The 227414-nt window shown below is 73.4% G+C and carries 198 protein-coding genes and 3 pseudogenes (1 of these 201 running past the window's edge); 113 read left to right on the plus strand and 88 right to left on the minus strand.

What is annotated here, in order from left to right:
• Positions 1–134, minus strand: a pseudogene (locus tag AB0946_RS17530) (5,10-methylene tetrahydromethanopterin reductase); the annotation flags it as partial.
• A gap of 666 nt (positions 135–800) precedes the next feature.
• Here AB0946_RS17530 and AB0946_RS17535 point away from each other — a divergent pair.
• From AB0946_RS17535 to AB0946_RS17595, 13 genes are all read left to right on the plus strand, one after another.
• Positions 801–2834 carry a SpoIIE family protein phosphatase gene (locus tag AB0946_RS17535; protein ID WP_366761474.1) on the plus strand — a complete coding sequence of 678 codons (2034 nt, stop codon included), beginning with the start codon at positions 801–803 and terminating at the stop codon, positions 2832–2834.
• Between the two features lie 165 nt (positions 2835–2999).
• The gene (locus AB0946_RS17540) at positions 3000–3530 is read left to right on the plus strand and encodes a hypothetical protein (protein ID WP_366761475.1); all 531 of its coding nucleotides are present in this window, start codon (positions 3000–3002) and stop codon (positions 3528–3530) included.
• Complete coding sequence (locus AB0946_RS17545; protein ID WP_366761476.1) at positions 3527–6340, plus strand: M56 family metallopeptidase; 2814 nt, start codon at positions 3527–3529, stop codon at positions 6338–6340. Before AB0946_RS17540 ends, AB0946_RS17545 begins: the two co-directional genes overlap by 4 nt.
• Positions 6341–6484: 144 nt before the next feature.
• On the plus strand, positions 6485–8866 hold the full coding sequence (locus tag AB0946_RS17550; RefSeq protein ID WP_366761477.1) for a SpoIIE family protein phosphatase: 2382 nt from the start codon (positions 6485–6487) through the stop codon (positions 8864–8866).
• Between the two features lie 51 nt (positions 8867–8917).
• The gene (locus tag AB0946_RS17555) at positions 8918–11734 is read left to right on the plus strand and encodes a SpoIIE family protein phosphatase (RefSeq protein ID WP_366761478.1); all 2817 of its coding nucleotides are present in this window, start codon (positions 8918–8920) and stop codon (positions 11732–11734) included.
• A gap of 133 nt (positions 11735–11867) precedes the next feature.
• Entirely contained in the window at positions 11868–12200 is a 333-nt protein-coding gene (locus AB0946_RS17560; protein ID WP_366761479.1) for a putative quinol monooxygenase, read from the plus strand.
• Positions 12201–12625: 425 nt separating this feature from the next.
• Positions 12626–13294 carry a DedA family protein gene (locus AB0946_RS17565; RefSeq protein ID WP_366761480.1) on the plus strand — a complete coding sequence of 223 codons (669 nt, stop codon included), beginning with the start codon at positions 12626–12628 and terminating at the stop codon, positions 13292–13294.
• Positions 13291–13899: a phosphatase PAP2 family protein gene (locus AB0946_RS17570; protein ID WP_366761481.1), complete on the plus strand. Its 609-nt coding sequence runs from the start codon at positions 13291–13293 to the stop codon at positions 13897–13899. The genes AB0946_RS17565 and AB0946_RS17570 overlap by 4 nt, the downstream gene beginning before the upstream one ends.
• The gene (locus AB0946_RS17575; RefSeq protein WP_366761482.1) at positions 13896–14627 is read left to right on the plus strand and encodes a phosphatase PAP2 family protein; all 732 of its coding nucleotides are present in this window, start codon (positions 13896–13898) and stop codon (positions 14625–14627) included. The genes AB0946_RS17570 and AB0946_RS17575 overlap by 4 nt, the downstream gene beginning before the upstream one ends.
• A gap of 335 nt (positions 14628–14962) precedes the next feature.
• Positions 14963–15901, plus strand: coding sequence for an ATP-binding cassette domain-containing protein (locus AB0946_RS17580; protein ID WP_366761483.1), 939 nt, complete (start codon positions 14963–14965; stop codon positions 15899–15901).
• On the plus strand, positions 15898–16758 hold the full coding sequence (locus AB0946_RS17585) for an ABC transporter permease (RefSeq protein ID WP_366761484.1): 861 nt from the start codon (positions 15898–15900) through the stop codon (positions 16756–16758). The genes AB0946_RS17580 and AB0946_RS17585 overlap by 4 nt, the downstream gene beginning before the upstream one ends.
• A 33-nt stretch (positions 16759–16791) precedes the next feature.
• Entirely contained in the window at positions 16792–18090 is a 1299-nt protein-coding gene (locus tag AB0946_RS17590) for a histidine kinase (protein WP_366761778.1), read from the plus strand.
• Positions 18087–18755, plus strand: a complete 669-nt coding sequence (locus AB0946_RS17595) for a response regulator transcription factor (protein ID WP_366761485.1) — start codon at positions 18087–18089, stop codon at positions 18753–18755. Before AB0946_RS17590 ends, AB0946_RS17595 begins: the two co-directional genes overlap by 4 nt.
• Positions 18756–18792: 37 nt before the next feature.
• Here the strand turns inward: AB0946_RS17595 and AB0946_RS17600 are convergent, their stop codons facing one another.
• The gene (locus AB0946_RS17600) at positions 18793–19362 is read right to left on the minus strand and encodes a TetR family transcriptional regulator (RefSeq protein ID WP_366761486.1); all 570 of its coding nucleotides are present in this window, start codon (positions 19360–19362) and stop codon (positions 18793–18795) included.
• 157 nt (positions 19363–19519) lie between these two features.
• On the opposite strand from AB0946_RS17600, the gene AB0946_RS17605 reads away from it, so the two are divergent.
• From AB0946_RS17605 to AB0946_RS17615, 3 genes are all read left to right on the plus strand, one after another.
• Positions 19520–21010 carry an MFS transporter gene (locus AB0946_RS17605; RefSeq protein ID WP_366761487.1) on the plus strand — a complete coding sequence of 497 codons (1491 nt, stop codon included), beginning with the start codon at positions 19520–19522 and terminating at the stop codon, positions 21008–21010.
• A 549-nt stretch (positions 21011–21559) separates the two neighbouring features.
• A complete protein-coding gene (locus AB0946_RS17610; RefSeq protein ID WP_366761488.1) occupies positions 21560–25273 on the plus strand; it encodes a S8 family serine peptidase in 3714 nt (1237 codons plus the stop codon).
• A gap of 597 nt (positions 25274–25870) precedes the next feature.
• The gene (locus tag AB0946_RS17615; RefSeq protein WP_366761489.1) at positions 25871–26869 is read left to right on the plus strand and encodes a helix-turn-helix domain-containing protein; all 999 of its coding nucleotides are present in this window, start codon (positions 25871–25873) and stop codon (positions 26867–26869) included.
• A 141-nt stretch (positions 26870–27010) separates the two neighbouring features.
• Here AB0946_RS17615 and AB0946_RS17620 read toward each other — a convergent pair whose 3' ends face one another.
• The gene (locus tag AB0946_RS17620) at positions 27011–30310 is read right to left on the minus strand and encodes a S8 family serine peptidase (protein ID WP_366761490.1); all 3300 of its coding nucleotides are present in this window, start codon (positions 30308–30310) and stop codon (positions 27011–27013) included.
• A 632-nt stretch (positions 30311–30942) separates the two neighbouring features.
• Here AB0946_RS17620 and AB0946_RS17625 point away from each other — a divergent pair.
• Together AB0946_RS17625 and AB0946_RS17630 are read left to right on the plus strand one after the other, a co-directional pair.
• Positions 30943–32559: a flavin monoamine oxidase family protein gene (locus AB0946_RS17625; RefSeq protein ID WP_366761491.1), complete on the plus strand. Its 1617-nt coding sequence runs from the start codon at positions 30943–30945 to the stop codon at positions 32557–32559.
• A gap of 369 nt (positions 32560–32928) precedes the next feature.
• On the plus strand, positions 32929–34308 hold the full coding sequence (locus tag AB0946_RS17630; RefSeq protein ID WP_366761492.1) for an MFS transporter: 1380 nt from the start codon (positions 32929–32931) through the stop codon (positions 34306–34308).
• An 86-nt stretch (positions 34309–34394) separates the two neighbouring features.
• Here the strand turns inward: AB0946_RS17630 and AB0946_RS17635 are convergent, their stop codons facing one another.
• The 4 genes from AB0946_RS17635 to lnt all read right to left on the minus strand — a co-directional run bounded on the left by AB0946_RS17635 (position 34395) and on the right by lnt (position 39455).
• Positions 34395–36314: a GAF domain-containing protein gene (locus AB0946_RS17635; protein WP_366761493.1), complete on the minus strand. Its 1920-nt coding sequence runs from the start codon at positions 36312–36314 to the stop codon at positions 34395–34397.
• A 76-nt stretch (positions 36315–36390) separates the two neighbouring features.
• On the minus strand, positions 36391–37212 hold the full coding sequence (locus tag AB0946_RS17640) for a 3-hydroxybutyrate dehydrogenase (protein ID WP_366761494.1): 822 nt from the start codon (positions 37210–37212) through the stop codon (positions 36391–36393).
• A gap of 54 nt (positions 37213–37266) precedes the next feature.
• Positions 37267–37746, minus strand: a complete 480-nt coding sequence (locus AB0946_RS17645) for an NUDIX domain-containing protein (RefSeq protein WP_366761495.1) — start codon at positions 37744–37746, stop codon at positions 37267–37269.
• A 101-nt stretch (positions 37747–37847) separates the two neighbouring features.
• Positions 37848–39455, minus strand: coding sequence for an apolipoprotein N-acyltransferase (gene lnt, locus AB0946_RS17650; protein ID WP_366761496.1), 1608 nt, complete (start codon positions 39453–39455; stop codon positions 37848–37850).
• A 345-nt stretch (positions 39456–39800) separates the two neighbouring features.
• Here lnt and AB0946_RS17655 point away from each other — a divergent pair, with 345 nt between their 5' ends.
• A complete protein-coding gene (locus AB0946_RS17655) occupies positions 39801–40772 on the plus strand; it encodes an O-antigen polymerase (RefSeq protein WP_366761497.1) in 972 nt (323 codons plus the stop codon).
• Between the two features lie 53 nt (positions 40773–40825).
• On the opposite strand, the gene AB0946_RS17660 is transcribed toward AB0946_RS17655, so the two are convergent.
• Both AB0946_RS17660 and AB0946_RS17665 read right to left on the minus strand, forming a co-directional pair.
• A complete protein-coding gene (locus tag AB0946_RS17660) occupies positions 40826–41371 on the minus strand; it encodes a hypothetical protein (protein ID WP_366761498.1) in 546 nt (181 codons plus the stop codon).
• A gap of 105 nt (positions 41372–41476) precedes the next feature.
• Positions 41477–42262 (minus strand): aspartate/glutamate racemase family protein, encoded by a 786-nt coding sequence (locus AB0946_RS17665; protein WP_366761499.1) that lies wholly within the window; start codon positions 42260–42262, stop codon positions 41477–41479.
• Positions 42263–42301: 39 nt separating this feature from the next.
• Between AB0946_RS17665 and AB0946_RS17670 the strand changes: the two genes are divergently transcribed.
• Complete coding sequence (locus AB0946_RS17670; protein ID WP_366761500.1) at positions 42302–43495, plus strand: glycosyltransferase; 1194 nt, start codon at positions 42302–42304, stop codon at positions 43493–43495.
• Positions 43496–43501: 6 nt separating this feature from the next.
• Here AB0946_RS17670 and AB0946_RS17675 read toward each other — a convergent pair whose 3' ends face one another.
• The gene (locus tag AB0946_RS17675) at positions 43502–44701 is read right to left on the minus strand and encodes a TerD family protein (protein ID WP_366761779.1); all 1200 of its coding nucleotides are present in this window, start codon (positions 44699–44701) and stop codon (positions 43502–43504) included.
• Between the two features lie 293 nt (positions 44702–44994).
• On the opposite strand from AB0946_RS17675, the gene AB0946_RS17680 reads away from it, so the two are divergent.
• From AB0946_RS17680 to AB0946_RS17695, 4 genes are all read left to right on the plus strand, one after another.
• A complete protein-coding gene (locus AB0946_RS17680; protein ID WP_366761501.1) occupies positions 44995–45435 on the plus strand; it encodes a DUF6643 family protein in 441 nt (146 codons plus the stop codon).
• A gap of 45 nt (positions 45436–45480) precedes the next feature.
• Entirely contained in the window at positions 45481–46305 is an 825-nt protein-coding gene (locus tag AB0946_RS17685) for an MOSC N-terminal beta barrel domain-containing protein (protein ID WP_366761502.1), read from the plus strand.
• Positions 46306–46507: 202 nt separating this feature from the next.
• A complete protein-coding gene (locus tag AB0946_RS17690) occupies positions 46508–47113 on the plus strand; it encodes a hypothetical protein (RefSeq protein WP_366761503.1) in 606 nt (201 codons plus the stop codon).
• 230 nt (positions 47114–47343) lie between these two features.
• Positions 47344–49782 (plus strand): right-handed parallel beta-helix repeat-containing protein, encoded by a 2439-nt coding sequence (locus AB0946_RS17695; RefSeq protein ID WP_366761504.1) that lies wholly within the window; start codon positions 47344–47346, stop codon positions 49780–49782.
• A gap of 17 nt (positions 49783–49799) precedes the next feature.
• On the opposite strand, the gene AB0946_RS17700 is transcribed toward AB0946_RS17695, so the two are convergent.
• The gene (locus AB0946_RS17700) at positions 49800–52247 is read right to left on the minus strand and encodes a hypothetical protein (protein WP_366761505.1); all 2448 of its coding nucleotides are present in this window, start codon (positions 52245–52247) and stop codon (positions 49800–49802) included.
• Positions 52248–52532: 285 nt separating this feature from the next.
• Here AB0946_RS17700 and AB0946_RS17705 point away from each other — a divergent pair, with 285 nt between their 5' ends.
• Positions 52533–53366, plus strand: a complete 834-nt coding sequence (locus tag AB0946_RS17705; RefSeq protein ID WP_366761506.1) for a DeoR/GlpR family DNA-binding transcription regulator — start codon at positions 52533–52535, stop codon at positions 53364–53366.
• Between the two features lie 83 nt (positions 53367–53449).
• Positions 53450–53923 (plus strand): SRPBCC family protein, encoded by a 474-nt coding sequence (locus AB0946_RS17710; RefSeq protein WP_366761507.1) that lies wholly within the window; start codon positions 53450–53452, stop codon positions 53921–53923.
• On the opposite strand, the gene AB0946_RS17715 is transcribed toward AB0946_RS17710, so the two are convergent.
• The 8 genes from AB0946_RS17715 to AB0946_RS17750 all read right to left on the minus strand — a co-directional run bounded on the left by AB0946_RS17715 (position 53924) and on the right by AB0946_RS17750 (position 61617).
• On the minus strand, positions 53924–54712 hold the full coding sequence (locus AB0946_RS17715; RefSeq protein WP_366761508.1) for an enoyl-CoA hydratase/isomerase family protein: 789 nt from the start codon (positions 54710–54712) through the stop codon (positions 53924–53926).
• A gap of 81 nt (positions 54713–54793) precedes the next feature.
• Positions 54794–56056 (minus strand): cytochrome P450, encoded by a 1263-nt coding sequence (locus tag AB0946_RS17720; protein ID WP_366761509.1) that lies wholly within the window; start codon positions 56054–56056, stop codon positions 54794–54796.
• Positions 56057–56157: 101 nt separating this feature from the next.
• Positions 56158–57471 carry a cytochrome P450 gene (locus AB0946_RS17725; RefSeq protein ID WP_366761780.1) on the minus strand — a complete coding sequence of 438 codons (1314 nt, stop codon included), beginning with the start codon at positions 57469–57471 and terminating at the stop codon, positions 56158–56160.
• A gap of 223 nt (positions 57472–57694) precedes the next feature.
• Positions 57695–58297 carry an ATP/GTP-binding protein gene (locus AB0946_RS17730; RefSeq protein WP_366761510.1) on the minus strand — a complete coding sequence of 201 codons (603 nt, stop codon included), beginning with the start codon at positions 58295–58297 and terminating at the stop codon, positions 57695–57697.
• Entirely contained in the window at positions 58272–58646 is a 375-nt protein-coding gene (locus AB0946_RS17735) for a DUF742 domain-containing protein (protein WP_171158786.1), read from the minus strand. Before AB0946_RS17735 ends, AB0946_RS17730 begins: the two co-directional genes overlap by 26 nt.
• Positions 58643–59044 (minus strand): roadblock/LC7 domain-containing protein, encoded by a 402-nt coding sequence (locus tag AB0946_RS17740; protein WP_014671109.1) that lies wholly within the window; start codon positions 59042–59044, stop codon positions 58643–58645. The genes AB0946_RS17735 and AB0946_RS17740 overlap by 4 nt, the downstream gene beginning before the upstream one ends.
• Positions 59041–60246, minus strand: coding sequence for an ATP-binding protein (locus AB0946_RS17745; RefSeq protein ID WP_366761511.1), 1206 nt, complete (start codon positions 60244–60246; stop codon positions 59041–59043). Before AB0946_RS17745 ends, AB0946_RS17740 begins: the two co-directional genes overlap by 4 nt.
• A 246-nt stretch (positions 60247–60492) precedes the next feature.
• A complete protein-coding gene (locus AB0946_RS17750; RefSeq protein WP_366761512.1) occupies positions 60493–61617 on the minus strand; it encodes a PLP-dependent cysteine synthase family protein in 1125 nt (374 codons plus the stop codon).
• A 305-nt stretch (positions 61618–61922) separates the two neighbouring features.
• On the opposite strand from AB0946_RS17750, the gene AB0946_RS17755 reads away from it, so the two are divergent.
• Together AB0946_RS17755 and AB0946_RS17760 are read left to right on the plus strand one after the other, a co-directional pair.
• Positions 61923–62246 carry a hypothetical protein gene (locus AB0946_RS17755; RefSeq protein ID WP_366761513.1) on the plus strand — a complete coding sequence of 108 codons (324 nt, stop codon included), beginning with the start codon at positions 61923–61925 and terminating at the stop codon, positions 62244–62246.
• A gap of 323 nt (positions 62247–62569) precedes the next feature.
• Positions 62570–63001, plus strand: a pseudogene (locus AB0946_RS17760) (ATP-binding protein); the annotation flags it as partial.
• A gap of 602 nt (positions 63002–63603) precedes the next feature.
• On the opposite strand, the gene AB0946_RS17765 reads toward AB0946_RS17760, so the two are convergent.
• Complete coding sequence (locus AB0946_RS17765) at positions 63604–63897, minus strand: SHOCT domain-containing protein (protein ID WP_366761514.1); 294 nt, start codon at positions 63895–63897, stop codon at positions 63604–63606.
• Positions 63898–64079: 182 nt separating this feature from the next.
• Between AB0946_RS17765 and AB0946_RS17770 the strand changes: the two genes are divergently transcribed.
• From AB0946_RS17770 to AB0946_RS17785, 4 genes are all read left to right on the plus strand, one after another.
• The gene (locus AB0946_RS17770; RefSeq protein ID WP_366761515.1) at positions 64080–64685 is read left to right on the plus strand and encodes a TetR/AcrR family transcriptional regulator; all 606 of its coding nucleotides are present in this window, start codon (positions 64080–64082) and stop codon (positions 64683–64685) included.
• Between the two features lie 37 nt (positions 64686–64722).
• Positions 64723–65307: a DUF4865 family protein gene (locus tag AB0946_RS17775; protein WP_366761516.1), complete on the plus strand. Its 585-nt coding sequence runs from the start codon at positions 64723–64725 to the stop codon at positions 65305–65307.
• On the plus strand, positions 65304–66215 hold the full coding sequence (locus AB0946_RS17780; RefSeq protein WP_366761517.1) for a phosphotriesterase: 912 nt from the start codon (positions 65304–65306) through the stop codon (positions 66213–66215). Before AB0946_RS17775 ends, AB0946_RS17780 begins: the two co-directional genes overlap by 4 nt.
• A gap of 159 nt (positions 66216–66374) precedes the next feature.
• Entirely contained in the window at positions 66375–66773 is a 399-nt protein-coding gene (locus AB0946_RS17785) for a hypothetical protein (protein WP_366761518.1), read from the plus strand.
• A gap of 77 nt (positions 66774–66850) precedes the next feature.
• On the opposite strand, the gene AB0946_RS17790 is transcribed toward AB0946_RS17785, so the two are convergent.
• Positions 66851–68098, minus strand: a complete 1248-nt coding sequence (locus tag AB0946_RS17790) for an ROK family protein (RefSeq protein WP_366761519.1) — start codon at positions 68096–68098, stop codon at positions 66851–66853.
• A gap of 49 nt (positions 68099–68147) precedes the next feature.
• Positions 68148–68798, minus strand: coding sequence for an alpha-ketoglutarate-dependent dioxygenase AlkB (locus AB0946_RS17795; protein ID WP_366761520.1), 651 nt, complete (start codon positions 68796–68798; stop codon positions 68148–68150).
• 67 nt (positions 68799–68865) lie between these two features.
• Between AB0946_RS17795 and AB0946_RS17800 the strand changes: the two genes are divergently transcribed.
• Positions 68866–69999 (plus strand): methyltransferase, encoded by a 1134-nt coding sequence (locus AB0946_RS17800; RefSeq protein WP_366761781.1) that lies wholly within the window; start codon positions 68866–68868, stop codon positions 69997–69999.
• Positions 70000–70035: 36 nt separating this feature from the next.
• On the opposite strand, the gene AB0946_RS17805 is transcribed toward AB0946_RS17800, so the two are convergent.
• Both AB0946_RS17805 and AB0946_RS17810 read right to left on the minus strand, forming a co-directional pair.
• Entirely contained in the window at positions 70036–70896 is an 861-nt protein-coding gene (locus AB0946_RS17805; protein WP_366761521.1) for a class II fructose-bisphosphate aldolase, read from the minus strand.
• Positions 70897–70927: 31 nt separating this feature from the next.
• Positions 70928–71809, minus strand: a complete 882-nt coding sequence (locus tag AB0946_RS17810) for a sugar isomerase (protein WP_366761522.1) — start codon at positions 71807–71809, stop codon at positions 70928–70930.
• A 168-nt stretch (positions 71810–71977) separates the two neighbouring features.
• Between AB0946_RS17810 and AB0946_RS17815 the strand changes: the two genes are divergently transcribed.
• The gene (locus AB0946_RS17815) at positions 71978–72757 is read left to right on the plus strand and encodes a DeoR/GlpR family DNA-binding transcription regulator (RefSeq protein WP_366761523.1); all 780 of its coding nucleotides are present in this window, start codon (positions 71978–71980) and stop codon (positions 72755–72757) included.
• Between the two features lie 41 nt (positions 72758–72798).
• Here the strand turns inward: AB0946_RS17815 and AB0946_RS17820 are convergent, their stop codons facing one another.
• Positions 72799–73194, minus strand: a complete 396-nt coding sequence (locus AB0946_RS17820) for a luciferase family protein (protein ID WP_366761524.1) — start codon at positions 73192–73194, stop codon at positions 72799–72801.
• A gap of 230 nt (positions 73195–73424) precedes the next feature.
• Between AB0946_RS17820 and AB0946_RS17825 the strand changes: the two genes are divergently transcribed.
• A complete protein-coding gene (locus AB0946_RS17825; RefSeq protein WP_366761525.1) occupies positions 73425–74786 on the plus strand; it encodes a C1 family peptidase in 1362 nt (453 codons plus the stop codon).
• A gap of 319 nt (positions 74787–75105) precedes the next feature.
• On the opposite strand, the gene AB0946_RS17830 is transcribed toward AB0946_RS17825, so the two are convergent.
• Entirely contained in the window at positions 75106–75507 is a 402-nt protein-coding gene (locus AB0946_RS17830) for a MarR family transcriptional regulator (protein WP_366761526.1), read from the minus strand.
• Between the two features lie 86 nt (positions 75508–75593).
• On the opposite strand from AB0946_RS17830, the gene AB0946_RS17835 reads away from it, so the two are divergent.
• Both AB0946_RS17835 and AB0946_RS17840 read left to right on the plus strand, forming a co-directional pair.
• Positions 75594–77120 carry an MFS transporter gene (locus AB0946_RS17835; protein WP_366761527.1) on the plus strand — a complete coding sequence of 509 codons (1527 nt, stop codon included), beginning with the start codon at positions 75594–75596 and terminating at the stop codon, positions 77118–77120.
• 88 nt (positions 77121–77208) lie between these two features.
• The gene (locus tag AB0946_RS17840; RefSeq protein ID WP_366761528.1) at positions 77209–77493 is read left to right on the plus strand and encodes a DUF6332 family protein; all 285 of its coding nucleotides are present in this window, start codon (positions 77209–77211) and stop codon (positions 77491–77493) included.
• Here AB0946_RS17840 and AB0946_RS17845 read toward each other — a convergent pair.
• The 3 genes from AB0946_RS17845 to AB0946_RS17855 form a co-directional block, all read right to left on the minus strand.
• Positions 77454–78119, minus strand: a complete 666-nt coding sequence (locus AB0946_RS17845; RefSeq protein ID WP_366761529.1) for a response regulator transcription factor — start codon at positions 78117–78119, stop codon at positions 77454–77456. The two genes, AB0946_RS17840 and AB0946_RS17845, sit on opposite strands and share 40 nt — an antisense overlap.
• Entirely contained in the window at positions 78116–79336 is a 1221-nt protein-coding gene (locus tag AB0946_RS17850) for a sensor histidine kinase (RefSeq protein WP_366761530.1), read from the minus strand. Before AB0946_RS17850 ends, AB0946_RS17845 begins: the two co-directional genes overlap by 4 nt.
• A 361-nt stretch (positions 79337–79697) precedes the next feature.
• The gene (locus tag AB0946_RS17855; protein WP_366761531.1) at positions 79698–80390 is read right to left on the minus strand and encodes a TetR/AcrR family transcriptional regulator; all 693 of its coding nucleotides are present in this window, start codon (positions 80388–80390) and stop codon (positions 79698–79700) included.
• A 146-nt stretch (positions 80391–80536) separates the two neighbouring features.
• On the opposite strand from AB0946_RS17855, the gene AB0946_RS17860 reads away from it, so the two are divergent.
• Complete coding sequence (locus tag AB0946_RS17860) at positions 80537–80986, plus strand: nitroreductase family deazaflavin-dependent oxidoreductase (RefSeq protein ID WP_366761532.1); 450 nt, start codon at positions 80537–80539, stop codon at positions 80984–80986.
• Here the strand turns inward: AB0946_RS17860 and AB0946_RS17865 are convergent.
• The gene (locus tag AB0946_RS17865; protein ID WP_366761533.1) at positions 80976–82217 is read right to left on the minus strand and encodes a geranylgeranyl reductase family protein; all 1242 of its coding nucleotides are present in this window, start codon (positions 82215–82217) and stop codon (positions 80976–80978) included. The two genes, AB0946_RS17860 and AB0946_RS17865, sit on opposite strands and share 11 nt — an antisense overlap.
• A 127-nt stretch (positions 82218–82344) precedes the next feature.
• Between AB0946_RS17865 and AB0946_RS17870 the strand changes: the two genes are divergently transcribed.
• A complete protein-coding gene (locus tag AB0946_RS17870) occupies positions 82345–83700 on the plus strand; it encodes a dipeptidase (RefSeq protein WP_366761534.1) in 1356 nt (451 codons plus the stop codon).
• A 61-nt stretch (positions 83701–83761) separates the two neighbouring features.
• Positions 83762–84496, plus strand: coding sequence for an MBL fold metallo-hydrolase (locus AB0946_RS17875; protein WP_366761535.1), 735 nt, complete (start codon positions 83762–83764; stop codon positions 84494–84496).
• Here the strand turns inward: AB0946_RS17875 and AB0946_RS17880 are convergent.
• Entirely contained in the window at positions 84466–85509 is a 1044-nt protein-coding gene (locus AB0946_RS17880) for an NUDIX domain-containing protein (protein ID WP_366761536.1), read from the minus strand. The genes AB0946_RS17875 and AB0946_RS17880 overlap by 31 nt on opposite strands.
• Positions 85510–85663: 154 nt before the next feature.
• Positions 85664–85855 carry a hypothetical protein gene (locus AB0946_RS17885; protein WP_366761537.1) on the minus strand — a complete coding sequence of 64 codons (192 nt, stop codon included), beginning with the start codon at positions 85853–85855 and terminating at the stop codon, positions 85664–85666.
• A 196-nt stretch (positions 85856–86051) separates the two neighbouring features.
• On the opposite strand from AB0946_RS17885, the gene AB0946_RS17890 reads away from it, so the two are divergent.
• Entirely contained in the window at positions 86052–88082 is a 2031-nt protein-coding gene (locus AB0946_RS17890; protein ID WP_366761538.1) for an NPCBM/NEW2 domain-containing protein, read from the plus strand.
• Positions 88083–88292: 210 nt separating this feature from the next.
• On the opposite strand, the gene AB0946_RS17895 is transcribed toward AB0946_RS17890, so the two are convergent.
• Entirely contained in the window at positions 88293–89246 is a 954-nt protein-coding gene (locus tag AB0946_RS17895) for an ROK family protein (RefSeq protein ID WP_366761539.1), read from the minus strand.
• 212 nt (positions 89247–89458) lie between these two features.
• On the opposite strand from AB0946_RS17895, the gene AB0946_RS17900 reads away from it, so the two are divergent.
• Positions 89459–90505 (plus strand): LacI family DNA-binding transcriptional regulator, encoded by a 1047-nt coding sequence (locus AB0946_RS17900; RefSeq protein ID WP_366761540.1) that lies wholly within the window; start codon positions 89459–89461, stop codon positions 90503–90505.
• Between the two features lie 184 nt (positions 90506–90689).
• Here AB0946_RS17900 and AB0946_RS17905 read toward each other — a convergent pair whose 3' ends face one another.
• From AB0946_RS17905 to AB0946_RS17925, 5 genes are all read right to left on the minus strand, one after another.
• Positions 90690–91988 (minus strand): aldolase, encoded by a 1299-nt coding sequence (locus AB0946_RS17905; protein ID WP_366761541.1) that lies wholly within the window; start codon positions 91986–91988, stop codon positions 90690–90692.
• Positions 91989–92173: 185 nt separating this feature from the next.
• On the minus strand, positions 92174–93136 hold the full coding sequence (locus AB0946_RS17910; RefSeq protein WP_366761542.1) for an electron transfer flavoprotein subunit alpha/FixB family protein: 963 nt from the start codon (positions 93134–93136) through the stop codon (positions 92174–92176).
• 52 nt (positions 93137–93188) lie between these two features.
• Entirely contained in the window at positions 93189–93974 is a 786-nt protein-coding gene (locus AB0946_RS17915; RefSeq protein WP_366761543.1) for an electron transfer flavoprotein subunit beta/FixA family protein, read from the minus strand.
• Between the two features lie 227 nt (positions 93975–94201).
• Positions 94202–94711, minus strand: coding sequence for a flavin reductase family protein (locus AB0946_RS17920; protein ID WP_366761544.1), 510 nt, complete (start codon positions 94709–94711; stop codon positions 94202–94204).
• Between the two features lie 208 nt (positions 94712–94919).
• A complete protein-coding gene (locus AB0946_RS17925; RefSeq protein WP_366761545.1) occupies positions 94920–95321 on the minus strand; it encodes a thioredoxin family protein in 402 nt (133 codons plus the stop codon).
• 311 nt (positions 95322–95632) lie between these two features.
• Here AB0946_RS17925 and AB0946_RS17930 point away from each other — a divergent pair, with 311 nt between their 5' ends.
• Entirely contained in the window at positions 95633–96361 is a 729-nt protein-coding gene (locus AB0946_RS17930; RefSeq protein WP_366761546.1) for a lysophospholipid acyltransferase family protein, read from the plus strand.
• Between the two features lie 274 nt (positions 96362–96635).
• Here the strand turns inward: AB0946_RS17930 and AB0946_RS17935 are convergent, their stop codons facing one another.
• The 4 genes from AB0946_RS17935 to AB0946_RS17950 form a co-directional block, all read right to left on the minus strand.
• Positions 96636–97226 carry a transglutaminase family protein gene (locus tag AB0946_RS17935; RefSeq protein ID WP_366761547.1) on the minus strand — a complete coding sequence of 197 codons (591 nt, stop codon included), beginning with the start codon at positions 97224–97226 and terminating at the stop codon, positions 96636–96638.
• 139 nt (positions 97227–97365) lie between these two features.
• Positions 97366–98436 (minus strand): low specificity L-threonine aldolase, encoded by a 1071-nt coding sequence (locus AB0946_RS17940; protein ID WP_366761548.1) that lies wholly within the window; start codon positions 98434–98436, stop codon positions 97366–97368.
• Complete coding sequence (locus AB0946_RS17945; protein WP_366761549.1) at positions 98433–99188, minus strand: SDR family oxidoreductase; 756 nt, start codon at positions 99186–99188, stop codon at positions 98433–98435. Before AB0946_RS17945 ends, AB0946_RS17940 begins: the two co-directional genes overlap by 4 nt.
• 41 nt (positions 99189–99229) lie before the next feature.
• A complete protein-coding gene (locus tag AB0946_RS17950; RefSeq protein ID WP_366761550.1) occupies positions 99230–100627 on the minus strand; it encodes a DUF6421 family protein in 1398 nt (465 codons plus the stop codon).
• 355 nt (positions 100628–100982) lie between these two features.
• Here AB0946_RS17950 and AB0946_RS17955 point away from each other — a divergent pair, with 355 nt between their 5' ends.
• Positions 100983–101666, plus strand: coding sequence for a glycerophosphodiester phosphodiesterase family protein (locus AB0946_RS17955; protein ID WP_366761551.1), 684 nt, complete (start codon positions 100983–100985; stop codon positions 101664–101666).
• A 40-nt stretch (positions 101667–101706) separates the two neighbouring features.
• On the opposite strand, the gene AB0946_RS17960 is transcribed toward AB0946_RS17955, so the two are convergent.
• Entirely contained in the window at positions 101707–102246 is a 540-nt protein-coding gene (locus AB0946_RS17960) for a GNAT family N-acetyltransferase (protein WP_366761552.1), read from the minus strand.
• Between the two features lie 71 nt (positions 102247–102317).
• Here AB0946_RS17960 and AB0946_RS17965 point away from each other — a divergent pair, with 71 nt between their 5' ends.
• Both AB0946_RS17965 and AB0946_RS17970 read left to right on the plus strand, forming a co-directional pair.
• Positions 102318–102710: a VOC family protein gene (locus tag AB0946_RS17965; RefSeq protein ID WP_366761553.1), complete on the plus strand. Its 393-nt coding sequence runs from the start codon at positions 102318–102320 to the stop codon at positions 102708–102710.
• Positions 102711–103053: 343 nt separating this feature from the next.
• Positions 103054–104361 (plus strand): cytochrome P450, encoded by a 1308-nt coding sequence (locus AB0946_RS17970; RefSeq protein WP_366761554.1) that lies wholly within the window; start codon positions 103054–103056, stop codon positions 104359–104361.
• Positions 104362–104373: 12 nt separating this feature from the next.
• Here the strand turns inward: AB0946_RS17970 and AB0946_RS17975 are convergent, their stop codons facing one another.
• The 3 genes from AB0946_RS17975 to AB0946_RS17985 form a co-directional block, all read right to left on the minus strand.
• Entirely contained in the window at positions 104374–104928 is a 555-nt protein-coding gene (locus tag AB0946_RS17975) for a GNAT family protein (RefSeq protein WP_366761555.1), read from the minus strand.
• Positions 104929–105002: 74 nt separating this feature from the next.
• A complete protein-coding gene (locus AB0946_RS17980; RefSeq protein ID WP_366761556.1) occupies positions 105003–105584 on the minus strand; it encodes a MarR family transcriptional regulator in 582 nt (193 codons plus the stop codon).
• A complete protein-coding gene (locus AB0946_RS17985; protein ID WP_366761557.1) occupies positions 105581–107293 on the minus strand; it encodes an FUSC family protein in 1713 nt (570 codons plus the stop codon). The genes AB0946_RS17980 and AB0946_RS17985 overlap by 4 nt, the downstream gene beginning before the upstream one ends.
• 162 nt (positions 107294–107455) lie before the next feature.
• Between AB0946_RS17985 and AB0946_RS17990 the strand changes: the two genes are divergently transcribed.
• From AB0946_RS17990 to AB0946_RS18005, 4 genes are all read left to right on the plus strand, one after another.
• On the plus strand, positions 107456–108028 hold the full coding sequence (locus tag AB0946_RS17990; RefSeq protein WP_366761558.1) for a DUF5134 domain-containing protein: 573 nt from the start codon (positions 107456–107458) through the stop codon (positions 108026–108028).
• Between the two features lie 590 nt (positions 108029–108618).
• Positions 108619–109347, plus strand: coding sequence for a phosphatase PAP2 family protein (locus AB0946_RS17995; RefSeq protein ID WP_366761559.1), 729 nt, complete (start codon positions 108619–108621; stop codon positions 109345–109347).
• The gene (locus AB0946_RS18000; RefSeq protein ID WP_366761560.1) at positions 109344–110033 is read left to right on the plus strand and encodes an HAD-IA family hydrolase; all 690 of its coding nucleotides are present in this window, start codon (positions 109344–109346) and stop codon (positions 110031–110033) included. The genes AB0946_RS17995 and AB0946_RS18000 overlap by 4 nt, the downstream gene beginning before the upstream one ends.
• Positions 110034–110187: 154 nt before the next feature.
• Entirely contained in the window at positions 110188–110856 is a 669-nt protein-coding gene (locus AB0946_RS18005; protein WP_366761561.1) for a helix-turn-helix domain-containing protein, read from the plus strand.
• An 18-nt stretch (positions 110857–110874) separates the two neighbouring features.
• Here AB0946_RS18005 and AB0946_RS18010 read toward each other — a convergent pair whose 3' ends face one another.
• Positions 110875–111825, minus strand: coding sequence for a DUF6214 family protein (locus tag AB0946_RS18010; RefSeq protein WP_366761562.1), 951 nt, complete (start codon positions 111823–111825; stop codon positions 110875–110877).
• Positions 111826–111852: 27 nt separating this feature from the next.
• Between AB0946_RS18010 and AB0946_RS18015 the strand changes: the two genes are divergently transcribed.
• Both AB0946_RS18015 and AB0946_RS18020 read left to right on the plus strand, forming a co-directional pair.
• Positions 111853–113193: an FAD-dependent oxidoreductase gene (locus AB0946_RS18015; protein ID WP_366761563.1), complete on the plus strand. Its 1341-nt coding sequence runs from the start codon at positions 111853–111855 to the stop codon at positions 113191–113193.
• A gap of 119 nt (positions 113194–113312) precedes the next feature.
• Positions 113313–114704, plus strand: coding sequence for a nucleobase:cation symporter-2 family protein (locus AB0946_RS18020; RefSeq protein WP_366761564.1), 1392 nt, complete (start codon positions 113313–113315; stop codon positions 114702–114704).
• Here the strand turns inward: AB0946_RS18020 and AB0946_RS18025 are convergent.
• Positions 114621–114977: a helix-turn-helix transcriptional regulator gene (locus tag AB0946_RS18025; protein ID WP_366761565.1), complete on the minus strand. Its 357-nt coding sequence runs from the start codon at positions 114975–114977 to the stop codon at positions 114621–114623. The genes AB0946_RS18020 and AB0946_RS18025 overlap by 84 nt on opposite strands.
• A 132-nt stretch (positions 114978–115109) precedes the next feature.
• On the opposite strand from AB0946_RS18025, the gene AB0946_RS18030 reads away from it, so the two are divergent.
• Positions 115110–116189, plus strand: coding sequence for an NADH:flavin oxidoreductase/NADH oxidase (locus tag AB0946_RS18030; protein WP_366761566.1), 1080 nt, complete (start codon positions 115110–115112; stop codon positions 116187–116189).
• Positions 116190–116243: 54 nt separating this feature from the next.
• Here AB0946_RS18030 and AB0946_RS18035 read toward each other — a convergent pair whose 3' ends face one another.
• The 3 genes from AB0946_RS18035 to AB0946_RS18045 all read right to left on the minus strand — a co-directional run bounded on the left by AB0946_RS18035 (position 116244) and on the right by AB0946_RS18045 (position 122382).
• Positions 116244–120533 (minus strand): cation-translocating P-type ATPase, encoded by a 4290-nt coding sequence (locus tag AB0946_RS18035; RefSeq protein WP_366761567.1) that lies wholly within the window; start codon positions 120531–120533, stop codon positions 116244–116246.
• A 9-nt stretch (positions 120534–120542) separates the two neighbouring features.
• A complete protein-coding gene (locus AB0946_RS18040; protein ID WP_366761568.1) occupies positions 120543–121088 on the minus strand; it encodes a hypothetical protein in 546 nt (181 codons plus the stop codon).
• A gap of 523 nt (positions 121089–121611) precedes the next feature.
• On the minus strand, positions 121612–122382 hold the full coding sequence (locus AB0946_RS18045; RefSeq protein WP_366761569.1) for a PaaX family transcriptional regulator C-terminal domain-containing protein: 771 nt from the start codon (positions 122380–122382) through the stop codon (positions 121612–121614).
• Between the two features lie 71 nt (positions 122383–122453).
• Between AB0946_RS18045 and AB0946_RS18050 the strand changes: the two genes are divergently transcribed.
• The gene (locus tag AB0946_RS18050) at positions 122454–124151 is read left to right on the plus strand and encodes an acyl-CoA dehydrogenase family protein (RefSeq protein ID WP_366761570.1); all 1698 of its coding nucleotides are present in this window, start codon (positions 122454–122456) and stop codon (positions 124149–124151) included.
• A 154-nt stretch (positions 124152–124305) separates the two neighbouring features.
• Positions 124306–126306 carry a HEAT repeat domain-containing protein gene (locus AB0946_RS18055; protein ID WP_366761571.1) on the plus strand — a complete coding sequence of 667 codons (2001 nt, stop codon included), beginning with the start codon at positions 124306–124308 and terminating at the stop codon, positions 126304–126306.
• 152 nt (positions 126307–126458) lie between these two features.
• On the opposite strand, the gene AB0946_RS18060 is transcribed toward AB0946_RS18055, so the two are convergent.
• Positions 126459–127052, minus strand: coding sequence for a hypothetical protein (locus AB0946_RS18060; RefSeq protein ID WP_366761572.1), 594 nt, complete (start codon positions 127050–127052; stop codon positions 126459–126461).
• Between the two features lie 272 nt (positions 127053–127324).
• On the opposite strand from AB0946_RS18060, the gene AB0946_RS18065 reads away from it, so the two are divergent.
• The 3 genes from AB0946_RS18065 to AB0946_RS18075 all read left to right on the plus strand — a co-directional run bounded on the left by AB0946_RS18065 (position 127325) and on the right by AB0946_RS18075 (position 130314).
• Positions 127325–128413, plus strand: a complete 1089-nt coding sequence (locus tag AB0946_RS18065) for an exo-alpha-sialidase (protein WP_366761573.1) — start codon at positions 127325–127327, stop codon at positions 128411–128413.
• A gap of 109 nt (positions 128414–128522) precedes the next feature.
• Entirely contained in the window at positions 128523–129200 is a 678-nt protein-coding gene (locus tag AB0946_RS18070) for a uracil-DNA glycosylase (protein WP_171158729.1), read from the plus strand.
• 187 nt (positions 129201–129387) lie between these two features.
• On the plus strand, positions 129388–130314 hold the full coding sequence (locus AB0946_RS18075; protein WP_366761574.1) for a hypothetical protein: 927 nt from the start codon (positions 129388–129390) through the stop codon (positions 130312–130314).
• Between the two features lie 151 nt (positions 130315–130465).
• Here AB0946_RS18075 and AB0946_RS18080 read toward each other — a convergent pair whose 3' ends face one another.
• On the minus strand, positions 130466–131503 hold the full coding sequence (locus tag AB0946_RS18080) for a lactonase family protein (protein ID WP_366761575.1): 1038 nt from the start codon (positions 131501–131503) through the stop codon (positions 130466–130468).
• Positions 131504–131670: 167 nt separating this feature from the next.
• Positions 131671–133161 carry an FUSC family protein gene (locus AB0946_RS18085; RefSeq protein WP_366761576.1) on the minus strand — a complete coding sequence of 497 codons (1491 nt, stop codon included), beginning with the start codon at positions 133159–133161 and terminating at the stop codon, positions 131671–131673.
• 238 nt (positions 133162–133399) lie between these two features.
• On the opposite strand from AB0946_RS18085, the gene AB0946_RS18090 reads away from it, so the two are divergent.
• From AB0946_RS18090 to AB0946_RS18100, 3 genes are all read left to right on the plus strand, one after another.
• Complete coding sequence (locus AB0946_RS18090) at positions 133400–133876, plus strand: Lrp/AsnC family transcriptional regulator (RefSeq protein WP_366761577.1); 477 nt, start codon at positions 133400–133402, stop codon at positions 133874–133876.
• A 20-nt stretch (positions 133877–133896) separates the two neighbouring features.
• Entirely contained in the window at positions 133897–134586 is a 690-nt protein-coding gene (locus AB0946_RS18095; protein WP_366761578.1) for an HAD family phosphatase, read from the plus strand.
• Positions 134587–134907: 321 nt separating this feature from the next.
• Positions 134908–136407: an MFS transporter gene (locus tag AB0946_RS18100; protein ID WP_366761579.1), complete on the plus strand. Its 1500-nt coding sequence runs from the start codon at positions 134908–134910 to the stop codon at positions 136405–136407.
• A 5-nt stretch (positions 136408–136412) separates the two neighbouring features.
• Here AB0946_RS18100 and AB0946_RS18105 read toward each other — a convergent pair whose 3' ends face one another.
• Positions 136413–137228 carry a LysR family substrate-binding domain-containing protein gene (locus tag AB0946_RS18105; protein WP_366761580.1) on the minus strand — a complete coding sequence of 272 codons (816 nt, stop codon included), beginning with the start codon at positions 137226–137228 and terminating at the stop codon, positions 136413–136415.
• A gap of 238 nt (positions 137229–137466) precedes the next feature.
• Between AB0946_RS18105 and AB0946_RS18110 the strand changes: the two genes are divergently transcribed.
• A complete protein-coding gene (locus tag AB0946_RS18110; RefSeq protein ID WP_366761581.1) occupies positions 137467–137877 on the plus strand; it encodes a DUF5997 family protein in 411 nt (136 codons plus the stop codon).
• Positions 137878–138145: 268 nt separating this feature from the next.
• Positions 138146–138961 (plus strand): LuxR C-terminal-related transcriptional regulator, encoded by an 816-nt coding sequence (locus tag AB0946_RS18115; protein ID WP_366761582.1) that lies wholly within the window; start codon positions 138146–138148, stop codon positions 138959–138961.
• 75 nt (positions 138962–139036) lie between these two features.
• Here AB0946_RS18115 and AB0946_RS18120 read toward each other — a convergent pair whose 3' ends face one another.
• Positions 139037–139459: a secondary thiamine-phosphate synthase enzyme YjbQ gene (locus AB0946_RS18120; RefSeq protein ID WP_171158720.1), complete on the minus strand. Its 423-nt coding sequence runs from the start codon at positions 139457–139459 to the stop codon at positions 139037–139039.
• Between the two features lie 223 nt (positions 139460–139682).
• Here AB0946_RS18120 and AB0946_RS18125 point away from each other — a divergent pair, with 223 nt between their 5' ends.
• Positions 139683–140759, plus strand: a complete 1077-nt coding sequence (locus tag AB0946_RS18125; RefSeq protein WP_366761583.1) for an NAD(P)-binding domain-containing protein — start codon at positions 139683–139685, stop codon at positions 140757–140759.
• Positions 140760–140771: 12 nt separating this feature from the next.
• Here AB0946_RS18125 and mltG read toward each other — a convergent pair whose 3' ends face one another.
• Both mltG and AB0946_RS18135 read right to left on the minus strand, forming a co-directional pair.
• A complete protein-coding gene (mltG, locus tag AB0946_RS18130; RefSeq protein WP_366761584.1) occupies positions 140772–141674 on the minus strand; it encodes an endolytic transglycosylase MltG in 903 nt (300 codons plus the stop codon).
• Positions 141675–141743: 69 nt separating this feature from the next.
• On the minus strand, positions 141744–143546 hold the full coding sequence (locus tag AB0946_RS18135) for an ABC transporter ATP-binding protein (RefSeq protein WP_366761585.1): 1803 nt from the start codon (positions 143544–143546) through the stop codon (positions 141744–141746).
• Positions 143547–143661: 115 nt separating this feature from the next.
• Between AB0946_RS18135 and AB0946_RS18140 the strand changes: the two genes are divergently transcribed.
• Entirely contained in the window at positions 143662–144111 is a 450-nt protein-coding gene (locus tag AB0946_RS18140) for a MarR family transcriptional regulator (protein WP_366761586.1), read from the plus strand.
• 99 nt (positions 144112–144210) lie between these two features.
• On the opposite strand, the gene AB0946_RS18145 is transcribed toward AB0946_RS18140, so the two are convergent.
• Positions 144211–145821, minus strand: a complete 1611-nt coding sequence (locus AB0946_RS18145; RefSeq protein ID WP_366761587.1) for a peptide-N4-asparagine amidase — start codon at positions 145819–145821, stop codon at positions 144211–144213.
• A gap of 148 nt (positions 145822–145969) precedes the next feature.
• Here AB0946_RS18145 and AB0946_RS18150 point away from each other — a divergent pair, with 148 nt between their 5' ends.
• The 6 genes from AB0946_RS18150 (at position 145970) to AB0946_RS18175 (ending at position 154957) form a co-directional block, all read left to right on the plus strand.
• Positions 145970–147547, plus strand: a complete 1578-nt coding sequence (locus tag AB0946_RS18150) for a M1 family metallopeptidase (protein ID WP_366761588.1) — start codon at positions 145970–145972, stop codon at positions 147545–147547.
• A 260-nt stretch (positions 147548–147807) separates the two neighbouring features.
• A complete protein-coding gene (locus AB0946_RS18155) occupies positions 147808–149745 on the plus strand; it encodes a peptidoglycan recognition family protein (protein ID WP_366761589.1) in 1938 nt (645 codons plus the stop codon).
• A gap of 399 nt (positions 149746–150144) precedes the next feature.
• Entirely contained in the window at positions 150145–151950 is a 1806-nt protein-coding gene (locus AB0946_RS18160; RefSeq protein WP_366761590.1) for an ABC transporter ATP-binding protein, read from the plus strand.
• Entirely contained in the window at positions 151947–153728 is a 1782-nt protein-coding gene (locus AB0946_RS18165) for an ABC transporter ATP-binding protein (protein WP_366761591.1), read from the plus strand. Before AB0946_RS18160 ends, AB0946_RS18165 begins: the two co-directional genes overlap by 4 nt.
• A gap of 446 nt (positions 153729–154174) precedes the next feature.
• Complete coding sequence (locus AB0946_RS18170) at positions 154175–154642, plus strand: DUF5709 domain-containing protein (protein WP_366761592.1); 468 nt, start codon at positions 154175–154177, stop codon at positions 154640–154642.
• A 51-nt stretch (positions 154643–154693) separates the two neighbouring features.
• A complete protein-coding gene (locus tag AB0946_RS18175; protein WP_014671210.1) occupies positions 154694–154957 on the plus strand; it encodes a type B 50S ribosomal protein L31 in 264 nt (87 codons plus the stop codon).
• Positions 154958–154988: 31 nt separating this feature from the next.
• Here AB0946_RS18175 and AB0946_RS18180 read toward each other — a convergent pair whose 3' ends face one another.
• The gene (locus tag AB0946_RS18180; RefSeq protein ID WP_366761593.1) at positions 154989–155783 is read right to left on the minus strand and encodes a metal-dependent hydrolase; all 795 of its coding nucleotides are present in this window, start codon (positions 155781–155783) and stop codon (positions 154989–154991) included.
• 145 nt (positions 155784–155928) lie between these two features.
• Between AB0946_RS18180 and AB0946_RS18185 the strand changes: the two genes are divergently transcribed.
• Positions 155929–158442 carry a DUF3516 domain-containing protein gene (locus AB0946_RS18185; RefSeq protein ID WP_366761594.1) on the plus strand — a complete coding sequence of 838 codons (2514 nt, stop codon included), beginning with the start codon at positions 155929–155931 and terminating at the stop codon, positions 158440–158442.
• Between the two features lie 40 nt (positions 158443–158482).
• Positions 158483–159349, plus strand: coding sequence for an acyl-CoA thioesterase II (locus AB0946_RS18190; RefSeq protein WP_171158708.1), 867 nt, complete (start codon positions 158483–158485; stop codon positions 159347–159349).
• Positions 159350–159967: 618 nt separating this feature from the next.
• On the opposite strand, the pseudogene AB0946_RS18195 reads toward AB0946_RS18190, so the two are convergent.
• Together AB0946_RS18195 and AB0946_RS18200 are read right to left on the minus strand one after the other, a co-directional pair.
• Positions 159968–160753: pseudogene (locus AB0946_RS18195) on the minus strand (DUF6397 family protein); the annotation flags it as partial.
• A 125-nt stretch (positions 160754–160878) separates the two neighbouring features.
• Positions 160879–161292, minus strand: coding sequence for a roadblock/LC7 domain-containing protein (locus tag AB0946_RS18200; protein WP_366761595.1), 414 nt, complete (start codon positions 161290–161292; stop codon positions 160879–160881).
• A gap of 91 nt (positions 161293–161383) precedes the next feature.
• On the opposite strand from AB0946_RS18200, the gene AB0946_RS18205 reads away from it, so the two are divergent.
• Complete coding sequence (locus AB0946_RS18205) at positions 161384–161812, plus strand: PPOX class F420-dependent oxidoreductase (RefSeq protein ID WP_366761596.1); 429 nt, start codon at positions 161384–161386, stop codon at positions 161810–161812.
• A gap of 9 nt (positions 161813–161821) precedes the next feature.
• Here AB0946_RS18205 and AB0946_RS18210 read toward each other — a convergent pair whose 3' ends face one another.
• The 5 genes from AB0946_RS18210 to AB0946_RS18230 all read right to left on the minus strand — a co-directional run bounded on the left by AB0946_RS18210 (position 161822) and on the right by AB0946_RS18230 (position 166982).
• Positions 161822–162424 (minus strand): ATP/GTP-binding protein, encoded by a 603-nt coding sequence (locus AB0946_RS18210; RefSeq protein WP_366761597.1) that lies wholly within the window; start codon positions 162422–162424, stop codon positions 161822–161824.
• Positions 162425–162677: 253 nt separating this feature from the next.
• Positions 162678–163091, minus strand: coding sequence for a DUF742 domain-containing protein (locus AB0946_RS18215; protein ID WP_366761598.1), 414 nt, complete (start codon positions 163089–163091; stop codon positions 162678–162680).
• 17 nt (positions 163092–163108) lie between these two features.
• Positions 163109–163546, minus strand: coding sequence for a roadblock/LC7 domain-containing protein (locus AB0946_RS18220; protein ID WP_366761599.1), 438 nt, complete (start codon positions 163544–163546; stop codon positions 163109–163111).
• On the minus strand, positions 163543–166161 hold the full coding sequence (locus AB0946_RS18225) for a nitrate- and nitrite sensing domain-containing protein (protein WP_366761600.1): 2619 nt from the start codon (positions 166159–166161) through the stop codon (positions 163543–163545). Before AB0946_RS18225 ends, AB0946_RS18220 begins: the two co-directional genes overlap by 4 nt.
• Positions 166162–166208: 47 nt before the next feature.
• Positions 166209–166982 (minus strand): MHYT domain-containing protein, encoded by a 774-nt coding sequence (locus AB0946_RS18230; protein WP_366761601.1) that lies wholly within the window; start codon positions 166980–166982, stop codon positions 166209–166211.
• Between the two features lie 152 nt (positions 166983–167134).
• Here AB0946_RS18230 and AB0946_RS18235 point away from each other — a divergent pair, with 152 nt between their 5' ends.
• The gene (locus tag AB0946_RS18235) at positions 167135–167734 is read left to right on the plus strand and encodes a class I SAM-dependent methyltransferase (protein ID WP_366761602.1); all 600 of its coding nucleotides are present in this window, start codon (positions 167135–167137) and stop codon (positions 167732–167734) included.
• Between the two features lie 13 nt (positions 167735–167747).
• On the opposite strand, the gene AB0946_RS18240 is transcribed toward AB0946_RS18235, so the two are convergent.
• A complete protein-coding gene (locus tag AB0946_RS18240; RefSeq protein ID WP_366761603.1) occupies positions 167748–168503 on the minus strand; it encodes an alpha/beta hydrolase in 756 nt (251 codons plus the stop codon).
• Positions 168504–168609: 106 nt separating this feature from the next.
• On the opposite strand from AB0946_RS18240, the gene AB0946_RS18245 reads away from it, so the two are divergent.
• A complete protein-coding gene (locus tag AB0946_RS18245) occupies positions 168610–169143 on the plus strand; it encodes a PadR family transcriptional regulator (RefSeq protein ID WP_366761604.1) in 534 nt (177 codons plus the stop codon).
• Here AB0946_RS18245 and AB0946_RS18250 read toward each other — a convergent pair.
• Positions 169120–170025 (minus strand): oxygenase MpaB family protein, encoded by a 906-nt coding sequence (locus AB0946_RS18250; protein WP_366761605.1) that lies wholly within the window; start codon positions 170023–170025, stop codon positions 169120–169122. The genes AB0946_RS18245 and AB0946_RS18250 overlap by 24 nt on opposite strands.
• 96 nt (positions 170026–170121) lie before the next feature.
• On the opposite strand from AB0946_RS18250, the gene AB0946_RS18255 reads away from it, so the two are divergent.
• Positions 170122–170418, plus strand: a complete 297-nt coding sequence (locus AB0946_RS18255) for a hypothetical protein (protein WP_366761606.1) — start codon at positions 170122–170124, stop codon at positions 170416–170418.
• 143 nt (positions 170419–170561) lie between these two features.
• Positions 170562–171401 carry a hypothetical protein gene (locus AB0946_RS18260; protein ID WP_366761607.1) on the plus strand — a complete coding sequence of 280 codons (840 nt, stop codon included), beginning with the start codon at positions 170562–170564 and terminating at the stop codon, positions 171399–171401.
• A 132-nt stretch (positions 171402–171533) separates the two neighbouring features.
• Here AB0946_RS18260 and AB0946_RS18265 read toward each other — a convergent pair whose 3' ends face one another.
• Positions 171534–171716 carry a hypothetical protein gene (locus AB0946_RS18265; protein WP_366751634.1) on the minus strand — a complete coding sequence of 61 codons (183 nt, stop codon included), beginning with the start codon at positions 171714–171716 and terminating at the stop codon, positions 171534–171536.
• 291 nt (positions 171717–172007) lie between these two features.
• On the minus strand, positions 172008–172727 hold the full coding sequence (locus tag AB0946_RS18270) for a hypothetical protein (protein ID WP_366761608.1): 720 nt from the start codon (positions 172725–172727) through the stop codon (positions 172008–172010).
• Positions 172728–173058: 331 nt separating this feature from the next.
• Here AB0946_RS18270 and AB0946_RS18275 point away from each other — a divergent pair, with 331 nt between their 5' ends.
• The 3 genes from AB0946_RS18275 (at position 173059) to AB0946_RS18285 (ending at position 178677) form a co-directional block, all read left to right on the plus strand.
• Entirely contained in the window at positions 173059–175926 is a 2868-nt protein-coding gene (locus AB0946_RS18275) for a DEAD/DEAH box helicase (protein ID WP_366761609.1), read from the plus strand.
• Positions 175923–177206, plus strand: coding sequence for an SWF or SNF family helicase (locus AB0946_RS18280; protein ID WP_366761610.1), 1284 nt, complete (start codon positions 175923–175925; stop codon positions 177204–177206). Before AB0946_RS18275 ends, AB0946_RS18280 begins: the two co-directional genes overlap by 4 nt.
• 130 nt (positions 177207–177336) lie before the next feature.
• Positions 177337–178677, plus strand: coding sequence for an esterase-like activity of phytase family protein (locus AB0946_RS18285; RefSeq protein WP_366761611.1), 1341 nt, complete (start codon positions 177337–177339; stop codon positions 178675–178677).
• Between the two features lie 61 nt (positions 178678–178738).
• Here AB0946_RS18285 and xylA read toward each other — a convergent pair whose 3' ends face one another.
• Positions 178739–179905 (minus strand): xylose isomerase, encoded by a 1167-nt coding sequence (gene xylA / locus AB0946_RS18290; protein ID WP_366761612.1) that lies wholly within the window; start codon positions 179903–179905, stop codon positions 178739–178741.
• A 159-nt stretch (positions 179906–180064) separates the two neighbouring features.
• Here xylA and xylB point away from each other — a divergent pair, with 159 nt between their 5' ends.
• From xylB to AB0946_RS18325, 7 genes are all read left to right on the plus strand, one after another.
• A complete protein-coding gene (xylB, locus tag AB0946_RS18295) occupies positions 180065–181510 on the plus strand; it encodes a xylulokinase (RefSeq protein WP_366761613.1) in 1446 nt (481 codons plus the stop codon).
• A gap of 50 nt (positions 181511–181560) precedes the next feature.
• On the plus strand, positions 181561–182769 hold the full coding sequence (locus tag AB0946_RS18300; protein ID WP_366761614.1) for an ROK family transcriptional regulator: 1209 nt from the start codon (positions 181561–181563) through the stop codon (positions 182767–182769).
• A gap of 415 nt (positions 182770–183184) precedes the next feature.
• A complete protein-coding gene (locus AB0946_RS18305; RefSeq protein WP_366761615.1) occupies positions 183185–184669 on the plus strand; it encodes an APC family permease in 1485 nt (494 codons plus the stop codon).
• 76 nt (positions 184670–184745) lie between these two features.
• Complete coding sequence (locus AB0946_RS18310; protein WP_366761616.1) at positions 184746–185759, plus strand: acetamidase/formamidase family protein; 1014 nt, start codon at positions 184746–184748, stop codon at positions 185757–185759.
• An 81-nt stretch (positions 185760–185840) separates the two neighbouring features.
• The gene (locus tag AB0946_RS18315; protein WP_366761782.1) at positions 185841–186440 is read left to right on the plus strand and encodes an N-acetylmuramoyl-L-alanine amidase; all 600 of its coding nucleotides are present in this window, start codon (positions 185841–185843) and stop codon (positions 186438–186440) included.
• Between the two features lie 187 nt (positions 186441–186627).
• Positions 186628–187935, plus strand: a complete 1308-nt coding sequence (locus AB0946_RS18320) for a GAF domain-containing protein (protein WP_366761617.1) — start codon at positions 186628–186630, stop codon at positions 187933–187935.
• Positions 187936–187990: 55 nt separating this feature from the next.
• On the plus strand, positions 187991–189514 hold the full coding sequence (locus AB0946_RS18325) for an aldehyde dehydrogenase family protein (RefSeq protein WP_366761618.1): 1524 nt from the start codon (positions 187991–187993) through the stop codon (positions 189512–189514).
• Between the two features lie 154 nt (positions 189515–189668).
• Here AB0946_RS18325 and AB0946_RS18330 read toward each other — a convergent pair whose 3' ends face one another.
• A complete protein-coding gene (locus AB0946_RS18330) occupies positions 189669–190412 on the minus strand; it encodes a class I SAM-dependent methyltransferase (RefSeq protein WP_366761619.1) in 744 nt (247 codons plus the stop codon).
• Positions 190413–190990: 578 nt separating this feature from the next.
• Between AB0946_RS18330 and AB0946_RS18335 the strand changes: the two genes are divergently transcribed.
• Together AB0946_RS18335 and AB0946_RS18340 are read left to right on the plus strand one after the other, a co-directional pair.
• On the plus strand, positions 190991–191833 hold the full coding sequence (locus AB0946_RS18335; protein ID WP_366761783.1) for a LysR family transcriptional regulator: 843 nt from the start codon (positions 190991–190993) through the stop codon (positions 191831–191833).
• 127 nt (positions 191834–191960) lie between these two features.
• The gene (locus tag AB0946_RS18340) at positions 191961–192764 is read left to right on the plus strand and encodes an MBL fold metallo-hydrolase (RefSeq protein WP_366761620.1); all 804 of its coding nucleotides are present in this window, start codon (positions 191961–191963) and stop codon (positions 192762–192764) included.
• Positions 192765–192811: 47 nt separating this feature from the next.
• Here the strand turns inward: AB0946_RS18340 and AB0946_RS18345 are convergent, their stop codons facing one another.
• Complete coding sequence (locus AB0946_RS18345) at positions 192812–193903, minus strand: HAMP domain-containing sensor histidine kinase (protein WP_366761621.1); 1092 nt, start codon at positions 193901–193903, stop codon at positions 192812–192814.
• Positions 193904–193913: 10 nt separating this feature from the next.
• Positions 193914–194609, minus strand: a complete 696-nt coding sequence (locus AB0946_RS18350; protein WP_366761622.1) for a response regulator transcription factor — start codon at positions 194607–194609, stop codon at positions 193914–193916.
• A gap of 185 nt (positions 194610–194794) precedes the next feature.
• Here AB0946_RS18350 and AB0946_RS18355 point away from each other — a divergent pair, with 185 nt between their 5' ends.
• Both AB0946_RS18355 and AB0946_RS18360 read left to right on the plus strand, forming a co-directional pair.
• Positions 194795–195871, plus strand: coding sequence for an endonuclease/exonuclease/phosphatase family protein (locus AB0946_RS18355; RefSeq protein WP_366761623.1), 1077 nt, complete (start codon positions 194795–194797; stop codon positions 195869–195871).
• A 189-nt stretch (positions 195872–196060) separates the two neighbouring features.
• Positions 196061–196699 (plus strand): DedA family protein, encoded by a 639-nt coding sequence (locus AB0946_RS18360; protein ID WP_366761624.1) that lies wholly within the window; start codon positions 196061–196063, stop codon positions 196697–196699.
• Between the two features lie 618 nt (positions 196700–197317).
• On the opposite strand, the gene AB0946_RS18365 is transcribed toward AB0946_RS18360, so the two are convergent.
• Positions 197318–197809, minus strand: a complete 492-nt coding sequence (locus AB0946_RS18365; RefSeq protein ID WP_366761625.1) for a hypothetical protein — start codon at positions 197807–197809, stop codon at positions 197318–197320.
• A gap of 127 nt (positions 197810–197936) precedes the next feature.
• Between AB0946_RS18365 and AB0946_RS18370 the strand changes: the two genes are divergently transcribed.
• Both AB0946_RS18370 and AB0946_RS18375 read left to right on the plus strand, forming a co-directional pair.
• Positions 197937–198296: a DUF779 domain-containing protein gene (locus AB0946_RS18370; RefSeq protein WP_366761626.1), complete on the plus strand. Its 360-nt coding sequence runs from the start codon at positions 197937–197939 to the stop codon at positions 198294–198296.
• A 142-nt stretch (positions 198297–198438) separates the two neighbouring features.
• Entirely contained in the window at positions 198439–199608 is a 1170-nt protein-coding gene (locus AB0946_RS18375) for a phosphodiester glycosidase family protein (protein ID WP_366761627.1), read from the plus strand.
• Positions 199609–199661: 53 nt separating this feature from the next.
• Here the strand turns inward: AB0946_RS18375 and AB0946_RS18380 are convergent, their stop codons facing one another.
• The 6 genes from AB0946_RS18380 to AB0946_RS18405 all read right to left on the minus strand — a co-directional run bounded on the left by AB0946_RS18380 (position 199662) and on the right by AB0946_RS18405 (position 204885).
• Positions 199662–199856 (minus strand): hypothetical protein, encoded by a 195-nt coding sequence (locus tag AB0946_RS18380; RefSeq protein ID WP_014671248.1) that lies wholly within the window; start codon positions 199854–199856, stop codon positions 199662–199664.
• 103 nt (positions 199857–199959) lie between these two features.
• Positions 199960–200823 (minus strand): phosphatidylinositol-specific phospholipase C/glycerophosphodiester phosphodiesterase family protein, encoded by an 864-nt coding sequence (locus tag AB0946_RS18385; protein WP_366761628.1) that lies wholly within the window; start codon positions 200821–200823, stop codon positions 199960–199962.
• Positions 200824–200982: 159 nt separating this feature from the next.
• Entirely contained in the window at positions 200983–202080 is a 1098-nt protein-coding gene (locus AB0946_RS18390; protein WP_366761629.1) for an acyl-CoA dehydrogenase family protein, read from the minus strand.
• The gene (locus tag AB0946_RS18395; protein ID WP_366761630.1) at positions 202077–203258 is read right to left on the minus strand and encodes an acyl-CoA dehydrogenase family protein; all 1182 of its coding nucleotides are present in this window, start codon (positions 203256–203258) and stop codon (positions 202077–202079) included. Before AB0946_RS18395 ends, AB0946_RS18390 begins: the two co-directional genes overlap by 4 nt.
• Positions 203255–204226, minus strand: a complete 972-nt coding sequence (locus tag AB0946_RS18400) for an NADPH:quinone oxidoreductase family protein (RefSeq protein WP_366761631.1) — start codon at positions 204224–204226, stop codon at positions 203255–203257. The genes AB0946_RS18395 and AB0946_RS18400 overlap by 4 nt, the downstream gene beginning before the upstream one ends.
• A gap of 86 nt (positions 204227–204312) precedes the next feature.
• On the minus strand, positions 204313–204885 hold the full coding sequence (locus tag AB0946_RS18405; protein WP_366761632.1) for an XRE family transcriptional regulator: 573 nt from the start codon (positions 204883–204885) through the stop codon (positions 204313–204315).
• Positions 204886–204950: 65 nt separating this feature from the next.
• On the opposite strand from AB0946_RS18405, the gene AB0946_RS18410 reads away from it, so the two are divergent.
• From AB0946_RS18410 to AB0946_RS18445, 8 genes are all read left to right on the plus strand, one after another.
• Positions 204951–205880 carry an NAD(P)/FAD-dependent oxidoreductase gene (locus AB0946_RS18410; RefSeq protein WP_366761633.1) on the plus strand — a complete coding sequence of 310 codons (930 nt, stop codon included), beginning with the start codon at positions 204951–204953 and terminating at the stop codon, positions 205878–205880.
• A 117-nt stretch (positions 205881–205997) separates the two neighbouring features.
• A complete protein-coding gene (locus AB0946_RS18415; protein WP_366761634.1) occupies positions 205998–207536 on the plus strand; it encodes an ATP-dependent DNA ligase in 1539 nt (512 codons plus the stop codon).
• Positions 207533–208006, plus strand: coding sequence for an NUDIX domain-containing protein (locus AB0946_RS18420; RefSeq protein WP_366761635.1), 474 nt, complete (start codon positions 207533–207535; stop codon positions 208004–208006). The genes AB0946_RS18415 and AB0946_RS18420 overlap by 4 nt, the downstream gene beginning before the upstream one ends.
• Positions 208007–208116: 110 nt before the next feature.
• Complete coding sequence (locus AB0946_RS18425) at positions 208117–209502, plus strand: NADP-dependent succinic semialdehyde dehydrogenase (protein WP_366761636.1); 1386 nt, start codon at positions 208117–208119, stop codon at positions 209500–209502.
• A gap of 25 nt (positions 209503–209527) precedes the next feature.
• Positions 209528–209761, plus strand: coding sequence for a DUF6213 family protein (locus tag AB0946_RS18430; protein WP_030655224.1), 234 nt, complete (start codon positions 209528–209530; stop codon positions 209759–209761).
• Positions 209762–210129: 368 nt separating this feature from the next.
• A complete protein-coding gene (locus AB0946_RS18435) occupies positions 210130–211194 on the plus strand; it encodes a type III polyketide synthase (RefSeq protein WP_366761637.1) in 1065 nt (354 codons plus the stop codon).
• Complete coding sequence (locus tag AB0946_RS18440; RefSeq protein WP_366761638.1) at positions 211191–212414, plus strand: cytochrome P450; 1224 nt, start codon at positions 211191–211193, stop codon at positions 212412–212414. Before AB0946_RS18435 ends, AB0946_RS18440 begins: the two co-directional genes overlap by 4 nt.
• Positions 212415–212421: 7 nt before the next feature.
• On the plus strand, positions 212422–212943 hold the full coding sequence (locus tag AB0946_RS18445; protein ID WP_356338996.1) for a cupin domain-containing protein: 522 nt from the start codon (positions 212422–212424) through the stop codon (positions 212941–212943).
• A 3-nt stretch (positions 212944–212946) separates the two neighbouring features.
• Here AB0946_RS18445 and AB0946_RS18450 read toward each other — a convergent pair whose 3' ends face one another.
• Complete coding sequence (locus AB0946_RS18450; protein WP_366761639.1) at positions 212947–214173, minus strand: acyl-CoA dehydrogenase family protein; 1227 nt, start codon at positions 214171–214173, stop codon at positions 212947–212949.
• Positions 214174–214340: 167 nt separating this feature from the next.
• Between AB0946_RS18450 and AB0946_RS18455 the strand changes: the two genes are divergently transcribed.
• Positions 214341–214985 carry a TetR family transcriptional regulator gene (locus AB0946_RS18455; RefSeq protein ID WP_366761640.1) on the plus strand — a complete coding sequence of 215 codons (645 nt, stop codon included), beginning with the start codon at positions 214341–214343 and terminating at the stop codon, positions 214983–214985.
• Positions 214986–215001: 16 nt separating this feature from the next.
• Here the strand turns inward: AB0946_RS18455 and def are convergent, their stop codons facing one another.
• On the minus strand, positions 215002–215556 hold the full coding sequence (gene def, locus AB0946_RS18460; RefSeq protein WP_366761641.1) for a peptide deformylase: 555 nt from the start codon (positions 215554–215556) through the stop codon (positions 215002–215004).
• 152 nt (positions 215557–215708) lie between these two features.
• Between def and AB0946_RS18465 the strand changes: the two genes are divergently transcribed.
• The 8 genes from AB0946_RS18465 to rocD all read left to right on the plus strand — a co-directional run bounded on the left by AB0946_RS18465 (position 215709) and on the right by rocD (position 223023).
• On the plus strand, positions 215709–216947 hold the full coding sequence (locus tag AB0946_RS18465) for a MurT ligase domain-containing protein (protein WP_366761642.1): 1239 nt from the start codon (positions 215709–215711) through the stop codon (positions 216945–216947).
• A 29-nt stretch (positions 216948–216976) separates the two neighbouring features.
• Positions 216977–217705: a glutamine amidotransferase gene (locus tag AB0946_RS18470; protein WP_366751672.1), complete on the plus strand. Its 729-nt coding sequence runs from the start codon at positions 216977–216979 to the stop codon at positions 217703–217705.
• Between the two features lie 228 nt (positions 217706–217933).
• Positions 217934–218959, plus strand: a complete 1026-nt coding sequence (locus AB0946_RS18475; RefSeq protein ID WP_366761643.1) for a 6-phosphofructokinase — start codon at positions 217934–217936, stop codon at positions 218957–218959.
• Positions 218960–219087: 128 nt separating this feature from the next.
• The gene (locus tag AB0946_RS18480; RefSeq protein ID WP_366761644.1) at positions 219088–220038 is read left to right on the plus strand and encodes a cytochrome c oxidase assembly protein; all 951 of its coding nucleotides are present in this window, start codon (positions 219088–219090) and stop codon (positions 220036–220038) included.
• Positions 220039–220152: 114 nt separating this feature from the next.
• Positions 220153–220320, plus strand: a complete 168-nt coding sequence (locus tag AB0946_RS18485) for a hypothetical protein (protein WP_366751675.1) — start codon at positions 220153–220155, stop codon at positions 220318–220320.
• 37 nt (positions 220321–220357) lie between these two features.
• Positions 220358–220843, plus strand: coding sequence for an Lrp/AsnC family transcriptional regulator (locus AB0946_RS18490; protein ID WP_366761645.1), 486 nt, complete (start codon positions 220358–220360; stop codon positions 220841–220843).
• Positions 220844–220996: 153 nt separating this feature from the next.
• Positions 220997–221806, plus strand: coding sequence for a dimethylargininase (gene ddaH / locus AB0946_RS18495; protein WP_366761646.1), 810 nt, complete (start codon positions 220997–220999; stop codon positions 221804–221806).
• Positions 221806–223023: an ornithine--oxo-acid transaminase gene (rocD, locus tag AB0946_RS18500; protein WP_366761647.1), complete on the plus strand. Its 1218-nt coding sequence runs from the start codon at positions 221806–221808 to the stop codon at positions 223021–223023. Before ddaH ends, rocD begins: the two co-directional genes overlap by 1 nt.
• Positions 223024–223071: 48 nt before the next feature.
• Here rocD and AB0946_RS18505 read toward each other — a convergent pair whose 3' ends face one another.
• The 3 genes from AB0946_RS18505 to AB0946_RS18515 all read right to left on the minus strand — a co-directional run bounded on the left by AB0946_RS18505 (position 223072) and on the right by AB0946_RS18515 (position 224805).
• Entirely contained in the window at positions 223072–223722 is a 651-nt protein-coding gene (locus AB0946_RS18505; RefSeq protein ID WP_366761648.1) for a DUF305 domain-containing protein, read from the minus strand.
• Between the two features lie 93 nt (positions 223723–223815).
• Complete coding sequence (locus tag AB0946_RS18510; protein ID WP_366761649.1) at positions 223816–224226, minus strand: DUF6153 family protein; 411 nt, start codon at positions 224224–224226, stop codon at positions 223816–223818.
• Between the two features lie 141 nt (positions 224227–224367).
• Complete coding sequence (locus AB0946_RS18515; RefSeq protein WP_366761650.1) at positions 224368–224805, minus strand: cupin domain-containing protein; 438 nt, start codon at positions 224803–224805, stop codon at positions 224368–224370.
• Positions 224806–225093: 288 nt separating this feature from the next.
• On the opposite strand from AB0946_RS18515, the gene AB0946_RS18520 reads away from it, so the two are divergent.
• Positions 225094–225816 (plus strand): lysophospholipid acyltransferase family protein, encoded by a 723-nt coding sequence (locus tag AB0946_RS18520; RefSeq protein WP_366761651.1) that lies wholly within the window; start codon positions 225094–225096, stop codon positions 225814–225816.
• 58 nt (positions 225817–225874) lie between these two features.
• Complete coding sequence (locus AB0946_RS18525) at positions 225875–226897, plus strand: NAD(P)-dependent oxidoreductase (RefSeq protein WP_366761652.1); 1023 nt, start codon at positions 225875–225877, stop codon at positions 226895–226897.
• Between the two features lie 160 nt (positions 226898–227057).
• Here AB0946_RS18525 and AB0946_RS18530 read toward each other — a convergent pair whose 3' ends face one another.
• A protein-coding gene (locus AB0946_RS18530; protein ID WP_366761653.1) for an alpha/beta hydrolase crosses the window boundary here: on the minus strand, positions 227058–227414 show its final stretch. Its footprint extends 1209 nt past the window's final position; the window shows 357 of its 1566 coding nt (coding positions 1210–1566); its start codon lies beyond the right edge, outside the window; its stop codon occupies positions 227058–227060.

Consider the following 227414-nt stretch of genomic DNA (forward strand, 5'->3'; position numbering starts at 1 on the left):
AAGACGTCCAGACCGACCTCCTCCGCCTTCAGCGCGATGGCGACCATGGCCTTGATCCGCTCGCGCTCCGTCGGCGTCCGCCCCGTGGTCGGGTCGAGGGTCACATCACCGACGGTGAAGATGCCGAACTGCATCCGTCCTCCCCTCCAAGAGGTTGATGTTTCAACTACACCCCTGCAACAGGGTCGCCCCCGCGCGTATTCCGCTGCCCGGCCGAGGCCGGCGGGCCCGGATTCCGGGCCCCCGTACCGTCACCCGCTCGGCCCTCCCCGATGGCTGCCGTCCGGCCCACCGGCCAGGGTGTCAGGCAAGAGCCCGGTGCCGACGCCGAAGGGGCCAGTGATGCGCCGCTGTCCGCCCATCGCCGAGCACGGTCCCACCGCCGCGCCGCGGACCCGCGCGCCGGTCATCTCGGGGGCCGCGCCCGACCGGCCGTGCTCTCCCCCGTCCGTCTCGCCGGACGTCCTCGCCGCTCACCGCGCGGTCACGTGCCGCGCGAGCGGGCCGGCTGCCCCGCCCCCGCCCTCGACGCCCCTGACGCCGCCGGCGCGCGGGGCCAGGGTCTGTCCGGCCCTTCGCGTCGTCGCCCGCAGGGCGGCCGCGCGGCGCCGGGTACCTGCTCCGGGGGTCCACCCGGCCGAAGGCCGCAGAAGTGCCGGCCCTGCCCCTCGTACCGAGCGTCCCCGGGTCTGCGGCCGGCACGGCGAGCGGGGGCACCTCCCACGCCGTGGGGGCAGTGGGAGAGCGCGCATGGCGTCGCACGGCGGACGCGACCTGCCGGACGGGAGCTAGGACCGGCGATGTCGTCGCCGCACGACAGCGAGGACCTGCCGGCCACCGTGCTGGAGGCGTTGTTCACCCAGGCGCCCATGGGGCTGTACGTGTTCGACGAGCAGGCGCGGATCGTGCGCTACAACACCGCGGGGCGCGCGGTGCGCGGACTGCCCGGCGACGCGGTGCTCGGGCGGCGGCTCGACGAGATCGCGGAGGGGTTCCACGATCCCGAGTTGCTCTCGCTCGCCCGTCAGGTGCTCACGGGAGAGGCACGCGTCCGGGGCCGTCTGATCCGCGGCCGGCCCCCTGGCGACCCGGGCCGGGAGACGGTGCTCTCGGTATCGGCCTTCCGGGTCCGTCCGGGTGGCGGCCCCGTTCTGGGCGTCGCCGTCGTGGAGGACGTCTCCGCGCGGCAGCACGCGGCGGACCGGCTGGACATCCTGCACGACGCCCATCACGCCATCGGCACCAGCCTGGACGTGCGAGACACGGCGGACGCGCTGGCCGAGGTGGTGGTGGGCCGGTTCGCGGACGCGGTCTCGGTGGACGTGGTGGACGAGGCCGTGCGCGGCGCCGCGCTGTCCGCGGGCCCGCTCGACGCGGACGTACCGCTGCGCCGGGTCGCCCTCCGCTCGGTGAACGACCCCGCGCGGCAGGCCCCGTCGGGCACGCTGGACACCTTCCCCTTCCCCACGCCCTTCAGCCGGAGCCTGCAGGACGCCTCACCCCGGCTCGTCACGCACCTGACGCCGGACGAGCCGTGGCTGGCCACCGATCCCGAGCGGGCCCGGCTGCTGACCGACGCGGGCGTGCACTCGCTCCTGATCACCCCGCTGGTGGTGCGCGACACCGTCCTCGGGGTCGTCTGCTTCTACCGGCACAGCGACCCCCGGCCGTACGACGAGGACGATCTCTGCCTGGCCGAGCAGCTCGCCCAGCGCACGGCGCTCAGCATCGACAACGCCCGCAGCTACGCACGCGAGCGCGCCGTCGCGGCCGGCCTGCAACGCCATCTGCTTCCCCGCACCCCGCCGCGGCTGACCGCGGTCGACACCGCCGCCCTCCATCTGCCCGGCACCCGGGGCGGCGGCGGGGACTGGTACGACGTCATCCCCCTGTCCGGCAGCCGGGTGGCCCTGACGGTCGGCGACGTCACCGGCAGCGGCATCGAGGTGGCGGCCACCATGGGGCAGTTGCGCACCGCGCTGACGACGCTCGCGGTCCGGGACCTGGCGCCGGAGGAGCTGCTCACCTGCCTGGACGAGACCACCGTCTCGCTGACGCGGGACGCGGGCGGGCCGGTCACGGCGTCCTGCCTGTACGCGGTGTTCGACCCGGTGACCCGTGCCTGTACGGCCGCCAGCGCGGGGCACACGCCCCCGGTGGCCCTCGGCGCGCTCGGCGACCCCCTGGTGCTCGAACCGCCCGCCGGCCCGCTGCTCGGTACGGGCCGCGGCGGGTACGAGGCGGTGCGCGTCGAGCTGCCCGACGGCAGCCTGCTGGCGCTGTACACCAACGGTCTCGTCCGCGCGGCGGCGGACCCCCGCCGCACCCTGCTCCGCGTCCTGAGCCATCCCGGCCGCTCCCTGAGCCGCCTCGCCGACGACGCGGTGTACGCCCTCCTGCCCGGCCAGGGCGAGGACGACGCCGTTCTGCTGCTCGCCCGCACCCGCGGCCTGGCCGAGGACCGGCTCGCCGAGTGGACGCTGCCCGAGGACCCGGCCGTCGTCGGCACCGCCCGCCGGCTCGCCGAACACCAGCTGGCGGCCTGGGGGTTGGCGGACCTGGCCTTCACGACCGCACTGATCGTCAGCGAACTGGTCACCAACGCCATCCGGTACGGGAGCCCGCCGATCCGGCTGCGCATGATCCGCGACCGGACCCTGATCTGCGAGGTGTCCGACGGCAGCAGCACCGCACCCCATCCGCGCAACGCCCGCGCCCTCGACGAGGGCGGCCGGGGACTGGCCCTCGTCGCCCGGCTCGCCGCCCGCTGGGGCACCCGGTTCGGACGGCGGGGCAAGACGATCTGGTGCGAGCAGGAACTGGACGGCGGCTGAACACCGGGGCCGTTACGAGCCACCGTGGCCGGTCGGTGCCGTACCGGCACAGGGACCCGTGAACCAGGGGTTCAGGCAGGCGTACGGCGTGCTCCGGAGGGAAGGACCCGAACAGCGCGCGGGTACGGGTGCGCAAGGGGAACGGGCGGGGGAAGGAGCGGGCGCATGCGTGCGACCGTGCTGGACGTGGTGCGGGACGTCGTCGACCGGCACGCGCCGGACGAACGGCCGCTGGCCGACGACCTGGCGGGTCTGGACTACGGTCTGGTGGTGCGGCGGATGCGGCAGGCGTCCTCCGGCCGGCGGTCCGACCCGCTGGGTTTCGGTCTCGACTCCGTCGCGGCCATGGTCACACCCGTGGTCCTGCTGGCGGTCGACGAGGCGTGCCGCGCCGCCGTCGCGGACGGCACCGGGCGGCTGATGAACCGGGCCGCGACCGCACTCGGACGGCTGCGCCCGTCCGCCCGCCGTCCGGCCGCCCCGCCCGAGGTGCCCCACCTCTCCCCCGGTCAACTGGCCTCGGTACGACGGCGGGTGCGCGAGGAGGCGGTCCGGCGCGGCTTCGCGGACGCCGACGGCCTCGCGGACAGCGTGGTCGCACGGCTGGCCCTGGCAGGCACGGAGGACCCGGGCGACGGCCGGCCGGACGAGCCGGGCGACGGCGAGGGCCGTCAGGAGGACGGAGCCGCCCGGTGAGCGGAGCCACGCAGGCGGCCGCGCCCCGCCCGCCGGCACCGCCGGCCCCCGACCCGGGCGTGCTGCCCGCCGGGACCTCCTTGCGCTTCCTCGTCCTCGTCGTCGCGATGGCTGCGGCCACGGTCGAGATGCTGACCGGTCTCCTGCGGCCGTACCCCGCGCAGGACGTCGCGTTCCTCTGCGAGTTCGCGGCGGGCTACGACCCGGGCGGCAACGTCATCGACAACGTGACGCGGAGCAGCGCCCACGCGGAGGCGATCAAGGAGTGCGCCGAGGGCGCCCCCGTGACGCCGGAGTGGTACGGCCTGGCCGGCAGTGCCGTCGTCCTGCTGGTGGCCGTGGCCGTGTACCTGCTGCTGCCGCTGCTGAGGCGACGTCGGCACGGTCTGGTGCCGCTGCACGACCGGGACCCGCGGGGCGAGATCCGGGCCGAGATCGCCCGGCTGGCCGGGATCGCCGAAGTGCGCGCCCTGCCCGGGCTGGTGGTCGACCTGACGGCGTTCGGCGCCGGCGCGGTCGTCTTCGGCCGGGCGGGCAGGCGCACCCTCTGCCTCGACAACGGCCTGCTGCACGTCCGCCGCTCCGACCCGGCCCGGTTCCAGGCGGTGCTCCTGCACGAACTGGCCCACCTGCGCCACCGCGACGTGGACATCGCGTACGCCGTGACGGCACTGTGGCGGGCCTTCCTCGTCCTGGCCGCCGTCCCGTTCACCCTGGTGCTCGGCGGGAGCCTCGTCGCGGCGCAGTTCGGCTGGTTCATGGGCGCCGACGCCGTCTTCTGGCCCGCCTCCCGGCCGTACATGGTCCGGGACATCGCGACCGCCGGGTTCCTGTTCCTGTTGGTCGTCCTGGCCCGCGCCGACACCCTGCGCCACCGCGAGCTGTACGCCGACCGGAGGGCCGTGGCACTGGGCGCCGATCCCGGTGTCTGGCGGGCGCGGGCCGAGGGAGCAGGGACACGGGGCCGACCGGCGCGGAGCGTCCCGGCGTTGTGGCGCAGTCACCCGTCCTGGGCGGAGCGGTGGCGCGCGCTGGAGGACCCGGCGCCCCTGTTCGCGCTGACGGACGTGCCGTTGTTCCTGCTCGGGGCGGTGACCCTGGTCGCCGGCAACGCGCTCGGCGACCAGTGGGACGCGCTGCCCGCCGCCTGGGTCGTCGGGGGTCCGGCGGCGGCCCTCCTGGCGGTCTCGGTCTGGCGCGCGGCCCAGTACGCCGCGCACCGGGGCGTTCCGGGCCCCTCGGGTGTGCGGGCCGGCTCGGCGCTCGGACTCGGCCTGGTCTGCGGGGAGTTGCTGTCCGGTTCGAGCATCGGCCCGGGCTGGTGGCCCGCGCACCCGGAGCCCCTGCTCTTCCCGTTCCTCGGAGGCGTGGCCTACGTCTGCTGGCTGGCCCGGTGCGCCCGGCTGGGCCTGCGGGGCACCCCGGGCACGCCGCGCGCGCTGCGCACGGCGGTGCTGGTCGCGGCCGTCGCGGGAAGTGTGGTGGCGGCGGCCGGTCTGAGCTGGTGGATGGGGGCGGGCAAGCTGCTGCTGGCCGGGGACCTGTACCAGGCGGGCGGTCTGGAGCAGGACATCCGCCGGATGTTCCCCGGCCCCTGGGGGACACGGGAGCAGTACGCGGCGGTACTGCCCTGGATCGCCTCGGTCCTCACGAGCCTGAGCGTCGCCGGCTCGACCCCGGTGATCGCGGCGGCCGCGGTGGTGCTGTGGGTGTACCCGGCCGTACTGCTGCTCAGGCGGCCACGGGCGACGGGGCTGCGCTCCACGCTCCTCGCCGGCCTGGCCGGGGGCGTGCTCGGGGTCGCCGCCGTGGCGGTGACGATGGCGTACGTCCACTCCTGGCGCCCTCCGCTGGGTGAGCGGGGCGCGGCCTTCGGTGTCGTCTCCCTGTGGTGGCGGACCGTCGCCCTGTGGGCCGGCGTGGCCGTGACGGCGGCCGTCGTCGCCGTGACCACCCGCGCCCACCGGCTGCCCCGCGCCCTGACCGCCGCCGGCATCGCCCAGATCCTGGCACTGGCCGGGCAGTTCCTGCTCCAGTCCGCCGACGGCTGCCTGGGCCCGCTGCGGGTCATGGGCGACACCTGCCACTGGCTGCCCGGGGCGTCCTGGTCGCTGACCGAACTCCTGGTGGCGACCACGGCGCCGGCGATGTTCGGTGCCGTCCTGGCCGCCGCGGTCCTGGCGCGGGTCCCCCGCGCCCCGGGACGTTCCACGCCTTCCGGGGCCGTACGGCGGTCCTGGCCTACCCGCGTCGCCGTGGGCGCCGTCGCGGTCCTGGCCGTGGTGTCGTCCGTCGTGGCCGTGCGTTCGGTGACCGGCCACGACGCGGCCCTGGCGGTGCCCGCCCGTCCCCCGGCCGTCGGCACCGACGACCGCGTGCGCGGCTTCCAGCTGCTGGCCTGGTTCAAGACGAGCGGCCAGGCCGACATCGTCGCCGTGACCTCGCGCTACACCGCGTTCGCGAAGTGGTTCAAGGAGTCGACGGACGCCACGACCGGTGCCGTGGACGGTGACAGCCTGCGCCCCGTCTGCGTCGGTCTCGCCCGCGACACGGCCACCGCCCGGCGCCATCTGGGCGTCCCCGACCCCGTACTGGGCCGCGCGTGGTCCGCCCTGCTGGCCAAGGGCCGGGACGCGGCCCGCGAGTGCACGTCCGTGCTCGACTCGGACACCGACGACGTGCGGCGCAACACGAAGATGCTGGAAGACCTCGTCGCCGCCTACGAGCAGGCGACGAAGACCGTCCCGCCCCTGACGGAACGCGTCAGCACCGCGCTGGAGCAGTGGCCGCAGTGGAGGAAGACCGGCTGACCGGCCCGCCGCGGCACCGGCCCCGCCGTGCACCTCGTTGCGCAGCGGTCCGCCACGGCTCCGGTGCGCCGCGGCCGTCGCGCGTGCGGTTGTCGTCCGCAGCCCGGCACGCGATGCTGAGGGAGCACGGAGGGAAGCGGTGCCATGGATCGTTTTCCGCATGCCGCAAACGTCGATTTCCACAGTCCGCTGGACCTCTCCAAGGCCGCCGCCGCGGTACTGGACGCCGAAGGCCGCGTTTCCGGATGGGGATCCTCGGCCCAGCGCCTGCTCGGGCATTCCCCCGAGGAGGTGCTCGGGCAGCCGGCCGCCCGGCTGCTGGCGGCGGCCCCGGGACAGCGGCTGGCCACCCTCTGCAAGCTCTGCAAGGGGCACGGGCCCCGCGGCACCGTCCTGGAGCTCTGCCGCCGGGACGGCCGGACCCTGCGCGCGGCCGTGACCTTCAGCCCACTCGCGCACCAGGGTGCCGCCGCCACCGTCGTGGTCGCGGCCGACCTGGGCACGCTGCGCGGCTGGGAGGCGCAGCTGGCGATGCTGCAGGGGCTGGCGACCGAGTCCGCCGTGGGCCTGACGATCTTCGACACCGACATGCGCGTCGTCTGGGGGAACGTCTCCACCGATCTGGAGCTGGCGGGGATCGCCCAGTACATCGGCCGGCCGGCCGCGGACCTCTTCCCGGAGGGCGAGTTCATCTCCCGCCACCACCCTCCGGACGAGGACCAGATCATGGAGCACGTGCTGACGACGGGCGAGCCGATCATGGGCATGCACTACCGCGGGCGTGCCCCCGCCGACCCGGTGCGCGAGCACGTCTGGTCCTGTTCGTACCACCGGCTGGTGGACGCCCGGGGTGAGCTGCTGGGGGTCTTCGAGGAGTCCCTGGACATCACCGACCGCTACCGCGCCCAGGAACGGCTGTCGCTGCTGGTGCGGGCGGGCAAGCGCATCGGTGCCTCGCTGGACGTGCGCCGTACGGCCGCGGAGCTCGCGGACGTGGCGGTGCCGCAGCTGGCCGACGAGGTGCTGGTCGACCTGCCGCCGGCGGTCATCGAGGGCCGGCAGCCGCCCACGGGCTCGGCGCCGGGGCACAGCCTGCTGCGGATGCACGGCCGGACGCCAGAGGAGTTCCGGACCAGTCCCGTCTCCTACCCGCCCTCGTCACCGCAGGCGCAGAGCCTGGCCACCAGCCGCCCCGTCGTCCACACCGACCCGGCCGGGACACCGGACCGGACGGGACAGGGCGCCTCGCGCTGCTGCCTCTTCGTCCCGCTGCTCACCCGGAACGCGGTGCTGGGCCTCGCCACCTTCCGGCGCAGCAGCAACCCCGACCGCTTCGGGCCCGAGGAGCAGACGCTGGCGGTGGAACTGGCCGAGCGGGCCGCCGTCGGCATCGACAACGCCCGCCGGTACACCAGCCAGCACGCGGCGGCCCTGGTACTGCAGCGGAGCCTGCTGCCCCGGCACCTGCCCGAGCAGAGCGCGGTCGACGTGGCGTACCGCTATCTGCCCGCCGACAGTCGCGTGGGGGTGGGCGGCGACTGGTTCGACCTGATCCCGCTGTCCGGCGCCAGGGTGGGCCTGACCGTCGGCGACGTGGTGGGGCACGGGGTGCACGCGGCCGCGACCATGGGCCGGCTGCGCGCCACCGTACGGACCCTGGCCCTGCTGGACCTGGACCCGGCCGAGCTGCTCACCCGGCTGGACGGCCTGGTCGCGCAGGACTCGGACTCCGATGCCGACGGCGGGCTGGGCGACGAGACGCTCGGGGTGACCTGCCTGTACGCGATCTACGACCCGGTCAGCGGCCGGTGCGTGTGGGCGAGCGCGGGCCATCCCCCGCCGATCGTGGCCGATGCGAGCGGCTCGGTGGCCCTGTCGGCGCTGGCGCCGGGACCGCCGCTCGGGCTGGGCGGCCTGCCCTACGAGAACGTCGAGCTGAGTCTGTCCAGCGGCAGCGTGGTGGCGTTCTTCACCGACGGGGTGGTGGAGGACCGGCACACGGACATCGACACCGGCATCGACCGCCTGGCCCATGTGCTCACCTGGCAGCGCTGCCCGCTGGAGGAACTGTGCGACCGGGCGCTCACGGCCCGGCCGCCCGGTCCGCAGACCGACGACGCCACGCTGCTCCTCGTCCGCACCCGGCGGCTCGGCGACGACCGCGTGGCGGACCTGGAGCTGCCGCCGGACCCCGCCATGGTGGCGCGGGCCCGCACGGGCACCGAGCGCCAGTTGGCGGACTGGGGCCTGTCCGAACTGTCGTTCAGCGCGGCGCTCGTGGTGAGCGAGCTGGTCACCAACGGCATCCGGTACGCCACCGGGCCCGTCACACTGCGGCTGATCAGGGACCGCTGCCTGCTGTGCGAGGTGTCCGACAACGCGCACACCGCACCCCATCTGCGGCGGGCGCGCCGGGACGACGAGGGGGGCCGCGGCCTCTTCCTCGTGGCCCAGATGTCCCAGCGCTGGGGCACGCGCTACACCGCGTCCGGGAAGACGATCTGGGCCGAGCTGGCCATTCCCTAGGACGCGGCGCCGCGGCGTACGGCTGTCCCGCAGTGGTGTTATCAAGGGTGTATGGAGGTATTTTCCGGGCGTCCTCGGACCCCGGAACGACATCCGCCCCCGGGCCGCCCGCGTGACCGCCGCGCTTCCCTGCTGGACGTGCGCAGTGCGGCCGGTCAGGTGTTCCTTCTCCAGGTCGTCATCGTGGTCCTGCTGGTCGCGGCCACGGTGGTGGGCATGATCCTCCAGGCGGCGCGGGACGCCCTGCAGCAGGGGCGACGGGAGTCGGTGATCGCGGCCCAGTCCTTCGCGAATGCGCCGGGCACGGCCGCGGCGCTGCGGAGCCGGGACCCCTCGGCGGTGCTCCAGCCGCGGGCCGAGGCGGCGCGCAAACGCTCGGGCATGGACTTCGTCATCGTCATGAGCACGACGGGGATTCGTTACACGTACCCCTACCCGCGGGAGATCGGGAAGAAGTTCGTCGGCACCATCGGCCCCGCGGTGAAGGGCCGTACCGTCGTCGAGCAGGCCGGCGGGCCGCCGCTGCCGGCGGGCCGGGGGACGGACGTGCAGGCCGTGGTCCCGGTGACCGACGCGCGTGGCACGGTGGTCGGCCTGGTCTCCGCCGGACTCACGGTCAGGAACGTAGCGGCGCTCTGGATGCCGCAGCTGCCGATCATCCTGGGCAGTGGCGTGGCCGCGCTGGCACTGGCCATGGCCGGCACGACGCTGGTGTCGCGGCGGCTGCGGGGGCACACGTACGGTCTGTCCCCGGTGGAGCTGGCGCGGTTGTACGAGCACCACGACGCGGTCCTGCACGCGGTGCGGGAGGGCGTGCTGATCACCGGTGACGACGGACGGCTGCTGCTGGCGAACGACGAGGCGGCCCGGCTGCTCGGGCTGCCGGAGGACGCCCAGGGGCGTCCGGTGCAGGAGCTGGCACTGCCGGAACCGGTCATGCGCCTGCTGTCGTCGCCGGAGACGGTCACCGACGAGGTGTACCGCGCGGGGAACCGGTTGCTGGCGGTGAACAAACGGCCGACGTACCCGCGGGCCGGCCGGGGCGGCAGCGTGGTGACCCTGCGGGACACCACGGAACTGGCGGCGGTCTCGGGCCGCGCGGAGGTCGCGCGGGAGCGGCTGGGCCTGCTGTACGAGGCGGGGGTGAGGATCGGCACGACGCTGGACGTGGAGCGTACGGCCCAGGAGCTGGCCGAGGTGGCGGCGCCGCAGTTCGCCGACCTGGTGACGGTGGACCTGCTCGATGCCGTGCTGCGGGGGTGGGAACCGACCGCCGAGGGCTGGCGGCAACTGCGCCGTGCGGCGATCGGCGGCGCACGGCGGATGATCCCGGTGTACCCGCTGGGCGAAGTGATCACCTTCTCGGCCCGGAGCCCGCAGATGCGGGCGCTGCAGGAGGGGCGGGGTGTGCTGGAGGCGGACCTGCGGCAGGCCCACGGCTGGCGGGAACAGGACCCGGAGCGCTCCCGGACGGCCCTGGAGAGCGGGCTGCGGTCGCTGGTCACCGTGCCGCTGCGGGCGCGGAACGTGGCGCTGGGGGTGGTGAACTTCTACCGGGCGGCGGGGTCCCCGGCGTTCGAGCCGGAGGACCTCGCCTTCGCGGAGGAACTGGCCGTACGGGCGGCGGTGGCCATCGACAACGCGCGGAGGTTCACCCGGGAGCACGCGATGGCGGTGACGCTCCAGCGCAGTCTGCTGCCGCGGGGGCAGCCGGAGCAGGACGCCCTGGAGGTGGCCTGGCGGTACCTGCCGGCGGAGGCGGGCGTGGGCGGGGACTGGTTCGACGTCATCCCGCTCCCGGGGGCCCGGGTGGCCCTGGTGATGGGCGACGTCGTCGGGCGCGGGCTGCACGCGGCGGCGACGATGGGCCGGCTGCGCACCGCGGTGCACAACTTCGCCGTCCTGGACCTGCCCGTGGACGAGGTGCTCGGCAACCTCGACGACCTGGTCGTCCGCATGGACGACGAGGAGCGCGCGGGTGATGCCCCGGGAGACCACGAGCACGCGGGCGTGACCGGGGCGACCTGCCTCTACGCGGTCTACGACCCGGTGGTGGAGACCTGCACCATGGCCCGTGCGGGACACCCGGAACCGGTGGTGGTGCGCCCGGACGGAACGGTCACCTGCGCCGGGGTGCCGGCGTCGGCGCCCCTCGGTCTGGGCGGCTACCCGTTCGAGACCACCGAGCTGTCCCTGCCGGAGGGTTCGCAACTGGTGCTGTACACCGACGGCCTGGTGGAGGACCGCGCCCACGACATCGACGTCGGGCTGGAGCGGCTGCGCCGTGCGCTGGAGGGGTCCGGGATGCGCACCCCGGACGAGACGTGCCAGGCAGTGATCGACGCGCTGAAGCCGTCGCACTCCTGCGACGACATCGCGCTGCTCACGGCACGTGCCCGCGCCTTCCCGCCGGCGCGCGTGGCCGAGTGGGAGGTGCCGTCGGACCCCGCGCTGGTTCCCTCCGTGCGGGCGTGGTGCAGGGAGACGCTGCGGAAGTGGGGGGTGGAGGAGGCCGGGTTCGCCACGGAGCTGATCGTCAGCGAACTGGTCACGAACGCGATCCGGTACGGCTCACCGCCGGTGGGCGTGCGGCTGCTGCACGGACGCTGTCTGATCTGCGAGGTCTCGGACGGCAGCGGCACCTCGCCGCGCCTGCGGCGGGCGGGGACCACGGACGAGGGCGGGCGGGGGCTGTTCCTGGTGGCGCAGTTCGCCCAGCGGTGGGGGACGCGGTACACGCCCCGCGGCAAGGTCATCTGGGCGGAACAGGCTCTTCACGACGGTGCGTCGGCCGTCCCGCGCCTCACACCGGTCGACTTCCTCCTCGACCAGTTCGAACTCGACGGGTTCGACGATCCCGGCTCGTGAGCCGGGGCCCCGGGCACCGCCCTCCGCGGCCGTCCCCGGCGCGTCGGCCGCCCCGCGGGCGGCGCACCGCACGGACCATGGAGGCACGCGGACCGTGGACGCTCGCGACACGAAACCCTTCGAGGAGCTTGGAATGATCTTCATCACCGCGAAGTTCCGGGTGCTGCCGGAGCACGCCGACCAGTGGCCGCAGATCTCGGCCGCGTTCACCGAGGCGACACGTGCCGAACCGGGCTGCCTGTGGTTCGACTGGTCCCGCAGCGTCGACGACCCGACCGAGTACGTGCTCGTCGAGGCGTTCCGCGACGACGAGGCGGGCACCGCGCACGTCCGCTCCCGGCACTTCCGCGACGCACAGCGGACGCTGCCGCCGCATCTCGCCGAGACACCGCGCATCGTCAACGCGACGCTTCCCCAGGAGGACTGGTCGCTCCTCGCGGAGATGGCCGTACAGGGCCGGGACTGACCTGACAGGGCGGCGGCACGCTGAGGCAAGCCTCGGACTGTCCGTGACATGGCGCGCGGGGTGTGCGGGGCGGGGTGAAGGAGGGCGGTGCCGACGGCGGTCTCGTCGGCGGCCCGCTCGGCGTGACCTCGCGGAGCGGCCCAGCGCGGGATGGCAGCGGGCATCGAGTTCCGCGGCCTGGCCGCACCCGCTCGGTGAGAAGGGCGAACGCGGGGTTCCCGAGCGGGCCGGTCAGGGCGAGCGTGCCGAGCGCGCAGCAGCACCGAGACGGTGAGCGTCCACAGCGCGGCTTGCGCCGGGCCCACGGGGAACGATCCCCCCCGATCGTCTACAGTTTCGTAGACGGTCTACGGAACTGTAGACCGTTGGGGTGCGCATGCCGGGCGCCGTGCGCCCAGTCGTCCGTCCCGAAAGGACTCCTGCCGATGACCACACCCGTGGTTCTGTCGTCGCAGCTCGCGGTGAACCCGCTTGACGCGCAGTCGCTCCTGGCCGCCTTCGGCGTGCTGGGAGTGGGTGTGGTCATGTTCGCCGAGACGGGCCTGCTGATCGGTTTCTTCCTGCCGGGTGACTCCCTGCTGTTCACCGCGGGCCTGCTGTGCACCGGCACCGGGCAGCACGGCGTCAAGCTGTCCCTCGGTCCGCTGCTGGTGGCCGCGGCGGTGGGCGCGCTGGCCGGCGCACAGTGCGGGTATCTGATCGGGCGTCGGGCGGGCGGTGTCCTGCTGGCCCGCAGCCGTTCGGCTCGGCTGCGTGAGGGAGCGGAGAGGGCCGAGGAACTGCTCGACCGGTACGGGCACGCCAAGGCGGTCGTCCTGGCCAGGTTCGTGCCCGTGGTGCGGACCGTGCTCAATCCGCTGGCGGGAGCGCTCGGGATGCCCCTCCGGGTGTTCACCGTCTGGCAGGCCACCGGCGGCCTGGTGTGGAGCCTCGGCCTGACCCTGGCGGGATACGCGCTGGGCTCCTCGATCCCGGACGTGGACCGCTACCTGCTGCCGCTGGTCGCACTGATCGTCGTGATATCGCTGCTGCCGCTCGCCGTGGAGTTGTACCGCGGCCGTGGGCGGGCCGAGGCGAAGGGGGCCCGTCGATGATGCTCGCGTTCGACGGGGCGTCGGTCGACGGCTCCGCCTATCGGGACGTGGTGGATCTCGCGCAGCGTTCGCCGGGCTGGCTGGACACCGCGGTGACGCTGTGGTCGGCCTACGGGCTGGCGCTGTTCGCCCTGCTCATGGTCGCCGGCTGGTGGCGTGCCCGGCGGACCGGGGCGACGGCGGCGGTGACCGCGCTGGCCGTGCCGGTGGTCGTGGTGCTGGCGTACGGCGTCGACGCCGTGCTCAAGTCGGCGGTGCGTGAGGACCGGCCGTGCCGGAGCCTGCGGGTGAGCACCCTGGAGGCGTGTCCGGCGCCCGGTGACTGGTCGTTCCCCAGCAACCACGCGGCCATCGCCGCGGCTGCCGCCGTGGCGCTGCTGTTCGTCTGGCGGCGGCTGGGCGCGGTCGCCTGCGTGGCGGCGGCCGCCATGGCGGCCTCGCGGGTCTGGGTCGGCGTGCACTACCCGCACGACGTGGTGACCGGGTTGGTGGTGGGCGGGCTGACCGCTCTCGTCACGATGCTCGCCGTCCGGCGCGGTTCCCCGGCGATGGCCCGCCGGGTGGCCGCGTCGGCTCCACTGCGTCCACTGCTGTCGGCCTCGTGAACCGCAAGGACGCCGCCGAGCTGGCCGGCAGCGTCGCCCTCGGCGCCTGGGCGGCGTTCGCCGTACTGGCCATGGTCGTCGGGGGCGGGGCCGGTGCTCCGCTGTGGCTCGATCACGGCCTTCACACCTGGGCGGTCGGTCACCGCCCGGAGACGGCCGTGACCGTGGCACGGGGCGTGACCGGCACCGGTACCGGCGTCGTTCCCTATCTGCTCGCCGCGCTGGCCGGCACCCTGATGGGTCGTACCGCGCGGCAGCGGTGGCAGGCCGCCGCGCTCTGCCTCGCCTGCCTCGGACTCGGGCAGCTGCTGCGGTCGGGTGTGATGGAGCTGGTCCACCGGCCGCGCCCACCGCACCCGGACTGGTCGGCGCACGCCGGCGGCTGGGCGTTCCCCTCGGGGCACACCACGACGGCCGCCCTGACCGCCGGAATGCTCATCATCGCCCTGACCCTGCGCGCCCCACGCGGTGGCACGGCCCTGCGGACGGCCGTCGCCTGCTGGGCTCTGCTGGTGGGCCTGACCCGGATCTACCTGGGCGTGCACTGGTTCACCGACGTCATCGGCGGCTGGCTCTTCGCCGTCGGCTGGCTCGGAACGTGCCTGTGCGCGGCTGCCTGCGCCCTGCCCGCCGCCTTCCTCGACCACACGACGATTCCGGCCGCCGAGCCGACGCAGGACCATGCGCCCCAGGATCCTGGTGGAGGAGGACGATCACGTCCTGCGTGACGTCCCGCGCCGCGGCCTGTACGAGGAGGACTTCGAGCCTGCCCTACGCCGCGCCGGCCACCCGGCCGAGGGACGCGCACGCGCCGGAACCGAAGAGCGGCCGCGCCGGGATCGCCCGCTGTCGCTCGGCGGACCGGGCGGTTGATCACGGCGATGCCCCGCGCGGCTGAAGCCGTCGGCCTCGCACTCGCTCGGTGCGCCCCGGATCGTAGTACCCCGGTACCACCCGCCCGGCCTGGTTCCCCCCTCGGTACCACCGGATCCGGCAGGTCACGGCCCTAGCGTGAGGAAGGAGGCGTCGGCCGTCACGGACGCCGGAGTCCGAGGGAGAACACATGATCGAGGCACAGCAGCTCACCAAGAGGTACGGGGAGAAGACGGCCGTGGACGGCCTGGACTTCACCGTGAAGCCGGGCGCGGTGACCGGGTTCCTGGGACCCAACGGCGCGGGCAAGTCCACGACGATGCGCATGATCGTCGGGCTGGACGCGCCGACCAGCGGCTCCGTCACGGTGAACGGCCGGCGCTACGCCCGCCACGAGGCGCCGTTGCAGGAGGTGGGCGCGCTGCTGGAGGCCAAGTCGATCCACCCCGGCCGCTCGGCCCACAACCATCTCCGTGCCCTCGCCCTCACCCACGGCATCCCGCGCCGCCGGGTCGAGGAGGTCGTCGAACTCGCCGGTCTCGGCAGCGTCGCGAAGAAGCGGGCCGGTGCCTTCTCCCTCGGCATGGGCCAGCGGCTCGGCATAGCGGCCGCCCTGCTCGGCGACCCGCGGACCGTGATGCTGGACGAGCCCGTCAACGGGCTGGACCCCGAGGGCGTCCTGTGGATCCGCAACCTGCTCACCTCCCTCGCGGCCGAGGGGCGCACGGTGTTCGTCTCCTCGCACCTAATGAGCGAGGTGGCGCTGGTGGCCGATCACCTCATCGTCGTCGGGCGGGGGCGGCTGCTGGCCGACACGACCGTGCGGGACCTGGTCCGCCAGGCCGGCGGCGGCACCGTGCGCGTCGCGACGGACGACCCCGCGCGGCTGCGGGACGTGCTCGCCGGACCGGGTGTGGAGATCACCGGCCGCATCGGCTCGGAGGAACTTCAGGTGACCGGCGTCTCCGCCCGGGAGATCGGTCTGAAGGCGGCCGAGCACGCCATCGCCCTGTTCGAACTGACCACCAAGGCGGTGTCGCTGGAGGAGGCGTTCATGGAACTGACCCGGGACGCCGTGGAGTACCACGGCTCCACGACCCGCACCGAGACCTCCGGGAGCGCGGCATGAGCACCCTCACGGCGACCCCGAAGACCCCTGGGACACCCGGGACCGCGGCGGCCGCCGCGTCGCGGCCCGTCCACCGGGTGACCGGACGGCGCGTGCTGGCCTCGGAATGGACCAAACTGTGGTCCCTGCGCTCCACCTGGATCACCCTCGGACTGGGCCTGCTGTTCCTCGTCGCCTTCGGTGTCATCGCGGCGAGCCACTACGCCTCCGCCGTCGGCTCCGGCCGCCACCTGGACCGCGACTTCGCCACCGCGACCGCCGTGAGCCTGTCCCTCTTCGGCACGAACGTCGCCCAGCTCGCCCTCGGCGTGCTCGGCGTGCTGGTCACCGCGGGCGAGTACTCCACAGGCATGATCCGCTCGACCCTCGCGGCCGTACCGCGCCGGCTGCCCGTGCTCTGGTCCAAGGCGGCGGTGCTCGGCGTGGTCGCGCTGGTGATCGCGACCGCCGGCGCGTTCGCCGCCTTCCTCATCGGCAGCCGGATCGTCTCCGGCACGCCCGCCGCCATGGGTCTCGCTCACGCCGGTGTCGTACGCAGCCTCCTGGGCGCCGGGCTCTACCTCGGCCTGGTCGGCGTGATCGGCACCGCCCTCGGCGCGCTGCTGCGGTCCGTGGCCGGCGGCATCTCGGTGCTCGTGGCCGCCCTCATGCTGGTACCCGGACTGGTCTCCCTGCTGCCCACCTCGTGGCAGGGGCACATCCTGCCCTGCCTTCCCAGCCGCGCGGGCGAGTCGGTCTTCGCCCTGACCCATGACCCGACCGCCCTGTCGCCCGGTGCCGGACTCGCGGTGATCCTCGGCTGGACGGCGCTGGCGCTCGCCGGCGCGTCGTACCGGCTGCTGCGCGGCGACGTCTGAGCCACGCCACCGCATCATGGGCTGGTGACCTCCGTGACCACCGAAGACCTCAGCGGGATGGGGCCGCTGGTCGCCCGGCTCGGCCGGGCCGGCCAGCGGCTCCGGTACGCCGACCGGGCCCGCCCGTGGGTCCTGGACAGCGCGGTGGTGGTGCTCGTCCTCGTGGTGTTCTGTCTGCCCGACCTGCTGCACGCGGCCGGCCTCGTCGGCGGGACAGGCGACGGTGACGCACCACGCCGCTTCCGGGTGGTGTTCACCCGGTTGCCCCTGGCCGGGATGGCGGCCCTTCAGGCCGGGCTGGTGCTGCCGCTGCTGTGGCGGCGCCGGGCACCCGCGGTGGCCTTCGGCGCGGTCACGGCCGTGTTCGCCCTCCAGTGGGCCGTCGGCGCCGCCCTCCGCGCGGACGTCGCCCTCCTCGTCGCCCTGTACAGCCTGACCCTGCACGGACGGCTACGGCAGTTGCCGTGGGCCTGCGCGGTGACAGCCGGGGCACTCGGCCTGGTCGCGGCCAGGCTGTCGGCGGCGGTCCCGGTCGGGGACGCGCTCTTCTTCCTCCTCAGCACGGCGACCGCGGCTCTCACGCTCGGTCTGGTGATCCGTGTCCGGCGGGCCCAGCTGGCCGGGCTGCGGGACCGTGCGGCCCGGCTGGAGATCGAACGCGACCAGCGGGGCCGGCTCGCCGTCGCGGCCGAGCGGGCGCGGGTGGCCCGCGAGATGCACGACATCGTCGGCCACAACCTGTCCGTCATCATCACACTCGCCGACGCGGGCGCCTACGCCACCGCCGCCTGTCCGGAGCGGGGAGAGGAGGCCCTGCACCTCATCGGCGACGCCGGCCGCCAGGCCCTGGGCGAACTGCGCAGGGTGCTGGGTGTCCTGCGCGATCCGGACGGCCCGCGCGCGGAGCCCGGACTCAGCCCCCAGCCCGGTCTCGCGGACCTCGACGCGCTGTGCGAGGCGGTGCGTGCCGCCGGCCTGGAAGTCGTCTACCGTACGGCCGGTGACGTCGACGCCCTCGACAGCGGGGTGCAGCTCGCGGTCCACCGCATCGTGCAGGAGGCGCTGACCAACACCCTCAAGCACGCGGGTGCGGGCGCCCGTGCGAGCCTGGCGGTCGTCGTCGAGGACGCCCGGCTGACCGTCACCGTCCAGGACTCCGGCCCCTCCGCACCGGCCGGCCGTCCCGGCCCGGCGAACGAGGAAGGACACGGCCTGGTGGGCATGCGGGAACGAGCGGCTCTCTACGGCGGACACCTGAGCGCGGGCCCGGCCGGTGGCGGCTGGACGGTGTGCGCCACCCTCGACCTCACCCCCCGGGCCGGCGTCCGATGACGACCGTGCTCATCGTGGACGACCAGCCGCTCCAGCGGTACGGCTTCCGCATGCTCCTGGACTCCGTGTCCGAGACGGAGGTGGTCGGCGAGGCGGCGCACGGGAGCGAGGCCGTCCGCAAGGCTGCCGAACTGCGCCCCGACGTCGTCCTGATGGACGTACGCATGCCGGGTATGGACGGCATCGAGGCCACGCGCCGCATCGTCGCCGCCGGCGGCCGTTCCCGGGTGCTCGTCCTGACCACCTTCGACGTCGACGAGTACGTCTACGCGGCCCTGCGCGCCGGAGCCAGCGGCTTCCTCCTCAAAGACGCGCGCCCCGAGGAACTCCTCGCCGGCATCCGCGCCGTGGCCGTCGGCGACGCGGTGATCGCGCCCGCCCTCACCCGCCGCCTGCTGCACGAGTTCGCCCGTCTCGTGCCACCCGGCGGCACCGGCTCTGCCGAGGATCCGCGTCTCGGCGCCCTCACCGACCGCGAACGCGAGATCCTCGTCGCCATCGGCAAGGGCTGGTCCAACGGGGAGATCGCCACGCGTTTCGTGCTGTCGGAATCCACGGTGAAGACCCACGTCGGCCGCGTCCTGTCCAAGATCGGCGCCCGCGACCGCATCCAGGCGGTGATCTTCGCCTACGACCACGGCCTGGCCCGCCCTCGCGCGGGCTGAGCGGTGACCACCCCGAACCGCACGGGCCCATCGGCCGTCAGGGCGTGGGATCGGCCAAGGTCCTGAAGCAGGGGTCGAGCAGCTCGATGATCCGCTCCGGGCGGGTGTCGCGCAGCGGTTCCAGTGCGAGCAGGTGCTTGCCGACGACGACGCCCAGGTGGGCCATGATCAGCAGTGCCGCCCGCAGTTCGGCGTCCTCCCCCTCCATGACCGCGGAGACCTGCTTGATCTGGCGGTCGAACGTCTCGCGCATCTCCGCGGCCATGTCCGGGTGGGTGAGCATCGAGCGGAGCATGGCCAGCGAAGGCGCGGGCATGCCCGCGAGTTTCACGCCGAGGCCCGCCATGAGCTGCGCGATGACCGGGTCGGCGGTCTCCGCGGCGGACTCCGCGGCGTCGAGCCGGACCACCTGCCGGAAGAGGTTCTCCTTGTTGTCGAAGTACTGCATCACCAGGGCGGGGTCGACCTGGGCCGCTTTGGCGATGCTGCGGATCGTCGCACGGTCGTAACCGAGCTCACCGAACAGCTGACGCGCGACGTCCAGGATGCGCTTCTCGGTCGCGCGGCGTCGCTCGGCTCGCGAGAGCGGGGGCTCTTCGGTACTCACACATCCATTCTAACCGCTTCGCTCAACACACGTTGACCGTATGCGGCGCTTCGCTCTACGCTCGTTGAGTGAACGCGCGGCCGACGGTATCCCGTTCCGGCTCTCCCGCGTCGTCGACAGCGCGCGTCCCCCTCGCGCCGGTCCCCCGAGGAGCAGCATGTCCAGCCAGAACACCGTCGGCTCGCCACCCGCCGAGGACGAGCCGGACGCACCGGGGCAGCCGGCGACCGCGACCTCACGGCCGAACCGCTCCGCGCTCACCCTCACGGTCATCGTGACCTGCTACCTGATGGTGGCCATCGACTCCACGATCGTGAACATCGCACTGCCCAGCATCCAGAAGGCCCTGGGCTTCTCCCCCGTCGGCCTGTCGTGGGTGATCAACGCCTATCTGCTGGCCTTCGGCGGCCTGCTGCTGCTCGGCGGCCGCATGGGCGACCTGTACGGCCGCCGCCGGGTGCTGGTCGTGGGCACCGTGATCTTCACGGTCTCGTCGCTGCTCGGCGGCATCGCCGACACGCCGTGGCTGCTGGTCACGGCCCGGGCGCTGCAGGGAGTGGGCGCGGCGATGGCGGCACCGGGCACCCTCGCCCTGATCGCCGGCAACTTCGAGGAGGGCGCGCCCCGCAACCGGGCACTGAGCATCTACTCCGCCACCGCCGCCACCGGGACCTCGCTCGGTCTGATCCTGGGCGGCATCCTGACCTCCCTGGCGTCCTGGCGGTGGATCCAGTTCGTCAACGTACCCATCGGTCTGGCGGTGGCGGTGCTCGCCCCGATGTGCGTCCGGGAGACCCCGGCACACTCGGGCCGCTTCGACTTCGCCGGGACGATCAGCGGCACCGCCGGTGTCACGGCCCTGGTGTACGGGCTCATCCGGGTGCCCTCCGAGGGCTGGGGAAACGGGGTGTCACTGACCTGCTTCGCCGCCGCCGTGGTCCTGCTCGTCTCGTTCCTGATGGCCGAGCGGCGCGCCGCGCAGCCCGTCGTCCCGCTCCGGCTGTTCTCGGAGCGCACCCGCGCGGCGGCCTACGCCACCATGCTGATGTTCACGGCGACCATCCTCAGCCTGTTCTACTTCCTCAGCCAGTTCATCCAGAACGTCCTGGAGTTCTCCCCGATCCAGGCCGGCCTCGCCTTCCTGCCGATGACCCTCGGCATGTTCGTCGTGGCGCGGGCGGTGCCGAAGATGCTGCCCAGGCACGGCGCCAAGCGGTTCATGGTGGTCGGCGCGCTGCTGATGACCGTCACGGCGGTCTGGCTCAGCACCCTCTCGGTCTCCGACAGCTACCTCACGGGCGTGCTCGGTCCGATGCTGCTCTTCGGCGTCGGCGCGGGCTGCTGCCTGATGCCGACGAACGTGACGGTGCTCAGCGGTGTCCCCCAGCGGTTCGCCGGCGCGGCCTCGGGCGTGCTGCAGACGATGATGCAACTGGGCGGTGCCCTGGGGCTGGCCATCCTGGTCACCGTGTACGGCGCGTCCGCCGACGACGCCGCCGGGCACGCCGGCACGGGCGTCGACGCGGTGCACAAGGTGGTGACCGAAGGCGTCCGCAGCGCCTTCACCGGCAGCATCGTCTTCGTCGGCTGCGCCCTGGCCGTCGCCCTGCTGATGATCCGCGTCCCCAAGTCCTCCGCCAAGGCGTGAGCGCTCGACCCCGTGGCCGGGCACCGCCGGGGCGTCCCTGTGACAGGGGCGCCCCCGTCCGCGTCAGCGCCCGTGCCGAGCCGTCATGGCGGCTGCACGCACAGCGCGCGGAATCGCGCAAACCCCCCGACGGTGGCGGACCCGGCAACCAGACGGCGGCACCCCTGTGCGAACGTGCGGAGGCCGTCCGAGACCTCGAAGGCTGACGGCAAGCGCGACGCCACGACCACGGGCTGTCGGCCCCCGCGGGAAGGCCCCTCACCCATCGATGACGTGAGAGCGCGGGCCCGCCACACCTGACGTCCGCCCCGGCGGGGGCGTGCGCCAAGCCGCCGGCCGGAATGTCCCACAGGCCCGTTGCTCCGTCCCTCACCCGAATCCATGGGGCGATCCACCGCCGTCCGCCGGACGCGCGGTGGCCGACGCCGCCTGCTCGCGGCGCAACTGTGCCATGGCGCAAGAGCGACAAGTGCGGCCCCTTGATCGACGGCGGGGAAGGCCACAGCATCCAGTGATCTTCCGCTCTTCGCCGCGTCTCAGGAGTCCTCTTTGCCCAAGGTTCCCATCCCCCGGCCCGGGCCGATCGCCCTCGCCGTGGCGACCGCGCTCACGCTCGGCGTCATACCGGCGACTGCCGCCGTGTCCGCGTACTCCGCCGGTGAGGTGTCGCACAGCGACGCCGGACACCGGACACCCGGCGCTGCCGGCACGCACACCGTCACCCTGATCACAGGGGACAAGGTCACCATCGGGACCGCCGCCGACGGTACCGTCGTGCGCTCCTTCCAGGCCGCGAGCGGAGCCACCACCGGCTTCCACCGCGTTGTCGTGGACGGTGCCACCTATGTCTACCCCGACGCCGCCCTGCCGTACGTGAGCGCCGGCACACTCGACAAGCAGCTCTTCAACGTGACACGGCTGATCAACGAGGGCTATGACGACGCGCGCAGCTCCCGGCTGCCGCTGATCGTGCGCTACACCGGAGCCGCCGCCAAGGCCCGCACCCGGACGAAGATGGCCGGCTCGACCGACGTCCGCCGCCTGGACAGCATCCAGGGCGCGGCCCTCGCCCAGAACCACAAGCGGGCACGGGAGTTCTGGTCCTCGCTCACCGGGGGTTCCGGCGCGGCGGCCCGGTCCGCGAAGCCGTCCTTCGCGGGCGGCGTCGCCCACGTGTGGCTCGACGGCAAGGTGAAGGCCGACCTGGCCGACTCCACCGCCCAGATCGGCGCGCAGAAGGTATGGGCGGAGGGCGACACCGGCCAGGGCGTGAAGGTCGCGATGCTCGACAGCGGCGCGGACACCGAACACCCGGACCTGGTCGGGCAGGTGTCCGACAGCGCCAGCTTCGTCCCCGGCGAGGACGACATCGCCGACTACAACGGCCACGGCACGCACGTCGCCTCGACCATCGTCGGCACGGGCAGTGCCTCCGGCGGCAAGGAGCGGGGTGTCGCCTCCGGCGCCCGGCTGGCCGTCGGCAAGGTGCTCAACTCCGAGGGCAGCGGTCAGGAATCCTGGATCATCGCGGGCATGGAGTGGGCCGCCCGCGACCAGAAGGCCAGGATCATCAGCATGAGTCTGGGCGGCGGCGGTGACAAGACCGACCCGATGAGCCAGGCCGTCGACGAGCTCAGCCACGACACGGGCGCCTTGTTCGTGATCGCGGCGGGCAACGGCGGCCCGCACTCCATCAGCAGCCCCGGTGCCGCGGACTCCGCGCTGACCGTCGGCGCCGTCGACTCCACCGACACGCTCGCCGACTTCTCCAGCCAGGGCCCGCGTGACGGCGACGGCGGGCTGAAGCCGGAGATCACCGCGCCCGGCGTCGACATCGTCGCGGCGCGCTCGCACTACAAGCGCGGCTCTGGTTACTACACCACGATGAGCGGCACGTCGATGGCGACGCCGCACGTCGCCGGTGCCGCCGCGCTCCTCGCCTCCGAGCACCCCGACTGGACAGGAACCCAGCTCAAGGAGGCGCTGGTCAGTAGCGCCAAGGCAACCACGGCGTACACCCCGTACCAGGCGGGCGCCGGCCGGCTCGACGCGCTGGCGGCCGTGCACACCACGGTCTTCGCCACCACGACCGCCTACTCCGGCTTCCACACGTGGCCCCCGAAGCCGGGAGAGACCGACGTCCGGACGGTGACGTACACCAACGTCGGCGACGCCCCGGCCAGCCTCAGCCTGGCGGTCGACGGCACCGTCCCGGCCGGGTTGTTCAGCCTCTCCGAGGACCATGTCACCGTGCCCGCGCACGGCACCGCCGCGGTCACGCTGACCGCGGCTCTGGACAAGCTGGCGGGCGACCAGTCGGTCAGCGCCATGATCACCGGTACGGACGGCGCCGGGACGGTCCGCGCCCGGACCCTGATCGGCGCGGCCCGCGAGGGCCGGCGGCAGAATCTGACCGTGGTCGCCAAGGACCGTTCGGGCAAGCCGCTGGAGGGCCGGGTCGTCCTGACCGCGGAGCACCTCTTCACGGTGATGGACCTCGACGCGTCCGGCACCGGCACGGCGCGGCTGCCCGTCGGCAGCTACAGCGGCTGGCTCACCGGTGACGTGCGGGGCGCCGAAGGCCCGCACTCGCGCGGCATGGTGCTGCTCTCCTTCAACGACGTGAAGCTGGACCAGGACCGTACCGTCACCCTGGACGGCCGCAAGGCACGCCGGATCCTGGCGCGCGTGCCGCAGCAGACCACCGCCGTCGCGCCGCGCCTGGACGCCCACCGGTCCTTCACCGACAGCCTGGTGGAGACGTCGATGCTGCCGGACCCGTCCTACGACAGCATCTGGGCGCTCCCGACCGGCAAGAAGGTCACCGACGGCGAGTTCGAGACCGGCGCCCGCTTCCGCCTCGAACAGCCTGCGCTGACCGTGAGCACGAAGTCGACGACCTTCAACGACCCGCTGGTCAAGCGCGCTGCCACGCCGCTGCCCGCCGGTACCCGGAAGCTGACGGCGGTCTTCGCCGGCAACGGCACGGCCGAGGAGCTCGCGCGGCGGAACGTGCGCGGCAAGGCCGTCGTGGTGCGCGGCGCCGGCACGGCAGGGATCAAGGCCCAGGCGGAGGCCGCCGCGGCCGCCGGCGCCCGGCTGCTGCTGGTCGTCAACGACGGCGTCGGCCGCATGGAGCCCTGGGACGAGAACCCCTGGAGCCCGGAGAGCCCGGCCCCGGTGACGGTGGCGACGCTCAACGCCGACCAGGGCGCCGACCTGCTCGGCCGACTCCGGCACGGCACGGTCTCGCTGAAGGTCACCTCGCACCCCACGACCGACTACGTCTACGACGTCGTGCACCACTGGACGGGCGCCGTTCCGGCGGACCCGACCTGGCGTGAGGAGTCCAAGGACCTCGGCCGGGTGAACGTCTCCTTCCGGAACTACCGGCAGGGCAAGGCGATGGAGTTCCGCCCGGACGTCTGGCGCGGCTGGGCCGTCGGCAACCAGCTCACCGCGCCCGCCCAGGGCGAGCGCACCGACTGGGTCACCGCCGGCACCACATGGCTCGACGACGCCTTCATCCAGGGCGAGACCGGGCAGCACTCGATCGCCCCGCTGACCTACCCGGCGCGCAAGACCGGCAAGGTCAGCTGGTTCGGCCCGATCCAGCGGCCCCGCATGGGCCCGCTCAGCTACCAGCCCGTGCGGTACCTCGACACGATGTACATCACCGCGCCCGGCTGGGGTGACTCGGGGTCCGGCCACGTCGGCGAGGCCGGCGCGAACTTCGACGTCAAGGACTGGATGTCGCTCTACCAGGGCGACAAGCAGCTCGACTGGGGCAACGCCGAGTACCTCCAGGTTCCCGGCCTCGGCGCCGAGCGCCTGCCCTACCGGCTGGTCCTCGACAACGACCGCGGCACCTGGGCCAATCCGTACTCGACGCACACGCTGACCGAGTGGGACTTCACCTCCGCGGTCACCAGCAGCGACGCGGCGGTGTCCCTGCCGCTCATCCAGCTCGACTACGGCGTGGACACCGACAAGTCCGGCCGTGCCGACCGGCACGCCGGCCTGACGGTGACCGCCTCGCACCTGCCGGGCACCACCACCGCCATCGGGAAACCGACCGTCGAGGTGTCGTACGACGACGGTGCGACCTGGCAGCGGACCGACCTGAGCCGGTCCGACGACGGATGGCGGACGAACCTGCGCGCGCCGCGGTCCGCCGACTTCGTCACCCTCCGGGTCGGCGCCCGGGACAGCGCGGGCAACACCGTCTCGCAGACGATCACCCGGGCCTTCGGCCTGCGCTGACGTCACCCCCCGGGAGGTCACCCGGAACAGCACCGCGTGGGTGGGACCGCAGCCGGCGGCCCCGCCCACGCGGCGTTCCCGGGTGTCAGAGGATCTAGCCGGAAGCGCTGCGCGGCGCGGGTGGTCAGCACGGTGACGACGGACACGAGCGCGGGACCGGGGCCGGTGCAGGACCGGTGCGCAGCGCACTCTGGTGCCGGACCTCCTGACACCACCCCAGCACGTTCGACAGCAGCACGATCGAGAAGGCCACGCCGGACTCACAGACTGCGGGCCATGGGGTGGCAGGTTCGTACAGCGGCAGTTCGGCGCCACTGGGCAGACGCACCGCCGTCCGTCTCCCAGTATCACCCCGCATGGTTTGGATTCCAAATCACCTTGCGTTCGGCTCGCGCCATGCCCACGCTGCCAACACTCGAGCGCCCCCGGGGGCCACCGGATGCTGACGGCACCTCCCCGTCACGGAGAACCGGATCGCCGGGGACAACCGTCGTGGTCCCTGGTCGCAGGGGATGGGGGAATCAGCCGCCGGGACGACCGCGTTCCCCTCGCGGAAACCCGGGCGGAGGCGGCCCGGATACCGAGAAAGGTGGCGACATGCTGGAGACGGTGGGCCTGACGGCCGACGAGAGCGAGGTGTACCGCCTTCTGGTCGCCACCGGGACTGCGTCCGCTCAGGACATCTCCGGCCGCTCGCACCTCGACGTCGTGACCGCGCGGCTGCTGCTGCGCGCGCTGGAGCACAAGGGCCTGGCGTCGGCGGCCGAGGACAGTCCCGAATGGTTCACGGCCGTGCCGCCGCAGGTGGCCCTCATGCCCCGGCTCCAACGACACATCCACGCCCTGGAACAGACCCGGGCCGCCATCTACGAACTGGCGGAGACACACCGCCGCAGCGCATGGGCCCGGAGCACGGGCGAGGCCGTCGAGATCATCACCGGCGCGGCGGCACTGCGCCAGCATCTGCGCCAGCTCCAGCACGGCACCGACCGCGAGATGATGTGGTTCGTGAAGGCCCAGTACGTGGCCATGTCCCCGGAGAGCAACCAGGAGGAGTTCGACGCGCTGGACCGGGGCGTGCTCTACAGGGCCCTGTACGAGCAGGCGTACTTCGACTGCCCCGACGCGGTGGACTACGTCGTCAAGGGCGTGCGCGCCGGAGAGGTCGCCCGGGCGGTGCCTCTGCTGCCGCTGCGGATGGCGATCGCCGACCGCTCGGTGGCCATCCTGCCGCTGGCCGCCTCGGGCGCATCCCGCAACCCCCGGGAACTACGGGCCGCGGTGGTGCGGGAGAGCAGCCTGCTGGACGCGCTCATCGACCTGTTCGAACACCACTGGAAGATCGGTGCCCCGCTCCGGGTGACAGGGGAGGGCCAGATCGGCGGCGCCGGCACCACGGATGCCGCCTCGCCGGTCGGGGAGGACCGGCACCTGCTCTCCCTGATGGTCGCCGGCATGACGGACGAGGCGATAGCCGGACAGCTGCGGGTCAGCAAGCGCACCGTCCAGCGGCGCATCCAGGGCCTGATGAGCCTGGCGGGCGTCGCGACCCGTATGCAGCTGGGCTGGCACGCGGCCCGCCGCGACTGGCTCTGAGTACGGTAGGACGTCGCATCGCACACGAACAGGGCCCACCGGTGTGTGCGGCGGGCCCTGTCCGACCGTCCGGCCGCTGCGGCCGGGCTGCACTGCTCGCGGAAGCGGTTGCTCGAGGAAGTGGCTGCTCCGCGAAGGCGGCTACTTGAGCAGGTAACCCTTGATGACGGTCTCCTTGAAGGAGTTGCCCGCCGCGTCCTCGACGTGGACGCGCAGGCTGACCGATCCGCCCGCGGCGCTGCGCGGGTGCTCCACGGTCACGGTGCGCTCCATGCCGGAGCCCTCGATCCGCACCGACCGCCAGGTCTTCCCCTCGTCGAAGGAGACCTCGGCCGTGAAGACGCGGACGGGCGAAGCCGGGGCGGCGGCCGTCCGCTGGATCAGGACCGGGATGTCGAGCCTGCGGCCGGCCTCGGCCCGGTTCCACTCGTCCAGCTTCGGCGACATACGGACGGCGTACAGCGGCAGCGCCTGCCGGGTCGTCGTGGTCTGCGACCGGAACCGCCATTCCGCCCGCACACTCGTGGAGACGGAGCTGGGGGCCACGTCACGGTTCTGCTCGACCGTCAGACGGTAGTCGGCGGAGGTGGCATCGGCCGGGACGTCGCTCATGCTCCAGTCCTGGGAGACCAACTCGCCGTTGCGTCGCAGCTCCACCTTGGGCAGCCCGGCCGTGGTGTCGGCCACCAGATCGAGGTTGCCGTTGGCGGCCGACTGGAAGGGCCGGTACATCGTGTCGCCCTCGCGGTAGGCGGCCATCTGGTCCGAGAGGCCCACGGCCTGGATCCCGCCGTTCCACCGCTCCTCGACCTGGGAGCCTGCCTTGTAGCCGTGCAGGTCGCTCAGGTAGCCCTGCCCGTGCGCGTCCGGGTCGAGGAAGCTGTTCTGGTCGAAGGCCGTCTGCCAGCGCAGGCCGTCGGCCGCCGAGAAGTAGTCGACGCGTCGCGTCGGGACCGGGATCCCCTCCATCGCCCGTCCGCTGAAGCGGACGTCGTCGACGTACGTCCACACAAGGCGCATGGCCGTGGTGCCGGGCGTGGTCGCGGCGAACGTGGTGTTCACCCGGGCCAGCTCCGACTTGCGGGGGTGATAGGCGGGGTCCGCCGGGATCGCGCCGTGCACCGGTCGCGTGAGGTAGTAGACCGAGGAAGGATTCCCGTCGGGGCCGGCCGGGTCGCCCCAGACACTGGTGACGAGGTACGTGAACTTCGATTCCTTGTCCCGGGCCGTCGGCACCGCGTACACGCCGTCGATGTGGTCCGTGCCGATCGCGTTGTACATGGTGACCGAGAGAAGCTGGTCGGCCATGCTGATCGTGCCGATCTCGGCCGACATGATGCGCGCGGAGCGGCTCGGTGCCGACACCGTGACCGGCTTCGCCTTCCGGGCGTCGATGGTCACCTGCCGGTCGGCGCTCATCACGACCTTCGGCACACCGACGATGGTGCCCTCGGTGAAGGAGGCGTCGAAGTAGAAGCCGCTCACCGAGTAGGTGTCCTTCGGCAGTCGCACCACCGTGCTGCTCTTGCCGAGCGCCTCGACGTCGTACTCCTTGCCGTCGGCCGAGTTGACCAGCAGGTAGGCGTTGTCGGGGGCGGCGCCCGTGCGGCTCTTCATGTCGATGCGCAGGTCGTAGGACGGCTGCTCGACGTCCATGCCGAACGGGACGCGCACCGAGACCTGGCCGTCCGCCGAGGCCGCGCTGACCACGCCGCTGTAGGCGGCGTACGTGGTCGTGGCCTCCGGCGTCGCGGTGAGGGTGACGTCCGCCGTTCCGTGCGCGGGCACGGTGATCGAGCCGGCGCTGAGCCGGAACACGCCGGCCGGTGCGGGCACGTCCTTCTTGCCGCTGCTGGGGTTGTCCTTCAGCTGGAGAGTGACCGGCGCGGCGCCCGGGTTGCGATAGGTGATGGTCTTGGACACCGGAGGCCGCTTGCCGTCCGTCCAGCGGATGTGCCCGAAGTCCAGTGCGGTGGTGTCGGCGGTGACACCTTGGTCGACCGCCCGGGCGACGTCGACGCGTCCGGCGCCCTGGAAGTAGGCGCCGTGCTCCTTGGCGCCGGTCGCCGACTGCATCAGCTGACGCTTGACCTGCTCCGCCGTCCAGTCGGGGTGCTGCTGGAACAGGATGGCGGCGGCTCCGGTCACGTGGGGCGTGGCCATGGAGGTGCCGCTCATCGCGACATAGCCGTCGTCGGCGGTGGTGCCGCCTGCCTGTGCGGCGACGACGTTGACGCCGGGGGCGATGATGTCCGGCTTGAGGCCGGAGTCGCCCACCCGCGGGCCGACCGAGCTGAAGGCGGCGAGGTCGTCGTCCTCCTCGGCCGCGCCGACGGCCAGCGCCAGGTCGTCGGAGGCGGGTGAGGAGACCTTGTCGGGACCGCTGTTGCCGGCCGCGGCCACGACCAGGGTGCCGTAGTCGCGGGACACGGTGTCGACCATGGCCTCGAGGGCGTCGGTCTCCGGCGTGTCCGTGTCGCCCAGGCTGAGGTTGATCACCCTGGCGCCGTGCTGGGCGGCCCAGGCCAAGCCCTCGACGATGTTCGAGTTGTCGCAGTTGCCGTCCGCGGTACACACCTTGCCGGACAGGATCTGGACGCCGGGTGCCACACCCTTGTACTTGCCGTCCGAGGCCGCACCGGAACCGGCGACCGTGGAGGTCACGTGGGTGCCATGGCCGTTCAGGTCGTCGGTGTTCGGCTCGGTGGTGAAGTTCGCGGACTCGGTGACGAGGCCCTTGAGGTCCGGGTGATGCGGGTCGTAACCGGTGTCGAGCACGGCGACCTTGACGCCGGTGCCGGTGTAGCCCTTCTCCCAGGCGTGCTCGGCGCCGATGCGCGGCACCGTGCTGTCGAGCTGGATCCTGGAGTGGCCGTCCAGCCACACCCGGCGCACACCCGCTCCGAAGGACGTGGCGTCCGCCCGCCCGGGGGCAATGCGCTTCCAGAATCCGGCGGCGTCCGCGCGGTGTTCGCCGAGGGTCGCGAAGGGGGTCCCGCCGATGGGGCGGACGGCGTCGGCACCGGCGGCGGTCAGCTGTCGCCGGGCCGTGCCCGCGGTACCGGCGTACTCAACGATCAGCGGCAGGCTCGACCGCTGCGCGTACTTGCCCCGGACCAGGGCGGAGACGTTGAACAGCGCTTTGTCGAGGCGGCCCGTCGCGAGCAGCGGGAGCGTGTCGGCGGGTATGACCGTCCAGTCGCGACCGGCCTGACGCTTGATGAACGCGATTCGTTCGCGGCCCTCGGCGGGCTCGACCGACACACTCTGCTTGCCCGAGGTGTCCGTCTCCAGCGTGACGCGGTCACCGGTGATGAGCGTGAGCTGATGCCGGGAGATGATCGGCGACCGGGCCGCTCCGGTCTGCGCGGCGGCTTCCGTCCGCCCGGTGCCCGGGCCGAGGTCCTGAGCGGCGCCGGGGGCGGTGGTCAGTCCGGTCACGAGCGCCACGAGGGCGGCGGCTGCCACCGTATGCCGAGGCCGGGGAGGGCGGATCCCGCGGCGCCACCTGTTGTGCATGTCTCTCATGAGAGGACAGCGTGGTGCCGTCAAGTGCCGAGGTCAGCAGTCTGCCCTGTCCATCAGGTGTCAAGTCACCTTTATGCCAACCCTTATACTTCACAAAGAGGACAAAGGCGTCCAGGTTGACGGCTCCCCGGGTGCTGTAAGTGGCCCGCAGCAGTATCGGATGGGTGGCCAACGGGACGCCGCTCGTCAGCCTCCGAGCAGGAGCCCGCACCAGAACGTGTCACCGTCGTGCCGGCGACGGAAGGCATCCGACTCGGTCGCCTCCAGCGGACGCAGCAGGGGCTCATCGGAGTCCGCGCTCCCCACGACCGCCGTCTGAATCCGCCTCTTGTCACCGCGCACGCATCCCCACGCTTCATCCCGACTCATCGTGTCCCCAGCCCCGTTGGCCTCGCAGCCGGCCGGGGGTGCCTCCGGCCCCACGCGTCGATGTCTCCTCGGCTCTGCGCCTACAGAAACGTGCGGGATACACGAATGCGTCGTACGCCGTAACGGTCCATTGGCACGCTTCCCCCGTCGTTCAAGATCGGAAGGGGAGCCCCTCCATGGCAGAGCCTCAAGTCGGGACGGGAACAAGCCGACGCGCGTTCCTGCGCAGTGTGGGTGTGACCGGCGGTGCGGGCGCCATGTTCGCCACGATGGGGGCGCTCGGCCTCGCCCCCACCGCCGCCTACGCAGCGGAGAAGGAAGCACCGTTCCGCGCCCCGAGGCACGGCGACTTCACCCTCCAGGGCCGTAAGGGCAGGCCCCCCAAGGTCGTCGTCATCGGCGGCGGCATCGCCGGTCTCACCTCCGCCTACGAACTCGGCAAGGCCGGCTACGACTGTACGGTCCTCGAAGCACGCGATCGCGTCGGAGGCCGCAACCTCACCGTCCGCGGCGGCGACCGGCTGACCGACATCAACGGTGTCAGCCAGACCGCGGGATTCAGCAAGGGCCAGTACATGAACGCCGGCCCCGCACGCCTCGCCCAGTGGATGGTCACCCTCGACTACTGCCGCGAGCTCGGCGTGCCCATCGAGGTCTTCACCAACACCAATGCCGGCGCGCTCATCTACAACGAGACCACCGGCATGAAGGCCCCGGTCCAGTACCGCACCGCCAAGGCCGACGTCTACGGCTACGTCTCCGAATTGCTGTCCAAGGCCACCAACTCCGGTGCCCTGGATGCCGAGTTGACGGCGGACGACAAGGAACGGCTGCTCACCTTCCTCAAGAGCTACGGCTCGCTCGGGTCCGACTACACGTACACAGGAACCGAACACCGCGGCTTCAGCGTCGACCCGGGCGCCGCCGGCACCCCCGGCGAGAGACTCGGCGACGTACCCTCCCTCTCCGATGTGTTCGCCTCCAACGTGGGCCGCTACTTCTCCTTCGAGTTCGGCTACGACCAGGCGATGCTGATGTTCCAGCCCGTCGGCGGCATGGACCGGATACCGATGGCGTTCGCCCGCGCCATAGGCGAGGAGAAGATCCGCACCAGCGCACCCGTCACCGACATCAAGAACACCTCCGACGGCGTGCTGATCACCTACACCCAGAACGGCCGTACCCGCACCATCACGGCCGACTACTGCATCGCCACCCTCGCCCCGCACATCCTGGCCAAGACCTCGCACAACCTCGGCACCGCCGTGCAGACCGCCCTGCGGGCGGTGAAACCGTCCTACGCCTCCAAGATCGGCCTCGAGTACAAGAGCCGCTGGTGGGAGAGGGATTTCAGGATCTTCGGCGGCATCACCGAGACCGACCTGGACCTCGATCACATCTGGTACCCGTCCTACGGGCACCTTGGCGAGCGCGGCCTGGTCATCGGCTACTACAACACGGGCGTCCACTCCGACGTGTACTCGGCCCTCACCCCAGCCCAGCGCCTGGAACGCGCCCTTGACCAGGGCGTCAAGATCCACGGCGGCAAGTACCGCAGCGAACTCGCCGCGTCCTACTCCCACCAGTGGAAGCTCGTCCCCCACCTCGAAGGCGCCTGGCACTCCATGCCCGGCGGCCCCGACGCACCGGCGTACGCGCCGCTCAACACGGCCCAGGGGCACGTGTACTTCGCCGGTGACTACCTCAGCTATCTGGACGCCTGGCAGCACGGCGCGATCTCCTCTGCCCGCAAGGTCGTCACCGCGCTGCACCAGCGCGTGCTCGCCTCCTGACGCGGCCTCGCGGCCCGGTCGCCCGCGGGGCAGCGTCTTGCTGTACGGTTCGCCGCTCCCCACGGGGCACAGGTCGCGTCGTGGGGGAGCGGGCGTACATGATGATGGTCTCTCCATCGCTCCCCACGCGCAGGGGGACCAGCACGGAGTCAGCACAGACCATCAGATCACCCCGGAACTACGCGTCTCGGACGGCACTCGTTTCCAGCTCCGCCGAGCCGCTCCACCGCCCTTCCGTGAGCTGGCATGGTGGCGACACGCATAGCCGACCATCGAACTATGGTGCCCCGCCACATGTGCCCCTGATCTGCCTCTTCCTACGGTGTGCGACACGTACCCGTCCCCACCGCACACGAGGAAGTGGCGCACATGGCCTCCGGAACCACCACCGCTCCCCCACCCCCCGCCAGCCTCCCCCGCATCGTCGCCGCCAGCCTCATCGGGACCACGATCGAGTGGTACGACTTCTTCCTCTACGGCTCCGCCGCCGCGCTGGTGTTCAACAAGCTGTTCTTCCCGGGCTCCGACCCGCTCGTCGGCACCCTGCTGTCGTTCCTGACGTACGCCGTGGGCTTCGCCGCCCGCCCGCTGGGAGCGCTCGTCTTCGGGCACTACGGCGACCGGCTGGGGCGCAAGAAGCTGCTGGTGCTCAGTCTGCTGCTGATGGGCGGGGCCACGTTCGCCATCGGCCTGCTGCCCACGCACGCCACCGTCGGCACCGCCGCGCCCGTGCTGCTCACCCTGCTGCGCCTCGTGCAGGGCTTCGCGCTCGGCGGCGAGTGGGGCGGTGCCGTCCTGCTGGTGTCGGAGCACGGGGACGCGCGGCGGCGCGGCTTCTGGGCCTCGTGGCCGCAGACCGGCGCGCCGGCCGGACAGCTGCTGGCGACCGGCGTGCTCTCCCTGCTCACCGCCGTGCTGTCCGACGACGCCTTCGGCACGTGGGGGTGGCGGATCCCCTTCCTGCTCTCCGGGGTGCTCGTGCTCGTCGGTTTGTGGATTCGTCTGTCTGTCGACGAATCGCCCGTCTTCAAGGAGGCCCGGGAGCGGGCCGAGGCGCGGCGGGACGGTGCCCAGGAGAAGCTGCCGCTCGTCTCCGTGCTGCGGCACCACTGGCGGGACGTGCTCGTGGCGATGGGCGCCCGCATGGCCGAGAACATCAGCTACTACGTCATCACCGCCTTCATCCTCGTCTACGCCACCACCTCGGCCGGCGTCTCCAAGCAGACCGCCCTCAACGCCGTCCTCATCGGCTCGGCCGTGCACTTCGCCGTCATCCCGGCCTGGGGCGCGCTGTCCGACCGGGTCGGCCGGCGGCCCGTGTACCTGCTGGGCGCCGCCGGTGTCGGGCTGTGGATGTTCCCCTTCTTCGCGCTCGTGGACACCGGCTCGTTCGGGTACCTGATCCTCGCCGTCACCGTCGGACTCGTGCTGCACGGCGCCATGTACGCGCCCCAGGCCGCCTTCTTCGCCGAGATGTTCGCGACGCGGATGCGGTACTCGGGCGCGTCCATCGGCGCGCAGTTCGCCTCCGTGGCCGCCGGCGCGCCCGCCCCGCTCATCGCCACCGCGCTGCTCAAGGACTACGACGACTCCACCCCGATCGCGCTGTACGTGATCGCCGCCGCCGTGCTGACCCTGATCGCGGTGGGCCTCGGACGGGAGACGCGGCACCGCGATCTGGCCCGGGTCGACGGTGAGGACGGGCAGACCCCCGCGGCGAGCCCGGCCGCCGAGGCGCGCACCGTCTGAGCGCCGCCGCCCGGCCCGCGTCCCGGCCGAACCGGCCTTCGCTCCGGCACCGTACCGACGTTCTGACCGGCCCCCGCGGGGGCCGGTCAGTGGCGTCCGGGCACGGCCAGCCGGTGCAGTCGCAGGGCCAGTTGGATCTCCAAGGCCCGCGCGGGTGTCTGCCAGTCCTCGCCCAGCAGGCGGCCCACGCGCTCCAGCCGCTGCGCCACCGTGTTGACGTGGACGTGCAGCGCGTCCTTGGTGCGTGCCGGGCTCATCCCGCCCTCGAAGTAGGCGTCCAGGGTCCGCAGCAGCTCCGTGCCGCGCCGCTCGTCGTACGACACCACCGGGCCGATGGTCCGCTCGACGAACCCCGCGATGTCCCGTTCACCCGCGAGCAGCAGGCCGAGGAAGCCGAAGTCCTCGGCCGCCGCGCCGTCCCCGGCCCGGCCCAGCAGGCGCAGCGCGTCCAGGCAGCGGCGCCCCTCGGCATAGGCGGCGGTCACGGTCTCGGGGTGCCCGGCGAGATCGGTGACGGGCGCGGAGGCGCCGACCGTGACCGGCTGGTGGACGGCCGTGCCCAGATGGCGGGCGGTGCGGCGGGCCACGTCCGTCGCGGTGTCGCCGGGGCCGAGCGGCAGCAGCAGGACCGTGCCGCCGTCGCGCGCCGCGGCCAGGCCGTGCCGGGTGGCCGCGAGGTGGGAGGCGGCGGACCAGAGCCGGCGGCGGGCCGCGGCCTCCTCGTCGGCGTCGGCCGCCGGGCCGTCGAGGCGGGCGGCGAGGACGACATGGGTGGCGTCCAGGTCCGCCTGGAGGCGGCTGGCGCGCTCGCGCAGCAGCCGCGGGTCCCGGTCGCGCGCGTCCAGCAGGTCGTCCAGCAGCTCACCGCGCACGCGCTGTTCGGCCTCGGCGGCGGAGCGGCGGGCGAGCAGCAGCAGGGAGGTGACCATCGCCGCGCGCTCGAAGGTGCGCTGGTCGACGGGGTCGAGGCCGGGGTGGCCGCGCAGGACCAGCGCGCCGAGGAGTTCGCCGCCGGCGGCCACCGCGGCGATCCAGTCGCTGCCGTGGCGAACCGCGTGCCCCTCGGCGCGGGAGGCCTCCAGCGCCTCGGCGGGTGCCGCCGTGGCCTCGGTGAACTCGACGGTTCCGGCGAGGACCTGGGAGACGGCGGCGGCCACGTCGTGCACCCCGCCGCCGCGCAGGACGAGTTCGGCGAGCCGGTCGTGGACGTCGGACGCGCGCTCGATGACGGCGCTGCGGTCGCGGATGATCTCGTTGGCGTGCTCCAGGCCGGCCAGGGCTGCGCGGGTCTCGGTGAGGAGGTTGGCGGTGTCGATGGCCGCCGCGGCGAGCGCCGCGAAGGAGCCGAGCAGGGCGATCTGCCCGCGTTCGAAGACCCGCGCGCGCCGGTCCGCCGCGAACAGGACGCCGATCACGTGCGGGCCGAGCATCAGGGGGACGCCGAGGATGGCGACCAGCCCCTCGTCGCGGACGCCGGCGTCGATGGTGAGGGTGTGCTGGAAACGGCCGTCCTGGAAGTAGTCGTCGGTGACGTACGGCCGGGCGGTCTGGGCGACGAGTCCGCCGAGCCCCTCTCCCATGCCGAGGCGCAGCTGCTGGAAGCGGGCCGAGACGGAGCCCTCCGTGACCCGCATGTAGGTGTCGCCGCGCGCCGGGTCGTTGAGGCTCAGGTAGGCGACGTCCGTGCCGAGCAGGGAACGGGCACGCTGCACGATGGCCTGGAGGACGGCGTCCAGATCACGGAGTCCCGCCAGGTCGTGGGCGGTCTCGAAGAGCGCCGACAGCTCCGCCTCACGCCGTCGGCGGCCCTCCAGCTCCGCGCGGACGCGCAGGGCGAGCAGTCTGGCCTCTTCCAGTGCGGCGACGCGGTCCGCCGGCTCGCCCCCGGCTCGGGCGCGCAGCACGGGCTGCTCGTAGGCCTCGACGGAGGCGTCGCGGGCCAGCAGGTCGAGGTACGGGGCCTCGGCGCTGCCGCTGGGTGCCGACTGCAGGTGATCGCGGGACATGGTCACAGGATTCCGTATGGGCCACCCGGCCCGGCAGCCCTGTGGAAAACTCCCGGAGCCGGTGCCGCCGGGCCGGTCAGTGGGCCGTCCACCCGCCGTCCAGGACGAGCGAGGTGCCGGTGACGAAGGACGCCTGCGGGCCGCACAGGTAGGCCACGGCCTCGGCGACCTCCTCGGGTTCGATGAGCCGCCGCACGGCGCTGTCCTTCAGCAGGACCTCGGCGAGCACGCGGTCCTCGGGGATGCCGTGCGCCTCTGCCTGGTCGGCGATCTGCTTCTCGACCAGTGGGGTCCGCACATAGGCCGGGTTCACACAGTTCGAGGTCACTCCGTGGGCGGCGCCTTCCAGGGCTGCCGTCTTGGACAGCCCTTCGAGGCCGTGTTTGGCGGCCACATAGGCGGACTTGTAGGCCGAGGCACGCAGACCGTGGACGGAGGAGACGTTGACGATCCGGCCCCAGCCCTGTGCGTACATGTGCGGGAGGGCGCCGCGGATGAGGCGGAAGGGTGCTTCCAGCATCACGGTGAGGACCGTGTGGAACACCTCGGGCGGGAACTCCTCGATGGGCCGCACGAGTTGCAGGCCGGCGTTGTTGACCAGCACATCGGTGCCGGCGGCGGCGCGTTCGGCGGCGTCCAGGTCGGTGAGGTCCACGACCACGGGTACGACGGTGCCCGCGAGATCGCCGGTCCGCTCCGCCTGCTGGGCCAGTTCGGCCAGGCCGGCCGCGTCCCGGTCGACGGCGCGCACCTCGGCCCCGGCGGCGGCGAGCCGCAGCGCGCAGGCGCGGCCGATGCCGCTTGCGGCACCGGTGACGAGGGCGGTGCGGCCGGCGAGGTCGAGGCTGAGGGGCTGGGATCGGGGGCCGGGCCCCGGAAGGGGGGTGGGCGAGGTCATGTGCCGACCCTAAGCGGAGCCCAACGGTCACCACATGTGGCGACCACCCATACTTCAGCTGGCAGTCATAGGGGCGAACCATGTGGGTGCATCCGACATGGCTTGTTTGATCCGAAAGAGCGCGAACTCATGCAGGTCGGGCAGCGCGTCGACCATGAACCAGCCGACCTCCAGCGACTCGTCGTCGTTGACCCGGGCCTCGCCGCCCACCGCACGGCAGCGGAAGGTGATGTCCATGAACTGGCACGTGTCGCCGTTGGGGTACGTCACCGGCTCCAGCCCCTGGACCAGGACGACCCGCTCGGCGACGCAGTGCACCGCCGTCTCCTCGAAGACCTCCCGCACCGCACAGGCCGCGGGCTGCTCGCCCGGCTCCGGGATGCCGCCGATCACCGCCCACTCGCGGGTGTCGGACCGCCGCCCGAGCAGCACTCTGCCCTCGTCGTCGAAGACGATCGCGGTGACACCGGGGAGCCACAGCAGCTGTTGACCGGCGGTGGCCCTGAGCGTGCGGATGAAATCGGGAGTAGCCATGACCGCGACCCTAGCGGGCCGGTACGCCGCCGCGGGGCAGCCTCAGGAGTCGTATGACGGTCGTACGGCGGTCGCGCGCAGCGCGAACGGCACACGCACGGCTACGCGCCACCGGCGCGCCGGGCCCGCAGCCCGGAACCGATCGCCCAGCCGATCCCGCCCGCGGCGACCAGCACCAGGGCCGTCTCCGGAAGGATGCCCAGTTCGGTGGCGGGGGTCGTGGACGTGCGCAGCGGCACCTTCTGGACGAGGTAGGCGGGCACGAACATGCCGGTCCTCTGGGTGATCCGCCCGTCCGGCATGATGACCGCGCTGACCCCGCTGGTCACCGGCACGGTCACGGTGCGGCTGTGCTCGACGGCGCGGATACGGGACATGGCGAGCTGCTGGTAGGTCATCTCGCTGCGGTCGAAGGTGGCGTTGTTGCTCGGTACGGAGATCATCTCCGCGCCGTGCGTCACCGTGTCCCGCACGGCCCAGTCGAAGGCGGCCTCGTAGCAGGTGGCCAGGCCCACCTTGGCGCCGCGGATGTCGAACACGCCCGGCTTGGCACCCCGGCTGAAGTCCTGGCGGGCCATCTCGGTCCAGCTCTTGTTGATCGCGCCGACCAGCGAGCGCAGCGGGAGGTACTCGCCGAAGGGCTGGATCTGCCGCTTGTCGTAGGTCTGCGTCGGTCCCTTGACCGGGTCCCACAGGATCTGCTCGTTGAGCAGCTTCCCGTCCCGCTCGACCACGCTGCCGACGGAGATGGGCACGCCGATGTCCTTGGCCGCCTGCTCGATGACCGCGGCGGCGTCCGGGTACGCGAAGGGGTCGATGTCGGAGGAGTTCTCCGGCCACAGGACGTAGTCCGGCCTGGGAGCCTTGCCCGCCCTGACGTCGGCGGCGAGCTTGTGCGTCTCGCGCGCGTGGTAGTCGAGCACGGCCCGCCGCTGGGCGTTGAACTCCAGGCCGGCGCGCGGCACGTTGCCCTGGATGAGCGCCACGGTCGCGGTGCCGTGCTGCGCGGAGTCGCTCACCAGCGCGCGGGCGGCGACCGCGCCCGCCACCGGTACCGCCACGCCGAGCAGGGCGGCGGCCGCTGCGGCGCGCCGCACGACCCGGTCACGGCGCAGCCCGGCGATCAGCCGGCCGGCCTCGTACAGGCCGAAACCGCACAGGACGACCGCGAAGCCGAGCACGGGGGTGCCGCCCAGCGCGGCGAGCGGCAGGAAGACCCCGTCCGCCTGACCGAACGCCACCTTGCCCCACGGGAAGCCCTGGAACGGCACCCGCGCGCGGGCCGCCTCGCCCGCCGTCCACACGGCCGCCGCCCACATGGGCCAGGCGGGCAGCCGGGAGACCGCGGCGACACCCACGCCGACCAGCGCGATGAAGACCGCCTCGATGGCCACGAGCGCCAGCCAGGGCAGCGGGCCGACCTCCACGCTCGTCCACACCAGCAGCGGCAGCAGGAAACCCAGCCCGAAGAGGTAGCCGAGGCCCAGGGCGGCCTTCCAGCTCCGGCCGCGCAACACCCAGCCGAAACCGGCGAAGGCGGGCAGGGCCAGCCACCACAGGGTGCGCGGCGGGAAGCTGACGTAGAGCAGCACCCCGCAGAGCGCGGAGGCGGCGGCCGGGACCAGGCGGAGCAGCCGGCCGCGCGCACGGGAGGCCCGGCGCGGCTGGAGCTGGTCCGACTGGTCCACGGAAGTTGCGGTGACGGTCACCCGGGTGAGTGTACGGCGGGTGACGTCGCCGCCGACAGCGCGGCCGGGCCCCGTACACCGGCGTTCGCCGCTGGTGGGGGGCCGTTCGCGGCATGGTGGGGTCGGTCCTCGCGACGCCGTGGGATCACGGTGTTGCTCCGCGCACGTCCCCAAACCGGTCATGAGCCGTTACGGTGTGCCCAGCTTCGGCGGCGCGGCCGGGCCCGGTGCGCGGCCGTGTCCTGCCACAGGCCGGGGACCGGGTACGGGGGGCGACGGGTGGGGTCGACGGGGACGGGGTCCGCCATCGGCGCGTACGGTGCGGATGCCCACAGCGCGCGAAGAAACGTTTCCGACGGAATGGGCATGATCCTGTTGGGGGCCTGTGCGGGGTGGTCGCTGATCACCGCCGCGGCCCATGACGGACGGCCCGAGGGCATGCTGCTCGCGGTGCTCGCCGTGGCCGCCGGGTATGCGGCGGGCCGGGTCTCCGGTGCGCTGCTGCCGGTCGCCGCGCCCTGCGCCGGTGCCGTGGCGGGACTCGCCCTGGCCGTGACCCTGCCCGGGCTCTCCCCCGGTCCGCGGTACGCCGCCCCGCTCGGGCACGCCGGTGCCACGGCCGCCCTCCTGGCGCTGGCCACCGGGGCCGCCTGCTGTGCGGCCTGGGCGACGGCCGTACCGGCCCTCAGGTTCGGGCTGCGGGTGCTGGCCTGCGCCGTCGTGGCGGCCGGGGCGGTACTGGGGTCGGCCGCGGGCTGCGCGGCCAGCGCGGCGGTCCTGCTGTGTTCACTCGCCGCCGGCTTCGCGCGCGGCCGGGGTGCGTGGCTGGCGGGGACGGCCGTGGCGGCCGGCCTGGTGGCGGCGGCGCTCTGGGCGGTCGCCGGGAAGGTGCTGCCCGGCGGGCACACCGGGGCGGTCGGGGGGCGGTTCAGCGGGCACCGGGTCCGGCTGTGGCGGGACGCGTTGTGGGTGGCGGGCCGCAACAGCGGTCTCGGGATCGGCCCCGGCCGCTTCGGTGACCCGGCCCCGGGGGCACCGCGCGCCCTGGTGTCCGACGGCAGACCGCACTCGGCTCCCTTGCAGCAGGCGGCCGAGCAGGGGCTGGTCGGGATGTTCCTGCTGGTCGCCGTGTTCTGCTGGGTCCTCTACGCGCTGTGGCGCTCCCCGCGCCCCACCGCCGTCGCCCTCACCGCGGGCGCGGCCCTGACGGCCCTGGCCGGCCTCGCCTCCGTGAGCAACGCCCTCAGCTTCACGACGGTGACGTCCGGCGCGGCCCTCCTGGCCGGCTGGGCCACGGCCCGCCCGTGGGCGGGCGGCACGCCGGCACCGAGGCCCTGAGCCGGGGCCGGCGGGCGCCATGGGTGCCGGCGCGGGCCTCCCGGCGCGACGGGTCAGGCCGCCGTCCCCGGCTTGATCGTCCGCAGGCGGTCCCTGATGACCCGTACCGCCGTTTCCGCGTTGTCCACGGTGATCGTGAACGTGTGACCGTCCCACAGGCGCAGCACGATGCCCTCGCCACGGCGTACGACGACCGCGGTCCCCTTCTCGGGGCGCCAGCGGTAGCCCCAGCCGCCCCAGTGCCGTGGGGTGACGAGGGCGGTGAAGTCGGCACCGGCCACGTGGGAGAGCGGGATGCGGCGGCGCGGCAGGCCCATGTGCCCGCAGCGCACTTCGACGCACTCCTTGTCGAGCTTGAGGTCGACGTGCACGAAGGCGAGCGTGCCGAATATGACCAGCAGGCCGGCCGCGATGCAGCCCACGACGGACATCACGAGCGGGGCGGCGCCGGAGCCCCAGGCCGAGTCGACGGCCAGCTCGATGCCGAGCGCCATGCAGGCGGCACCGACCAGCGCGAGCAGCCACTGGACCCGGTTGGTGGCGCGTCCCGTCCAGACGTCCGGGCGCGGGGTGTCGTCGGCGTCGGGGTGGTCCCTCATGGGTACGAGGTTACTCAGGTTTCGCACCACGGGTAGGGCGTGGCACGGGGTGACTGGCCCGGCCGGGGCACGGCGGGCCGTGCGGCCGGGCCGGTTCCGCGCCGGTCAGCGGACGGGGCTGACGGCCTGGAGGAAGCGGCCCTCCTCGTAGGAGAGCGCCGTGTCCGGGAGGGTCGCCTCGCGGCCGCTGAGCAGCACGGTGAGCGTGGTGTCGGCGGCGGCGGCCGGGACCGACTCCGCTCCGATCCGGCGCAGGGCCTGGGCGGCCACCGCCCCGGCGGTGCCGTGCAGGATGAGCGGCGGACGGCCGGGCCGCTGGACGGCCGCCCGGATACGCTCGGCGACCAGCTCGTAGTTGGTGCAGCCGAGGACGAGCGTGGTGACGTCGTCGGGGGTACGGGCGGCGGCCGAGGCGATGGCCGCGTCGATCGCCGCGTCGTCCGCGTGGTGCACGGCGTCCGCGAGACCGGGGCAGGCCACCTCGGTCACGGCCACGCCCGCCGCGAACTCCTCGATCAGGCCGCGCTGGTAGGCGCTTCCCGTGGTGGCCGGGGTCGCCCAGATCGCGACGGGTCCGCCGCCCGCCGCGGCCGGCTTGATCGCCGGTACGGTGCCGATGAGCGGCAGGTCCGGCTCGAAGCGGGCCCGCATCGCCGGCAGGGCGTGCACCGACGCCGTGTTGCAGGCCACGATCAGGACGTCGGGGTCGTGTGCGGCGGCGGCCGCGGCGACCGCGATGGCCCGCTCGGTGATGTCCTCGGGGGTGCGCGGTCCCCAGGGCATGCCGTCCGGGTCCCACGACAGCACGAGATCCGCGTCGGGCCGCAGTCGACGTACCGCGGCGGCGGCGGGCAGCAGGCCGATTCCGGAGTCCATGAGCGCGATCTTCACCCGGCCACGATAGACGATGGGTCCTCGGAGGCCGGCCGGGTGGGGCAGACTGCGGCCGTGAGCGCCTTCCTGTGGATCACCGTCGTATCACTGGCCGCCTGGTGCTGGCTGCTGCTCGGCCAGGGCTTCTTCTGGCGCACGGACGTCCGGCTGCCGCGGCGCCGGGACCCGGACGTGTGGCCGTCGGTCTGTGTGGTCGTACCGGCCCGGGACGAGGCCGCCGTGCTGCCCGCCGGCCTGCCGTCGCTGCTGACGCAGGACTATCCGGGACGCGCGGAGGTCTTCCTGGTGGACGACGGCAGTACGGACGGCACCGGGGACCTGGCCCGCGAGCTGTCCCGGCGGCACGGCGGGCTCCCGCTCACGGTGGGAACGCCCGGGGAGCCGCCCGCGGGCTGGACGGGCAAGCTGTGGGCGGTGCGGTACGGCATCGGGCTGGCACGCGCGCGTGACCCCGAATACCTGCTGCTGACGGACGCCGACATCGCGCACGCCCCGGACAGCCTGCGCGAGCTGGTGGCGGCGGCCGGCACCGGTGGCTTCGACGTCGTGTCACAGATGGCGCGGCTGCGGGTGGCGAGCCTGTGGGAGCGGCTCGTGGTCCCGGCGTTCGTGTACTTCTTCGCGCAGCTGTATCCCTTCCGGTGGATCGGCAGGCCGGGCTCGCGCACCGCCGCGGCGGCGGGCGGCTGCGTCCTGCTGCGCGCGGACATGGCCGAGAAGGCGCGCATCCCGGAGGCCATCCGGCACGCCGTCATCGACGACGTCGCGCTCGCGCGCGCGGTGAAGGGCGCGGGCGGCCGGGTCTGGCTGGGGCTGGCCGACCGGGTGGACAGCGTGCGCCCCTATCCGCGGCTGCGCGACCTGTGGCGCATGGTCGCGCGCAGCGCCTACGCGCAGCTGCGGCACAGTCCCCCGCTGCTGCTGGGCACGGTCGCCGGGCTCGCGCTGGTGTACCTGGTCCCGCCGGCCGCCGTGGCCGTGGGCGCGGCCCGCGGCGCCGCGGCGGTCGCGCTCGCGGGGGCCGCGGCGTGGGCGGTGATGGCGGGGACGTACGCGCCGATGCTGCGTTACTACCGGCAGCCGCTGTGGCTCGCCCCGCTGCTGCCGTTCACCGCGTTCCTCTATCTGCTGATGACGGTCGACTCGGCCGTGCGGCACTACCGCGGGCGCGGGGCGGCGTGGAAGGGCCGCACCTACGCCCGTCCGGACGCCGTGGCCGACGAGGGCTGAGCCCGGTCACTTGCGGCCGGGCGTCCAGTTCATGCCCCAGCCGTAGGCGCGGTCCATGGTCCGCTGCGGACTCACCCCGCGTTCCGGCACCAGGTACCGCGCCTCGCGCTGGACGAGCAGGTCGCCGCCGGTGTTGGTGATCAGCGCGAGCGCGCACACCGGGGAGTCGACGGTGCACTCGTCCAGCGTGAACTCGATGGGCGCGCCGTGCTGCGGCTGGAGGGTGACGGTGGCGTGCAGGTCGGCGAAGGAACGGGCGCCCTCGTAGATAGTGACGAAGACCAGGATGCGCCGGAAGTCCCGCGTGTGGTCGAGATTGATGGTGAGGTTCTCGCCGGCCGCCAGGGCTCCGGTGCGGTCGTCGCCGTCGAGGTGGATGTAGGGCGGCCGGTGGAGCGAGCCGAAGGCGTTGCCGAGGGCCTGTACGACCCCCTTGCGGCCGTCGGTGAGTTCGTACAGCGCGCACAGGTCGAGGTCGATGTCGCCACCGCCGCCCCAGCGGCCCCAGCCCGTGGACTGCTTGCGCGTCTGCCAGTTGAGGTTCACCCGCATCGCGCCCGACGTGCCGCCCTGCTTGGCCAGCGAGACGGAGGGGGACGCCTTGGTGAGGGTGACCTTGGAGAGGCGGACGGGCTGGGCCGGGGGCGGCGGGGCGGGGGCCGGCGCGGCCGGCGGCGCGGTGTGCTGCGGTTCGTCCACGGTGATGCCGAAGTCCGTTGCCAGGCCTTCGAGTCCGCTGCTGTAGCCCTGGCCGACGGCACGGAACTTCCAGCCGCCCTGGCGGCGGTAGAACTCGCCGAGCACGAAGGCCGTCTCGACGGTCGCGCCGGTGCTGTCGAAGCGGGCGACGACCTGGCCGGAGGCGGCGTCGGTCACCTCGATGGAGAGGTCCGGGACCTGTCCGAAGGTGCCGCCGTCGGCGGAGGCGGCGAGGACGATCCGTTCGACGGCACCCTCCACGCGCGCGAGGTCGACCCAGAGGGTGTCGGTGACCCGTGCGCCGGTCGTCCGCTTGCCCTCGTGGCGTACCGCGCCGGAGGAGTGGGCGGGCTGGTTGTAGAAGACGAAGTCCCCGTCGGAGCGGACCTTTGCGCCGGCGAGCAGCAGCGCCGAGGCGTCGGCGTCCGGGACCCCCGGGCCGGAGCCCCGGCCCACTTCGACGCGCAGCGCCGTGGTGGGCACCGCTGTGTTGGCTCCTTTGGGCATTGACATGTCCGCCCCCTCACGTGTCGGCTTCCGGGTCCCGCCCCGCGTCCCGGTCATCCCTACCCGCACAACCTATGGCCGGGTGCGCCGCACGCCCATGAGCGGCACAGGAAGATCGCCGGTCAACCGCCGGTAACCCGGGAGGAACTCGGCCTTTACACGATCCAAACGTTGATCGGCGTCCCTTTTTGCCAAGTTCGCTCGTATTGAGGATCCCAGGCTCCTACCGACACGGAAAACAACCCTCTTATCGGTCTCCCCAACCAGCACATCGTGGGCTTAACTTATGTGCCATGACCTCCCCCCGCTCCACTTATGGTGGCGGCTACTACTCCGCCTCCTTCCCGGACACCCCGATCTACGACTCGCTCGTCGCCGAGCGGGGCACCCCGCAGATCGCCCCGATCCGGGTCCCCGCCGCCTACGACACGGGCAGCAGCCTGCCCGCCCTGCCGTCGGCCCTCCCCGCCCTCCCGGCGGCACCGGTCCAGCAGCAGCCCCCGGCCTACGGCTACCCGCAGCAGCAGCCCGCACCGCTGCAGCAGGCGCCCACGGCGTACATCCCGCAGCAGGCGAGCGCCCCGCGCGGCTATCCCGGCCCGCAGGCCCCGCAGCAGCAGCGGCCGATGGCGCCGGGCAACGGGTACGAGGCCATGCGCCCGGCCGCGCCGCGGCCCGCGCCGGCTCCCTACCAGGACCCGTACAGCAACCAGCAGCAGTACCGCGGGTACTGACCGCTCGCGTCCCGGCTGTCCGTGCCGCCTGGCACGATGGACGGCATGGGACACGTCGAAGTGGAGTCGATCCACGTCCACCCGGTCAAGGCGTTCCGGGGCCTCTCGCCCCGAAAGGCCGTCGTGGAGCCCTGGGGCCTGGCCGGTGACCGGCGCTGGGCGCTGATCGACCACGGGGGAAAGGTCGTCACGCAGCGCGACCAGCCGCGTCTCGCCCTGGCCGCCGCCGAGCCTCTGGCCGGCGGCGGCCTGCGTCTGTCCGCGCCCGGTCTGCCGCCGCTGACGGTCGCGGTGCCGGAGCCGTTGGCGACCGTGCCGATGGACGTGTTCGGCACGAAGGTGGAGGGGGTCCCGGCCGACCCGGCCGCGCATGACTGGTGCAGCGCCTTCCTGGGGCACGGGGTCCGTCTGGTGCACCTGGACGACCCGGCCACCCGCCGCCCGGTCGACCCCGTGTACGCGCTGCCCGGCGAGACGGTGAGCTTCGCCGACGGCTATCCCCTGCTGGTCACCACGGTGGCCTCGCTGGATGCCCTGAACTCCCTGATCGCGCAGGGGCCGGACGCGCACGAGGGCCCGCTGCCCATGAACCGGTTCCGGCCGAACGTCGTCGTGGCGGGCACCGAACCGTGGGCCGAGGACCACTGGACGCGGATCGCCGTCGGCGAGGTCGTCTTCCGGGCCCCCAAGCCGAGCGGACGGTGCGTGGTGACCACGACCGACCAGGCCACGGCCGTGCGCGGCCGGGAACCGCTGCGCACCCTCGCGCGTCACCGCAGGACCGGCGGAAGGCTGCTGTTCGGGCTGAACCTGGTGCCCCTCTCCCCCGGCACGATCAGGGTCGGCGACCCGGTGCGGGTGCTGGGCTAGGGACCGGCCCGCGCACGGCCGCCGGTGATGATCCGGCGGACCGGGAACCAGGGTGCGGGTGCCGGTCGTTGAGCCGGCGTGGGAAATTCGTGAGGAGCCGCGTGCGTCAGGTGCCGCGGCGGACGTGAGGCGCTCCCACCCGGTCCGGTCCGGGGGCGAGCGCGGATGCCGGGGATCGTGACGGACCGGAAGGGGGTGGGACATGCGAGCACTCAGTGGTCTGTGGCGCTGGCGGCACAACCCGCTGTGCCGCGCGACCGATCTGGCCGAGGCGTGGGTGGCCCTGGTGGCGCTGCTGCTCATCGCCGTGGCCGCGCCCGTGGCCGGCTGCCTGGTCGGTGCCGCCGCCCAGGACTCGCTCCAGCGGTCCGTGCTGCAGCAGCGGCACACCCGCCATCCGGTCACGGCCACCGTGGTGCGGGACATGGGCGGGGCCCTGCCGGAGACCGACCCCGACGCCGCTTCCACGCGCGAGACCGGCAGCCGTGTCCTCGCGGACTGGACCGCACCGGACGGCACCCCGCGGCACGGCCCGGTCCTCGCGGACCTCAAGTCCCCGCACCAGGGGGACCACTTCCGGCTCTGGACCGATCCGCACGGCCGAATAACGACCCGCCCGCTGGACTCCGCCACGGCGACGACGCACGCCGTGCTCGCGGGAGTCGGCGCGGCCCTGCTGACCGCCGCCCTGGTCGAGGGCGGCCGGCGCCTGACCGTCTGGCGCCTGGTCCGCCGGCGCTACGCGCGCTGGGACCAGGCCTGGGACCGGGCGGGCCCGGACTGGGGCAAGGCGGGCACCGGCAGCTGACGGCCTTCCGGCTCTGGTCAACCCGGCGTGCACGCACGCGCTACGGTGGACCGGCCGAAGCGCATTCGGCGACAACCCGCGGGTGCGTGAACCCCGGGGGCACAGGACTCCACGGGCGCCGACGCGCTGACGCCCAGGGGGACCGAGCACGGCCGCGGTCCGGGCACCGGCGGCAGCGCCCCGGCGGACAGCGAGCCATCAGTACGACGAGGTGGGGGCACAGCAACGCCATGGCACAGGGCACGGTCCAGGTGACGCACACCGGTACTTCGCGGTGGCGGCGCCGCACGGGTGAGTACGCATCGCTCGCCGCCGCCCTGGAGGCCGCCGCCGACGGCGACGTCCTCACCATCGCTCCCGGTACCTACCGGGAGAACCTCGTCGTCCAGCGGGCGGTGACCCTGCGTGGACCCGAGGGCTCGTCCGGCTCGGTGCGGATCGCGCCGGTGGACGGCGTCCCGCTCACCGTGCGGGCCTCGGCCGTCGTGCAGGACCTGCACGTGGAGGGGCAGGACGCGGCGGCACCCGCGCTGCTCGTCGAGGAGGGCACGCCCGAGCTGATGGACGTGCGGATCGTCACGCGCTCCGCCGCCGGCATCGAGGTGCGCGGGGGCGCCCGCCCGACCGTGCGCCGGTGCACCGTCGACAACCCGGCCGGCATCGGCATCGCCGTACTGGACGGCGGGGGCGGGGTGTTCGAGGAGTGCGAGATCGTCGCCGCCGGGCAGGCGGGCGTGGCGGTGCGCGGCGGGGCCCATCCCCGGCTGGAGCGGTGCCGGGTGCACCACGCCTCCGGTACCGGGCTGACCGCGACCGGCGAGAACTCCTCGCTGGAGGCGGTGGGCTGCGAGATCTACGAGGTGCGCGGCTCCGGGGTGCAGGTCACCCAGCGGGCCACCGCGCACCTGACCGACTGCGAGGTGCACCGCACCACCGCCGACGGCATCACCCTGGACACCGACGCGGTGCTCACGCTCGCCGACTGCCACCTCCACGACATCCCCGAGAACGCGGTCGACCTGCGCTCCCGTTCGGTACTCACGCTGACCCGGACGACGGTCCGCCGGTTCGGGCGCAACGGCCTGTCGGTGTGGGACCCGGGGACCCGGGTGGACGCCAACCAGTGCGAGATCTTCGACAGCACCGGCGACTACCCGGCGGTGTGGGTGAGCGACGGGGCCACCGCCGTACTGGAATCCTGCCGGGTGCACGACGTGCCGGACGCACTGTTCGTACTGGACCGCGGCTCCCGCGCGGACGTCGTCGACAGCGACCTGTCGCAGGTGCGCAACACGGCCGTGTCGGTGAGCGACGGGGCGACCGCGCAGCTGGCCGACTGCCGGATCAGGGAGGCGGCCACCGGTGCCTGGTTCCGCGACCACGGCAGCGGCGGCACGCTCGACAACTGCAGCCTGGACGGTACCCAGACGGGTGTGATCGTCACCAAGGGCGCCGACCCGACCATCGAGCGGTGCACGGTCGACTCCCCCGCGGAGGCCGGTTTCTACGTCTCCGCGGGCGGCCGGGGCAGCTTCCTGAACTGCCGGGTCACCGGCAGCGGCGGCTACGGCTTCCATGTGATCGACGGCTGCCGTACCACGCTGCGCAAGTGCCGTACGGAGCGGTGCGCGCGCGGCGGGTACGAGTTCGCCGACGCCGGCCCGGACGCGGGGCCCGGAACCGGACCCGTCGTGGAGGACTGCACCAGCGACGAGAGCGGCGGTGTCCGGCCGCCCGCGGCCCGGGAGGCGGCCGTGGAGACGGTGACGCAGCCCGCGGGCCTGCTCGGCGCGCTCCCCGGGCAGCGGGCGGCGGAGCAGGTGCCGCCCGTGCCCGTGGCGGAACCGGAGAAGCCCCAGCGCACCTCGAAGGACGTGCTCGGGGAACTCGACGCGCTGGTCGGCCTGGAGAGCGTCAAGCGCGAGGTACGGGCGCTGACCGACATGATCGAGGTGGGCCGGCGCCGGCAGCGGGCGGGACTGAAGGCGGCCTCCGTCAAGCGGCACCTGGTCTTCACCGGCTCCCCCGGCACCGGCAAGACCACCGTCGCCCGGCTCTACGGCGAGATCCTCGCCTCGCTGGACGTGCTGGAGAAGGGTCATCTCGTGGAGGTGTCCCGGGTCGACCTGGTCGGCGAGCACATCGGTTCCACGGCGATCCGCACCCAGGAGGCCTTCGAGCGGGCCCGCGGTGGCGTGCTGTTCATCGACGAGGCGTACGCGCTGTCCCCGGAGGACGCCGGGCGGGACTTCGGCAAGGAGGCCATCGACACGCTGGTGAAGCTGATGGAGGACCACCGGGACGCGGTGGTGGTGATCGTCGCCGGGTACACCGCGGAGATGGAACGCTTCCTGTCCGTCAACCCGGGCGTCGCCTCCCGCTTCTCCCGCACCATCACCTTCGGTGACTACGGCCCCGAGGAACTGCTGCGGATCGTGGAGCAGCAGGCCGACGAGCACGAGTACCGGCTGGCGCCGGGCGCGGCCGAGGCGCTGCTGAAGTACTTCACGGCGATCCCGAAGGGCCCGGCGTTCGGCAACGGCCGCACCGCCCGGCAGACCTTCGAGGCGATGGTGGAGCGCCACGCCAGCCGCGTCGCCCAGCTGCCCGACCCGACCACCGACGACCTGACCCTGCTCTACGCGGAGGACCTGCCGGACCTGCCCTGAGCCGTACCGCGGGCGGGTCACGCCGGGGGACCGGCGGCCTCGCCCGGCGGCCCCGGCTCGGTCTCCGGGCGCTGGCCCGGCAGCTCCGGGCGGAGGCGGGTGAGCAGGCGGGCCCGCTCTTGGGTGAAGGCGGGGTCCGACTGGTAGTCGGAGTGGCCGAGGATCGGGGCCGGGAGCGGGTGGTCCGGGGTGCGGCCGTAGACGAGGGGGTCCCGCAGGGGCTCGTGGTCCACGTCGGGGCAGGTGTCGTCGGGGCCGCGGACGGGGCCGCCGATGGGGTCGGTCCGCCGGTGGAGGTTGCGCCAGCAGTCGATGTCGTGGTGCAGGGCGGCCAGGGCCGGCGGGCCGAAGTGGGCCGGGAACCAGCGGCCGTACAGGCGTTCCAGCGGAGAGCCGTAGGTGAGCAGGGCGACCCGCCCGCGGACGGACGGCGGGAGCTGCCAGGCCGCCGCTGCGGCGAGGACGCTGCCCTGGGAGTGGCCGGACAGCACCAGCCGGCCCCCGGTGCGCCGGGTCCAGGTGGCCATGCGCCAGGTCAGGTCCGGTACCGCGCGCTCGGCGTAGCAGGGCGGTGCGAAGGGGTGGGCGGCGCGCGGCCAGAAGGTGCCGACGTCCCAGAGGATGCCGATGGTGCGCCGGGCCGAGGCGTCCTTGTAGGCGCGTCTGCCCCAGGTCACGAACAGCAGGAAGCCGAGGCCGACCAGCCAGGAGCCGAGCGCCTGCGAGGTCTCGGCCACGGCCCGCACGAGGTGGTGGGTGTGGTGCGCGGCCCCGTCGGGCGTCTTCCTCGTGACCAGGGCTCCGGCCAGCGCCACGGAGCCCAGGACCAGGGTGGCGGCGGTGAGCACGGCGACGACGAGCGGCGCCCGGTCGGTGAGGGTGGCCATGGCCCGCGCGTGGGCGATGGCGCGGGTGCGGGACGGGTCCTCGGGCTCACCGGGGTGCTCACGGCGGACCCGGTCGCGTTCGGCGCGGGCGAGCCGGGCGGTGTGCAGGGCGAGCCCGGCGGCCAGGAGCAGCAGGGTGGCGAGGAGCGGCGGGATGACGGACGCCTGCCAGGTCAGCAGCACCGGCGGACCGGTGAGCAGGGCGCGGGTGCCGTCCAGCCAGTCGGATACCCGCTGGGCGACCCCGCCGGAGATCACACCGCCCAGCGCACAGGCGAGCAGGGCGACGGCGGGACCGCCGAGGCCGCGCATCGCGGCGCGCGGGTCGGGACGGCGCCGGTGCAGGTATCCGGCCACGGCGGCGAGGGCGACGACGAGCACGCCCTGGGCGAGCATGAGGGCGCCGAAGGAGGGGTCGCCGGGCAGCCGGCCGGTGGACCGCCAGCCGGGCCGGGACCAGCCGGCGTACACCAGCGCGAGCAGCAGCAGGGCGAGCGCGGCGAGCGGCAGGCGGCGTACGAGGTGCCGGTCGAGCCGCTGGTCCGGCCGCCTCTCGCTGCGGCCCCGGCGGCAGACCACCGCGACCACCGCCGCTGCGCCGGCGAGCAGGGCCGCCGCCAGCAGCAGGCCGAGCACGTCCAGGACGGCGGGCCCGCCGGACCGGTGGTCGAAGCGGACCGCGGGGGTGGTGACCGCGCCGGTCACCGTGAGCAGGCCGGCCGCGGTGTGCGCGGCGCGCAGCCGGGCGACCAGGCGGCGCCCGTACCAGAACCCGGGCCGCACCAGCGCACTGCCGTGCACGGCGGACCCGGCGTCGTCACCGGGCGACTCCGCCCCACCCGAGCCGGCTCCGCCGCCGGCCGGCCCCGGTCCGCTGCCGACGGGCTCGTGGCCGTCACCGGCCGGGTCCGGGGCGGAGGGCAGCGGTCGGTGGGACTCGTAGGCGCGCCAGGTGCGGCGGGAGAGGTACCACAGCAGGCCGGTCAGCGTGACCGGCAGTGCCGCCGCGAGGGCCAGCCGGCGGCCGGGGGCGCTCCACCAGCCGCCGGCCGCGGGGGACAGGAAGCCCAGCCAGGAGTGGCGGCGGACGCAGTCCTGGACGCCCGCGCACTGCCAGGCGACCAGGTCGAGCGCCACCTCGCAGGCGGCGGCCACCAGCAGCACGGTCAGGGTGAGGGCGGACAGACGCACCAGGAGGCCGTAGAGCCGGACCACACGCGGCCGGCCGGGTGCGGCCGGCCGCATCCAGTGGGCGAGGTTCACCACCATGAACGGCAGCAGCAACAGCCACAGGGCACGGCTGCCGTCGCCGGAGGTGAGGTTGCACCAGACGTACGCCTCCCGGACCGGTCCGCTCCGCGGCTCCCGCCCCGCCTCTCCCCCGGCCCCGCTCCCGTCCAAGGCCGCCCCGGTGTCCACGGCGCGCCGGAAGACGGCGGCCGTGTCGTCGCCGGTGACCCGGACCGTGCGCGGATCGCCGAGCATCTTCTCCGGCGTGGTCCCGCCGACCCCGTGCACCAGCAGTTCCAGTTCGGTCTCCGGCGGCTCCCCGTACCGGGCCCCGTAGGGCCGCTCCACCGGACGTTCCCGCGCGCGCTCCACTGTTCTCGCACTTCCCCCATGACGCCCTGACGCCTGTGCCGTGCGCGCTCCAGGATCTCCGGTCCGGCGGCCGCGCACACCTCTCGTCACGGAATCTCCCCGAACCGAGTGCCGGCGGACGGGGCGCGACGCGGTGGCGCAACCGGCGCCGACCCGTGAAAAGATGGGACGCCCGCACACTGCCGGACAGATGGAAGTTCCTGGTCGGGGCCGGTGCGCCGGGCGTGGCGGACGGATGGCGGCGAAAGGACCGGAGCGTACGTGAGCGAGAATCAGAACCTCCTCGCGGAGCAGCGCCGCGCCCTGATCGTGGACGAGGTCCGGCGCCGGGGCGGGGTACGGGTCAACGAACTGACCCGCAAGCTCGGTGTCTCGGACATGACGGTGCGCCGCGATCTGGACGCGCTCGCCCGCCAGGGCGTGCTGGAGAAGGTGCACGGCGGCGCGGTGCCGGTGGTCGAGGCGAGCACGCACGAGCCGGGGTTCGAGGCGAAGTCGGGGCTGGAGCTGACCGCCAAGGAGGACATCGCGCGCGCCGCGGCCCGCCTGGTCGCCCCGGGGGCGGCGATCGCGCTGTCCGGGGGTACGACGACGTACGCGCTCGCGCAGCACCTGCTGGAGGTGCCCGACCTGACCGTGGTGACGAACTCGGTGCGGGTCGCGGACGTCTTCCACTCGGCACAGCGCACCGCGGGGCAGCGGCAGGGGTCGGCGACGGTGGTGCTGACCGGCGGGGTGCGCACCCCGTCGGACTCGCTGGTGGGGCCGGTGGCCGACCAGGCGATCGCCGCGCTCCACTTCGACCTGCTCTTCCTCGGGGTGCACGGGATATCGGTGGAGGCCGGCCTGTCCACGCCGAACCTCGCGGAGGCGGAGACCAACCGGCGTCTGGTGCATTCCGCGCGCCGGGTCGTGGTGGTCGCGGACCACACCAAGTGGGGCGTGGTGGGGCTGAGTTCGTTCGCCGCGCTGGAGCAGGTCGACACGCTGGTGACCGACGCCGGCCTGCCCGCCGAGGCGCGCGCGGAGATCTCCGAGCACCTGCGGGTGCTGGTGGCGGGCGAGCCCGGGGACGAGGACGGCACAGACATCTGAGAGCCCGTCAGTTAAGCTGACGGTGTCCGGTTGACGATGCCCGGTCAACCACCTGCTCCAGTGTGCACGAGGGGGTTTCGTCCATGGCTCGTCGTCTGCGCCCGGTGGATCCCGGCTTCATCGGGACCGCCCCCGTACGCATGGTCTTCGCGCGGAACATCTCCGCCCCGCCCGAGCGGGTCTTCCGTGCGCTCGCCGAGGACGTGCCCGGCTGGGCCGAGTGGTTCGCGGCGGTGACGCTCGCCCGGGCCATCGACGGCGGCTCCGGGCGGGAGATCCGGCTCAGGGGCGGAGGGCGGTTCATGGAGACGGTGCTCGTCGCGAAGGCGCCCGAGGTGTACGCCTACCGCGTCGACAGCACCAACGCGCCGGGCGCCCGTGCCCTGGCCGAGGAGTGGCGCCTGACGCCCCGGGACACCGGCACGCGGGTGCGGTGGACCTTCGCCGCCGACGGGACGGCGGCGTTCCGGCTCGTCCTGACGCTGGCCCGGGCGGGCCTGGGGCGCGCCTTCCGTGACGCGGTGACGTCCCTGGACGAGTACGTGTCCCGGCGGTGATCAGCCGCCGCGGGCGTGGTGCGCCTCGGACACGACCGCTGCCATCAGTTCGGCGTCCAGCGCCGAGACGTCGGCCAGCCGGGAGGCGGCCGAGAGGGAGTTCAGCAGGGTCTTGGTGACGCGCAGCGCCGCCGGGGGACGGCGGACGATGGGCCTGGCCCAGGCGTCGACGGCCGCGTCCAGCTGGTCAGCCGGCACGACCTTCTGCAGGATGGACAGGGAGTGGGCCTCCGCCGCGGTGAACGCCCGGCCGGTGAGGACGAGTTCGCGGACGCGGGCGGCGCCCACCTCGTTGATGAGCCGGGGCAGCAGGCCGCCCCAGGCGGTGGGGAGCCCGAGGGTGAGCTCGGGCAGCCGGAAGGTCGCGTCCTCGGAGCCGACCCGCAGGTCGCAGGCGAGTGCCAGGGCCATGCCCGCCCCGATGGCCTTGCCCTGGACGCGGGCGATGGTGACGGCCGGGTTCCCGGTCAGGGCGTCGCAGACGCGCCGCGCCTTGGTCCCCGAGGCGCGGATGCCGCTGCCGGTGGGGTCGGCGGCGAGGTGCCGGGCGAACTCGCCGCGGTCCCCGCCGAGGCTGAAGTCCTCGCCGCTCCCGGTGAGGACGAGAACCCGGACCGCAGGGTCCTGGTCCTGGAGGACGGCCAGGAGCTCGTCCAGCAGGGCGTCGGTGACGGTGTTGCCGTGCTCCGGGGTGTTCAGCTCGATGGTGAGGACCGGGCCCTCCCGGTGGGTCCGCAGGGTCTGCCGTACGGGGCCGGCCGGGAGAGCCGTGAGGGGGAGGGCGGTCATGTCGTCGCTTTCGGGGGAGTCATGTCGTCGTCGGTTCCGGGCGGGTCTGTCGTCGGGTGCGGGAAGTTCGCCTCCAGGAGGTCACGCGGTCACCATGAGGGAGGTGACGCGCCGGAAGACCATCCGGCTCGCATACGTCGGGGCCGCGGTCGGCCGCAGGGTGGGGAATCGTTCCAGCAGCTCGCTGAGGAGCAGGCGGGCCTCCAGCCGGGCCAGACCCATGCCCAGGCAGTAGTGGGCCCCGCCGCCGAAGGTGAGGTGGGCGCCCTTGCGGCCGATGTCGAACACATGCGGGTTCGCGTTGCGGCGCGGGTCGTGGTTGGCGGCGCCGTACAGGACGTGGACGGTGGTGTCCTTGGCGATGGGGACGCCGGCGAGGACGGTGTCGTCGGCGGCGTACCGGGAGTTGAGGTGGATGGGCGGGTCGTAGCGCAGCACCTCGTCGATCGCGGCGTCGATGTGTTCGGGGTGCGCGCGCAGCCAGTCGGCCAGGGCCGGGTCCCGGGTGAGGAACCACACGGCATTGGTCAGCAGGGTGGCGGTGGTCTCCAGGGACGCGATGGTGATGAACATCGTCAGGTCGTAGAGCGTCTGGTCCGCCGCCGCGCGGTCGTCGGGGTACTGGGCGTCCCAGTAGCGGATCCAGCCGGAGAGGACATCGTTGCCAAGGTGCCGGCGCCGGTGGGCGATCAGACGGGTGAAGTAGGCCCTCATCTCCAGCGTGGCCTGGGCGGATACGGCCAGTTCGCTCTTGGTGGGCAGGAGTTCCTGGGCGTGGACCTGGCGGTGGGTGAAGTCCAGGATCCGCGGGAAGTGCTCGGCCGGGATGGCGAGCCACTGCCCGACGGTGTGGATCGGGAGCCGGTCGCCGACCGTGCCGGCGAAGTCGGCCTCGCCGCGGGTGCGCAGCCGCGAGGCGAGGCGGTCCAGGAGCCGGGTGACATGGCCGGCGATGCCGGGCCGCATGGCCTCCAGGGTGCCGCGGTCGAAGAGGTTGCCCAGAGCGCGCCGCTGGAAGGTGTGCTCGGGCGGGTTGAGGCGGGAGAGGGTCCGCGTCATCTCCCGCGTCGCCGGCTCCCGCCAGCGCCTCGGGTCGGGCTGGCGCTCCTGCCAGTCGAAGTCGGGGACGAGCCAGTTCCTGCCGCGCAGCACCTGGCTGCACGCCTCGAATCCGGTCACGAAGTACCCGCCCCAGGGCGCGGGCACCACATCGCCCAGCGCGCGCAGTTCCTGCCAGACGGGGCGGGGGTCGGCCAGTCCCTCGCCGGACCTCAGGCGGCGAAGGAGGGGGATGACGACTCGGCGGTCGGGGGTAGTACCGCGTATGACGCCAACGGCGGTCACGCAAAGCTCCTCTGCTGGGCGCTACCGTTACCGCCGGAACCTACCCTTCCCCTCTCCCTCGTCATGCGCCTGACAGTGTTGCTCCTGTCACATGCCGCACATCAGACCCGGAAAATGTCCAGGAAACTGCTCCAGAATCCCTTCTTCCTGGCCGGCTCGTGGCGACCGGCGGAAGCGGCGGAGGCCGGGACCGCGGGCAACGGCTGCTCCGCCGCGGCGGAGCCGGTGCGGCTGCGGAGGGCGGAGACCATACGGGTGGCCGGGGTCGGGCTGAAGGCCACGGGCAGCGCGACCAGGGCGCGGTGGAACGGCCCGGGCCGCCATTCCAGCTCCTTCTCGGCGACGGCCAGGGTGAGGTCGGGCAGGGCGTTGAGGATCTTCTCGATCGCGGTGACGGCGATGACCTGCGCCGGGTCCTTGGCCGGGCACGCGTGCGGACCGGCTCCCCAGGCCAGGTGGGCGCCCTTGCCGCGCTTGCGGCGGGCCTCGGCCAGCGCCGGATCGCTGTTGGCCGCGGCGAAGCTGATGACGACCGGCGTGTTGGCCTCGGCCACCACTCCCCCGAGGTCCACGTCCTGCACCGGGTAGTGGGTGGCGTAGTTGGCGATGGGCGTCTGGTTCCACAGCACCTCGTCGATCGCCTCCTCGACCAGCAGCCCGGAGTCGCGCCCGCTCGTGTCGGGTGACAGCAGCAGGAGCAGGGCGTTGCCGATGAGATTGCGCTCGGGCTCCACGCCGGCGCCCATCAGCATGACCAGCTGGTCCTTGAGTTCCTCGTCGGTGAGCCCGGCGGGGTGCTGGATCAGCCAGGAGGTGACGTCGTCACCGGGCTGGCGGCGCTTGAGGGCGATCAGCTCCATCAGGCAGGCGGTGAGTTCCTCGTTGGCGCGCAGGGCGTCCTTGCCGTCGAAGATCGCCGACATGGCGCTGGTGAGGGTGTCGCCGATGTCCGCCGGGCAGCCGAAGAGCTTGTTGAACAGCAGCAGCGGCAGGAGCTTGGCGTAGTCGTTGAGCAGGTCGGCCCGGCCGCGCTCGCTGAACTGGTCGATGAGGTAGTCGGCGATGGGCTCGACGTCACGGCGGATGCGGGTGATGTTGAGCCGGGCCAGGCTGTCCGTGACGGCCTTGCGCAGCCGCAGGTGCACGGCGCCGTCGGTGAACAGGCAGTTGGGCCGGTAGGCCATCATCGGCAGCACCGGGCTGTCCAGCCCGACGCGCCCTTCGTTGAGCGCCTTCCACCGGCGGGCGTCCCGCGCGAAGAGCGTGGAGTTCTGCAGCACGCGCAGTGCCATCTCGTGGCCGACGACCAGGGTCGCGTCGACGCCGGGGGCGAGTTCGACCGGTCCGGCCGGGCCGTGGGCGCGCAACCGGTCGTAGACCTGCTGCGGATCGGCGGCGAACGCGGCGTCGTGCATGGGGCATCTGCTGGCGGGGGCTGACTGGCGGTCCATGGGGTTCCTTCTGCTGGCTCCGGGCCGAGGGGCCGGGCGGATGGTCCCGGCCGGGGCCGGGGGCCGTCCGGGCCGGGGGCCGGGGGGTGGTGCCGGGCCGGGGTCCCGGCAGAGGTCCCGGGCCCGGGCAAAGGGCCTGAGCCCGGGATCGGGGGGTGGGCGTGCGGGGCGGCCGCGGGCGGTCGTGTCAGGCGGCTCGGGTGAGCAGGTGCCGCACGAGCGCGATCAGCGCGTGGGCGGAGGACTGCCGGTCGCGGGCGTCGCAGTAGACGACGGGGGTGTCCGGGAGCAGGTCGAGGGCCTCGCGCACCTCCGCCTCCTCGTACACCGTCCCCGCCTCGAAGCTGTTGACCGCGATGGCGTACTCCAGGCCGTACCGCTCGACGAGGTCGATGACGGGGAACGTCTCCTCCAGCCGGGCGGGGTCGACCAGGAGCAGCGCTCCCAGCGCCCCGCGGGCCATGTCCTCCCACAGCTGCATGAAGCGCTGCTGTCCGGGGGTGCCGAACAGGTACAGCACGAGGTCGTCGCTGAGTGTGAGCCGGCCGAAGTCCAGGGCCACGGTGGTGGTGGTCTTGTCGGCCACGCCCCTGAGATCGTCCACGTGGAGCGACGCCTGCGTCATCTTCTCCTCGGTGCGCAGCGGGGTGATCTCCGACAGGGAGCCGATGAAGGTCGTCTTGCCCACGGCGAAATGCCCGACGACCAGGATCTTGGCAGCGTTGGTCACCGCGCTGGAGACGTAGATGGAGCCGGGGGCCGTCTCAGCCGATGAGGGATTGGAGTCCATTCAGAACCTTTTCCAGGGTCGCTCTGTCAACGTTCTGAGCCCGGGGCGGCTCGGCGCGGCGCAGGAGGTGTCCCTGCTCGAATAAATCGGTCAGCAGCAGCCGGGCCACCCCCACCGGCAGTCCCAGGTGGCCGGCCACTTCGGCGACCGACAGGTAGCCGCCCGCGCACAGCTTCCAGATCGCCATCACCTCGGGGCCGGCTCCCAGCGGGGGTGTCCGGTCGGGAGCGATGGTGACCAGGGTGTGCAGCGCCAGGTCGTCCGAGTCCGGCAGCGTCCGGCCGCCGGTGATGACGTAGGAGCGGACGAAGTCGCTGGTGACGGAGGCTTCCTCGCCGGGGGTCGTCATGCGCCGGCACCGTTGTCCGAGCGGGGCGCCACACTCATCGCCTTGCTCAGGCCCGTGACCGTCTTCTGCATGCGGAACGACATGGCCTCCATGTCGACGTCCAGCGCGGCGGAGACGGCGAGGTAGGAGCCCTGGCCGGCGGCGATCAGGAAGATCCAGCCGCCGTCGTACTCCAGCAGCGTCTGCTTCCAGATCCCGTGTCCCGCTCCCACGAACCCCGCGACGGCCCGGCTCAGCGACTGCATGGAGCTCATCGCGGCGGCGTTCGTCTCGGCGTCGTCCCGCCCGATGTCGTCCGAGCGCTGCAGCAGCAGGCCGTCGCCCGAGACGAGGATCGCGTGCCGGGCTCCGCGTACCTCGAGCACGTCGTTCAGCACCCAGGACAGGTCGATGTTCACTTGTTGTCAGGTCCTTCCGTGGTGTTCGTGGTACGCCCGAGCTGAGTTCCGCGCGCGAACGCGCCGAGCCGGGACGCCGTCACCTCGCTGGCGGGCTCGGGCGTGACCTCCGGACCGGCGGTGGCGTCGAGTGCCGGGACGACCGTGACGGGGCCGCTGCGTCGCCGGCGTTTGGGCAGACCTCCCGAGGTCGTGCCGACCACGTGGGTGGGGCCCACCACGGGGACCGGCGCCAGCCGCTGGGGGGCCGCCTCCGGGCCCGCGGCGTCCTGGGCGTCGGCCGCGGGGGCGGGCGCGTCGGGCGCGAGGAGGCTTTCGGGCACACGGATCACTGCACGCACTCCGCCGTAGGGGGACACGGAACCGACGGAGACGGCGAAGCCGTAGCGGGCGGCGAGCATGCCGCACACGGCGAAGCCGAACCGCGGCGGATCGCCGAGACCGGTGATGTCGACCGGACCGTCGACCGACAGCAGGGCCGCCGCCCGGTCCTTGGTCTCCTGGTCCATGCCGAGCCCGGCGTCGTCGACGATGAAGCACACGCCGGTCGGTACGGTCTGGATGTTGACCTCGACCGGGGTGCCGGGCGCGCTGTAGTTCGTCGCGTTGTCCAGCAGCTCGGCCAGCACGACGGCCACCGGCTCGACGGCCTTGCCGACGAGGGAGACGTTCACCTGCGAGTGGACGCTGACCCGGTTGAAGTCCTTGATCCGGCCCTGGGCGCTGCGCGCGACGTCGTAGACCGTGGCGGCGCCCTCCCGCCGGCCCAGCCAGCCGCCGCACAGCACGGAGATGCCCTTGGCCCGGCGGCCGAACTGGCTGCCGGTGTGGTCGACCGTCATCAGGTCGGCCAGCATCTCGGTGGTGTCGCCGTACTTCTTCAGCAGGCTGTCGAGGAGCACCTGCTGCTCCTCCGCGAGCGACTGGAGCGTTCCCATCGCGGACTTGAGCACCGCCTTGGTCGCCGCCTCGGCGTCCGCCCGGACGTCCGCGAGGTCGCGCTGGTGCTGGGCGGTCAGCGTGGCGATGTGCGCGTGGAGCTCTCCGACATCGCCGCGGGCCTCGCCGAGTCCTGCCTCCAGGTCCTTCTTCGTTCTTCGGAGCGCCATATTGGTTCTCCGGGCCCTCATCACCGCGACGACCGCAGCGACGAGCACCACCAACAAGACCCACAGCAGTGGATCCTGAGTCAATGACGTCATGAGACTCTCTTCAAGTCGCATCGCGCCGGGAACGTGAACAGCGCGACGGTGCCTTCGAGACTGTCCCCCAGACGCGTTCATGACACGCCGTCAGTCCACTGAAAAGTGGGATGATCTTATCAGCCGCTTAGATCCAACCGGCTTTCAGAGGGCCTCAATTGAGACGTCACCAAACCCTCACAACCCCGCAACCCGCCTGACGCGCGTCGGCTGCCCGAGGAGGAGCCGCCCGGGGAGGGGGACGACTCAGTCCGGCCACACGCCGGTGGCCAGGAACGTGTCCACCGCGGCGGTGTACGGCGCGATGTCCAGGCCCTGCGCCGCGAGCCACGCGTCCGAGTAGTACTTGTCCAGGTACCGGTCGCCCGGATCGCACAACAGCGTGACGACACTGCCCGTACGCCCTCCGGCCACCATCTCGGCGACGATCCTGAACGCGCTCCACAGGCCGGTCCCCGTCGAGCCGCCCGCCTTCCGGCCGATGGCCGCCTCCAGGGCCCGTACGGCGGCGACGCTGGCCGCGTCCGGGACCTTCATCATCCGGTCGATCGCGCCGGGCACGAAGCTCGGCTCCATGCGCGGCCGGCCGATGCCCTCGATCCGGGAGCCGCAGTCGCAGGTGACGTCCGGGTCAGCGGTCGTCCAGCCCTCGAAGAAGCAGGAGTTGTCCGGGTCGGCGACGCAGATGCGGGTGTCGTACTGCATGTAGTGGACATAGCGCGCGAGGGTCGCGGAGGTGCCGCCGGTGCCCGCCGTGGCGACGATCCAGGCCGGCTCCGGGAACCGCTCCAGCCGCAGCTGACGGAAGATCGACTCGGCGATGTTGTTGTTGCCGCGCCAGTCCGTCGCGCGTTCGGCGTAGGTGAACTGGTCCATGTAGTGACCACCGGTATCCACCGCGAGGCGTGCGGACTCCTCGTACATCTTCCGGGGGTCGTCCACGAAGTGACACCGCCCGCCGTGGAACTCGATCAGGCGGATCTTCTCCGCGCTCGTCGTGCGCGGCATGACCGCGATGAAGGGCACGCCGATCAGCTTGGCGAAGTAGGCCTCGGAGACCGCCGTCGAACCGCTGGAGGCCTCGATCACCGGGCGGTCGGGACGGATCCAGCCGTTGCAGAGGCCGTAGAGGAACAGGGAACGGGCGAGCCGGTGCTTGAGGCTGCCGGTGGGATGGGTGGATTCGTCCTTGAGGTAGAGGTCGATACCCCACCGCTCGGGCAGCGGGAAGCGCAACAGGTGCGTGTCCGCCGATCGGTTCGCGTCGGCCTGAACCTTGCGGACGGCCTCTTTCAGCCAGTCACGGTAGGCGGGATCGCTGCGGTCGACGTCGAGGGTGGCGCCGGTGCTGATCTGGGGAGTGGTGCTCACGGCGGGGCTCCTTACGCTGCTCGCCGACGGCGCCTCACGCGGGCCGGCAGGTCGAGCATAGGCAGCTTTCACACCGCTTCCCACCTGCATAAACGCATCTTTGAGCCACCCAAAGACGCGCTGGGGCACGGATGAGCGAGCCCGAGGGGGGCGCATGGGCGCGAGTGCTCCGGGCGGCTGCCGCGCGCGCCCCGCGCGCACTGGTGCTCCACGCCGAGCCGGGGCAGACTGCACGCGACGGGACCACCGTCCCGAACGGGGGCGCGACAGGGGACCACGGGTACACCGCGAGGGGGCGGCCAGACATGGCGGAACCGGAGTTCACGGCCACCGGCGTGCGCATCGGCAGACGCCTGCGATCGCTCACCCGGGCCGGACAGGTCCGGATCAGCGACGGCAGGCTGCAGTTGCTCACCAGCTACGGCAGCGAGATAGACAGCGCGCCGGTGCAGGCGGTACGCGCGTCCAAGCCGTGGTTCGTACCGGACGACCGGGCGCTCGCCGACGTCAACGGCACCCGGTACCTGCTGACGATGGGCGCGCGCGACCCCGCGCCGGGCCGGCCCGGGCCGCCCGCCGCACGGCGGTTCGTCGAGGCGGTCCGCCGGGCGGCGGGACGCGGCGGCTGAGGAGCGCGCCCGCCCACGACCGGCGACGGTCAGCCGCACACGCCGACCGGCGGCCGGTCGCACATGTGGAACGGCGGCCGGTCGCACGTGCTCGGCGGCGGCCGGTCGGCTACGCCGAGCAGCGGTCGGTCGCGGCGAGTTGCGGGAGCGCATCCGCTGCGCCACGCTGGTCTCACGTCACTCTGGGTTTACCGGCGATAACGCTGCGAACCAGCCCGCCGGCCACGACAGCAGGCGGACGTTTGGACGCAAGCACCCTGCTGGATCCGTTGTTCTCCGTGTTCTTCCGGTTCCTCCGGACCTCACATCGGGGAGTCGCAGCCGTGATCAGTCACCCAAGCAGGCACTGCACGGTGGAGCTCCAAGCCCTGCCGTCGCGGATCGGCCAGGTCCGCAGAATCGTATCTGCGCAGTTGCGCTACTGGCATATGGACCCGTTGATAGACCGGGCCGCGCTCGGTGTGACGGAGTTGCTCAGCAACGTCCACCGGCACGCCAGGCCCGACAAGTCGTGCACCGTCGAGCTGGAGCTGCTGCCGGACCGGCTCACGGTCTCGGTGCGCGACCACGATCCGCGTCTTCCGGTGCCGGCCGACGCCACGGAGGCGATGGCCGCCACGCCGCTGGCCACCTGTGGGCGGGGCCTGGCCATGGTGGCCGCGGTGAGCGAGAGCTGGGGCGCCCGCCCCGACGGCGAGAACGGCAAGGTCGTCTGGTTCACGCTCCCGGCCCCGGTGACGGCCCGCAGCCATCCGCCGGGATCGCCGCGCGGAGCGGTACGGGGCACTCCGGCGCCCGCCGCGGCGAGGGCGGCCGTACCCACGAGGGCAGCCGCCCCGGCGGAGGCGGCCGCCCCGGGGGCACCTGGTGCGGTGGGGTCCCGCGTGGCCCCGGCGGCCCCTGTACCGGCGAGTGCCGCGCCCCTCGCGAGTCCCGCACCCCCGCCTCTGCGCCGTACCGCACCCACCGTCGACACGGCGGCCGTCGCCGCCGCGGCCACGGCGCCGGTGGGGACGCCCGCACCCGCCGCGGGGCCCGCCCCCGTGCCGGCCGAGACACCGGCGCCCGCCCGGTCAGCCGTGCCGTCCTGACACGCGGAGACTGCCGGCCGGCCACGTGGGCGCCCCGCGCACGAGCGGTTCCCGGCCCACCACACCCCGGCCGGCCGGGAGCACCGGGCCCGCCACGCGTCCGCCGCGCCCCGCTCGAAGACAGGGCGCCGGCGCGGGCCGACCCCCAGGGGCGACCCGCTTCGGTGTCCCGGTGAGCGCGGTGCCCTCCCCCACGCCGCGGCGGCTGCCCGGCCGAGCCCCGGCCCGCGGAGCGTGCCCGGCCCGGGATCAGCCGGTCCCCGGGGTCATGCCGTGCCGCCCTTCCCGGCCCGGCCGAACTGCTCCTCCAGGACGGACAGCCGGCGCCAGTACTCGTCCTCGTCGATCTCCCCGGAGGCGAAGCGGCGGCCGAGGACCGCGAGCGGCGAGTCGCCCGCCGGGCGCCCCGCGCCCACCGGCCGCCAAGGGCCGCCGCCTCCGCGCCGGGCGGTGCGGCGCAGCACGGTCACGGCGCCGGTCACGACGGCCGCCCAGACCAGCGGGACGAACAGGATCCAGGGGCCGGGTCCGCCGCCGGCCCAGTGCGCCAGGTTCTGCATCTTGGGTCTCTCCCTCGTCGGTTCGGGTCATCGGGTGATGTCCCGAGGGTCCCTGCCACAGGGGGTCCGGGTCGTCGTGCGGCCGGCGGCAGCACGCGTACCTCGCGGGGAGTACGGCGGTGGCACCGGGCTGCTCCCCGAACAGGCGGCCGACTGTAACTACTAGTATGTACAGTGCCGCCATGAGCACCTCGGAACGACTGATCGAGTCCACCCGTGCCCTGCTGTGGGAGCACGGGTACGTGGGCACCAGCCCCAAGGCGATCCTGGAGCGCGCCGGGGCCGGCCAGGGCAGCATGTACCACCACTTCAAGGGCAAGCCGGACCTCGCCCTGGCGGCCATCCGGCGCACCGCCGACGAGCTGCGGGCCACCGCCGAGGCCGTGCTCGACGGTCCCGGCACGCCGTACGAGCGCATCGAGGCGTATCTGCTGCGCGAGCGTGACGTGCTGCGGGGCTGTCCGGTCGGGCGGCTGACCATGGACCCGGACGTGATCGCGAGCGACGAGCTGCGCGCGCCGGTCGACGCGACCATCGCCGCCATCCGCGGGCGGATCGCCGGGATCGTCGAAGAGGGCAAGCGACAGGGGCAGTTCGCACCCGGCCTGGACGGCGAGCAGATCGCCGCTGCCGTTGTCGCGACCGTGCAGGGCGGCTACGTCCTCGCCCGTGCGTCCGGGTCGCCGGCCGCCTTCGACGCGGGCGTACGCGGCCTGCTCTCCCTGCTGGCTCCCGCGCGACCCGGGCCGGAGGACCAGGTCGCGGACCTGTCCGACCACCCCGCCTGAGCAGTGGCCGGCTCCCCGGCCGGAGAAGGGAATCCCGATGCACGCCATGCAGTACGAGTTCACCCTGCCCGCGGACTACGACATGGGGGCCATCCGCTCCCGTGTCGCCCGTGTCGGGCACCTCCTGGACGACTGGGACGGCCTCGGCGTCAAGACCTACGTGATGCGCGAACGCGGTGTGAACGGCTCGCCGGTGAACCAGTACGGCCCGTTCTACCTCTGGAACACCCTGGAGGGCATGAACAGCTTCCTGTGGGGCGGAGCCTTCCAGGGGCCCGTCGACGACTTCGGGCGGCCCGCGGTCCGGCAGTGGACCGGCCTGGCCTTCGAGGAGGGCGCAGCCGCCGCCTGCGCACCGGCGTCCGCCCTGCGCCGGCGCCAACGGGTGCCGGACGGCGTGCGCTTGGCGTCCTTCATGGCGGACGCGGCGGCCGAAACCGAGCGGCTGGCGGCGCGGGACGGCGCGGTGCTCGCGGCGGCGGCCGTGGACACCCACGCCTGGGAGCTGGTGCACTTCTCCCTCTGGGAGCACGAGGCGCCCGAGGCCGATGGGGACGTCTTCGAGGTGCTGCACCTGTCCGCACCCGGCCGGGGCCGGCTCCCGCGCGGACGGCAGTGGTGACCCGCGTCCGTACGGTCCTCGGCGACATCCCGGCCGAGGAGCTCGGCGTGTGCGACGCGCACGACCACCTGTTCCTGCGCAGCCCGCGGCTGCCGGGCCAGGAGCTGGACGACGTCCGCGCCGCGCGGTCGGAGCTGGCGGCCTTCCGCGCGGCGGGCGGAGCGGCCGTCGCGCAGTGGACGCCGCACGGCATGGGACGGCGGGCGGCGGACCTGCCGGAGCTGTCCCGCGCGACCGGGGTGCGGATCGTCTGCGCCACCGGACTGCACCAGGCGGCGCACTACGACCCCGGGGCGCTCGACCGGCTGCGCGGCGTGCGGCTCGCCGACCTGTTCGTCTCCGAACTCACCGAGGGCATCGGCACGACCGGTGTGCGGGCCGGCCTCATCAAGGTGGCGGGCGGTTTCCACGGGCTCGACGCGCATGCCCGCCGGACCATGGCGGCGGCGGCCGAGGCGCACCACGCCACCGGCGCCCCCATCGCCGTGCACCTGGAGCTGGGCACCGGTGCCCTGGACGTCCTGGACCTGCTGTGCGGTGAGTGCGGCGTGCCGGCCGAGCGGGTGATCCTGGGGCACCTGAACCGCTCCCCCGACCCGGTGACGCACCGGCAGGCCGCCGCGTCGGGCTGCTGGCTGGCCTTCGACGGCCCGTCCCGCGCCCACCACGCCACCGACTGGCGGATGCCGGAGGCCGTACGGGACCTGGCGGAGGCCGGGTTCGGGGACCGGCTGCTGCTCGGCGGTGACACGGTGACCGCCGGGGCCCGCTCGGTCGACGGCGGGCCGGGGATGCCGTATCTGCTGCGCCGGGTTCGGCAGCGGCTGGCCGAGGCGGTGGGGGCGGAACTGGTGGACCGCGTCCTCACGGTGCACCCGGGGCGGGCGTTCGGGACCGACTGGAGCTGAGCGGGCAGCGGCCCGATCCGGTGGTTCCCCCGGACGCTTCCGCCGGCGGCCGTCTCGCGTCCGGGGGCGGGGCCCGTTGTCAGTGCCGTGTCCTACGGTGCCCGTGACCGGTGGACGTGGGGCGGGAGGTCTGTGATGGGTGGCAACGGATGGTGTCACGTGGGGCGGTACCAGCCGGATCTGGCAGCGGCGTTCCGCCACGAGCAGGAGGCGGAGCCGGCGCGGGACGACCACGGCTTCCCGGGCCGTACCGTCGAGGAGCTGTGGAGGGACGAGGAATGGATGGAGTACGTCTACACCGGCGGTACGGCCTCGGTCCTCGACCAGTCGGTCATGGTGGCGGCCACGGGCACCGGAGGCGGGCCGTACATGCGGCCGCTGACCGACGCCGAGGTCAGAGCCTGGGCGCCTGACGGCCGGCCGACGCACGCCGTGTGGCGGGCCGCGCTGGACGCGGACCGGCTGCCCTTTCCGGACCGCGCCTGCGGCAACTGCACGGTGCTGTACGACGGGAACGGCCCGGCGGGGATCGCGTACCGGGGCGTCACCGCCGACTAGGGTCTCTCGTTTGGATCATGCCGGGCTCGCGGGGTCCGGCACCGCGCCCCGATCCGGCCTGATCCGGACCGAAGACCCTATTCACTCCCGGCCAGCGCCTCCAGCGGGTCGTCCAGCACCGGCTGCCAGGCCAGTTCCGCCGCGCCGACCAGGCTGTTGTGGTCCAGGGTGCACGGCAGGATGGGGACACCACCGCTCTGGCCCCACAGGCTGCGGGCGGCGACCACCGCGCGCAGCCGGCCGGGGTCCGCGTCCAGCAGGGTGCGGTGCAGACCGCCGAGGATGATGCGGTCCGGGTTGAGGATGTTGACCAGGCCGGCCAGGCCGAGGCCGAGTCGGTCGATGAGGACCTCGGCGGCCCTGCGGACGGCCGGGTCGTCGTACTGAGTGCGCAGCAGGTCGCCTGCCTGCTGGACCAGCGACACCTCGGGGCCGGGCTCCCGGCCCGCCTCCATGAGCAGGGCGAGCGGGTCCGCCTCGACGTCCAGGCAGCCCCGGCTGCCGCAGTGGCAGGGGCGGCCCTCGGGGTTGACCGTGAGGTGGCCGACCTCCAGCGCGAGCCCCGAACTGCCCGTGTGCAGGCGGCCGTCCAGGACGAGCGCGCCGCCGACGCCCCGGTGCCCGGTGGCGACGCACAGCAGGTCCCGCGCGCCCCGGCCGGCGCCGTGCCGGTGCTCGGCCAGTGCGGCGAGGTTGACGTCGTTGCCCGCGAACGCTGGTCCGCCGATGCCCGCGGCGCGCACGCGTTCCGCGAAGATCTCCCGGACGGGGGCGCCCGCGGGCCAGGCCAGGTGCAGGGGGTTGAGGGCCAGGCCGGCGGGTTCGGCGACGGCGGACGGCACGGCGAGTCCGGCGCCGACACAGCGCCGGCCGGTGCTGCGCAGCAGTTCCGCGCCCGCCTCGACCACGGAGCCGAGCACCTTCGCCGGGTCTGCGTCGACGGTCTCGCAGCCGGGCGCGGTCGCCACGATCCGTCCGCCGAGGCCGACCAGCGCGGCCCGGAAGCCGTCGGCGTGGATCTGGGCCGCGAGTGCGACCGGACCGTCCTCGGCGACCTCCAGCCGGTGCGAGGGGCGTCCCTGGGAGCCGGCCGCGGAGCCGGGGCGGGCGTCCACGCGGATCAGGCCGAGCGCCTCCAGCTCGGCGGCGACCGCGCCGGCCGTCGCCCGGGTGACGCCGAGTTCGGCGGTGAGCACGGCGCGGGTGGGCGCCCGTCCGGTGTGCACCAGTTCCAGCGCCGGCCCGAGTGCCCCGCGCCCGCGGTCCAGCCGCGCCCTGGAGGTGGTCCTCTCCCCCGCTGCCCGGGGATCCGCCTTGCCGCTCATGAGGGCGAGTCTCCCATGATCCGCACTCCGGGCGGCCTGCGCCCGCCGGCTACAGGCCGCTGACCCGCAGGGTGATGTTCAGCCGTCCGTCGAGGCCCAGCCAGGACGGGGCCGTGCCGGGCCGGACGCGCGGCACGCCGTGGTAGGCGAACCGGGACGGGCCGCCGAAGACGAACAGGTCGCCGCTGCGCAGTTCGACGTCGGTGTACGGCTTCCCGCGCGTCCCGGTGTTGCCGAAGCGGAAGACGCAGGTGTCGCCGAGGCTCAGCGAGACCACGGGCGCGTCCGTCTTCTCGTCGCCGTCGCGGTGCATGCCCATGCGGGCGTCACCGTCGTAGAAGTTGATCAGCGCGATGTCGTACGGCGTGGCCGGCAGGGCGTCCGGGCCGAGCGCGTCGGCCACCGCGCGGCGGGCCAGCGCGTCGAGCCAGTCCGGGAACGGCTTGACGGGGCTGCCGTCGCCGTCGACGACGGTGCGGGCGTAGGCGTACGGGTACCAGTGCCAGCCCAGGCAGACCTGGCGCGCGGTCATCGTGCCGCCGCCCGGCGTGCGGACCGTGCGCAGTCCGGCGGGGGGCCGGGCCCAGTCCCGGCAGGCGGCGAGCAGGGCGCGCTGCCGTTCGCCGTCCAGCCAGTCCGGGACGTGCACGGCGCCCGGAGCGACCTCCGCGCGCTCCCGGCCGAACAGCTCGTCCTCCATGCCCCCATCCTGCCCCACGCCCTCTGATCTGCGGCTCCGCTAGCCTGGACGCACGATGAGCGACCGTATGACGACACCGTGGGGCGAGGTCGAGCTGACCCGCTTCCCCGAGGACCCCCGCGACCCGCTGCGCGCCTGGGACGCTTCCGACGCGTATCTGCTGCGCCACCTCGCGGAGGAGAAGGTACCGCTCACGGGCGCGGTCGTGGTGGTCGGGGACCGCTGGGGCGCACTGGTGACCGCGCTGGCGGGGCACCGGCCGACGCAGATCACCGACTCCTTCCTCGGCCAGGAGGCGACCCGGGCGAACCTGGCGCGGGCGGGCGTGGAACCCGGTGCCGTGCGGCTGCTCACCACCCAGGACCCGCCGCCGGAGCGGGTGGACGTGCTGCTGGTGCGGGTGCCGAAGAGCCTGGCGCTGCTGGAGGACCAGCTGCTGCGGCTGGCGCCCGCCGTGCACGCGGGCACGGTCGTGATCGGCACCGGGATGGTGAAGGAGATCCACACCTCGACGCTCCGGCTGTTCGAGCGGATCCTCGGCCCGACCCGGACCTCGCTGGCCCGGCAGAAGGCCCGGCTGATCTTCTGCACCCCGGACCCGGCGCTGGAGCGGCCCGCGAACCCGTGGCCGTACAGCTACGCCCTGCCGGACGGCGTCGGCGCGGTGTCGGGGCGCACGGTGGTCAACCACGCGGGCGTGTTCTGCGCCGAGCGGCTGGACATCGGCACCCGCTTCTTCCTCCGGCACCTGCCCGGCCCCGGCGCCGGGCGCGTGGTGGACCTCGGCTGCGGCAACGGCGTGGTCGGTACGGCGGTGGCGCTGGCCGATCCGGGGGCCGAGGTGCTGTTCGTGGACGAGTCGTACCAGGCGGTGGCCTCGGCGGAGGCGACGTACAAGGCGAACGGGGTGCCGGGGCACGCCGAGTTCCGGGTCGGGGACGGGCTGGCCGGGGTGGCGCCCGGCAGTGTGGACCTGGTCCTGAACAACCCGCCGTTCCACTCCCACCAGGCGACCACGGACGCGGTGGCGTGGCGGATGTTCACGGGGGCGCTGCGCGCGCTGCGGCCCGGGGGTGAGCTGTGGGTGATCGGGAACCGGCACCTGGGGTACCACGTGAAGCTGAGGCGGTTGTTCGGCAACAGTGAACTGGTGGCGTCCGACCCGAAGTTCGTGGTGCTGAGGGCGGTCAGGAGGGGTTAGGCCCGCTCGTTCGGATCATGCCGGGTACCGGACTGGTCAGCCGCCGGTCCGGGAGAGGACCCCGATGATCCGCCGTACCTCGCCGGCCATCGCCTCCCGGCCCGCGCCGAGGTAGGTGCGCGCGTCGACGGCCTCGGGACGGGCGGCGAGGAACTGTCTGACCGCCCCGGTCATGGCCGCGTTGAGCGCGGTTCCGACGTTGACCTTGGTGATGCCGCCGCCGACCGCGGCGACCAGACCGTCGTCTGGCACCCCGGAGGAGCCGTGCAGGACCAGCGGCACGGTCAGCGCGTCGGACAGCCGCGTCAGCAGGCCGAGGTCGAGGACGGCGGTGCGGGTGGTCATGGCGTGCCGGCTGCCGATGGCGACGGCCAGGGCGTCGACGCCGGTGCCGGCGACGAACTCCTGCGCCTGGTCGGGGTCGGTGCGGGCGCCGGGGGCGTGCGCGTCCAGCGGGGGCCGGCCGTCCTTGCCGCCGATCTGCCCCAGTTCGGCCTCGATCCACAGGCCCCGGGCGTGCGCCCAGTCGACGGCGGCCCGGGTGGCGGCCAGGTTGCCGGCGTACGGCAGGCGGGCCGCGTCGTACATGACCGAGCTGAACCCGGCGCCGGGCGCCTGGCGCAGCAGGTCGTCGCTCTGGACGTGGTCCAGGTGCAGGGCGACGGGCACGGCGGCCCGTTCGGCGGCGGCGACGGCGGCGCGGGCCAGCGGTCGCAGCCGTCCGTGGCGGAACCTGACGGCGTTCTCGCTGACCTGGAGGACCACGGGTGCGCCGGCCGACTCGGCGCCGGCGACGACGGCCTCGATGTGTTCCAGGGTGATGACGTTGAACGCGGCGACGGCACCGCGGGCGGCGGCGGCCCGGGTGATCAGCTCGCCGGTGGACGCGAGGGGCACGTGAGGTGTCCTTCCGGGAGGGCCGGCGGGTTCAGGGGGCGAGGATCACCGAGCGGGTGAGGTGCCGCGGCCGGTCGGGGTCGAGGCCCCGGGCGGCGGCGACGGCGACCGCGAGCCGCTGGACCCGGACGAGTTCGGCGAGGGGGTCGAGGCCGCCCTCGATCCACAGGCCGCCGGTGGCGCGGACCTGGCCGGCGAGACCGTCGGGCGCCGCGCCCAGCATCCAGGTGGCCGTTCCGCGGGTGGTGACGCTGATCGGGCCGTGCCGGTACTCCATCGCCGGGTAGGACTCGGTCCAGGAGAGGGAGGCCTCGCGCATCTTCAGCCCGGCCTCGTGGGCCAGCCCGACGGTCCAGCCGCGCCCGAGGAAGGTGAACTGCGCGCACTCCACGAGCCCTTCGGGCAGGGGCGCGGCGAGGGCGGTGCGCGCGTCGGCGACGACGGCGTCGGTGTGCAGGCCGAGGTGGGCGCGCAGGAGGGTGAGCGCGGTGGTCGCGAACCTGGTCTGGACGACGGAGCGTTCGTCGGCGAAGTCGAGCACGACCAGGTCGTCGGCGGCGGACACGACCGGGGTGTCCGGGTCGGCGGTCACGGCGGTGGTGTGGGTCCGCCCCGCCGACTCGCCCAGCAGTGCCAGTACTTCGGTGGTGGTGCCGGACCGGGTGAGGGCGAGGATCCGGTCGTAGGACCGCCCGTGCGGGAACTCGGAGGCGGGGAACGCGTCGGTCTCGCCCTGTCCGGCGCCCTCGCGCAGGGCGGCCACGGCCTGGGCCATGAAGTACGAGGTCCCGCATCCGACGACGGCGACCCGCTCCCCCGGTTCCGGCAGCGCGGCGCGGTGCCGCCCCGCCTGCTCGGCCGCCCGTGTCCAGCACTCGGGCTGGCTGTTCAGCTCGTCCTCGACATGTGTCATGCCCAGACCCTCCCCGGCTGATTGTTCCTGCAAGATAGAGCCACCTTTCGAGCATTAACAAGCATCCGGACGTCATGCCGGGTGCGCTAGGGTCTTTCGTTCGGATCCGGCCTGATTCCAGACGAGAGGCCCTGGGGTCGCCGGGAGATCGAACGGAAGGGAGCGCGGATGTCCCGGGACGCCCGCTGGCAGGCGCTGCTGGAACTGCTCGTCGAGCGCGGCCGGCTGGAGGTCGAGGAGGCGGCGGCCGAGCTGGCGGTGTCGGCGGCCACGATCCGCCGGGACTTCGACCAGCTCGCGGAACAGCAGATGCTGGTCCGCACCCGGGGCGGGGCCGTGGTGCACGGGGTGTCCTACGAACTCCCGCTGCGCTACAAGACGGCCCGGCGTGCCTCGGAGAAGCAGCGCATCGCCAAGGCGGTGGCCGAACTCCTCGCTCCGGGCGAGGCGGTGGGACTGACCGGCGGGACGACCACCACGGAGGTCGCCCGGGCGCTGGCCGTGCGCGGTGACCTGGCCGCCGGCTCACCCGCGCTCACCGTGGTCACCAACGCGCTCAACATCGCCAACGAGCTCGCCGTACGGCCCCAGTTCAAGATCGTGGTGACGGGCGGGGTGGCGCGTGCGCAGTCGTACGAACTCGTCGGCCCGCTCGCGGACGGGGTGTTGGGCCAGATCACGCTCGACGTGGCGGTGCTGGGTGTCGTCGGCCTGGACGTGACGCACGGGGCGGCGGCGCACGACGAGGCGGAGGCGGCGATCAACCGGCTGCTGTGCGAGCGCGCCGAGCGGGTGGTGGTCGCCGCCGACTCCAGCAAGCTGGGCCGCCGGGCGTTCGCCCGGATCTGCGGGGCCGAGCTGGTGGACACGCTGGTGACGGACGCGGCGGCGGAGCGGGAGACGGTGCGGCGGTTCGAGGAGGCGGGCGTCCGGGTGCTGACGGTCTGAGACGGTCCCGGCCGGACCGGCCTCCGGCTCCCGGCCCCGCCTCAGAGACCGCCGAGGTCGGCCTTCACGAAGCCCGCACCGCGCTGGTCGTTGCAGCCCACCACCGTTCGGTCCGCCGGATCGGGCCACGTCTGGGGGGCTTGAAGCGCCACGCTGACCAGCGTCAGCAGCAGGTCGACGTCGCTCGCGGCGTCCAGGCGCAGGGTCACCCACTGCGAGCCGGGTACGACCCTGATGGCGTCCGAGCCCCTGAGGTCCTTGGCGAACCGCCGGATGGCCCGGTCGGTGAGCCGCAGATCCACATCTCGTTCGGAGTGGAAGTGCGCGATCTCCCCCTGGGCCGACCGCACCGCCTGTCCCTGACCGCAGCTCGGGACGGCCTGTCTCAGGTCCGGCCAGGTCGCCAGTTGCGCGAGCGCGCGCGAGGCCAACGTCATGGGCCCATCATGACGCGCTCACCCGTCCGCAACCAGCGCGTGTGCATGCATTAACCGACCTGTTTCCGCCGTGCGTTCAGGAATGCGCACAGGAATCCACGTGTCGAACAGGCCGGCGCCGCCGATGGCGGGCGCCGCGCTTCGACACTCCGTTGACTACGGCCGAACCGCCGTGCGACGGTGAGGGCGCGCTCCTGTCACGAAACCCTGGGAACTGGAGGCGGACCGCTGTGACCTTCGGAGACGATGACTCCCGCCGGCCCATGGAGCGCGGCCTGACGCCGAACGAGCTGGAGCTGTTCGAGAAGGAGTTCGCCGCTCGCCCGGTGAACCGGCTGATGCAGAACGCGGTCACCCAGACACCCGTCGACGACGTCGCCCTCGACCGGCGGATACTCACCGGTATCGACCACTCGGTCTCCCACCACCTGGACGACTGGAAGGTCACCGACCAGAAGCAGAGCGGCCGTTGCTGGATGTTCGCGGGGCTCAACCTGCTCAGGGTCGGCGCCGCGCGGAAGCTGGGCGTGAAGGACTTCGAGTTCTCCCAGAACTACCTGCTGTGGTGGGACAAGTTCGAGCGGGCGAACCACTTCCTTGAGGCCGTCGTCGAGACCTCGGACCGGGACGTGGACGACCGCACGGTGGCGCACCTGCTGGCGGACCCGATCGGTGACGGCGGCCAGTGGAACATGTTCGTCGCCCTGGTCGCCAAGCACGGCCTGGTCCCCAAGTCGGCCATGCCGGAGACCGACAGCTCCTCCTCGACCCGGGCGATGAACCGGGCCCTGCAGACCCTGCTCCGCCAGGGCGCCCGCGATCTGCGCGCACTGGCCGCCGAAGGGGCGGAGGCCCAGCGGGGGCACAAGCGGGAGGTGCTGGCCGCCGTCCACCGGGTGCTCAGCATCCACCTCGGCACGCCTCCGCAGCGGTTCCTGTGGCAGTGGGAGGACAGGAACAGGGAGTTCCACCGCGACGGCTGGCTGACCCCGGCCGAGTTCGCCGCCGAGTACGTCGAGCTGCCGCTGGACGAGTACGTCTGCCTGGTGCACGATCCGCGGGAGTCGAGCCCGGTCGGCCGCACGTTCACCGTCGAGTACCTGGGCAACGTCGTGGACGCCCCGCCGGTGGTCTATCTCAACGCGCCGGTGGAGTTGCTGAAGCGGCTGGCCATGGAGGCGGTCGTCGGCGGCGAGCCGGTGTGGTTCGGCTGCGACGTGGCCAAGATGATGCGTGCGGACGCCGGCGTCTGGGACGCCGCGCTGTTCGACTACGCGGCCGTCTACGACGCCCCGTTCACCCTGGACAAGGCCGACCGGCTGCTGCACCACGACACGCAGATGACCCATGCGATGCTGTTCACCGGCGTCGACGTGGTGGACGGGAGTCCGCGGCGCTGGCGGGTGGAGAACAGCTGGGGTGAGGCGAAGGCCGACAAGGGCTTCTGGACCATGAACGACTCGTGGTTCGCCGAGCACGTCTTCGAGATCGCCGTACGCCGCTCCGCACTCCCGCCGGAGCTGGCCGCCGCCCTCGACCAGCCGCCGATCGTCCTTCCCGCCTGGGACCCCATGGGGGCCCTCGCGCACTGAGCGCCGCGGTGAGGCCGGCCGCCTGCCGGTGCCGGCGGCCGACCCGCCGGAGCGACGCGCGGCTCTCCTGCGGCACGGCCGCCGTGCCGCCGCCGTCCTCACGGCCGGCGATCCCCCGCACAGTGCCGCTCGGCCGCCTCCAGGCCGCACCACGGGCCGGTACTGCCGTCCGGGTGCCCCGGACACGCTCGCCCGGCGACGGGCCGCCGATGGCCGTAGGGGTTGGGGAGATCCCTGCCGGGGCCGGACTCCCCGCGCCTGCCGGCCGGTTGCACCTCGCGGCGGCGACCCCGACGGCACCGGCCGCCGCCGGGACCCGTCAGTCCGTCTCGGCCAGCATCCTCGCCAGCACCGCGCGCTGCACCGGGCGTACCTCGTCGTGCAGCGCGCGCCCCTTCGCCGTGAGGGCCACCCGCACCCCGCGCCGGTCCTCCGGACACATGGCCCGCTCGACCAGGCCGTCCTTCTCCAGCCGGCCGATCAGCCGGGACAGCGCGCTCTGGCTGAGGTGGACCCGGTCGGAGATCTCCTGCACCCGGCAGGCGGAGCCGCCGTCCGCCGCCGCGCCCTCGGCCAGCAGGTCGAGGACCTCGAAGTCGCTCGCGCACAGTCCGTGCCCGTGCAGCGCCCGGTCCACTTCGCACTGGGTGCGGGCGTGCAGGGCGAGGATGTCCCGCCACTGCTCCACGAGCGCCTGTTCGGGCTGCTTCTTCGCCGCCATGAGCGCACCGTAGCAGAGCGACGCGATTATTGCACCGTCATTAAATGCGCTTGCATCTCATGCACGTGCATGTAAGTCTACGCGGCATGACCTCTCCGCTCACCACCTCCGCGGCCCCGTCCCCGACGGTCCGCTGGACACCCAGACTGTGGGGCACCCTGCTGGTGCTGTGCGCCGCGATGTTCCTGGACGCCCTGGACGTGTCGATGGTCGGCGTCGCACTGCCGTCCATCGGCTCGGACCTCGGCCTCTCCACCTCGACCCTGCAGTGGGTCGTCAGCGGCTACATCCTCGGCTACGGCGGCCTGCTCCTCCTCGGCGGCCGGACCGCCGACCTGCTCGGCCGGCGTCAGGTGTTCCTGGTGGCGCTCGGCGTCTTCGCACTGGCCTCGCTGCTCGGCGGACTCGTGGACTCCGGGCCGCTGCTGATCGCCAGCCGCTTCATCAAGGGCCTGAGCGCGGCCTTCACGGCACCGGCGGGCCTGTCGATCATCACCACGACGTTCCCGGAGGGCCCGCTGCGCAACCGGGCCCTGTCGATCTACACCACCTGCGCCGCCGCCGGCTACTCCATGGGCCTCGTCTTCTCCGGGCTGCTCACCGAGGCCAGCTGGCGTTTCACCATGCTGCTGCCCGCCCCCGTCGCGCTCCTCGCCCTGCTCGTGGGCATGAGGCTGCTGCCGCGCAGCGAGCGCGAACGCGACCACGGCGGCTACGACGTCCCGGGTGCCGTCCTCGGCACCGCCTCGATGCTGCTGCTGGTGTTCACCGTCGTCGAGGCGCCCGGGGCCGGCTGGGCCTCGGCCCGGACGCTGCTGTCCTTCGTCGCCGTGGCCGTCATGCTGGTCGCCTTCGTGCTCGTCGAGCTGCGCAGCCCGAGCCCGCTGATCCGGCTCGGGGTGCTGCGCTCCGGGCCGCAGGTCCGGGCCCAGCTGGGCGCGTTGACGTTCGTGGGCAGCTACACGGGCTTCCAGTTCCTGGTCACGCTCTACATGCAGCAGGTGCTGGGCTGGTCGGCCCTGCACACGGCGCTGGCGTTCCTGCCGGCGGGCGCGCTGGTGGCGCTCTCCGCGACCAAGGTCGGGGCCGTCATCGACCGGTTCGGCACCGCGCGGCTGATCGTGCTCGGCTTCGTCCTGCTGGCGGTCGGATACGTGCTGTTCCTGCGCGTCGATCTGCACCCGGTCTACGCGGCCGTGATCCTGCCGACCATGCTGCTGGTCGGCTCGGGCTTCGCGCTGACCTTCCCGTCCCTCAACGTGCAGGCCACCAACGGCGTGGACGAGCACGAGCAGGGCATGGTCTCCGGTCTGCTGAACACCTCGGTGCAGGTGGGCGGCGCGCTCTTCCTGGCCGTCGTGACGGCGGTGGTGACCGCGCACGCTCCCGCGAAGGCCACCCCGCAGGCCGTCCTGGACAGCTACCGGCCCGGGCTGGTCGTGGTCGCGGCCATGGCCGTCGTGGGACTGCTGCTGTCGCTCACCGGGCTGCGCCGCACCCGCCGGGGACGGTCGGTCGTGGTCGCCAGGTCCACGGTGACCGAGACGGACGGCCTGACCGAGGCGGCCAGCCTGACCGAGGCGGACGCGGATCGCGTACCGGTCCGCGACTAGGCGGAACCGGGAAAGAGGGGACGCCTTCGCGCGTGCGCCCGGTGGGGACCGCTTGCCCCGCCGGGCGCACGCCTGTGAGACTGACGGGATGGATGCGGACGGGGGCCGCCGGAACAAGGCGGAGCGGGACGCGGCGACGGTGGAGACCGGGTACGCGCTCGTCAGCGCCGCGTTCGCGGCGGCGGTGCTGTTCGGCGCCGTGGCCGGGCCCGCGCTCCTCTTCGACCTGCCCGGCCTGCCGTCGAAGGTCCTGCTGCGGCTCGGCACGGCGGTCGCGGCGGTCGTGTTCGTCGCCCGGGTGGTCAGCGTGCTGGTGCGCTTCCGGCGGACGGCTCAGCCCAGCCAGCCGGGTCGTACCAGCCCCGACTCGTAGGCGAGGACGACGAGTTGGGCGCGGTCCCGGGCGCCCAGCTTCACCATGGTCCGGCTCACGTGCGTCTTGGCCGTGAGCGGGCTGACCACCAGCCGGCGGGCGATCTCCTCGTTGGACAGGCCGATGCCCACCAGCGCCATCACCTCCCGCTCCCGCTCGGTGAGCCGGGCGAGCGCGTCCGCGGCCGCGGGCTGCTTGGACCGCGCCGCGAACTCGGCGATCAGCCGGCGCGTGACACCCGGCGACAGCAGTGCGTCCCCCTCGACCACCGCCCGCACGGCGCGCAGGAGTTCGTCCGGCTCGGTGTCCTTCACCAGGAAGCCGGAGGCACCCGCGCGGATCGCCTCGAAGACGTACTCGTCCAGTTCGAAGGTGGTGAGCATGACCACCTTCACGTCCGCCGCCTCCCGTTCGGAGGTGATGCGCCGGGTCGCGGCCAGACCGTCCAGCAGTGGCATCCGGATGTCCATGAGCACGACGTCCGGCCGCAGCTCGCGCACCCGGCGCAGCGCCTCCTCGCCGTCGGCCGCCTCACCGGCCACCTCGATGTCCGGCTGGGCGTCGAGCAGCGCCCGGAAACCGGCGCGCACCAGCGACTGGTCGTCGGCGAGCAGTACCCGGATCACTGGTCCTCCCCGAGGTGCGACGGCAGGACGGCGAGCACCCGGAAGCCGCCGTCGGGGCGCGTGCCCGCCTCGATGGTGCCCCCCAGCGCGGCGGCCCGCTCCCGCATGCCGGCCAGCCCGTTGCCGCCGCCCCCGGCGTCCGCGCCGGTCGCCGGCCCGTCGTCGTCGATCCGCAGCCGCAGCACGCCGTCGGTGTACGCGAAGCACACGCGCGCGTGCCGTGATCCGGAGTGCCGTACGACGTTGGTGAGGGCCTCCTGCACGATGCGGAAGGCGGCCAGGCCGGCACCCGGCGGCAGCCGGGGCGGCTCGCCCTCGGTCTCGACGGTCAGGCCGGCCGCCGCGGCCTGCTCGACCAGTTCCGGCAGCCGGTCCAGGCCGGGCGCGGGAGCGCGCGGCGCGGCGCCCGGGGCATGCAGGGTGCCGAGAACCTGGCGCACCTCGCCGAGCGCCTCCTTGCTGGCGGCCTTGATGGTGGTGAGCGCGGCCCGCGCCTGCTCGGGGTCGCCGTCCAGCAGCGCGAGTCCCATGCTCGCCTGGACGTTGATGACGGAGATGCTGTGGGCGAGGACGTCGTGCAGCTCGCGGGCGATGCGCAGCCGCTCCTCGTCCGCGCGCCGCCGTGCCGCCTCCGCGCGGTCCGCGCGCTCCCGGGCCCACTGTTCGCGCCGCACCCGGGCGAGTTCGGCGAGGGCGACGACGGCCAGCACCCAGGTGGCGACGACGATCTCCTGGCCGATGCCCGCGCCACGGTCCCCGGCGGGCGGCAGCCATCGGTACAGCCAGAGCGCGACCAGGGCGTGTCCCGCCCACAACAGGGCCACGGCGGCCCAGGCCGCCCGACGGTGCCCGGCGACGACCGCGCCGAAGCAGCCGACCGCCACGGTGAGGAGAACCGGCCCGTAGGGGTAGCCGAGGGCCAGATAGGCCAGGGCCGCCGCGGCCGTCCCGTACACCACCGCCACCGGGTGGCGGTGCCGCCACAGCAGCGGGGCCGAGGCGGCGAGCAGCAGCAGGCGCGCGTAGCCGTCGAGCGGCACCCGGTCCGGCTGGCCGTGCGCGGCGAAGTTGCTGCCGGCCAGCACGAACGCGGTGATGAGCACGGTGGAACGCCACGGCAGCCGGGCGCGGTGCGCCTCGGCGCGGTCCGGGCGGTGCCACCCCGGCGGCCCGTACCGCCACCAGTGCGGGGGGCCGCCGCCCTGCTGCTCGTCCATGCGGGCCACGCTAGACGCCGGCGTGCCGGGACGGCGTCAGCCGGGCGAGGTGATCAGGGGTACTCCCCGGGGAGTACGCGGCTCAGGACGCCGGGGCGACGCGGGGCGCGGGACGTGGGTAGCGGAACGCGGGGCGCGGGGCTCGGGACGCCACCGGACGGGTGCCCGCGCCCCGGACGCCGGCGGGCAGCCGCACCGCCGCGCCGAGCGCCCGTACGGCGCCGGACCGGGGCGGTACGCGGCGGACGCGGCCCGGCACCGGGCAGCCACCCGCCGAGCACCTCGCCGGTCATACGAGCCGCGGCCGAGCCGCTCCCGCCCGGCAGGAGATCAAGCGACCTCGGTGCAGGCGACGCCCCAGTCATCCCCGCCCCAGTCCCACCCCCTCCGCCAGTCGGCCGGCCGCGTGGCGGAAGAACGTCTCCCGGTCCTCCACCACCCGGTTGAACTGGCCGAACAGCTCGAATCCGATCAGTCCGAACAGCTGGGCCCAGGCCGCCACCAGCGCCACCGCCGCCTCCGGTGGCACGTCGGGGGCGAAGTCGGCGGCCATGCGGGCGCCCTCGGGACGCAGGCCGGCCGGGAGGGAGAGCGGGGAGAGGCCCGGACCTTCGTGGGCGTCCCGCACGATGCCGATGAAGACCATGCCGACGCGGGCCGCGGCCGGGACGGTGGTCTCGGGCGCGGAGTAGCCCGGCACGGGCGAGCCGTAGATCAGCGCGTACTCGTGCGGATGGGCGAGCGCCCAGTCGCGTACCGCCTCGCACACGGCGATCCAGCGGTCCGGCGCCGGGGCGTCGGCCGCCGCGTCCCGGGCCCGCTCGGCCGCCTCGCCGACGGAGTCGTACGCGTCGATGATCAGGGCGGTCAGCAGCTCGTCCCGGCTGGGGAAGTAGCGGTACAGGGCCGACGAGACCATGCCCAGCTCGCGGGCCACGGCCCGCAGGGAGAGCTTGGCAGCGCCCTCCGCCGCCAGCTGTCTGCGTGCCGCGTCCTTGATGGCCGCGGTGACTTCCTGCCTGGCCCGCGCGCGGGCACCCTGTGCGGTGGTCATGCCAGCAGTGTGCCACGCCGAGAGAGCGGTGCACTCAGAAAAGAGCGGCGCCCAGAAAAGAGAGCACCGCTCTTGCTCTGGAGCACCCGTCTCCCCCACACTGAGGTCAACCGAGAGCACCGCTCTCTCAAACCGTGGGGGTCTCCATGTCGGCACATGCCGTCCAGCCGGGCTGGTTCACCGTCAACGTCTTCAACCGGGCCGTCTCCTGGCTCACCCGGCGCGGCATCAGCATCTGGGGCTCCCGGGTCCTCGCGGTGCGGGGGCGCAAGAGCGGGCAGTGGCGCACCACGCCGGTCAACCTGCTGACGGTGGACGGGCAGCAGTACCTGCTCGCCCCGCGCGGCCACGTCCAGTGGACCCGGAACATGCGCGCCGCCGGCGGCGGCGAACTGCGGCTCGGCAAGAACGTGGACGTCTTCACCGCGACCGAGGTCGCCGACGACGACAAGGTCCCGCTGCTGCGGGCCTACCTCAAGCGCTGGAAGGCGGAGGTCGGGGTCTTCTTCGACGGCGTCGGCCCCGACTCCCCGGACGCGGAGCTGCGCCGGATCGCCCCCGACCACCCGGTCTTCCACATCACCGTCACGAACTGACGGGCTCCTCCGCGGGGGCGGCCTGGCTCCGGTCGAACGCGGCCAGCGCGCGCTGGGCGATCGGGTGGGAGCGGACCAGCTCGCCCAGCGAGGTCGAGCCCTGGGTGATGTCCCGGAACGCCCGCCAGGCGGGGCGGAACCCGGTGAGGGCCGCGTGGAACAGACCGGGGCGCTTCTCGAACACCGCGAGCATCCGCTTGCCGACGCTCATCTCGACACCGAGCCCCGCCTTGATGGCGAACGCGTAGTTCAGGGCCTGGCGGCGGGCGTCGACGGCGTCGTGCGCCTCGGCGATCCGGACCGCCCACTCCCCCGCCAGCCGGCCCGAGCGCAGCGCGAAGGAGATGCCCTCACGGGTCCACGGCTCCAGCAGACCGGCCGCGTCCCCGCAGACCAGCACCCGGCCCCGGGACAGCGGGGAGTCGTCGGCGCGGCAGCGGGTCAGGTGCCCGGAGGAGATGGCGGGCTCGAAGCCGGCGAGGCCCAGCCGGGCGATGAAGTCCTCCAGGTACCGCTTGGTGGCGGCACCCTCACCGCGCGCGGAGATCACGCCGACCGTCAGGGTGTCGCCCTTCGGGAAGACCCAGCCGTAACTGCCCGGCATCGGGCCCCAGTCGATGAGGACCCGGCCCTTCCAGTCCTCGGCGACCGTCTGCGGCACCGGGATCTCCGCCTCCAGGCCGAGGTCGACCTGGTCGAGCTTCACACCGACGTGCGCTCCTATCCGGCTGGCGCTGCCGTCGGCGCCGACGACCGCCCGGGCCAGCACCGTCTCCCCGCCCTGGAGGACGACGGCGACCGTGCGCCGGTCCGGCACCGCCGAGCCGTGCTGCTCGACCCGCTGCACGGTGACGCCCGTACGCAGCTCGGCGCCCGCCTTCTGGGCGTGCTCGACCAGCTGCTGGTCGAACTCGGGGCGGTTGATCAGCCCGAACAGCATCTGCTTGGAGCGCCGGGTGCGGGTGAAGCGGCCGTTGTTGGAGAAGGTGACCGCGTGCACCCTGTCCTGGAAGGGCAGCTCGAAGCCGGGCGGCAGCGCGTCGCGCGAGGGGCCGATGATGCCGCCGCCGCACGTCTTGTAGCGGGGCAACTCGGCCTTCTCCAGCAACAGCACGCGCCGTCCCGCGACCGCCGCCGCGTAGGCGGCCGAGGCGCCCGCGGGGCCCGCGCCCACCACGACGACGTCCCAGACCCGCTGCACGTCGTCCGCCGAAGAGTTCTCGCCGCTCACGATGGTCTACCGCTCCGATCAAGCCGTTGCCGAGTGTCCTGTCGCATCCTACGGCGGCCGTCCGCGCAGGCCACTGTGGGAGGATCGGTCCACTCCCTACAACGTCGCACCTACGAGGAGCGTGCCCATGCCGTCGAATCCGGTCGCCGAGACCGTCGCCTCGCTGCTGCCCCGGGCGAAGGCGGAGCTGACCGAACTGGTCGCCTTCAAGTCGGTGGCGGACTTCACGCAGTTCCCGAAGAGCGAGAGCGACGCCGCCGCCGGCTGGATAGCCGACGCCTTGCGCGCCGAGGGTTTCACGGACGTGGCCCTGCTGGACACCCCGGACGGCACGCGGTCCGTCTACGGCCACCTCCCGGGCCCGGAGGGTGCGAAAACGGTTCTGCTGTACGCGCACTACGACGTGCAGCCCCCGCTGGACGAGGCCGGCTGGGCCACCCCGCCGTTCGAGCTGACCGAGCGGGACGGCCGCTGGTACGGCCGCGGGACCGCCGACTGCAAGGGCGGCTTCATCATGCACCTGCTCGCGCTGCGCGCCCTCAAGGCGAACGGCGGCGTCCCGGTGCACGTCAAGGTGATCGTGGAGGGCTCGGAGGAACAGGGCACGGGCGGCCTGGAGCGGTACGCCGAGCAGCACCCCGAGCTGCTGGAGGCGGACACGATCGTCATCGGCGACGCGGGCAACTTCCGGGTCGGCCTGCCGACCGTGACCACCACGCTGCGCGGTATGACCATGGTCCGGGTGCGGATCGACACCCTGGCCGGCAACCTGCACTCGGGCCAGTTCGGCGGCGCCGCTCCGGACGCGCTGGCCGCGCTGATCCGGGTGCTGGACTCGCTGCGCGCCGAGGACGGCTCCACCACGGTGGACGGCCTGGACGCCACGGCGGGGTGGGACGGCCTGGAGTACACCGAAGAGCAGTTCCGCACGGACGCCAAGGTGCTGGACGGGGTCGAGCTGATCGGTGACGGTTCGGTCGCCGACCGCATCTGGGCCCGCCCGGCGGTCACCGTCCTCGGCATCGACTGCCCGCCGGTCGTGGGCGCCACCCCGTCGGTGCAGTCGAGCGCCCGCGCCCTGGTCAGCCTGCGGGTGCCGCCGGGCGTGGACGCGGCGGAGGCCGGCAAGCTGCTCCAGGCGCACATCGAGGCCCACACCCCGTGGGGCGCCCGGGTCGGCATCGAGCAGATCGGTCAGGGCCAGCCGTTCCGCGCCGACACCTCCAGCCCCGCCTACCAGGCGATGGCCGACGCGATGGCGGTGGCCTACCCCGGCGAGACGATGAGTTACGCGGGCCAGGGCGGCTCCATCCCGCTGTGCAACACGCTCGCCGGTCTCTACCCGGAGGCGGAGATCCTGCTCATCGGGCTGAGCGAGCCGGAGGCGCAGATCCACGCGGTCAACGAGAGCGTGTCCCCCGAGGAGCTGGAGCGGCTGTCGGTCGCGGAGGCGCTGTTCCTGCGCAACTACGCGGCGAGCTGAACCGTTCTGCCCGTGGCAGAGGGCCCTCGCCACCCGGCGGGGCCCTCCCTACCGTCGGCGCATGGACGTCATCGAGCTGCTGCCCCGCCTGCACCTGTTGCGCTTCCCGGCCGGCCAGGCCTACCTCTGGCGCGACGGCGGTGAGCTGACCCTGATCGACGCGGGCCTGATCGGCTCCGGCCGGGCGATCGCCGGCGCGATCACCGCTCTGGGGCACGCCCCGGAGGACGTACGGCGCATCGTCCTGACCCACTTCCACGAGGACCACGTGGGCGGGGCGGGCGAGTTCGCCGCGCTGAGCGGGGCCGAGGTGCTGGCGCACCCCCTGGACGCCCCGTTCGTGCGGGGTGAGCGGCCCGGTCCGCCGCCGCGGTTCGAGGAGTGGGAGCTGCCGGTCCACGCGGAGGCGGCCCGGCACCTGCCCGAGGGCCCTGCGGTGCCCCCGGCCGCCCTCACCGAGGTGACGGACCAGGACGTCCTCGGCTTCGGCGGCGGGGCACGGGTGGTGCACGTCCCGGGGCACACCGACGGCAGCATCGCCCTGTTCCTGCCCGCGCACGGTGTGCTCTTCACCGGGGACACGGTGGCGGCGGCACCGGGCGACGGGACGCCGATGGCGGGGGTGTTCAACCTGGACCGGGCGCGACTGCTCGCCTCGATCGGGCGGTTGGCGGACCTCGGGGCGGAGGTGGCCTGTTTTGGCCACGGCGAACCGGTGCTGAGCGGCGCCACCGCCGCGCTCCGCTCGATCGTCGCGGCGCCGGGTCAGCCGACCGGTACGCCCGCCTCCAGATAGAGGGCGCTGCCCCGCTCCCGGGCGCGCAACGCCCAGCGCAGCCGCTCGTAACGGACGGGTGGCAGCATCGAGGCGGCCTCCTGTTCCGTGGCGAACCGCCAGGCGCGCAGTTCCGGGCCGGGCAGCAGCACCCGGGACGCCTCCCCGGACCCCAGCCGGCCCCCGTCGAACAGCAGCCGCAGCCCGCCGAACCCGGGCGGGACGGGCCGTTCCCAGTCCACGACGAGCAGCCGGGGCACCGCGCGCAGGTGTATCCCGGTCTCCTCGGCCACCTCGCGCATCCCGGCGCGGGCCGGGGCCTCGCCCCGCTCCACCACACCACCGGGGAACTCCCAGCCGGGCTTGTACGTGGGGTCGACCAGCAGTACCCGGTCGTGCTCGTCGAAGAGCAGCACACCGGCGGCGAGCGTCTCGGCGGTCGGTTCGGGGGTCTGGACGATGTCGCAGGCGGGTACGGCCCCGCTGCCGACGGCGTCGGCGATGCGGACGGCGGTCTGGTACGGGGTGAGGTCGCTGGTGTCGACCGGATGGGCGTCGGCGGTGAGCCAGGAGGCGAGGGCGGCGCGGTACGGCTCGATGTGGTCGTAGGACCACTGCCGTACGCGCATCTCGCCGTCGGGCAGGTCGGGCGGGATCTCCCGCCCGGCTATCCGCTCGCGCAGGATCGTTTCGGCCGGGGCCAGCAGCAGATGGCGCACCGTGATCCGGCGGGCGGCGAGACCCCCGAAGATCTCGTCCCGGTACTCCTGGCGGAGCAGGGTCATGGGCACGACGAGGGTGCCGCCCAGCTCGGCGAGCATCGCGGCGGCGGTGTCGACCACCAGCCGGCGCCAGATCGGCAGGTCCTGGAAGTCACCGACCTCGGCGAGGCGCTTGGGCGGCAGCAGGTGCGTGAGCGCCCCGCCGAGGACCTCGGGGTCGAAGAGCGCGCTGTTCGGGATCAGTTCGATCAGTTCGCGTGCCGTGGTGGTCTTCCCCGCACCGAACGCGCCGTTGATCCAGACGACGGTCACGGACTCCCCCTCCTGTGTCGGCCCCCTGAGGCTTGCCCGCTCCACCCTGCCACGGAAACCCCCTCGCGTTGAGGGCGCCTGTCCGCGCGCACACGGGAGTGCCGGCGCCCCCTGCGGCGGGGACGCCGGTACGCACGCCGTACGCCGTCGGGGGTTACTCGTGTCCGAGCGCGCCGTGGTCGACGTCCAGGCTGTCCCGGGCGACGAGGTGGCCGGCCGAGTCGAGGGTGTCCGAGACCTTGAGGTCGCCGACGGGTGCCTCGTCCGTCGCGTGGGACGGGGTGACGGCGGCCACGACGAATCCGGTGGCGAGGGTGGCGAGGGCGAGCATGCTGCGCTTCTTCATGCGCTGATCAACTGCGCGGAGGGGGCAGGAGTCACGCTGCGACTCGGCCCCACCGGGGCGGCGGACCCCCCAAGCAAACACAGCCGAACATTTGGCAGCCCTCTTCCAACACAGTCAGACACGTCCTACCGTAAACGCGCACTGATGACGCGTACATGCAGTCATCCCGGTTCCGCGAGTCGGAGGAACGTCAACGATGCGTCACCCTCACACCCGCACGACCCGCACCACACGCCTCAGAGTGGCCGGAGCGCTCACCGCCGGCCTGCTGTGCGCGGCGGGCCTCGCCGCCCCCGCCCTGGCGGCCCCCGCCAGGACCCCCGCCGCGCCCGCCCTCGCCGACGGGCTCGCCCTCACCCCGCCGATGGGCTTCAACAACTGGAACTCCACCCACTGCCGCGCCGACTTCAACGCGTCCATGGTCGAGGGCATCGCGGACCTCTTCGTGGAGAAGGGCCTGAAGGACGCGGGCTACCGGTACGTCAACCTGGACGACTGCTGGGCCCTGCCCGACCGTGACGCGAACGGCAAGCTGGTGCCCGACCCCGCCCGCTTCCCCGACGGGATCAAGGCGGTCGCGGACTACGTCCACGCCAAGGGCCTCAAGCTCGGCATCTACACCAGCGCCGGCACCAAGACCTGCGACAGCACCGGCTTCCCGGGCGCCCTGGGCCACGAGTACAGCGACGCGCGGCAGTTCGCCGACTGGGGCGTGGACTACCTCAAGTACGACAACTGCAACAACCAGGGCGTGGACGCCCAGCAGCGCTACCGGACCATGCGGGACGCGCTGAAGGCGACCGGACGGCCCATCGTCTACAGCATCTGCGAGTGGGGGCAGAACAAGCCCTGGGAGTGGGCCTCGGACGTCGGCCACCTGTGGCGGACCACCGGCGACATCAGCGACAACTGGGGCTCGATGCTGTCGATCCTGAAGCAGAACCTCCCGCTCGCCCCCTACGCCGGCCCCGGCCACTGGAACGACCCCGACATGCTGGAGGTCGGCAACGGCGGCATGACGGACACCGAGTACCGCTCGCACTTCTCGCTCTGGTCGGTGATGGCCGCGCCCCTGCTCATCGGCACCGACCTGCGCAAGGCGACCCCGGCCACCTACGACATCCTGGGCAACAAGGAGGTCATCGCCGTCGACCAGGACCCGCTCGGCAAGCAGGGCACCGTCGTCTCCTCCGCGGGCGGGCGCTGGGTCGTCGCCAAGGAGATGAAGGACGGCAGCCGCGCGGTGGCCCTCTTCAACGAGTCCGGCACCGCCCAGCGCATCGCCACCAGCGCGCGTGCCGTCGGCCTGCCGGACGCCGACGCCTACGCCCTGCGCGACCTGTGGCAGCACCGCACGTACAACACCGCGGGCACCATCGCCGCCACCGTCCCGGCCCACGGCACGGTCCTGCTGCGCGTCTCGGCCGACCCCCGCTGGGCCGCCCATCCGCCCGCCGTCGAGCTCGGTCTGGACGGCAGCACGCTGCTGGAGGCCGCCAACCCCGCCGCGTTCACCAGCACCGTCGCCGACCTCGGCCGGACACCCGCGCGGCAGGTCTCCGTGTCGCTGACCGGCCCCGAGGGCTGGACGGTACGGCCCACCTCGACGACCTCCGTCTCCGCGCTCGCCCCCGGTGGCACGCTGCGCACCGGCTGGCGGGTGACCGCGCCCTCCGGCACCCCGGCCGGTTCCTACGGCCTCACGCTCACGACGCGGTACCGCTCGCCGTCCGGCACACCGGTCACCAGCACCCTTGCGCTGACCGCGTCCGTCGTCGTACCGCCGCCCGCCGGGACGTCGTACCTCGGCGATCTGCCGTGGCTGTCGGCGACCAGCGGCTGGGGGCCGGTGGAGCGGAACACCAGCAACGGGGAGAGCGCCGCCGGGGACGGCAACCCGCTCACCATCGGCGGGACGGTGTACGCCAAGGGGCTCGGCGTCCACGCGCCCAGCGACATCTCCTTCTACACCGGCAAGGCCTGCGAGAAGGTCACGGCGGAGGTCGGCGTGGACGACGAGAAGGGCACGAAGGGCACCGTCGCCTTCGAGATCTGGGCGGACGGCACGAAGGCCGCGTCCACCGGCGTCCTCACCAACGCGATGCCCGCCCAGCCGCTCACCGCCGACGTCACCGGCGCCCAGGTGGTACGGCTGGTCGTCACGGACGGGGACGACGGCGTCGACTCGGACCACGCGGACTGGGCGAACGCGCGACTCACCTGCTGATCCCCGGAGCTCCAGGCTGGGCCGGGCCTCCGCCGAACGCTCGGAGGCCGGGCCCGGGCTTCGGCGGGAGCCGGCCCCGCCGAGTCCCCGCCCGGCGACCCGGATGCCTCGCTGCCTGGAGCGGCGGAGCCGAGGGCCTCTCGTTCGGGTCATGCCGGGCTCGCGGGCCCTGGCACCGCTCCCTGATCCGGCCTGACCGAACGAAAGACCCTAGCGGCTCGCCGGCGCCGGGTCCGGGGTGCGGGTCAGGGCCGCCGCGGCCGCGCCGACCAGGCCCGCGTCGGTGCCCATCTGCGCGGGGACGACGGTGAGGTGCCGGACGAAGGACAGGGTCGCGTAGTCGGTGAGGGCCTTGCGCAGGGGCGTGAACAGGACGTCGCCCGCCTTGCCGACGCCCCCGCCGATCACCGCGATGTCGATCTCGACCAGGGTCGCGGTGGCCGCGATGCCGGCGGCCAGTGCCTGCGCCGCCCGCTCGAAGGAGGCCACGGCCACCGGGTCGCCCGCACGGGCCGCGGCGGCCACCGCGGCGGCCGAGGTGTCACCGTCGGGCCCGGGGCGCCAGCCGTGCTCCAGGGCCCGGCGGGCGATGTTCGGGCCGCTGGCGATCCGCTCCACGCACCCGCGCGAGCCGCACGGGCAGAGGTCACCGTCGAGGTCCACGCTGATGTGGCCGATGTGACCGGCGTTGCCGGTCGGACCGGGATGCAGGCGTCCGCCCAGCACCAGCCCGCCGCCGACCCCCGTCGAGACCACCATGCACAGCGCGTTGTCGTGGCCGCGTGCGGCGCCCTGCCAGTGCTCGGCCGCGGTGATCGCCACACCGTCGCCGATCAGCTCCACCGGCAGGCCCCCGGTGACCGTACGCACCCGGTCCACCAGCGGGAAGTCGCGCCAGCCCGGCACGTTCACCGGGCTGACGGTGCCCGCGGAGGCGTCGACCGGACCGGCACTGCCGATGCCGACCGAGCCCGCCCGTTCCCACAGGGGCGACCCGGCGAGGTCGCCGAGCACCTCCGTCACGGCCCGCATGACCGTTTCGCCGTCCTGCTGGGCGGGCGTGGCGCGCTGGGTCCTGGCCAGGATGCGGCCGCCGCCGTCCACCAGCGCGCCGGCGATCTTGGTGCCGCCGATGTCCAGGGCCGCCACGAGGTCGGTGTGCATCAGAGTCAGATCTCCCCGTTCAAGCTTGAAAACCAAAGAGAGGCAGGCCGGTCGAGCGGTGGGGGCGCGGGCCGGAGACAGCGGTGGACAGTCTCTCGCGCATCTGACAACGTTGTCCAGGCTCTATGCTCGACGCCACATCCTCATACAAGCCCATGGATCGCGCACCACCCCGCGTGGACGAGTCGGACGAGAGACAGGACAGACGCATCGTGCCCGAGACCACCCGCCGAGCAGACCTTCCCGGTAACCGGTACGGCAACCGTCCGACGATGAAGGACGTGGCGGCGCGCGCCGGGGTCGGACTGAAGACGGTCTCCCGGGTGGTCAACGGCGAGCCCGGGGTCACCCCGGACACCGAGCGCCGGGTGCAGGAGGCGATCGAGGCGCTCGGCTTCCGCCGCAACGACAGTGCCCGGGTGCTGCGCAAGGGCCGGACGGCGAGCATCGGCCTGGTGCTGGAGGACCTCGCGGACCCGTTCTACGGCCCGCTCAGCCGCGCCGTCGAGGAGGTGGCCCGCGCGCACGGCGCGCTGCTGATCAACGGTTCCAGCGCCGAGGACCCCGAGCGCGAGCAGGAGCTGGCGCTGGCGCTGTGCGCGCGCCGGGTGGACGGTCTGGTGGTGATCCCGGCCGGGGACGACCACCGCTATCTGGAGCCGGAGATCAGGGCGGGCGTGGCGACCGTGTTCGTGGACCGCCCGGCCGGACGGATCGACGCGGACGTCGTGCTGTCCGACAACTACGGCGGCGCCCGCGACGGCGTGGCCCACCTCCTCGCGCACGGGCACCGCCGGATCGGGTTCATCGGCGACATGCCCCGCATCCACACCGCGGCGGAGCGGCTGCGCGGCTACCGGGCGGCCATGGAGGACGCGGGGATAACCGTCGAGGACCGCTGGATGTCCCTCGGCGCGACGGACCCGGAGCGGGTGCGCCGGGCGGCGGAGGAGATGCTGTCCGGCGCCGACCCGGTCACCGCGATCTTCGCCGGCAACAACCGGGTGACGGTCACCGTGATCCGGGTCCTCGCCGAGCACTCCCGCCCGGTCGCGCTCGTCGGCTTCGACGACATCGAGCTGGCCGATCTGCTCCAGCCCGGCGTCACCGTCGTCGCCCAGGACGCGGCTGCCCTCGGCCGCACCGCCGCCGAACGCCTCTTCCGCCAGCTCGACGGCACCCTGCTCGCCCCCGAACGCATCGAACTGCCGACCCGCCTGATCACCCGCGGTTCGGGCGAACTGCCGCCGGCGGTGTGAGGGGTCCGCGACGGCGGGCCTCGCGGCCGCAGGCCCGGGCCGGGCCCCGCACGCCGGCGAAGGAGACGACGTCGCCCTGGTCAGCCAGGAGGCGTCGGGCATGTGCCGCCGCCCGGCGCCGTGGCCCGGGGGCAGGGGCCCGGCCGACGGACGTGCGCCTTCCGCCGAGCGGCCCGCGTCCTCGTCACTGCCCGGACGCCGTCAGGTCGCCGCGGCGCGGGGACGCGAAGCCCTCCAGGCCGGTGCGGGTCAGGCCGGTGAGGCCGGTCACCTCGGGGAGGTCGAGAGCGCCGCAGTCGAGGCCGCGGAGCAGGTAGCCGCTGAGGGCCTTGGCGGTGGCGGGCTCGTCCATGACGTCGCCGCCGGCCCGCTCGGCGTACCGGGCGAGACGGGCCGCCGCCTGCTCGAACCCCTCGCGGTAGAAGGCGAAGACGGCCGCGTAGCGGGTGGGGAGGTGACCGGGGTGCATGTCCCAGCCCTGGTAGTAGGCGCGGGCGAGGGCGCGGCGGGTGAGGCCGTAGTGCAGGCGCCAGGCGTCGTGGACCTTGGCCGTCGGGCCGACGGGGAGGACGTTGGTGGAGCCGTCGGACACGCGGACGCCGGTGCCGGCCGCCGCCACCTGCATGACCGCCTTGGCGTGGTCGGCGGCCGGGTGGTCGCCGGCCTGGTAGGCGGCGGAGACGCCGAGGCAGGCGCTGTAGTCGAAGGTGCCGTAGTGCAGCCCGGTGGCACGGCCCTCGGCGGCCTGGATCATGCGGGCGACGGTGGCGGTGCCGTCGGTGGCGAGGATGGCCTGGCTGGTCTCGATCTGGATCTCGAAGCCCAGGCGGCCGGCGTCGAGGCCGTGCGCCTTCTCGAAGGCCTCCAGGAGCCGGACGAAGGCGCCGACCTGCTCGGGGTAGGTGACCTTGGGCAGGGTGAGGACCAGCCCGTCGGGCAGGCCCCCGGCCGCCATGAGGCCGGTGAGGAAGACGTCGAGGGTGCGGATGCCCCGGTCGCGCACGGCGGCCTCCATGCACTTCACGCGGATGCCCATGTAGGGCGCCGCCGTGCCGTTCGCGTGGGCCTCGGCGATCAGGCGGGCCGCGCGGGCGGCCGTCTCGTCCTCCTCGGCGTCGGGCCGCGGGCCGTAGCCGTCCTCGAAGTCGACGCGCAGGTCCTCGACGGGCTCGCGCTCCAGCTTGGCGCGGACGCGGGAGTGGACCGCCTCGGCCAGTTCGCCCGGCAGGCCGAGGACCGCCGCGAAGGAGGCGGCGTCCGGGGCGTGTTCGTCGAGCAGGGCGAGCGCCTGGTCCCCCCAGGAGCGCAGCGTGTCCGCGGTGAAGGCGTCCCCGGGGACGTACACGGTGTGGACGGGCTGCCGGGTGCCGGGGTCCCCGGGGTAGCGGCGCTCCAGCTCCGCGTCGACCGGTGCGAGGGAGGCGCTGATCTCCTCGCTGACGGCACCCGCGAGGCTCGTCGCCACCTTCTCCTGCTGACCCATCCCACACCCTCCAATTTTCCGCTGTACGGAATCAATAATCCGTAGAACGAAGTTATCCGGGTGATTCTCCCTGGTCAACACCCCGTCCGGACCCTGGCCGCGCCTCCGCCCGCCCTCACCAGGATGCGCCGAGGCCCCGGTGACCGTGTCGGTCACCGGGGCCTCGGCGTGCGCCCTGGGAGGACTCAGCCCTTGCGGGTCTTGATCTCCTCGGTCAGCTGCGGGACGACGTCGAACAGGTCGCCGACCACACCGAAGTCGACCAGCTCGAAGATCGGGGCCTCGGCGTCCTTGTTGACGGCCACGATCGTCTTCGAGGTCTGCATACCGGCGCGGTGCTGGATCGCGCCGGAGATGCCGTTGGCGATGTAGAGCTGCGGCGAGACCGACTTGCCGGTCTGGCCGACCTGGTTGGTGTGCGGGTACCAGCCGGCGTCCACGGCGGCACGCGAGGCGCCGACGGCCGCGCCGAGCTGGTCGGCGAGGGCCTCGATGATCGAGAAGTTCTCGGCGCCGTTGACACCGCGGCCACCGGAGACCACGATCGCGGCCTCGGTCAGCTCCGGGCGGCCCGTCGACTCACGCGGCGTACGGCCGGTGATCTTCGTGCCGGTCGCCTTGTCCGAGAAGGTCACGGACAGGGCCTCGACCGTGCCGGCGGCCGGGGCGGCCTCGACGGCGGCCGAGTTCGGCTTGACCGTGATGACCGGGGTGCCCTTGATGACGCGCGACGTGGTGGTGAAGGACGCGGCGAACACCGACTGGGTGGCCACCGGACCCTCGTCGCCGGCCTCCAGGTCGACGGCGTCGGTGATGATGCCGGAGCCGATGCGCAGCGCGAGGCGGGCGGCGATCTCCTTGCCCTCGGCGGAGGACGGGACCAGCACGGCGGCCGGGGAGACGGCCTCGTAGGCGGCCTGGAGGGCGTCCACCTTCGGCACGACCAGGTACTCGGCGTACTCGGACGCGTCGTGGGTGAGGACCTTCACCGCGCCGTGCTCGGCGAGCGTGGCGGCGGTGTCGGCGGCGCCGTTGCCCAGCGCGACGGCGACGGGCTCGCCGAGGCGGCGGGCCAGGGTCAGCAGCTCCAGGGTGGGCTTGCGGACGGCACCGTCCACGTGGTCGACGTAGACGAGGACTTCAGCCATGGGATTGCTCTCCTGCGAAACGAAGTTGAGGGGCGGTCAGCGGGGGCGAGCCTCAGATGAACTTCTGGCTCGCGAGGAACTCAGCGAGCTGCTTGCCGCCCTCGCCCTCGTCCTTGACGATGGTGCCGGCCGTGCGGGCCGGACGCTCGGTCGCGGCCTCGACCTTGGTGAACGCGCCGTCCAGGCCGACCTCCTCGGCCTCGATGTCGAGGTCCGACAGGTCCCAGGACTCCACCGGCTTCTTCTTGGCCGCCATGATGCCCTTGAAGGACGGGTAGCGGGCCTCGCCCGACTGGTCGGTGACGGAGACGACGGCCGGGAGCTGCGCCTCGAGCTGCTCCGAGGCGGCGTCGCCGTCGCGGCGGCCCTTGACCGTGCCGTCCTCGACGGAGACCTCGGACAGCAGGGTGACCTGCGGGACCCCGAGGCGCTCGGCGACCAGCGCCGGGACGACGCCCATGGTGCCGTCGGTGGAGGCCATGCCGGAGACGACCAGGTCGTAGCCGGCCTTCTCGATGGCCTTGGCCAGGACCAGGGAGGTGCCGATGGCGTCGGTGCCGTGCAGGTCGTCGTCCTCGACGTGGATGGCCTTGTCGGCACCCATCGAGAGCGCCTTGCGGAGCGCGTCCTTGGCGTCCTCGGGGCCGACCGTCAGGACGGTGACCTCGGCGTCGTCCGCGTTCTCCGCGATCTGGAGGGCCTGCTCGACCGCGTACTCGTCCAGCTCGGAGAGCAGACCGTCCACGTCGTCGCGGTCGACGGTCAGGTCATCGGCGAAGTGCCGGTCGCCAGTGGCGTCGGGCACGTACTTCACAGTGACAACGATCCTCAAGCTCACGCCGGCTCTCCTACTGCATCGTCATTTCGGGCTGCCTCTTGCAGGCAGCATAGGCGCCCCAAGCGGCCGATCCCGGTCGGGGCGTCCGAGCGCTCCGAACGAAATATTACTCGCCAGTACACCTAGTGAATGCCCGCTAAGCAAGCGCTTTGAACTGTGACCTTCGCAACGCAGCGTAACCGGAACCCGACGGCCCCGCAGGAGGGGGCGGTGCGACCGGGAAGTGATCAATCCCGCAGGCCGTTGAAGCGGCCCTGGTAGTAGAGGAGCGGGCGGCCGGCGCCCGAGGGGTCACCGAGGACCACCTCGGCGAGCACGATCCGGTGATCACCGGCCGGGACCCGTCCGACGATCCGGCACACCAGCCAGGCGAGCACGTCGTCCAGCACGGGGACGCCTTCGGGCCCCTCCTGCCAGACGGTGGGCGCGCCGAAACGGTCGGCGCCGCTGCGGGCGAAGGTGGCGGCCAGCTCGCTCTGGTGCTCGCCGAGTATGTGCACGCCCACGTGGTCGGCCTCGGCCACCGCGGGCCAGCTGGAGGCACCGGTGCCGATCCCGAAGGAGACCAGGGGCGGGTCGGCGGAGACGGAGGTCAGGGAGGTGGCGGTGAAGCCGACGGGACCGGAGGCGCCGCGCGCGGTGATCACCGCGACGCCGGCGGCGTGCCGGCGGAAGGTGGAGCGCAGCAGGTCGGAGGAGGCGAGCTGAGCGGTGCCGAGGTCGGGCGTGGCCGTCATGGAACTGTCCTTCTGCGGAAGTCGGGGCGTGGGTCCGTGGCAGCTCAACGGCCCGGACAGCGCGCGCTCGCGGTGCGGGCCAGGTCGACGTGGACCCGACCGTGGAGAAGGAGTTCGGTCGGCATACGGTCAGGCTGACGATGGATGGCGCGTGCAGTCAAGCCGGCTCCGGGATGTGGAAGATGCCTCACCGTTCCCTGACACCCGCTCACACCGCCTCCCCGAGCGCGGCGATGACGTCCGCTCTGCGCGGCTGTCCGGTGGCGCGCCGCACCACCCGCCCGCCGGCGTCGAGGACGAGGACGGTGGGCGTCTTGAGGATGTCCAGTTCGCGTACGAGGTCCAGGTGCGCCTCGGCGTCGACCTCGACGTGGGTGACGCCCGGGACCATTCCGGCGACCTCGGCGAGGACGCGCCGGGTGGCCCGGCAGGGTGCGCAGAAGGCGCTGGAGAACTGTACGAGCGTGGCCCGCTCCCCCAGTTCGCCGCCGAGTTCGGCCGCCCTGAGCCGCCTGCCGTCGTCGTGCCCGCGCACCCGCGTTCTTCCCTTCCGCCGTCCGTACGGTTCTTCCCGGGCGCCCGCCGCCGCGAGCACCGCCCGGCACACCACCGGTCATTTTCCATACAAGCGTTCCCGCGCCCGCGATGATTCCCGGGGGCCTGACGCGGCGGCAGCCGTCACGGTGGTCCGGCATGTTCCCCCCTTCACGGGGAACCACGACACGTGTGGAGTAAAGGAACATGAGGATCCACGGTGGGATGTAGGCCGACGTGACGAGGATCTCGCCGCCGCGGGGCACCAGGACTGGCTCCCCGTCCGTTCTTCGGGCACGATCTGCGAGACGCCGTAAACCTACGGCTGCGTAACTTTCCCGCCGGGAGCCCCTTTCCCGAGCAGAGCAGAAAGGGTCCACCCCGCCCATGGCAGAGCTGGTCTACCGTCCCGTCATCGGTTTCGCCAAGACGATGTTCAAGGTCTGGGACCTGAAGATCGACTGCCAGGGGTCGGAGAACATCCCGCGCACGGGCGGCGCGGTCCTGGTGAGCAATCACATCAGCTACCTGGACTTCATCTTCAACGGCCTGGCCGCGCTGCCGCAGAAGCGCCTGGTGCGGTTCATGGCGAAGGAGTCGGTGTTCCGGCACAAGGTCTCCGGGCCGCTGATGCGGAGCATGAAGCACATCCCGGTGGACCGCGCACAGGGCGAGGCGGCGTACGCGCACGCGCTGGACTCGCTGCGCTCCGGCGAGGTCATCGGGGTGTTCCCGGAGGCGACGATCTCGCAGTCGTTCACGCTGAAGAGCTTCAAGTCGGGCGCGGCCCGGCTCGCCCAGGAGGCGGGCGTCCCGCTGGTCCCGATGGCGGTGTGGGGCACGCAGCGGCTGTGGACGAAGGGCCACCCCCGCAACTTCAAGCGCGACCACCTGCCCGTCACCGTCCGCGTCGGCGAGCCGGTGGAGGCACCGCGCGACCAGTACGCCGGCGCGATCACCCGCCGCCTGCGCGAACGCGTCCAGGAACTCCTGGACGCCGCCCAGCGCGCGTACCCGGGCCGCCCCAAGGGCCCGGAGGACACCTGGTGGCTCCCCACCCACCTGGGCGGCAGCGCACCGACGACCGAGGAACTGCGCACAGCCGCCGCCCACTGAGCCCTGCGGCGCGGACCGGGGTCCCTCCCGGGGGCTCGGCCCGCACCACACCCCCGGCTCCGACCGGCCACCGGTTCACGTCCGGGGCCCGCCAGCGCGGACAGACGGCCACCACCAGCCCGACACTTTGTGGATCACCCGGTACAGGGTGGTCAGGTCCGAGGGCATCGCAGTCGAGTCGACCAGCGCGTCAGTCGCCTTGTGGCTCTCCTCCTTCGAGCCGCTCACCGGACACGTTCATCCTCCCGGCACGCCCCCGGCTCGGCAGTTCCGCTCACAGCCTGTCGGGAAGCGTCCGCCACAGGTGGGGCCGGTCCGGTGCGGCCCGCAGGGCGGCGAGGACGGCCGGGTGCGGTGCGGCGTACAGGAGCGGATAGTCCACCTCGTGGGACGCGGGGTCCGGGGTCCAGGCCAGCCGCTCGCCGTCCAGCGAGAACCGGGCGTCGACACCCGGCTTGTTGCCACGGGGGTCCTGCCGGTGCCAGGCGCCGCGGAAGCGGACGGCGACCAGTCCGTGGACCGCGTGCCCGCCCTCGTCGTCCCCCAACCGCTGGTAGCACAGGGCGGCCGGGATGTCCTCGGCCCGCAACAGGGCGGCCAGGGCATGGGACTTGGCGTAGCAGATGCCCGTACCGAGGGCCAGCACGTCGGAGGCGCGCCAGGTGACGCGGAGGTCGCCCGAGTCCTGGGAGTGCGGGATGGCGTCCCGGACGAACTCATAGGCGGCCCGCGCATAGTCATACGAGTCGGAGGCCTCCGCCGCCAGGCGGGCGGCGGTCTCCCGGACCACCGGGTGATGGTGGTCGATGACGTCATCGGCGGCCAGGTAGGCGGACAGATCGGCGGTGTCCTGGATGAGCTCCATGCCCGCAGAGCATAGGAACGCGATCACTCGGGAGTCAATCACTTTACGGGTGACCGCATATCTATGCGGGCTGGCAGGCGCTCGCTCTTGGCCAGGTCGTAGGCGGCGAACATCTGGCGGACGTCCGCCTGATACGGCACTAGCGCGCCATCTCCTCCTTCAGCGCCGCCACGAACGTGTCGACGTCGTCCTCCGTGGTGTCGAAGGAGCACATCCAGCGCACCACCCCGGCGCCCTCGTCCCAGAAGTAGAACCGGAACCGCTTCTGGAGCCGCTCGCTCACGTCGTGCGGCAGCTTGGCGAAGACACCGTTGGCCTGCACCGGGTAGAGGATCTCCACGCCGTGCACCGCGCGGACGCCCTCGGCGAGCCGCTGGGCCATCTCGTTGGCGTGCCGGGCGTTGCGCAGCCACAGGTCCTTGGCGAGGAGCGCCTCCAACTGCACGGAGACGAAACGCATCTTGGAGGCCAGCTGCATCGACATCTTCCGCAGGTGCTTCATCTGCCGCACCGCGTCCTGGTTGAGCACGACGACCGCCTCGCCGAACACGGCGCCGTTCTTCGTGCCGCCCAGGGAGAGGATGTCGACGCCGACCGCGTTGGTGAACGTCCGCATGGGCACGTCCAGGGAAGCGGCCGCGTTGGCTATCCGGGAGCCGTCCAGATGCACCCTCATGCCGCGCGCGTGGGCGTGCTCGCAGATCGCGCGGATCTCCTCGGGCGTGTAGAGGGTGCCCAGCTCGGTGCTCTGGGTGATCGACACCACCTGGGGCATCGCCCGGTGCTCGTCCTCCCAGCCCCAGGCCTGCCGGTCGATCAGCTCGGGCGTGAGCTTGCCGTCCGGTGTCGGCACGGTGAGCAGCTTGAGCCCGCCCATGCGCTCGGGCGCACCGCCCTCGTCCACGTTGATGTGCGCGCTCTCGGCGCAGATCACCGCGCCCCAGCGGTCCGTGACCGCCTGGAGCGCGACCACGTTCGCGCCGGTGCCGTTGAACACCGGGAAGGCCTGCGCGGTGGCCCCGAAGTGGCTCCGGATGATCCGCTGCAGGTTCTCGGTGTAGTCGTCCTCGCCGTACGCCACCTGGTGGCCGCCGTTCGCCAGGGCCAGGGCGGCCAGCACCTCCGGGTGCGCGCCGGCGTAGTTGTCACTGGCGAAACCGCGGACCTGCGGGTCGTGGTGGCGGCGCGCGTCGGTCTTCGGAGGGTTCACGGCTTCTCGGTCAGCCACAGACGGTTTCCGTTCACTTCCGCGGCGGGCTTGCTCCAGACGCCCTCGATGGCCTCGGCCAGGTCCTTGACGTCCGTGAAGCCCGCGAACTTCGCGTTGGGGCGTTCGGCACGCATCGCCTCGTGCACCAGCGCCTTCACCACCAGGATGGTAGCCGCGGACGTCGGCCCCTCGGCGCCGCCCGCCTTGCGGAAGTAGTCGGCCATGGCCAGCGTCCACGCCTCGGCGGCGGCCTTGGCCGCGGAGTACGCGGCGTTGCCGGCGGTCGGCTTCGACGCGCCGGCCGCGCTGATCAGCACGTACCGGCCGCGCTCGCTGCGCTGCAGCGCCTCGTGGAAGGCGAGGGAGGTGTGCTGCACGGTCTTGACGAGCAGCAGCTCCAGGAAGTCCCAGTCGTCCAGGCTGGTCTTGGTGAACGTCTCGCTGCCCCGCCAGCCGCCCACCAGGTGCACGAGCCCGTCGACCCGGCCGAAGTCCTTCTCGATGTGCGCGGCCCAGTCCCGGGTGGACTGCAGGTCGAGCAGGTCCACCGTGTCACCGGTGACGGTCGCGCCACCGGAGGCGTACCGGGCCGCGTCGACGGCCTCGGAGAGCCGCTGCGGGTCGTTGTCCGCCCCGACGACGGTCGCCCCGGCCTCGGCGAGCCGCATCAGCGCCGCGCGCCCGGCGGGTCCCCCCGCACCGGCCACCGCGATCACCGCGCCGCTGAGCGGTCCGTTCGTCGCGTTCCCCATGTTCTTCCCCTCTGAAGCAGTGTTCCGGACGACGCGGTCGCTCACGCGGCGATCCGCTCGGCGGTGTCCGCCGTGATGCCCTTGGTGGAGGCGATCACGTTCTTCAGCTTCTTGGACAGGGCCTCATAGAACATGCTCAGCGGAAACTCGTCCGGAAGCACGTCGTCCACGAGCTTGCGCGGGGGCTGGGTCAGGTCCAGGGCGTCGGGGCCCTTGGCCCACCTGGAGCCGGGGTGCGGGGCGAGGTAGGTGGAGACCAGCTGGTAGCCGGCGAACCAGTGCACCAGCTTCGGGCGGTCGATGCCGTCCCGGTAGAGCTTCTCTATCTCGGCGCACAGCTGGTTGGTGACCTGCGGGGCGCGCTCCCAGTCGATGGAGAGCTTGTTGTCGGTCCAGCGGACGACGTCGTGCTTGTGCAGGTAGGCGAAGAGCAGCTGACCGCCGAGGCCGTCGTAGTTGCGGTTGCGGTCGCCGGTGACCGGGAAGCGGAACATGCGGTCGAAGAGGACCGCGTACTGCACGTCACGGGCCTGCGGGACGCCGTCCGCCTGGAGCTTCACGGCCTCCCTGAAGGCGGTGAGGTCACAGCGCAGCTCCTCCAGGCCGTACATCCAGAACGGCTGGCGCTGCTTGATCATGAACGGGTCGAACGGCAGGTCGCCGTGGCTGTGGGTGCGGTCGTGGACCATGTCCCAGAGCACGAAGGCCTCTTCGCAGCGCTTCTGGTCGTGGACCATCGCGGCGATGTCCTCGGGCAGTTCGAGGCCCAGCAGGTCGACGGCGGCCTCGGTCACGCGGCGGAAGCGGGCGGCCTCGCGGTCGCAGAAGATGCCACCCCAGGAGAAACGTTCCGGCGCCTCACGCACGGCGATCGTCTCCGGGAAGAGCACGGCGGAGTTGGTGTCGTAGCCCGAGGTGAAGTCCTCGAAGGTGATGCCGCAGAAGAGCGGGTTGTCGTACCGGGTGCGCTCCAGCTCGGCCAGCCAGTCCGGCCAGACCATGCGCAGGACGACCGCCTCCAGGTTGCGGTCCGGGTTGCCGTTCTGCGTGTACATCGGGAAGACGACCAGGTGCTGCAGGCCGTCGGCGCGGTTCGCGGCCGGGTTGAAGGCCAGCAGGGAGTCCAGGAAGTCCGGGACCTGGAAGCCGCCCTCGGCCCAGCGGCGCAGGTCCCGCACCAGTGCCTCGTGGTAGGCGGCGTCGTGCGGGAGGAGCGGGGAGAGCCGCCCGACCGCGTCGGCGACACGCTCCACGGCCGCCATGGCGTCGGCCCGCCCGGGGGCGCCCTCGGCGTCGAAGTCGATCGATCCGTCCTTCGACTGCCATGGACGGATCCGCTCCACGGCATCCTTGAGCACGGGCCAGGCCGGGTGCTCCACCACCCTGGTCAGCGGAGAAACCTGATCCTCCACACCCGACTGCACAAGAATTTCCGTCATGTCCCATCCTCCACAGGAGAACCTCGCGTAGAGACACCGTATGCATACCCGGTTTCTCTCAGCAAGAGCAGAATCGGGAAATTGTTCTGTCGACCCCCTTGGTCACCGACATTTTTCCTGTGGTAAACCGTGACGGCGCTCACTTCAGCGACAACGTGCGAGCCGGGAGCGGCCATGGTCCGATGGGTACCGGCCGGCGGGCGGCCGTCCGGGCGCCGGAAGCCCCGGTGCAGCCACGGGTCCAACGCGCGGCCCGGCCACTAGGCTGCGAGCCTGCCGCGTGGACGACGACGTCCGGTACGGGGGCCGTCGGTCCGCGCGTCGCCGAGCCGCCGTCGACGGAAGCGAGTTGACCTTGAACTTCCTTACCATCGGACATCGCGGTGTCATGGGCGTCGAGCCCGAGAACACCCTCCGTTCCTTCGTCGCCGCGCAGCAGGCCGGCCTGGACCTGATCGCACTCGATCTGCACCTCAGCAAGGACGGCGCCCTGGTCGTCATGCACGACGCGGAGGTGGACCGTACGACCGACGGCTCCGGACCGGTCGCGGAGAAGACCCTCGCGGAGCTGCGCGCCCTGGACGCGGGCCGCGGGGAGCGGGTGCCGGTGTTCGAGGAGGTGCTGGAAGCGGTCGACACCCCGTTGCAGGCCCGGATCGAGGACGTGGCCGCGGCGCGGGCACTGGCCGAGGTGATGCGCGCGCGTGATCTGACGGCGCGGGTCGAGGTGTCGTCGTTCCAGGACGACGCGGTCGCCGAGATCGCGCGGCTGGTGCCGGGCGTGCGCACCGCGCTGGTCGCGAGCCGGTACGGCACCGACGTGGTGGACCGCGCCGTGGCCGCGGGCGCCGCCACGGTGAGTCTCGACATCCGCCGGCTCACCCTGGAGATCGTCGAGCACGCGCGCGCGTCCGGGCTGCGGATCATCGGCTGGGTCGTCAACACGCAGGACCAGCTGCGGCTGGTCCGCGCCCTGGAGCTGGACGGGGCGACGACCGACTATCCCGAGATCAAGCGCACGGGCCGGTTCACCGCCTGACCCAGGCGTCCGGGCCCGTGCCCGGACGCCTGGCGCGGCCTCACACCAGCGGCTTGACCAGCAGCTCGAACCGCAGGTCGGAGCGGAGCGGGACGCCGAAGCGCTCGTCGCCGTACGGGAACGGCTGCGTCCGGCCCGTACGGCGGTAACCGCGGCGCTCGTACCAGGCGATCAGGTCCTCCCGCTGGGAGATCACCGTCATCTGCATCTCGGTGACTCCCCAGGTCTCCCTGGCCAGGCGCTCCGCCTCCGCCATGACGACCTTGCCGAGGCCCGCGCCCTGCAGGGCGGGACTGACCGCGAACATGCCGAAGTAGGCGTGGTCACCGCGGTGTTCCAGCTGGCAGCACGCGACGACACGGCCGTCCCGCTCGGCGGTCAGCAGCCGGCTGCCGGGGGCCTTGATCACCTCCAGCACGCCCTGCGGATCGGTCCGCTGACCCTCCAGGAGGTCCGCCTCGGTCGTCCACCCGGCCCGGCTGTCGTCCCCCCGGTACGCCGACTCGATCAGTGCCACGAGGGCGTCGGCGTCGGCGTCGGTGGCGTCCCGGAAGGTGAGTCCGGTGGCGGTGGCGTCCATGGTTGCGGTCTCCGATCTCGGGCGTGGCTGAGCCAGGGACGAGGGTAACGCTGCCGCTAGGCTCCCCCCGCATGGTGCATGTACTCAGCAGCCGGATCCTGCTCCGGCCCACCGACCCCGAGCGCTCCCGCGCCTTCTACGGCGAGCAGCTGGGGCTGTCCGTCTACCGCGAGTTCGGTACCGGGCCCGAGCGCGGCACGGTCTACTTCCTCGGCGGCGGTTTCCTCGAGGTCTCCGGCCGGTCCGAGGGCCCGTCCTCGCCCGCGGCGCGGCTGTGGTTGCAGGTCGAGGACGTGAAGGCCGCGGGCGAGGAGCTGCGGGCGCGTGGCGTCGAGATCGTGCGGCCCCCGGTGCGGGAGCCGTGGGGCCTGGTCGAGATGTGGATCGCCGACCCGGACGGCACCCCGATCGTCCTGGTGGAGATCCCGCCGGACCACCCCCTGCGGTACCGGCCGGGGATCTAGGCTCCGCCCTGGTCGGTGCACGTGCCGTCCGGATATGACATATACGGCATGTGCTGGAAAGATGGCGATTGTGGCATCTGGCGCTGGTGGGTTCATCGGACTCCCCGGCTGGACGGGCTCAGACAGGCGAGAGGAGCGCATCATGATCGCCAAGCTGCTCGGCAAGCTGTCCTTCACCCGCCGCTACGGTGCGTACGGATCCCACGAGTGGGACGCGTACGCCGGCGACTGAGTCTGAGGGCACTCCCGGCGGGCGCCCCCGGGTGCCCGCCGGCCGTGAGCCACGCTGCCGAGGGCATCGCCCTGGACAGGTACGAGGGTCGGGGACGATCTCATGAGCCGGATGAATGAGCCCCCGCGGCTGCCCGGAGGCGGCTTCGCGGCCTGGAGCCGTGACCGGCTGGCGGAGGCACGCCGGGGCCTGGACGAGTGCGGGGACGTCTGGCAGCTGGAGCCGGGTGTCTACGTGGCCGCCGCGGCCGGGCCGTGCGAGGCGGTGCTGCGTCGCGCCGAGGACTTCCCCAAGGCGCCCTCGCCACTGTTCCCTCCGTCGTCGAACGGGGCGCCGACGGCTCAGGAGCGTCTGCACGCCCACGCCGCCCGCATGCGCGGACTGCGCGCGCAGGCGGTCGCGGCCCGGGTCGGCGAGATCGCGCCCGGAGCCGCTCTCTTCGCCGACCAGTGGCCCACGGGCCAGGACGTCGAGGTCCTGCCCGCGGCCCGGCACGCCCTCGCGGAGATCGGCGTCCGCTACCTGTTCTCCGAGGACGCTCCGGCCCTGCTGCCGTTCGCCGCACGGCTCTTCCTGGCCCGGGAAGTGCTCGTACGTCCCTCCCGCTGGGAATGGCCGCGGTGGGTCCCCACACCGGCACGGCGGTTCCGCACACGGCAGCAGGCCGCCTTCACCGACGCCCTGCGGCCCATCGTCCGCCGGCGCCTCGCGTCGGGCCGGCCCGGCGACGACGTGCTCGGGCAGATGCTCCAGCCGTCCTCGCGCTACGGCCCGCTGCCGGAGGAGGCCGTCCTCGACACCCTCCCCGGAATCACGGTCGCCACCTTCGAGGCACCCACCCGGGCAGCCGGATGGATCCTGCTCCACCTGGCCCGGCACCCGCGGGCGGCGGACCGCGTCGCGGGCGAAGCCGCCGTGCTGCCCGCCGACCCCGCAGCGACGACCAGCGCCCACCTGGACGAACTGCGCTACACCCAGGCACTGGTACGCGAGGTGCTCCGGCTCTACCCCCCGAGCTGGCTGCTGACCCGGCGGACCGCACGGCGCACCGAGCTCGCCGGCTACACCCTCGACGCCGGGTCCACCGTTCTCGTCTGCCCCTACACCGCGCACCGGGACGCACGGGAACACGCCGAGCCGGACCGGTTCCGGCCCGAGCGCTGGCTCGACGGTTCTAGCTCGCCGGCCGATCCCGGGCCCTTCCTCGCCTTCGGCACCGGGCCGCACGGCTGCGAGGGAGCAGCGCTGGCCATGGCGATGCTGACGCTCCTGACCGCGCACACGGCACGCCGTCACCGCTTGAGCGAGCCGACCGGACCGGAACCCGGCTTCCGGGTCACCACCTTCGAGGGTCTGGCGACCCCCGGCCTGCGCCTGCGCGCCACCGCGCGGGACCCGGTGCGGTCCCGCCCCGGGTGACCGGCTCGCCCGTCAGGGTCCGCTCATCGTGTGCCGCCGGGCGAACTCGTCGGCGAGCAGGCCCATCACGACGAGGTCGTGGTGCCGGCCGGCGAAGAAGACGTGCTCCCGCAACCGCCCCTCCTCGGTGAAGCCGAGCCGGCGTGTGAGCGCCAGCGACGCCTCGTTGCGGGCGTGGATCACCGCCACGCACTTGTGGTAGCGCCGCTCCTCGAACATGAAGCGCAGCAGCAGCGTCAGGGCCTCCGCGGCGTAGCCCCTGCGCCGGTGCTCGGCCCCGATCGCGACATCGAACTCGAACCAGCCCGAGTGACGGCCGGTGCGGTGCGAGGCGACCGTGCCGACCAGCTCCTGCCCGGCCGTCGACTCGACCGCCAGCCGGAAGCGGTCGCCGTCGCACCCGGCGACGGCCTGCTCCTTCGCCCACGCACGGTAACTCTCGGCGGACCGGGGCAGGTCCAGCCGGCCCACGCGCCGCCCGTCGTCGGCGAGGCGGGCGAACGCCGTCCAGTCGTCGGGCTCGATGGCACGCAGGCGTACCCGTTCACCAGTCCAGGACGATGCCATGCCCGATTGGAACACGCCGCGGTACGCCCGGGGCCGGGAGGCACGCCGGGACGGGAACGCGGCGGCAGGCCCCGCTACGCCCGAAGGCCCCCCGCCCGGCCCTCCAGGCGGCTGAGCAACTCGGCGAGGAGGCCGGCGAGTTCGCCCTGTCCGCCCGGGTCGAGGACGGACAGTACGGCCGTCTCGTAGGCGAGTTGCTCGGGGAGGATGCCGTCGACCAGGTCACGGCCGGTGTCGGTGAGGCGGACGTGGGCCACGCGGCGGTCGCGGGTGTCACCGCGCCGCTCGACCAGGCCGCGCTCGGTCAGCTGCTTGATCCGCTTGGTGACGGCGGCTCCGGAGGAGAAGGTCTCCCGGGCCAGTTCGCCCGGGGTCAGCTCGTGTCCGGTGCGGCGGAGCGCGCCGAGCAGGTCGAACTCGGCGCGGCTCAGGCCGGCCCGGCGCAGCGGGGCGTCCTCGGCCTGCTGGAGCAGGGCGGCGCAGCGGTTGATCCGGCCGATGATCTGCATCGGCCCGGTGTCCAGCTCGGGGTGGACGGCCCGCCACTGGCGGACGACGGCGGAGACGGTGTCGTCGCGCGCGGGGACGGTGCCGGGCCCGGGCCTGGTACCGGTCGCGTCGCTTCCGGGCGTCGGTCCGCCGTTCGTCGCCGTCATGGCCGTATGTCCTCCGTCGTCCAGCCCGGGTCCTGGACCCGGTCGCGGTCCTGGTCGAGGCCCGGGGCCTGGTGGCCGTCCGGGTCCTGCGGCACGAGGCCCTGCCGCCGTACCGTCGCCGCGAGCGTACGGTGTCCGGCCTGCTCGGTGAGCACGAGCCGTTCCTCGGGCAGGGCGCGCTGCCACCACTCGCCGGCGGCGGCGTCGGCCGTGGCGCGCAGATCGACGAGGGCGGCGGCGAGGGTTCGGCGGGCGGACTCCAGCGCACGGGGCTCGGCGGGCGGCCCGGCGAGCAGGCGGGCGGCGTGCTCGCGGGCCCGTTCCGCGGCGGTCAGGGCCTGCTCCAGGCGGTCGCCCGCGCGCCGGTTGGTGACGGCGACGGCGGCGAGGAAGCCGACCAGGGCGCCGATGAGGGTGTCCACGATCCGGTCGGTGATCAGCTCGGTCGCGTCCTGGGTGCGGGCGAACTCGGTGATGAGCAGGGCCATCGGGGTGACGCAGACGCTGCCCAGCCAGTAGTTCCGGCCGATCAGCGCCTCCGCGCCGAAGTTGAGGGCGACGCAGCACAGCACCAGGGCGGCGGGGTGCAGATGGGTGAGCGGGGCGAGCGCGGCGAAGAGGACGACGCCGAGGAGGTTGCCGACGACCCGCTGGACGCCCCGGCTCCAGGTGAGGGTGACGTTGGCCTGGTAGAGCGAGGCCGCGGTGACCAGCGCCCAGTAGGGGCGGCCGACACCCAGCGCGAGGGCGGCGTATCCGGCGAGGGCACAGCCGAGCGCGGTGCGCACGGCGAGCGGGGCGAGCGGGGCCAGGCGGTGCCACGGCGAGCGGGCCGGCAGGGCCTGTTCGGCGGCCAGACCGAGGAGTTCGTCGGCGGACTCGCGCGGCGTCTCGACGCGCGGGACGCGGCCGGTGCCGCGCAGGTCACGGGCCCAGGCCCGCAGCCGGACGGGGTCGGTGTCGGCGGGCGCGGCCAGGGCGACCTCGGCGCGCACGACGAGCTGCTCGAGGGCGCGCCGGGTGCGGTCGGGGCGGGCGCCGGCGGCGAGCAGCGACTGCCAGGCGGCGTGGATCGCGGCGGCGGTCGCGGCGCGGGCCCGGGCGTGGCCGTCGGCGGTGCCGCGCGTCTCGGCGTACGCGGCGGCGGCGTTCAGGGCCTGGGCGGTGGCGCGGCGCTCGGGGCCGTGCGGGCGGAGCAGCCCGGGGGCCATACCGACCAGCCAGGCCCAGGCGCCGGCGGCCAGGGCGAGGCCGACGTGGCCGGGGACCTGGCCGGGGGTCTGCGGTGCGAACAGCGAGGCGGAGCTGATGAAAGTGAGGACCACGTTGCCGGGCGGTCCGATCCGGGTGGCGTCGCACACGGTCTTCTGGACCGCCGCGAGGACGGCGCCGACGGTGACGAGGACGACGGCGTTCGTGGTGAGCGCGGCGGCGAGCAGGGAGACGGCGAGGCCGCCGACCATGCCGAGCACCACCCGGACGAGCGTGCGGGCCCGGGCGGCGTAGGGCCGGTTGTGGCCGTAGAGCGCGCACAGGGAGCCGGCCATCGTGTACATGGCGAGGTCGAGGCGGCCGAGGGCGAGCAGGGTGAGGTTGGGCGGGGCGACCGCGGCCACCACGCTCAGCGCGGGCTTGAACCAGATGTCCGAGGGGCGCCCGAGGCGGAGGGTCGTGGCGAGGGGAAGACGGTGGGGGGTCGCACTGCTCATACCCATTAACTTAGCATGTGTTTTACCAGTAAAACAGTTGCGGAGAACCTGGTCACCGACCGTGCTCCCCCCCATGCTCCCCGTGTACCCCCTTGCGCTCGCGTGCGCTGCGCCGGCGGTGGGCATCGCACCCTCGACCGACCGTCGAGCGTGGAGGTGCGCGTGCACGGACCGGTGTCGATCGCCTGGCTGCTGGTCGCGCTGTGCGCGCTGACCGGGGCCTACTGCCTGCTGCGGATGCGCAGCGGTGTCGAGGAACAGCGCCGGGCCGCGGGCGGCGAGGCGCTGATGGGCTTCGGCATGGCCGCGATGGCCGTCCCAACGGCGGTGTTCACACCGCCGAGATGGGCGTGGCCGGTGTACGCGGCCGTGTTCGGCGCGGCGGCCCTGCGCGCGCTGTGGGCCGCGCGCGGTGCTCCGCACCATCTGCACCATCTGGTGGGCAGCGCCGCGATGGTCTACATGGCGGTGGCGATGGCCGCGTCCCCGCCCGCCGCCCACCACGGGCACGGCGGCACCGGCGTGCCGCTGCTCACCGGCGCCCTGCTGCTGTACTTCGCGGCCTACGTGCTGCTCTCCGGCGCCCGGCTGGTCCCCGCGCCCGCCGCCCCGGCGGGCGCAACAGGCCCGGCGGGCGGGGGCGGCCCGGCGCACTGGGGCGACCGCCCCGAGCTGGCCCGGGCCTGCCGGCTGTCGATGGGGATCGGCATGGTGGCGATGCTGCTGGCGATGTGACGACGACCGGGCTCGGCGAGGCACACACCCGCGTCAGCGTCAGGAAGACGCACCCTCGCGGCACCGTCGGGAGGCCGGAACCCGGCCAGGACGGCTCCCGCCCCCGTGCTGTTCGACCCCGGCGGCCTGTGCGGTCCGGCCATGCGGCCGGGGGTCGTACGGACACGTCGCGCCGAACCGCTGGTGGGCACACCACTGCCGCCGGGCGGGGAAACGGACTCCGGCCGCCGGTGGTTGCCCGGCTGGGCGCCCCGGCCGCCCGGTCGGGAGCAGGGACACGCGCGGGCCCGGCACGTCCGGCTGCCGCACCGTCGGGTCGCCGCCAACGTCCCGGTTCCGCTCCACAGGCTCGTGTGCCGCCCCGCGTGCGCGGCCGGCCGCCTCGCGCCGACGTGCCTGAGGGCGGCGCCCCGTGCGGTGCCCGTGGGCCCGTTGCCGAGGGCGCCGGCGCCCGGGCCGCGGGCGGCTGGGCCGCGGGCGGCTGGGCCGATGCCGTCCGTCCTGCGGGTCCCACCCGACGGCGCCGTGGTCGCGGCGCCCCGCCCCGCGGGGACTTGGCCACGGCGCCTCGCTTGCACAAGGATCACGGCATGCGCCATCGTCCCTCCGCTCCCCCGTCGCCCCCCGTCGCCGAGCCGCCGACGGCGCTCCGCAGAGCCGCCCGTCTGGCCGCCGCGCTCGGCGCCTGCTTCCTGGTGCTGCTGGTGCTCGTCGCCCTGCGCTGGCACCCCCTGATCACCGTGGACGGCGACGTCTCCCGCACCACCCACCGCTGGGCGGTCGGCGACCACGAGGTGACGCGGGTCTTCCGGGTACTGACGGACTGGGTGTGGGACCCGACCACCATGCGTCTGGTCTGCGCGGCGGCGGCGGTGTGGCTCGTCTGGCGGCGCGCGGCCTGGTGGTCCGCGCTGTGGCTGGCGATCACCTGCGCGGTGGCCACGCTCGTGCAGCAGGCAGTGAAGTCCGCCGTCGGCCGGCCCCGCCCGGTCTGGCCCGACCCGGTCGACTCCGCGCACTACGCGGCCTTCCCGTCCGGTCACGCGATGACCGCCACCGTCGTCTGCGGCCTGCTGCTGTGGCTGCTGCACCGTCACGGCCCACGCCCCGCCGTGTGGCGCACCGCGGTGACGGCGGCAGTCGTCTCGGTGCTGGGTGTGGGCGTCACCCGGGTGTGGCTGGGCGTCCACTGGCCCTCGGACGTGCTCGGCGGGTGGCTGGCCGGCGCGGCGCTGGTCGCGGCGGCGGTGACCGTCCACGAGTGGCCGCGTGACGGCCGGGCGCGACCGTCGCGCGGCCGGTGGAGCGCGGGCGCATGACCGCCGTGCTGTTCGACTTCTCCGGGACGCTGTTCCGCACCGAGTCCGCCGAGTCATGGCTGCGCGCGGTGCTGGACGAGGCCGGTCACCGGCTGGCCGAGCCCGAACTGACCCGCACCGCGCGGGCTCTTGAGGCGGCCGGCGCACAGCCGGGCGGCGCGGAGCCGGTGGAGCTGCCGGCGGACCTCGCGGCGCTCTGGGCGGTGCGGGACGAGAGCGCGGAACTGCACCGGGCCGCCCACACGAGCCTGTCCCGGCGGGTGCCGCTGCCGGATCCAGGACTGCACGACGCCCTCTACGAACGTCACATGGCCCCCGCCGCCTGGACCCCCTACCCCGACGCCGAGGAGGTGCTGCGCACCCTGTGCGAACGCGGCATCGGCGTCGGGGTGGTCAGCAACATCGGCTGGGATCCGCGCCCGGTCTTCCGGGAGCACGGGCTGGACGCGTACGTGGACGCGTACGTGCTGTCGTGCGAACACGGGGTGCAGAAGCCGGATCCGCGGCTGTTCGCGGTCGCCTGCGAGGCGCTCGGCGCCGATCCGCGGCGGGTGCTGATGGTCGGCGACAACCGGACGGCGGACGGCGGCGCCGCCGCGCTCGGCTGCCGGGTGCACTTCGTGGACCACCTGCCGGCCCCCCAGCGCCCCGACGCGCTGCTGCCGGTGCTGGATCTCGTCGGCTGAGCACCGACCGCGAGCGGACACACCACACCGTCCGTCTGAGACGATCCCCCGCGTCGCCCCAGACGGACGGCTGTTCCGGGCAGGCCCCAGGCATGGGGGCACCCGCTGCGTTGAGTATAGTTGGCTGGCAGCCAGTCAACGCAGGAGTTACAGGATGTCCCCGCGCAGCGCCTCGGTCAATGAAGAATTGCGGCGGCGTTCCCGGGAACGGCTGCTGCAGGCCGCCGTGGAGCTGGTCGGCGAGCACGGGTTCGAGGCCACGACGCTGGGCGCCATCGCGGACCGGGCCGGTTCGGCGCGTGGCCTGGTGTCGTACTACTTCCCCGGCAAGCGCCAGTTGGTGCAGTCCGCCGTGCACCGGCTGATGCACCGGACGCTGGAGGAGGCGCTGGAACGGGAGCCGCGCACCGAGGACGGCCGGGAGCGGCTGGCCCGGGCCATCGACGCGATCCTGGGCCTCGCCCGGGACCGGCCCGTGCTGATGCGCCAGCACATGGCGGGCCTGCTCCAGGCCGAGGGCTTCGTGCAGTGCCCGGAGCAGCGCCGGCTGGCGGAGCTGCTCAGCGACACCGTCTCCCGGTACGGCGCGCAGAACGTCTCGGCCGACTACCCGATGCTGCGCGCCCTGTTGATGGGCGCGGTGTACGCGGCGCTGGTGCCCGGGGTGCCGATGCCCGTGCCGGTGCTGCGGTCGGAGCTGTTCCAGCGGTACGGGCTCGACTGGGAGATGGGTGTGCCCCCGGAGACCGAGGCGGAGCCCGGGGCGGGGCAGGGGGACGTCTCCCGGTTCTTCGCCACGGAGGAGCGGCCCGGCACTCCCTGACGCGGTCCGGCCGCTTCGTCAGCGCCGGGCGTGACGGGGTGCGAGGAGGCCCGCGTCCCGTGCCTGGGCGATCAGCCGCAGGGCGCGCCGGCGACCGCGTCCGGTCGCGTTCATCACGGCGAGCACCGGGTCGGCGCCCGCGTCCTGCGCCGCGCGGTACTCCCGCGCGACGAGCCGGCGGCCCTCGGTGCCACGCGGCCAGGGCGGCCGGGCACGGCCGGCGACGGGTGGGCCGGCGGCCGGCCGGAGTGCCCCGGCCGACGGGCCGCCGGCGTCCGGGTCCACGTCGTCACCCGCTCCGCCCGCGCCCACACCGCCTGCCGCACCGGAACCGGCCTCCCCCTCGCATGCCACGTCCGCTTCCGCGAGCACACCGCAGGCCGCGCCGGTACCGGCGCCCACTCCCGCCGCCAAGGCGTCATCGGCGTACACACCGCAGGCCACGCCCTCATCGACACGCACACCGGGCGCCAAGACGTCATGGGCGTCCCCTGCGCATGCCGTGCCCGCATCCGCGAGCACGCCGAGGGCGGCGCGTGCTTCGGGCTCCGGGCCGGACGCCCTGCCCGCACCGGCCTCCACGCCGCACGCCGCGAACAGCGGCCCCTCGATCCAGCCGGCGAGCGCCGCCAGGTCGGCGAGGGACAGGGCAGGCTCGGCCTGGACGTCCTCGATGGAGACGCGCCCCGCGCTCAGCACGGCAAGGGCGTCGACCCGGGCCCCGTCGGAGAAGGCCAGCCGGACCTGGAACCAGGAGGTGACGCCGTCGTGCTCCCGCACCTGCCACGCGGGCCACACGGAGACCGCGCCATCCTCCGCCTGCCGATCATGAAGATCAAGAAAGGATGCTTCTGGCACCCACGCAACGTAACGTCGTGACCACACCCGTACGCATGGACACGCACCCGGGTCACCCCACCGGCCCCTGCCCCCGGGGCCGCCGCGGTGCCATGCTGGAGCCGTCCGCACACCCTCCTTCGGGCGAGGAGTACCGCAGTGCTGCGTGTCGCCGTCGTCGGCTCCGGGCCGAGTGGGTGTTACACCGCCCAGAGCCTCGTTCAGCGTGATCCGGAGGTCCGGGTGGACGTCCTGGACCGGCTGCCGTGTCCGTACGGCCTGGTCCGCTACGGCGTCGCGCCGGACCACGAGAAGATCAAGTCGCTCCAGGGCAGCCTGCGGACGGTGCTGGAGCACGAGCGGGTGCGGTTCCTCGGCGGGGTCCGGGTGGGCGGCCCCGGCGGGCTGCCGGCTCAGCGGCTGAGGGAGCTCTACCACGCGGTGGTGTACTGCGTGGGCGCGGCCACCGACCGGCGGCTGGGGGTCCCCGGCGAGGATCTGGCGGGCAGCTGGTCGGCGACCGAGTTCGTGTCCTGGTACAGCGCGCACCCGGACGCGGCCGACGCGGGCTTCCTGCGCGGGGTGCGCTCGGCGGTCGTCATCGGGGTGGGCAACGTCGCGGTGGACGTCACCCGGATGCTGGTCCGGGGTGCGGCGGAGCTGCGGCCGACGGACATCCCGCAGGCCGCGCTGGACACGCTGGCGGCGAGCGGGCTCACCGAGGTGCAGATGGTGGGCCGGCGCGGCCCCGCACAGGCCCGTTTCACCACCAAGGAGCTGCGCGAGCTGGGCGGGCTGCCGGACACCGACGTGATCGTGGACAAGGCCGAGCTGGCGCTCGACCAGGCCGATCCCGGCGCGCTGCCGGCGGGACCGCGCCGCAATGCGGAGGTGCTGCGCGACTGGGCGGCACGGCCTCCCGCGGTGGCCGCCGCGCGGCGGATCCGGCTGCGGTTCTTCCTGCGGCCGGTGGAGCTGCTCGCCGACGGCGGCCGGGTGGGTGCCGTGCGCTTCGAGCGGACGGCACCGGACGGGACGGGCGGCGTGAGCGGCACGGGCCGGTACGAGGACGTGCCCGCCCAGTTGGTCCTGCGCTCGGTGGGCTACCGCGGGGTGCCGCTGGAGGGCCTGCCGTTCGACCCGGCGAGCGGCACCGTTCCGCACCAGGAGGGCCGGGTGCTGCGCGACGGCGTCCCCTCCCCCGGCGAGTACGTCGCCGGCTGGATCAAGCGCGGCCCGACCGGGGTCATCGGCACCAACCGGCCCTGCGCCAAGGAGACGGTGACCTCGCTGCTCGCGGACGCTCCCGCGCTCGGCCGCGCGGATGTGCCGGGGGAGCCCGTCACGGCCCTGCGTGCGGCGGGCGTCGAGCCCGTGCCCTGGGACGGCTGGCTGGCGATCGAGCGGGCGGAGGCCGAGCTCGGGGCGCGGCTGGGGCGGAGCGTGGTCAAGCTCTCCGACTGGGACGCGCTGCTGGGAGCGGCGCGGGTGCCCTCGTAGCGCGGCTGTCCCCGGGGGCGGACACACACCGGCAACGCACCGGAAATCAACAAACTGTTCAAGGCGCCTACGGTCTCGTCCTGTCCGCATGCCACTTCCCGCCCGCTGATGGAGCTCCCATGGCCACGACCGCAGACGTGCACCCCGTCGACGAGATACCCCCGGTACGACAGCTGGCCGCCTTCGGGCTGCAGCACGTGCTCGCGATGTACGCGGGCGCGGTCGCCGTGCCGTTGATCGTGGGCGGCGCGCTGAAGCTGTCGCCCGCAGACCTGGCGTATCTCATCACCGCGGACCTGCTGGTGTGCGGCGTCGCCACGCTGATCCAGTGCGTCGGCTTCTGGCGGTTCGGGGTCCGGCTTCCGGTCATGCAGGGGTGCACGTTCGCCGCGGTGTCACCGATGGTGCTCATCGGGACGACGGGGGGCGGGCTGCCCGTGATCTACGGCTCGGTGATCGTCGCCGGGCTGACCATCATGCTGCTCGCGCCGCTCTTCGGCCGGCTGCTGCGCTTCTTCCCGCCGCTGGTGACCGGCACGGTGATCCTGGTCATCGGCCTCTCGCTGCTGCCGGTCGCGGGCAACTGGGCGGCGGGCGGCGCCGGTGCGAAGGACTTCGGGGAGCCGAGGAATCTGGCGCTGGCGGGCTTCGTGCTGGCCGTGGTGCTCGGTGTGCAGCGCTTCGCGCCCGCCTTCCTCTCCCGGATCGCCGTGCTCCTCGGCATCGCGGCCGGCCTGGCGGTCGCCGTGCCGTTCGGGTTCACCGACTTCGGCGGGGTCGGGGACGCCGGCTGGGTGGGCGTCAGCACGCCGTTCCACTTCGGGGCGCCGGAGTTCCGCGTGTCCGCGATCGTGTCCATGCTGGTCGTCGCCCTGGTCACCATGACCGAGACGACGGGTGACCTGATCGCCGTCGGCGAGCTGACCGGCCGGAAGGCCGAGCCGCGCCCCCTCGCCGACGGGCTGCGCGCGGACGGCCTGTCGACCGTGCTGGGCGGGGTGTTCAACACCTTCCCGTACACGGCGTACGCGCAGAACGTGGGCCTGGTCGGCATGACCCGGGTGCGCAGCCGCTGGGTGGTGGCGGCGGCCGGCGGGATCCTGGTGCTGCTCGGGCTGCTGCCCAAGCTGGGCGCGGTGGTCGCGGCCATCCCGGCACCGGTGCTCGGCGGGGCCGGCCTGGTGATGTTCGGGACGGTCGCGGCGAGCGGGCTGCGGACGCTGGCCCGGGTCGACTTCAAGGGCAACGACAATCTGACCGTGGTGGCGGTCTCGGTGGCGATCGGCCTGCTGCCGGTGGGCGTTCCCACGGTGTACGCGAAGTTCCCGGACTGGTTCCAGACGGTGATGGACAGCGGCATCAGCGCGGGCTGCCTGTCCGCTATCGTGCTGAACCTGCTCTTCAACCACCTCGCGGTGAAGGGCGGTTCAGCCGCCGGCGCGGAGCCGGCCGGACTGCCGGTCGGCGGCGGTGAGAAGGCTGTCGAGCAGCCCCGGGAAGAGGCCGTCTAGATCGTCGCGGCGCAGGCCGTTCATCTTGGCCGTGCCCCGGTAGACCTGCCGGATGACCCCGCTCTCCCGCAGCACCCGGAAGTGGTGGGTACTGGTGGACTTGGTGACCGGCAGGTCGAACTGCGAACAGGTCAGCTCCGCGCCACTCGCCGCGAGGTCGCACACGATCCGGAGCCGCATCGGATCGGAGAGCGCGTGCAGCACGGACTCCAGCCGGATCTGCTCCCGTGCCGGATGCGGCAGCGCACGGCCGACGGTGGCGGTGTCGGTCACGGCGACCGCCCCCTTTCCTCACGACAAGTTCGACTGCCCGCATTGTACGAGAGTCATCGTAGTTTGACATCCATCATAGTACGAGGGGTACCGTACGAACCGATCAGCGGTCCGTGACGAATGGAGTCCGTCGTGAGTGCGCTCTTCGAGCCCATCACCCTGCGCGAAGTGACCATCCCGAACCGGGTGTGGATGCCCCCGATGTGCCAGTACTCTGCCGACCCGGTGGGGCCGCTCGCCGGCGCTCCGAACGACTGGCACTTCGCGCACTACGCGGCGCGGGCCGCCGGCGGCACCGGCCTGATCGTGGTGGAGGCCACCGCGGTCTCGCCCGAGGGCCGGATCTCCCCGTACGACCTCGGGCTGTGGAACGACACCCAGGTGGAGGCGTTCCGCCGGATCACCCGCTTCCTCACCGCGCAGGGCACCGTGCCGGCGGTCCAGATCGGCCACAGCGGCCGCAAGGCGTCCACCGACCGGCCGTGGAAGGGCGGTGCGCCCGTCGGACCCGAGGCGCACGGCTGGCAGCCGCTCGCCCCGAGCGCGCTGCCGTTCGACGAACGCCACCCGGTGCCCGCCGAGTTGACGGCGGACCAGATCGCCGAGATCGTCGGACAGTTCGCCGCCGCCGCGCGCCGGGCGCTCGCCGCGGGGTTCCAGGCCGTCGAGATCCACGGTGCCCACGGCTATCTGATCAACGAGTTCCTCTCCCCGCACTCCAACCACCGCACCGACGCCTACGGCGGCTCGTACGAGAACCGCACCCGGTTCGCCCTCCAGGTCGTGGACGCCGTGCGGGAGGTGTGGCCCGCGGACAAGCCGGTGTTCTTCCGCGTCTCGGCCACCGACTGGCTCCGGGACGGCGGCTGGACCCCCGAGGACACGGTCCGCCTCGCCCGCGACCTGCACACCCACGGTGTCGACCTGCTCGACGTCTCCACCGGCGGGAACGCCGCCGGCGTCACCATCCCGACCGGACCGGGCTACCAGGTCCCGTTCGCCGCCCGGGTGAAGGCCGAGACGCCGATGCCGGTCGCCGCGGTGGGCCTGATCACCGAGCCCGGACAGGCCGAGAAGATCGTGGCGAACGGCGAGGCGGACGCGGTCCTGCTGGGCCGGGAACTCCTGCGCAACCCGTCCTGGGCCCGTCAGGCGGCACGCGAGCTGGAAGCACAGGTCCGGGTCCCTGACCAGTACCACCGCTCGGTCTGAGCCGGTACCGCCGGGCCGGCTCCCCCGGCCCGGCGGTACGGCAGGCGGTGGGGGTCAGTCCGGCAGCAGGCGCCCGACGGCCCGCTCCAGCCCGGGCAGTGTGCGCTGGCCCGCCAGGGCGAGGGCGATCGCGGCCACGACACCCGCCCAGGCGACCGGGCCGAGCGGGGTGCAGCCGAAGACCCGGCTGATGCCCGGGGTCTGGACCACGGCCACCAGTGCGAGCGCGGAGCCCAGCGAGGTGATCTGCACCAGCCGGCTGTCACGCCGGTCGAGGAGCGTCTGCACGAGCTGGGTGCCCACCACCCCGCACAGCGCCATGGTGCCGGAGCGCCGGGCGGTGCCCGGCGTGAAGCGGCCGATCAGCCAGGCCGTGAGCGCGCCCAGGCAGGTGGTCAGAGCCCGGTGCCGGATCTGCCGCAGCAGGGGGTCGCCCAGCACTCCGGCGGCCTCCTCCACGTGCCCCAGGTCCGCCTCGCCCTCCTTCTCCGTCACCGCCACCGCCATCGACGGGAACAGGTCGGTGAAGAGGTTCACCATGAGCATCTGCCGGGTGGACAGCGGCGCCCGGCCGGACAGCAGCGTGCCGAGGATGCCGAACCCGACCTCGCCCGCGTTGCCGCCGATCAGGATGGCGATCGCGTCGGCCACGCTGTGCCACAGCGCGCGGCCCTCGCCGACCGCGTCGATCAGCACCGTCAGGTCGTCGTCCGTCAGCACGATGTCCGCGGCGTTGCGCGCGGCGGCCGATCCGCGTGCGTTGATGCCGACGCCGATGTCGGCGGCGCGGATGGCCGCGGCGTCGTTGGCGCCGTCGCCGACCATGCCGACCACCCGGCCCGCGTCCCGCAGCGCCTCCACCACCTGGAGTTTCTGCTCGGGCGCCACCCGGGCCACCACACCCGCGTCCCGCAGCATCCGGGCCCGGGACGCCCGGTCGGCCGCTGCCAGCTCGTCGCCGGTGACCACTACGGTGTCCTCCGGCCAGCCCAGGTCGGCGGCGATGGCCCGCGCGGTCTGCGGGTGGTCGCCGGTGAGCATGACCGGTCGTACCCCCGCTCCGTTCAGCCCGTTCACCAGCGCCGTGGAGGTCTCGCGGGGTACGTCGGACAGGGCCAGCAGACCGATGAACTCCAGGTCGTGGAGGGGCTGTTCGGGGACGTCCGACTCCTGCTCCGCCGGGTCGAGCCGCCGTTCGGCCACCGCCAGGACCCGCAGCCCGGCCCCGGCCAGCGTGTGCGCGGACTCGGAGGCGTGCGCCGGCAGCCCGGTGCAGGCGGGCAGCACCGTCTCCGGGGCGCCCTTGACCACCAGCACCACCGGGCCGTCCCCGCTCCGGCCGACGCCGGCGGCGTATCCGCGCGCCGCCTCGAACGGCAGGTCGGCGAGCTGGTTCCAGCCGGGGTCGGGCGGCGCCGCGGCCAGCACGGCCTCGTCGGTGGCGTGCACCGGCCGGTCGGAGCCGCCGTTCAGCCGCGGGCAGGCCCGCGCGGCGACCCGGATCGTCTCCTCGGAGCCGGGATCGTCCACCGCGTGGACCGTGCCGCCGGCGTCGGAGGTGCGCACCAGCCGCAGCCGGTTCTCGGTGAGCGTGCCGGTCTTGTCGAAGCAGATGGTGTCCATCCGGCCCAGCGCCTCCAGGGTGCGCGGGGTGCGCACCAGGACACCGCCCCGGCTCAGCCGCCGGGCGGCGGCGAGCTGCGCGACCGTCGCCACCAGCGGCAGCCCCTCCGGTACGGCCGCGACGGCCACCGCCACCCCGCCGCTGACCGCCTCGCGGATCGGGGTGCCGCGCAGCAGCGCAAGACCGGTCACCGCGGCGCCGCCCGCCAGGGTCAGCGGCAGCGCCTTGCGGGTGAGCTCCTGGAGCCTGGCCTGGACGCCGCCGGCCGGGGGCGTGCGGGCCGCGAGGTGGACGGCGCGGGCGGCCTCGGTGCGGTCGCCGGTGTCGACGACGATGGCCCGGGCCTCGCCCGCCACCACGGTCGTGCCCTCGAAGAGCATGCACCGCCGGTCGGCCACCGGGGCGTGCGGAGTGGGATCCGTCCGCTTCTCCACCGGCAGCGACTCCCCGGTCAGGGCGGACTCGTCCACCTCCAGGCCCTCCTGCCACAGCAGCCGGGCGTCGGCGGGGACCACGTCGTCCGTCTTGAGCTGGATCACGTCGCCCGGCCGGAGCTTGCCCGCCTCCACGGTGCGGGTGCCGCCGGCCGGGGCCTCGGCCTCCGGCGGCACCAGGCGCGCCCTCTGCTTCTGCTCCGCGACCAGCCCGGACAGGGCCCGCTCCGCCCGCAGCCGCTGGATGCCGCCGACCAGGGCGTTCAGGTCGAGGGCGCCGACGACGAGCAGCGCGTCCATGACGGAGCCGAGGATCGCCGACGCGGCCGAACCGACGGCCAGGACCGGGGTGAGCGGGTCCTGGAGTTCGCTGCGTACGGCGCGGCCGAGGCGGTAGGACCAGCGGGCGGGCGCAGCGGCCGGGTGCCGGCCCACGCCCTCGGCCGCCTTGCGCATCCGGGCGGTCAGCGTGCCGGACGGGCCGGGCTCGGCGGCCGGTTCGTGGGCCAGCCGGTCCCGGGCCTGGTCGGGGTCCAGCTCGTGCCAGTGCACCCGGGGGCGGGGGTGCGGAGGGCGGGCCGTCGCCACGCCCAGTGCGGAGCGCATCCCGGACAGCAGGGCCAGGGCGGCGCCGGCGTCGACGGGTGCGTGCCGGAGCCCCGGCAGCACGGACCGGCGGCCGCGTCCGCCGCCGGACTCGCCGACGGCGACGAGCAGCCCGGACAGCGCGGCACCGGAGCGGGCGAGGGTCTGGGCCCGGTGGCCGACCCGGCGGGCGGCCGGGACCGCGGTCAGCACCCGCCACACGTCGGGCAGGCCGTGCAGGGCGAGGAGGTCCGCGCCCCAGACCACCGCTGCGTCCCGGTCGGTCAGGGCGAGCGCGACATCGGCGGCCCGCAGGGCACCCAGGACGTCGTGCTCGTCGGCCGTGCGGACCCGGGCGGCCACCAGGACGACGCCCTCGTCACCGCGCGCCTCGTACACCACGTCGTCCAGTGGCCGGCGGGCGTCGACGACCTGGTCGGCGAGGCCGGTGAAGTCCTCCAGGGCCGGGTCGTCGACGAGGACCACCCGGAGTCCGGCCCGGCGGGCCGCGTCCAGCACCGGTTCGGCCCACGGATCGGCCTCACCCTCCGCGGTGCGCAGCGCGCTGGGGTGCAGGACGACGGTGCCGGCCATCTCCAGCTGGCGCAGCCGCTCGGGGGCGCGGACCAGCACGCCGGTGCGGGCCAGGGCGGCACTGAGCACGGCGTGGAAGGCGGCGGGACCGTAGCGGGCGGCCTTCGGGGAGCCGGCCAGCACCGCTTCGGCCGCCTCGGCGCCGTCGTGCTTGACCAGGAGGGTGGCCGCCGCGCCCAGGAGGCTGCCGGCGGAGGCGTGGGCCGCGTACTCCTGGGCCGGGGAGACGCGCAGCGGCGGGCGCGGCGGGCCCTGCGCGGCGAGGCTGACGCGGTCGGGGACGCACACCTGGTCGTGCACCGCGTCGAAGGCGGCCGAGCGGGCGACCGTCTCGGCCACCTGGCAGGCCCGCAGGGCGCCGTCGAGCACCAGGGAGGTGGGGGTCTGCCCGGCGGCGTGCACGGCGGCGTTGGCGCAGGTCAGCAGGAGGTCCATGCCGGTGTCGCCGAGCCGGGCGCGCAGCCACGCGCGGAAACGCGGGTTCTCCCGCAGGAGGGTCACGACCGCGGTCGCCACCCGGGGCGAGGGCGGCAGCCGCAGCGCGTACGCGGTCAGCGCCATCGCGATCCCGGCGCCGTCGACGGCGAGGGTGGCCACCGCGGCGCGCACCCCGGCCGGGTCGGCGGGATGCGTGGTCTCCTCCACGTCTCCTTCCGCCAGGACGAGCCCGTGCCGCTCGGCGAGGCGGGCCGCGTGGTCCAGGACGCGGTCGGCGGCCTCCTCCCCGGTCGCGGTCACCACCAGGCGGGCGAGTCCCTCGTCCCAGTAGGCGACGAGGACGTCGGGGTGGTCCGCCAGCGCCTCGGCCATCCGGCGCGCCAGGTGTCCCGTGCCGCCCGCGCACCGCGCCCGCCCCGGTTCCAGGGGCCGTATCGCCAGGTGGGTGCGGGCGCCGGACCTCCAGTGGTCACCGGAGCCGGGCAGCGCGTTGCGCGCCACCCGGCCCACACGCGCGGCGGCGTCCAGGCCGCGCACGCCGGCGCGCGCGGTTCCGGCCGCGGCACCGGCGGCCAGTCCGGCCGCCGGTGCCGCAGCCCGCGCGAGCAGGCGTGGCGCCGCCGACAGCCGGCGGACGGCGGACGACGGCGCTGTCAGCAGACCGGCCACATGCCCTCCTCAGAGCGTGGTGCGATCGGGGCGCGCGGTGGGTCCGAGCGGACCGGACGTCCTGCCCGCGGACGCCTGGGCTCCGTGGGAGGCCTCCGGCGGGCTCGGTGCCGCCGTGTGGCCGGGCTGCCTGACCGGCCCCGGCGTCGCGGTGCCGGCCGGTGCCCGGGTGTCCGCGGGGGTCCCGGTCCCGGCCGCCTGGCCGGGCTCGGGGCTCTCGCCGCCGGACCTGAGGGCCGCGGTGCCCAGGTCGTGCGCCGGTTCGGCGGCCGGGGCCGTCTCCCCGGTGCCCGCCGGCTGCGGGGGCCGGGGCTGGGTGAGCCAGGCCACCGCCGCGCCGGTGAGGGCCACGGGCCACTCCACCACGCCCGCGGCGCCGAGCACCCCCGCACCGGCGTAGACCGCCATGCGCCGACCGCGGGGCGAGACCGCGCCGACCTTGTCCAGTGTTCCCTCGGCGGCCCTGGTCACCGTTCCGGCGCCGGGCACCCTGCGCAGTACCGAGGCCGCGCCGCGCAGGGGCGCCGTGAGGGCCGACGACTTCTGCTCAGCCATGACTCTCCTCGGGTGAGATCGTCTTGCGTGCCCCACCGAGTGCCCGCGACCATGCAGGCCATCCCCTTATTTCGCAGGGAAACCACCTTTTCCTAGGAAATGCCACGAATCAGCTGAGCGCCACCCGCCCCACCCGTCAGGAGGCGCGCCGGAACAGCGCCGCCGGCCCGGCCACGGCGAGGACGCCGCACCCCTCGGGGTCGAGGTGACGAGGTCGGGCGCCCCGGGTCCCGTACCGCCCGGTCTAAGTCGGTCACCGCGTCGAAGTGGCCGCGGGTGCGGATCCGGGCGACCGACAGGCGCCCTCCTCAGCTGTCGGCGGTCATGCCCTCCCGCATGCGTTCCGTAGGGCGTACATCCTTCGCGTACACGAACCGGTGGCTCGCCCAGCGTGGCCGGCCGGACGCCCGCGCCGGCCGTGCCTCGCCGGCCGTCCTGCGTGGAGCCGCTGACCGTACGAGCCCCGCCCGAAGCGCCCCGGCAGGCCGATCCACCGCTAGGACCCCCGGCGGGGCCGTGCGGGTCAGCGTGTGTCGTCCGGTTCCGGTGTGCCCAGGGCCGTGGCCAGTTGCCGCCGGTAGTCGGCGTAGGCCGTGCGCAGGTCCTCCCCCGGCCAGTCGGGGGGCAGCAGCGCGGACGGCAGGACCGGGTCGGTCAGCAGGTGACGGACGGCCGCCGCGTAGGCGGTGAGCCGCACGGCCGGGTGGTCGGCTCCGGTCGCGCGGACGAGCAGGGAGCGCGCGGTGGCTGCCCAGTCGGCCAGCGGCCAGAGCCGGGCGGCGAGGTCGCGCGGGGGCTCGTCGGGGCGCGCGGCGCACGTCAGCGCCACCTGTCGCAGATCACCCGGCAGCGGGCGGTCGAGGTTGGCCGGGCGCAGCCAGACGCCCTCGCGGAGTTCGGCCAGGCGCAGGGCGGTCAGCCGGGCGCGCAGGTCGGCGCGTTCGGCGGGGCCGCGGCCCGTCGCCGTGACCACCACCATCTCCCAGTCGCCGTCCCACGCGCGCGTGCGGGGCCGCACGGCTTCGTCCTGGCGGCGCTGCCGGGCCAGCAGCCGGTCGCTGAGCCGGTAGACGGCGTCGCCGCGCCGCAGGTCGCCGGCGGCCACCATGCGGCTGAGCGCGGCCCGCAGCGTGGAGCCGCCGACCCCGAACGGCTCCACCAACCGGACCAGGTCCTTCACCGGCAGCTGGGGCGGATGCACGCCGAGGAGCAGGCTCAGCACGACCGACCGGGCGGACAGCGGCCGCAGGCCGGCGGCGTCCGCGTCCGGCTCCGCGGGGACGTTCATGCGCATGGCCCCGTACTGTACGTGCGTCCTCTTGTTGCATCATTGCTACAGTCGCAGGAAGAGTGCAACATGCTGTCATGGTCTCGATTTCCGAGCAGTCGCAGTCGCAGTCGCCGGCCCAGTCACCGTCGCCGGCCCAGCCGTCGTACGCCACGCACGACGTGACCAACCAGCCCCCGCCGCTCGCCCCCTACGACGCCTCCGACGACCCGGCCCTGCTGGAGGGGCTGCGCCGGGAGGGCGCGGGATGGGCCGAGGAGGGCGTCCGGAGGCTGGGGGCGCGCGCCGGCAGCGCGGAGGCGCAGGAGTGGGGCGAGCTGGCGAACCGGTACGAGCCGGTGCTGCGCACCCACGACCGCTACGGCCACCGCGTCGACGAGGTGGAGTTCCACCCCAGCTGGCACCACCTGATGCGGACGGCGGTCGCCGAGGGCCTGGCCGGTGCGCCGTGGGCCGACGAACGGCCGGGCGCGCACGTCGCCCGGACCGCGGGCGGCCTGGTGTGGGGGCACACGGAGGCGGGACACGGCTGCCCCACGTCGATGACGTACGCCGCCGTACCCGCCCTGCGCGCACAGCCGGATCTCGCCAAGGTGTACGAGCCGCTGCTCACCAGCCGCGAGTACGATCCCCGGCTGCGCGTTCCGGCGCAGAAGCCCGGACTGCTGGCCGGAATGGGCATGACCGAGAAGCAGGGCGGTTCCGACGTCCGGACGAACACCACCACGGCCACGCCCACCGCGGAGGCGGGCGTCTACACACTGCGCGGGCACAAGTGGTTCACGTCGGCGCCGATGTGCGACGTCTTCCTGGTGCTCGCGCAGGCCCCGGGCGGGCTGTCGTGCTTCCTGGTGCCGCGCGTCCTGCCGGACGGCAGCCGCAACACCTTCCGCATCCAGCGGCTGAAGGACAAGCTCGGCAACCGGTCCAACGCCTCCTCGGAACCGGAGTTCGACCGGACCGTCGCCTGGCTGGTGGGGCCGGAGGGGCGCGGTGTGAAGACCATCATCGAGATGGTCAACTGCACCCGTCTGGACTGTGTGATGTCCTCGGCGACCCTGATGCGCAAGACGCTGGTCGAGGCGGGGCACCACGCCCGGTACCGCAGCGCGTTCGGCGCCCGGCTGATCGACCAGCCGCTGATGCGCAACGTCCTGGCCGATCTGGCGCTGGAGTCGGAGGCGGCGACGACGCTCACACTGCGGCTGGCCGGCGCGGCCGACCGCGCGGTGCGCGGGGACGCCGGGGAGCGGGCCTTCCGGCGCATCGCCACCGCCGTCGGCAAGTACTGGGTCACCAAGCGGGGGCCGGCCTTCACCGCCGAGGCCCTGGAGTGCCTGGGCGGGAACGGGTACGTCGAGGACTCCGGCATGCCCCGGCACTACCGGGAGGCTCCGCTGCTGTCGATCTGGGAGGGTTCCGGCAACGTCAACGCGCTCGACGTGCTGCGCGCCCTCGGCCGCGAACCGGACACCGCCGAGGCGCTCTTCGCCGAACTCGCCCTCGCGCGCGGGGCGGACGCCCGGCTCGACGCGGCCGTGGCCGCGCTGCGGCACGACGTGGCCGGAACCGATCAGGCGGGCGCGCGCCGGCTGGTCGAGCGGATGGCGCTGGCGCTCCAGGCCTCCCTGCTCGTCCGGCACGCTCCGCACCCGGTCGCGGACGCCTTCTGCGCGAGCCGCCTGGGCGGCGACTGGGGCCACTCGTTCGGCACGCTGCCCGCGGGAACCGACCTCGACGCCGTCCTGGAGCGCGCCCTGCCCGGCCGGGACTGACCGCTTCACGCGCGCGTGCCGGGCGGTCGCGCCGGGTGGCCGGTCACCGACGGCGGATCGCACACAGTCAGCGCGCGGTTCCGGTGCGCTGTCGGTGCCGTGGTGCACACTCCCCGTCAGGCGGCACTCGTCCGGGGAGGACAGGGAGGACCACGTGTGCACGGGGATCGACGAGGTCGAGTGGGCCTCGCTGCGGCACGCGCACGGCAGCGCGGAGGACGTGCCCGGGTGGTTACGGGCCCTGGCGTCCCCGGACACCGTCGAGCGGGCGACCGCGCTCGACGGGCTGTACGACGCGTTGCACCACGAGGGGAGGGTGTACGAGGCGGCGCCGGCCTGCGTGCCCTTCCTGTTCGCGCTGGCGGCCCGCGAGGAGGTACCGGACCGGGGCTGCATCGTGGAGCTGCTGGTCGGTATCGGCGGGGAGGGCGGCGGGAGCGCGGGCGCGACGGCTGCGGCGGACGCGGCCCGCAGGGCGGTGTGCGCCGGCGCCGAGGCCTTCGTCCCGCTCGCCGGGGACCCGGACCCGGCGGTGCGCCGGGCGGCGGCCGGGGCCCTGGTGCGCTTCCTGGACGCCCCCGCGCGGGTCCTGGGGCTGCTGCGGCGGCGGCTCGCGGCCGAGCGGGACGACCACGTCCTGCCGGCCCTGACGGAGGCGCTCGCCCTGTTCGCGCACCGGCATCCGGCCCTCGCCGACGGCGCGCTTGACCTCCTGGCCGAACAGAGCGCACCGCCCTACGCGCCGGGCCCGCGGCTCGCGGCACTCGGCCAGCTGGCGCTCCACGCGCCCGTCCGGCTCCCCGCCGACCTGGTGCCCACGGCGGTCCGGCTGCTGCACGAGCGGTCCGCGCGGCACCGGCCGGCCGCGGAAGGCTCCGGCACGGACACCCTGGTGCGCCGGATACGGCGGCTGCGCCCCTCGGACGAACAGGGCGCCGTCCTGCTGCGCACCCTGCACAGCGCGCTCGGAGACCGGGTGGACGACCGGATCGCCCTGCTCACCGGTCAGCTGACCAGTCCGGACCCGGTGGACCGGTGCAACGCCGTCTGGATGTCGGCGGGCCTGTTCCGGGGCTGGCGCGGCGACTTCGGCGCGCCCGTCCGGCTGCTGGGCGCGCAACTGAGCACCGATCAGGACCGCTTGCGGGACGCGGCGGTCTCGGTCCTGGCGGAGCTGTACGCGCTGGCCGCGCCCGCCGCGGACGACCTGCACGCGCTGGTGAGCACCCGGCCCGACCTGTGGACGCACCGCTGGGAGCGCGGCTCCCCCACGCTGGGCGGCCCGCTGAAGGCGCTGGCCAGGACGGGCGACCGGCGGGCCGTCCCGGCCCTGGCCCAGCTGCTGGCCGGTCCGGCGGCGCCCGTCGCACTGGGCTGCGAAGCGGCGCACCTGGGCCGGGCCGCGGCTCCGCTGGCCCCCGCGTTGAGGCTCCGCCTGCGCGGTGTCCCGCTCGCCTCGCCCGCCGCCGCCCGGCTCGCCGCCCCGCTGCTGACGGCGATCAGGGCCATCGGCGACCAGGAGGCCGTCCCCGAACTGGTACGGCTGCTCTCGGGCGCCCCCGACCACCTGGGAGCGCGGGACGCGGTCGTCGAGCAGGTGATCGAGACGCTGGCGGAACTGGGCGCCGCCGGGCAGACGGCACCGCTCCTGCGCCGACTGCTCCACACCCGGCACGCGGCCATCGCGGCGGGCGCGCTGTGGTCGGCTGACGGGGACGCCACCGCCGTACTCCCGGTCCTGCTGCGGGAGTCGGCCCGGGACGATCCGGCCGCCCGGCGCGCCGCCGTCCGGCAGCTCGGCAGGCTGGGGCCGGCCGCGCGCGCGGCGCTGCCCGTGCTGCGCCGCCTCGCCCGGTCCGGACCGGTGCGGGAACGGATACCGGCCGCGTGCGCGCTGTGGCGTATCGCCGGGGACCCCGAACCGGTTCGCCCGGTCTTCCGGCCGGCCTGGACGGCGGACCCCCGCACCCGGGGCCCGATCGCCCGGTGCCTGACCACGATGGGCCCGGCCGCCGCGCCGCTGCGCGACCTGATCACCGCGGAACTGACCCATCCACGCCGGCACACGGCCGTCGAGGGCGCGTACGGCGGCCGTGACATCCCGGACGACGAGGAACTGCTGCGGAGGTGCCGGCAGGTGCTGGCGGGGCTGTAGGGGCCGCCGGACGGGGTCCGGTCCGTCATGCGGGTCAACGAGTCCTGTGACGACGGCCGACGAGCCCCGCGACACGCTACGGCCCGGCCCGCTTCCCCCGGGCGTGGAGCGGGCCGTCGGCGGCGGCAGGAACCCCGCCCGGGCCGGCGGGGTCAGACCATCCGGCCCCACTGCGGGCCCAGCCGGGCCCATTCGGTGTCCCAGGCCTCCATGCGCCGGTGTTCCAGACGACTGCGCAGGGCCAGGCCGGCGACGCAGGGCACGGCGGCGGTGCTCGCGCCGACCAGCAGGCCTGTCAGGGTGGACCGGAACGCGGCCTCGGAGGCCGTGGTGGGCCGGGAGACCAGGCGGCCCCGCGGGTCGGTCCAGACGGTGACGGGCGTACCGGACTTGCTGCCGGGCTCCACCCGGATCCGGCCGGTGTGGGCGGAGCCGTCGGCGGCCGTCCAGCGGACCTCGGCCCAGACCCGGTCTCCGGCGGCGGCATGGCTGCCGTGCGCCGGGGTCTTCCCCGGGACCCGCGCGGCGACCCGGGCCACGGTGGGCCGCCAGGTGGCCCGTTCCCGGGCGAGTCCGCGCTCCACCGTGCCGGCCGCGGCGAGTCCGGCGAGCACGCCTGCCAGGACGGTCAGCAGACAGGTGCCGAGCACCACCCAGGCCTCCACGACGTCGGCCCGGCGTCTGAGCGGGTTGCGCCGCCAGCGCCACAGCCACACCTTCGGACCACGGAACGCCTTCAAGGGCATCCTCCTCACGAGCGCACCGACCGGCCGGACCGCCCTCCCATACGCGGGAGATCGCTCCGCTGCTCACGACGAGCCGTCTCCCCGACGGTCGCACGAGACACCCCTTCGGCGCAGGCGCATGCCGCAACGGGGCGGGCCGGTCTTCGCCGCACCCCGGCGACACAGGCGGTGACCTGCGCCGACACGCGTTCCGGAGGGAGTGTCAGTGGTGGGGTGCACACTGGCCGGTATCTATCGGCTATCGGGACAACGGCGTCCCGGAGGTGATCGGCATGACCGAGGTACTGCTCGCGGTGGGCACCCGCAAAGGCCTGTTCATCGCGCGGCGGAGGGGTGACGGCCCCTGGGAGTTCGACGCGAGCCCGTATTTCAACGCGCAGGCGGTCTATTCGGTGGCGATCGACACCCGGGGTGCCCGGCCCCGGCTGCTGGCGGGCGGTGACAGCGCGCACTGGGGTCCGTCCGTGTTCCACTCCGACGACCTCGGCCGCACCTGGACCGAACCGGCCCGGCCCGCGGTGAAGTTCCCGCAGGAGACCGGCGCTTCCCTGGAGCGCGTCTGGCAGCTGCACCCGTCCGCCGCCGAACCCGATGTGGTGTACGCGGGCGCGGAACCGGCCGCGCTGTACCGCTCGGAGGACCGCGGTGAGACGTTCGAGCTGGTCCGGCCGCTGTGGGAGCACCCCTCGCGCCCGCAGTGGGTGCCGGGCGCGGGCGGTCAGTGCCTGCACACGGTGCTCACCGACGCGCGCGACCCCCGGGTCGTGACGGTGGCCGTCTCCGCGGCGGGCGTGTTCCGCACGACGGACGGCGGCGCCAGCTGGTCGCCGTCCAACTCCGGTGTGTCGGCGGTGTTCCTGCCGGATCCGAACCCGGAGTTCGGCCAGTGCGTGCACAAGATCACCAGGGACCCGGCCGCCCCGGACCGGCTGTATCTGCAGAACCACTGGGGGGTGTACCGCAGCGACGACGCGGGCGCGCACTGGACCGACATCGGCGAGGGCCTGCCGTCGACGTTCGGCTTCGCGGCGGCGGCGCATCCGCGCCGGGGCGACACGGCGTACGTCTTCCCGATCACCGCGGACGCGGACCGGGTGCCCGCCGGGCGCCGCTGCCGCGTCTTCCGGACGACCGACGCGGGGAGCAGCTGGGAACCGCTGTCCAAGGGGCTGCCGGAGGAGGACCATTACGGCACGGTCCTGCGGGACGCCCTGTGCACGGACGACCGCGACCCCGCCGGGGTGTACTTCGGCAACCGCAACGGCGAGGTGTACGCCTCGGACGACGACGGTGACAGCTGGCAGCTGCTGGCCGCGCACCTGCCGGACGTGCTGTGCGTACGGGCGGCGGTGATCGGCTGACCCCCCGTCGGCCCCTGTCCCCCGGGCGCACAGGAGCGGGGCGCCGTCCGCTGCCGTGATCCGGCCATCAATTGATCGCCGACGGGTCCACGGCAGTAGGGTGACGCCCGTGGCACCACGACCCTTGCATGAAATCGTCGAACCGGGCTGGGCGAAGGCCCTGGAACCCGTCGCCGGACGGATCGCCGAGATGGGCGACTTCCTGCGTGCGGAGATCGCCGCGGGGCGCACCTACCTCCCGGCCGGACCGAACGTCCTGCGGGCCTTCCAGCAACCCTTCGACGAGGTACGGGTCCTGATCGTGGGTCAGGACCCGTATCCCACACCGGGGCACGCGGTGGGTCTGTCGTTCTCCGTGGCGCCCGACGTGCGCCCGCTGCCGCCCAGCCTGATCAACATCTTCCGTGAACTGACCGGCGACCTGGGGCTGCCCCAGCCGTCCACCGGGGATCTCACCCCGTGGACCGAGCAGGGCGTGCTGCTGCTGAACAGGGCGCTCACCACCGCGCCGCGCAGCCCGGGCGCGCATCGCGGCAAGGGCTGGGAAGAGGTCACCGAGCAGGCGATCCGGGCGCTCGCGGCACGCGGCAAGCCGCTGGTGTCCATCCTGTGGGGCCGTGACGCCCGCAATCTGCGTCCGCTGCTGGGCCGTCTGCCGGCGGTGGAGTCCGCGCACCCCTCGCCCATGTCGGCCGACCGCGGCTTCTTCGGCTCGCGCCCGTTCAGCCGGGCCAACGACCTGCTGATCCAGCAGGGCGGCCAACCGGTGGACTGGCGCCTGCCGTAACGGCCGGGCGGTGCCTGCGACCAGCGGCTCCGTGCCGGTTCCACCGGCGACGTCCGGCACCTGCGCCGGGCACGTGCCCCCTACACGCGTCTTCCGGGCGTAACTCATCAGACAAAACAGGACGGATACCGCTCACCTGCACCCTCCCCGAACGACGGAGGCCGGTAAGCCAGTAACATGCGGCGCCATGAGCTCCCCCACTGGACCCGCGTCCGGCCTGCCCGTACGAATGCCGCGACCCCGCCAGCCCGGACGGCACCGCCGTCCGGAACCGCTGGTGGCTCCCGAGGGCGCGCCCGCGCTCGTCCTCGCGGTGCCCGGTGTGCCCAGCACCACCACGCGCAGCCTCGCCGAGGAGGTCGTGAGCATCGCCCGCTCCGAGCTGCCCGGCCTCGACGCCCGGATCGGGTACCTGGACGGGGACGACACCGAGTTCCCCTCGCTGCGTTCCGTGCTGGCACGCGCCGCCGAGGAGCGCACCGCACGGTACGAGCAGGCCGTCGCCGCCGGGGCCGAGGGGATCAAGGAGCCCGACGGCCCGGTCGCCGTCGTCGTCCCGCTGCTGGCCGGCCCGGACAGCGCACTGCTGCGTCAGATCCGTCAGGCGGTGATGGACAGCCGGGTCGCCGCCGAGCTGACCGATGTCCTCGGCCCGCACCCGCTGCTCGCGGAGGCGCTGCACGTGCGGCTGTCGGAGGCGGGCCTGGCCCGCGCCGACCGCGCCCGGCTGTTCACCGTGGCCACCGCGGCGGACGGCATCATCCTGGCCTCCGTGGGCGGCGAGGAGGCCGTCCAGGCGGCCGGGATCACGGGCATGCTGCTCGCCGCGCGGCTGGCCGTGCCGGTGATGGCGGCGGCCCTGGACCAGGAGGGCTCCATCGCCTCCGTGGCAGAGCAGCTGCGGTCCGCCGGCTCGCAGCAGCTGGCCCTGGCCCCGTACCTGATCGGCCCGGAGATCGACCCGGCGCTGCTGGCCGGGGCCGCCGAGGAGGTGGGCTGCGCCACGGCCGAGGCGCTCGGTGCCTACCCGGCGATCGGCAAGCTCGCGCTCGCCAAGTACACGACGGCGCTGGGCATCTCCCCGCAGCAGCCGCAGAGCGCACCGGCCCGCTGACGCCCCCGGCGTCCGGAGCGGTCGACGCCCGTACGACACAGGGCCCGCTCCCCTCCAGGAGCGGGCCCTTCGCCTCGACCGGGGCTGCCCGCGCGTCCGGGGACGCCGCCTCACCGAGCCGGGCGACGGCACCACCTCCCGCGGCGCACACTCAGCCGAAGACCACGCACGAGGCCGCCGGGACCCGTACGGAGCCGTCGTAGCGGGGGACGCCCGTCATCCTGTCCACGGCGAACCAGGTCACGTCGCCGGAGCGCTCGTTCGCGGCGTAGAGGAAGCCGTCGTGTTCGGCCAGCGCGCGCGGCCAGCGCCCGCCGCAGGGCACCGTACGGATCAGCCGGAGCCCGTCCGTCTCCACGGCGAGGACGGACAGGACGTCCTCGCCGCGGGTCGCGACCCACACGAAGCGCCCGTCGGGCGAGACGACGATTCCCGACGGGTAGGCGTCGCCGGCGGGTGCGCCGGGCAGCACGGGCACCTCCGTCAGCGGCTTCAGGGAGCCGCCCGGGGCGTCCCAGCGGCACACCGTGACCGTGGGGGTCAGCTCGTTGACCACGTAGGCGTGCTCGCCGTCGGGGTGGAAGGCGAGGTGGCGCGGCCCGGAGCCGGGGCGCAGGGCGATCTCGCGGTGCACGGCGGGGCTGCCGTCCACGAGGGTGCACACGCGCACCGAGTCGGTTCCGAGGTCGACGCTGACCGCCCACCGTCCGCTGGGGTCGGGCTGCACCTGGTGGGCGTGCGGGCCGCGCTGGCGGCGGTCGTGCGGTCCCGAGCCGGTGTGCTGGAGCCGTCCGGAGGGCGCGCCGGCGAGCGTGCCGTCCGCGCGCAGCGGGACGGCGGTGACGCTGCCGCACCCGTAGTTGGCGGTCAGCACGTGTCCGTCGTACACGCTGAGGTGGGTGGGGCCGCTGCCCGCCACCGGTACCGGAGGACCGGCGGGTTCCGGCCGCCCCCCGGTGACGCGGTAGGCGGCGACGGCGCCCTCGGCCGTCTCGCTGACCGCGTAGAGCGTGTGCCCGTCCGGTGACAGGGCCAGGTAGGAGGGGTCCGGTACGTCCTGCACCGCGGAGAGGAGGGTGAGTGCCCCGGTGTCCGGTGCGACCTCGGCGGTCACCAGCCCGGGGCCGCCCGCCGCCGTGAACGATCCGATGAACGCCCGGCGCCTGCCCGCCCTGCCGTCCTGTGCCACCGCTGTCCCCTCTCGGTCGAGCCGTCGAGCCGGTCCGGGGCCGACGGTAGCAGTCGATCACGCGAGGTCTAGACCAAGAAGCGGGAGTCGCCGCGTGGTTCTTCGGGGAGTCGGCGCACTTCCCTGCGGAGCGGGGGCGCGCTCAGTCCTCGTGCGCCCCCACCCGCTCACGCCCCGACCAGCCGGGAGCCCGACGGCGTGCGCAGCGGCTCCGCCAGTTCGGCGAGGGCGCGTTCCAGGCCGTGCAGATGCGCCAGGGCGGGTTCGGCGGGCGGCTCGGCGGGGCGGTGCGGGGGCTCGGCACGGCCTGCGGTGAGGGCCTCCACCGCGGCCTCCACACGCCAGCAGGCGGCGGCGAGGCGGGCGTCGTGGGAGGCCTCGGGGTCGGCGGCGACGGCGACCAGGCCCCGGATCTCGCGGGCGCAGTCGTCGAGCAGCGCCAGGACCCGGCGGGCCCGCGCCTTGCGTGCCGGCATCGGGTTCAGCGGGTGCACCAGCGGCGCCACCGAGAGCCGGACCCGGCCGAGGAGCTGCTCCAGTTCGGCCACACGGGGCGCGGGGTCGGCGGTGGCGGAGCCGGCGAGGCGGGCGGCGGCCTCGGCCGTGCAGGCGTGCACGCAGCGCAGGGCCCGCTGAATCCAGGCGTCAGTGGTGGCGTGCGTGGTGACCGGCAGCACGAACAGGACGGCGAGCGCGGCGCCGAGCGCCCCGACACCGGTCTCCACGAGCCGCAGCGCGAGCAGTCCGGGGCTGAGGACGCCGAGGAGGCCGTACAGGGACTCGGCGAGCAGGGTCACCCAGAGCATCATCCAGGTGTAGGAGACGGCGGCCGTGTAGAAGATGCCGAACACGGCGACCGCGACCAGGACGACCGTCGGCAGCGGTGCGCCGTGCACCGGGACGGCGACCAGGAAGCCCAGGCAGATGCCGATGACCGTGCCGAGCACCCGGCGGAAGCCGCGGACCAGCGTCTCGCCGCGCGAGGCGGTGTTGACGAAGATCCACCACGTGGCGCCGACGGCCCAGTACCAGCGCTGCCCGGACACCAGCTGGCCCACGACGAGCGCGAACCCGGCGCCGGCGGTGGCCTGGACGGCCTGCCGGGTGGTCACCCGGGCCAGCCCGGTCCCGGCGGGCGGGGCCGGTACGGCGGCCGGCGGCAGCCGGCGTTCGTAGCACCAGACGCCGAAGCGCACGACGGCCGCGCTGAGCACGGAGAGCAGGACGGCGGCGTACAGCTCGGGCAGCTGTCCCGGGGCGGCGTGCAGGAACTGGGCCACGAAGAACGTCATGAAGGCGAACACGCCGAGGCTGTGCCCGCGCGGTCCCCACCGGCGGGCGTGGACGCCGGCGCCGACGACGGCCAGGAAGGTGAGATCGCGGGCGACGGGGTGGTCGTGCAGCCCGGCCGCGGCGGCGAGCACCGGCACGCCGACGACGGGCAGCAGCGCGGTGGTGACCGCCTGCCCGCGCACGGTCGGGTCGGTGACGGTGAACAGCGCGAGCAGCGCGGCCAGGCCGCCGGTGACCGCGCCGGCGAGCGAGTGTCCGGCGAGTGCGCAGACCACCACCGCCAGTCCGATGCCGAGGACGGCCCGCGCGGCGAAGCGCAACCGCGCCCGTCCCGGGTCCGGAGCCACGAACATCCTCTTCAGCACTGCTGCCCTCCCCTGGGTGCATGGGTGCACCGGCACAGAAAAGGCGCCGCGGGGTTCCGCAGCGCCATCGACACGTCCATAAGAGCATCACCGACCTCACTGGCTCAAGTGTGAGACGAATCGCTGAGCCGATGGTCCAGTGTCAGGTCGGCACGCACGCGCTCCGGAATGCCAATGTGCCAGGTGGGACGGCACACGCGTCGGTGGATCGCCTGGACCATTGGTACAGTCGTCCATCATGGCCGTGGACGCACTCGACACCCGCATCCTGCGGCTGCTCCTGGAGCAGCCGCGCACCAGCGTGCGCGAGTACGCCCGCATCCTCGGCGTGGCCCGCGGCACGCTCCAGGCCCGGCTGGACCGGATGGAACGGGACGGCGTGATCACCGGCACGGTCCCCTCCCTGTCCCCCGCCGCGCTCGGCCACCCGGTGCTGGCCTTCGTGCACATCGAGGTCACCCAGGGCCACCTGGACGACGTGGGGGACGCGCTGGCCGCCGTACCGGAGATCGTGGAGGCCTTCTCGATCACCGGTGGCGGAGACCTGCTCGCGCGCGTGGTGGGCCGGGACAACGCCCACCTGGAGGACGTGATCCAGAAGCTGATCAGCCTCCCCGGCGTGGTGCGCACCCGCACCGAGGTGGCACTGCGCGAGCGCGTCCCGTACCGGCTGCTGCCCCTGGTGGAGTCGGTGGGCCGGGCGGCCCGCGCCTGACGCTTGGCATCCTGGACGCCATGAACGATCTCGGCGCCCTCTCGGTCATCTTCGATCTCGACGGAACGCTGGTGGACAGCGAGCCGAACTACTACGAGGCGAGCCGGCAGGTCCTGGCCGAGCACGGCGTCCCGGACTTCACCTGGGCGGACCACGAGGGCTACGTCGGCATCAGCACCCGCGAGACGGTGACCATCTGGCGGGACCGCTACGGCCTGCACGCCTCGGCGGCGGAGCTGCTGGCCGCGACGAACGGCCGCTACCTGGAGCTGGCGCGCACCCGCACGCGCGCGTACCCGGAGATGCGCGCGTTCGTGGAGTTGCTGGCCGCGCGGAACGTCCCGATGGCGGTGGCGTCGGGCTCCTCCCCGGAGGCCATCGGGGCGATCCTGGCGGGCACCGGACTGGGCGCCTTCCTGCGCACGGTGGTCTCGGCCGACGAGGTCCCGCACGGGAAACCGGCGCCCGACGTCTTCCTGGAGGCGGCCCGCCGGCTCGGCGCGGACCCGGCCGACTGCGTGGTCCTGGAGGACGCGGCCCCCGGGGCCGCCGCCGCCCACGCGGCCGGCATGCGCTGCCTGGCCGTCCCGTACGTCCCGGCCCAGGCCGACGCGCCGGAATTCGGCACCGCGACCCTGCTGCTGCGGGGCGGCCAGGCGGAGTTCACGGCACGGTCGGCGTACGCGTGGCTGCGGGAGACGGCCCGCTGAACCGCCCGCGCACCCGCCGGGTACGGGAGGGGCGGACGCGGGTGGGCGCCGGGCCCTCGGTCTCTTCACGCCAGGGCGTCAAGCCTCCCGGGAGGGCGTGCACCCGGTCGGTTCCCGGTCGACGCCGTGCGGGCAGGGGTGCCCGTTCGGAGCAAGGGCACGCTGCTCGTCCCCGGGGCGACCGCGGGCGTCCGGCTCGCCCGGGGACGGCTGGACGGCGAGGCGCGGTGAGGCAGCCGGCGGCCGGGAAGGCGCCGGCCGGCGGGTGCGCGCGGCCGGTCCCGGCGTGCGCGAGCGGCCATGACTGCATAGCGTGACCTCATGACCACAGAACAGGCCCGGACCGCCCCCGACGAGCGGCGGTGGAAGGCGCTCGGGGTCTGTCTGGCAGCGGGTTTCATCTCGCTCCTCGACACCTCGATCGTGAACGTGGCGCTGCCCTCGCTGGAGCGCGGACTCGGGGCCTCGGAGGCCACCCAGGCATGGGTGGTCTCCGGGTACGCCCTCACCTTCGGACTGGCGCTGGTCCCGGCCGGCCGGCTGGGCGACATGCGTGGCCGGCGCGAGGCCTTCCTCTTCGGGCTCGCTCTGTTCACGGTGGCCTCGGCGGCGTGCGGGTTCGCGCCCAGCACCGGCTGGCTGGTGGTGTTCCGGCTGATCCAGGGCACCGCGGCGGGCATCGTCGCGCCGCAGACCTCGGGGCTGATCCAGCAGATGTTCCAGAGCTCCGAGCGGGCCAAGGCCTTCGGTGTGCTCGGGACCGTCATCGGGGTGTCCACGGCGGCGGGTCCGCTGGCGGGCGGTCTGCTCATCGACGCCGCCGGCACCGACGACGGCTGGCGCTGGGTGTTCTTCGTCAATCTGCCGATCGGGGTGGCCGCCTTCGCCGCGGGCCTGCGGCTGCTGCCGCGTCTGCCGGCGACGGGCAAGCACGAGGAGTTCGACCTGTTCGGGGTGTTCCTCCTCGGCTCGGGCGTCCTCGCGCTCATGCTGCCCCTGGTCCAGGAGCAGCAGTGGACCGGCCGGGAGAAGTGGGCGCTGATGCCGCTCGCCCCCGTGCTGCTGGGCGCGTTCTGGGCGTGGGAGCGACGGCAGGGACGGCTGGGCCGGGCCCCGCTGGTCGACCTGGCGCTGTTCTCCCTGCGCTCCTTCACGCTCGGCGCCCTGATCAGCCTCAGCTACTTCGCGGGCTTCACGACCGTCTTCTTCCTCTACGCCCTGTACCTGCAGAACGGCGTGGGTTACAGCGCGCTGGCCTCCGGGCTCACGGTCCTGCCCTTCGCGGCGGCCTCGGCGGTCGGCGCGGCCATCGGCGGCCGGCTGGTGGTGCGCTTCGGCCGCAAGCTGGTCGTCATGGGGCTGGCCGGAGTGGCCCTGGGCGTGCTCGGGGTCGTCGTGGCGGTGGAGCTGGTGCCCGGACGGAATGTGGGGTGGGCGTCGGCGCTGCCCCTGCTCGTCGGCGGCATCGGGTCCGGTCTGACGGTCTCCCCGAACACCACCCTCACCCTCACCCGCGTCCCCGTGCACCGGGCGGGCGCGGCCGGTGGCGTCCTCCAGACGGGCCAGCGTGTCGGCTCGGCGGCCGGGATCGCGGTGGTGGGCGCGGTGTACTTCGCCCACCTCGCCAATCACGGCCGCGCGGACACGGCACTCCAGCTGGGGCTGCTCACCGTCGCGGGGATCATCCTGGTCGCACTCGTGCTCGCGATCGCCGATCTGCGTGAACGCCACGTACGTCCGGAACCCGGGAAGGCCGGGGAGCCCGTCGGGCGGAGCTGGGAGGACGGGAGCGCCGTCGAGGGGCTGCGCCCGGGCCCGTAAGGGCCTCACGACCTGCGGCGCGGCTTCCCCCGCTTGGCCGGCTTGCCCCCGCCGCCCGTACGGGCGTGTGCCGCACGGCCGCCCGGCTTGCCCGAGGACTTCGCGGACGGCTTCCCGGACGACCTGGCCTGCGACTTCGCCCCCTGTGTCTGGCGGGTGCCGCCCTGGTCGGAGCGCTTGCGCTGCTCGTCGGCCGAGGCCCGCACCGCCGTACGGCCCCTGGTGCTGTTGACCGTGCGTCCGCGCACGATGCCGATGAACTCCTGCACCAGGTCGGTGGTCGCTTCCTCCGGCCAGGACAGGGCGACGCCGGACTGCGGGGCGTCGACGACCGGGCGGTAGGTGAGGTCCCGGCGGTGGTGGAGCCGGGCCAGGGACTGCGGGACGACCAGGAGGCCGACGTTCGCCGCCACCAGCTCGATAGCGTCCGCGGTGGTGGCGGGCCGCTCGAAGGCCGGTTCACCGGGCGGGGCGTCCCAGTCGAAGACGTCGTCCAGGGGGTGGAAGAGCACCTCGTCGGCGAGGTCGGCCAGGGTCACCTCGTCCGCCGCCGTGATCAGGTGGTCCTTGGGGACGACGACCACCGTGGTCTCGGTGTAGAGCGGGATCGCGCTGAAGAACGTACGGTCGACCGGCAGCCGGACGAGGCCCGCGTCGGCCTCCCCCGCGCGCAGCACCTCGGGCGCCTCGGCGGCCGGGACCTGGACCAGGGTGAGCGGGACGCCGGGCAGGCGCTCGTTCCAGATCCTCACCCACTTGGCGGGCGTCACTCCGGGAACGTACGCGAGCCGGAACGACGGTGAATCCTCCGAGCCTGTCATCAGGCCAGGTTACCGGCCCGCCCGAACCCCCTCGGCCACGGACCGCCGGCACGGCTCTCCCCCACGTCGCGGGCAAGCGCCCGCCCCCTCGGCGCCGGGCCCTCCGGCAGGCGCCACCTCCGCTCCGGCACCATGCCTCGTCAGCAGGCGCCACCTCGGCTTCCGCACAGCGTCCCGGCCAGGCGTTCGTCACCGGCCGTGGTCGGCCCTCCCCCGCGCGGCCGATACCCTGGACGGCATGAAGTCGCAGCAGAGCACCCAGACGATGAAGCCCGCGACCGCGGCGAAGAAGCTGGGTGTGTACCTCCCCGCCACCCCCGCCTCCTTCCAGGAGGGTGTGGTCACGCGCGCCGAGCTGAACGAGTTGCAGGCCAACCCGCCGGAGTGGCTGCGCGAGCTGCGGACCAACGGTCCCCACCCGCGTCCCGTCGTCGCCGCCAGGCTGGGCGTGTCCATCGCGGGTCTCGCCCGGGCCGGGGTCACCGAGCCGCTGACCACCGAGCAGATCGAGGCGCTCAGGCAGGAGCGGCCCGACTGGCTGGAGAAGGAGCGCGCCACCCAGGCGGAGGTCCGCAAGGAGGCCGCGCGCCTCAAGGACCTGAAGCAGGCAAAGGCGGAGAAGAGGGAAGGCGGCGCCGAGCGCGGCTGATCCCGACGCCCGTCCCGACGCCCTCCGGCTCCGCCGGGGGGCGTTGCCCGTTGCCGGCCGGGGAGCCGGCCAGGCGCGGAGGAGGCACGTGGAGGGCGACACCGGACGGGCCGCCGTTCCCCCGTGCCGGCGGCCCCTCGGACACGCCGTGTCCGAGCAGGCCGGTGTCGCCGGGTTGAAGTGTGCGACAGCCGGGGACCGCAGCGATATGCGTAGAACTACGTACGCCGACGGGAGGGCGGGTACGCGAGGCGACCGGAGAGGAACCGTGCGACTGGAGAAGGCCTACGAGCGCATGACGGCCGTCGCCGTCGCGGCACTGCACGAACGGGAACCCGAGCGGCTGTGGCCGATGCTGGCCGGCACGCTGGCGGACGTGTGCGGCGGCGAGGCGGTCATCCACAAACTGGACGAGTGGAGCGAGAGCGAGGGCACGCTCGGCACGGTGCCCGACGCCGCCGCCGCTGAGCTGGCCCGGCTCGGGGAGGCCGACCTCGGCCTGCTGCGGGCCGGCTATCCCTTCGCCGGTCACTACGCGCCCGGAACCGACCGGACGCCGGTCAGCGCGTACCGGGCGGCGGGCCGTGCGTGGCGCTCCAGTCCGACGGCCCGCATGCTCCGCGAGGCACTGGACGTCGACCACGTGCTGGGCGTGCCGCTCCCGGGAAGCGCCGCCCCGATCACCGGGTGCCTGGTGTACCGCGCCGGTACGGATTTCGGCGACGACCACCTGGCCGTCGCCGAGCGCGCCCAGCCGCTGCTGGCGGCGGTCGAGCGGCAGCGGCAGCTGCTCGTGGAGTGGCGGCGGGCGCTCGGCCCGGCCGGTGCGCCGGACCAGCGTGCGGCGGACTGCGCGCTGACCCCCCGCGAGACCGCCGTCCTGCTGCTGCTCACGGACGCGCTCACCGCCGACGCGATCGGCCGCCGTCTCGGCATCTCGGTCCGCACGGTGCACAAGCACGTGGAGAACATCTACCGCAAGCTGGGCACCCGCGACCGCGTCGGCACGGTGCTGCGGGCGCAGCGGCTCGGCCTGGTGCCGGCGCCGGGCCGGGCCGAGGCCACCCGGGCTCGCCCCTCCTGACCCGGCACCGGGCCTTCCGGTGGGCCGGCGACGCTCAGTCCGGTGAGCCGGCGAGGCCGATGGGCCCGGCGGAGCTCAGCCGAGGAAGCTCAGCCGCACCTTGCGGTCGGGATTGTCCTTGTTGGTGTCCACCAGACACACCGACTGCCAGGTGCCGAGCTCCAGGCGTCCGCCGATCACCGGGAGGGTCGCGTGCGGCGGAACGATGGCGGGCAGGACGTGGTCACGGCCGTGGCCGGGGCTGCCGTGCCGGTGCTGCCAGCGGTCGTCGGCGGGGAGCAGGGTGTGCAGGGCGGCGAGGAGGTCGTCGTCGCTCCCGGCGCCCGTCTCGATCACGGCGATTCCGGCGGTGGCGTGCGGGACGAAGATGTTGAGCAGACCGTCGCGGCCGGCCGCCGCCTCCCGCAGGAACTCCTCGCAGTCGGCGGTGAGGTCGACGACGCGTTCCCGGCTGCCGGTGGAGACGTTCAGCACGCGTGTGGTGAAGGCATCGGACATGCCCTCATCCTGACCCGTACGCCGGTTCCCACACCCCAGGCACTCCGCGTTCCGCGTCGCGGATCCTCGGCGCCACCGGAGTGCCGGCAGCCGATGTGCTCGCCTCCCCCGGCCGCATCGCGCCGGATCGGGATCACCTTCACCGAGTCCGAGCTGCTCCCGGAGAAGGCCGGCTCGGCCGTGCGGCGGGGAAGATCCGTGCGCGGGTCGCTGTTGCCCAGGCGTGAACGAAGTGCGTGAGATCGAGGTCGTCGTCATCGGTGCCGGTCAGGCGGGTCTGGCCGCCGCGTATCACCTGCGGCGCACCGGATTCGAGCCGGACCGCGACTTCACCGTCCTCGACCACTCCCCCGGCCCGGGCGGCGCCTGGCAGTTCCGGTGGCCCTCGCTGACCTTCGGCAAGGTGCACGGCATGCACGCGCTGCCCGGCATGGAACTGACCGACGCCGACCCGGCGCGGCCGTCGGCCGAGGTCGTCCGGGAGTACTTCGACCGGTACGAGCGCACTTTCGACCTGCGGGTGCGCCGGCCCGTGGACGTGCGCGCGGTACGCGAGGGCCCCGGCGGGCGGCTGCTCGTGGAGACGTCCGGCGGCACCTGGTCGACACGGGCGCTGATCAATGCGACCGGCACCTGGGACCACCCGTTCTGGCCGCGCTACCCCGGGCAGGAGACCTTCCGCGGCCGGCAGTTGCACACCGCGCAGTACGCCGGTCCGGAGGAGTTCGCCGGGCAGCGGGTCGTGGTGGTCGGCGGGGGCGCCTCGGGCACCCAGCATCTGCTGGAACTCGCCCCGTACGCCGCCGCGACCACCTGGGTCACCCGGCGGCCCCCGGTCTTCCGTGAGGGCCCGTTCGACGAGGAGGCCGGGCGTGCGGCCGTCGCGCTGGTGGAGGAGCGGGTACGTCAGGGGCTGCCGCCGCGCAGCGTGGTCTCGGTCACCGGGCTGCCGCTGAACGACGCCGTCCGGCAGGGCCTGGCGAACGGCGTCCTGGACCGGCAGCCGATGTTCGACCGGATCACACCGGACGGTGTGGCCTGGCGGGACGGCCGGCAGGTGTCCGCCGATGTGATCCTGTGGGCGACCGGGTTCCGGGCCGCGCTCGACCATCTCGCTCCGCTGAGGCTGCGCGAGCCGGGCGGCGGTATCCAGGTGGCGGGCACGCGCGTGGTCGCCGACCCGCGGATCCACCTCGTCGGCTACGGCCCCTCCGCCAGCACCATCGGGGCCAACCGGGCCGGGCGCGCGGCCGTCCGGGACATCAGGCGGCTGCTCGCCGGGGAACCCGTCGCCGCGTGACGTCCCGCCGGCTCAGCGGAGCGCGGGCTGCGATCCGTCGGGCTCGGACGGAGGCGCCGGCGGGCCGCCACCGGTCGGCTGCGCCGTCCCCCCGTTCTGGTGGAGGGCGTTGTACTCGGCCACGTTCCGCAGGTGCGTGTTGTAGTCCGCGGTGAAGCGGGTGTCCCCGGGGGTGATGGTGACGAAGTACAGCCAGTCGCCCGGCGTCGGGTTGAGCGCGGCGCGCATCGCGTCCTCGCCGGGGTTGTCGATCGGCGTGGGCGGCAGGCCCGTGCGCTGGTGGGAGTTGTACGGGCTCTCCTCCTGGGTGTCGCTCTGGCCGGCGGCGGTGCCGCGGTTCAGCGCGTAGTGCAGGGTCGAGTCCATCTGCAGCGGCATCCCGCTGTTCAGCCGGTTGAAGATGACCCGGGCGACCTTGCCCATGTCCGCCTTCGTCGAGGCCTCGGCCTGGACGATGCTCGCGATGGTGACCGTCTGGTAGACGTTCACGGCGTTGCGCTGGGCCCCGGCCGCGACCGGCGCGCCGTTGAACTTGCGGTCGGCCGTGTCGATCATCAGCTGCAGCATGGACTCGGGCGTCGCTCCCTTGCGGACGGGGTACGTCGCCGGGAAGAGGTAGCCCTCCGGGTTGCCCCCGGCCTCGTTGGGCAGCTTCAGGGCGGCCTTGCCGAGGGCGGCGCGGGTGCTGCCCAGGGGCAGGCTGAGGGCCTTGTCGATCGCGTCGTAGACCTGGTTCGCTCGCCAGCCCGGTGGGATGACCAGCGCGGCGGGCTTCGCCTGGTCACCGTCGGCCGCCAGTGTCAGCAGCGGCACCGCCACGGCGGTGCCGGCCATGACGGCGCCGGCCACCAGGACGGCGAGTCTGCCGCGGCGTGTCAGTCGGGTCCTGCTCCGTGACGGAGTGTTCGTCTGCATGCGGGCACGGTAATACGCATATCCTCACAAACCCGGCATATATTCAGCTTGTCGGTCACGGTCGCCTGTTCAGTTCGCGGGTTGCAGCCGCGCGTCCCGGCGCACGAGGGCCGCGTACCGGCCGTCGCGCTCCAGCAGGTCGTCGTGGGTGCCCCGTTCGGCGACCCGGCCGGCGTCCAGCACCACGATCTGGTCGGCGTCGCGGATCGTGGACAGGCGGTGCGCGATGGTGATCGTGGTGCGGTCGGCCGACAGCGCGTCGATGGCCTCCTGCACGGCGGCTTCCGTGCGGGTGTCGAGCGCGCTCGTCGCCTCGTCCAGGATGAGGACCGGCGGGTCGCGCAGGATGGTGCGGGCTATCGCGAGGCGCTGCTTCTCGCCGCCGGAGAAGCGGTGACCGCGTTCGCCGACGACGGTGTCGTAACCGTCGGGAAGCGCCGCTATGTGGTCGTGGATCTGGGCCGCCCTCGCCGCCGCGTGCAGTTCCTCGTCGCTGGCGTCGGGCTTGGCGAAGCGCAGGTTGTCGGCGACCGAGGCGTGGAAGAGGTACGTCTCCTGCGAGACGACGCCGACCGCGCGGGCGAGGGTGTCGAAGTCGAGGTCGCGGACGTCGACGCCGTCCAGGGTCACGCGGCCACCGGTGACGTCGTACAGGCGCGGCACCAGATAGCCGAGCGTGGACTTGCCGGCGCCGGTCGGGCCGACGACGGCGAGGCTGCTGCCGGCCGGCACGGTGACGTCGATGCCGTCGAGGACGGGGCCGCCCTTGTCGTCGTAGCGGAACTCGACGTCCTCGAAGCGGACCTCGCCCTTGATCTGTTCGAGGTGGACCGGCCGCTCGCGCTCGGTGATGTCGACGGGCAGGTCGAGGTACTCGAAGATGCGCTGGAAGAGCGCGAGCGAGGTCTGGATCTGCACACCGGTCGCGAGCAGGCTCACAGCCGGGCGGAACAGGCCCTGCTGGAGCGAGACGAAGGCGACGATGGTGCCGAGGGAGACCTCGGGGCCGCCGAACCGGAGGGCGAGGCCGGCGGTCCAGTAGATGACGGCGGGCATCGCGGCCATGACGATCGAGATCACGGCCATGCGCCAGCGCCCGGCCATGTTCGACCGCACTTCCAGGTCGACCAGGCCCTCGGACTCCTGCGCGAAGGAGGCCGTCAGCGAGTCGGAGCGGCCCATGGTGCGGCCGAGCAGGATGCCGCTGACCGAGAGCGACTCGGTGACCGTGGCCGCCATCGCGGCCATCTGCTTCTGCCGCTGGGTGGTGATCTTCTTGCGTTCGTTGCCGACGCGGCGGCTGATCCACACGAACACCGGCAGCAGGAGCAGGGAGACGATGGTCAGCCGCCAGTCCAGGGCGACCATCGCGACGATCGTGGCGACCACGCTGGTGGCGTTGGACACCAGGGAGGTGGCGGTGGAGGTGACGGTGGCCTGCATGCCGCCGATGTCGTTGGCGATGCGGGACTGCACCTCGCCGGTGCGGGTGCGGGTGAAGAAGGCCAGGGACATGCGCTGCAGGCGGCCGTAGACCGCGGTGCGCAGGTCGTGCATGACCCGCTGGCCGACGGTGGTGGAGATCAGGGTCTGCAGCACGCCGAAGACGCCGCCCAGGACGGCGCTGAGGATCATGCCGAGCGCGAGCAGGCTCAGCAGGCCGGTGCGGCCCTGCGGGATGGCGACGTCGAGCGTCTCCTTCAGCAGGAACGGTGTGGCCACCGAGACCAGCGACGAGGCGCCGACGAGCAGGCCGACGACGGCCAGCCGCCCGCGGTAGGGACGGAAGAGCCGCAGAATGCGGCGCACCTGCCGGGGCTGTTCGCCGGCGTCGGCAGGTGGGGTCCAGGAGGGTTCACGGTCGGGGTGCATGGGCTCCTACGGAGTGGGCGGGGCGCCGGCCGGAGGACGGCCGACGACGACGGAACGGATCATAGCTCATTGTTACCTATACTCACAATGAACGGCATCCTGATATTGTTCCCGCATGACCACCCCCGATCCCGACGGCCTGCTCGCCGAGCAGTTGCTGCGGCTCACCCGCCGGGTGCACCGCATCCAGAAGCGCCATCTTGAACAGCGTGACCTGGGCGTCACCCCGGCGCAGTCCAGGCTGCTGCGCACCCTCGCGCACTACGACTCCCCGCCGCGCATGGCCGACCTCGCCGAGCGCCTGGAGGTCGTGCCCCGTGCGGTGACGACGCTGGTCGACGGGCTCGAGGCGAGCGGCAAGGTGCGGCGGGTGGCGGATCCGGCGAACCGCCGCGTGACCCGGATCGAGCTGACGGACGAGGGGCGCGCGACCCTGCGCGAACTGCGCGGCGCCCGCCGCTCGGCGGCCGAGGAGATACTGGCGCCGCTGACCGAGAAGGAGCGCCAGGTGCTCGGCGTCCTGCTGGACAGCCTGATCGACGGGGACGCCGCCCAGCGCTGCTGAACGGCGACGCCCCCCGCCCGCCTCGGGCGGGACGGCGATCCCCCGTCCGGCCCGGCCCCGCGGCCCGGCCCACGGGGGACGCGCCCCGCACCACGCCTCTCAGCAGCGGCTGCGGTCCTCCGTCAGCACCCCCTGGACCGTGGTCAGCGAGCGGTCGTGGCAGCCGGCGGAGCCGAGGAGCCGGTAGCGCTCGGCCGACGTACCGACCGCGTGCCGCTGGTCGCGCGGGACGCCGACCGTGTACGTGGCGTCGCCGCTGTAGGTGTCGTCCAGTCGTGACCACGCGGTGCGCCGGCCGCCTTCGCGTGTCACCGCCGTCGCCCGGTCACCGAGGGTCAGCACCGTGCGCAGCCGGTCGTCCGCGCCCAGGGTCGTGGCGCCGTTCATGGTGTACGTCCGGTGCGTGCGGGTCGTCCGCCCGGGGCCGCGGCCGGCGGCACCGACCGTCTCGTCGTCGGTCCAGGTCGCGTCGAGACCGTCCACCGCCTCGGCGTCGGTCCACCGGTGGACGGAGGTGTGGGCGAGCGTCCGGGTGACCGTGGTGGTCACGCGGCCGTGCGAGGTGTCCAGGTATCCGGAGACGGTGAGGCGGTGCCCTGCCTCGGTGCGTACGCGGTTCTCCGCTCCGGGGGTGAACGCGGAGGAGTCGGCGAGGTCGCTCGCCTCGGCCCGGGTGACCGCGCCCGGCACGTGGGCGCGGTGCGCGTCCTGCCAGACCAGCACGTTCACCGGCGTGCTCCAGCCCGGCGTGCCCGCGGGCACGCCGGCGACGGACACCTCGACGCGGTGCGGGCGGCCGTCGTTGAGGAGGCCGGCGAAGGGCGTGAGGTCGTACTCGATCGGCCGCACGTCGAAGGCGCGCGGGGCCGGGAGGACGTACCAGAGGAAGGGGTTGGACCAGCCGCCCGTCCAGACGTTCGGGAACGGCGCCGCGATACCGGCGAGCCGGCCGTCGACGCTGATCTGCACCTCGCGGTACGGGCCGCGGCCCGCCTTGCACGAGTACGGCGCCGGGTCGGCGACGGTCAGGTACCAGAACTCCTCGCAGCCGCCGCCCGAGCCGGTCGCGTACACCTCCGCGACGACGCGTTCGCTGTTGCGCGGGGTGGTGAGGGTCGTACCGGCGGGAGTGTCGGCGAGGGTGAGGACGCGGTCGGGGGCGGGTGCCGCGGGGCGTCCCGCGTAGAAGGTCAGTGTGACGTGGACGTCGATGACACCGGTGTACGTGTCGTCCACGACGTTGCCGATCAGCATCTCGACGTCCTGGGCGGTCCGGAACGTGTCGCTGTACCGGGTGACGTCCTTCTCGACGTGCCACGCGATGCCGTCGGGCGAGGGCTCCGGCGTGGAGGTGCGCAGGATCTCGACGCCGCCGACGTGCAGATAGCCCAGCCGGTCGTACTGACGGCCCTTCACCTCGCCTTCGAGGCGCAGGACCACCTTGCTCCAGCGGTCGCCGCAGCCCTCGGGCGGCGTGTACGCGCCCCGGTACGGCGTGAAGTCGCGGAACCGGGCGTCGGCGAGGGTGACCTGGCAGGACTTGGTGTGCGGCCGCTCGACGGGCGGTGCCGCGGTCACGGGGTCGTGCCAGTCGGTGCCGAACTCGGCGGGTACGTCGGCCGCGTGGGCCGTCGTGGTTCCCGTGCCGAAGAGAGCGCTCACCACGAGGGTCGCCCCGGCAAGCATGGACATGACGATCCGTCTTCTCATGGCCGGTGTTCTACGGGCAGGCGGGCCGCGCCGCAATGACGCCTCGGACGGATCGGCGCGATGAGGCCGGTCACCCCACGCCCCCGGGCTGGCATCCGATGTAGGAACATATGGTGATGTAAGCGGATCTTACGGGCATAGTGCGGGCATGGAGATCACCAAGGGGCCGGGCGAGGAGTCCGCACACCAGGAATCCCGCCCGGAACGCCCCCGTCATGCCCTCCGCACCCGTCGCGCGATCCTGGTCCTCGCCCTCGCCGGAGCGGGTGCGCTGACCGGTACCGTCGTCTTCACCGGCGCGCTCCCGCACGGAGCCGACGGTTCACCGGCCCCCGGCCCGGCCGCCTCCTCGGGCCCGCCCCCGGCCCCCGGCGCACCGGGTATCGGCGACCCGCTCATGCCGCTCGCCGGCAACGGCGGCTACACCGTCCGCCGTTACACCCTCGACTTCGACTGGCGGGCACCCCGCACCCCCTTCGAGGCCGGCGCCACCATCAGCGCCACCGCGACACAGTCACTCTCCCGCTTCGACCTGGACTTCGCGGGCAACGCGCTGCACCGCGTCACCGTCGACGGCGCGCCCGCCGCCACGCGACGCGACGGTGACGAACTCGTCGTCACTCCCGCACGGCCGATCCCGCGCGGCGGCACGTTCACCGTCCGCGTCGCCTACACCGCCGACCCGACGCAGGCGCGGCACCGCGACGACGCGATCCAGGACTACGGCTGGGTGCCCACCTCCGACGGCACCGTGGTCTGCGCGCAGCCGGACGGCGCCCGCATGATCTTCCCGGCGAACGACCACCCGAGCCTGCGGGCACCGGTCACGTTCCACATCACCACCCCGCCGGGGCTCGGCGCGGTGGCCAACGGACGGCTCGTCAACACCGTCCGGCGGCCCGACGGCCGGACCCGGTGGACGTACGACTCCGAGCATCCCCTCGCGGCACAACTGGTCCAGCTGGCGATCGGGAGGTTCACCTTCGTCGACAGCAGCGGCCCGCGCGGCCTGCCCGTCCGGGACGTGGTCCCGGACGATCTGGTCGCCGACACCGCGGAGTACCGCTCGCTCACCCCGGACCACCTCGCCTGGCTGGAACGACGGCTCGGCCCCTACCCGTTCCGCCGCTACGGCGTGCTGGTCGGGGACACCGACCTGCCGGTGGCGCTGGAGACCCAGTCGCTGTCCGTCCTGCCGCGGGAGGACCTGCTGGGCGACCGGGTCGACGCCGAACGCAACCTCGTCCACGAGCTGACCCACCATTGGACGGGCGACAGCGTCGCCATCCGGCGCTGGTCGGACCTGTGGCTGAGCGAGGGTCACGCGCGCTTCTACGAACGCCTGTACTCCGACGAGCACGGCGGCGTGAGCCTGGAGTCGGTGATGCGGTCGGCGTACGAGCAGCACGACCAGTGGCGGCACGACGAAGGGGCGCCCGCCGAGCCCGGCGAGGCGACGCTGTTCAAGGTGATGCGGTACGACGGCTCCGCGCTCGTGCTGTTCGCCCTGCGGGAGAAGGTCGGCGCGGAGACCTTCGAGCGGATCGAGCGGGCCTGGGTGAGCGAGTACCGGGGCCGTACGGCCGGCACCCGGGACTTCGTCGCGCTCGCCTCCCGGGTCGCCGGCGAGGACCTGACGGCGTTTCTGAATCCGTGGCTGTACGGTCCGCACACCCCGCCCATGCCGGGCCACCCCGACTGGCAGGTGGACCCGGTCGAGGACTGAGCCGCACCCGGTCGCCCGTGGTTGCCCCAGGCAGCCGAGTCGCTGCCGCCGACCGGGTGGCCTCGGCCGGACCGCTGGTCCACCCCGGTGACGTTCGCCACGACACGGCGCCCGTGGCACGGAAACGTACAAGGGGTGGCGCTACGGGCAACTCCTCTGTCCTGGTGCGATCGAGCGTGGTTGGGAGAGCCTCTGCGATGAGAAGAATTGTTTCTGCACATGTCCCCGGTGCCATCAGGAGGTGCCGCCTCACGGCTTGTGTGATCGCGGGGGCGGCTCTGCTGCCGCCGCTGCTGATCCTCCCGATGTCCGGCGCCGACGACGCGGACGACCGGCGTCTGCAGGACGCCTTCACGAACGCCGCGCGCGAGTTCCACGTGCCGCGCAGTGTGCTCATGAGTGTGTCCTACATGCAGTCCCGCTGGGACTCCCACCCGGGCGCGCCCAGCGTCGCCGGCGGTTTCGGGCCCATGCACCTGGTGGACAGCGACCGCGTCCAGGCCTCGGCGGCACCGTCCGCACCGCAGGCGCCGCCCGTCGGCCAGACCCCGCCCCGCACGGGTGCGGCGGGGACACCCGCCACGGGGCGACGCGCCGTGCAGCCGGCGGACCTGCGGAACGCGGCCCGCCTGATCCATGTCCCGGCCGAACGCCTGCGCACGGACGACGTCACCAACGTCCGCGGCGGAGCGGCACTCCTCGCGGCCACGCAGCGCCAGCTCGGCAAGCCCCTGAGCGCCAACCCGGCGGACTGGTGGGAGACGGTCGCGCGCTTCCCGGGCACCCCTGACGTCGCGTCGGCCGCGGCCTACGCCGACGACGTCTTCGCCCTGATCCGGCGGGGAGCGCACCGCACCACCGCCGAAGGACAGGACGTGGCGCTCCCCGCCACCCCCGGCCTGCAACCGCACCCCCGCACTCCCCGGGCGCAGGGCCCGCAGCAGCCGAAGCAGGTCGAGTGCCCCGCCGAACTGGCCTGTGACTGGCTCGGCGCGCCGTACGAGGAGATCGACGACGGCGACTACGGCAACCACGACCTGGCCGACCGGCCCAGGGACCAGCCGATCGAGTACATCGTCATCCACGACACCGAGGCCGTGCTGCCGAGCATGCTCCAGACGGTGCAGGACCCGACGGAGTCGTCGTGGCACTACTCGATCCGCTCCAGCGACGGCCATGTCACCCAGCACGTCCGGACCAAGGACGAGGCCTGGCACTCCGGCAGCCAGTTCGTCAACGCCCGCTCGATCGGCATCGAGCACGAGGGGTTCCTCACGCAGCCCGGGACCTGGTACACGGAGCGGATGTACCAGTCCTCGGCACGCCTGGTGCGGTACCTGGCGCAGAAGTACAGCATCCCGCTCGACCGCCAGCACATCTTCGGCCACGACAACGTGCCCGCCCCGACCGCCGACACCATCCCCGACATGCACGACGATCCCGGTCCCTTCTGGGACTGGCGGCACTACTTCGACCTCCTCGGAGCGCCGCTGAAGGCCACGGCGGGCCCGGACAGCGACATGGTGACGATCCTGCCGGACTTCGCGCAGCACAAGCCCGACTACACGGGATGCGGCGGCAGCGGCAAACCCTGCCCGCCGCACGGCTCCAGCGCCGTCCGCCTGCACACCGAACCGGACGCGAAGGCCCCGCTGATCCAGGACCCGGGCCGCAAGCCCGACGGTGACGATTCCACCAAGGACGTCAACGACCTGGGGTCCCGCGTCTCCACCGGCCAGACCTTCGCCGTCGCCGACCGCAGGGGCGACTGGACGGCCATCTGGTTCCAGGGCCACAAGGCGTGGTTCGAGAACCCCAAGAAGCACCCGACCGCCGTCGGTGCCAGCGGGCGCATGATCACACCGAAGGAGGGTCTGGACGAGATCCCGGCGTACGGCCGCGCCCTCCCCGAGGAGGACGCGTACCCGGAGGACATCGACGGGCCGGCCGAATCGCCGCTGCCGTACCCGATCCTGGCGGGGCAGCGGTACGTGACCCAGGCCGGCGTCGGCAGCTCCTACACCGCCAAGTCCTTCAGCGACACGCCCAACCCGGTGGTGTGGGGCCGGGAGCGGTACTACGAGATCCAGCTCGGCCACCGGCTCGCGTACGTCCGGGCCAGCGACGTGGACGTGGTGAACTCGTCCGGCGCGGCGGGTCCGAAGGGGCAGAAGGCTGCCGGCCCGGGCGGGCGCTGACAGCAGGCGAGCCGGCACCGGTCCGGCTCGAACTCCGAAGGAGCCGCGGCGCGGCGCCTTCACCCGGCCGTGGGGTGCGCAGGCACTTCACGGCCTTCTCGCAGGCACCGCGGACCGGGAGCACCGCTGCCGTGATCCCGGTGCATCCGGGGTCGTTCCAGGGCGGTGGCGGTCGATGGCGACGACGTGGCCGAGGCCGTACTGGTGCGTGGTGCCGGACAGACGGGGCGCCCGGCCTGACCGCAACTGTCGCCATGGCCGGAAACAGGCGATTTGCACGCGCCCCGGAGAAAACCGTTTGAAATTCACCACTCTGCGACGCGAACCTTTCACGGCTTGTCGTCGCTCCTCGCGGCGTTCCGCTCCTTCCCTGCCCTTGACACGAGCCACTGGGACGTCATGCAGATTCAAGACCTTCCGTATCCCGATCCGGGCGTGCCCGACGCGCGTTCGGGTCCTCGATTCCTGTGGTGGCTCTGGCGCAACCAGCTGGGCGGGCAGCTGAAGTCGCTCGCCTGGGGCCTGCTGCACTTCGTCTCCGTCTCCGCCCTCCCCTTCTGCGTCGGCCTCGCCGTCCAGGCGGCCGTCGACCGTTCCGGCACCCGGCTGGCCCTGACGGGTGCTCTGATGCTGCTGTGCGGGACGGGCATCGCCGTCGGCGACACCTTCCTGCACCGGGCCGCCGTCACCAACTGGATCACCGCGGCCGCCCGCGTCCAGCAGTTGCTCGCACGCAAGGCCGCCCAGCTGGGCTCGGCCCTGACCCGGCGGGTGGCCGCCGGCGAGGTGGTGGCCGTCTCCACGGGCGACGTGGAGAAGATCGGCTGGTTCGTCGAGGCCGTCTCCCGGTTCACCGCCGCCGCGCTCACGGTCCTGGTCGTCTGCGTCAGCCTGCTCCTGTACCAGCCCGCGCTCGGCGTGGTCGTCGCCGTGGGTCTGCCCGTCGTGGCCCTCGCGGTACTGCCGCTGCTGCCCCGGGCGACGCGCCGCGCCGACGTGCAGCGCGAGAAGGCGGGGCGGGCCACCGAACTGGCCTCCGACACCGTCGCCGGCCTGCGGGTGCTGCGCGGCATCGGCGGCGAGGAGCTGTTCCTCGACCGCTACCGCCGGGCCTCGCAGGAGGTGCGGCACGCCGCCGTGCGCAGCGCCCGGATGTGGTCGCTGATCTCCGCCGTCCAGGTGCTGCTGCCCGGCCTGCTGCTGATCGCGGTCGTCTGGCACGGCATCGGCCTCGCCCGCGAGGGCCGGATCACGGTCGGTGAACTCGTCACGGTCTACAGCGCCGTCATGATCCTGAACTATCCGCTGCGGCACTTCGAGGAGATCGCCATGGCGTACTCCTTCTCCCGCCCCTCGGCCAAGCGGGCCGCGCGCGTGCTGTCGCTGGAGCGGTCCACGGCCACCGACGGCACCCGGGCGGCCGAGGTGCCGGGCGGCGACCTGTACGACCCCGCGACCGGTCTGCTCGCTCCCGCCGGCCGGTTCACCGCCGTCGTCTGCGGTGACCCGGACGCGGCCGGCAGGCTCGCCGAACGGCTGGGCGGCCACCCCACCGAACCGGGCCGGTCGGTGCTGCTGGGCGGGGTCCCGCTGGACGAGCTTCCCCTCGACAGCGCCCGGACCGCCGTCCTCGTCCAGGACAAGGACCCGGTACTGCTCTCCGGCACGCTGCGTGATCTGCTCGACGTGCCCGCCTCCGGTGCCGTGCGGGCCGAGGACGCGCTGGCGGCAGCACAGTGCGAGGACGTGCTGGACGCTCTCGTGCAGGGGTCACTGGACGCGTCCGACCCGATGGACGCCCGGATCACCGAGCGCGGACGCTCCCTGTCCGGCGGCCAGCGCCAGCGGCTCGCCCTCGCCCGGTCGCTCCTCACCGATCCGGAGGTGCTGGTGCTGGACGAACCGACCTCCGCGGTCGACTCGCACACCGAGGCCCGGATCGCGGACGGGCTGCGCCGGCTGCGGTCGGGACGGACGACGGTGGTGTTCACCTCCTCGCCGCTGCTGCTCGACCACGCGGACCGGGTCGCCCTGGTGCACGAGGGGCAGGTCGTGGCGGTCGGCGTGCACCGCGAACTCGTGGACGGCGAGCCGCGTTACCGGGCCGTGGTGACCCGGGAGACCGACGAGGAACTGACCGCGACCGACGAGGGCATCCTCCTGGAAGCGCTCCAGGAGCTGGAAGAGATCGAGGAGAGCGCATGATCGGCGTCGCGCCACCGGCGTACGACCCGGCGGCCCCGACGACCGCCACCACCCTGCCCGTCGGTGCCGCCGCGACCGTGCGCGCCTACGTCACCGAGCTGTTCCGCCGGCACCGGCGCGCCTTCCTGCTGCTCATCTCCGTCAACACGGTGGCCGTGGTCGCCTCCATGGTGGGCCCGTACCTGCTCGGCGGTCTGGTCGAGCGGGTGACGGACGGAGCCCGCGACCTCCATCTGGGCCTGACCGCCGGGCTGTTCGTGCTCGCGCTGGCCGTGCAGGCCGGGTTCGTCCGGCAGGTGCGGCTGCGCGGCGCGATGCTGGGCGAGCGGATGCTGGCCGACCTGCGCGAGGACTTCCTCGTACGGTCCGTCGGACTGCCCCCGGGTGTGCTGGAGCGGGCGGGCACCGGCGACCTGCTCTCCCGCATCACGACCGACATCGACCGCCTGGCCAACGCCATGCGCGAGGCCGTGCCACAGCTGGCCATCGGTTTCGTGTGGGCACTGCTGCTGCTCGGCGGACTGGTCGTGACGGCCCCGCCGCTGGCCGCCGCCGTGCTGCTCGCCGTCCCGGTCCTGGTGGTCGGCTGCCGCTGGTACTTCAGGCGGGCACCGTCGGGCTACCGCTCGGAAGCCGCCGGGTACGCCGCCGTCGCCGCCGCTCTCGCCGAGACCGTGGACGCGGGCCACACCATCGAGGCACACCGCCTCGGCGCCCGCCGCGTGGCCCTGTCGGAGCAGAGGATCTCGCAGTGGGTCGCGTGGGAGCGCTACACCCTCTGGCTCCGCTCCGTGCTCTTCCCGGTCATCAACACCGTCCACCTGCTCGTGCTCGGCTCGGTCCTGATGGTCGGCGGCGTCTTCGTCCTGCACGGCTGGATCGGCGTGGGCCAGCTGACCACGGGCGCGCTCATCGCCCAGATGCTGGTCGATCCGGTGAACCTGATCCTGCGCTGGTACGACGAGGTGCAGATCGCCCAGGTGTCGCTGGCCCGGCTGGTCGGCGTGCGGGACATCGAGCCCGAGGCCGGGGAGGCCACGCTCGCCCCCGACGGGCGGGACGTGCGCGCCGACCGGGTGCACTTCGGCTACCGCGAGGGCGTCGACGTGCTGCGGAAGGTCTCCCTGGAGGTCGCTCCGGGCACCCGGCTCGCCCTGGTCGGGCCGTCCGGCGCGGGCAAGTCCACGCTGGGCCGGCTGCTCGCCGGGATCTACGCGCCCCGGGACGGCCGGGTCACCCTGGGCGGTGCGGAGCTGTCCCGGATGCCCGCGGAACGCGTCCGCTCCCACGTGGCCCTCGTCAACCAGGAGCACCACGTCTTCGTGGGCTCCCTGCGCGACAACCTGCTGCTCGCCCGCGGCGGCGCGACGGACGCCGAGCTGTGGGCGGCCCTGGGCGCGGTCGACGCCGACGGATGGGCGCGGGCGCTGGACGACGGCCTGGACACCGAGGTGGGCTCCGGCGGCTCGGCGCTGACCCCGGCGCAGGCCCAGCAGATCGCGCTGGCCCGGCTGGTGCTGGCCGACCCGCACACGCTGGTCCTGGACGAGGCCACCTCGCTGCTCGACCCGCGCGCGGCCCGCCACCTGGAACGCTCCCTGGCGCGTGTCCTCAACGGCCGCACCGTGGTGGCCATCGCCCACCGTCTGCACACGGCCCACGACGCCGACGTGATCGCCGTCGTCGAGAACGGCCGCATCAGCGAGCTGGGCAGCCACGAGGAGCTGGTCGCGGCGGAGGGCGCCTACGCGGCGCTGTGGCGGTCCTGGCACGGGTGAGATGCCCGGCGTGCCGGGGGTCGGCTCGGTGGGCTCGGCCGGTTCGGCAGACGTGATCGATCGGGCTGACTCGGCGCGCTCGGTCCGCACGGTGCGATCGATCGGCTGCGGCCAGTGGCCGGCCTCGGTCGGATCGGACGGTGGCGGAGCCCGCGTCGCCGGCGTGGACCCCGTACCCGGCCCGGGGCCCCGGGCCGGGTCCCGCAGCCGTCGGTTGCCGTGGCCGGGTCCCGGTGGGTCCGGCCGGGCCCCGGGGCGCGGGCGCGGCCCCGCCGGGACCCGTGGCGTTGCGCGGTGCCGAGCAGGGGTGGAAGGCTGGAAAGCGGCACCGGCTCGGGGTGCCTCCGGGAATCCGGCGGTTCCCGGTGCGGCCCCGCGCCCGGCGTGCCGGCGGTCCGCCGCCCACTGGGACGGCACCGGACCGTGCTCACCACCTGGAGGTAGTCGTGGACACGGACGGCTGGGGGGACGACGTCTACCAGCCCGATCCCTCGGAGATCCCGGAGGACTCGGGGGTGCTCGACGTCGAGGACACCCTGGATTTCGACGGCGTCGCCGAACCACTCGACCGCGGCTGGTCCCCTCCAGAGCGCCCGTGGGCGGTCGAACACATCGGCGTGACGGCGGCCGAGCGCCAGGCGGGCGAGACGCTCGACCAGCGGCTCGCCGAGGAGCAGCCGGACCTCGCCGCTCCGGACGGCGACGGCATCGGTGACGTCGACGGCACGGACGGCGAGCTGCTGGACAACGAGGTCGGCAACTTCCGCTCCGGCCGGCTCGTGGCCCCCGACGAGGGTGCACACGAGGACGACGAGGCCGCCCTCGTCGCGACCGACGTCGGCATCGACGGTGCCGCCGCCTCCGCCGAGGAAGCCGCGATGCACATCGTCGACGAGGACTCCCTGCCCGGCTGAGCGCGGCCTTCCGGCCGTCCCCGCCCCGAGCGCCCCGCACAAGGAGCCGCCATGCAGCAGGACAAGCACCCCGACTACCACCCCGTGGTCTTCCGGGACCGCGCCGCCGGCTACGCCTTCCTCACCCGGTCCACCGCGCGGAGCGAGCAGACCATCGAGTGGGACGACGGCCAGACGTACCCGGTGATCGACGTGGAGATCTCCTCGGAGAGCCACCCCTTCTACACGGGCAAGGCCCGCACGGTCGACACCGAGGGCCGCATCGCCCGCTTCGAGCGCCGGTACGGTGCGGCGGACGCGGGCGAGGCGACCTGACCAGGTGGGCCTGCCCACCCCCCGGGCCAGGTCAGATCAGGTTGAGGGCGGCGGCGCAGCCCGCTCCCCCGAGCAGCATGAACGCCGGCATCAGGACCTTCAGCTCCACCCAGCTGCCCGCCCGGAACCGCATCGCCTTGGGCGGCCCCAGCGGGTACCAGCGCTTGCGGCCGACCGGGATCGGCCACAGGATCGGGCAGCCGGACACGGTCAGCGCGTCCCCGATGTCGTGCACCAGCGCGCCCAGCACGATCGGCAGCCCCAGCCAGAGGTACTCCTGTCCGGGATCGGTGAACAGCCAGTCCGAGCCGTTGCCCGGCTTGTCGAGCACGCCCGCCAGGATCCACGCGCTGGTCGCCGCCAGCAGCCAGACCAGGACATCGCTGCTGGAGCCCCGCGCCGCCCGCCACAGCAGACCTTCGATGGCGAGCACCATGTGCGCGAACAGGATCGCCAGGACCGCCCAGCGACCCCCGGTGATCGCGGCGGCCGAGCAGCCGGCGCCGATCAGGACGGCCCACAGCCAGGTGTGCGTCAGTGTGCGGTGCCCGCCGGAGCGACGCGGGTCGCCCTGCTTCCTGGTCGCCTTGTAGACGGCGTACGACAGCTTGTCCACGATCTCGCAGAGCCAGCGGGAGAGCGGGCCGAAAGCCCGGGAGATGGTGGCGGCCTTGTGGTCGAGGTCCGGGGCGAGCGCGGCACCGGCGCAGATGAGGGCACCGGAGAGGAGGACCGGCCAGGGCATCGGGTGTCCCGCCGCCGCGGTGGCGGCTCCGACGCCGAGCCAGGCCGCGGCCCCCGACAGTGAGTGTGCTGGTCCCATCATGGCCGCTTCCCGCCCCATTCCTCGTGTGCCGCTGACCAGTTGACCTGGTGCGCTGACGCCGCGTCGGCGACACAGCGTAGCGGTCGTGATCTTCGCATCCCCAGCCGATTCCCCGCTCGGGCTCTGGGCCAGGCAAGATGGGGGCGTGACCCTCATCGATCAGCTGCCGCCGACCGCCGACCCCGACGCCCTGTACGAAGCCTTCGAGTCGTGGGCGCAGGAGCGCGGCCTCACCCTCTACCCCCACCAGGAAGAGGCGCTGATCGAGGTGGTCTCCGGGGCGAACGTGATCGTCTCGACGCCCACCGGTTCCGGCAAGAGCATGATCGCCGCGGGTGCGCACTTCGCCACGCTGGCCCGGGACGAGGTCACCTTCTACACGGCACCGATCAAGGCGCTGGTGTCGGAGAAGTTCTTCGAGCTGTGCAAGCTCTTCGGCACCGAGAACGTCGGCATGCTCACGGGCGACGCCTCCGTGAACGCCGACGCGCCCGTCATCTGCTGCACCGCCGAGGTGCTGGCGTCGATCGCGCTGCGCGACGGCAAGGACGCCGACGTCGGCCAGGTCGTCATGGACGAGTTCCACTTCTACGCCGAGGGCGATCGCGGCTGGGCCTGGCAGATCCCGCTGCTGGAACTGCCGCAGGCGCAGTTCATCCTGATGTCGGCCACCCTGGGCGACGTGTCCTTCTTCGAGAAGGATCTCACCCGCCGCACCGGCCGCCCCACCTCGGTGGTCCGTTCGGCGACCCGCCCGGTGCCCCTCTCCTACGAGTACAAGCTGACCCCGCTCACCGAGACGCTCACCGACCTGCTGGAGACCAAGCAGGCGCCGGTGTACATCGTGCACTTCACCCAGGCGCAGGCCGTGGAGCGGGCGCAGGCGCTCATGAGCATCAACATGTGCTCCCGCGAGGAGAAGGACCAGATCGCCGAGTTGATCGGCAACTTCCGCTTCACGACCAAGTTCGGCCGTAACCTCTCCCGTTACGTCCGGCACGGCATCGGCGTGCACCACGCCGGCATGCTGCCCAAGTACCGGCGCCTGGTGGAGAAACTCGCCCAGGCCGGTCTGCTCAAGGTCATCTGCGGCACGGACACGCTCGGTGTGGGCGTCAACGTGCCGATCCGCACGGTGCTCTTCACCGCGCTGACCAAGTACGACGGCAGCCGGGTGCGCACGCTGCGGGCCCGTGAGTTCCACCAGATCGCGGGCCGGGCCGGCCGGGCCGGCTTCGACACGGCGGGGCTCGTGGTCGCGCAGGCGCCGGAGCACGTCATCGAGAACGAGAAGGCGCTGGCGAAGGCGGGCGACGATCCGAAGAAGCGGCGCAAGGTGGTCCGCAAGAAGGCGCCGGAGGGCTTCGTCGGCTGGACGGAAAACACCTTCCAGAAGCTGATCGAGTCGGAGCCCGAGCCGCTGACCTCGCGATTCCGGGTGACGCACACGATGTTGCTCTCCGTGATCGCCCGGCCGGGCAACGCCTTCGAGGCGATGCGCCATCTGCTGGAGGACAACCACGAGCCGCGTCGGCAGCAGCTGCGGCACATCCGCCGGGCGATCGCGATCTACCGCTCCCTGCTGGACGGCGGAATCGTGGAGAAGCTGGACAAGCCGGACGCCGAAGGCCGCATCGTGCGGCTCACCGTCGACCTTCAGCAGGACTTCGCGCTGAACCAGCCGCTGTCCACGTTCGCCCTGGCCGCGTTCGAACTCCTCGATCCGGAGTCGCCGTCCTACGCGCTGGACATGGTCTCCGTCGTGGAGTCCACCCTGGACGACCCCCGGCAGATCCTCGTCGCCCAGCAGAACAAGGCGCGCGGCGAGGCGGTGGCGGCGATGAAGGCGGACGGCGTCGAGTACGAGGAGCGCATGGAGCGCCTCCAGGACGTCACCTACCCGAAGCCGCTGGAAGAGCTGCTCTTCCACGCGTACAACACCTACCGCAAGAGCCACCCGTGGGTCGGTGACCACCCGCTGTCGCCCAAGTCGGTGGTCCGGGACATGTACGAGCGGGCACTGTCCTTCACCGAGCTGGTGTCCTTCTACGAGCTGGCCCGCACCGAGGGCATCGTGCTGCGCTACCTCGCCAGCGCCTACAAGACCCTGGACCACACCATCCCGGACGACCTGAAGTCCGAGGATCTTCAGGATCTGATCGAGTGGCTGGGCGAGATGGTGCGCCAGGTGGACTCCAGCCTGCTGGACGAGTGGGAGCAGCTCGCCAACCCGGAGGAGATGACCGCCGAGGAGGCCCAGGAAAAGGCGGACGAGGTCAAGCCGGTCACCACCAACGCCCGCGCCTTCCGCGTCCTGGTCCGCAACGCCATGTTCCGCCGCGTGGAACTGGCCGCCCTGGACCAGGTCGAGGAACTGGGCGAGCTGGACGCCGAGTCCGGATGGGACGCCGAGGCGTGGGGCGAGGCGATGGACAAGTACTGGGACGAGTACGACGACCTCGGCACCGGGCCCGACGCCCGGGGGCCCAAGCTGCTCGTCATCAAGGAGGAGCCGGAGCACGGCCTCTGGCGGGTCCGCCAGATCTTCGACGACCCGAACGGCGACCACGACTGGGGCATCAGCGCCGAGGTCGACCTCGCGGCCTCCGACGCCGAGGGGCGTGCGGTCGTCCGCGTCACCGATGTCGGCCAGCTGTGAGCGGTCCCCGGCCCGTGGCAAGCCAAGGAGAATCCCACCGATGACGAATCCGGCCGAGAGACTGGTCGACCTCCTCGACCTGGAGCAGATAGAGGTCAACATCTTCCGTGGCCGCAGCCCGCAGGAGTCCCTGCAACGGGTCTTCGGCGGCCAGGTGGCCGGCCAGGCGCTGGTCGCCGCCGGCCGCACCACGGACGGCGAGCGCCCGGTGCACTCGCTGCACGCGTACTTCCTGCGTCCGGGCCGGCCGGGCGTGCCGATCGTGTACCAGGTGGAGCGGGTCCGCGACGGACGCTCCTTCACGACGCGCCGGGTCACGGCCGTGCAGCAGGGCCGCACGATCTTCAATCTGACCGCCTCCTTTCACAAGCCTGAGGAAGGACCGTTCGAGCACCAGCTGCCGCCGGCCCGCGAGGTGCCGGACCCCGAGTCGCTGCCGACGGTGTCCGAGGAGATCCGCAAACACCTGGGGGCCTTGCCGGAGCAGCTGGAGCGGATGGCGCGCCGCCAGCCGTTCGACATCCGGTACGTCGACCGGCTGCGCTGGAACGCCGAGGAGATCGAGGGCGCCGAGCCGCGCAGCGCCGTGTGGATGCGCGCGGTCGGCCCGCTCGGCGACGACCCGCTGGTCCACACGTGCGCGCTGACCTACGCGAGCGACATGACCCTCCTGGACGCCGTGCGCCTCCCGGTGGAGCCCCTGTGGGGGCCGCGGAACTTCGACATGGCCTCGCTGGACCACGCCATGTGGTTCCACCGGCCGTTCCGCGCGGACGAGTGGTTCCTGTACGACCAGGAGTCGCCGATCGCCACCGGCGGCCGTGGGCTGGCCCGCGGGCGCATCTACGACCTGGAGGGACGGCTGCTCGTCTCGGTCGTGCAGGAGGGCCTGTTCAGGGCCCTGTAGCAGCTGGCGACGACAGCCGGGTCCGGCTGTTCAGACCCGCGCGGGTGGTGCCGGCCGTGCGCTTCTGCGCCGTAGCCAGGCCCGCAGACCGCGGGACGAGGGCGGCGGAAGGGTATGCGCCGGCTCGTGCTCGCGAGGGGCCGGTGGCACCGCCGGCCGCGCGGCCGGCTCCCGCGGCACGACACACGACCGGCGGGGCCGCACCCGCGGCTCGGGGTGCCGCGCGGCCGGCTCCGCGGGTGCAGTCGCCGCCTCCGTGAGCTGTGCCGCCACCGACCCGGGAAGCCGCGTCCGCATCCGCAGCACGCGGGGTCCCGACTCCGCGGGGCGCCCCGTCGGCTGCGGATGCCGTACCACCGGCTCCGGGAACGGTGACGCCGTCTCCTGGGGCGCCGGAGCCTCACGCACCGAGTCCGGGGACTGTGCGGCGGGCTTCGCAGATGGCGCCGCCAACTCCGCGGGTCGCACCGCCGGCTTGGGAGGTGGCGCCGCTGACCCCGTCGGGCGCGCGGCCGGCTCCCACGACCTCGTCGCCTCCTCCGTGGGCCGGGTGACCGTCCGTGCCATCGGCGGGATGGGCCGTGCCACCGCTCGCATCGCCGGCGGAACCCGGTGGACGGCCGGGCGGGGGGCCGGCGAGATGTCGCGGGCCTCCTCGACCGAGCGCGCCAACTCGCTGCACAGCCAGCCGACCTCGTCCGCGTCCTGCGCCGTCATGATCCGCTCGGCAAGACGAGCGGAAGGAGACCCCGGCACACCGGGCCCCGGTGACACGGGCCGGAGCCGGTCGAGGTGGGCACGCTCGTGGGGACGTTCGACGACGTCGGCGACCTGGACGGGCGCGAGGAACGCGGCCACGGCTGCGGCGCGGGCCCACGGGTTCTCGGCCTGCCGCAGCAGGAAACCGACCTGGCGGGCGCGCCAGTTGCGTGCCCGCAGGTCCACCCCCGCCGCCAGCTGCCCGCGGAGGGTCTCGGGCGTACGTCCCGTGAGCAGGTGCGCGTGCTCCGGGCTGGCCGCGAACTGGCGCAGTTCCTCCGCGAGATAGAGCCAGACCACGGCGCGGTAACGGTTGAGGTAGTACTTCACGGGCACGAGCAGGCCCAGGCGGGCGAGCCGGGTGAACCGGCCGGCCGGGATCTCCATGAGGGCGGCGCCCTCCGCCGTACCCACGATCCGCACCCGCTCGCGAAGGGACTCGGGGAAGCCGTCCTGCGCCCGGAGGCGCTCGATCTCCGCCTGCTCCACACGCCGGCCTCCCCCACCGCCCTCGTCGGGCACGGTGCGGATGCGGCCGAGTTGGACAGCGAGGTCGAGCTCGACTCGCTTGAGACCCAGTTCACGAGCGGCACGGCTCGTCGTGCGGGTACTGGGGCGGGTGGGGCCGAAGGTGCTTGCCGACATGGTCGTACTCCCCCGTGGAGTCGGTGGCTCACGCCCTGCGCGTTCGCCGTGCACTCACCGTAACCGCTCCGGCGCGTTTCGTGGCGAGCCTGTGGATAACTCCATGGGGCAAGGAAAGCAGCAGGTCAGAGGTCTGTGGTGGGGGACCTCTCAGGCTTCCTGGCGTCGACGCCGAGGTGTTCGCCGACCCGGTTGACGAGCAGGGTCATCTCGTAGGCGATCTGGCCGATGTCGACCTGGGCCCCACTGAGTACGCACAGACAGCTCCCGGCGCCGGCCGCGGTCACGAACAGCACGGCGTCGTCGTACTCGATCATCGTCTGGCGCACCCTGCCCGCGCCGAAGTGGCGTCCCGAGCCCTTGGCCAGGCTGTGCAGCCCGGATGCCACGGCCGCGAGATGTTCCGCGTCCTCGCGGCGTAATCCCGTACTCGCCGCGGTGACCAGTCCGTCGTTCGACAGGACGAGCCCGTGACGTACGTGGTCCACCCGCTCGGTCAGATCGTCCAGGAGCCAACCGAGACCCTGGTTCTGCGCCATGTCCGTCTCCCCGTGTGATGTCTCCCCCTGGCTGGAGGAACTCCCCGCCAGCCTTCCCCACGACCGGCGCGCGGGCAAGGAGGATGGGCCCATGGCAGAGAAGATGACCGATGAGGAATGGCGGGCGTTCGTCCTGGACGGCACTCGCACCGCCAAGCTCTCCACCGTCCGCGCCGACGGAAGCCCGCACGTGGCTCCGATCTGGTTCCTGCTGGACGGGGACGAGTTGGTGTTCAACACCGGCAAGAACACGGCGAAGGGGCGCAATCTGGCCCGTGACGGCAGGGTCGCCCTGTGCGTGGACGACGCCCGTCCACCGTTCCACTTCGTGGTGCTGAACGGCCGCGCCCGGTTGTCGGAGGATCTGGCCGAGGTGCGTCTGTGGGCGACCCGGATCGCCGCCCGGTACATGGGCGAGGACCGCGCCGAGGAGTACGGCGCCCGCAACGGTGTACCGGGGGAACTGCTCGTCCGCGTGACCATCGACAAGGTACTGGCCATGCGGGACGTCGCGGGTTGAGCGGCGGGCTCAGCCGACCGAGTCCAGGAGCCGGGCGGTGTGCATCCGCCCGGCGTACTCGACGAGCCTGATCAGCACCTCCTTGCCGGAGTCGCGGTCGCGCGCGTCGCACAGCACCACGGGTGTGCCGCGGTCGAGATCCAGTGCCCGGCAGACGTCGGGGGCACCGTAGGAGCGGGCTCCCGTGAAGCAGTTGACGGCCACCACGAACGGGATGCGCCGGTGCTCGAAGTAGTCGACGGCCGGGAAGCAGTCCTCCAGTCGCCGGGTGTCCGCGAGGACCACGGCGCCGAGGGCGCCCTGGGCCAGTTCGTCCCACAGGAACCAGAAGCGGTCCTGTCCCGGTGTGCCGAACAGGTAGAGCGAGAGGCCGGAGCGGATGGTGATGCGGCCGAAGTCCATGGCCACGGTGGTGGTGACCTTGTGGTCCACGCCGTCGGTGTCGTCGACCAGTTGGCCCGCTTCGCTGAGCAGTTCCTCGGTGCGCAGCGGCCGGATCTCGCTGACGGCTCCCACCAGGGTCGTCTTGCCGACGCCGAAGCCACCGGCGACCAGTATCTTCAGTGCCAGGGCGGAGGTGTCGCCGACGGTGTCGGTGTGCTCGGAGACCATGATCACTTCTCTCGGGAGGGCCGGCCGCGGCCGGTGTCCGCGTGGTCCGGGGGTGCAGGCAGCATCATGACAACGGGGACGCGGGGCGGGGCGATGGGACCGAAGTACACCTGATATGAGCGGCTCGCGTCCGATCGTTGACGTAATGCGCTCGGATCGGACGGACCGGGACGCGGCCGGCCGTACGGGTGCCGGCGCGGCGAGGCCGACGGCGGTGTCCGGACGTTCCTCCGCGGTGCGCGCGGTTCCTCGGTCACAGCGCTCGCAATCCCTCGATGACCTCGCGCAGGATCCGCTCGTCGGGCAGGTGCGCGGGCGGCACGGGGCGGCTGACGGTCACGCAGCCGAGTTCCAGGAGGTCACCGAGCAGCACCCTGACCACGCCGACCGGAAGGTCCGCGTCCGCGGCGAGTTCGGCCACGGACTGGGTCTCCGGACGGCACAGGTCGATCAGGGTCCGGTGCTCGGGGCCGAGCGCTGTGTCGCCGTCGAGCGCCGGTGCGGCGGGGTCGAGGGTGACGAGTGCGATCAGGTCGAAGCGCACTCCGGTCGGCCCCGGCTGGGTGCGGCCACCCGTCATGGCGTACGGGCGGACCAGGGGCCCGGCCTCGCCGTCGTACCACTGGCTGCCCGGCTCCCGGGGCTCGCCGGTCGGGTTCTCGGTCATCGGTGCCGCCTCCCGGCTCAACCGGCGGCGGGGGGTTGCGCCGCGACGCGCGGCGCCGTGTGGAGATGCTCGCCGACCTGTTTGACCAGGCGGGCCATCTCGTAGGCGACCAGCCCGATGTCGGCCGTGACCGCGGTGAGCAGGGCGAGGCAGGAACCGTCGCCGGCCGCGGCCACGAAGAGGAACGCGTCGTCCATCTCCACCATGGTCTGGCGCACTCCCCCCGCTCCGAAGTGCCGCCCCGCACCCTTGGCGAGGCTGTTGAAGCCGGAGGCCACGGCGGCGAGGTGTTCGGCGTCCTCCCGCGCGAGGTCGGTGGAGGCGCCGACCGCCAGGCCGTCGTTGGAGAGCACGACGGCGTGCCGTACCTCCCGCACGCGTGTCACCAGGTCGTCGAGCAGCCAGTCCAGTTCGCCGGAGCGCCGGCCGGTCGTCGGTGTCGGGTCCTGGATCATGCCGGGTCTCCTTCGCTGCTGTGACTGCCCGTTTGCGGTTCCGGTGCGGTGCCACGGCCGGGCTGCCTGCCACCGCCTCGCGTCCAGCCGTCGCGGTACGCCGCCATGCGGTCCCGTACGAGTTCGGGGGTGCGCCGGTCGTCGCCGTGCCGGGTCGGCTGCTGGGACGGCTCCTCGCGGCGCTGGTGGCGTAGTTGCGGGGCGAGGCTCGCCTGGCGCACACGGCGCGGGAGGTCGTCGGAGGGCTCGCCGTCGTCCGGCGAGCGGTGCAGCCTCAGGGCGGTGACGCCGGGGGGCGGGGGTTCATGGGCGGCGTCGCGGGAGGGGACCGTCGCGCCGGTGCCGTCCGGGCGTGGTTCCTGCCGGGTGCCGTGAGGGTCCGCCGCCTTCCCGGTGCCGAGGGATCCCGGTGTCGGGGTGACGCCGTGCGGACCGGGTCCGGTGGCCGCCAGGGCGGGACGGTCCGGCCACTGGGTGACGGCGGCCTCCTGGGGCGTGGTCGCGCCGGGTACGCGCGCGTAGGCGTGTTCCTCGCCGGGTCGGGCCTGCACGCCCTGGTTGGCGGACGACTGTGCCGAGCCGCTGTGCAGCAGGGCCTTCGGCAGCAGGACGACGGCGGTGGTGCCTCCGTACGGGGAGGTCCGCAGGTGCACCTTGATGTCGTGCCGGGAGGCGAGCCTGCTGACCACGAAGAGTCCGAGACGGTCGCTGTCGAAGAGGTCCAGGGCCTCCGACTGTTCGATGCGGCGGTTGGCCTCGGCCAGGGTCTCGGCGCCCATGCCGAGCCCGCGGTCCTCGATCTCCAGGGCGTAGCCGTTGCCGACCGGTTCGCCGGTGACCCGCACGCGCGTGTGGGGTGGTGAGAACTGGGCCGCGTTCTCGACGACTTCGGCGAGCAGGTGGGTGAGGTCGGCGACCGCCGCGCCGGTGACGTACGCCTCGGGGAACTGGCGTACCTCCACGCGCGCGTAGTCCTCGATCTCCGAGACGGCGGCGCGTACGACGTTGGTCAGGGACACCGGCATCCGCCAGGCGCGGCCGGGCGCGGCGCCGGACAGGATGATCAGGCTCTCGGCGTGGCGCCGCATCCGGGTCGTGAGGTGGTCCAGGCGGAACAGGTCACTGAGTTCGTCCGGGTCGTCGGAACGCCGCTCCATGCTGTCCAGGAGGCTGAGCTGGCGGTGGACCAGGACCTGGCTCCTGCGGGCCAGGTTGACGAAGACTCCGGAGATGCCGCTGGCGAGTTCGGCGCGCTCCACGGCGGCGCGCAGAGCGGCGCGGTGCACGGTGGTCAGGGCTTCCGCCACCTGACCGGTCTCGTCCTCGGCCGGCGGCCCGGAGGGTGCCTCGGCCTGGATGTCGATCTCCTCGCCCGCGCGCAGCTTCCGCATCGCTTCCGGGAGTTTGCGGCGGGCGATCTCCAGCGCGTCGTTGCGCAGGCTCACGAGTTCGACCACGAGGGCCCGTCCGATGCGGACGGAGATGACGAGGGAGGCGGCGACGGCGGCGAGTCCCAGGAGTACGGCGGCTCCGGCGGGGCTGAGCAGGCCGCGGGTGACCGGGTCGGCGCGGCCGGCGACGGCCCGGCCCGCGGCTGCCGCGATGGTCCGCATGCCGTCCTGTACGCGCGCGTGGGCGGCGTTCCACGCGGCTTGCGGTGCCTCGTCGGCGACCTGGGCGTCCGGTCCTGCGGCGAGCAGGTCGTTCTCGGCGGTGCGGAGGGTGGTGTAGGGACCGCTCGCGGTCAGATCGCGCCAGGCGGCGCGCTGGGCGGTGGGCAGATCGGTGACGGCGGTCTCGGTGAGGGCTCGGCGCGTGGCGACGGCGGCGCCGAAGAGCCGCAGTCTTTCTCCCCGCAGGCTTGCGGCGGTCCTCGCGCTGCCCAGCAGGGCGTCCTCCTGGGCCAGGGCTTCGGCGGCGCGGGAGAATTCGAGCAGCACGCGCGCGTCGGAGGCGACGTCGGCCTGCTGGATGCCGGTGAGGGCTCCGTCGACCGCGAAGGCGGCGCCGATGGTCTTCGTGTACTGCGTGTACGTGTCGTCCCAGCCCGTCCTGTGGCCGCGTACGGCCGTTCTCAGTGTGGGGAGGTGCTCGGCGCCGGTGACGAAGGCTGCGAGGCGCCTGGAGACGTCGGCGGGCAGTTCCTGGCTGTCGGCGACGGTGCTGTCCCGGCCGAGCCGCAGCCGGTCCACGGCACGGTCGGTGCGGGCCGCGAGGTCTTGGAGATCACCGCCGTCGCCGGCACGCGGGTCCGTGGCGTAGCGGACGGCCGCGGTCCGCTCGGCCTGCAACGCGGTGACGGCCGCGGCGAGCGGACTGCGCAGTTCGGCGTCCACCCGTTGCGACTGGCGCAGCCGGGCGACGTCCTGAGCGGTGCTGACGGTGGCGTACGCCCAGAGGGCGAGCAGGGAGACGACGGGCACCATCAGGAGGCTGACCACCTTGGCGCGAACGGTGCGGGGGCGCAGGTGCCGGCGGCTCCCACGCGCGCGTGCGGCGGTGGGCGGCGGGCCGGACGTGCGGCGGCCCTCGTCGGCGGGCGGTCCGGCGTGTGCGCGGCGTCCGCGCGGACGGTGCGCTGCGGCGGCGTTCTCGGGTGTACGGGGTGGGCGCATGGCCTCCTCGCTCGGGACGTGGTCGGTGCTATCGGGCCGGGGTCCCGCTAGCGGGCGACGCTTTCGACGGGCCGCTGGGCGGAGGCGGACGCCTGGCGCTCGTCGGCCGTGGGCGAGAGGGCCACGAAGGCCGAGGTGATGAACAGGTAGGACCCGAGGCCGACGGCGAGGGGGAAGATGAACTGCATCGCCGTGGCCCCGGGCAGGGCGTCACCGGACGGATCCACCCGTACACTCACCGCGAACATCCCGGTGTAGTGCATGCTGCTGACGGCCGCTCCCATGACGAGGGAGGCGACGGTGACCGCGAGGGGCGACTTGATGTTGAGTCCGGCCCACAGGGCCGCGGTCGCCGCCACCACGGCGATCAGTACCGACAGCCCCACGAGGACCGGGTCGTAGGTGACGTCGCCGTGCAAGCGGACGGCCGCCATGCCCAGGTAGTGCATGCTGGCGACGCCCAGTCCGGTGGTGAGACCGCCGAGGAGGAGCGCGCGGTTGCGGTCGCGGCTGTAGCCGACGGCGAAGACGCCGGCGCAGACGACGACCATGGCGACGAGGAGGCTGAGGATGGTCAGCGGCACGTCGTAGCGGATGTCGCTGCCGCTGACGCGGAAGCCGAGCATGGCCACGAAGTGCATGGTCCAGATGCCCGTCCCGATGGAAGAGGCGGCGGTGACGAGCCAGTTGCGGCGCGCGCGGCCGGTGGTGCCGAGCGCGCGGACGGTGCAGCGGAGTCCGAGTGCGGCGCCTATGCAGGCCATCGCGTACGACAGCACGGGGGTCAGCCAGCCGAAGGCGGCGTGGTCCAGGTGTCCCATGGCCCCGGGACGCTAGCCGGGGCAGGGGCGCACAAAGGGGGCGCATTTCGAAAGGTGCCGGAATATGACGCACAGTTGTGCCGGAACGATCGCGTCCCGTTCGAACATGCGCACAACGACTTCCCTCGTGACGGTGAGGAATCATGCGGAACATGAACGACGACCACACACACGTCCAGGACTTCTTCACCGCACGGGCCGCCGACTGGGACAGCCGGTTCCCGGACGACGGCCCGGCCTACGCGGCGGCCGTGGCCGGCCTCGGGCTGCGGGAGGGGGACCGCGTGCTGGACGCGGGCTGCGGCACCGGGCGGGCCCTGCCGCCCCTGCGGGCCGCCGTGGGCCCCTCCGGGGTGGTGCTGGGCGTGGATCTGACCCCGGCCATGCTCCAGGCCGCCGTACGAGCGGGCAGGCATCGCGACGGACGGCTGGTGCTCGCCGACGTCGCCGCGCTCCCGCTGCGCTCGGGATGCCTGGACGCCGTGTTCGCCGCGGGCCTGATCGCCCACCTGCCGCGTCCGGTGGACAATCTCCGGGAGCTGGCCCGCGGCGTACGCCCCGGTGGCACGCTCGCCCTCTTCCATCCCATCGGCCGCGCGGCGCTGGCGGCGCGGCAGGGACGCCGGCTCACCCCCGACGACCTGCGCGCCGAGACCAACCTCCGGCCGCTCCTCGCGCGCTCGGGCTGGCGGATGACGTCGTACACCGACGAGGACGCCCGCTTCCTGGCGCTCGCGGTGCGCGAGGGCTGAGGGACGGACCGGGTCAGCCCGTTCCGGTGACGGCTGCCACGAAGGCGTCGGGGTTGTCGAACATGACGTTGTGCCCGGCGCCCGGCACCGTCGCCACGCGCACCCCGGCGGCTTCCAGGCCCTCCCGGCCCGCGAGTTCGCCGCTGTGCTCGCCCTGGAGGAAGACGCGGTCGACCGGCAGCCGTTCCAGGAGCGTCCGCATCACGGGGTCGGAGCCTTTGCGCAGGCCGACGGCACTGCGGTGCAACGCGCGCGGGTCGGCCAGCCGCATGGTCGCCGCCCACAGCGGGCCGACCGTCTCCAGCACGCGCGCGTGCCCTCCTTCGACGAACTCGTCCTCCCCGTAGGCGGCGATCCCGCTGCTGCCGGCGGTCGGCGGCGGAAAGGCGTCCAGGTTGGCCTCCGTCAGCACCAGCCGGGAGACCAGGTCGGGCCGCCGGTGGGCGAGGACGACGGCTACGGCACCGCCCATGCTGTGCGCGATCAGTTCGGCGCCGGCGGCCCCGGCCGCGTCGAGCGCGGCGGCCACCGCGTCGGCGTGGTCCTCCAGCGTGTACCCGAAGTCCTGGGGGCGGTCGCTCGTGCCGTGTCCCGGCAGGTCCACGAACAGGCTGCGCCGCCCCGCGAGTGCGGGTCGCGCCGCGATGTGCGCGTGGTAGACGGCGGACATCGCTCCGAGTCCGTGCAGATACACCCGGGCGGGCTCCGCCCCGGGGACCTCGGTCCACCGGATCCGGCTTCCCCTGCTGTCGAACGTGGCCTGCTGCACCGTGCCCCTCCCTGTGGTCCGTGACACCCGGACAATACCTCGGCAGCGATGTATCCCGCCAAGGCGGTATTGGCGCAGCGATGTATCCCTGCGGGAGAATGCGGCCATGCTCGAACTCGCCATCCTCGGATTCCTGTACGGCGCCCCCCTGCACGGATACGTTCTGCGCCGCCACATCGCGGCGCTCACCGGCCATGTGCGGCCCGTCGCCGAGAGCACGCTGTACCCGGCGATCAAGCGCCTGGAGAAGGCCGGTCTGCTGGTGCGGGCCACCGAACCCGGCGCCGTCGCCGCGCCACGCCATGTACTGAGACTGACCGAGGAAGGCGGGTGCGAGCTGAAGCGCCGGCTCGCCGAGCCCGCCCAGCGCGAGATCACCGACGAGAACCACTGGTTCACGCTGCTCGCGTTCCTGCGGCACCTGGAGGACCCCGCCGCCCAGGCGGCCGTGCTGCGGCGCCGGCTGTCCTTCCTGGAGGAGCCGGCGAGCTTCTTCTACGACGGCGACCGGCCGCTGCGCGCCGAGGAACTGGACGATCCCTTCCGGCGCGGCGTCCTCACCATCGCGCGTGCCACGAGCCGGGCCGAACTGGCCTGGTTGCGTGACACCCTGGCCTCACTCGACGGGGCCGCCCGCTGAGCTGTCCTGGCGCCGCACCGGGCAACCACGCAGACCGGGGACCGGGCGCGTGCCCAGGTCCGCGATGCGATAGCCGTTCGGGTAGCCCTTGACCTCCCGGTTCCGGCGCGCGAAGTGGGGGCTGCGGCGCGGCGGCAGCAGCCGGACCACCCGGCCGCGCGTCCGTACGGCGCGGCGCACCAGCGCGGAGGTGGCCGCGCCGGGTCGCGGGTAGCGGAACGCGCGCAACAGGGGCTCGTCGAGCAGCGCGAGCGTGGCCGTGCGCAGCAGCGGTGCCAGGGGGCGCGGATACCAGGACGCCATCAGGCCGAGGGTGGCGTCGGAGACCCGGCGGGCCTCTTCGTCCCAGCCGAAGTGGGCCTCCTCGTACGAGTCGAGGAGAGCCTCGAACTGCTCGTAGGTCCGCGGGATGTCAGGGATGCCCATGTGCCGGCCGAGGGTGCGGTAGTACTCGGTGGTGGCGACGATCTCGTGCCGGGACAGCCGCCGCCAGCCGTAGGCGTCGATCCAGCGCCGGGGCACCACCACGAAGGTGCTCAGCACGTACCGCATGTCGTCGTCGCTGATGTCGTAGCTGCGGTGCATCTGGTTGATGCGGCGGATCGCCGTGCGCCCCTCCTCCGCCGCGAAGCCGTGTTCCACGATGGTGTCCAGGAGCAGCACGGTGTCGTCGTACCGCTTCTGCGTGCGCTCGGTCAGCTCCGCCGTCCGCGCGAGCAGCCGCCCGATGCCGGGCACCGCGTAGGTGCGGTACAGAGCCAGTTCGAGAGCGCGGGTGTAGTCCCAGGGGAACTCGTACGCGACGCTGATCCGGTAGATCTCCAGCGCGTCCGCCACCGGGTCCAGCCGGCGGATCTCCGCGAGCCGCTCGAACCGCTTCACCGCGTCGTCCCCCTTCTGCCGCCGAACCTCCAACTCTACGTTGAGGAGCAGCAGATGGGCGATCGTACTGACCCCGTTCAGGGAAGGGTGGTCCGCGTGTTCGACAGGATCCGCAGGTACGCCGGCCGGCTCGGCACCTTCACGCAGGAGCGGCCGGAGGGTGCCCGGGCACAGCGCGCGCACAACTTGTTCGAAGCGGCGGCCGTCTATGTCGCGGCCCGCGCCGAGGACGACCAGGACCGGATCGAGGAGGCGGCGGCATGGGTGTCCCCGGAGGCCCTGTCCTTCGGGGTGAGCGAACTGGCCTGCCGGGCCGTCGTCGCGCTGGCCCGGGAACGGGACGAGACACCCGCGGCGGTGGCCCGCGACCTCCTCGGGCTGCCCGCGGCCTGATCGGAACTTCCTTCTCCACATGTGGCCGTTTCGCCCCTGTCCAGGCGGAAACCTGCAGCTCCGCGTGGTGCGCCGAGTCGTGACAAGCGGCTTCCGATCGCACTAGGGTGCGCGCCGATGGACGAACCACTGGGGAGGCAGGGATGGCCGGGACGGACGCTGAGCCCGTCGCCGCCGCGGACGATGCGCTGTACGTGCTGACGGCGGTACTGCTCACGCCGGCACAGTTTCCGAGCGTGCTGGGCGACGACTACCCGGAGGCGTGTGCGGCGCTGGACCTCGCGCCGCGCGCCGACGGGTACGGCCTGGTGCTGGGCCAGGACGGGTACGGCGCCCGCTGGACGGTCGTCATCGACGACGTCTCGCTGGTCGCCGTGGCGATCGCGTCCTGGGACTGCGGCATGGAGTACGAGCTGTCGCCGGACGAGCGCGCGGTCGTGACCGCCCTGCCGGGATGGCCCCTGGCCGTCGCCGTCGCGGCACCCGGCGTGCCCGCTCCCCACGACCCGCCCGCCGAGGAGGCGGGACGGGCGGCGCTGTGCCCGCCGGACACCGGCTCCTGGGGGCCCGCGCAGCGCCGACTGGGTGCCGACGAGATAGCGCTGCAGTGGGCCGCCTGGCGGGAGCAGATCAACGACGCCGACTTCCCCGTCCCCGGCGAGCGCACGCCGGACGCGCAGTCGGCGCGGGAGGGCGAGGGCGCCAGGGCCGGCGGTCACGCCGGTGTCCGCCGGGTGCTCGCCGAAGCGCGCGCCTACGTCGACTCGCCACCGCCGCTCGGCCGCGTGCGTTCCTCCTTCGCTCCCGGCGACGCCCGTACGCTCCGCGCCGACGGCCCCGGCTGGTCGATCGTGGCCCGCACCGACGACATCGCGTTCGTCCTGCTGGACGACGAGCCGGGCGAGGTGCTGCCGGTGGGCCGGGGGCCCGAGCTGCCCGGTCTGCTGGAGGCGCTCGACAAGATGGCCGTACGGCCGCTGTGAGCCGGGCCACAGGCCGAGACCTCCCGGTCGCTCCCCCGGCAGCCGCGTCGTCCCTGGGCGACGCGGCTGCCCCTGGCCCGGCCGGCCCGTCCGGGCGGTTCGCCGAGTGAGGCCTTGCCGCGCACCGGTGCCTCAGCGGCCGAGCTCCTTGCGGGTGACCCTGCGCAGCCTGCGCCGCTGTGAGGGGTCCAGGGCGAGGTAGGCGGCCGCCGGAACTCCCACGACGATCAGGAACGCCACCCACCAGGGCAGCCATATGAGCAGGATCAGCCCGACCGCCACGCCCCCTGCGGCGATCTTCGCGTTCATGGACATGAGCGTCGCCTCCTTCGCGGCCACTGCCGCTCTCTGATCTGAGAACGGCCCCCCGCCGCCCGCGGTTCCACGACCCGACCCTGAGACATCCCCGAGTCACCCCCCTAGTGGTCCGCGACGGGGCGGAAGCCCGTTGACAGTGGCCGGGATACGGCGGGCCGTTGGCGGCGGGCCGGGCGCGGTGAGGCCGGCGGCAGCCGACGGGACACGGCGAGGACGCCGGGGACCGGCAGGACGCGGCGACGCCCCGGGGCGCCCGGCGCGACGCGGCGAGGACGCCGGCACCCCGCCTCAAGCCCGCCGGATCGGCGCCTCATAGCACTCGACGTCCCAGCGGGCCTGATGCGGCTGCCTTCCCCGCGGCAGGGTGCGGGTGCCCGCCGCGACCGTCACATGACGTTCCGCGGACAGGCAGAACACCACGAAGACCTTCCGGTGCGTGAGTTCGAGGGTTTCCTCGTAGTACCAGTCCGCGACGAGCCCGTGGTCGTCCGGCAGGAACGGGCGCTGGACGAACTCCTGCACCTCGGGGGGAAAGTTCCCGAGGACGCCGGCGGCCGCAGGGGCCAGGTCCAGCGGGCGCACGGCCGCGGCCGGCGGCTGGGCGGCACGGGTGGCCGCGGCCCGGCCCCGCGGCCCGGTTGCCGTCGTGGGTGCCGTCCCGGCACCGGTCACCGCGAACGACCGCCGCCGCACCGACCCGGGCTCCACTCTCAGGCGCTCGCCCTGGAAGACGGCCCGGCCGTCGCGGACGACGCAGCCGACCTGACACAGCCCGCGGGGACCGAACACGAACGCCTTGGGATGGCCCTCGTGGTCCAATCGCGCCCACCACTCCCAGACACCACCGGCCTTGTGCGCCAGTTTCTCCCGCACGCCCGGTTCCAGCATGTCCCAGCACTGCTGCCGGCTCGGGATCGAGGCGTCGACCTCGAAGCCTCCGGGCCGATGGATCCGCGGAACCACCCCGGCGGATTCCTTGTGCGCCTGTTCGGCACGGCGCAGTTCCATGGCCGCGTGCTCCCCGTGCAGAGGCGACGGCACGCGGTCCCGTCCGCCCGGCCCCGATCCCCCTCCCCGCTCCGGGGTCTCCGCAGGCCCCGCGTCCCTCGGGCTCTCCCCCATGCCGTCCCCCTCACTCGACCACAGCACTCGACAGCGGTAGCGGACATTGTCCCCGCCGGCGCCCGCTTGCCGCCCGTACTCCCGACGAACCCCAGCACCTTCGAACAATGTGTGGAGTGACCCGCGTCACAGCACGGGCAGCGCAGGAACGCCCCGGCCGTCCTGTACCCTCGGCGACTCCGGTCAAGTAGTCAAATTTGAGGAGTACACCAGAGCTGTGCAGACCATCCCTGCGGCGCCGCCCCCCGAACTGACCGAACTGACCGAATGCTGCGTCGTGTTCCTGCCGTCCGATCCCCCGCGCGCGGGCCGCATCGGCTTCTGGCGACCGGACGGCGGGGTTCCGCCCGGACACGCGCAGGGCTCGCCGGCAGAACTGGACCTCCTGCTCCCCTCGGCCGACGGCGGCGTCGAACGTGTGCCGCTGCCCGTGCTCCTGCTCCCCGTCGGCGCCGCCCTTCCGGTGCTCGCACGCGCGCGTGCGCTGCCGCGGGAGCACCGGGCCGCCGCGTTCTGGCGGACCGCCTACGAACTGGCCCTCGGCTTCCTGGCACGCGGTCTGCTCCTGCCGGGCCTGACCGCCGGCGATCACGACGCCTGGCGCGTGGGACCGCTGTCCGCGCGCGACGCGGAACTGCTCCGCGAACTCGCCGCCTCCATGCCCCCGCAGGCGCACGCCGTGCCGCTCACGGACGACGGGCCTGCGCTGTTGCCCGACCCGGAACGGCTGCTGCGCGCCTTCCTCGACGCGGTCGCCGACGTGCTGCCGCGTTCCCCCGCCGCACCGCTGGTGACCGGCGGCCCCGCGTACACGGCGCCGGAGCCGCGACGTCTGCCCGCGCTGCGGGAGTGGGCGGACGACATCGCCGCCGGCCATGACGCGGGGGTGCGGCTGTCGCTGCGCGTGGAGGCGTCCGGTCTCGACCAGGCCGCCTCCCAGGACGGTGCTCCGGTCCGCTTCCGTGCGGTCCTCCAGGTGCACGGCCGGGGCGGACCGGCGGACGTCATGGATGCCGCCGGACTGTGGGCCGGTGCGGACGCCGGGCGCCCGGAGTTCGCCCTCCGCGCGCGTACGGGCGCGTTGCTGGCGCTTCGCCGGGCGGCCCGGGCCTGGCCGCCGCTGGCGCCGCTGCTCTCCGCCGCCGTGCCGGACACCGTCGACCTCGCCGACGACGAGATCGCCGAGCTGCTGGGTGAGGGGGCGCGGGCGCTGGCCGCCGTAGGAGTCGACGTGCACTGGCCCCGGCACCTGGCACGCGGCCTCACCACGCACGCGGTGATCGGCCCGCCGGACGACGGCACCGCATCGTCCGCGACCGCCACCGTCGCGTCGTTCCTCGGCGCGGACGAGAGGGTCATGCTCGGCTGGTGGTTCGACCTGGGCGGGCGGGAGCTGTCCCGGGAGGAGCTGGACCGGCTGGCGGAGGCGAAGCGTCCCCTGGTGCGGCTGCGCGACGGCTGGGTCCTGGTCGACCCGCGGGAGGCGGAGCGGGCCCGGACCGAGCGGGACCGTTCCGTCGCTCCCGTCGAGGCGCTGGCCGCGGCTCTGACGGGCTCGGCGGAGGTCGACGGCCGGCAGGTCGACGTACGGCCCACGGGATGGCTGGAAGGGCTCCGGGAGCGGCTGACGGCCCAGGACCCGGCCCTCACCGTCGGACAGCCGCCGGGCCTGGCCGCAGCCCTGCGGGACTATCAGCTGCGCGGCCTCGACTGGCTGGCCCGTACGACGTCGCTCGGTCTGGGCTGCTGTCTGGCCGACGACATGGGGCTCGGCAAGACGATCACACTGATCGCCCTGCACCTGCACCGGCAGACGGATCCGGCGGCGGCCGGCCCCACGCTCGTGGTCTGCCCGGCCTCCCTGCTGGGCAACTGGCAGCGGGAGGTCGAACGGTTCGCTCCCGGGGTGCGGGTGCGCCGGTTCCACGGACCCGGACGCGATCTGGCGTCCGTGGCGGACGGCGAGTTCGTGCTGACCACGTACGGCACGCTGCGCCTGGACGCCGTCCGGCTCGCCGGGGTTGCGTGGGGCATGGTGGTGGCCGACGAGGCGCAGCATGTGAAGAACCCTTACTCCGCGACCGCGCGTGCGCTGCGCACGGTCGGCGCACGCGCGCGCGTGGCGCTCACCGGTACTCCGGTGGAGAACAACCTGACGGAACTGTGGGCGATCCTCGACTGGACGACACCCGGCCTGCTCGGCGGCCTCGGCGGCTTCCGCGCGCGCTACGCGCAGCCCGTCGAGGGCGGCCGGGACCCCGCCGCCGCACAACGGCTCGCCCGGCTCGTCGGACCGTTCCTGCTGCGGCGGCGCAAATCCGATCCCGGCGTCGCCCCCGAACTCCCGCCGAAGACCGAGACGGATCACCCGGTGCCGCTCACGGCTGAACAGGCGGGGCTGTACGAGGCGTTGGTGCGCGAGACCCTGGACCGCATCGCGGCCGCCGACGACATGACCCGCCGGGGCCTGATCATGCGGCTGCTGACCGGCCTGAAGCAGATCTGCAATCATCCGGCGCAGTTCCTCAAGGAGGACGAGCAGCGGCTCGCGGGGCGCTCGGGGAAGCTGGAGCTGCTGGACGAACTGCTCGGCACCGTCCTCGCCGCGGACTCGGGTGTGCTGGTCTTCACGCAGTACGTGCGCATGGCCCGGCTGCTCGAACGGCACCTGGCGGTCCGCGGGGTGTCCTCGCTGCTGCTGCACGGCGGGACGCCCGTCGCCGCGCGTGAGGAGCTGGTACGGCGCTTCCAGGCGGGTGAGGCCCCGGTGTTCCTGCTGTCCCTCAAGGCCGCCGGGACGGGGCTGAACCTCACCCGGGCCGAGCACGTCGTGCACTACGACCGCTGGTGGAACCCGGCGGTGGAGGCACAGGCCACGGACCGGGCGTACCGCATCGGGCAGACCCGTCCGGTGCAGGTGCACCGGCTGATCGCCGAGGGGACCCTGGAGGACCGCATCGCGGAGATGCTGGGCCGCAAACGGGAGCTGGCCGACGCCGTGCTCGGTTCCGGTGAGGCGGCCCTGACGGAACTGTCGGACGAGGAACTGGCCGCACTGGTGGAACTGCGCGGGGAGGCGCGATGAGCCGCTACGACGACGAACACGGACGGGACGCGGGGCGCACGTTCGCCGCGCTGCCGCCGGCGCGCGGGCGTGCCTTCGCCCGAAGCTGGTGGGGGCGGGCCTGGCTGCGGGCCCTGGAGGACGCCGCGCTGGAGGCCGCGGCGGTCAGGTCCGGGCGCCGGCTCGCGCGTGCGGGCGGCGTGGGAGCGGTGACCGTACGGCCGGGCCGGGTCACCGCAGTGGTCCGTGACCCCGAAGGTGCGGCGCACCGGGCCGACGTCCTGCTGCCGCGGCTGTCCGACGAGGAGTGGGCACGGTTCGCGGATCTCGCCGTGCGGCAGGCCGGCCACATGGCAGCGCTCCTCGAACAGGAGCTTCCGCCGCACCTGCTCGAGGACGCGGCGGTGGCGGGGATCGACCTCCTGCCGGGTCTCGGCGATCTGGATCCCGCGTGCGACTGCGGCGCCTGGGACCACTGCGGGCACACCGCCGCCCTGTGTCACCAGGTGGCCCGGCTGCTGGACGAGGATCCGTTTCTGCTCCTGCTGGTGCGCGGGCGCGACAAGGACGCCTTCCTGGCGGAGCTGCACGTCCGCGGCACGGCGGAACCGTCCGGTGTGACGCCCCCGGCGGCGGGCGTGGACGCGGCCGAGGCATGGGCGGCTGCCGGCATCCTGCCGCCGCCGCCCGAGTTGCCCGGACTCCCTGTGGCACCCGGCGCACCACCGTCCTTCGCCACCGGGGTGCCGGCCGCGCCGGGGGTGGACCCGGCCGCGCTGGAGCACCTGGCCGGCCGCACCGCCGTGGAGGCGTACCGGCTGCTGGCGGCGGCGCTGCGTGGTGAGACGCGGGCCGGCGCGGACCTGACGGCCGCCCAGGACGCCGTACGCCTGGCGTGCGGGCCGGCCCCCGCCGCCGTCACCGAGCGGCTCGCCATGGGGTCGGGGCGTGGACACGACGGGCTCGTGACAGCGGTCCGCGCCTGGCGGACCGGTGGAGCGGCGGCCCTGGCGGTGCTCGACGAGGACCGGGAGGTCGAGGGTGTGGCACTGGCACGCGCGCGTGCGGCACTGGAGGCGGCCTGGGAGGCGGACGAGCGGCCGGTGTTCCACCGGAGCGGCAACCGGTGGACCGTCCCGGAGGAAGGCGTTCAGCTGCGGCTCGGGCGCGAGGGCCGCTGGTGGCCGTACCGCGACGAGGGGGGACGCTGGGTCCCGGCGGGCGGGGGCGATCCCGACCCCGCGACGGCACTGGCCTCCGCACGGCTGGAAGGGGAGGTTCCAGCTCCGCAGGCTCCCTGACAGGCGGTCAGACGCGTTGCCGGCGTGATCCGATGAGCGGTGGACGCCGGCCGTTCACCGCACGGTCGTGCCGCGTTCCCCCGGGAGCCCAAGGGTGTCGGCAGTCCATGACCTTGCTCCAGGAGGCCCGATGTCCCCGCACGCCGCCGGCCTGCGCCGCGTCCACCGTTCCCTCGCCACGGGTCTGCCCCTGGCCCTGGCCGCCGTCCTCGTCGCGGCGGGGACGGCCACCGCGGCGCCGTCCGGGGACGCCCGTGTGATCCGCACGGCGACCCTCGGCGAGATCCCGCTCGGCGCGTTCGGCAACGCGCTGCTGCCCGGCAGCGTGGCCGACGACCACGGGATCAAGCTCGGCGGCATCGGCAGCGACATCTACCCGGCCGGCCGCAAGGGTGAGTACTGGACGGTGACCGACCGCGGCCCCAACGGCCAGATCAAGGTGGACGGCAAGAAGCGCCGCACCTTCCCGGTGCCGGGATTCGATCCCGCCATCGTGAAGATCCGGGTCGCCGGGGACACCGTCACGGTCATCGGCGCGATACCGCTGACCACCTCGTCCGGGAAGGCCGTCACCGGACTGCCCGATCAGAAGAGCCGGGACGAGGCGCCGTACACCTACGACGCGCGGACGCCGCTGTCCTACGACCCGAACGGCCTCGACACCGAGGGCATCGTCCGGGCCGGGGACGGCAGCTTCTGGCTCGTGGACGAGTACGGCCCTTCCCTCGTGCACGTCTCCGCGCGCGGGCGGGTCCTCGCGCGCTACGTTCCCGAGGGGCTCGGTCTGACGGGCGCGGACTACCCGGTGGTGGAGGCGCTCCCGGCGGTCCTGCTGCACCGCAAGACCAACCGCGGGTTCGAGGGACTGGCGCAGCTTCCCGGCGGCGACCTGGTGATGGCCCTGCAGAGCCCGCTGTCGCTGCCGGACGCGGACGCCGGGGACGCCTCCCGCACCACCCGCCTGCTGCGCTTCTCACCCCGCGAGAAGGCCGTCACGGCCGAGTACGCCTACCGCTTCGACCCGGTGGACGTGGTGGACCCGGGCGAGGACGACACCTCCGAGCTGAAGATCTCCTCGGTGGTCGCGGCCGGCGGTGACCGGCTGCTGGTCGAGGAGCGCACCGACAGGGCCGCCCGGCTCCAGATGGTCAGCCTCCGGCGCACGTCGGACATCCTCGGCGGTCCCTGGGACGACGACACCACGGCTCCGTCGCTGGAGCAGCTGGACGACCCCGCGGCGCAGGGCGTGCCAGTGCTGGCCAAGCGCCTGGTGGCCGACCTGGGCAAGGTCGCGGGGGTGCCGGGGAAGATCGAGGGCGTCGCGCGCGTGGATCACGACACGCTCGCGCTCGTCAACGACAACGACTTCGGGATGACGGACGGGGCGGGCGCGTTCGACGCCCAGGGCCGCCTGGTCGACAGCGGGATCAGGACGACCGTGACGTACGTCCGGCTGCCGAAGGGCCGCTGACACCGGCCTCACGGCCGGGGGCCGGGGTGAGCGGCTGGCGCTCGCCCCGGCCCTCCTCCGTTCAGCCCCGGGCTCCCAGCAGGTGGTCCATCGCCAGCTGGTCGAGGCGTTCGAAGGCCATGCCGCGCGCGGCGGCCGCCTCCACGTCGAACTCCTCGAAGGCCGCGCGGTCGGCGAGCAGGGCCTCCAGGCCGTCGGCCGCGGTCGGCTGGGCCAGCTCGTCCAGGCGCGAGGCGCGCAGGGCCTCCTGCACCTCGGGGTCGGCGCGGAAGGCGGCCGCGCGCTCCTTCAGGATGAGGTAGTTGCGCATGCAGCCCGCCGCCGAGGCCCACACGCCGTCGAGGTCCTCGGTCCGCGGCGGCTTGAAGTCGAAGTGGCGGGGCCCTTCGTAACCGGCGCTCTCCAGGAGGTCGACCAGCCAGAAGGCGGACCGCAGGTCGCCCGCGCCGAACCGCAGGTCCTGGTCGTACTTGATGCCGGACTGGCCGTTGAGGTCGATGTGGAAGAGCTTCCCGGCCCACAGGGCCTGCGCGATGCCGTGCGGGAAGTTCAGGCCGGCCATCTGCTCGTGGCCGACCTCGGGGTTGACGCCGTAGAGCTCGGGCCGCTCCAGGCGCTCGATGAAGGCCAGCGCGTGTCCGACGGTGGGCAGCAGGATGTCGCCGCGGGGCTCGTTCGGCTTGGGCTCGATGGCGAAGCGGAGGTCGTAGCCCTGCGAGGTGACGTACTCGCCGAGGAGGTCGAAGGCCTCCTTCATGCGGTCCAGGGCGGACCGTACGTCCTTGGCGGCGCCGGACTCGGCGCCCTCGCGGCCGCCCCAGGCGACGTACGTCTTCGCGCCCAGCTCGGCCGCCAGGTCGATGTTGCGGATCGTCTTGCGCAGGGCGTAGCGGCGGACGTCGCGGTCGTTCGCGGTGAAGGCGCCGTCCTTGAAGACGGGGTGCGTGAAGAGGTTCGTGGTGGCCATCGGGACGGTCATGCCGGTGGCGTCCAGGGCCTGGCGGAACCGCTTGATGTGGGACTCGCGCTCGGTGTCCGAGGAACCGAAGGGGATCAGGTCGTCGTCGTGGAAGGTCACTCCGGCGGCGCCCAGTTCCGCCAGGCGCTGCACCGTCTCGACCGGGTCGAGGGCGCGGCGGGTGGCGTCGCCGAACGGGTCCCTCCCCTGCCAGCCGACGGTCCAGAGTCCGAACGTGAACCTGTCCTCGGGGGTGGGCTGGTAGCTCATGCCGCGGCTCCTTGCTCTGTTGCGACTATTTCGTCATGCCGGTTTACAAATTAGTATGCCGACGCACCTCTGGGAAGAGACAAGATGTCTTCGACAGCAAGGTGTCTTCGAAACCACACACCCGCACGTCCCGCGGAGCCGCGGAAGAGGGAGAGCCCGATGTCAGCAGCCGAGGGTCCGCTCGTCGTCGGGGTGGACACGTCCACCCAGTCCACGAAGGCACTGGTCGTCGACGCGGCCACCGGACAGGTGGTGGCGAGCGGCCAGGCGCCGCACACGGTGTCGTCCGGCGCCGGCCGGGAGAGCGACCCGCGCCAGTGGTGGGACGCGCTGTGCGAGGCGCTGCGCCAGTGCGGTGACGCGGCGCACGAGGCGGCCGCGGTGTCGATCGGCGGCCAGCAGCACGGCCTGGTCACCCTCGACGAGCGCGGTGAGCCGGTGCGTCCCGCGCTGCTGTGGAACGACGTCCGCTCGGCGCCGCAGGCCGTGCGTCTGGTGGAGGAGCTGGGCGGCCCGAAGGCATGGGCGGAACGCACCGGCAGCGTGCCCGGCGCGTCCTTCACGGTCACCAAGTGGGCGTGGCTCGCCGAGCACGAGCCGGAGGCGGTCCGCGCGACCCGGGCGGTACGCCTCCCCCACGACTACCTCACCGAGCGCCTGACCGGGCAGGGCACGACCGACCGCGGCGACGCCTCCGGCACCGGCTGGTGGGCGTCCGGGACGGAGGCGTACGACGAGGAGACCCTCGCGCACGTCGGCCTGGACCCGGCGCTGCTGCCCCGGGTGGTACGACCCGGCGAGGTGGCAGGCACCGTGCGCGACAGCCACGATCTGCCGTTCTCGAAGGGCACGCTGGTGGCCCCGGGCACCGGCGACAACGCTGCGGCGGCCCTGGGCCTCGGGCTGCGTCCCGGCACGCCGGTGCTGAGCCTCGGGACGTCCGGCACGGTGTACGCCGTCTCCCGGCGCCGTCCCACCGATCCGACCGGGACGGTGGCGGGCTTCGCCGACGCGCGCGGGGACTGGCTCCCGCTGGCCTGCACCCTGAACTGCACCCTCGCGGTGGACCGCGTCGCGGCCCTGCTGGGCCTGGACCGCGAAGCGGTGGAACCCGGCGGCTCCGCGACCCTGCTGCCGTACCTGGACGGCGAGCGCACGCCGAACCTGCCGCACGCCTCCGGAGTGCTGCACGGTCTGCGGCACGACACCACCGCGGGACAGCTGCTGCAGGCCGCGTACGACGGCGCGGTGCACGCGCTGCTCGGGGCGCTCGACCTCGTCCTCGACGAGGACGCGGACCGCGACACCCCCCTGCTCCTGATCGGCGGCGGGGCCCGCGGGACGGCCTGGCAGCAGACCGTGCGCCGGCTCTCGGGGCGGCCCGTCCAGATCCCGGAGGCCAGGGAACTGGTCGCCCTGGGTGCGGCGGCCCAGGCGGCCGGACTGCTGACCGGCGAGGATGCGGCGGCGGTCGCGCGCCGCTGGAACACGGCCGCGGGCCCCGTCCTGGAGGCCGTGGAACGGGACCGGGCGACGCTGGACCGGATCACCGGGGTACTCTCCGACGCGGCCCCGCTGCTGGAGCGGGGGACGGACACCGAGTGACGATCCGCCCGCGACCAGCCGGGCGGCAGACACCGAGGATCGACGGAGGCATGACCGCACCGCTGCACGAGGCGCGCCCATCGGGCGCCGGGCGCGCCCTGCCGGACACCCAGCAGGGCATGCGCCGGCGCAACCTTGCCCGGGTACTGCACGCCGTGAGCGCCGAGGGTTCGCTGTCCCGGGCGGCGGTCGCCTCCCGGATCGGACTGACACGGGCCGCGGTGTCGACCCTCGTGGACGAGTTGATCCGCTGGGGCCTGCTGGAGGAACTGGGTCCCGAGCGTCCGGGGCGGGTGGGGCGGCCCGGGTCGGCGCTCGCGGTGAGCGGGCGGGGGCCCGCGGGGATAGGGGCCGAGATCGGCGTCGACCACCTCGCGGTGTGCGCGGTCGACCTGCGCGGCGAGGTCCGCGCGCGGGCGGTGCGGCGCGGTGTCAACCGGGGCCGGGCGCCGGAACCGGTGATCGAGGAGCTGACGGCGCTGATCCAGCAGGTCGTCGCGGAGGCGGAACGCGCGGAACTCTGGCCCGCCGGGCTCGCGGTCGCCGTGCCCGGCCTGGTGGCGAGGGACGGACGGACGGTCGTACGGGCCCCCAACCTCGACTGGCACGACACCGACCTCGGTCCCCTGCTGCCGGCGCACGGGCCGCTGACCGTGGACAACGAGGCGAACTTCGGCGCGCTGGCCGAGCTGTGGCTCGGTGCCGGCACGCCGGGCGACTTCCTGCACGTGTCGGCCGAGATCGGCATCGGAGCGGCCATCGTCGTGGACGGCGGGCTGCTGCGCGGCACCCGGGGCTTCGCGGGCGAGCTCGGCCACGTGCCGGTACGGCCGGACGGTCCCCCCTGCCCGTGCGGCAGCCGGGGGTGCCTGGAGCAGTACGCGGGTGAGGAAGCGGTCCTGCGGGCGGCCGGGCTGGAGCCACGGGACGACCGGGTGGGCCTGCTCGCGGAACGCGCCGAGGCGGGCGACGAGAAGGTGCGGTCCGCGCTCCGGGACGCCGGTACGGCCCTCGGTATCGCCCTGACCGGAGCGGTGAACCTGCTCGACCCCGAGACGGTGGTCCTGGGCGGTGCCCTGGCCGATCTGTCCCCGTGGCTGCTGCCGTCGCTGGACACGGAGCTGACGGGCCGCACGGCCGGCCCGGCCTGCCCGGTGACGGTCTCCCCACTGGGCCCGCAGGGCCCCCTGCTGGGCGCCGCGCACTCGGTCGTCCGGGCGGTACTGGACGATCCGGCGATGGTGGCGGAACGCTCCTGACGCGGCTCGGCGCGCGCCGGGGAACCCGACCGGTGCGGGTCGGGTGACGGACCGAGCCCCCCGTGGATCACATCTCAGCCGCGGGGCGCTGCCCGCCCCGCCGGTGGTGCCCGGCGGGACGCCGGACACGGGAAGGATCCCCGGTCGGCTGCGGGCGGGGGGCCTCCGCGGTGCGCGGGGTGTCCGGCACCTCGCGGCCGACGCCTCGCCAGACCTCACCCGATCGAGTGAGCACGTTGTCCACAAGCCGTGACTCGTCCACGGAACGGTGGCACCCCCTTCTGCCCAACCCGCCCGAGTCGTACCGTGATTCACGCGGGGCGCAGCCGACGGATCGTCACCGAGCGGCGGGCGCGAGCGGAACCAGGAACGTGCGGGCGGCGATGGCAGCGGACTGAGACGTATCGGGGGACACATGCGCGGGGAGACGAAGGGGACGCTGCGGCGCGACGCCATCGGACTGCGCGAGGTCCTGTTCCAGAGCATCACGGCGATGGCGCCGGCCGCCGCGGTGGCGGCTTCGATTCCGTCGGGCGCCGCTTTCGCGGGCGGCAGCCTCCCGCTCGCGGTGCTCGTGGCCCTGGTGGCCTGTCTGTTCACCGCCTCCTGCGTGGCCGAGCTCGCGCGGGAGCTGCCCGCGGCCGGCTCGGTGGCGACGTACGCGGCGAAGGGTCTGCACCCGGCCGTCGGCTTCCTCGTCGGCTGGGCCTACGTCTTCGTGGAGATGCTGGTGCCACCCCTGCTCCTCCTCCAGCTGGGCTTCACGGCGGCGGGCACGCTGCACGAGGAATGGCCGGCGTACCCGGCGGACCTGTGGTGGCCGTGGGCGCTGGCGGGTGCCGCGGTGATCGCCGTCTCCGGCTATCTGGGCGTCCGCGCCTCCGCCCGCTTCGGCACCGTCCTCGGCGTCTTCGAGATCCTCGTCCTCCTCGTGTTCGCCGTGCTGCTCATCAGCAAGGCGGGCAGCGCCAACACCCTGTCGGTGTTCGGTACGTCCCACACCGCCGACGGGTACACGGGAGCCGCCGGGGTGTTCGCCGGGTCCGTGTACACGGTGCTGGCCTTCGCCGGGTTCGAGGCGGCGGCGCCGCTCGCCGAGGAGACCCGTGACCCGCGGCGGACCATGCACCGCGCGGTCCTCGGAGCGGCCGTGGGCATCGGCCTGTTCTACGTCCTCACGACGTACGCGATGACCGTCTACTTCGGCCCCGACCGCTTCGCGAGGTTCGGCGCCTCGGGCGAGGCGTCCTGGGAGGGCGTCGCCCGTGCCTCGTTCGGTCTCTTCTGGGTTCTGGTGTTCCTCGCCGTGGTCAACTCGGCCATCGCGAACGCCAACGCGAGCGCGAACGTCTCGACCCGCACGGCCTTCGCCCTCGCCCGTGTCCGCGTCCTGCCCGGCCTGCTCGCCACGCTCCATCCCCGGCACCGCTCTCCCGTGGCCGGCATCGCCCTGCAGACCGCCGTCGCGGTCGCAGCGGTGCTGGGGCTCGGCTTCGCCTACGACCCGGTGACCGCGTTCCTGCTGCTCGCGACGGTGATCGTCACGGTCGTCGTCGGCGTCTACATCGTCGTGAACCTCTCCTGCGCCGGCCATTTCCTGCGCTCCGGCCGGGCTGCCTTCGCACCGGTACGGCACCTGTTGTTCCCGGTGCTGGGCATCGCCGCGTTCGTGCCCGCCCTGCTGACGGCGGCCGGACTGCCGGTGTTCGACTTCGTGACGGAACTGGCGGCACCGGTGTCCTACGCCGGTCCGGTCGTCGGCGCGTGGATGGCCGTCGGTGTGGTCGTGCTGGTCGTGCTCATACGGCGGCACCCCGAGCGGATAGCGGAGACCGCGCGGGTGCACCTCGACGCGTACGACCCCGGCGCGGGCCGCATGGACCGATCCGTGCCGAGCTGACCACCGCTCACGTGGGGCCCCACCCACGCCCGAGTCCCCGCCCCGGGGACCACCCCCAGAAGGGAGTCACGCCACGATGACCGACCCCCGGATCCTCACCGTGCGCCCTGAACCGGACCAGTACGCGTGGACGTTCGGCGGAGCGGCGCCCCTGGCGCGGATCGCGCCCGGTACGGTCCTCGACCTGTACACGGAGGACTGCTTCGCGGGCCGGGTCCGCTCCGAGAAGGACCTGGTGTCCGAGGTCTGCGAGTTCCCCTTCCTCAATCCGCAGACCGGACCCTTCCACATCGAGGGCGCCGAGCCCGGTGACACCGTGGCCGTGCACTTCGTGTCGATCGAACCGGCCCGCGACTGGGCGGCGTCCACGACGGTCCCTCTCTTCGGCGCGCTGACCTCGACGCACACGACGGCCACCCTTCAGCCGCCGCTGCCGGAGCGGGTGTGGATCTGGCAGCTGGACCGGGCCCGCCGGACGGCCCTGTTCCAGGCGCGGGACAGCGACCTCCAGGTGGAGCTGCCCCTGGACCCGATGCACGGCACCGTGGGCGTGGCACCCGCCAACCTGGAGGTGCGCTCGGCCCTGGTGCCCGACGCCCACGGCGGCAACATGGACACGCCGGAGATGCGGGCCGGCGTCACCTGCTACCTGGGTGTCAACGTCGAGGGTGCCCTGCTCAGCCTCGGCGACGGGCATGCCCGGCAGGGCGAGGGCGAGACCTGCGGCGTGGCCGTGGAGTGCGCGATGAACACGGTGGTGGTCGTCGACCTCCTCAAGGACGTCGCCACACCGTGGCCCCGCCTGGAGTCGGACACGCACATCATTTCGACCGGTTCCGCCCGGCCGTTGGAGGACGCGTTCCGGATATCCCAGCTCGACCTGGTGCAGTGGCTGGTGCGCGACTACGGGTTCAGTGAGCTGGACGCGTACCAGTTCGCAACCCAGGCGGTCGAGTCACCGTTGGCCAACGTGTGCGACACGAACTACACGTGCGTGGCCAAGCTCCGCAAGCAGTGGCTGCCCGCGCGGGAGACGTACCGGGGCGTGCACGCCCGGCTGCGGGAGACCGCGCGGGTCCTGCGCCGCTGACGTCCCCGTCGTGCCCCCGACTCCCGAAAGCCCGCCGAACGGCATTCCCCGAGGCATCCCGAAAGGCATCCCGCCATGGACATGGACCGAGCCAGACCCCGGCTCAGCCGGCGCCGGCTGCTCAAGGGCGCGGCACTCGCCGCCGTCCCCTACGCGCTGCTTCCCGACCCGCGGGCCGGCGCCGAGGGCGCGGCTGTCGACTATCCGCCCGCGGAGTGGCAGGCGGCCAGCAGCTCCAACTACACGGTGTCCGTCCGCCCCGGCGACTACACCATCGACCGAGTGATCATCCATGTCACACAGGAGACGTACACCGACACGTTGGCCATCTTCAAAAACGCGCAGAAGAAGGTCTCCGCGCACTATGTGGTCCGCTCGGCGGACGGGCACGTCGCCCAGTGCGTCCACGAGACCGACATCGCCTGGCACGCGGGCAACTGGAGCTACAACACGCGCAGCATCGGCATCGAGCACGAGGGCTGGACCGACCAGCCCGCCTACTTCACCGACGCCCTGTACGAGGAGTCGGCGAAGCTCACGGCGGCGGTCTGCGCCAAGTACCGCATCCCCCGGGACAGGGAGCACATCATCGGCCACTACCAGGTGCCCGGAACGGACCACACCGACCCGGGGCCGAACTGGGACTGGGTGCGGTACATCAGAATGGTCAACTTCGCCTAGCCGGAGGCGGAGCCGCCGTCGCACCGGTTGTCCGCGCGAACGTCCGGCGCGACGATGGTCCCAGCCGCCGTGGCAGCCGTTGTGCCACCTCTGAGCCCGCCGCACCACCGCCCGGAGCCGCCGTACGCCGTGTCACCGTCCCGTACCCCACCGCACCACCACCGTTCCACTGTCCGGGGAGGCCGAGTTGAGCGATCCGTGGGTTGCCCTGGAGCCCGGGGCCGACCCCACCGAGCGGGTCCGGTTGCTGCGCCGGGCGCACGAGACGTTCACCACGGCGGGCACGGTGCCGCGTCCGGTGCGCTCGGTGGTGGCGGAGTCGTGGCGGCGCAGCGCGCGGGCCGGGGTCGGGCCGGACGGCGCCGCCAGCGTGGAGCTGACCGACGACGACCTCGGCGCCTACCGCGCGGAGCATCCGCTGTCCCGGGTGATGCCCCTGTTCCGGGAGTTGATGGGCACCTTCGCGGCCGACGGCGAGCATCTGCTGGCGGTGTGCGACGCGCACGGCAGGCTGCTGTGGGTGGAGGGCCACGCGGCGACCCGGCGCCGCGCGGACCGGATGAACTTCGTGCCCGGCGCCCGGTGGTCGGAGAGCGCGGTCGGCACCAACGCACCCGGCACCGCGGTCGCCGTGGACCGGCCCGTGCAGGTGTTCGCCGCGGAGCACTTCATACGGCAGGTGCAGCCGTGGACCTGCGCCGCCGCTCCGGTGCACGATCCCCGCACCGGCCGGGTCCTGGGGGCCGTGGACATCACCGGCGGGGACGGGCTCGCCCATCCGCACAGCCTCGGCTTCGTGCAGGCGGTGGCGCGGGCGGCCGAGGCGCAGCTCGCCCTGCTCGCCCCGCCGCGCGCCGCCGGGGAGGGTCCGCTGCTGAGCGCCCTGGGCCGGGACGAGGCCGAACTCGCCGTGGAAGGGCGGCGGATCAGGCTCAGCCGTCGGCACAGCGAGCTCCTCGTGCTGCTGTCACGGCATCCCGAGGGCCTGAGCGGCGACGAGCTGCTGTGCGCGCTGTACGCGGACGAGTCGGTGACGCCGGTGACGCTGCGGGCCGAGCTGGCACGCCTGCGCAGGCTCCTCGGTCCGGGGCTGCTCGCCTCGCGGCCGTACCGGTTGACGGCGGCGGTGGAGTCGGACGCCACCGTGGTCGAGCGGCGGCTGGAGACAGGGGCGCTGACCGCGGCGGCGAAGGCGTACACCGGCCCGCTGCTGCCCGGTTCCCAGGCCCCGGCGATCGTCCGGCTGCGGGAGCGGCTCGCCGGGGGGCTGCGCTCCGCGCTGATCGCGCACGGCGACCCCGATCTGCTGGCCGACTGGGCGCGGGCACCGTGGGGTGAGGACGACCTGGAGGTGTGGCGGGCACTCGCCGCGGTACGCCCGACGGCACCGGTCCGGGCCCGGCTCGCCACGCTGGAGGCGGAACTGGCGGCGCCGGCCGACCGGGCGCGGGCACGCGGCCGCGACGCAACGTACTTGCAACGTCCGCGTCCCTAACCTCGCGCCGAGAGCTGTCCAACGGCGGGCAGCGCTGCACCGGGAGGCAACCAGGATGACTCGTTACGCGGCGCCGGGCACCGAAGGCGCGATCGTCTCCTACCAGTCGCGCTACGACCACTACATCGGTGGCGCCTATGTGCCGCCGGCGCGCGGGCAGTACTTCGAGAACCCGTCACCGGTCAACGGTCAGCCGTTCACGGAGATCGCGCGCGGTACCGCGGAGGACGTCGAGCGGGCGCTGGACGCGGCCCACGAGGCCGCGCCCGGGTGGGGTCGTACCCCGGTCGCCGAGCGCTCCGACATCCTGCTCAAGATCGCCGACCGGATGGAGGCCCACCTGGAGCCGCTGGCGGTGGCCGAGAGCTGGGAGAACGGCAAGCCGGTCCGGGAGACGCTGGCCGCCGACATCCCTCTCGCGATCGACCACTTCCGCTACTTCGCCGGGGCGATCCGGGCGCAGGAGGGGTCGCTGGGCGAGCTGGACGACGACACGGTGGCGTACCACTTCCACGAGCCGCTCGGTGTCGTCGCGCAGATCATCCCGTGGAACTTCCCGATCCTGATGGCGGCCTGGAAGCTGGCGCCGGCGCTCGCCGCGGGCAACGCGGTCGTCCTCAAGCCGGCCGAGCAGACACCGGCCTCCATCCACTACTGGCTGAGCCTGGTCGCGGACCTGCTGCCGCCGGGTGTGCTGAACATCGTCAACGGGTTCGGTGCGGAGGCGGGCAAGCCGCTGGCGTCGAGCCCGCGGGTGGCTAAGGTCGCGTTCACCGGGGAGACCACGACGGGGCGGCTGATCATGCAGTACGCCTCGGAGAACATCAAGCCGGTCACCCTGGAACTCGGCGGGAAGTCGCCGAACATCTTCTTCGACGACGTGTGGGCGCACGACGACGACTTCCGCGACAAGGCGCTCGAGGGCTTCACGATGTTCGCGCTCAACCAGGGCGAGGTCTGCACGTGCCCGTCCCGGGCGCTGATCCAGCGCGGGCACTACGCGGAGTTCCTGGAGGCGGCCGTCGAACGCACCCGGCGCATCAAGCCGGGCCACCCGCTGGACACCGAGACCATGATCGGCGCGCAGGCCTCCAACGACCAGCTGGAGAAGATCCTCTCCTACCTGGACATCGGCCGCCAGGAGGGCGCGAAGATCCTCACGGGTGGCGAACGGGTCGATGCCGAGGGCGAGTTGAAGGGCGGGTACTACGTCCAGCCGACCATCTTCGAGGGCGACAACCGCATGCGGATCTTCCAGGAGGAGATCTTCGGCCCCGTCGTCTCGGTGGCTTCCTTCGACGACTTCGACGACGCTGTCAAGATCGCCAACGACACGCTGTACGGCCTGGGCGCGGGTGTGTGGACCCGGGACATCAACACCGCCTACCGCGCGGGGCGCGCGATCCAGGCGGGCCGTGTGTGGACCAACTGCTACCACGCCTATCCCGCGCACGCTGCGTTCGGCGGCTACAAGCAGTCGGGAATCGGCCGTGAGACGCACAAGATGATGCTGGAGCACTACCAGCAGACGAAGAATCTTCTGGTGTCGTACTCGCCGAAGAGGCTGGGCTTCTTCTAAGCACGAAAGGGCGCCCGACCGGCGAAGATGCCCGTCAGGCGCCCTTTTCCGGACGTGTCCTCGGCGCCGCCGTGCCGGAGCGGACGGCCACGCTCCCGGCCGCGCCGCCCGCAAGGAACCCGCATCGAGGAGGGCGCACGGGACGCCGGCCGCCTCAGCCCGCGACCTTCTCCCACACGGACACGTGCTGCCGGCTCTCGCTGGTGAACGGCTCGCGCGTCCACCCGTCCCACCGTTCCCGCGGCCGCATCCCGGCCAGCCGGGCCATGAGGTCCAGCTCGGCGGGCCAGACGTAGCGGAACGGAACGGCCAGGTGACTGCCGCGACCGTCCTGGACGGAGACGTGGTGCGAGCTGACGGACTGGCTGGCCACGTCGTAGAGGTCAAACCCGATCCGCCCTTCATCCACCCGGAACGGCACGGCGTTCTGCCCGGGCGGCAGCCGCCGCAGATCGGGCACGGCGACCTCGATGACGAAACAACCGCCGGGCTCCAGATGGGCTGCGGCGTTGCGGAAGCAGTCCACCTGGGCGTCCTGCGAGGTCAGGTTCATGATCGTGTTGTAGACGAGGTAGGCGACCGAGAAGGTGCCCTCGACCTTGGCGGTCGCGAAGTCCCCGATCGTGACGCCGATCCCGTCGCCGCCGGGCTTGGCCCGCAGCCGCTCGACCATCGCCCGGGACATGTCGATGCCGTGCACCTGGACACCACGCGCCGCGAGCGGCAGGGCGACCCGCCCGGTCCCGATCCCGAACTCCAGCGCCCGCCCTCCGTCCCCGGCCAGCTCCGCCAGCAGATCCACGGCAGGCTCCACGACCCGCTGGTCGAACATCTCCGCCGACGACTCGTCGTACGACGCGGCGACGGACTCCCCGAAGTAACCGTCTTCATCGAGCATGCCGCTACGGTACGGCGGTCGTCCGAGCGGAGCTCGGCATTTTCGGGCGGGGCGGACACCGGTCCCGGGCGAACTGATGGCTCGTCACGTCTGGGTGGCGCCCACAGGCGGATCAGGCGGGTGTCGCCGACCTCGGTGGCGGCCTCGCGGAGGAGGCGGTGAGGTGGTGCAGGCCGGGTAGCCGGCCGGGGCGAGGGCGTCGAAGCGGCCGGTGAAGCGGTCGGGCAGGGCGTCCGGGCGGTGGCGGGGCCGCCCGTGGCGATGGCGGGCAGGGTGACGACGTCGCGTACGGAGGCGATCAGGCCGGGCAGCCCAACCGGCGTGAGGGGCCGGACGCCGGGGTGAGGGTGGCGGAGTGGCCACCGGAGCCTGCGCGATGAGCGCCTCGACGCCGGACGCGCCCGGTGAGCGGGCCGTCCGGACGACGAGGCGCTGCTGACCGCACGGTTTCGATCACCTTCCTGCGGGCGGTCGGGGGCCCGTATGTGTCGCCAGGCAGCGCGCGTCCGCCTGTGAAGCGCCGGTTACGCTGGGGCTATGCACGGCAGGCATGGGTGCCGGGAAGGGACGCGGTGAGCATGGACGTCGAGTTGCGTCACCTGCGGGCCTTCGCGTCGGTGGCCCACCACCGCTCGTTCTCCCGGGCCGCCGAGGAACTGCTGATCACGCAGCCGGCGCTCAGCCGCACGATCGCGCAGCTGGAGGGCATCCTGAGCGTCCGCCTGCTCGACCGTTCCTCTCGGCACGTCGAACCGACGGAGACCGGCGCGGAGTTCCTCGTACACGTCGAGCGGGTCCTCGCCACGCTGGACCAGGCCCTCGCCGTCGCCCGGCACCGCGTGACCCTGCGGCTCGGCTTCAGCTGGCTGCTGCCCGATCCGTGGGCGCAGCGGACCGTGAGCCGGTTCGAGGAGGACACCGGAGCGACGGTCGCGCTGATCCGGACCGACGATCCCCTCCAGGCGTTGCGCCGGCGCACCGTCGACATCGCGGTGGTCCGCGGCGAGCACACCGTCCACCTGTTCGACGAGCCGCGCGTCGCCGTGTGCTCCGAGCACAACGAGCTGACCCGCCTCGGTCATCTGGACTGGGCGGACGTCCGGTTCTGGCCACTGGTGGTCAACACGGTCAGCGGTACGACCGGTCCCTGGTCGTGGCCCGCGGACCGGCGCCCGGCCCGGATCATCGAAACGGCGAACTACGACGAGTGGCTGGAGTCGGTGGCGGCCGACCGGGGCATCGGCATCGTCCCGGAGGTCGCGCGGCGCCGTACCCAGCATCCCGCGGTCAGTTTCGTCCCCCTCACGGGGGCACCGCCCAGCCCGGTGCGCCTCGTGTACTTCCCCGACTCGCAGCGGACACTGGTCCGCCGGTTCCTGGACGCGTCCCTCCGGACGGGCGCGGGGGTGACGCCGTCGTGACCGGGTGACGCGGATTCCATGCCGGTGACGCATGGATGTGTCCGCCCGGGCATTTCACGGGCCGCCGGGGCATCGTTAGCGTGGGCGCCGTGAAGCGAACCATCCCGATGACGCTGCGAGGACCACGATGAGCACAGGGCTGTCCCGGCAGGAATGCGCGGTCACCGTGCTGGGCGGTCCGACGGCCGTCATCGACATCGGTGGCCTGCGGATCGTCAGCGATCCGACCTTCGACGACGCGGGTCCCCAGGGGTACCTCACCAAGACCGCCGGGCCCGCCGCCGGCGAGGACGCGGTGGGACCGGTCGACCTCGTCCTGGTCAGTCACGAAGCCCACCCGGACAACCTCGACGGGCGGGGCCGCGCGTTCGCGAAGACCGCCCCGCTGGTGCTCACCGGGCCGCGCGCGGCGGAACGGCTCGGCTCACCCGCCGTCGGCCTCTCCCCGTGGACCGGCCACCGCCTGCCCCGGCCGGACGGCGGCGGCGATCTGACCGTACTGGCCGTTCCGGCCGTCCACGGTCCCGAGGACGGCGAACGCGATGCGGACGGCAACGTCAACTGCGAGGTCATCGGGTTCGTGCTGTCCGGGCAGGGGCTCCCGACCGTGTACGTCAGCGGTGACAACGCCTCGATCCGTACGGTCGCGGAGATCTCCCGCCGGGTGCCCGGCATCGACGCGGCCGTCCTGCACGCGGGAGCGGCACGCGTGCCGGCGAAGTTCGACGGGCGGCCCCTGTCGCTGGACAGCCGCCGGGCCGCCGCCGCTGCCGCCGTCCTGGGCGTGCGGACCGTCGTACCGGCGCACTACGACGGCTGGGCCCACTTCTCCGAAGGGCTGCCCGAGATCGAACTGGCCTTCCACGAGGCCGGCCTCTCCTCCCTGCTGCGGGTCGCACCCCACGGCACGTGGGTGCCGCTGGCCCGCTGAGCCCCTCGCCCGGCCGCACGACGTCCCCCGAGCGGGATCGCCTGCCCTCAGGGCCGGTGCGCGGCAGCTGCCGCGGGGAGTTCCACGGTGACGCGGAGACCGCCGGCGGCGCGCGGGGTGAGGGTGAGCGTCCCGTCGTGTGCGTGCGTGATGGTCCGGGCGATCGCCAGGCCGAGGCCGACGCCCGCGTGGTCGGTGCGGACGCGTTCGGTGCCCCGCTGGAACGGTTCGGTGAGCGTGGCGACCAGCTGCGGGGTGAGTTTCTCGCCCGTGTTCTCCACGGTGAGCACCACGGTCCGGGGGCGGACGCCGGTGCCGACCCGGACGGCGCCCTGGTCCGGCAGGTTGTGGACGATCGCGTTGTGCACCAGGTTCACGGCCAGCTGGAGCAGGAGCGCCTGCGACCCGCTCGTGGGGGCGATGTCGCCGCCGGTCTCGATGGTGACGCCGTGCTTCTCGGCGAGGGGGAGGAGCGTCTCGGTCGCCTCTTCCGCCACCAGGGACAGGTCGACGGGTTCCCGCGTGAAGGACCGTTGTTCAGCGCGGCTGAGCAGGAGCAGCGCCTCGGTGAGGTCGATCGCCCGGGTGTTGACGGCGTGGAGGCGGTCGACGAGTTCGCCGGTGTCGCGGCCCGGATCGGTGCGGGCCACGTCGAGAAGCGCCCTGGAGATGGCCAGCGGGGTGCGCAACTCGTGAGAGGCGTTGGCCACGAACCTCTGCTGTTCGGCGACGTGCGTCTCGATCCGGGCGAGCATCGTGTCGAAGGCGTCGGCGAGTTCGCGGAACTCGTCCTCGCGGCCCGGCAGCCGGATGCGGTGGGAGAGTGATCCGTCCGTGGCCCTGCGGGTGGCGTCGGTGATCCGGCTCAGGGGGGCGAGCATGCGGCCGGCGAGGATCCATCCTCCCAGCAGACCGAAGACCAGCAGGAAGACCAGTACCGCGGCAGCCGACGGCGCGAAGGCGCGCAGGAGGCCGGACCGGACGGGGAAGACACCGTGGGTGGGGGTGTCGCTGCTGACGAGAAGCGCGCGCTCGGGGACGTACCGCAGCAGGAACAGCCACACGGCGGCGAGCAGCAGGGCACCCGCGACCATGAGGAATCCCGCGTAGCTGAGGGCGAGTCGGAGGCGGACGCTCATCCCGGGCGCCCTATCCACGGTCCGGCCCTTCGGCCGCGGTCTGCGGTGGCGTGCCGATGCGGTAGCCGGCGCCTGGCACGGTGGCGATGACCCACGGTTCGCCGAGGCGCTTGCGCAGGGCCGACACGGTGATGCGCACGGCGTTGGTGAAGGGGTCGGCGTTCTCGTCCCACGCGCGTTCCAGGAGTTCCTCGGCGCTGACGACACCGCCTTCGGCCGCGACGAGGACCTCCAGCACCGCGAACTGCTTCCGGGTCAGCGCGACGTACCGGCCGTCCCGGTGGACCTCGCGGCGGAACGGGTCCAGCCGCAGCCCCGCGATCTCCCGCACGGGTGGCCTGTTGTGGGCGCGTCTGCGGTCGAGTGCCCTGAGCCGCAGCACGAGTTCGCGGAGGTCGAAGGGTTTGGTGAGGTAGTCGTCGGCGCCGAGTCCGAACCCCGAGGCCTTGTCGTCGAGACGGTCGGCGGCGGTGAGCATGAGGATCGGCATGCCGCTGCCCGAGGCGACGATGCGCCGGGCGATCTCGTCACCGGAAGGGCCGGGGATGTCGCGGTCGAGTACGGCGATGTCGTAGGTGTGGGTGCCCAGCATGTCCAGCGCGGTGTCGCCGTCACCCGCGAGGTCGGCCGCGATCGCCGCCAGGCGCAGGCCGTCGCGGATGGCTTCCGCCATGAACGGTTCGTCCTCGACGATCAGCACACGCATGCGGGTGATGCTACGAGCCGGTCCCTATCGTCGGCGTATGGAAAAACGCATACGTGCCGGCAACACCGCGTCGCCTTGACTCGTGGCATGCGCCGAACCCCACCATCAGCAGGAACGACGGAACAGACGAGGTCCTTCGCCGGGCCCGCCCGCCGCGGGGAGCCGGCAGTGAGCGTGGGCGGGCGATGACGCGGGCGGACACGGTGCAGGCCGGGCAGGGCGGTGCCGGCCACGAGGACCCGGGCGCCCGGACCTGGCGCGCGCGCACGCTCCGGGCGGTGCGTGCCGCCTCCCGGCCGGGGCCCTGGAAGCGCGGGCCGGTGCTCGCGGTGTCGGCGGTGCTGCTCGGCCTGGTCCTGCTGCTGCACGCGCGGATCACCGGCCGTGGGGGCCTCGGCAGCCTGGTGGAGACCTTCCTGCCGTGGTTCGGCCTGTTCGTCCCCGCCGTGCTGGCCGGCGCGCTGTGGCGACGCTCCGCCTCCGCGGTGATCGCGCTGCTGCTGCCGGTCGTGGTGTGGCTGAACCTCTTCGGCGGGCTGCTCGGCGACAAGTCCCACCCGGGCGGCGACCTCACCGTCGCCGAGCACAACGTCGGCGACGCCAACCCCGACCCGGCCGGCACCGCCCGCCATCTGGTCGCCTCCGGTGCGGACGTGCTGGCCCTGGTGGAGCTGACCGAGCGGGCCCGGGGCACGTACGAGAAGGACCTGGCGCGGGCGTACCCGTACCACGCGGTGCGGGGCACGGTCGGACTGTGGAGCAAGCTGCCGCTGTCGGACACCCGGCCGGTCGACGTCAAGATGGACTACGGGCCACTGGGGGACACCAAACCGGCCGACGTCAAGATGACCTACAACCGGGCGCTGCGCACCACAGTGGCCACGGACCGGGGCCCGCTGGCGGTGTACGTGGCCCACCTGGGTTCCGTACGCGTCCTTCCCGGGAAGGGCTTCTGGACGGACAGGCGGGACCGCGGCGCGAAGGCGCTCGCCGAGGCCCTCGCCGCCGAGCGGAACAAGCGGGTGGTGCTGCTCGGCGACCTGAACGGCACCGTGGACGACCGCGCGCTCGCCGGCGTCGCCTCGCGGATGCGCTCGGCCCAGGCGGAGGCCGGGAACGGCTTCGGCTTCACCTGGCCGGCGAGGTTCCCCGTGGCGCGGATCGACCAGATCCTGGTCCGCGGCGTGCGGCCGGACAGTGCCTGGGTCCTGCCGGCCACGGGCAGCGACCACCTGCCGGTGGCCGCCAGGATCAGTTGGTGAAGACGCGGCGGGGCCGGTGAGCCGAGGTGCGGCGGCGCGGCGCCGACGCCCCGGGTCCCCCGGCCGCCGGCCCTTGCGCATCGGCGCCGGCGGGTCCCGCCGCTCTGCGCGACCGGCGCGCACAGGCGGGCCGGGCACGCCATGCTGGGGAGCGGACAGGGTCCCCGAGGAGCCCGGGAGGCGTGGCCGTTGATCGCCGTCAACCCGATGGACAGCGCCTCGGTGCTGGCCGCCTTCGGCGCGCTGGGTGTCCTGGCCGTGCTCTTCGCCGAGTCGGGTCTGCTGGTCGTCGGGTTCTTCCTGCCCGGGGACACGCTGCTGTTCCCGGCCGGCGTCCTGTGCGCGGGCAGCGCGCAGCAGCCGCCGCGGCTGTCACTGTGGCAGGTGCTGGTGTGCGCGGCGATCGGAGCGGTGGCGGGTGGCCAGGTGGGGTACCTGATCGGACGGCACGGCGGCCGGGCGCTGCTCGCGCGCACGAGCAGCGGGCGGGTGAAGGGCGCGGCGGCGCGGGCGGAACGGCTGCTGGCGCGCTACGGCTACGGCAAGGCGCTGGTGATCGGCCGGTTCGTGCCGTTGCTGCGGACGGTCCTGCACCCGGTGGCCGGGGCCCTGGGCGTGCCGGCGCGGACCTTCACCCTCTGGCAGACGGTGGGCGGTGTGCTGTGGTCGCAGGCGCTGGTGCTCGCCGGGTACACCCTGGGTGCGTCCGTCCCGCACATCGACGACTACCTGCTGCCGCTGGTCGCCGTGGTCGTCGTCCTGTCGCTGCTGCCGCTGCTGCCGGAGGCGCTCCGCGCCCGCCGGGACCGGCGCGACTCCGCTCGCTGAACGCGTCACGGCGTACCCGCCGGAGGTCCGCACCCCGGCCGCCGTCCGGACGGCACGAGCCCGCCCCGCGGGGCCGAGTTGCCGGGCGAAGTCGGCTGACACGCCCGCGACTCCGCGGAGCGGCACGGCCCGTCTGGGCCTCCTCGGACCACAGGAACGGGACGACGCTGATGCGCGGGGACGGTTCCGGTGCCGCCGCCTGCTCCCGCCCGGCCCGCGCAGCCCCGCACAGAACCCCTCTTCGGCTCGCCGTCCGGCAGCCGGCCGAGCCACACCGAGTGACCCGTGCCGAGCGCCTCCCACTCCAGGGTGCCGGGCGCGAAACAGGTCGTCCGCCCCCGGCGGAAGACACCGCCGGGCACGTCATGGCCGACGACGAGCCCGGCCGCCGGATGCCAGTGGGGTCCGGTGTCCCGGCGAGGCCGTTGCCCCGGCCGAGGCTCGCGAGCCCGCTGCCGGCCAACGCCTGCTGGGGCTCCGGCCGGCCCGGACCGGACGCGTCGGACAGCTCGTCGACCTCTCGCATCGGCAAGTGATCGCGGCAGCGTCCGGCCGCTCCCCGGCCGACCCGGTGCGCCGTGTCGCCCCGCCGCCCTCATGCCCCTGCCTCTTGCCGCCCTAACGCGCCTTGCCGTCCTTGCGGCGCTTCCGGTTCGGCCGGTGCGGCCGGTGCACCGTGTCCAGCTCCCCCACCGCCGCGCGTACGTGGGCCGGATCGTCCGGCCGGCCGCCGCCCGCGCAGCTCCAGACCGGGCGGCCGGACTCCTGCGCCAGGTGCGTCCCGAGGCCGTGGAGCGTGCAGACCGGCCACACCTGCCACAGGCACCCCGTGATCGTGTCCTGGGCGGCCTCGGCGATGTCCCACAGCGCCCAGTCGGCGGAGCCGGCCGGTTGCAGGGCGTTGCCGTGCGCGTTGCCGTCGGCCAGGGCGACGTAGACCTGTTCGTCCTCGCCCGGGTCCGCCGGGTACGCGATGAGGCACAGCGGGCGCTGCCCGGGCAGGGTGGCCGCGAGGTCCCGGTTGACCGTCGCCAGTGCCTCGTCCCACAGCGGGTGTTCACCGGCGGGGACGAAGCGCGGCTCGGGCGGACGCGGGAAGGAAGGGCGCATGCGCCCCATCGTCCCAGGTGGCCCTTTGAGCGGACGCGGCGGGACCACGAGGCGTTCTGGACGGGTTCGTGACCATCCGTGAGACTGGAGCCGACGATCCGACGCCCCCGCTGTCCAGGACGGTGACATGGAAGAGGAGATCCCGCGCGTCGCGCTGACCCCGCAGGCCGCGGAGCTGGTGCGTCGGCTGCGCGCCGAGCACGGTCCGTTGATGTTCCACCAGTCCGGTGGCTGCTGTGACGGCAGCGCCCCGATGTGCTACCCGGACGGTGAGTTCCGTACCGGCGGCTCGGACGTGCTGCTGGCCGAGCTGGCGGTGGACGGCGTACCGGAACCCGTCACGTTCTGGATGTCGCGGAGCCAGTACGAGGCGTGGAGCCACACCCGGCTGATCGTGGACGTCGTGCCGGGACGAGGCAGCGGTTTCTCCCTGGAAGCACCCGAGGGGGTACGTTTCCTCACCCGTTCTCGCGTCGTCGACGCCTAGTCGGCCCGCCGGACCACCCGAGTCTGGTCCACTGCCCCTGCACCGCAGGACAGTTGACGAGACATCAGGGGGCACGGTGAGGGGACCTCGCAGGCGTTCGGCAGCGGGCAGAGCGGTTCTCACGGTTGTCACGGCGTTCGGGGTGCTGGCCGGGGCCGCCCTTGCGGGTGCGGCACCGGCCGGTGCCGCACCGGCGGGCAGGCGGCTCGCGCCGGGCGTCACCTACCGGCAGTTCGACATCGACGGGGCGGCGGGGAAGGCCCGCGCGCATCTGCTCACGGTGGACCTGGCCGACCCGCACGTCCACGTCGACCTGTTGTACCCGGGTGCGGTGGCGGCGCGGGCGACCGTGTCCCGGATGGCGGACTCGGCCGGTGCGGTCGCCGGGGTGAACGGCGACTTCTTCAACATCACCGAGACGCAGCACCCGGGCGTGCCGGCCACGGGCGCGGCCGTCGGGCCGGCCGTGGCCGGCGGACAGGTGCTCAAGGCCGCGGTGCCCGAGGGCCAGCGGTTCGGACCCGCGCTGCCCCCGGGCACGACCACCCGGGACGTGTTCGGCGTGGGCACCGACCGGCGGGCCCGCCTGGACCGCCTCTCCCTCTCCGGTTCGGTCGGCACACCGGACGGGCAGGTGCCGCTGAAGGGCCTCAACCAGTACGCGCTGCCGGTGGATTCGGTGGGCGCCTTCACCGCGCGCTGGGGCAGCGTCTCCCGGCTGCGGGCCGTGTGCGGCACGGACACCCGGCGCGCGGCACCGTGCAGCGACGACACGTACGAGGTGAAGGTGCGCGGGGGCCGGGTGGTCTCCGCGAACGACGACCCGGGAAGCGGCTCGATCCCGGCGGACACCACGGTCCTGCTCGGGCGCGAGGAGGGCGCGCGGCGGCTGCGCAGGCTGTCGGTCGGCGACCCGGTGGACGTGACGCACACGTTGGCGGCGGCCTCGTCCGGGGTGCCGTACGCGTTCGCGATCGGCGGCTTCCCGGTCCTGCGCGACGGCAGTCCGCTGTCCGGCCTGGACGACAGCACCTCGGCGGTGCGGACAGTCGTCGGGTACAAGGGCGGCGGACGGCAGATGCTGCTGCTGGCGCTGGACGGCTCGGCGAGCTACCGCGGCGGGCTGACCGTCGCCGAGGAGGCGGAGACCATGCGTTCGCTCGGGGCCACCGCCGCGTTCAACCTCGACGGCGGCGGCTCGACGGAGCTGGTCGCCCGCGACACCGACGCCGCCGCCGTGACGGTGCGCAACCACCCGAGCGGCGGCGCCGAACGCCCGGTTCCCGACGGCATCGGCGTCTTCTCCGACTGAGGCCGGTACACCACCGGCCGGTGCCGGTACTCCTCCGGCTGCGGCCGGGCGGCTCAGGGCCGCAGGCTGCCCACCAGTTCGGCGGTCGCGGTGAGCCCGCTCTGGATGGTGGGCGCCATGCTGGTGCAGGCCAGGTAGAAGCCGAGCAGCAGGCAGACCAGGGCGTGGGAGATCTTCAGCGAGCAATTTCGGATGAAGATCACGGCCAGGACCAGAAGCAGCAGCACCACAGAGATGGAAATGACCACCGGGAACCCTCCTCCGCCACGCCCCATGTGCGGCGTTCGGCCGCAAGTGTGGCGTAGCGGAGGGTTCGTCCGGGCTGCTGACGTGTCCTCCGATCGTGTGGTCTTACGCGGAGGGGTGGGCGTCGAGGAAGGCTTCCAGGCCGACGAGGTCGTCGGTGTTGAGGTAGTCGACCCCGGCCGCGAGCAGTTCCGTCCACAGCGCGTCCCGGGCGGGTCCCGCGGTGTCCGGGGTGGCCCAGAACCGGACCTGCTGCCCGCGCGCGTGGGCGGCGCCGGTGATGCTCCGCAGCTTCCGCCGCTCGGCGTCCGGGAACGTCCCGGCGCCCGTCCAGGTGAAGTTCTGCGTCCAGTTGTCGCTGATCAGCGAGATGAAGGAGGCCGGGGCGGGGCCGCCGAGGTCGGCCAGGCGGCCGTCGTAGAAGGCGCGGCGCTCGGTCTGCGTCTCCATCGGGGTACGGGCCGCCCGGTCGCCGGAGACGACGGCGGTGACCGCGCCGGGGTGGACGCGGCCGTGCGCGTAGCGGGTGAACAGGTGCGGGTAGCGGCGCAGGTGGCGGTCGAGTTCGAGGTACGTGGCGGAGCCCTCGGTCTTGATGTCGATGAGGAGCTGGAGCGGCCGGCGTGAACCCGGGTAGACGTGGCCGTGGCCGGCCTCGACCAGGGCGGCGAGCGGTTCCAGGTAGAGGGATTCCAGGGTGCGGGACGGGTCGAGGTCGGATGCCTCGTGACCGACGAGGAGCTGGTCGCCGACGAGGAAGATGTCGGCTTCGACGCTGCCGAAGCGGTGGTCGAGGGCGTCGGACAGGGGCCGCGGGTGCTCGTAGTCGTTGTGCGCGTGGGCGTGCCACAGCGGGCGCGGATGACGCGTCCGTTCACCGGCCAGCGCGGGGCCGGCGGGCAGGGCGAGCGCGCCCGCGAGGGCGGCGCCGAGGGTGGTGAGGGCTCTGCGACGGGTGGTGAGGGCCATGCACTGCCTCCCTGGGGGTGATGGGGACCGGGGAGAGTATGCGTGCGTCTGTCGCCGAAGGGGCCCCCTCGCACGGGGAGTTGGCGCTCTGTTCACTTCGCCGGTGTGCGCGCACGGAAAAGCCCGCCCCGGGTGGGGCGGGCTTCACCGGTGGGTGTGTCAGGGTGCCTGGAGGGGTGCCCGGACGGGTGCCTGGAGGTCGACCAGCGCGGCCAGCGCCTCGCGGTGGGCGCCCGCGGTGCCGTAGGCGATCGAGTCGGCCTTGGCCCGCTTGAGATACAGGTGGACCGGGTGCTCCCAGGTCATCCCGATCCCGCCGTGGAGCTGCAACGCCTCCTCGGTGACACGGACGGCGGCGGGCGCCGCGTACGCCTGCGCGACGGCGACCCTGACCTCCACGTCCTCGCCGGTGGCGAGCGCGTCGGCGGCGGCGCGGGCCGCGGCCCGCAGGTGCACGACCTCCAGCCACAGCTGGGCGAGCCGGTGCTTGAGCGCCTGGAACCCGCCGACCGGCCGGTTGAACTGCCTGCGCTCCTTCAGGTACCCGACGGTCTGTGTCAACGCCCAGTCGGCGACGCCGAGTTGCTCGGAGGCGAGCAGTCCGGCGGCGGCCCGCAGGGCACGGCGTACGGCGGGTTCGGCGGCACCGACCCGGCGGCCGGGAGCACCCTCCAGCCGTACGCTCGCGAGGGGGCGGGTCAGGTCCAGGGAGACCTGCGGGGTGATGGTGACGGCGTCTGCGGCGACCGCGTACAGGCCGCCGTCGTCGGCCGGGACGAGCAGGACGTCGGCTGCGGCCGCGTCCGCGATCCCCGTCAGCTCGCCGTGCAGGGTGCCGCCCTCCACGCGTACGGCCGTGACCCCGGCGCCCGGGGCCGTGTGCAGACCGACCGCGAGGGCGCCGACGGTGCGCCCCGAGGCCAGCTGAGCCAGCAGCTCGGCGTCGTCGCAGGCGAGCAGGGCCTCGGTGGCCACGACCGCGCTGGTGAGGTACGGCACGGGAGCCACCGCCCGGCCCAGCTCCTCCAGCACGACGGCGACCTCGCGCGCGGAGGCGCCCTGGCCGCCCCGTTCCTCGGGCACCAGGAGGCCGGCCAGACCCATGCCGTCGGCGAGCAGCTTCCACAGGGCGCGGTCGTGCGGGGCGTCCGACTCGGCGCGGGTGATCACGTCGGCCGGTGCGCAGTGGTCCGTGAGCAGGTCGCGGACGGCGGCCCGCAGCGCCTCTTCCTCCTCGGAGTACAGCAGGTCGGTCATCGGGCGAGGTCCTTCCAGGCGACGTCCTTGTCGGTGCGCGGCTCGGCGGGCAGGCCCAGGACGCGCTCGGCGACGATGTTCAGCAGGACCTCGCTGGTCCCGCCCTCGATGCTGTTGCCCTTGGAGCGCAGGTAGCGGTAGCCGGCGTCCCGGCCGGTGAAGTCGACCAGTTCGGGCCGGCGCATGGTCCAGTCGTCATACAGCAGGCCCTCGGCGCCGCGGAGTTCGACCTCCAGGCCGCTGATCTCCTGGTTGAGGCGGGCGAAGGCGAGCTTCATGCCGGCGCCCTCGGGGCCGGGCTGGCCGGCGACGAGCTGCTGGCGCAGGCGCTCGCCGGTGAACCGGGCGACCTCGGCCTCGACCCACAGCTTCAGCAGGCGCTGGTGCAGGTCGTGGGTGCGCAGTTCGGGGCGTTCCCGCCAGGTCTTGGCGACCGGGCCGATCATGCCGCCCTCGCGGGGCAGGGCCATGCCGCCGATGGCGACGCGTTCGTTGTTCAGCGTGGTCTGGGCGACCCGCCAGCCGTCGCCGGCCTCGCCCAGGCGGCGGTCGTCGGGGATGCGGACGTCGGTGAGGAAGACCTCGTTGAACTCGGCCTCGCCGGTGATCTGGCGCAGCGGCCGGACCTCGACGCCCGGGTCGTTCATGTCGCAGACGAAGTAGGTGATGCCCTGGTGCTTGGGCACGTCCGGGTCGGTGCGGGCGATGAGGATGGCCCAGCGGGCGAGGTGCGCGCTGGACGTCCACACCTTCTGCCCGTTGACCACCCAGCCATCGTCTTCACGGACCGCCCGGGTGCCGAGCGCGGCGAGGTCCGAGCCGGCGCCGGGCTCGCTGAACAGCTGGCACCAGACCTCCTCGCCGGTCCACAGGGGGCGCAAGTAGCGCCGCTTCTGCTCCTCCGTGCCGTACTTCAGGATCGTCGGCGCGGCCATGCCGAGGCCGATGCCGATGCGCCGGGGATCGTTGTCGGGGGCGCCGGCAGCCGCCAGTTCGGCGTCCACGACGCCCTGCAGACTGCGCGGGGCGCCCAGTCCGCCGAGGCCCTGCGGGTAGTGCACCCAGGCGAGGCCGGCGTCGAAGCGGGCCCGCAGGAAGTCCAGGCGGTCGGTGCTCGCGGGCGGGTGCTGCGCGAGCAGCTCCCGGGTACGGCGGCGCAGTTCATCGGCGTCGGTCATGCGACGGCTCCGTTCTCCGGTACGACGGCGATCCGGCCCGTGGTCACCCCGTCGGCGACCCGCTGCACGGCACCGGACGCCTCGGCGAGCGGCACGCGCTCGCTGACCAGCGGCCTGATCGCACCCCGGGCGGCCAGCTCGGTCAGTTCCTCGTGGCAGCGCCGGACCAGCTTCGGGTTCTTGGTGTTGTACAGGCCCCAGTGCAGGCCGACGATCGAGTAGTTCTTCACCAGGGCGTGGTTGAGGGCGGGGCTCGGGATGGTGCCGCTCGCGAAACCGACGACGACGATCCGGCCCTCGAAGGCGACCAGCTTGGCGGACTGGGCGTAGGCCTCGCCGCCGACGGGGTCGTAGACCACGTCGGCGCCCCGGCCGCCGGTGGCCTCCTTCACGGCGGCGACGACGTCCTCGGAACGCCGGTCGACCACCACGTCACAGCCGAGCCGACGGGCGACGGCGGCCTTGTCCGCGCCGCCCACGACACCGATCACCGTGGCGCCGGCCGCCTTGCCCAGCTGGACGGCGGCGCTGCCCACGCCCCCGGCGGCGGCGTGCACGAGCAGGGTCTCCCCGGCTTCCAGCCGGGCGCGGCGGTGCAGGCCGAACCAGCCGGTCTGGTACCCGATGTGCAGGGCGGCCGCCTCGGCGTCGTCGAGCGACTCGGGCGCGGGGAGCAGGGCGCGGGCGTCGGCGAGGGCGTACTCGGCGAAGCCGCCGTGGGGCAGCGCGGGATTGGCGATCACCCGGCGGCCGTCCTCGGTCTCGCCGCAGATCTCCACGCCGGGCGTGAAGGGCAGCGGCGGACGCACCTGGTACTGGCCGCGGCACAGCAGCGCGTCGGGGAAGTTGACGTTGGCGGCGCGCACCCGCAGCAGCACCTGGCCCTCGCCGGGCGTGGGCGGTTCGACGTCGTGGAGGCGCATCACCTCGCTCGGCTCGCCGTTCTCGTGCACTTGCCATGCCTGCATGCGGGGCCTCCACGGGACTGCTTCGTCTGACCGGGTCCGACGGCATACTAAGCGGTCGCTTGCCGATCAGGGAACAGTCGCGTGGGTCACGTGCGCGCTGGCCGCGCCCGTACGTGCATCCGCTCCCCCTGCGGTCCGAACAGACTCAGGAACTCCACCGGCCCCTCCCCCGTCGACCCGAACCAGTGCGGCACCCGTGTGTCGAACTCGGCCGCCTCGCCCGCGGACAGGACGACGTCGTGCTCGCCGAGGACCAGGCGGAGCCGGCCCGAGAGCACGTAGAGCCACTCGTAGCCCTCGTGGGTCCGCGGGTCGGGCTCCTGGGAGCGCCGGGGTTCGAGGACCTTGAAGGCCTGGAGGCCGCCGGGCTGACGGGTCAGCGGCCAGTGCGTGCGCCCGCCCCGGACGATCGGCTTGGACCGCACCCGCGGGTCCCCCACCGGCGGCGCTCCGACCAGCTCGTCCAGCGGCACCTGGTGGGCCTGGGCGATCGGCAGCAGCAGTTCGAGGCTGGGCTTGCGCAGGCCGGACTCCAGCCGGGAGAGGGTGCTCACGGAGATGCCGGTGGCCTCGGACAGCGCGGCCAGGGTCACCTCGCGCTCCTTGCGGATGCGGCGCAGCCGGGGGCCCACGTCCGCCAGTACGTCGTCTGTGCTCATGGCCCCTATTGCAGAAACGGCAAACCTGTTTGTCAATCCCGCGGCCGCGGGGCGACCGTCGCCTCATGAGCGAGAACAACGCGTACGAGGCCGTCGTCGTCGGCGGCGGGGCCGCCGGCCTGTCCGCCGCGCTGGTACTGGGCCGGTCCCGGCGCCGCACTCTGGTCGTCGACGCGGGCGAGCCGCGCAACGCGCCCTCCGCGCACATGCAGGGGTACCTGTCCCGGGACGGCACGTCACCGGCCGGGTTCCTGGCCGCCGGGCGCGAGGAGATCGCCCGGTACGGGGTGGAACTGGTCCGGGACCGGGTCGTGGACGTGTCCCGGGAGGGGGACTTCACCGCCGTGCTCGCGAGCGGCCGGACCGTGCGGGCCCGGCGACTGGTGATCGCGACCGGTCTCACCGACGAGCTGCCGCCGGTCCCGGGGCTCGCCGAGCGGTTCGGCCGGGACGTGGTCCACTGCCCGTACTGCCACGGCTGGGAGGTGCGCGACCTGCCGACCGGCGTCCTCGCCACCTCGGCGCTCAGTGTGCACCAGGCGCTCATGGTCACCCAGTGGACCGAGGACGTACGGCTCTTCCTGCACGAGGTGGACCAGGCCGAGCTGACGGACCAGGACCTGCGCCGGCTGGCCGCCGCCGGGGTCACGGTCGTACCCGGCGAGGTGGCGGAGCTGGTGGTCACCGGCGACCGCCTCACCGGCGTCCGCCTCGGGGACGGCACGGTCCACGACCTGGAGGTCCTGTACGCCGCCCCGCGCGCCGTGCCCCGCAACGACCTGTTGGCCAGGCTGGGCGCCGAGCTGCGGGAGACCCCGTTCGGCAGCTATCCGGTGATCGACGAGCGCGGCCTGACCACCGTGCCCGGCCTGTGGGCGGCGGGCAACGCGAGCGGTTTCGCGGAGCAGGTGATCAACGCGGCGAGCAGGGGTTACCGGGCGGGGGCGGCGATCAACGGGGAACTCCTGATGGCCGACCTGGACGCAGCCCTCTGAAGGGGCGCGGGGCCGTGTCCGCCGTGCGGCGACCGCCGTGCGGGGCCGATCAGCCCCGCACGCACCCGCGCGGAACGCAACCGCGCACCCGGCGATGCGCTGAGGCACGATGACTGCATGCTGCTGACCCGGTTGGCCCAGGTGTCCCGGGAGGTCGCCGCGACAGCGGCGCGGTCCCGGAAGATCGCGCTGCTCGCGGAGTTGTTCCGGGACGCGGAGGCGGACGACGTGCCGGTCGTCATCCCGTACCTGGCGGGACGCCTGCCGCAGGGGCGCCTCGGGGTCGGCTGGAAGGTGCTGGGCCGCGCGGTCCCGCCGGCCGCCGAGCCCTCCCTCACCGTCCGGGAGGTCGACGCCCTGCTCACCGGACTGGGCAAGGTGTCCGGGCCCGGCTCCCTGGCCGAGCGGACGCGGATCGTCGGGGAGCTGATGGGCGCGGCCACCGAGGAGGAGCAGCGGTTCCTGCGCGGCCTGCTCACCGGCGAGGTGCGGCAGGGCGCGCTGGACGCGGTCGCCGTGGAGGGGCTGGCCCGGGCGACCGCCGCGGACCCGGCGGACGTGCGGCGGGCCGTGATGCTGGCGGGGTCGTTGCAGACGGTGGCGCAGGCCCTGCTCGGCGAGGGGCCCGGATCGCTCGACCGCTTCCGGCTCACGGTCGGCCGGCCCGTGCTGCCGATGCTGGCGCACAGCGCGTCCTCGGTCGCGGAGGCGGTGGAGAAGCTGGGCGCGTGCGCGGTGGAGGAGAAACTGGACGGCATCCGGGTCCAGGTCCACCGGGACGGCGACGCGGTCCGGGTCCACACCCGCACCCTGGACGACATCACCGACCGGCTGCCCGAAGTGACGGCCGCCGCGCTGGGGTTGCCGGGCGAGCGGTTCATCCTGGACGGCGAGGTGATCTCCTTCGACGCGGCGGGCCGTCCCCGGTCCTTCCAGGAGACGGCGGGCCGGGTCGGCTCGCGCACGGACGTGGCGAGGGCGGCCGGGGAGACCCCGGTCTCCCCCGTCTTCTTCGACGCCCTCGCGGTCGACGGCCGGGACCTGCTCGACCTGCCCTTCGCCGAGCGGCACGCGGAGCTGGCCCGGCTGGTGCCGGAGCCGATGCGGGTCCGGCGCGCAGTGGTCTCGGGCCCCCGGGACATCCCGGAGGCGGAACGGTTCCTCGCCGACACCCTGGCCCGCGGCCACGAGGGCGTGGTGGTCAAGGCGCTCGACGCGCCCTACAGCGCGGGCCGGCGCGGCGCCGCCTGGCTGAAGGTCAAGCCCGTGCACACCCTCGACCTGGTGGTGCTGGCCGCGGAGTGGGGTCACGGCCGGCGCACCGGCAGGCTCTCCAACCTCCACCTCGGCGCCCGCACCCCGGACGGCGGCTTCGCCATGCTCGGCAAGACCTTCAAGGGCATGACCGACGCGATGCTCGCCTGGCAGACCGAGCGGCTGCGGGAACTGGCGGTCGAGGACGACGGCTGGGTGGTCCGGGTCCGCCCCGAACTCGTCGTGGAGATCGCCTACGACGGCCTCCAGCGCTCCACCCGCTACCCGGCCGGCGTCACCCTCCGCTTCGCCCGCGTGGTCCGCTACCGCGAGGACAAGCGCCCCGAGGAGGCCGATACCGTGGAGGCCCTGCTGGCAGCCCACCCGGAGGTCTCGCCGTGACGGTACGGACGACGAAGCGCAGCGCGGGACTGCTGTTGTTCCGGCATACCGACCAGGGGCTGGAGGTATTGCTCGGCCATATGGGCGGACCCCTCTGGGCGAAGAAGGACGCGGGCGCCTGGACCGTGCCGAAGGGCGAGTACGACCCGGCGGAGCCGGCCTGGGAGGCGGCCCGGCGGGAGTTCCGGGAGGAGCTGGGGGTGGCGCCGCCCGACGGGGAGGCCGTACCGCTGGGCGAGGTGGTGCAGCGCAACGGGAAGATCGTCACGGCGTGGGCGGTAGCGGCGGACCTGGACCCGGAGACGATCACCCCGGGGACCTTCACGATGGAGTGGCCGCCGCGGTCGGGGCGCAGGCAGGAGTTCCCGGAGCTGGACCGGGTGGCGTGGTTCGGTGTGGACCGGGCGCGTGAGGTGATCGTCACGGCGCAGGCCGCGTTTCTCGACCGGCTGACGGAGCACTCGCACTAGCGGAAACCCCGTGCGGCGACCGGGGGAGGAACGCCGAGGGGCCTGTCGCGTTGCGACTTGCGGGACCGCGCGCGAAGGTCGAGACAAGCCCGCTCCCAGGGAGGTCAGCCATGCCCATCGCGACGGTGAACCCGGCGAACGGCGAGACGCTCAAGACGTACGAGCCCATGGACGAGGACGAGCTGGAGCGCCGGCTCGAACTCGCCGAGGCCACCTTCCGCACGTACCGGACGACCTCCTTCGCCGATCGCGCCCGACTGCTGAACAAGGCCGCCGACCTGCTGGACGAGGACCAGCGGGAGATCGGCCGGATCATGACCACCGAGATGGGCAAGCCGGTCAGGCAGGCCCGCGCGGAGGCCGCGAAGTGCGCCAAGGCGATGCGCTGGTACGCGGAGCGCGCCGAGGGCCTGCTGGCGGACGAGGAACCGGCCGAGTCGGACGTGACGGACTCCGGCGCCTCCCGGGTCCGGGTCCGCTACCGGCCGCTCGGCCCGGTGCTCGCGGTGATGCCCTGGAACTTCCCCCTGTGGCAGGTCGTCCGGTTCGCGGCGCCCGCGCTCATGGCGGGCAACGTGGGCCTGCTCAAGCACGCCTCCAACGTCCCGCAGACGGCGCTGTACCTGGAGGACCTGTTCCACCGGGCGGGCTTCCCCGCGGGCTGCTTCCAGACGCTGCTGATCGGCTCGGCGGCGGTGGACGACATCCTGCGCGACGAGCGCGTGAAGGCGGCGACCCTGACCGGCAGCGAACCCGCCGGCCGGGCGGTCGCCTCCACCGCCGGGGAGATGATCAAGAAGACGGTGCTGGAGCTGGGCGGCAGCGACCCCTACATCGTGATGCCCTCCGCCGACCTGGACCGCGCCGCCGAGGTCGCGGTGACCGCCCGCGTGCAGAACAACGGGCAGTCCTGCATCGCCGCCAAGCGGTTCATCGTGCACAGCGACGTCTACGACGCGTTCGCCGAGAAGTTCGTCGCGGGCATGAAGGCCCTCACGATCGGCGATCCGCTGGCGGAGGACACCGAGATCGGGCCGCTCGCCAGCGAGCAGGGCAGGAAGGACCTGGAGGAGCTCGTCGACGACGCGCGGCGGAGCGGGGCCGAGGTGCTGTGCGGCGGGCAGCGGCCGGACGGGCCCGGCTGGTACTACCCGCCGACCGTCCTCACCGGCATCACCCGGGAGATGCGCATCCACCGCGAGGAGGCGTTCGGGCCGGTGGCCACGCTGTACCGTGCGGACGATCTGGACGAGGCGGTGCTGATCGCCAACGACTCGGCGTTCGGCCTGAGTTCGAACGTGTGGACGCGGGACGAGAACGAGGTGGAGCGGTTCGCACGCGACCTGGAGGCCGGCTCCGTCTACGTCAACGGGATGACGGCCTCGCACCCGGCGTTCCCGTTCGGCGGAGTGAAGCGCTCGGGGTACGGGCGTGAGCTGTCCGGGCACGGAATCCGGGAGTTCTGCAACATCACCACGGTTTGGCAGGGTGCGTGAGCGCCGCGCGGCTACCATCCCGTTTGTGAACCGCGAAGTGACCCTGCCTCTGATCGTCGACGACCGCGGGACCTTGCAGGTGGCCGCGGTGGACGTGAGTAAGTTGTTGCGGACCGTGGGCGCGCGGTGGCTGCATCTTGTCGAGGCCGGGGAGCAGGGGCTGGACGAGGACACGGTCGCCGCGCTGACCATCGAACTGGCGAAGCTGGCGGACCGTATCGACGTGGCGTGCATCGCCCACAGCAGCGGGGCGCCCTGACGGCCGTACACGCGCCCGCACGCGCCTGTCGTCACAGCCGCAACCGTACCCGCACCGGTCCCCCCAGCCTCGCCGTCGCGCCACGCCCGTCGCCTCGGCCACGCCCGCTTCCACGGCCGTGCCCCGGTCTCGGCCGCCCCGGCAGCCGTCCCTGCGCCGCCCTCCCGTCGTAACGGCCGTACCCGCGTTTTCCCTCGTCCGGCGGCATGAATGGCCCTTCGGGCCTGACCCCCGGGTCCCCGATTCGGAGTAACCCAGCGCGAGATCGTCGTCCTCCCGGGTGACGGTGGGTGGAGCACCCACAGAGGTGAACCCACCTTCTGGCCGGCGGGCGAAGGCCCCCGGAGAGCGGAAAGCAGGGACGGTTCATGGCGACTTTGTGCAAGCCCTCGGTGTCGGTCCCGGAGCACGTGATCACGATGGAGGAGACGCTCGAGCTGGCGCGTTCGCGCCACGCGGACCACCCCCAACTGCCACTGGCCCTGAGGCTGATCGAGAACACCGGCGTCAAGACACGGCACATCGTGCAGCCCATCGAGGAGACCCTGAAGCACCCGGGCTTCGAGGAGCGCAACAAGCTCTACGAGGCCGAGGCCAAGGCCCGCGTCCCCGCCGTGATCCAGCAGGCGCTGGACGCCGCGGAGCTGCTCACCAGCGACATCGACGTGATCATCTACGTCTCGTGCACGGGCTTCATGATGCCCTCGCTCACGGCCTGGCTGATCAACGAGATGGACTTCGACAGCACCACCCGCCAGCTCCCCATCGCCCAGCTGGGCTGCGCGGCCGGCGGAGCGGCCATCAACCGGGCGCACGACTTCTGCTCGGCCTACCCGAACGCCAACGCGCTCATCGTGGCCTGCGAGTTCTGCTCGCTGTGCTACCAGCCCACCGACCTCGGCGTCGGCTCGCTGCTCTCCAACGGGCTGTTCGGCGACGGCATCGCCGCCGCCGTGGTGCGCGGGCAGGGCGGCACGGGCGTCCGTCTGGAGCGCAACGGCTCCTACCTGATCCCGAAGACCGAGGACTGGATCGCCTACGACGTCCGGGCCACCGGCTTCCACTTCCTGCTGGACAAGCGGGTGCCGGCGACCATGGAGCCGCTCGCCCCGGCGCTCAAGGACCTGGCCGGCGACCACGGCTGGGACGCGTCCGACCTGGACTTCTACATCATCCACGCGGGTGGTCCCCGAATACTCGACGACCTGAGCAAGTTCCTCCAGGTCGATCCGCACGCCTTCCGGTTCAGCCGGTCCACGCTCACCGAGTACGGCAACATCGCGAGCGCCGTCGTCCTGGACGCGCTGCGCCGGCTCTTCGACGAGGGCGGCGCCCAGGACCGGGCACGCGGCCTGCTCGCCGGCTTCGGTCCCGGCATCACCGCCGAGATGTCCGTGGGCCGCTGGGTCACCGGGGACGGCGACGCCCGATGATCGAGGAGGCGACGCGCACCGGCGTCGAGGTCATGCCCCCGATCCGGCACTGGCCGGCGCTCGACCTCACGGGCACGGACTTCGACCCGGTGCTGGCGGAGCTGATGGCCGAGGGCCCGGTCACCCGCGTCCAGCTGCCCAACGGCGAGGGCTGGGCCTGGCTGGTCACCCGGTACGACGACGTACGCATGGTGGCCAACGACCCCCGCTTCAGCCGGGAGGCGGTCGTCGACAAGCCGGTCACCCGGCTCGCCCCGCACTTCATCCCCGACCCGGGCGCGGTCGGCTTCCGCGACCCGCCGGACCACACCCGGCTGCGCCGCTCGGTCGCCGCCGCCTTCACGGCCAGGGGCGTGGAGCGGGTCCGCGAGCGGGCGCGCGGCATGCTGGACGAGCTGGTCGACGACCTGCTCGGGGCCGGCCCGCCCGCGGACCTCACGGCGGCGGTCCTCGGCCCGTTCCCGATCGCGGTGATCTGCGAGCTGATGGGCGTGCCGGCCGGCGACCGGCACGACATGCACACCTGGACGCAGCTGATCCTGTCCGCCGCGCACGGCAAGGAGGTCAGCGAGCGGGCCAAGCGGGAGATGAGCGCCTACTTCGCCGACCTGATCGGGTTGCGCGAGAACAGCGCGGGCGAGGACGTCACCTCGCTGCTCGGCGCCGCCGTGGGCCGCGGCGAGATCACCCTGGACGAGGCCGTGGGCCTCGCCGTGCTCCTCCAGATCGGCGGCGAGGCGGTCACCGCCAACAGCGGGCAGATGTTCTACCTGCTGCTGACCCGCCCCGGTCTGACGGCGCGGCTGCGCGCGGACCCGGCGATCCGCCCCCGGGCGATCGACGAACTGCTGCGCTACATCCCGCACCGCAACGCGGTCGGCCTGTCCCGGATCGCCCTGGAGGACGTGGAGATCGCGGGCGTCCGCATCCGCGCGGGTGATCCGGTGTACGTCTCCTACCTGGCCGCCAACCGGGACCCGGACGTCTTCCCCGCGCCGGACACCGTCGACTTCTCCCGCCGTCCGAACCCGCATGTGGCGTTCGGTTTCGGCCCGCACTACTGCCCGGGCGGCATGCTCGCCCGGCTGGAGGAGGAACTGCTGATGAACGCCCTGCTGGACCGGGTGCCGGGCCTCAGGCTGGCCGTGGCGCCGGATCAGGTGCCCTTCCTGAAGGGCGCCCTGATCCGGGGGCCCGAGTGCCTGCCGGTGACCTGGTGAGGTCCCCATGACAGAGACCGAGGGACTGTACGTGCCACCGGGCCACGGCCGGGTCGTCGAGACACCGGCCCAGCGGGTGACCTTCAAGGTCACCGGCCTGCACTCGCGCATGGCCTCCACCTTCGAGGTGGAGGTCCCGCCCGGCTTCGACGTGGGCGCCCATGTGCACACGCGCAGCGAGGAGTTGTTCTACATCCTCGAGGGCGAACTGGACGTACTCGCCTTCGAACCCCGCGTGCGCACCCCCGACAACTGGCGGAAGTGGGAGTCGTCCTCGGGCAGCCGGGTGGTCCGGGCGACACCGGGCACGGTCATCGTCGTACCGCCCGGCTGCCCGCACGCGTTCGCGAATCCGACGGAGGCGCCGGCGAAGATGTTCTTCCAGGCCGCTCCCCCGCCGGACCACGAGCGCTACTTCGAGGAGCTGCTGGACATCCTCGGCAACGGCGGCCCTCCGGACCAGGAGGCCATCGAGGCGTTGCGGGCCAAGTACGACATCGAGCAGCTCACACCGCTCAGGCACCGGTGAGCGCTAGCGGATGGACACCCCCGACAGGGTGCGCGCGATGACCAGCCGCTGGATCTCGCTCGTGCCCTCGAAGATGGTGTAGATGGCCGCGTCCCGGTGCATCCGCTCGACCGGGTACTCGCGGGTGTAGCCGTTGCCGCCGAGGATCTGGATCGCCTGGGCCGTCACCTTCTTGGCGGTCTCGCTGGCGAACAGCTTCGACATGGAGCCCTCGGCGGCGGTGAACGGCTTGCCGTTGACCGCCATCCAGGAAGCGCGCCACACCAGCAGGCGGGCGGCGTCGATCTGGGTGCGCATGTCCGCCAACTGGAAGGCCACGCCCTGGTTGTCGATGATCGGGCGGCCGAACTGCTCGCGGGTCGTGGCGTAGTCGAGGGCGACCTCGTACGCGGCCCGGGCGGTGCCCACCGCCATGGCGCCGACCGCCGGGCGGGACGCCTCGAACGTGGCCATGGCCGCGTTCTTCACGCGTTCGCCCCCCTTCTTCGCCTTCTCCCGGGCCCGGGCCAGCCGCTCGTCCAGCTTCTCCTTGCCGCCGAGCAGGCAGGACCCGGGCACCCGGACGTTGTCGAGGATGACCTCGGCGGTGTGCGAGGCGCGGATGCCGTGCTTCTTGAACTTCTGCCCCTGGGAGAGTCCGGGCGTGCCGGGCGGGACGATGAAGGAGGCGTGGCCCTTGGAGCCCAGCTCCGGGTCGACGACGGCGACGACGACGTGGACGTTGGCGATGCCGCCGTTGGTCGCCCAGGTCTTCGTGCCGTTGATCACCCACTCGTCCTTGGCCTCGTCGTACACGGCACGCGTGCGCATGGAGGCGACGTCCGAGCCGGCGTCGGGCTCGGAGGAGCAGAAGGCCGCGACCTTGACGTCGTTCTGGTCGCCGTACATCTGGGGTATCCAGGTGCCGATCTGTTCCTCGGTCCCGTTGGCGAGTACGCCCACGGCGGCCAGGCCGGTGCCCACGATGGAGAGGGCGATGCCCGCGTCGCCCCAGAACAGCTCCTCCATGGCCATCGGGATGCCGAGGCCGGTGGAGTCGAAGTACTGCTGCGCGTAGAAGTCGAGGGAGTAGATGCCGACCTTCGCGGCCTCCTGGATCACCGGCCAGGGCGTCTCCTCGCGCTCGTCCCACTCCGCCGCCGCCGGACGGATCACGTCCGCGGCGAAGCCATGGAGCCAGTCGCGTACTTCCTTCTGTTCCTCGTTCAGCTCCATGGTGAACTCGGCCATGTCCCCTCCAGCGGCGGTGCAGTGTTACTTACGGTAACCCGAGTCTGTTACCGATCGGTAGGAAAAGTCAACCGCCGATGACGTCTCGGCTGCCCGTTCGATGCCGGGGACCCGGTCAGTGTTAGTTTGCGCAGGCGTCACCGAATCAGCACGGGTGGGGAGAGCACATGGACACCACGCAGCGGACCGATCAGCAGCGGACCGCCGACCGCCGACGGCGCGAGCTGCTGGAGGCCGCCGACCGGGTGGTGCTGCGCGACGGCCCGCAGGCGTCGATGAACGCGATCGCGGCGGAAGCGGGTATCACGAAGCCGATCCTTTACCGGCACTTCGGCGACAAGGGCGGCCTTTACGCGGCCTTGGCCAAGCGGCACACCGACGCGTTGCTGGCATCGCTGCGGGCGGCGCTGGACGCGCCGGTCGACCGGCGCGAGCGGGTCGAGTCCACGCTGGACACCTATCTCGCCGCGATCGAGGCGCGGCCCCAGGTGTACCGGTTCCTCATGCACCCGGCGGAGGGGAGCACCGGCGGCGACCAGGGCTTCGACGTCGGCAAGCACTCGGCTCCGCTGCTGCGGCGGATGGGCGAGGAGCTGGCCCAGGTCATCGAGGAGCGGGTGGACCTCGGACCGGAGAGCCAGCAGCTGGCGCGGGTGTGGGGGCACGGGATCGTCGGGATGATGCACGCCGCAGGCGACTGGTGGCTGGGGGAACGTCCCTGCTCCCGCGCCGAGTTGGTGCGGTCTCTCGCCGACCTGCTGTGGGGTCGCCTGGCGGCGGCCGGCGACAGGGTGGGGGGCCCGGGGTTCTGAACGGTCCCCGCACCCCTCAGGCCCGTGTGCCCGCCCGGTTCCAGGAGGCTCCGGAGACCTGCCTCAGCAGCCTCCGCTTCCGCCACCCCGTGAGGTGGTCCGCGTACACACGGCCCTCCAGGTGGTCGCACTCGTGTTGCAAGCATCTGGCAAAGAAACCGGTGCCGTGGACGGTGACCGGATCGCCGGTCACCGTGAAGCCCTCGACCACCGCGTGGTCGTAGCGCTCGGTTCCCGCCTCCAGGCCCGGCAGGGACAGGCAGCCCTCGGGACCCCGGACCACCACACCGTCCGCCTCCACCAGCCGGGGGTTCACCACGTGCCCCAGATGACGCACGTCCTCGTCATCCGGACAGTCGTAGACGAACACCCGCAAGCCGACCCCGACCTGATTCGCGGCCAGGCCCACCCCCTGCGCCGCGTACATCGTGGCGAACAGGTCCTCCACGAGGGCGGCGAGGCCGGGGCCGAAGTCGGTGACGTCCCGGCAGGGCTCGCGCAGTACGGCGTCGCCGAGCAGGGTGAGGGGCCGGACGCGCCCGTGGACGCCCGGAATGGAACCGTGTCGCATGGCGGCAAGGGTACGGTTCGTATCGCTCATGCCCGCCGCTCGAGGTCCGGGCCGGGATTCGGGTGTGGGAATGGATCTCGATAGGCTGAGGTTCACACCACGTTGCCGGATGGCCCCAGGCGCGGCGCGTACGCAAGGAGGATCGAGAACTGATGGCAGGCAACTCGGACCCGCTCACGCCGCGGGCCAAGCTGGCCGTGACCGCGGGCAAGGCGGTAGCGGCGGCGTCACGCGCCGCGGGGCGCGGCAGCGGATCGGTGATCGGTGGCCGGGTCGCACTGAGGCTCGACCCCGACCTGCTCGCCCGGCTCGCCCAGAACCTGGACGTCGTCCTGGTGTCGGCGACCAACGGCAAGACCACGACCACCCGGCTCATCGCCGAGGCGCTGCGCGCCGCGGGCCCGGTCGTGTCGAACGCGCTGGGCGCCAACATGCCGGCCGGCATCACCTCCGCGCTGGCGGGCGGTTCGGACGCCAAGTTCGGTGTCATCGAGGTCGACGAGAAGTACCTGGCCGGTGTGGCCCGGGACACCAGCCCGAAGTGCATCGCCCTGCTCAACCTCTCCCGTGACCAGCTGGACCGCGCGGCCGAGACCCGGATGCTCGCCGAGAACTGGCGGGAGGGCCTGGCCGGCTCCAAGGCCGTCATCGTCGCCAACTGCGACGACCCGCTGGTGGTGTGGGCCGCGTCCTCGTCCCCGAACGTGATCTGGGTCGCGGCCGGGCAGATGTGGAAGGACGACGCCTGGTCCTGCCCGTCGTGCGGTGGCGTGATGCAGCGCCCGGGTGACGACTGGTTCTGCGGTGAGTGCGGGTTCCGGCGGCCGACGCCGACGTGGGCGCTGTCCGGGGACCACGTGCTGGACCCGCACGGGTCCGCCTGGCCGATCCACCTCCAGCTGCCGGGCCGGGCCAACAAGGCGAACGCGGCCTCCTCCGCGGCCGTCGCCGCCGTGTTCGGGGTGCCGCCGCAGGTCGCCCTGGAGCGGATGTACCAGGTGCAGGCGGTGGCCGGCCGGTACGACGTCGTCCAGTTCCAGAACCGCGACCTCAGGCTGCTGCTGGCCAAGAACCCGGCCGGCTGGCTGGAGACGTTCTCCCTGATCGACCCGCCGCCCGCCCCGGTGATCCTGTCCGTCAACGCGCGCGGCGCCGACGGCACCGACACCTCCTGGCTGTGGGACGTCGACTACACCCGGCTGACCGGCCACCCGATCTTCGTGATCGGCGACCGGAAGCTGGACCTCGCCGTCCGCCTGGAGGTCGCCAACCAGCACTTCCAGGTCTGCGACAACGTCGACCAGGCCGTGCAGATGTGCCCGCCCGGCCGGATCGAGGTCATCGCGAACTACACCGCGTTCCAGGACCTGCGCCGTCGCGTCGGCAACTGATCTTCTGATCCTCGAAGGGCGATCACCTCATGAGCGACAACCAACTGCGGCTGGTGTGGATCTACCCGGACCTGCTGAGCACCTACGGCGACCAGGGCAACGCGCTCGTCGTGGAGCGCCGGGCCCGGCAGCGCGGCCTGGACGTGGCCCGCCTCGACGTGCGCAGCGACCAGCCGATCCCGACCTCCGGTGACATCTACCTCATCGGCGGCGGCGAGGACCGTCCGCAGCGGCTCGCGGCCGAGCGGCTGCGCCGGGACGGGCACCTGCACCGGGCGGTGGAGAACGGCGCGATCGTCTTCTCGGTCTGCGCCGGCTACCAGATCCTCGGCCACGAGTTCATCAACGACCTCGGTCAGCGCGAGCCGGGCCTCGGCCTGCTCGACGTGGTGTCCGTGCGCGGCGAGGGCGAGCGGTGCGTCGGTGATGTGCTGGCCGACATCGACCCGCAGCTGGGTCTTCCCCCGCTGACCGGCTTCGAGAACCACCAGGGCGTCACCCACCTGGGCGCCACGGCCCGCCCGTTCGCCCGGGTGCAGATCGGCAAGGGCAACGGCACCGGGGACGGCACGGAGGGCGCGTACAACGGGACCGTGTTCGGTACGTACATGCACGGGCCGGTCCTCGCCCGCAACCCGCAGATCGCCGACCTGCTGCTGAAGCTGGCGCTCGACGTCAACGCGCTGCCGCCGATCGACGACCGCTGGTACGAGGCGCTCCGCAACGAGCGCATCGCGGCTGCGCAGCAGCCCGCGTAGGCACGGCTGCGCAGCAGCCTGCGTGACCCGTTCTTCCGCCGGATCGCAGTGTGGTCCGGCAGGCTCGGTGGCGGGCCCGCCTGACGGTCCGTCCGCTCACATGTGCGGGCGCGTCCAGCAGGCGGACGCCTGCTACGGAGCCACCCCCTCGCGCCGGTAGGGTGACCGGGAATCCGCCGGACAACGTGGTCCGGTTACCCGGCCCACGTTGAGAAGGTATTTCGGGCTATGCGCATTGGTGTCCTCACGTCCGGCGGCGACTGCCCCGGCCTGAACGCCGTCATCCGGTCCGTCGTGCACCGTGCCGTCGCCGACCACGGCGACGAGGTCATCGGTTTCCGGGACGGCTGGAAGGGCCTCCTGGAGTGCGACTACCTGAAGCTCGACCTGGACGCCGTGGGCGGCATCCTGGCGCGCGGCGGCACGATCCTCGGCTCGTCCCGGGTCCGCCCGGAGCACCTGCGGGACGGCGTGGAACGCGCCAAGGGCCATGTCGCGGAACTCGGCCTGGACGCGATCATCCCGATCGGCGGCGAGGGCACGCTGAAGGCGGCCCGGCTGCTGTCGGACGCCGGGCTGCCGATCGTGGGCGTGCCCAAGACCATCGACAACGACATCGCGGTCACCGACGTGACCTTCGGTTTCGACACGGCGGTGACCGTGGCGACCGAGGCCCTGGACCGGCTGAAGACCACCGCCGAGTCCCACCAGCGCGTGCTGATCGTGGAGGTCATGGGCCGGCACACCGGCTGGATCGCGCTGCACTCCGGCATGGCGGCCGGCGCCCACGCCGTGGTCGTGCCGGAGCGGCCCTTCGACATCGACGAGTTGACGCGGAAGGTCGGCGAGCGGTTCGAGGCGGGCAAGCGGTTCGCCATAGTGGTCGCGGCCGAGGGGGCCAAGCCGCGCCCCGGCTCCATGGAGTTCGACGAGGGCGGCACGGACGTCTACGGCCACGAGCGCTTCGCGGGCATCGCGCGGCAGCTGTCGGTCGAGCTGGAGCAGCGGCTCGGCAAGGAGGCCCGGCCGGTGATCCTCGGGCACGTGCAGCGCGGCGGCACGCCGACGCCGTACGACCGGGTGCTGGCGACCCGCTTCGGCTGGCACGCGGTGGAGGCCGTGCACCGGGGTGAGTTCGGCAGGATGACAGCGCTGCGCGGGACCGACATCGTCATGGTGTCGCTGGCGGAGGCGGTGGAGACGCTGAAGACCGTGCCGGCGGAGCGGTACGACGAGGCGGAGTGCGTTCTCTGATCCACTGGTCCTGGTGAGGACAAACCGGCCCCGGTCACCGCGGTGACCGGGGCCGGTTCTACTCTTGGTGCGGACACAGACAGCTGTGGACAGACACCGCTCAACCCCCACGAACCAGGAGCCGCCGGATGGATCACAGCGGACACGGCATGACCATGGATCTGCCGCCGTTCACGCTGGGGCGAGGGCTCGAATGGTCGGCGGACCCCTTCTTCCTCGTCGCCTGCCTGGCCGGTCTGGCTCTCTACGGCTGGGGTGTCGTGCGGCTGCGGCGGCGCGGCGACGCCTGGCCGGTGAGCCGTACCGTCTCGTACGTCGTCGGCGTGCTCACCATCGCGCTGGTGATGTGCACCAAGCTGAACGACTACGGCATGGTCATGTTCAGCGTGCACATGGTGCAGCACATGGTGATCAGCATGCTGTCGCCGATCCTCATCCTGCTCGGCGCCCCGGTCACCCTGGCGCTGCGTGCGCTGCCGACCGCCGGCAGGGGCCGCAAGGGCCCGCGCGAGCTGCTGCTGATGCTGCTGCACAGCCGGTACATGCGGATCATCACCCACCCGGCGTTCACCATCCCGCTGTTCATCGCGAGCCTGTACGCGCTCTACTTCACCCCGATCTTCGACTTCCTGATGGGCTCGAAGACCGGGCACGTCGCGATGATGGTGCACTTCCTCGCGGTCGGTGTCGTGTTCTTCTGGCCGATCATCGGTGTCGATCCGGGCCCGCACCGGCCGGGCCACCTGATGCGGATGCTGGAGCTGTTCGCGGGCATGCCGTTCCACGCGTTCTTCGGCATCGCGCTGATGATGGCGTCGACACCGATGGTGGAGACCTTCGAGCATCCGCCCGCCTCCCTGGGCATCGACGCGCTGTCCGACCAGAGCGCGGCGGGCGGCATCGCCTGGGCGTTCAGCGAGATCCCGTCGGTGCTGGTGCTGATCGCGCTGCTGTTCCAGTGGTACCGCTCCGAGCAGCGGCAGGCCAAGCGCGAGGACCGGGCCGCCGACCGGGACGGCGACAAGGAGCTGGAGGCGTACAACGCCTACCTGGCCTCGCTGAACGCGCGCCAGGGTTAGCCACACCGCGCACGAGGGATGGCCGCACCGCGCGCCGGAGCCGGCCGCACCTATCCCCTCCCGGCCCGAACCGGGGCACCATGGTCGTGGACGGACCATGAGGAGGGTGGCGCGATGCCCGGTTCCACGAACGGTTCCACCAGGACGATGGGGGCGCTCACGGTCGGCGGGCTGGTCGTCGTGACCGCCTACACGGTCGCGCTCGGCAGCAACGGCTGGTTGTGGTTCGGATGGGTGGTGCTGGGGCTGCTGACGCTCGCCCTGGTGGTCACCCAGCCGTGAGCCGCGCGGGGCGGGCGGGGCTGGCTACAGTGCCCGCATGAACAGCAGGACGCCCTCGTTCGACGAGCTGGACCGCCAGATCATCACCGCGCTCATGACGAACGCGCGGACCAGCTTCGCCGAGATCGGAGCCGCGATCGGGCTGTCCGCCACCGCGGTCAAGCGGCGGGTGGACCGGCTGCGGGAGACCGGGGTGATCACCGGCTTCACGGCGACGGTCAAGCCGGCCGCGCTGGGCTGGCGGACGGAGGCGTACGTCGAGGTGTACTGCGAGGGCGCGGCCCCGCCCCGGCGGCTGGCGGAGGTCGTCCGCAACCATCCGGAGATCGCGGCGGCCATGACGGTGACCGGCGGCGCCGACGCGCTGCTGCACGTGCGCGCCCGGGACGTGGAGCACTTCGAGGAGGTGCTGGAGCGGATCCGCGCCGAGCCGTTCATCCGGAAGACGATCAGCGTGATGGTGCTGTCCCACCTGCTCCCGGAAAGCCCGGAAGCGGGCGCCACCCACGCGGCGCCCGAGTGACCGGACCGGCGCGCAGCAGTCGTGCGTGCGCCCCGGCAACAACGCAGCGATCCTGCCTGTCCGCGCAGCTTTTCTCGCTTGTCGTCCGTCTTCCTCTCTTCCTACCGTGGTGTCACCCCTCAGTGACACACAGGAAAACGGAGGAAACCCTCTGTGACCGCAACTCGTGTGCCGCGTTCCCGGCGGTTCCTGGTCTGTGAACCCAGACACTTCGCCGTCCAGTACGCGATCAACCCCTGGATGCATCCCGACAAGCCCGTCGACGTCGACCTCGCCCAGGAGCAGTGGCAGCAGCTGATCCGCGTCTACCGCGACCACGGCCACACCGTGGACTCCGTCGAGCCGGTCCCCGGCCTGCCGGACATGGTGTTCGCCGCCAACGCGGCCTTCGTCGTCGGCGGCCGGGTCTTCGGCTCCCTGTTCCACGCCCCGGAGCGCCGCCCGGAGTCGGTGCACTACGAGACCTGGTTCAAGGCGGCCGGATACGACGTCCACCGGCCCGAGTCGGTGACCGAGGGCGAGGGCGACCTGGTGTGGACGGGCCGGTACGTGCTCGCCGGCACCGGGTTCCGCACGACGCGCGAGGCGCACCGGGAGGCGCAGGAGTTCCTCGGCCACCCGGTGATCGGCCTGACCCTGGTCGACCCGTACTTCTACCACCTGGACACGGCGCTGTTCGTCCTCGACGACGACAACATCTGCTACTACCCGGAGGCCTTCTCGCCGGGCAGCCGGGAGGTCCTCAAGCGGCTGTACCCGAACGCGGTGCTCGCCACCCGCGAGGACGCGATGGCCTTCGGCCTGAACTCCGTCTCCGACGGCCGGAACGTCTTCATCGCGCCCCGGGCCGAGGCGCTCGCCGAGCGTCTGGCCGGCCACGGCTATGTCCCCGTCCCCGTCGACCTGTCCGAGTTCCACAAGGCCGGCGGCGGCATCAAGTGCTGCACCCAGGAGATCCGCTGATGACCGCACCCGCGCGCACCCGTACGTCCGACGACCTGATCCGCGCGGAGGAGCCGGTTCTCGCGCACAACTACCACCCGCTGCCCGTGGTGGTGGCCCGTGCCGAGGGCACCTGGGTGGAGGACGTCGAGGGCAACCGCTACCTCGACATGCTGGCCGGTTACTCGGCCCTGAACTTCGGCCACCGCCACCCGGCCCTGATCGAGGCGGCACACCGCCAGCTCGACCGGCTCACCCTCACCTCCCGCGCCTTCCACAACGACCGGCTGGCCTCCTTCGCCGAGCGGCTCGCGGAGCTGACCGGCCTGGACATGGTGCTGCCGATGAACACCGGCGCGGAGGCGGTGGAGAGCGGGATCAAGGTGGCCCGCAAGTGGGCGTACGACGTGAAGGGCGTTCCGGCCGGACAGGCGACGATCGTGGTCGCGGCGGAGAACTTCCACGGCCGTACGACGACCATCGTCAGCTTCTCCACGGACGAGACGGCCCGGGCCGGCTTCGGACCGTTCACGCCCGGTTTCCGGATCGTGCCGTACAACGACCTGGCCGCGCTGGAGGCGGCCGTCGACGACACCACGGCGGCGGTGCTGATCGAGCCGATCCAGGGCGAGGCCGGGGTGGTGATCCCGGACGACGGCTACCTCGCCGGGGTGCGGGAGCTGACCCGCCGCGCGGGCTGCCTGTTCATCGCGGACGAGATCCAGTCGGGCCTCGGCCGGACGGGCCGCACCCTCGCCGTCGAGCACGAGGACGTCGTCCCGGACGTGCTGCTGCTCGGCAAGGCGCTCGGCGGCGGCATCGTGCCGGTGTCGGCGGTGGTGGCCCGGCGCGAGGTGCTGGGGGTGCTGCACCCGGGCGAGCACGGTTCGACGTTCGGCGGCAATCCGCTCGCCGCAGCGGTCGGCACGGCCGTGGTCGAACTGCTGGAGACCGGTGAGTTCCAGCGCCGGGCGGCCGAGCTGGGCGTGGTCCTGCGAGACGGGCTGGCCGAGCTGACCGGCAGGGGCGTGACCGGTTTCCGCTCGCGCGGGCTGTGGGCCGGCGTGGACGTCGACCCCTCCCTCGGCACCGGCCGGGAGATCAGCGAGCGCCTGATGCGCGAGGGGGTCCTGGTCAAGGACACCCACGGGTCGACGATCCGGCTGGCACCGCCGTTGACGATCACCGCGGAGGAGCTGCGGTCGGCGCTGGCGGCCCTGGAGAAGGTGCTGGCCTGAGGGACGGGCGGGGACCGGTGCCGGCACCGGTCCCCGCCCGTCGTGCCGTCACTCCGTGCCGAGGAGCCGCCTCATCTCCTCGATCTCGGCGTTCTGCGCGGTGACGATGGCGTCCGCCATGGTCCTGGCGGGGCCGTACTGGCCCTTTTCCTTCTCGGTGGTGGCCATCTCGACGGCGCCCTCGTGGTGGTCGACCATCATCGACAGGAACCTGGTGTCGAAGTCCTTGCCGGTGGCCTTCTCCAGGGCCGTCATGTCGGCCTCGCTCATCATGCCTGACATGCCGGAGTGGCCGGAGTGGTCCATGCCGGCCATGGGGACCTGCTCGCCCCAGGACGTCAGCCAGCCGGTCATGGTGCGGATCTCCGGGTCCTGCGCCTTCTCGATGCGCGAGGCGAGGTCCTTCACCCGTGCCGAGGAGGCCCGGCCGTCGGCGAGCTTCGCCATCTCCAGGGCCTGCCGGTGGTGCGGGATCATGCCCTGCGCGAAGGAGACGTCCTGGGCGTTGTGCGCGGTGGCCGACGCACGGGGATCGGCCGACCCGCTCGCGGTGGCCGACGCGCTCGCGGCGGCGGAGGGGCCGTGGCCGGTGTGGCCGCCGCTCGCGCCGTCGTCGCCGCCGCAGGCGGCCAGGACGAGGGCTCCGGTCACGGCGACAGCGGCCAGGGCGGCACGGCGTGTCAGGGTACGGATGGTCATTCGGGGAACTCCTGCTGTTTCTGGAGGGATTTCGGGCACGCGTGGACACGACCGCGGCACCTGCGCCGGGGCAGGCGGGCGGCCGGGGCGGCTCTAGATCCGCAGGAGTTGGAGTTCCGCCAGATCGGGCGGGGCGCGGGCATCGTCCGGCGCGGTGGCCGGACCGGGGCGCGGACAAGCGGCCGGTGCGCCGACGGCCACCGGGTCGAGGACCGGCACGGGCAGCCGGGGCCCGCCGTCGAGGGCGCCCGAGGCACAGCTGGGGTCGGCGTGGTGCATCCGTTGGCCGCCGCAGTGACCGGCGGCGTCCGGGCAGTCGTCCGGCGCGCTCACGGCGACCGCGCCGTACGCGGCCCGGGTGAGGCCGGGGTGTCCGGGGTGAGCCATGCCACCGCCGGGTGCCAGCGCGTGCATCCCGAGCAGACCGGCCAGCAGGGCGAGCACGAGCAGCCCGCGGTGCCGCCGCTGGGGCGGTCGCGGGGCGTGTGTTCGGCTGCCGGTCATCGGGGACATCGTACGAGGGCCGGATGCGGCCGGCGTGCGGGGGCACGCCGGGTGGGGGCCGGGGCGAGCTCTCGTGGTGCGGAGCGGCGTCTGGCGGGCGGTGCGGGCAGCCGGCCATGAGGTGGCGGGCGCGACCGGACGTCAGCCCTCGGAGGGACGTGGGGCGCGCAGGTGCGCCCGTTCCCGCAGCTCCTCCTCCTCGACCAGCGTGAGCATCGGCTGACCCGGTGCGCACACCATGGTCACCACGAACCTGGTGGGCGCGTCCGACAGGGCGTTGCCGTCCTGGTAGTGGATCACGTCACCACCCGGCTCCCAGAACGTCCCGCCCGCCTCGACCACACGCTCCGGCTCTCCCTCCAGCTCGAACCGGACCGCGCCCTGGATCACGTAGCCGAACGACGGGCCCGAGTGGCGGTGCGGGGGCAGTCCGGGGTGACCGGGAGGCCAGTCGACGAGGATGGTCATTCCCGAACCGCCCTCGGGAAAGAAGGGCGGAGTGACGTCCTGGAGCAACTTGACCTCGGGCGGCAGGTCCATGTCGTGGGCGGTCCTGTGCGCAGGGTTGTTCTCTGACATGTGCCACACCTCCGTGGGCCTGCCCGGAACGGACGTTCCGGCGTCGGCCGCCGCGGCCTCAGGACCACCCTGCCTCCCGTCGACGGCGGCCACAATTCGGGAGCCGCCGGTCCGCGGCCTCCCCCCGGTTCTGACCGGCCGTCAGCGGATTCGGCAAAGGGTCAGCATAAGACCGCTCGAACATGGCTACAGATGACGGCAAGCGCACGTCGGCCCATGCCCGCCGATCCCGGGCCGGCCTGGGGAGACGCCGGTTCGATGGGGAGCCGGCAGAGTGAGGAGCGAGCCGTGTTCTACTACCTGCTCAAGTACGTGGTCCTCGGCCCCCTGCTCAGAGTGGTCTTCCGGCCCCGGATCGAAGGTCTGGAGCACGTGCCCGCGTCGGGGCCGGCCATCATCGCCGGGAACCACCTGTCGTTCTCCGACCACTTCCTGATGCCGGCGATACTCAGACGCCGCATCACCTTCCTCGCCAAGGCCGAGTACTTCACCGGTCCCGGCGTGAAGGGCCGGCTCACCGCGTTCTTCTTCCGCAGCGCCGGGCAGATCCCGGTGGACCGCTCCGGCAAGGAGGCGGGGCAGGCCGCGATCCGTGAGGGGCTCGGCGTGCTGCGCAGGGGGGAGCTGCTCGGCATCTACCCGGAGGGCACCCGGTCGCACGACGGCCGGCTCTACAAGGGCAAGGTCGGGGTCGCCGTGATGGCCCTCACGGCAGGCGTCCCGGTGGTGCCGTGCGCGATGATCGGCACGTTCGAGGCGCAGCCGCCCGGGAAGGTCGTCCCCAGGATCCACCCGGTGACCATCCGCTTCGGCGAGCCCCTGGACTTCTCGCGCTACGCCGGCATGGAGAACCAGAAGGCCGTGCTGCGGGCGGTCACCGACGAGATCGTCTACGCCATCCTGGCGCTGTCCGGGCAGGAGTACGTCGACGAGTACGCGGCCGTCGTCAAGGAGCGGCAGGCGGCGGAGCAGAGCGCGAGGCGCAGGTTCCCGCGGGCGCCGCTCAGTTGACCTCTGCCGTCGGCAGAACGACGGTGGCGGGCCGGGGCCGGATGCCTAGGCTCGGCGTATGAAGACAGCTGTGGTGATCGGTGCGAGCGGGCAGATCGGGCGTCCGGTGGTGGATGCGCTGGCGCGGGACGGCTGGGCGGTGACGGCCGCCTCGCGCGGCGGCGGCCGTGACGCGGCGTGGGACGAGGGGGTGCGGACGGTACGGCTGGACCGCGCCGACGGCAAGGCCCTGGCGGCGGTGGTGGGCGACGGCTGCGACCTGCTGGTCGACGTGGTCGCCTACGACGCCGGGCACGCACGGCAGGTGACGGGGCTCGCGGGGCGGATCGGCTCGGCGGTGGTGATCTCCAGCGTGTCCGTGTACGAGGACGGCGCGGGACGGGGTTTCGACACGATGGGCGAGCCGGACGGCTTCCCCGGCTACCCGGTGCCGGTTTTCGAGACCCAGCCGACGGTCGCTCCGGGTGAGGCCACCTACAGCACCCGCAAGGCCGCACTGGAGCGGGAACTCCTCGCTCCCGGCGCCGGGCTGCCGGTCACCGTGCTGCGGGCGGGCGCGGTGCACGGACCGTACAGCCCGCTGCCGCGCGAGTTGTACTTCGTGCGCCGGAACATGGACGGGCGGCGCAACCGGGTGCTGGCGTACCGAGGCGAGAGCCGGTTCCATCCGGCGAGTGTCCGGAACATCGCCGAACTGGTGCGGCTGGCGGCGGCCCGGCCGGGTTCCCGGGTGCTCAACGCCTGTGACGGCCAGGCGCCGACGGTCGCCGGGATCGGTGCCGCGATCGACGCCGTGATGGGGGTGGAGACCCGGACCGCGTACCTCGACGGGCCGCCGGCGGGATCGGTGGGCCGGACCCCGTGGTCGGTGCCGGGGCCGGTGGTGTTCGACATGTCGGCCGCCGAGCGGGAGTTGGGCTACCGGCCGGTGGTGTCGTACGCCGAGAGCCTGCCGGAGACGGTGGAGTGGCTGACCGGGGCGCTGCGCGGCCGGGACTGGCGGGAGGTCTTCCCGGTGCTCGCCCAGGCCTACCCGGACCTGTTCGACTACGCGGCGGAGGACGCCTGGCGCAACGCTTAGGGCCTCTCGTTCGGATCATGCCGGGCTCGCGGGCCCTGGCACCGCGCCCTGATCCGGCCTGATCCGAACGAAAGACCCTGGCCACCGCAGGGGAGAGCGGGCCGCATGGGCGAGGGGCGGCCGGAAGGTCCGGCCGCCCCTCGTCACCGTGCCGGTGCGGTCAGGGCTTGGGCGTGGCGTGCGGCGCGCAGGTCACGTCCTTGCCGTCCAGCGTGCCGTCGAGCAGGTAGGCGTCGACGCGCTGGTTGATGCACGGGTTGACCAGGCTGGTCACGCCGTGGGAGCCCGCGTTCTTCTCGGTGATCAGACGGGAGCCCTTGAAGCGCTTGTGCAGTTCGACGGCGCCCGCGTACGGGGTGGCGGCGTCCCGTGTGGACTGCACGATCAGGACCTTGGGCAGTCCCTGGTGCGTCCTGACCTCGACCGGGGTGCGCTGCTTGGCCGGCCATGTCGCACAAGGCAGGTTCATCCAGGCGTTGGCCCAGGTCAGGAACGGGTAGTCCTTGTTGAGCCGGGT

Source organism: Streptomyces sp. NPDC046870 (genome assembly GCF_040704595.1).
GTDB lineage: Bacteria > Actinomycetota > Actinomycetes > Streptomycetales > Streptomycetaceae > Streptomyces > Streptomyces argyrophylli.

Coding starts and splice junctions, on each gene's coding strand:
- AB0946_RS17790 (WP_366761519.1), bottom strand. CDS start 68,098: ATGAGCGGCAAGGCGGATCCCCGGGCAGCGGGGGAGAGGACCACCTCC.
- AB0946_RS18505 (WP_366761648.1), bottom strand. CDS start 223,722: ATGACCATCCGTACCCTGACACGCCGTGCCGCCCTGGCCGCTGTCGCC.
- AB0946_RS18330 (WP_366761619.1), bottom strand. CDS start 190,412: ATGCTCGATGAAGACGGTTACTTCGGGGAGTCCGTCGCCGCGTCGTAC.
- AB0946_RS18005 (WP_366761561.1), top strand. CDS start 110,188: ATGTCCCCGCGCAGCGCCTCGGTCAATGAAGAATTGCGGCGGCGTTCC.
- AB0946_RS17565 (WP_366761480.1), top strand. CDS start 12,626: ATGACCACACCCGTGGTTCTGTCGTCGCAGCTCGCGGTGAACCCGCTT.
- AB0946_RS17875 (WP_366761535.1), top strand. CDS start 83,762: ATGGACGTCATCGAGCTGCTGCCCCGCCTGCACCTGTTGCGCTTCCCG.
- AB0946_RS18350 (WP_366761622.1), bottom strand. CDS start 194,609: ATGCGTGTGCTGATCGTCGAGGACGAACCGTTCATGGCGGAAGCCATC.
- AB0946_RS18405 (WP_366761632.1), bottom strand. CDS start 204,885: ATGAGCACAGACGACGTACTGGCGGACGTGGGCCCCCGGCTGCGCCGC.
- AB0946_RS18000 (WP_366761560.1), top strand. CDS start 109,344: ATGACCGCCGTGCTGTTCGACTTCTCCGGGACGCTGTTCCGCACCGAG.
- AB0946_RS18490 (WP_366761645.1), top strand. CDS start 220,358: ATGAACAGCAGGACGCCCTCGTTCGACGAGCTGGACCGCCAGATCATC.
- AB0946_RS17920 (WP_366761544.1), bottom strand. CDS start 94,711: ATGACGGCCACGCCCGACCTCGGCACCGCTCAGCTCGCCTCCTCCGAC.
- AB0946_RS18260 (WP_366761607.1), top strand. CDS start 170,562: ATGGCCGGGACGGACGCTGAGCCCGTCGCCGCCGCGGACGATGCGCTG.
- AB0946_RS18470 (WP_366751672.1), top strand. CDS start 216,977: ATGAGCGACAACCAACTGCGGCTGGTGTGGATCTACCCGGACCTGCTG.
- AB0946_RS17555 (WP_366761478.1), top strand. CDS start 8,918: ATGGAGGTATTTTCCGGGCGTCCTCGGACCCCGGAACGACATCCGCCC.
- AB0946_RS17725 (WP_366761780.1), bottom strand. CDS start 57,471: ATGCACGACGCCGCGTTCGCCGCCGATCCGCAGCAGGTCTACGACCGG.
- AB0946_RS17715 (WP_366761508.1), bottom strand. CDS start 54,712: ATGACCGCCCTCCCCCTCACGGCTCTCCCGGCCGGCCCCGTACGGCAG.
- AB0946_RS17835 (WP_366761527.1), top strand. CDS start 75,594: ATGACCTCTCCGCTCACCACCTCCGCGGCCCCGTCCCCGACGGTCCGC.
- AB0946_RS18135 (WP_366761585.1), bottom strand. CDS start 143,546: ATGCACCCCGACCGTGAACCCTCCTGGACCCCACCTGCCGACGCCGGC.
- AB0946_RS17550 (WP_366761477.1), top strand. CDS start 6,485: ATGGATCGTTTTCCGCATGCCGCAAACGTCGATTTCCACAGTCCGCTG.
- AB0946_RS17950 (WP_366761550.1), bottom strand. CDS start 100,627: ATGACGGAAATTCTTGTGCAGTCGGGTGTGGAGGATCAGGTTTCTCCG.
- AB0946_RS18325 (WP_366761618.1), top strand. CDS start 187,991: ATGACTCGTTACGCGGCGCCGGGCACCGAAGGCGCGATCGTCTCCTAC.
- AB0946_RS18105 (WP_366761580.1), bottom strand. CDS start 137,228: ATGACAGGCTCGGAGGATTCACCGTCGTTCCGGCTCGCGTACGTTCCC.
- AB0946_RS18075 (WP_366761574.1), top strand. CDS start 129,388: ATGAGCTCCCCCACTGGACCCGCGTCCGGCCTGCCCGTACGAATGCCG.
- AB0946_RS18445 (WP_356338996.1), top strand. CDS start 212,422: ATGACAGAGACCGAGGGACTGTACGTGCCACCGGGCCACGGCCGGGTC.
- AB0946_RS17975 (WP_366761555.1), bottom strand. CDS start 104,928: ATGGCATCGTCCTGGACTGGTGAACGGGTACGCCTGCGTGCCATCGAG.
- AB0946_RS17625 (WP_366761491.1), top strand. CDS start 30,943: ATGGCAGAGCCTCAAGTCGGGACGGGAACAAGCCGACGCGCGTTCCTG.
- AB0946_RS17680 (WP_366761501.1), top strand. CDS start 44,995: ATGACCTCCCCCCGCTCCACTTATGGTGGCGGCTACTACTCCGCCTCC.
- AB0946_RS17820 (WP_366761524.1), bottom strand. CDS start 73,194: ATGACGTTGGCCTCGCGCGCGCTCGCGCAACTGGCGACCTGGCCGGAC.
- AB0946_RS18040 (WP_366761568.1), bottom strand. CDS start 121,088: ATGGCTGAGCAGAAGTCGTCGGCCCTCACGGCGCCCCTGCGCGGCGCG.
- AB0946_RS18150 (WP_366761588.1), top strand. CDS start 145,970: ATGGAGATCACCAAGGGGCCGGGCGAGGAGTCCGCACACCAGGAATCC.
- AB0946_RS17985 (WP_366761557.1), bottom strand. CDS start 107,293: ATGAGCAGTGCGACCCCCCACCGTCTTCCCCTCGCCACGACCCTCCGC.
- AB0946_RS18065 (WP_366761573.1), top strand. CDS start 127,325: ATGACCGAGGTACTGCTCGCGGTGGGCACCCGCAAAGGCCTGTTCATC.
- AB0946_RS18415 (WP_366761634.1), top strand. CDS start 205,998: ATGCTGCTGACCCGGTTGGCCCAGGTGTCCCGGGAGGTCGCCGCGACA.
- AB0946_RS18265 (WP_366751634.1), bottom strand. CDS start 171,716: ATGTCCATGAACGCGAAGATCGCCGCAGGGGGCGTGGCGGTCGGGCTG.
- AB0946_RS18160 (WP_366761590.1), top strand. CDS start 150,145: ATGCAGATTCAAGACCTTCCGTATCCCGATCCGGGCGTGCCCGACGCG.
- AB0946_RS17830 (WP_366761526.1), bottom strand. CDS start 75,507: ATGGCGGCGAAGAAGCAGCCCGAACAGGCGCTCGTGGAGCAGTGGCGG.
- AB0946_RS17595 (WP_366761485.1), top strand. CDS start 18,087: ATGACGACCGTGCTCATCGTGGACGACCAGCCGCTCCAGCGGTACGGC.
- AB0946_RS18335 (WP_366761783.1), top strand. CDS start 190,991: ATGGACGTCGAGTTGCGTCACCTGCGGGCCTTCGCGTCGGTGGCCCAC.
- AB0946_RS18045 (WP_366761569.1), bottom strand. CDS start 122,382: ATGCGCATGAACGTCCCCGCGGAGCCGGACGCGGACGCCGCCGGCCTG.
- AB0946_RS18355 (WP_366761623.1), top strand. CDS start 194,795: ATGACGCGGGCGGACACGGTGCAGGCCGGGCAGGGCGGTGCCGGCCAC.
- AB0946_RS17850 (WP_366761530.1), bottom strand. CDS start 79,336: ATGGACGAGCAGCAGGGCGGCGGCCCCCCGCACTGGTGGCGGTACGGG.
- AB0946_RS17660 (WP_366761498.1), bottom strand. CDS start 41,371: ATGAGGGACCACCCCGACGCCGACGACACCCCGCGCCCGGACGTCTGG.
- AB0946_RS18200 (WP_366761595.1), bottom strand. CDS start 161,292: ATGGCGCAGAACCAGGGTCTCGGTTGGCTCCTGGACGATCTGACCGAG.
- AB0946_RS17635 (WP_366761493.1), bottom strand. CDS start 36,314: ATGTCCCGCGATCACCTGCAGTCGGCACCCAGCGGCAGCGCCGAGGCC.
- AB0946_RS18060 (WP_366761572.1), bottom strand. CDS start 127,052: ATGCCCTTGAAGGCGTTCCGTGGTCCGAAGGTGTGGCTGTGGCGCTGG.
- AB0946_RS18475 (WP_366761643.1), top strand. CDS start 217,934: ATGCGCATTGGTGTCCTCACGTCCGGCGGCGACTGCCCCGGCCTGAAC.
- AB0946_RS18190 (WP_171158708.1), top strand. CDS start 158,483: ATGACGAATCCGGCCGAGAGACTGGTCGACCTCCTCGACCTGGAGCAG.
- AB0946_RS18515 (WP_366761650.1), bottom strand. CDS start 224,805: ATGTCAGAGAACAACCCTGCGCACAGGACCGCCCACGACATGGACCTG.
- AB0946_RS18525 (WP_366761652.1), top strand. CDS start 225,875: ATGAAGACAGCTGTGGTGATCGGTGCGAGCGGGCAGATCGGGCGTCCG.
- AB0946_RS18300 (WP_366761614.1), top strand. CDS start 181,561: ATGACCGCACCGCTGCACGAGGCGCGCCCATCGGGCGCCGGGCGCGCC.
- AB0946_RS17580 (WP_366761483.1), top strand. CDS start 14,963: ATGATCGAGGCACAGCAGCTCACCAAGAGGTACGGGGAGAAGACGGCC.
- AB0946_RS17970 (WP_366761554.1), top strand. CDS start 103,054: ATGAATGAGCCCCCGCGGCTGCCCGGAGGCGGCTTCGCGGCCTGGAGC.
- AB0946_RS17980 (WP_366761556.1), bottom strand. CDS start 105,584: ATGACGGCGACGAACGGCGGACCGACGCCCGGAAGCGACGCGACCGGT.
- AB0946_RS17630 (WP_366761492.1), top strand. CDS start 32,929: ATGGCCTCCGGAACCACCACCGCTCCCCCACCCCCCGCCAGCCTCCCC.
- AB0946_RS18480 (WP_366761644.1), top strand. CDS start 219,088: ATGGATCACAGCGGACACGGCATGACCATGGATCTGCCGCCGTTCACG.
- AB0946_RS18390 (WP_366761629.1), bottom strand. CDS start 202,080: ATGACCGACCTGCTGTACTCCGAGGAGGAAGAGGCGCTGCGGGCCGCC.
- rocD (WP_366761647.1), top strand. CDS start 221,806: ATGACCGCACCCGCGCGCACCCGTACGTCCGACGACCTGATCCGCGCG.
- AB0946_RS18455 (WP_366761640.1), top strand. CDS start 214,341: ATGGACACCACGCAGCGGACCGATCAGCAGCGGACCGCCGACCGCCGA.
- AB0946_RS17730 (WP_366761510.1), bottom strand. CDS start 58,297: ATGGACTCCAATCCCTCATCGGCTGAGACGGCCCCCGGCTCCATCTAC.
- AB0946_RS17890 (WP_366761538.1), top strand. CDS start 86,052: ATGCGTCACCCTCACACCCGCACGACCCGCACCACACGCCTCAGAGTG.
- AB0946_RS18285 (WP_366761611.1), top strand. CDS start 177,337: ATGTCCCCGCACGCCGCCGGCCTGCGCCGCGTCCACCGTTCCCTCGCC.
- AB0946_RS18180 (WP_366761593.1), bottom strand. CDS start 155,783: ATGATGGGACCAGCACACTCACTGTCGGGGGCCGCGGCCTGGCTCGGC.
- AB0946_RS17960 (WP_366761552.1), bottom strand. CDS start 102,246: ATGGACGCCACCGCCACCGGACTCACCTTCCGGGACGCCACCGACGCC.
- AB0946_RS17860 (WP_366761532.1), top strand. CDS start 80,537: ATGTCGGCACATGCCGTCCAGCCGGGCTGGTTCACCGTCAACGTCTTC.
- AB0946_RS17885 (WP_366761537.1), bottom strand. CDS start 85,855: ATGAAGAAGCGCAGCATGCTCGCCCTCGCCACCCTCGCCACCGGATTC.
- mltG (WP_366761584.1), bottom strand. CDS start 141,674: ATGCAGACGAACACTCCGTCACGGAGCAGGACCCGACTGACACGCCGC.
- AB0946_RS18210 (WP_366761597.1), bottom strand. CDS start 162,424: ATGGTCTCCGAGCACACCGACACCGTCGGCGACACCTCCGCCCTGGCA.
- AB0946_RS17615 (WP_366761489.1), top strand. CDS start 25,871: ATGCTGGAGACGGTGGGCCTGACGGCCGACGAGAGCGAGGTGTACCGC.
- AB0946_RS17765 (WP_366761514.1), bottom strand. CDS start 63,897: ATGCAGAACCTGGCGCACTGGGCCGGCGGCGGACCCGGCCCCTGGATC.
- AB0946_RS18145 (WP_366761587.1), bottom strand. CDS start 145,821: ATGAGAAGACGGATCGTCATGTCCATGCTTGCCGGGGCGACCCTCGTG.
- AB0946_RS18165 (WP_366761591.1), top strand. CDS start 151,947: ATGATCGGCGTCGCGCCACCGGCGTACGACCCGGCGGCCCCGACGACC.
- def (WP_366761641.1), bottom strand. CDS start 215,556: ATGCGACACGGTTCCATTCCGGGCGTCCACGGGCGCGTCCGGCCCCTC.
- AB0946_RS17870 (WP_366761534.1), top strand. CDS start 82,345: ATGCCGTCGAATCCGGTCGCCGAGACCGTCGCCTCGCTGCTGCCCCGG.
- AB0946_RS17745 (WP_366761511.1), bottom strand. CDS start 60,246: ATGACGTCATTGACTCAGGATCCACTGCTGTGGGTCTTGTTGGTGGTG.
- AB0946_RS17895 (WP_366761539.1), bottom strand. CDS start 89,246: ATGCACACCGACCTCGTGGCGGCCCTGGACATCGGCGGCACCAAGATC.
- AB0946_RS17935 (WP_366761547.1), bottom strand. CDS start 97,226: ATGGAGCTCATCCAGGACACCGCCGATCTGTCCGCCTACCTGGCCGCC.
- AB0946_RS18050 (WP_366761570.1), top strand. CDS start 122,454: ATGGTCTCGATTTCCGAGCAGTCGCAGTCGCAGTCGCCGGCCCAGTCA.
- AB0946_RS17560 (WP_366761479.1), top strand. CDS start 11,868: ATGATCTTCATCACCGCGAAGTTCCGGGTGCTGCCGGAGCACGCCGAC.
- AB0946_RS18370 (WP_366761626.1), top strand. CDS start 197,937: ATGGAAGAGGAGATCCCGCGCGTCGCGCTGACCCCGCAGGCCGCGGAG.
- AB0946_RS17995 (WP_366761559.1), top strand. CDS start 108,619: ATGCGCCATCGTCCCTCCGCTCCCCCGTCGCCCCCCGTCGCCGAGCCG.
- AB0946_RS18410 (WP_366761633.1), top strand. CDS start 204,951: ATGAGCGAGAACAACGCGTACGAGGCCGTCGTCGTCGGCGGCGGGGCC.
- AB0946_RS17755 (WP_366761513.1), top strand. CDS start 61,923: ATGGCGGAACCGGAGTTCACGGCCACCGGCGTGCGCATCGGCAGACGC.
- AB0946_RS17540 (WP_366761475.1), top strand. CDS start 3,000: ATGCGTGCGACCGTGCTGGACGTGGTGCGGGACGTCGTCGACCGGCAC.
- AB0946_RS18235 (WP_366761602.1), top strand. CDS start 167,135: ATGAACGACGACCACACACACGTCCAGGACTTCTTCACCGCACGGGCC.
- AB0946_RS18140 (WP_366761586.1), top strand. CDS start 143,662: ATGACCACCCCCGATCCCGACGGCCTGCTCGCCGAGCAGTTGCTGCGG.
- AB0946_RS17775 (WP_366761516.1), top strand. CDS start 64,723: ATGCACGCCATGCAGTACGAGTTCACCCTGCCCGCGGACTACGACATG.
- AB0946_RS18305 (WP_366761615.1), top strand. CDS start 183,185: ATGCGCGGGGAGACGAAGGGGACGCTGCGGCGCGACGCCATCGGACTG.
- AB0946_RS17690 (WP_366761503.1), top strand. CDS start 46,508: ATGCGAGCACTCAGTGGTCTGTGGCGCTGGCGGCACAACCCGCTGTGC.
- AB0946_RS18450 (WP_366761639.1), bottom strand. CDS start 214,173: ATGGCCGAGTTCACCATGGAGCTGAACGAGGAACAGAAGGAAGTACGC.
- AB0946_RS18245 (WP_366761604.1), top strand. CDS start 168,610: ATGCTCGAACTCGCCATCCTCGGATTCCTGTACGGCGCCCCCCTGCAC.
- xylA (WP_366761612.1), bottom strand. CDS start 179,905: ATGAGCTACCAGCCCACCCCCGAGGACAGGTTCACGTTCGGACTCTGG.
- AB0946_RS18090 (WP_366761577.1), top strand. CDS start 133,400: ATGGCCGTGGACGCACTCGACACCCGCATCCTGCGGCTGCTCCTGGAG.
- AB0946_RS18120 (WP_171158720.1), bottom strand. CDS start 139,459: ATGTCCGATGCCTTCACCACACGCGTGCTGAACGTCTCCACCGGCAGC.
- AB0946_RS17945 (WP_366761549.1), bottom strand. CDS start 99,188: ATGGGGAACGCGACGAACGGACCGCTCAGCGGCGCGGTGATCGCGGTG.
- AB0946_RS17905 (WP_366761541.1), bottom strand. CDS start 91,988: ATGGGTCAGCAGGAGAAGGTGGCGACGAGCCTCGCGGGTGCCGTCAGC.
- AB0946_RS18425 (WP_366761636.1), top strand. CDS start 208,117: ATGCCCATCGCGACGGTGAACCCGGCGAACGGCGAGACGCTCAAGACG.
- AB0946_RS18510 (WP_366761649.1), bottom strand. CDS start 224,226: ATGACCGGCAGCCGAACACACGCCCCGCGACCGCCCCAGCGGCGGCAC.
- AB0946_RS17810 (WP_366761522.1), bottom strand. CDS start 71,809: ATGACACATGTCGAGGACGAGCTGAACAGCCAGCCCGAGTGCTGGACA.
- AB0946_RS17675 (WP_366761779.1), bottom strand. CDS start 44,701: ATGCCCAAAGGAGCCAACACAGCGGTGCCCACCACGGCGCTGCGCGTC.
- AB0946_RS17800 (WP_366761781.1), top strand. CDS start 68,866: ATGACGACACCGTGGGGCGAGGTCGAGCTGACCCGCTTCCCCGAGGAC.
- AB0946_RS17605 (WP_366761487.1), top strand. CDS start 19,520: ATGTCCAGCCAGAACACCGTCGGCTCGCCACCCGCCGAGGACGAGCCG.
- AB0946_RS18220 (WP_366761599.1), bottom strand. CDS start 163,546: ATGATCCAGGACCCGACACCGACGACCGGCCGGCGCTCCGGCGAACTG.
- AB0946_RS18395 (WP_366761630.1), bottom strand. CDS start 203,258: ATGACCGACGCCGATGAACTGCGCCGCCGTACCCGGGAGCTGCTCGCG.
- AB0946_RS17535 (WP_366761474.1), top strand. CDS start 801: ATGTCGTCGCCGCACGACAGCGAGGACCTGCCGGCCACCGTGCTGGAG.
- AB0946_RS18280 (WP_366761610.1), top strand. CDS start 175,923: ATGAGCCGCTACGACGACGAACACGGACGGGACGCGGGGCGCACGTTC.
- AB0946_RS17815 (WP_366761523.1), top strand. CDS start 71,978: ATGTCCCGGGACGCCCGCTGGCAGGCGCTGCTGGAACTGCTCGTCGAG.
- AB0946_RS17855 (WP_366761531.1), bottom strand. CDS start 80,390: ATGACCACCGCACAGGGTGCCCGCGCGCGGGCCAGGCAGGAAGTCACC.
- AB0946_RS18400 (WP_366761631.1), bottom strand. CDS start 204,226: ATGCAGGCATGGCAAGTGCACGAGAACGGCGAGCCGAGCGAGGTGATG.
- AB0946_RS17735 (WP_171158786.1), bottom strand. CDS start 58,646: ATGACGACCCCCGGCGAGGAAGCCTCCGTCACCAGCGACTTCGTCCGC.
- AB0946_RS18465 (WP_366761642.1), top strand. CDS start 215,709: ATGGCAGGCAACTCGGACCCGCTCACGCCGCGGGCCAAGCTGGCCGTG.
- AB0946_RS18110 (WP_366761581.1), top strand. CDS start 137,467: ATGAAGTCGCAGCAGAGCACCCAGACGATGAAGCCCGCGACCGCGGCG.
- xylB (WP_366761613.1), top strand. CDS start 180,065: ATGTCAGCAGCCGAGGGTCCGCTCGTCGTCGGGGTGGACACGTCCACC.
- AB0946_RS17930 (WP_366761546.1), top strand. CDS start 95,633: ATGGCAGAGCTGGTCTACCGTCCCGTCATCGGTTTCGCCAAGACGATG.
- AB0946_RS17965 (WP_366761553.1), top strand. CDS start 102,318: ATGGTGCATGTACTCAGCAGCCGGATCCTGCTCCGGCCCACCGACCCC.
- AB0946_RS18365 (WP_366761625.1), bottom strand. CDS start 197,809: ATGCGCCCTTCCTTCCCGCGTCCGCCCGAGCCGCGCTTCGTCCCCGCC.
- AB0946_RS17840 (WP_366761528.1), top strand. CDS start 77,209: ATGGATGCGGACGGGGGCCGCCGGAACAAGGCGGAGCGGGACGCGGCG.
- AB0946_RS17710 (WP_366761507.1), top strand. CDS start 53,450: ATGGCTCGTCGTCTGCGCCCGGTGGATCCCGGCTTCATCGGGACCGCC.
- AB0946_RS18205 (WP_366761596.1), top strand. CDS start 161,384: ATGGCAGAGAAGATGACCGATGAGGAATGGCGGGCGTTCGTCCTGGAC.
- AB0946_RS17695 (WP_366761504.1), top strand. CDS start 47,344: ATGGCACAGGGCACGGTCCAGGTGACGCACACCGGTACTTCGCGGTGG.
- AB0946_RS17770 (WP_366761515.1), top strand. CDS start 64,080: ATGAGCACCTCGGAACGACTGATCGAGTCCACCCGTGCCCTGCTGTGG.
- AB0946_RS18435 (WP_366761637.1), top strand. CDS start 210,130: ATGGCGACTTTGTGCAAGCCCTCGGTGTCGGTCCCGGAGCACGTGATC.
- AB0946_RS18340 (WP_366761620.1), top strand. CDS start 191,961: ATGAGCACAGGGCTGTCCCGGCAGGAATGCGCGGTCACCGTGCTGGGC.
- AB0946_RS17655 (WP_366761497.1), top strand. CDS start 39,801: ATGATCCTGTTGGGGGCCTGTGCGGGGTGGTCGCTGATCACCGCCGCG.
- AB0946_RS17910 (WP_366761542.1), bottom strand. CDS start 93,136: ATGGCTGAAGTCCTCGTCTACGTCGACCACGTGGACGGTGCCGTCCGC.
- AB0946_RS17795 (WP_366761520.1), bottom strand. CDS start 68,798: ATGGAGGACGAGCTGTTCGGCCGGGAGCGCGCGGAGGTCGCTCCGGGC.
- AB0946_RS18385 (WP_366761628.1), bottom strand. CDS start 200,823: ATGGCCCTCACCACCCGTCGCAGAGCCCTCACCACCCTCGGCGCCGCC.
- AB0946_RS18020 (WP_366761564.1), top strand. CDS start 113,313: ATGGCCACGACCGCAGACGTGCACCCCGTCGACGAGATACCCCCGGTA.
- AB0946_RS18215 (WP_366761598.1), bottom strand. CDS start 163,091: ATGACCGAGAACCCGACCGGCGAGCCCCGGGAGCCGGGCAGCCAGTGG.
- AB0946_RS18315 (WP_366761782.1), top strand. CDS start 185,841: ATGGACCGAGCCAGACCCCGGCTCAGCCGGCGCCGGCTGCTCAAGGGC.
- AB0946_RS18310 (WP_366761616.1), top strand. CDS start 184,746: ATGACCGACCCCCGGATCCTCACCGTGCGCCCTGAACCGGACCAGTAC.
- AB0946_RS18270 (WP_366761608.1), bottom strand. CDS start 172,727: ATGGAACTGCGCCGTGCCGAACAGGCGCACAAGGAATCCGCCGGGGTG.
- AB0946_RS18345 (WP_366761621.1), bottom strand. CDS start 193,903: ATGAGCGTCCGCCTCCGACTCGCCCTCAGCTACGCGGGATTCCTCATG.
- AB0946_RS18095 (WP_366761578.1), top strand. CDS start 133,897: ATGAACGATCTCGGCGCCCTCTCGGTCATCTTCGATCTCGACGGAACG.
- AB0946_RS18440 (WP_366761638.1), top strand. CDS start 211,191: ATGATCGAGGAGGCGACGCGCACCGGCGTCGAGGTCATGCCCCCGATC.
- AB0946_RS18100 (WP_366761579.1), top strand. CDS start 134,908: ATGACCACAGAACAGGCCCGGACCGCCCCCGACGAGCGGCGGTGGAAG.
- AB0946_RS18225 (WP_366761600.1), bottom strand. CDS start 166,161: ATGCGCCCACCCCGTACACCCGAGAACGCCGCCGCAGCGCACCGTCCG.
- AB0946_RS17640 (WP_366761494.1), bottom strand. CDS start 37,212: ATGACCTCGCCCACCCCCCTTCCGGGGCCCGGCCCCCGATCCCAGCCC.
- AB0946_RS18230 (WP_366761601.1), bottom strand. CDS start 166,982: ATGGGACACCTGGACCACGCCGCCTTCGGCTGGCTGACCCCCGTGCTG.
- AB0946_RS18175 (WP_014671210.1), top strand. CDS start 154,694: ATGCAGCAGGACAAGCACCCCGACTACCACCCCGTGGTCTTCCGGGAC.
- AB0946_RS17570 (WP_366761481.1), top strand. CDS start 13,291: ATGATGCTCGCGTTCGACGGGGCGTCGGTCGACGGCTCCGCCTATCGG.
- AB0946_RS17685 (WP_366761502.1), top strand. CDS start 45,481: ATGGGACACGTCGAAGTGGAGTCGATCCACGTCCACCCGGTCAAGGCG.
- AB0946_RS18485 (WP_366751675.1), top strand. CDS start 220,153: ATGCCCGGTTCCACGAACGGTTCCACCAGGACGATGGGGGCGCTCACG.
- AB0946_RS17645 (WP_366761495.1), bottom strand. CDS start 37,746: ATGGCTACTCCCGATTTCATCCGCACGCTCAGGGCCACCGCCGGTCAA.
- AB0946_RS17585 (WP_366761484.1), top strand. CDS start 15,898: ATGAGCACCCTCACGGCGACCCCGAAGACCCCTGGGACACCCGGGACC.